The organism is Pseudomonas sp. Marseille-QA0332 (assembly GCF_054950175.1).
In genome coordinates this window covers 285,945-508,115 of the sequence record NZ_CM143106.1, presented here as the reverse complement: position 1 = coordinate 508,115, position 222,171 = coordinate 285,945, and the positions used below count along the sequence as shown (strand labels likewise).

Annotated in this window: 224 protein-coding genes, 5 tRNA genes and 2 other RNA genes (2 of these 231 running past the window's edge); 73 read left to right on the top strand and 158 right to left on the bottom strand. The window is 63.7% G+C overall.

Annotated features, from left to right (window positions below):
* The 29 genes from ACY8GK_RS02465 to ACY8GK_RS02325 all read right to left on the bottom strand — a co-directional run.
* Window positions 1–2,954 carry the 5' portion of a phage tail tape measure protein gene (locus ACY8GK_RS02465; protein WP_462402186.1) on the bottom strand. Its footprint begins 46 nt before the window's first position, so 2,954 of the gene's 3,000 nt are visible here — the first part of the coding sequence; its start codon is at window positions 2,952–2,954; its stop codon lies beyond the left edge, outside the window.
* A gap of 134 nt (window positions 2,955–3,088) precedes the next feature.
* Window positions 3,089–3,388 (bottom strand): phage tail assembly protein, encoded by a 300-nt coding sequence (locus ACY8GK_RS02460; RefSeq protein ID WP_462402185.1) that lies wholly within the window; start codon window positions 3,386–3,388, stop codon window positions 3,089–3,091.
* 66 nt (window positions 3,389–3,454) lie between these two features.
* A complete protein-coding gene (locus tag ACY8GK_RS02455; RefSeq protein WP_462402184.1) occupies window positions 3,455–3,964 on the bottom strand; it encodes a phage major tail tube protein in 510 nt (169 codons plus the stop codon).
* Between the two features lie 12 nt (window positions 3,965–3,976).
* Window positions 3,977–5,155, bottom strand: coding sequence for a phage tail sheath subtilisin-like domain-containing protein (locus ACY8GK_RS02450; protein WP_462402183.1), 1,179 nt, complete (start codon window positions 5,153–5,155; stop codon window positions 3,977–3,979).
* 98 nt (window positions 5,156–5,253) lie between these two features.
* Window positions 5,254–5,718, bottom strand: coding sequence for a hypothetical protein (locus tag ACY8GK_RS02445; protein WP_462402182.1), 465 nt, complete (start codon window positions 5,716–5,718; stop codon window positions 5,254–5,256).
* A gap of 10 nt (window positions 5,719–5,728) precedes the next feature.
* Window positions 5,729–6,469 carry a hypothetical protein gene (locus ACY8GK_RS02440; RefSeq protein ID WP_462402181.1) on the bottom strand — a complete coding sequence of 247 codons (741 nt, stop codon included), beginning with the start codon at window positions 6,467–6,469 and terminating at the stop codon, window positions 5,729–5,731.
* 5 nt (window positions 6,470–6,474) lie between these two features.
* The gene (locus ACY8GK_RS02435) at window positions 6,475–7,161 is read right to left on the bottom strand and encodes a phage tail-collar fiber domain-containing protein (protein ID WP_462402180.1); all 687 of its coding nucleotides are present in this window, start codon (window positions 7,159–7,161) and stop codon (window positions 6,475–6,477) included.
* Window positions 7,158–7,970: a phage tail protein I gene (locus tag ACY8GK_RS02430; RefSeq protein WP_462402179.1), complete on the bottom strand. Its 813-nt coding sequence runs from the start codon at window positions 7,968–7,970 to the stop codon at window positions 7,158–7,160. Before ACY8GK_RS02430 ends, ACY8GK_RS02435 begins: the two co-directional genes overlap by 4 nt.
* Window positions 7,967–8,947: a baseplate assembly protein gene (locus ACY8GK_RS02425; protein WP_462402178.1), complete on the bottom strand. Its 981-nt coding sequence runs from the start codon at window positions 8,945–8,947 to the stop codon at window positions 7,967–7,969. Before ACY8GK_RS02425 ends, ACY8GK_RS02430 begins: the two co-directional genes overlap by 4 nt.
* A complete protein-coding gene (locus ACY8GK_RS02420; protein WP_462402177.1) occupies window positions 8,944–9,270 on the bottom strand; it encodes a GPW/gp25 family protein in 327 nt (108 codons plus the stop codon). The genes ACY8GK_RS02425 and ACY8GK_RS02420 overlap by 4 nt, the downstream gene beginning before the upstream one ends.
* Window positions 9,271–9,273: 3 nt before the next feature.
* Entirely contained in the window at window positions 9,274–9,498 is a 225-nt protein-coding gene (locus ACY8GK_RS02415; RefSeq protein WP_462402176.1) for a hypothetical protein, read from the bottom strand.
* Window positions 9,499–9,553: 55 nt separating this feature from the next.
* A complete protein-coding gene (locus tag ACY8GK_RS02410) occupies window positions 9,554–9,868 on the bottom strand; it encodes a hypothetical protein (RefSeq protein ID WP_462402175.1) in 315 nt (104 codons plus the stop codon).
* Between the two features lie 7 nt (window positions 9,869–9,875).
* Window positions 9,876–10,457 (bottom strand): phage baseplate assembly protein V, encoded by a 582-nt coding sequence (locus tag ACY8GK_RS02405; protein ID WP_462402174.1) that lies wholly within the window; start codon window positions 10,455–10,457, stop codon window positions 9,876–9,878.
* Window positions 10,454–10,996 carry a hypothetical protein gene (locus tag ACY8GK_RS02400; RefSeq protein WP_462402173.1) on the bottom strand — a complete coding sequence of 181 codons (543 nt, stop codon included), beginning with the start codon at window positions 10,994–10,996 and terminating at the stop codon, window positions 10,454–10,456. The genes ACY8GK_RS02405 and ACY8GK_RS02400 overlap by 4 nt, the downstream gene beginning before the upstream one ends.
* On the bottom strand, window positions 10,971–11,360 hold the full coding sequence (locus tag ACY8GK_RS02395; protein WP_462402172.1) for a head-tail joining protein: 390 nt from the start codon (window positions 11,358–11,360) through the stop codon (window positions 10,971–10,973). Before ACY8GK_RS02395 ends, ACY8GK_RS02400 begins: the two co-directional genes overlap by 26 nt.
* Window positions 11,360–11,674 (bottom strand): hypothetical protein, encoded by a 315-nt coding sequence (locus ACY8GK_RS02390; protein ID WP_462402171.1) that lies wholly within the window; start codon window positions 11,672–11,674, stop codon window positions 11,360–11,362. Before ACY8GK_RS02390 ends, ACY8GK_RS02395 begins: the two co-directional genes overlap by 1 nt.
* 63 nt (window positions 11,675–11,737) lie before the next feature.
* Window positions 11,738–13,786, bottom strand: a complete 2,049-nt coding sequence (locus ACY8GK_RS02385) for a ClpP-like prohead protease/major capsid protein fusion protein (RefSeq protein WP_462402170.1) — start codon at window positions 13,784–13,786, stop codon at window positions 11,738–11,740.
* A complete protein-coding gene (locus tag ACY8GK_RS02380; RefSeq protein WP_462402169.1) occupies window positions 13,725–15,275 on the bottom strand; it encodes a phage portal protein in 1,551 nt (516 codons plus the stop codon). Before ACY8GK_RS02380 ends, ACY8GK_RS02385 begins: the two co-directional genes overlap by 62 nt.
* Window positions 15,272–15,481 (bottom strand): primosomal replication protein PriB/PriC domain protein, encoded by a 210-nt coding sequence (locus ACY8GK_RS02375; RefSeq protein ID WP_462402168.1) that lies wholly within the window; start codon window positions 15,479–15,481, stop codon window positions 15,272–15,274. The genes ACY8GK_RS02380 and ACY8GK_RS02375 overlap by 4 nt, the downstream gene beginning before the upstream one ends.
* Window positions 15,472–17,505 carry a phage terminase large subunit family protein gene (locus ACY8GK_RS02370; RefSeq protein ID WP_462402167.1) on the bottom strand — a complete coding sequence of 678 codons (2,034 nt, stop codon included), beginning with the start codon at window positions 17,503–17,505 and terminating at the stop codon, window positions 15,472–15,474. Before ACY8GK_RS02370 ends, ACY8GK_RS02375 begins: the two co-directional genes overlap by 10 nt.
* A complete protein-coding gene (locus tag ACY8GK_RS02365; RefSeq protein WP_462402166.1) occupies window positions 17,468–18,013 on the bottom strand; it encodes a terminase small subunit in 546 nt (181 codons plus the stop codon). Before ACY8GK_RS02365 ends, ACY8GK_RS02370 begins: the two co-directional genes overlap by 38 nt.
* 208 nt (window positions 18,014–18,221) lie before the next feature.
* On the bottom strand, window positions 18,222–18,962 hold the full coding sequence (locus ACY8GK_RS02360) for a hypothetical protein (RefSeq protein ID WP_462402165.1): 741 nt from the start codon (window positions 18,960–18,962) through the stop codon (window positions 18,222–18,224).
* Window positions 18,963–19,126: 164 nt separating this feature from the next.
* On the bottom strand, window positions 19,127–19,453 hold the full coding sequence (locus ACY8GK_RS02355; RefSeq protein ID WP_239930231.1) for a phage holin, lambda family: 327 nt from the start codon (window positions 19,451–19,453) through the stop codon (window positions 19,127–19,129).
* A 167-nt stretch (window positions 19,454–19,620) separates the two neighbouring features.
* Window positions 19,621–20,010 (bottom strand): antiterminator Q family protein, encoded by a 390-nt coding sequence (locus ACY8GK_RS02350; RefSeq protein WP_462402164.1) that lies wholly within the window; start codon window positions 20,008–20,010, stop codon window positions 19,621–19,623.
* A gap of 7 nt (window positions 20,011–20,017) precedes the next feature.
* Window positions 20,018–20,338, bottom strand: a complete 321-nt coding sequence (locus tag ACY8GK_RS02345) for a hypothetical protein (RefSeq protein ID WP_462402163.1) — start codon at window positions 20,336–20,338, stop codon at window positions 20,018–20,020.
* A complete protein-coding gene (locus tag ACY8GK_RS02340; protein WP_462402162.1) occupies window positions 20,310–21,635 on the bottom strand; it encodes a tyrosine-type recombinase/integrase in 1,326 nt (441 codons plus the stop codon). The genes ACY8GK_RS02345 and ACY8GK_RS02340 overlap by 29 nt, the downstream gene beginning before the upstream one ends.
* Window positions 21,636–21,684: 49 nt before the next feature.
* Window positions 21,685–23,067, bottom strand: coding sequence for a replicative DNA helicase (gene dnaB / locus ACY8GK_RS02335; RefSeq protein WP_462402161.1), 1,383 nt, complete (start codon window positions 23,065–23,067; stop codon window positions 21,685–21,687).
* Entirely contained in the window at window positions 23,060–23,773 is a 714-nt protein-coding gene (locus ACY8GK_RS02330; protein WP_462402160.1) for a helix-turn-helix domain-containing protein, read from the bottom strand. The genes dnaB and ACY8GK_RS02330 overlap by 8 nt, the downstream gene beginning before the upstream one ends.
* Window positions 23,770–24,468 carry a phage antirepressor KilAC domain-containing protein gene (locus ACY8GK_RS02325; RefSeq protein WP_230376044.1) on the bottom strand — a complete coding sequence of 233 codons (699 nt, stop codon included), beginning with the start codon at window positions 24,466–24,468 and terminating at the stop codon, window positions 23,770–23,772. The genes ACY8GK_RS02330 and ACY8GK_RS02325 overlap by 4 nt, the downstream gene beginning before the upstream one ends.
* A gap of 40 nt (window positions 24,469–24,508) precedes the next feature.
* On the opposite strand from ACY8GK_RS02325, the gene ACY8GK_RS02320 reads away from it, so the two are divergent.
* From ACY8GK_RS02320 to ACY8GK_RS02275, 10 genes are all read left to right on the top strand, one after another.
* Entirely contained in the window at window positions 24,509–24,637 is a 129-nt protein-coding gene (locus ACY8GK_RS02320; protein ID WP_462402159.1) for a hypothetical protein, read from the top strand.
* Between the two features lie 303 nt (window positions 24,638–24,940).
* A complete protein-coding gene (locus tag ACY8GK_RS02315; RefSeq protein WP_462402158.1) occupies window positions 24,941–25,687 on the top strand; it encodes a helix-turn-helix domain-containing protein in 747 nt (248 codons plus the stop codon).
* Window positions 25,688–26,068: 381 nt separating this feature from the next.
* Complete coding sequence (csrA, locus tag ACY8GK_RS02310; RefSeq protein ID WP_196179864.1) at window positions 26,069–26,242, top strand: carbon storage regulator CsrA; 174 nt, start codon at window positions 26,069–26,071, stop codon at window positions 26,240–26,242.
* A gap of 1 nt (window position 26,243) precedes the next feature.
* Window positions 26,244–26,429, top strand: a complete 186-nt coding sequence (locus ACY8GK_RS02305; protein WP_462402157.1) for a hypothetical protein — start codon at window positions 26,244–26,246, stop codon at window positions 26,427–26,429.
* Between the two features lie 64 nt (window positions 26,430–26,493).
* Window positions 26,494–26,931 (top strand): tellurite resistance TerB family protein, encoded by a 438-nt coding sequence (locus ACY8GK_RS02300; protein ID WP_462402156.1) that lies wholly within the window; start codon window positions 26,494–26,496, stop codon window positions 26,929–26,931.
* A complete protein-coding gene (locus ACY8GK_RS02295) occupies window positions 26,928–27,149 on the top strand; it encodes a hypothetical protein (RefSeq protein ID WP_462402155.1) in 222 nt (73 codons plus the stop codon). The genes ACY8GK_RS02300 and ACY8GK_RS02295 overlap by 4 nt, the downstream gene beginning before the upstream one ends.
* Before the next feature lie 65 nt (window positions 27,150–27,214).
* Window positions 27,215–27,487: a hypothetical protein gene (locus ACY8GK_RS02290; protein WP_462402154.1), complete on the top strand. Its 273-nt coding sequence runs from the start codon at window positions 27,215–27,217 to the stop codon at window positions 27,485–27,487.
* 24 nt (window positions 27,488–27,511) lie between these two features.
* Window positions 27,512–27,721, top strand: a complete 210-nt coding sequence (locus ACY8GK_RS02285) for a hypothetical protein (protein WP_462402153.1) — start codon at window positions 27,512–27,514, stop codon at window positions 27,719–27,721.
* Window positions 27,722–28,064: 343 nt separating this feature from the next.
* Window positions 28,065–28,448, top strand: coding sequence for a response regulator transcription factor (locus ACY8GK_RS02280; protein ID WP_196179973.1), 384 nt, complete (start codon window positions 28,065–28,067; stop codon window positions 28,446–28,448).
* A 14-nt stretch (window positions 28,449–28,462) separates the two neighbouring features.
* Window positions 28,463–28,732 carry a hypothetical protein gene (locus ACY8GK_RS02275; protein WP_462402152.1) on the top strand — a complete coding sequence of 90 codons (270 nt, stop codon included), beginning with the start codon at window positions 28,463–28,465 and terminating at the stop codon, window positions 28,730–28,732.
* Between the two features lie 623 nt (window positions 28,733–29,355).
* Here ACY8GK_RS02275 and ACY8GK_RS02270 read toward each other — a convergent pair.
* Window positions 29,356–30,234, bottom strand: coding sequence for a hypothetical protein (locus ACY8GK_RS02270; RefSeq protein ID WP_027915063.1), 879 nt, complete (start codon window positions 30,232–30,234; stop codon window positions 29,356–29,358).
* Window positions 30,235–30,669: 435 nt separating this feature from the next.
* A complete protein-coding gene (locus tag ACY8GK_RS02265) occupies window positions 30,670–31,245 on the bottom strand; it encodes a hypothetical protein (protein WP_462402151.1) in 576 nt (191 codons plus the stop codon).
* A gap of 45 nt (window positions 31,246–31,290) precedes the next feature.
* On the opposite strand from ACY8GK_RS02265, the gene ACY8GK_RS02260 reads away from it, so the two are divergent.
* A complete protein-coding gene (locus ACY8GK_RS02260; protein WP_462402150.1) occupies window positions 31,291–31,857 on the top strand; it encodes a hypothetical protein in 567 nt (188 codons plus the stop codon).
* A 47-nt stretch (window positions 31,858–31,904) separates the two neighbouring features.
* The gene (locus ACY8GK_RS02255; RefSeq protein WP_027915066.1) at window positions 31,905–32,186 is read left to right on the top strand and encodes a pyocin activator PrtN family protein; all 282 of its coding nucleotides are present in this window, start codon (window positions 31,905–31,907) and stop codon (window positions 32,184–32,186) included.
* Here ACY8GK_RS02255 and ACY8GK_RS02250 read toward each other — a convergent pair.
* The gene (locus tag ACY8GK_RS02250; protein WP_462402149.1) at window positions 32,155–33,297 is read right to left on the bottom strand and encodes a site-specific integrase; all 1,143 of its coding nucleotides are present in this window, start codon (window positions 33,295–33,297) and stop codon (window positions 32,155–32,157) included. The two genes, ACY8GK_RS02255 and ACY8GK_RS02250, sit on opposite strands and share 32 nt — an antisense overlap.
* A 101-nt stretch (window positions 33,298–33,398) precedes the next feature.
* On the opposite strand from ACY8GK_RS02250, the gene dusA reads away from it, so the two are divergent.
* From dusA to ACY8GK_RS02235, 3 genes are all read left to right on the top strand, one after another.
* Window positions 33,399–34,409 carry a tRNA dihydrouridine(20/20a) synthase DusA gene (dusA, locus tag ACY8GK_RS02245; RefSeq protein WP_462402148.1) on the top strand — a complete coding sequence of 337 codons (1,011 nt, stop codon included), beginning with the start codon at window positions 33,399–33,401 and terminating at the stop codon, window positions 34,407–34,409.
* 333 nt (window positions 34,410–34,742) lie between these two features.
* Entirely contained in the window at window positions 34,743–35,669 is a 927-nt protein-coding gene (gene tal, locus ACY8GK_RS02240; protein ID WP_462402147.1) for a transaldolase, read from the top strand.
* A 216-nt stretch (window positions 35,670–35,885) separates the two neighbouring features.
* Entirely contained in the window at window positions 35,886–37,793 is a 1,908-nt protein-coding gene (locus tag ACY8GK_RS02235; RefSeq protein ID WP_462402146.1) for an alkaline phosphatase D family protein, read from the top strand.
* 8 nt (window positions 37,794–37,801) lie between these two features.
* On the opposite strand, the gene rssC is transcribed toward ACY8GK_RS02235, so the two are convergent.
* Both rssC and rssB read right to left on the bottom strand, forming a co-directional pair.
* Window positions 37,802–38,284, bottom strand: coding sequence for an anti-sigma factor antagonist RssC (gene rssC, locus ACY8GK_RS02230; protein WP_462402145.1), 483 nt, complete (start codon window positions 38,282–38,284; stop codon window positions 37,802–37,804).
* The gene (gene rssB / locus ACY8GK_RS02225; RefSeq protein WP_196176397.1) at window positions 38,281–39,465 is read right to left on the bottom strand and encodes a two-component system response regulator RssB; all 1,185 of its coding nucleotides are present in this window, start codon (window positions 39,463–39,465) and stop codon (window positions 38,281–38,283) included. The genes rssC and rssB overlap by 4 nt, the downstream gene beginning before the upstream one ends.
* Before the next feature lie 272 nt (window positions 39,466–39,737).
* Between rssB and ACY8GK_RS02220 the strand changes: the two genes are divergently transcribed.
* Window positions 39,738–40,037, top strand: a complete 300-nt coding sequence (locus ACY8GK_RS02220) for a PilZ domain-containing protein (protein ID WP_196176399.1) — start codon at window positions 39,738–39,740, stop codon at window positions 40,035–40,037.
* 250 nt (window positions 40,038–40,287) lie between these two features.
* Complete coding sequence (locus tag ACY8GK_RS02215) at window positions 40,288–40,824, top strand: RNA polymerase factor sigma-70 (protein WP_196176401.1); 537 nt, start codon at window positions 40,288–40,290, stop codon at window positions 40,822–40,824.
* Window positions 40,825–40,848: 24 nt separating this feature from the next.
* On the opposite strand, the gene ACY8GK_RS02210 is transcribed toward ACY8GK_RS02215, so the two are convergent.
* Complete coding sequence (locus tag ACY8GK_RS02210) at window positions 40,849–41,607, bottom strand: substrate-binding periplasmic protein (protein ID WP_462402144.1); 759 nt, start codon at window positions 41,605–41,607, stop codon at window positions 40,849–40,851.
* Window positions 41,608–41,807: 200 nt separating this feature from the next.
* Between ACY8GK_RS02210 and ACY8GK_RS02205 the strand changes: the two genes are divergently transcribed.
* Window positions 41,808–42,359, top strand: coding sequence for an exonuclease domain-containing protein (locus ACY8GK_RS02205; RefSeq protein WP_196176791.1), 552 nt, complete (start codon window positions 41,808–41,810; stop codon window positions 42,357–42,359).
* Between the two features lie 77 nt (window positions 42,360–42,436).
* A complete protein-coding gene (gene ppnP, locus ACY8GK_RS02200) occupies window positions 42,437–42,721 on the top strand; it encodes a pyrimidine/purine nucleoside phosphorylase (RefSeq protein WP_196176405.1) in 285 nt (94 codons plus the stop codon).
* 182 nt (window positions 42,722–42,903) lie between these two features.
* On the opposite strand, the gene ACY8GK_RS02195 is transcribed toward ppnP, so the two are convergent.
* Window positions 42,904–43,599 (bottom strand): alpha/beta family hydrolase, encoded by a 696-nt coding sequence (locus ACY8GK_RS02195; protein WP_196176406.1) that lies wholly within the window; start codon window positions 43,597–43,599, stop codon window positions 42,904–42,906.
* A 48-nt stretch (window positions 43,600–43,647) separates the two neighbouring features.
* Between ACY8GK_RS02195 and ccoN (ACY8GK_RS02190) the strand changes: the two genes are divergently transcribed.
* From ccoN (ACY8GK_RS02190) to ACY8GK_RS02115, 16 genes are all read left to right on the top strand, one after another.
* A complete protein-coding gene (gene ccoN / locus ACY8GK_RS02190) occupies window positions 43,648–45,072 on the top strand; it encodes a cytochrome-c oxidase, cbb3-type subunit I (RefSeq protein WP_462402143.1) in 1,425 nt (474 codons plus the stop codon).
* A 12-nt stretch (window positions 45,073–45,084) separates the two neighbouring features.
* Window positions 45,085–45,693, top strand: a complete 609-nt coding sequence (ccoO, locus tag ACY8GK_RS02185) for a cytochrome-c oxidase, cbb3-type subunit II (RefSeq protein ID WP_462402142.1) — start codon at window positions 45,085–45,087, stop codon at window positions 45,691–45,693.
* A gap of 5 nt (window positions 45,694–45,698) precedes the next feature.
* A complete protein-coding gene (locus ACY8GK_RS02180; RefSeq protein WP_196176411.1) occupies window positions 45,699–45,896 on the top strand; it encodes a CcoQ/FixQ family Cbb3-type cytochrome c oxidase assembly chaperone in 198 nt (65 codons plus the stop codon).
* Complete coding sequence (gene ccoP / locus ACY8GK_RS02175; RefSeq protein ID WP_462402141.1) at window positions 45,893–46,831, top strand: cytochrome-c oxidase, cbb3-type subunit III; 939 nt, start codon at window positions 45,893–45,895, stop codon at window positions 46,829–46,831. The genes ACY8GK_RS02180 and ccoP (ACY8GK_RS02175) overlap by 4 nt, the downstream gene beginning before the upstream one ends.
* 468 nt (window positions 46,832–47,299) lie before the next feature.
* Window positions 47,300–48,739: a cytochrome-c oxidase, cbb3-type subunit I gene (gene ccoN / locus ACY8GK_RS02170; protein WP_462402140.1), complete on the top strand. Its 1,440-nt coding sequence runs from the start codon at window positions 47,300–47,302 to the stop codon at window positions 48,737–48,739.
* A complete protein-coding gene (ccoO, locus tag ACY8GK_RS02165; protein ID WP_196176417.1) occupies window positions 48,736–49,344 on the top strand; it encodes a cytochrome-c oxidase, cbb3-type subunit II in 609 nt (202 codons plus the stop codon). Before ccoN (ACY8GK_RS02170) ends, ccoO (ACY8GK_RS02165) begins: the two co-directional genes overlap by 4 nt.
* Before the next feature lie 5 nt (window positions 49,345–49,349).
* Window positions 49,350–49,547 (top strand): cbb3-type cytochrome c oxidase subunit 3, encoded by a 198-nt coding sequence (locus ACY8GK_RS02160; RefSeq protein ID WP_196176419.1) that lies wholly within the window; start codon window positions 49,350–49,352, stop codon window positions 49,545–49,547.
* Window positions 49,544–50,518, top strand: a complete 975-nt coding sequence (ccoP, locus tag ACY8GK_RS02155) for a cytochrome-c oxidase, cbb3-type subunit III (RefSeq protein ID WP_462402139.1) — start codon at window positions 49,544–49,546, stop codon at window positions 50,516–50,518. Before ACY8GK_RS02160 ends, ccoP (ACY8GK_RS02155) begins: the two co-directional genes overlap by 4 nt.
* Window positions 50,519–50,812: 294 nt before the next feature.
* The gene (gene ccoG, locus ACY8GK_RS02150) at window positions 50,813–52,225 is read left to right on the top strand and encodes a cytochrome c oxidase accessory protein CcoG (protein WP_196176423.1); all 1,413 of its coding nucleotides are present in this window, start codon (window positions 50,813–50,815) and stop codon (window positions 52,223–52,225) included.
* 11 nt (window positions 52,226–52,236) lie between these two features.
* A complete protein-coding gene (locus ACY8GK_RS02145; RefSeq protein ID WP_462402138.1) occupies window positions 52,237–52,767 on the top strand; it encodes a FixH family protein in 531 nt (176 codons plus the stop codon).
* A gap of 76 nt (window positions 52,768–52,843) precedes the next feature.
* Complete coding sequence (locus tag ACY8GK_RS02140) at window positions 52,844–55,294, top strand: heavy metal translocating P-type ATPase (RefSeq protein ID WP_462402137.1); 2,451 nt, start codon at window positions 52,844–52,846, stop codon at window positions 55,292–55,294.
* 14 nt (window positions 55,295–55,308) lie between these two features.
* Entirely contained in the window at window positions 55,309–55,521 is a 213-nt protein-coding gene (gene ccoS / locus ACY8GK_RS02135; protein ID WP_196176430.1) for a cbb3-type cytochrome oxidase assembly protein CcoS, read from the top strand.
* Window positions 55,514–56,194 carry a sulfite exporter TauE/SafE family protein gene (locus tag ACY8GK_RS02130; protein WP_196176432.1) on the top strand — a complete coding sequence of 227 codons (681 nt, stop codon included), beginning with the start codon at window positions 55,514–55,516 and terminating at the stop codon, window positions 56,192–56,194. Before ccoS ends, ACY8GK_RS02130 begins: the two co-directional genes overlap by 8 nt.
* An 83-nt stretch (window positions 56,195–56,277) precedes the next feature.
* Window positions 56,278–57,660, top strand: a complete 1,383-nt coding sequence (gene hemN / locus ACY8GK_RS02125) for an oxygen-independent coproporphyrinogen III oxidase (protein WP_462402136.1) — start codon at window positions 56,278–56,280, stop codon at window positions 57,658–57,660.
* A gap of 124 nt (window positions 57,661–57,784) precedes the next feature.
* The gene (gene fnrA, locus ACY8GK_RS02120) at window positions 57,785–58,519 is read left to right on the top strand and encodes a Crp/Fnr family transcriptional regulator FnrA (RefSeq protein ID WP_196176436.1); all 735 of its coding nucleotides are present in this window, start codon (window positions 57,785–57,787) and stop codon (window positions 58,517–58,519) included.
* A 53-nt stretch (window positions 58,520–58,572) separates the two neighbouring features.
* The gene (locus ACY8GK_RS02115; RefSeq protein ID WP_462402135.1) at window positions 58,573–59,121 is read left to right on the top strand and encodes an adenine phosphoribosyltransferase; all 549 of its coding nucleotides are present in this window, start codon (window positions 58,573–58,575) and stop codon (window positions 59,119–59,121) included.
* Window positions 59,122–59,321: 200 nt separating this feature from the next.
* Here ACY8GK_RS02115 and recR read toward each other — a convergent pair whose 3' ends face one another.
* From recR to dnaX, 3 genes are all read right to left on the bottom strand, one after another.
* Window positions 59,322–59,924 (bottom strand): recombination mediator RecR, encoded by a 603-nt coding sequence (recR, locus tag ACY8GK_RS02110; RefSeq protein ID WP_196176440.1) that lies wholly within the window; start codon window positions 59,922–59,924, stop codon window positions 59,322–59,324.
* Window positions 59,925–60,020: 96 nt separating this feature from the next.
* A complete protein-coding gene (locus ACY8GK_RS02105; protein ID WP_196176443.1) occupies window positions 60,021–60,347 on the bottom strand; it encodes a YbaB/EbfC family nucleoid-associated protein in 327 nt (108 codons plus the stop codon).
* A gap of 63 nt (window positions 60,348–60,410) precedes the next feature.
* Window positions 60,411–62,447, bottom strand: coding sequence for a DNA polymerase III subunit gamma/tau (gene dnaX, locus ACY8GK_RS02100; RefSeq protein ID WP_462402134.1), 2,037 nt, complete (start codon window positions 62,445–62,447; stop codon window positions 60,411–60,413).
* Window positions 62,448–62,755: 308 nt separating this feature from the next.
* Here dnaX and ACY8GK_RS02095 point away from each other — a divergent pair, with 308 nt between their 5' ends.
* Window positions 62,756–64,912 carry a TonB-dependent siderophore receptor gene (locus tag ACY8GK_RS02095; RefSeq protein WP_462402133.1) on the top strand — a complete coding sequence of 719 codons (2,157 nt, stop codon included), beginning with the start codon at window positions 62,756–62,758 and terminating at the stop codon, window positions 64,910–64,912.
* Window positions 64,913–65,334: 422 nt separating this feature from the next.
* On the opposite strand, the gene ACY8GK_RS02090 is transcribed toward ACY8GK_RS02095, so the two are convergent.
* From ACY8GK_RS02090 to ffs (ACY8GK_RS02075), 4 genes are all read right to left on the bottom strand, one after another.
* Entirely contained in the window at window positions 65,335–67,299 is a 1,965-nt protein-coding gene (locus tag ACY8GK_RS02090; RefSeq protein WP_462402132.1) for a hypothetical protein, read from the bottom strand.
* 34 nt (window positions 67,300–67,333) lie between these two features.
* Window positions 67,334–67,738, bottom strand: coding sequence for a hypothetical protein (locus ACY8GK_RS02085; protein ID WP_196176451.1), 405 nt, complete (start codon window positions 67,736–67,738; stop codon window positions 67,334–67,336).
* Window positions 67,731–68,234 (bottom strand): hypothetical protein, encoded by a 504-nt coding sequence (locus tag ACY8GK_RS02080; RefSeq protein WP_462402131.1) that lies wholly within the window; start codon window positions 68,232–68,234, stop codon window positions 67,731–67,733. The genes ACY8GK_RS02085 and ACY8GK_RS02080 overlap by 8 nt, the downstream gene beginning before the upstream one ends.
* 303 nt (window positions 68,235–68,537) lie before the next feature.
* An RNA gene (gene ffs / locus ACY8GK_RS02075) (signal recognition particle sRNA small type) lies at window positions 68,538–68,623 on the bottom strand.
* 140 nt (window positions 68,624–68,763) lie between these two features.
* Here ffs (ACY8GK_RS02075) and ACY8GK_RS02070 point away from each other — a divergent pair.
* From ACY8GK_RS02070 to ACY8GK_RS02045, 6 genes are all read left to right on the top strand, one after another.
* Window positions 68,764–70,065 (top strand): site-specific integrase, encoded by a 1,302-nt coding sequence (locus ACY8GK_RS02070; RefSeq protein WP_462402130.1) that lies wholly within the window; start codon window positions 68,764–68,766, stop codon window positions 70,063–70,065.
* Window positions 70,066–70,749: 684 nt separating this feature from the next.
* Window positions 70,750–71,391 (top strand): ATP-dependent Clp protease proteolytic subunit, encoded by a 642-nt coding sequence (locus tag ACY8GK_RS02065; protein WP_462402129.1) that lies wholly within the window; start codon window positions 70,750–70,752, stop codon window positions 71,389–71,391.
* Between the two features lie 264 nt (window positions 71,392–71,655).
* Window positions 71,656–72,468, top strand: a complete 813-nt coding sequence (locus ACY8GK_RS02060) for a phage antirepressor KilAC domain-containing protein (protein ID WP_462402128.1) — start codon at window positions 71,656–71,658, stop codon at window positions 72,466–72,468.
* A 246-nt stretch (window positions 72,469–72,714) separates the two neighbouring features.
* On the top strand, window positions 72,715–73,365 hold the full coding sequence (locus tag ACY8GK_RS02055) for a hypothetical protein (RefSeq protein ID WP_462402127.1): 651 nt from the start codon (window positions 72,715–72,717) through the stop codon (window positions 73,363–73,365).
* Between the two features lie 1,137 nt (window positions 73,366–74,502).
* On the top strand, window positions 74,503–74,733 hold the full coding sequence (locus tag ACY8GK_RS02050; protein WP_462402126.1) for a helix-turn-helix domain-containing protein: 231 nt from the start codon (window positions 74,503–74,505) through the stop codon (window positions 74,731–74,733).
* A 356-nt stretch (window positions 74,734–75,089) separates the two neighbouring features.
* The gene (locus ACY8GK_RS02045) at window positions 75,090–75,362 is read left to right on the top strand and encodes a hypothetical protein (protein ID WP_462402125.1); all 273 of its coding nucleotides are present in this window, start codon (window positions 75,090–75,092) and stop codon (window positions 75,360–75,362) included.
* Window positions 75,363–75,425: 63 nt separating this feature from the next.
* On the opposite strand, the gene ACY8GK_RS02040 is transcribed toward ACY8GK_RS02045, so the two are convergent.
* A complete protein-coding gene (locus ACY8GK_RS02040) occupies window positions 75,426–76,448 on the bottom strand; it encodes a DUF4238 domain-containing protein (protein ID WP_462402124.1) in 1,023 nt (340 codons plus the stop codon).
* A 225-nt stretch (window positions 76,449–76,673) separates the two neighbouring features.
* Here ACY8GK_RS02040 and ACY8GK_RS02035 point away from each other — a divergent pair, with 225 nt between their 5' ends.
* Window positions 76,674–77,384 carry a recombinase family protein gene (locus ACY8GK_RS02035; protein ID WP_462402123.1) on the top strand — a complete coding sequence of 237 codons (711 nt, stop codon included), beginning with the start codon at window positions 76,674–76,676 and terminating at the stop codon, window positions 77,382–77,384.
* A 186-nt stretch (window positions 77,385–77,570) separates the two neighbouring features.
* On the opposite strand, the gene ACY8GK_RS02030 is transcribed toward ACY8GK_RS02035, so the two are convergent.
* On the bottom strand, window positions 77,571–77,798 hold the full coding sequence (locus tag ACY8GK_RS02030; RefSeq protein ID WP_462402122.1) for a hypothetical protein: 228 nt from the start codon (window positions 77,796–77,798) through the stop codon (window positions 77,571–77,573).
* A gap of 181 nt (window positions 77,799–77,979) precedes the next feature.
* Between ACY8GK_RS02030 and ACY8GK_RS02025 the strand changes: the two genes are divergently transcribed.
* Window positions 77,980–78,192, top strand: coding sequence for a hypothetical protein (locus ACY8GK_RS02025; RefSeq protein ID WP_462402121.1), 213 nt, complete (start codon window positions 77,980–77,982; stop codon window positions 78,190–78,192).
* A 149-nt stretch (window positions 78,193–78,341) separates the two neighbouring features.
* Here the strand turns inward: ACY8GK_RS02025 and ACY8GK_RS02020 are convergent, their stop codons facing one another.
* The 7 genes from ACY8GK_RS02020 to ACY8GK_RS01990 form a co-directional block, all read right to left on the bottom strand.
* Window positions 78,342–79,256, bottom strand: a complete 915-nt coding sequence (locus ACY8GK_RS02020; RefSeq protein ID WP_462402120.1) for a hypothetical protein — start codon at window positions 79,254–79,256, stop codon at window positions 78,342–78,344.
* Window positions 79,253–80,746 carry a DUF3696 domain-containing protein gene (locus ACY8GK_RS02015; RefSeq protein WP_462402119.1) on the bottom strand — a complete coding sequence of 498 codons (1,494 nt, stop codon included), beginning with the start codon at window positions 80,744–80,746 and terminating at the stop codon, window positions 79,253–79,255. Before ACY8GK_RS02015 ends, ACY8GK_RS02020 begins: the two co-directional genes overlap by 4 nt.
* A 574-nt stretch (window positions 80,747–81,320) precedes the next feature.
* Window positions 81,321–81,417: signal recognition particle sRNA small type (gene ffs / locus ACY8GK_RS02010), an RNA gene on the bottom strand.
* A gap of 121 nt (window positions 81,418–81,538) precedes the next feature.
* Window positions 81,539–83,893, bottom strand: coding sequence for an NAD-dependent DNA ligase LigA (ligA, locus tag ACY8GK_RS02005; RefSeq protein WP_462402118.1), 2,355 nt, complete (start codon window positions 83,891–83,893; stop codon window positions 81,539–81,541).
* Between the two features lie 123 nt (window positions 83,894–84,016).
* On the bottom strand, window positions 84,017–84,901 hold the full coding sequence (zipA, locus tag ACY8GK_RS02000; RefSeq protein WP_462402117.1) for a cell division protein ZipA: 885 nt from the start codon (window positions 84,899–84,901) through the stop codon (window positions 84,017–84,019).
* Window positions 84,902–85,103: 202 nt separating this feature from the next.
* Window positions 85,104–88,592: a chromosome segregation protein SMC gene (gene smc / locus ACY8GK_RS01995; RefSeq protein WP_462402116.1), complete on the bottom strand. Its 3,489-nt coding sequence runs from the start codon at window positions 88,590–88,592 to the stop codon at window positions 85,104–85,106.
* On the bottom strand, window positions 88,583–89,254 hold the full coding sequence (locus ACY8GK_RS01990) for a GntR family transcriptional regulator (RefSeq protein WP_196176461.1): 672 nt from the start codon (window positions 89,252–89,254) through the stop codon (window positions 88,583–88,585). Before ACY8GK_RS01990 ends, smc begins: the two co-directional genes overlap by 10 nt.
* Window positions 89,255–89,518: 264 nt before the next feature.
* On the opposite strand from ACY8GK_RS01990, the gene guaD reads away from it, so the two are divergent.
* The 3 genes from guaD (at window position 89,519) to ACY8GK_RS01975 (ending at window position 92,970) form a co-directional block, all read left to right on the top strand.
* Complete coding sequence (gene guaD / locus ACY8GK_RS01985; protein ID WP_196176463.1) at window positions 89,519–90,823, top strand: guanine deaminase; 1,305 nt, start codon at window positions 89,519–89,521, stop codon at window positions 90,821–90,823.
* A gap of 106 nt (window positions 90,824–90,929) precedes the next feature.
* Window positions 90,930–91,856, top strand: a complete 927-nt coding sequence (locus tag ACY8GK_RS01980; RefSeq protein ID WP_462402115.1) for an RHS repeat-associated core domain-containing protein — start codon at window positions 90,930–90,932, stop codon at window positions 91,854–91,856.
* A gap of 331 nt (window positions 91,857–92,187) precedes the next feature.
* A complete protein-coding gene (locus ACY8GK_RS01975; protein ID WP_196176468.1) occupies window positions 92,188–92,970 on the top strand; it encodes an outer membrane protein OmpK in 783 nt (260 codons plus the stop codon).
* Window positions 92,971–93,073: 103 nt separating this feature from the next.
* Here ACY8GK_RS01975 and ACY8GK_RS01970 read toward each other — a convergent pair whose 3' ends face one another.
* A complete protein-coding gene (locus tag ACY8GK_RS01970) occupies window positions 93,074–93,991 on the bottom strand; it encodes a DUF808 domain-containing protein (protein ID WP_462402114.1) in 918 nt (305 codons plus the stop codon).
* Between the two features lie 258 nt (window positions 93,992–94,249).
* Between ACY8GK_RS01970 and hyi the strand changes: the two genes are divergently transcribed.
* The 4 genes from hyi to ACY8GK_RS01950 all read left to right on the top strand — a co-directional run bounded on the left by hyi (window position 94,250) and on the right by ACY8GK_RS01950 (window position 99,307).
* On the top strand, window positions 94,250–95,032 hold the full coding sequence (hyi, locus tag ACY8GK_RS01965) for a hydroxypyruvate isomerase (protein WP_196176472.1): 783 nt from the start codon (window positions 94,250–94,252) through the stop codon (window positions 95,030–95,032).
* A gap of 171 nt (window positions 95,033–95,203) precedes the next feature.
* A complete protein-coding gene (locus tag ACY8GK_RS01960) occupies window positions 95,204–96,028 on the top strand; it encodes an ion transporter (RefSeq protein ID WP_196176474.1) in 825 nt (274 codons plus the stop codon).
* A 98-nt stretch (window positions 96,029–96,126) separates the two neighbouring features.
* Window positions 96,127–97,125, top strand: a complete 999-nt coding sequence (locus tag ACY8GK_RS01955; RefSeq protein WP_462402113.1) for a sulfate ABC transporter substrate-binding protein — start codon at window positions 96,127–96,129, stop codon at window positions 97,123–97,125.
* A gap of 136 nt (window positions 97,126–97,261) precedes the next feature.
* Window positions 97,262–99,307: a mechanosensitive ion channel domain-containing protein gene (locus ACY8GK_RS01950; RefSeq protein WP_196176478.1), complete on the top strand. Its 2,046-nt coding sequence runs from the start codon at window positions 97,262–97,264 to the stop codon at window positions 99,305–99,307.
* A 45-nt stretch (window positions 99,308–99,352) separates the two neighbouring features.
* On the opposite strand, the gene ACY8GK_RS01945 is transcribed toward ACY8GK_RS01950, so the two are convergent.
* From ACY8GK_RS01945 to ccmA, 16 genes are all read right to left on the bottom strand, one after another.
* Window positions 99,353–100,300, bottom strand: a complete 948-nt coding sequence (locus ACY8GK_RS01945) for a class I SAM-dependent methyltransferase (RefSeq protein WP_462402112.1) — start codon at window positions 100,298–100,300, stop codon at window positions 99,353–99,355.
* Window positions 100,301–100,413: 113 nt separating this feature from the next.
* Window positions 100,414–101,076, bottom strand: coding sequence for a histidine phosphatase family protein (locus ACY8GK_RS01940; protein ID WP_462402111.1), 663 nt, complete (start codon window positions 101,074–101,076; stop codon window positions 100,414–100,416).
* A 224-nt stretch (window positions 101,077–101,300) separates the two neighbouring features.
* The gene (locus ACY8GK_RS01935; protein ID WP_196176484.1) at window positions 101,301–101,639 is read right to left on the bottom strand and encodes an FKBP-type peptidyl-prolyl cis-trans isomerase; all 339 of its coding nucleotides are present in this window, start codon (window positions 101,637–101,639) and stop codon (window positions 101,301–101,303) included.
* A 116-nt stretch (window positions 101,640–101,755) separates the two neighbouring features.
* Complete coding sequence (locus tag ACY8GK_RS01930; RefSeq protein WP_196176486.1) at window positions 101,756–102,163, bottom strand: GFA family protein; 408 nt, start codon at window positions 102,161–102,163, stop codon at window positions 101,756–101,758.
* A gap of 107 nt (window positions 102,164–102,270) precedes the next feature.
* Window positions 102,271–103,059, bottom strand: coding sequence for a PhzF family phenazine biosynthesis protein (locus ACY8GK_RS01925; protein ID WP_462402110.1), 789 nt, complete (start codon window positions 103,057–103,059; stop codon window positions 102,271–102,273).
* Between the two features lie 27 nt (window positions 103,060–103,086).
* Entirely contained in the window at window positions 103,087–104,025 is a 939-nt protein-coding gene (locus ACY8GK_RS01920) for an NAD(P)-dependent oxidoreductase (protein WP_462402109.1), read from the bottom strand.
* A 44-nt stretch (window positions 104,026–104,069) separates the two neighbouring features.
* Complete coding sequence (locus ACY8GK_RS01915) at window positions 104,070–104,489, bottom strand: hypothetical protein (protein ID WP_462402108.1); 420 nt, start codon at window positions 104,487–104,489, stop codon at window positions 104,070–104,072.
* Entirely contained in the window at window positions 104,486–105,712 is a 1,227-nt protein-coding gene (ccmI, locus tag ACY8GK_RS01910) for a c-type cytochrome biogenesis protein CcmI (RefSeq protein WP_462402107.1), read from the bottom strand. The genes ACY8GK_RS01915 and ccmI overlap by 4 nt, the downstream gene beginning before the upstream one ends.
* The gene (locus tag ACY8GK_RS01905) at window positions 105,705–106,181 is read right to left on the bottom strand and encodes a cytochrome c-type biogenesis protein (RefSeq protein WP_196176495.1); all 477 of its coding nucleotides are present in this window, start codon (window positions 106,179–106,181) and stop codon (window positions 105,705–105,707) included. Before ACY8GK_RS01905 ends, ccmI begins: the two co-directional genes overlap by 8 nt.
* Window positions 106,178–106,714, bottom strand: a complete 537-nt coding sequence (locus tag ACY8GK_RS01900; protein ID WP_196176498.1) for a DsbE family thiol:disulfide interchange protein — start codon at window positions 106,712–106,714, stop codon at window positions 106,178–106,180. Before ACY8GK_RS01900 ends, ACY8GK_RS01905 begins: the two co-directional genes overlap by 4 nt.
* On the bottom strand, window positions 106,711–108,684 hold the full coding sequence (locus tag ACY8GK_RS01895) for a heme lyase CcmF/NrfE family subunit (RefSeq protein WP_462402968.1): 1,974 nt from the start codon (window positions 108,682–108,684) through the stop codon (window positions 106,711–106,713). Before ACY8GK_RS01895 ends, ACY8GK_RS01900 begins: the two co-directional genes overlap by 4 nt.
* Window positions 108,685–108,695: 11 nt before the next feature.
* A complete protein-coding gene (gene ccmE, locus ACY8GK_RS01890; RefSeq protein ID WP_196176500.1) occupies window positions 108,696–109,151 on the bottom strand; it encodes a cytochrome c maturation protein CcmE in 456 nt (151 codons plus the stop codon).
* Window positions 109,148–109,324: a heme exporter protein CcmD gene (ccmD, locus tag ACY8GK_RS01885; RefSeq protein WP_196176502.1), complete on the bottom strand. Its 177-nt coding sequence runs from the start codon at window positions 109,322–109,324 to the stop codon at window positions 109,148–109,150. Before ccmD ends, ccmE begins: the two co-directional genes overlap by 4 nt.
* The gene (locus ACY8GK_RS01880; RefSeq protein WP_196176504.1) at window positions 109,321–110,088 is read right to left on the bottom strand and encodes a heme ABC transporter permease; all 768 of its coding nucleotides are present in this window, start codon (window positions 110,086–110,088) and stop codon (window positions 109,321–109,323) included. Before ACY8GK_RS01880 ends, ccmD begins: the two co-directional genes overlap by 4 nt.
* Before the next feature lie 43 nt (window positions 110,089–110,131).
* Window positions 110,132–110,800, bottom strand: a complete 669-nt coding sequence (ccmB, locus tag ACY8GK_RS01875) for a heme exporter protein CcmB (protein ID WP_462402106.1) — start codon at window positions 110,798–110,800, stop codon at window positions 110,132–110,134.
* Complete coding sequence (gene ccmA / locus ACY8GK_RS01870; RefSeq protein ID WP_196176508.1) at window positions 110,797–111,432, bottom strand: cytochrome c biogenesis heme-transporting ATPase CcmA; 636 nt, start codon at window positions 111,430–111,432, stop codon at window positions 110,797–110,799. Before ccmA ends, ccmB begins: the two co-directional genes overlap by 4 nt.
* Window positions 111,433–111,578: 146 nt before the next feature.
* Here ccmA and fliK point away from each other — a divergent pair, with 146 nt between their 5' ends.
* Both fliK and ACY8GK_RS01860 read left to right on the top strand, forming a co-directional pair.
* Complete coding sequence (fliK, locus tag ACY8GK_RS01865; RefSeq protein WP_462402105.1) at window positions 111,579–113,135, top strand: flagellar hook-length control protein FliK; 1,557 nt, start codon at window positions 111,579–111,581, stop codon at window positions 113,133–113,135.
* Complete coding sequence (locus ACY8GK_RS01860; RefSeq protein ID WP_462402104.1) at window positions 113,132–113,464, top strand: EscU/YscU/HrcU family type III secretion system export apparatus switch protein; 333 nt, start codon at window positions 113,132–113,134, stop codon at window positions 113,462–113,464. The genes fliK and ACY8GK_RS01860 overlap by 4 nt, the downstream gene beginning before the upstream one ends.
* 79 nt (window positions 113,465–113,543) lie before the next feature.
* Here ACY8GK_RS01860 and ACY8GK_RS01855 read toward each other — a convergent pair whose 3' ends face one another.
* Window positions 113,544–118,574, bottom strand: coding sequence for an RHS repeat domain-containing protein (locus ACY8GK_RS01855; protein WP_462402103.1), 5,031 nt, complete (start codon window positions 118,572–118,574; stop codon window positions 113,544–113,546).
* A 211-nt stretch (window positions 118,575–118,785) separates the two neighbouring features.
* On the opposite strand from ACY8GK_RS01855, the gene ACY8GK_RS01850 reads away from it, so the two are divergent.
* Window positions 118,786–121,524, top strand: coding sequence for a dermonecrotic toxin domain-containing protein (locus ACY8GK_RS01850; protein ID WP_462402102.1), 2,739 nt, complete (start codon window positions 118,786–118,788; stop codon window positions 121,522–121,524).
* Window positions 121,525–121,720: 196 nt separating this feature from the next.
* On the opposite strand, the gene ACY8GK_RS01845 is transcribed toward ACY8GK_RS01850, so the two are convergent.
* From ACY8GK_RS01845 to flgB, 53 genes are all read right to left on the bottom strand, one after another.
* Complete coding sequence (locus ACY8GK_RS01845) at window positions 121,721–122,119, bottom strand: DUF2802 domain-containing protein (RefSeq protein ID WP_196176518.1); 399 nt, start codon at window positions 122,117–122,119, stop codon at window positions 121,721–121,723.
* Window position 122,120: 1 nt separating this feature from the next.
* Window positions 122,121–122,600, bottom strand: coding sequence for a chemotaxis protein CheW (locus ACY8GK_RS01840; protein WP_028694511.1), 480 nt, complete (start codon window positions 122,598–122,600; stop codon window positions 122,121–122,123).
* A gap of 63 nt (window positions 122,601–122,663) precedes the next feature.
* Complete coding sequence (locus ACY8GK_RS01835) at window positions 122,664–123,569, bottom strand: CheW domain-containing protein (RefSeq protein WP_196176520.1); 906 nt, start codon at window positions 123,567–123,569, stop codon at window positions 122,664–122,666.
* Window positions 123,569–124,357 (bottom strand): ParA family protein, encoded by a 789-nt coding sequence (locus ACY8GK_RS01830; RefSeq protein WP_196176522.1) that lies wholly within the window; start codon window positions 124,355–124,357, stop codon window positions 123,569–123,571. The genes ACY8GK_RS01835 and ACY8GK_RS01830 overlap by 1 nt, the downstream gene beginning before the upstream one ends.
* A gap of 46 nt (window positions 124,358–124,403) precedes the next feature.
* On the bottom strand, window positions 124,404–125,282 hold the full coding sequence (motD, locus tag ACY8GK_RS01825) for a flagellar motor protein MotD (RefSeq protein WP_462402967.1): 879 nt from the start codon (window positions 125,280–125,282) through the stop codon (window positions 124,404–124,406).
* A 2-nt stretch (window positions 125,283–125,284) separates the two neighbouring features.
* Entirely contained in the window at window positions 125,285–126,025 is a 741-nt protein-coding gene (locus tag ACY8GK_RS01820; RefSeq protein WP_196176524.1) for a flagellar motor protein, read from the bottom strand.
* Window positions 126,025–127,128 carry a protein-glutamate methylesterase/protein-glutamine glutaminase gene (locus ACY8GK_RS01815; protein WP_196176526.1) on the bottom strand — a complete coding sequence of 368 codons (1,104 nt, stop codon included), beginning with the start codon at window positions 127,126–127,128 and terminating at the stop codon, window positions 126,025–126,027. Before ACY8GK_RS01815 ends, ACY8GK_RS01820 begins: the two co-directional genes overlap by 1 nt.
* Before the next feature lie 45 nt (window positions 127,129–127,173).
* Window positions 127,174–129,387, bottom strand: coding sequence for a chemotaxis protein CheA (locus ACY8GK_RS01810; protein WP_196176528.1), 2,214 nt, complete (start codon window positions 129,385–129,387; stop codon window positions 127,174–127,176).
* A 12-nt stretch (window positions 129,388–129,399) separates the two neighbouring features.
* Window positions 129,400–130,188 (bottom strand): protein phosphatase CheZ, encoded by a 789-nt coding sequence (locus ACY8GK_RS01805; RefSeq protein ID WP_462402101.1) that lies wholly within the window; start codon window positions 130,186–130,188, stop codon window positions 129,400–129,402.
* A 17-nt stretch (window positions 130,189–130,205) separates the two neighbouring features.
* Window positions 130,206–130,580 carry a chemotaxis response regulator CheY gene (locus ACY8GK_RS01800; RefSeq protein WP_196176532.1) on the bottom strand — a complete coding sequence of 125 codons (375 nt, stop codon included), beginning with the start codon at window positions 130,578–130,580 and terminating at the stop codon, window positions 130,206–130,208.
* Between the two features lie 154 nt (window positions 130,581–130,734).
* On the bottom strand, window positions 130,735–131,475 hold the full coding sequence (gene fliA / locus ACY8GK_RS01795; RefSeq protein ID WP_196176534.1) for an RNA polymerase sigma factor FliA: 741 nt from the start codon (window positions 131,473–131,475) through the stop codon (window positions 130,735–130,737).
* The gene (gene fleN / locus ACY8GK_RS01790) at window positions 131,472–132,314 is read right to left on the bottom strand and encodes a flagellar synthesis regulator FleN (RefSeq protein WP_196176797.1); all 843 of its coding nucleotides are present in this window, start codon (window positions 132,312–132,314) and stop codon (window positions 131,472–131,474) included. Before fleN ends, fliA begins: the two co-directional genes overlap by 4 nt.
* A gap of 99 nt (window positions 132,315–132,413) precedes the next feature.
* Complete coding sequence (gene flhF / locus ACY8GK_RS01785; RefSeq protein ID WP_462402100.1) at window positions 132,414–133,730, bottom strand: flagellar biosynthesis protein FlhF; 1,317 nt, start codon at window positions 133,728–133,730, stop codon at window positions 132,414–132,416.
* Between the two features lie 11 nt (window positions 133,731–133,741).
* Window positions 133,742–135,871, bottom strand: coding sequence for a flagellar biosynthesis protein FlhA (flhA, locus tag ACY8GK_RS01780; RefSeq protein WP_196176538.1), 2,130 nt, complete (start codon window positions 135,869–135,871; stop codon window positions 133,742–133,744).
* A 262-nt stretch (window positions 135,872–136,133) separates the two neighbouring features.
* Window positions 136,134–137,276: a flagellar biosynthesis protein FlhB gene (flhB, locus tag ACY8GK_RS01775; protein WP_196176540.1), complete on the bottom strand. Its 1,143-nt coding sequence runs from the start codon at window positions 137,274–137,276 to the stop codon at window positions 136,134–136,136.
* 2 nt (window positions 137,277–137,278) lie between these two features.
* Window positions 137,279–138,055: a flagellar biosynthetic protein FliR gene (fliR, locus tag ACY8GK_RS01770; protein ID WP_462402099.1), complete on the bottom strand. Its 777-nt coding sequence runs from the start codon at window positions 138,053–138,055 to the stop codon at window positions 137,279–137,281.
* Between the two features lie 7 nt (window positions 138,056–138,062).
* The gene (gene fliQ, locus ACY8GK_RS01765) at window positions 138,063–138,332 is read right to left on the bottom strand and encodes a flagellar biosynthesis protein FliQ (RefSeq protein ID WP_196176544.1); all 270 of its coding nucleotides are present in this window, start codon (window positions 138,330–138,332) and stop codon (window positions 138,063–138,065) included.
* Between the two features lie 19 nt (window positions 138,333–138,351).
* Window positions 138,352–139,104: a flagellar type III secretion system pore protein FliP gene (gene fliP, locus ACY8GK_RS01760; protein ID WP_196176547.1), complete on the bottom strand. Its 753-nt coding sequence runs from the start codon at window positions 139,102–139,104 to the stop codon at window positions 138,352–138,354.
* Entirely contained in the window at window positions 139,104–139,550 is a 447-nt protein-coding gene (gene fliO, locus ACY8GK_RS01755) for a flagellar biosynthetic protein FliO (RefSeq protein WP_462402098.1), read from the bottom strand. Before fliO ends, fliP begins: the two co-directional genes overlap by 1 nt.
* Window positions 139,551–140,018 carry a flagellar motor switch protein FliN gene (fliN, locus tag ACY8GK_RS01750; protein WP_196176551.1) on the bottom strand — a complete coding sequence of 156 codons (468 nt, stop codon included), beginning with the start codon at window positions 140,016–140,018 and terminating at the stop codon, window positions 139,551–139,553.
* 43 nt (window positions 140,019–140,061) lie between these two features.
* Window positions 140,062–141,030 (bottom strand): flagellar motor switch protein FliM, encoded by a 969-nt coding sequence (gene fliM / locus ACY8GK_RS01745; protein WP_196176553.1) that lies wholly within the window; start codon window positions 141,028–141,030, stop codon window positions 140,062–140,064.
* 9 nt (window positions 141,031–141,039) lie between these two features.
* The gene (gene fliL, locus ACY8GK_RS01740; RefSeq protein WP_196176554.1) at window positions 141,040–141,537 is read right to left on the bottom strand and encodes a flagellar basal body-associated protein FliL; all 498 of its coding nucleotides are present in this window, start codon (window positions 141,535–141,537) and stop codon (window positions 141,040–141,042) included.
* 166 nt (window positions 141,538–141,703) lie between these two features.
* On the bottom strand, window positions 141,704–142,960 hold the full coding sequence (locus ACY8GK_RS01735; protein ID WP_196176556.1) for a flagellar hook-length control protein FliK: 1,257 nt from the start codon (window positions 142,958–142,960) through the stop codon (window positions 141,704–141,706).
* A gap of 71 nt (window positions 142,961–143,031) precedes the next feature.
* Window positions 143,032–143,379, bottom strand: coding sequence for an Hpt domain-containing protein (locus tag ACY8GK_RS01730; protein WP_196176558.1), 348 nt, complete (start codon window positions 143,377–143,379; stop codon window positions 143,032–143,034).
* Between the two features lie 26 nt (window positions 143,380–143,405).
* Entirely contained in the window at window positions 143,406–143,648 is a 243-nt protein-coding gene (locus ACY8GK_RS01725) for a hypothetical protein (protein ID WP_196176560.1), read from the bottom strand.
* Window positions 143,635–143,964 carry an STAS domain-containing protein gene (locus ACY8GK_RS01720; RefSeq protein WP_196176562.1) on the bottom strand — a complete coding sequence of 110 codons (330 nt, stop codon included), beginning with the start codon at window positions 143,962–143,964 and terminating at the stop codon, window positions 143,635–143,637. The genes ACY8GK_RS01725 and ACY8GK_RS01720 overlap by 14 nt, the downstream gene beginning before the upstream one ends.
* 74 nt (window positions 143,965–144,038) lie before the next feature.
* Window positions 144,039–144,491 carry a flagellar export protein FliJ gene (fliJ, locus tag ACY8GK_RS01715; protein WP_196176564.1) on the bottom strand — a complete coding sequence of 151 codons (453 nt, stop codon included), beginning with the start codon at window positions 144,489–144,491 and terminating at the stop codon, window positions 144,039–144,041.
* A 5-nt stretch (window positions 144,492–144,496) separates the two neighbouring features.
* Window positions 144,497–145,855, bottom strand: a complete 1,359-nt coding sequence (gene fliI, locus ACY8GK_RS01710) for a flagellar protein export ATPase FliI (RefSeq protein ID WP_196176566.1) — start codon at window positions 145,853–145,855, stop codon at window positions 144,497–144,499.
* Complete coding sequence (fliH, locus tag ACY8GK_RS01705) at window positions 145,845–146,615, bottom strand: flagellar assembly protein FliH (protein WP_462402097.1); 771 nt, start codon at window positions 146,613–146,615, stop codon at window positions 145,845–145,847. The genes fliI and fliH overlap by 11 nt, the downstream gene beginning before the upstream one ends.
* A gap of 76 nt (window positions 146,616–146,691) precedes the next feature.
* Window positions 146,692–147,711 carry a flagellar motor switch protein FliG gene (gene fliG / locus ACY8GK_RS01700; RefSeq protein ID WP_196176584.1) on the bottom strand — a complete coding sequence of 340 codons (1,020 nt, stop codon included), beginning with the start codon at window positions 147,709–147,711 and terminating at the stop codon, window positions 146,692–146,694.
* Window positions 147,704–149,482 carry a flagellar basal-body MS-ring/collar protein FliF gene (gene fliF, locus ACY8GK_RS01695; protein ID WP_196176586.1) on the bottom strand — a complete coding sequence of 593 codons (1,779 nt, stop codon included), beginning with the start codon at window positions 149,480–149,482 and terminating at the stop codon, window positions 147,704–147,706. The genes fliG and fliF overlap by 8 nt, the downstream gene beginning before the upstream one ends.
* Window positions 149,483–149,496: 14 nt before the next feature.
* On the bottom strand, window positions 149,497–149,829 hold the full coding sequence (gene fliE, locus ACY8GK_RS01690; RefSeq protein ID WP_196176588.1) for a flagellar hook-basal body complex protein FliE: 333 nt from the start codon (window positions 149,827–149,829) through the stop codon (window positions 149,497–149,499).
* Window positions 149,830–149,992: 163 nt separating this feature from the next.
* On the bottom strand, window positions 149,993–151,366 hold the full coding sequence (locus tag ACY8GK_RS01685) for a sigma-54-dependent transcriptional regulator (protein WP_196176590.1): 1,374 nt from the start codon (window positions 151,364–151,366) through the stop codon (window positions 149,993–149,995).
* On the bottom strand, window positions 151,363–152,574 hold the full coding sequence (locus ACY8GK_RS01680) for a sensor histidine kinase (RefSeq protein ID WP_196176592.1): 1,212 nt from the start codon (window positions 152,572–152,574) through the stop codon (window positions 151,363–151,365). The genes ACY8GK_RS01685 and ACY8GK_RS01680 overlap by 4 nt, the downstream gene beginning before the upstream one ends.
* Window positions 152,575–152,679: 105 nt before the next feature.
* Window positions 152,680–154,158 (bottom strand): sigma-54 dependent transcriptional regulator, encoded by a 1,479-nt coding sequence (locus ACY8GK_RS01675; protein ID WP_462402096.1) that lies wholly within the window; start codon window positions 154,156–154,158, stop codon window positions 152,680–152,682.
* A 164-nt stretch (window positions 154,159–154,322) separates the two neighbouring features.
* The gene (locus tag ACY8GK_RS01670; RefSeq protein WP_196176596.1) at window positions 154,323–154,616 is read right to left on the bottom strand and encodes a flagellar protein FliT; all 294 of its coding nucleotides are present in this window, start codon (window positions 154,614–154,616) and stop codon (window positions 154,323–154,325) included.
* A 21-nt stretch (window positions 154,617–154,637) separates the two neighbouring features.
* Complete coding sequence (gene fliS, locus ACY8GK_RS01665; protein WP_196176598.1) at window positions 154,638–155,030, bottom strand: flagellar export chaperone FliS; 393 nt, start codon at window positions 155,028–155,030, stop codon at window positions 154,638–154,640.
* 81 nt (window positions 155,031–155,111) lie between these two features.
* A complete protein-coding gene (gene fliD, locus ACY8GK_RS01660; protein WP_196176600.1) occupies window positions 155,112–156,464 on the bottom strand; it encodes a flagellar filament capping protein FliD in 1,353 nt (450 codons plus the stop codon).
* Window positions 156,465–156,545: 81 nt separating this feature from the next.
* The gene (locus tag ACY8GK_RS01655) at window positions 156,546–156,896 is read right to left on the bottom strand and encodes a flagellar protein FlaG (RefSeq protein ID WP_196176799.1); all 351 of its coding nucleotides are present in this window, start codon (window positions 156,894–156,896) and stop codon (window positions 156,546–156,548) included.
* Between the two features lie 73 nt (window positions 156,897–156,969).
* The gene (locus tag ACY8GK_RS01650) at window positions 156,970–158,697 is read right to left on the bottom strand and encodes a flagellin N-terminal helical domain-containing protein (protein WP_462402095.1); all 1,728 of its coding nucleotides are present in this window, start codon (window positions 158,695–158,697) and stop codon (window positions 156,970–156,972) included.
* A 242-nt stretch (window positions 158,698–158,939) separates the two neighbouring features.
* Window positions 158,940–159,866 carry a ketoacyl-ACP synthase III gene (locus tag ACY8GK_RS01645; RefSeq protein WP_462402094.1) on the bottom strand — a complete coding sequence of 309 codons (927 nt, stop codon included), beginning with the start codon at window positions 159,864–159,866 and terminating at the stop codon, window positions 158,940–158,942.
* A gap of 266 nt (window positions 159,867–160,132) precedes the next feature.
* A complete protein-coding gene (locus ACY8GK_RS01640) occupies window positions 160,133–161,698 on the bottom strand; it encodes a flagellar hook-associated protein 3 (protein ID WP_196176607.1) in 1,566 nt (521 codons plus the stop codon).
* Between the two features lie 13 nt (window positions 161,699–161,711).
* A complete protein-coding gene (gene flgK / locus ACY8GK_RS01635; RefSeq protein ID WP_462402093.1) occupies window positions 161,712–163,754 on the bottom strand; it encodes a flagellar hook-associated protein FlgK in 2,043 nt (680 codons plus the stop codon).
* A 10-nt stretch (window positions 163,755–163,764) separates the two neighbouring features.
* A complete protein-coding gene (flgJ, locus tag ACY8GK_RS01630; protein ID WP_196176611.1) occupies window positions 163,765–164,955 on the bottom strand; it encodes a flagellar assembly peptidoglycan hydrolase FlgJ in 1,191 nt (396 codons plus the stop codon).
* Window positions 164,956–164,966: 11 nt separating this feature from the next.
* On the bottom strand, window positions 164,967–166,076 hold the full coding sequence (locus tag ACY8GK_RS01625) for a flagellar basal body P-ring protein FlgI (RefSeq protein WP_196176613.1): 1,110 nt from the start codon (window positions 166,074–166,076) through the stop codon (window positions 164,967–164,969).
* Between the two features lie 12 nt (window positions 166,077–166,088).
* Window positions 166,089–166,784: a flagellar basal body L-ring protein FlgH gene (gene flgH, locus ACY8GK_RS01620; protein WP_196176616.1), complete on the bottom strand. Its 696-nt coding sequence runs from the start codon at window positions 166,782–166,784 to the stop codon at window positions 166,089–166,091.
* A gap of 57 nt (window positions 166,785–166,841) precedes the next feature.
* Window positions 166,842–167,627, bottom strand: a complete 786-nt coding sequence (gene flgG / locus ACY8GK_RS01615) for a flagellar basal-body rod protein FlgG (protein WP_196176618.1) — start codon at window positions 167,625–167,627, stop codon at window positions 166,842–166,844.
* Window positions 167,628–167,673: 46 nt separating this feature from the next.
* Entirely contained in the window at window positions 167,674–168,414 is a 741-nt protein-coding gene (locus ACY8GK_RS01610) for a flagellar basal body rod protein FlgF (protein WP_196176619.1), read from the bottom strand.
* 158 nt (window positions 168,415–168,572) lie between these two features.
* Window positions 168,573–168,767 carry a hypothetical protein gene (locus ACY8GK_RS01605; RefSeq protein WP_196176805.1) on the bottom strand — a complete coding sequence of 65 codons (195 nt, stop codon included), beginning with the start codon at window positions 168,765–168,767 and terminating at the stop codon, window positions 168,573–168,575.
* Between the two features lie 181 nt (window positions 168,768–168,948).
* The gene (gene flgE, locus ACY8GK_RS01600) at window positions 168,949–170,268 is read right to left on the bottom strand and encodes a flagellar hook protein FlgE (protein WP_196176621.1); all 1,320 of its coding nucleotides are present in this window, start codon (window positions 170,266–170,268) and stop codon (window positions 168,949–168,951) included.
* Window positions 170,269–170,297: 29 nt separating this feature from the next.
* Window positions 170,298–170,999, bottom strand: a complete 702-nt coding sequence (flgD, locus tag ACY8GK_RS01595; RefSeq protein ID WP_462402092.1) for a flagellar hook assembly protein FlgD — start codon at window positions 170,997–170,999, stop codon at window positions 170,298–170,300.
* A 13-nt stretch (window positions 171,000–171,012) separates the two neighbouring features.
* Window positions 171,013–171,456, bottom strand: a complete 444-nt coding sequence (flgC, locus tag ACY8GK_RS01590; RefSeq protein ID WP_462402091.1) for a flagellar basal body rod protein FlgC — start codon at window positions 171,454–171,456, stop codon at window positions 171,013–171,015.
* A gap of 2 nt (window positions 171,457–171,458) precedes the next feature.
* Window positions 171,459–171,866: a flagellar basal body rod protein FlgB gene (gene flgB / locus ACY8GK_RS01585; RefSeq protein ID WP_462402090.1), complete on the bottom strand. Its 408-nt coding sequence runs from the start codon at window positions 171,864–171,866 to the stop codon at window positions 171,459–171,461.
* Window positions 171,867–171,903: 37 nt separating this feature from the next.
* On the opposite strand from flgB, the gene ACY8GK_RS01580 reads away from it, so the two are divergent.
* Window positions 171,904–172,179 carry a hypothetical protein gene (locus tag ACY8GK_RS01580; RefSeq protein WP_462402089.1) on the top strand — a complete coding sequence of 92 codons (276 nt, stop codon included), beginning with the start codon at window positions 171,904–171,906 and terminating at the stop codon, window positions 172,177–172,179.
* 34 nt (window positions 172,180–172,213) lie between these two features.
* On the opposite strand, the gene cheR is transcribed toward ACY8GK_RS01580, so the two are convergent.
* Window positions 172,214–173,041, bottom strand: coding sequence for a protein-glutamate O-methyltransferase CheR (cheR, locus tag ACY8GK_RS01575; RefSeq protein ID WP_196176631.1), 828 nt, complete (start codon window positions 173,039–173,041; stop codon window positions 172,214–172,216).
* Window positions 173,042–173,095: 54 nt separating this feature from the next.
* Complete coding sequence (locus tag ACY8GK_RS01570) at window positions 173,096–174,025, bottom strand: chemotaxis protein CheV (RefSeq protein WP_462402088.1); 930 nt, start codon at window positions 174,023–174,025, stop codon at window positions 173,096–173,098.
* Between the two features lie 63 nt (window positions 174,026–174,088).
* On the opposite strand from ACY8GK_RS01570, the gene flgA reads away from it, so the two are divergent.
* The 4 genes from flgA (at window position 174,089) to ACY8GK_RS01550 (ending at window position 176,632) form a co-directional block, all read left to right on the top strand.
* A complete protein-coding gene (gene flgA, locus ACY8GK_RS01565; protein WP_462402087.1) occupies window positions 174,089–174,841 on the top strand; it encodes a flagellar basal body P-ring formation chaperone FlgA in 753 nt (250 codons plus the stop codon).
* A 150-nt stretch (window positions 174,842–174,991) separates the two neighbouring features.
* Entirely contained in the window at window positions 174,992–175,303 is a 312-nt protein-coding gene (gene flgM, locus ACY8GK_RS01560; RefSeq protein ID WP_462402086.1) for a flagellar biosynthesis anti-sigma factor FlgM, read from the top strand.
* Window positions 175,304–175,340: 37 nt separating this feature from the next.
* Window positions 175,341–175,808, top strand: coding sequence for a flagella synthesis protein FlgN (locus ACY8GK_RS01555; RefSeq protein ID WP_462402085.1), 468 nt, complete (start codon window positions 175,341–175,343; stop codon window positions 175,806–175,808).
* Between the two features lie 80 nt (window positions 175,809–175,888).
* Window positions 175,889–176,632, top strand: coding sequence for a flagellar brake protein (locus tag ACY8GK_RS01550; RefSeq protein WP_196176641.1), 744 nt, complete (start codon window positions 175,889–175,891; stop codon window positions 176,630–176,632).
* Window positions 176,633–176,769: 137 nt separating this feature from the next.
* Here the strand turns inward: ACY8GK_RS01550 and ACY8GK_RS01545 are convergent, their stop codons facing one another.
* From ACY8GK_RS01545 to bkdR, 3 genes are all read right to left on the bottom strand, one after another.
* A complete protein-coding gene (locus tag ACY8GK_RS01545; RefSeq protein WP_462402084.1) occupies window positions 176,770–178,104 on the bottom strand; it encodes an MFS transporter in 1,335 nt (444 codons plus the stop codon).
* Window positions 178,105–178,239: 135 nt separating this feature from the next.
* A complete protein-coding gene (locus ACY8GK_RS01540) occupies window positions 178,240–179,481 on the bottom strand; it encodes a glutamine synthetase family protein (protein ID WP_196176800.1) in 1,242 nt (413 codons plus the stop codon).
* A gap of 183 nt (window positions 179,482–179,664) precedes the next feature.
* The gene (bkdR, locus tag ACY8GK_RS01535; RefSeq protein ID WP_196176645.1) at window positions 179,665–180,150 is read right to left on the bottom strand and encodes a Bkd operon transcriptional regulator BkdR; all 486 of its coding nucleotides are present in this window, start codon (window positions 180,148–180,150) and stop codon (window positions 179,665–179,667) included.
* A gap of 195 nt (window positions 180,151–180,345) precedes the next feature.
* Between bkdR and ACY8GK_RS01530 the strand changes: the two genes are divergently transcribed.
* The 4 genes from ACY8GK_RS01530 to lpdA are packed head-to-tail and all read left to right on the top strand — an operon-like array spanning window position 180,346 to window position 185,314.
* The gene (locus tag ACY8GK_RS01530) at window positions 180,346–181,578 is read left to right on the top strand and encodes a 3-methyl-2-oxobutanoate dehydrogenase (2-methylpropanoyl-transferring) subunit alpha (protein WP_196176647.1); all 1,233 of its coding nucleotides are present in this window, start codon (window positions 180,346–180,348) and stop codon (window positions 181,576–181,578) included.
* 1 nt (window position 181,579) lies between these two features.
* Window positions 181,580–182,638 carry an alpha-ketoacid dehydrogenase subunit beta gene (locus ACY8GK_RS01525; RefSeq protein ID WP_196176649.1) on the top strand — a complete coding sequence of 353 codons (1,059 nt, stop codon included), beginning with the start codon at window positions 181,580–181,582 and terminating at the stop codon, window positions 182,636–182,638.
* Window positions 182,639–183,922 (top strand): dihydrolipoamide acetyltransferase family protein, encoded by a 1,284-nt coding sequence (locus tag ACY8GK_RS01520; RefSeq protein WP_196176651.1) that lies wholly within the window; start codon window positions 182,639–182,641, stop codon window positions 183,920–183,922.
* Between the two features lie 3 nt (window positions 183,923–183,925).
* Window positions 183,926–185,314 (top strand): dihydrolipoyl dehydrogenase, encoded by a 1,389-nt coding sequence (gene lpdA, locus ACY8GK_RS01515; protein ID WP_462402083.1) that lies wholly within the window; start codon window positions 183,926–183,928, stop codon window positions 185,312–185,314.
* 8 nt (window positions 185,315–185,322) lie between these two features.
* On the opposite strand, the gene ACY8GK_RS01510 is transcribed toward lpdA, so the two are convergent.
* From ACY8GK_RS01510 to ACY8GK_RS01500, 3 genes are all read right to left on the bottom strand, one after another.
* A complete protein-coding gene (locus ACY8GK_RS01510) occupies window positions 185,323–185,697 on the bottom strand; it encodes a hypothetical protein (RefSeq protein WP_462402082.1) in 375 nt (124 codons plus the stop codon).
* Window positions 185,694–185,873 (bottom strand): hypothetical protein, encoded by a 180-nt coding sequence (locus ACY8GK_RS01505; RefSeq protein ID WP_196176656.1) that lies wholly within the window; start codon window positions 185,871–185,873, stop codon window positions 185,694–185,696. Before ACY8GK_RS01505 ends, ACY8GK_RS01510 begins: the two co-directional genes overlap by 4 nt.
* Before the next feature lie 136 nt (window positions 185,874–186,009).
* Window positions 186,010–186,084 (bottom strand) — tRNA-Arg (locus ACY8GK_RS01500).
* 404 nt (window positions 186,085–186,488) lie between these two features.
* On the opposite strand from ACY8GK_RS01500, the gene ACY8GK_RS01495 reads away from it, so the two are divergent.
* The gene (locus ACY8GK_RS01495; protein WP_196176658.1) at window positions 186,489–186,677 is read left to right on the top strand and encodes a hypothetical protein; all 189 of its coding nucleotides are present in this window, start codon (window positions 186,489–186,491) and stop codon (window positions 186,675–186,677) included.
* Here ACY8GK_RS01495 and phnN read toward each other — a convergent pair whose 3' ends face one another.
* Window positions 186,678–187,280, bottom strand: a complete 603-nt coding sequence (gene phnN / locus ACY8GK_RS01490) for a phosphonate metabolism protein/1,5-bisphosphokinase (PRPP-forming) PhnN (protein ID WP_196176660.1) — start codon at window positions 187,278–187,280, stop codon at window positions 186,678–186,680.
* A 343-nt stretch (window positions 187,281–187,623) separates the two neighbouring features.
* On the opposite strand from phnN, the gene ACY8GK_RS01485 reads away from it, so the two are divergent.
* Window positions 187,624–187,950: an Arc family DNA-binding protein gene (locus ACY8GK_RS01485; RefSeq protein WP_015271261.1), complete on the top strand. Its 327-nt coding sequence runs from the start codon at window positions 187,624–187,626 to the stop codon at window positions 187,948–187,950.
* A 77-nt stretch (window positions 187,951–188,027) separates the two neighbouring features.
* Here ACY8GK_RS01485 and mgtE read toward each other — a convergent pair whose 3' ends face one another.
* From mgtE to ACY8GK_RS01380, 21 genes are all read right to left on the bottom strand, one after another.
* Window positions 188,028–189,470, bottom strand: a complete 1,443-nt coding sequence (gene mgtE / locus ACY8GK_RS01480) for a magnesium transporter (protein WP_196176662.1) — start codon at window positions 189,468–189,470, stop codon at window positions 188,028–188,030.
* Window positions 189,471–189,828: 358 nt separating this feature from the next.
* Window positions 189,829–189,905: transfer RNA gene (locus ACY8GK_RS01475), tRNA-Arg, on the bottom strand.
* A 74-nt stretch (window positions 189,906–189,979) separates the two neighbouring features.
* Window positions 189,980–190,056, bottom strand: a tRNA-Arg gene (locus tag ACY8GK_RS01470).
* 73 nt (window positions 190,057–190,129) lie between these two features.
* A tRNA-Arg gene (locus ACY8GK_RS01465) sits at window positions 190,130–190,206 on the bottom strand.
* Window positions 190,207–190,312: 106 nt separating this feature from the next.
* Window positions 190,313–190,403: transfer RNA gene (locus ACY8GK_RS01460), tRNA-Ser, on the bottom strand.
* A 72-nt stretch (window positions 190,404–190,475) separates the two neighbouring features.
* On the bottom strand, window positions 190,476–190,664 hold the full coding sequence (gene csrA, locus ACY8GK_RS01455) for a carbon storage regulator CsrA (protein ID WP_043209419.1): 189 nt from the start codon (window positions 190,662–190,664) through the stop codon (window positions 190,476–190,478).
* 171 nt (window positions 190,665–190,835) lie between these two features.
* Window positions 190,836–192,071: an aspartate kinase gene (locus tag ACY8GK_RS01450; protein WP_196176664.1), complete on the bottom strand. Its 1,236-nt coding sequence runs from the start codon at window positions 192,069–192,071 to the stop codon at window positions 190,836–190,838.
* A 77-nt stretch (window positions 192,072–192,148) separates the two neighbouring features.
* Window positions 192,149–194,773 carry an alanine--tRNA ligase gene (alaS, locus tag ACY8GK_RS01445; protein WP_462402081.1) on the bottom strand — a complete coding sequence of 875 codons (2,625 nt, stop codon included), beginning with the start codon at window positions 194,771–194,773 and terminating at the stop codon, window positions 192,149–192,151.
* Window positions 194,774–195,019: 246 nt separating this feature from the next.
* Window positions 195,020–196,027, bottom strand: a complete 1,008-nt coding sequence (gene astE, locus ACY8GK_RS01440) for a succinylglutamate desuccinylase (protein WP_462402080.1) — start codon at window positions 196,025–196,027, stop codon at window positions 195,020–195,022.
* Window positions 196,028–196,037: 10 nt separating this feature from the next.
* Window positions 196,038–196,325 carry a topoisomerase II gene (locus tag ACY8GK_RS01435; protein WP_196176671.1) on the bottom strand — a complete coding sequence of 96 codons (288 nt, stop codon included), beginning with the start codon at window positions 196,323–196,325 and terminating at the stop codon, window positions 196,038–196,040.
* 15 nt (window positions 196,326–196,340) lie between these two features.
* The gene (astB, locus tag ACY8GK_RS01430; RefSeq protein WP_462402079.1) at window positions 196,341–197,690 is read right to left on the bottom strand and encodes an N-succinylarginine dihydrolase; all 1,350 of its coding nucleotides are present in this window, start codon (window positions 197,688–197,690) and stop codon (window positions 196,341–196,343) included.
* 22 nt (window positions 197,691–197,712) lie between these two features.
* Window positions 197,713–199,176 (bottom strand): succinylglutamate-semialdehyde dehydrogenase, encoded by a 1,464-nt coding sequence (astD, locus tag ACY8GK_RS01425; protein WP_462402078.1) that lies wholly within the window; start codon window positions 199,174–199,176, stop codon window positions 197,713–197,715.
* Window positions 199,173–200,204 (bottom strand): arginine N-succinyltransferase, encoded by a 1,032-nt coding sequence (astA, locus tag ACY8GK_RS01420; RefSeq protein WP_196176676.1) that lies wholly within the window; start codon window positions 200,202–200,204, stop codon window positions 199,173–199,175. The genes astD and astA overlap by 4 nt, the downstream gene beginning before the upstream one ends.
* A 69-nt stretch (window positions 200,205–200,273) precedes the next feature.
* Complete coding sequence (aruF, locus tag ACY8GK_RS01415) at window positions 200,274–201,293, bottom strand: arginine/ornithine succinyltransferase subunit alpha (protein ID WP_462402077.1); 1,020 nt, start codon at window positions 201,291–201,293, stop codon at window positions 200,274–200,276.
* 125 nt (window positions 201,294–201,418) lie between these two features.
* Window positions 201,419–202,639: an aspartate aminotransferase family protein gene (locus tag ACY8GK_RS01410; protein WP_462402076.1), complete on the bottom strand. Its 1,221-nt coding sequence runs from the start codon at window positions 202,637–202,639 to the stop codon at window positions 201,419–201,421.
* 358 nt (window positions 202,640–202,997) lie between these two features.
* Window positions 202,998–205,655: an aminopeptidase N gene (pepN, locus tag ACY8GK_RS01405; protein WP_462402075.1), complete on the bottom strand. Its 2,658-nt coding sequence runs from the start codon at window positions 205,653–205,655 to the stop codon at window positions 202,998–203,000.
* 12 nt (window positions 205,656–205,667) lie between these two features.
* On the bottom strand, window positions 205,668–206,498 hold the full coding sequence (locus tag ACY8GK_RS01400) for a DUF2797 domain-containing protein (protein WP_196176683.1): 831 nt from the start codon (window positions 206,496–206,498) through the stop codon (window positions 205,668–205,670).
* Complete coding sequence (locus ACY8GK_RS01395) at window positions 206,495–206,755, bottom strand: YeaC family protein (RefSeq protein ID WP_196176685.1); 261 nt, start codon at window positions 206,753–206,755, stop codon at window positions 206,495–206,497. Before ACY8GK_RS01395 ends, ACY8GK_RS01400 begins: the two co-directional genes overlap by 4 nt.
* A gap of 13 nt (window positions 206,756–206,768) precedes the next feature.
* Window positions 206,769–207,641, bottom strand: a complete 873-nt coding sequence (locus tag ACY8GK_RS01390) for a rhomboid family intramembrane serine protease (protein ID WP_462402074.1) — start codon at window positions 207,639–207,641, stop codon at window positions 206,769–206,771.
* Window positions 207,638–208,609 carry a metallophosphoesterase gene (locus tag ACY8GK_RS01385; RefSeq protein ID WP_462402073.1) on the bottom strand — a complete coding sequence of 324 codons (972 nt, stop codon included), beginning with the start codon at window positions 208,607–208,609 and terminating at the stop codon, window positions 207,638–207,640. Before ACY8GK_RS01385 ends, ACY8GK_RS01390 begins: the two co-directional genes overlap by 4 nt.
* Window positions 208,609–209,499, bottom strand: a complete 891-nt coding sequence (locus ACY8GK_RS01380) for an NAD(+) kinase (RefSeq protein WP_196176691.1) — start codon at window positions 209,497–209,499, stop codon at window positions 208,609–208,611. The genes ACY8GK_RS01385 and ACY8GK_RS01380 overlap by 1 nt, the downstream gene beginning before the upstream one ends.
* A 60-nt stretch (window positions 209,500–209,559) precedes the next feature.
* Between ACY8GK_RS01380 and ACY8GK_RS01375 the strand changes: the two genes are divergently transcribed.
* The gene (locus tag ACY8GK_RS01375) at window positions 209,560–210,585 is read left to right on the top strand and encodes a DUF1853 family protein (RefSeq protein WP_462402072.1); all 1,026 of its coding nucleotides are present in this window, start codon (window positions 209,560–209,562) and stop codon (window positions 210,583–210,585) included.
* On the opposite strand, the gene ACY8GK_RS01370 is transcribed toward ACY8GK_RS01375, so the two are convergent.
* Together ACY8GK_RS01370 and ACY8GK_RS01365 are read right to left on the bottom strand one after the other, a co-directional pair.
* Window positions 210,570–211,475 carry a 1-aminocyclopropane-1-carboxylate deaminase/D-cysteine desulfhydrase gene (locus tag ACY8GK_RS01370; protein WP_462402071.1) on the bottom strand — a complete coding sequence of 302 codons (906 nt, stop codon included), beginning with the start codon at window positions 211,473–211,475 and terminating at the stop codon, window positions 210,570–210,572. The two genes, ACY8GK_RS01375 and ACY8GK_RS01370, sit on opposite strands and share 16 nt — an antisense overlap.
* A gap of 51 nt (window positions 211,476–211,526) precedes the next feature.
* Window positions 211,527–213,563 (bottom strand): NADPH-dependent 2,4-dienoyl-CoA reductase, encoded by a 2,037-nt coding sequence (locus tag ACY8GK_RS01365; protein ID WP_196176698.1) that lies wholly within the window; start codon window positions 213,561–213,563, stop codon window positions 211,527–211,529.
* Between the two features lie 155 nt (window positions 213,564–213,718).
* Here ACY8GK_RS01365 and ACY8GK_RS01360 point away from each other — a divergent pair, with 155 nt between their 5' ends.
* Window positions 213,719–213,955 carry a hypothetical protein gene (locus ACY8GK_RS01360; RefSeq protein ID WP_329604756.1) on the top strand — a complete coding sequence of 79 codons (237 nt, stop codon included), beginning with the start codon at window positions 213,719–213,721 and terminating at the stop codon, window positions 213,953–213,955.
* Between the two features lie 421 nt (window positions 213,956–214,376).
* Here the strand turns inward: ACY8GK_RS01360 and ACY8GK_RS01355 are convergent, their stop codons facing one another.
* Complete coding sequence (locus ACY8GK_RS01355) at window positions 214,377–216,125, bottom strand: BCCT family transporter (RefSeq protein ID WP_462402070.1); 1,749 nt, start codon at window positions 216,123–216,125, stop codon at window positions 214,377–214,379.
* A gap of 338 nt (window positions 216,126–216,463) precedes the next feature.
* Here ACY8GK_RS01355 and ACY8GK_RS01350 point away from each other — a divergent pair, with 338 nt between their 5' ends.
* From ACY8GK_RS01350 to ACY8GK_RS01340, 3 genes are all read left to right on the top strand, one after another.
* Window positions 216,464–217,474, top strand: coding sequence for an SDR family NAD(P)-dependent oxidoreductase (locus tag ACY8GK_RS01350; protein ID WP_462402069.1), 1,011 nt, complete (start codon window positions 216,464–216,466; stop codon window positions 217,472–217,474).
* A gap of 14 nt (window positions 217,475–217,488) precedes the next feature.
* Window positions 217,489–217,689: a DUF2934 domain-containing protein gene (locus tag ACY8GK_RS01345; protein WP_196176704.1), complete on the top strand. Its 201-nt coding sequence runs from the start codon at window positions 217,489–217,491 to the stop codon at window positions 217,687–217,689.
* A gap of 154 nt (window positions 217,690–217,843) precedes the next feature.
* On the top strand, window positions 217,844–218,476 hold the full coding sequence (locus tag ACY8GK_RS01340) for a LysE family translocator (RefSeq protein WP_462402068.1): 633 nt from the start codon (window positions 217,844–217,846) through the stop codon (window positions 218,474–218,476).
* A gap of 83 nt (window positions 218,477–218,559) precedes the next feature.
* On the opposite strand, the gene ACY8GK_RS01335 is transcribed toward ACY8GK_RS01340, so the two are convergent.
* Both ACY8GK_RS01335 and ACY8GK_RS01330 read right to left on the bottom strand, forming a co-directional pair.
* Window positions 218,560–219,282 (bottom strand): ferritin-like domain-containing protein, encoded by a 723-nt coding sequence (locus ACY8GK_RS01335; protein WP_196176708.1) that lies wholly within the window; start codon window positions 219,280–219,282, stop codon window positions 218,560–218,562.
* Complete coding sequence (locus ACY8GK_RS01330; RefSeq protein WP_462402067.1) at window positions 219,279–220,457, bottom strand: hypothetical protein; 1,179 nt, start codon at window positions 220,455–220,457, stop codon at window positions 219,279–219,281. Before ACY8GK_RS01330 ends, ACY8GK_RS01335 begins: the two co-directional genes overlap by 4 nt.
* 207 nt (window positions 220,458–220,664) lie before the next feature.
* On the opposite strand from ACY8GK_RS01330, the gene ACY8GK_RS01325 reads away from it, so the two are divergent.
* The 3 genes from ACY8GK_RS01325 to ACY8GK_RS01315 form a co-directional block, all read left to right on the top strand.
* Window positions 220,665–220,931, top strand: a complete 267-nt coding sequence (locus ACY8GK_RS01325) for a hypothetical protein (protein WP_196176712.1) — start codon at window positions 220,665–220,667, stop codon at window positions 220,929–220,931.
* Window positions 220,932–221,104: 173 nt separating this feature from the next.
* Window positions 221,105–221,575: a hypothetical protein gene (locus tag ACY8GK_RS01320; RefSeq protein WP_462402066.1), complete on the top strand. Its 471-nt coding sequence runs from the start codon at window positions 221,105–221,107 to the stop codon at window positions 221,573–221,575.
* Window positions 221,576–221,932: 357 nt separating this feature from the next.
* Window positions 221,933–222,171 carry the 5' portion of a response regulator gene (locus ACY8GK_RS01315; protein ID WP_196176716.1) on the top strand. Its footprint extends 169 nt past the window's final position, so only the first 239 of its 408 coding nucleotides appear in the window; it begins with the start codon at window positions 221,933–221,935; its stop codon lies beyond the right edge, outside the window.

Below are 222,171 nucleotides of genomic sequence, written 5' to 3'. Positions count from 1 at the left end.
CGGCTGTACTCGTCGAACTGGCGCCGCAGGTGCGGTTCGAGCTCGCGGGCCAGCTGCGCCGGATCCTTCACGTCGCCTTGGACGGTGACCGGGATATGCGGCGCGAAGGTAAACGACTGCTCCACCTTGGGCGGTACCGGCTTGGCTTGCGGGACTGGCTTGGCGAGCGCGGCCACAGGTGCCGCCGGCGGCGCAGCCTCGGCGATCGAGCGCACTACCTTGCCCGGGGTGCCCATGGCCTGCGCGCGGGCGGCCTGCTCCTTGGCCATGTCGCGTACCAGGGCGCCGACGTCGGCGGACGGCTCCCCCTTGGCCAGCGGTGCCGATGGCGCGGCCGCTACCGGCGCTGCCAGGGGACGCTGCGCATTGCCGAGAACCACCGGCGCCGGCGCTGCAGACGGCTGCTGCACGACGGTGGCGGGTAATGCCGGCGCGGCCGGCGTTTGCGGTACCGACACGCTCGGCCGCACCGCCTCGCCAATCGTTCGGAGCTTGGCCGGTGCCGGTAACGGCTCGGCCTTAGGTGCCGCCGCAGGCGTGGAACGCACGGCCTCACCCACCACAACCGGATCCTTGAGCGTCTTGGACTTCTCAGGCAGCTCAAGCGCGGCAGGCTCGGCCTTGGTCGAGGCTTCGGCCTTGCCCTCACCCGGCTCGTCACTTTCAGAGCCGAACCATTTCTTGCCCAGCCAGCTGCCGCCGGCCTCGCCGCCCAAACTGCCCAGGTAGGCGCCGACGGCCCCGCCGATCGCGGTCCCGATCACCGGCACCACCGAACCGATCGCAGCCCCGGCCGCCATGCCCGCCATAGTCCCGGCTAGACTGCCAGCCGCCCCGCCGTAGCCTTCGGCCTTTTCGTCCTGAGTTTCGGCGTTGAGGAAGGTGTCAATTACCTGAGTGCCGGCCTCGAGCACGGCACCACCCGGCGAGGCCCGGCTGACCGTGCCGACCTTGCCGGCGAGCGAAGCCATCCGGCCCAGCTTGCCCAGGCCTGCCGCAGGCGGCGGTGACGGCGGTCCCGGCGGGGCAACAGGTCTTGCCCGCCCGCCCGAGGCGGCCACCGCACGCCGCTGTCGACGCGTCGCCTGCCGACGCTGCCGGCGTGATCGAGGACCACCCGTAGCAGCGCCTCCAGGGGCCGTTTTAGCGACGGCGCTGCCCATCCCACCCATGGCAGCGGCATTGACCACAAACACGCGCTGCGGCTCGCTGCTGCGCGCAACGTCGGCATCGTTACTGGCCCCGGCGCCGAGGACCTTGCCCAAGGCGCCTAGGCTGACGTCGATCGCCTTGTTGCCGGTTTTGGGCAGTTCCAGGCCGGCGTCGCGTCCAACGCGTCCGGCGCGGCGCTCCAGGGCGCGGCCTCGCGCCAGGTTGAGCACCCCCTTGCCGATCTTCAGCGCGCTGCTGGCCGTTTTCAAAGCCATGAAGCCAGCGGTGATGGCCGCGATGCCCAGCACGACCGGCTGCGCGCCGTCCGACAGCTTGGTCAGGCCCCGGGCTACCCAGGTCAGGCCCTTAGCCACGGCGTCGGTGGCCGGCCGGATGGCATCGCCGATGCTGCGCATCGAGTCGTCGACCGACTGGCCCAGCTCCGACCACAGCTGCGCGGACGTCTCGCGGCGCTCGGCCAGGTTCTTCTCGAGGATCCCCGCCGAGCTGGCCGAATCCTTCTTTAGCTGCTCATACAGGTCCTTGTTCTGCGAGTAGGCTGTAAGCGCGGCCTTGACTTGCATATCGGCGAACAGGTCGCCCGTGCGCAGGGTCTTTTCCAAGGCCTCGATCATAGCCTTGGCCTTCGCCGGATCCGCCTCCTGGCTGATCTTGGCCTGGGCCGCCTTGATCTTCTCGGCCTTCTTCGGATCAGTCGCCTCGACGTACTTCATGGCCAGGGCCATGGACGACTCGATCACGCTCATGCCTTTCTGCAGGCCGGTGTTGAGCGAGGCCTGATAGTCGATGCCGACGTCCTTGTACGCCTTGACCACGTCGCCGGCGCCGATCTTTTCCATCCAGTTTTTGAAGTTGTTGGCCGCCTCGTCCGAGCTGCCGGCCGTCTTCATCTGCACCTGCAGCATGGCTCCCAGCGAGGTCACCGCCTCCAGTCCCGTGCTGCCGTTCTTCTCCATGCCGGCCAGCAGCTGCGGGAACCACTTAGCCATGTCGCTGGCCTCGAAGCTGCCCGCCTGGCCCTGAAAGGCGATCGCCTCCAGCGCCTGCTGCATGACTTTGGGGTCGTTGATCTTGGCGTTTTGCTGCAGCGCCATGATCATGCTGGCTGTGTCGACCCCGGACGAGCCCTGGCCGATCGCGAACTGGGCCGCCGTCGGGGCATACGACAGCGCCTTGTCCAGGTCCATGCCGGCGCCGACCAGCTGGTTGACCAGGTCGGCGACGTCATTGCGCGACATGCCGGTGTCCCGGGCCGTCTGGATGACGGTCTGGGTCAGCTGCCGCTCTTCGGGCTTGTTGGCCACGTCCGCCTTGATCGCGATGTCGCGGATGATTGCCTGATAGTCCGCGCTGATCTTCGTCGGAACGGCGGCCAGGCCCGTGGCCACTACCGCTTGCCCGATGTTCGACTTGAGCGAGGCGCGGCCCTGCTCGATCTGCTGGTGACCCTTAAGCTGCAGGTCGGCCGCCTTGGCCGCCTGGCCGAGGCGATTGTATTCGGACTTGAGCTTGCCGACCTCGATGCCCTGCTTGCGCAGCGCATCGATGCTCGATTCGAGTTTTTCCAAGACCTTGCCGGCGCCGGCCGCGCCGCTTTCGTGTGCCTTGCGCCATTCCTCCCGCAGACGCATGGTCTCGCCGATCATGCTCTTGAGGGCCTTGGCCTTGTTGCCCTTCTGTTCCAGCTTGTCGATGCGGCCTTCGACGTTCTTGAAGGCGGCGCCGACCGACGAACTGACGGCGCCCCCGATCACCAACGCTAACGCCAGTTTGCTTGCCATCCGCTATCCCCCGGCCCTAGTCCGACAGCCACCAGACCATGTCGGCAAACGGCATATCCATGATCTCGGCGGCGGAAAAATTCAGCTCGGCAGCCAGGCGCTTGGCCAGCTGCTTTTGTACGGCGGGAGTGAACTCAGTCTTCGCTGACCAGAAAGCTGTAGGCGGTCTGCAGACGGTCGTAGTCCTTGAGCGTCAGGTTCTCGAGCTCCTTCGGGCTGACGGCTGCCAGCGAGGCGAACAGGTTCAGCTCGCGCTGCTCGTCGTCGCTGCCGGCGGTAGCCGTGGCCGTGCGCATGTCGCGCACCGTGGGCGAGCGCAGGGTCAGACGATCCACTGTCATGCTGTTGAACTCGGTCGGCTGGCTCAACGCAACGGTCGCACCGTCGGTGGTCAGGGTCAGGAAAGCGGGGATTTCGCGAGGTTTACGGGTCATGAAACGGCTACCTTGTGCAGGGGTGGTATATAAGAGAGAGGGCAGGGATAACGGGGACCGCTGGGCTTACACACCCAGCGCGCTGCGCTGCTCGGCCAGCTGGTCGACGCCGTTGATGACCCGTTTCATGCCAACCGGGTCAATCTCGTAGACCGTGCTGCCGCCGACCTCCAGCTTGTAGTAGGTCAGGGCAACGTTATGCTTGATTTCGGCCTTGTCGCCGGCCTTCCAGTCGCCCATGTCGACCTCCTTGAGCGAACCGCGCAGGGTGACGATCACGGGGTTGATCTTGCCCTTGAGGCCCTTGAAGGCGCCCCGGAAGGTGCCGTTGAAAGCCGTGCTGTCGGCCAGGCCAAAGAATTTCAGCGACTCCTTGCGCACGCCGGTAGTGACGAAGCCGGCTTCCATCTTCTCCATGCCCTGATCCATCTCGACGGCCATGTCCATGCCGCCGGCACGGTGTTCCTCCATCTTGAGGGTGAGCTTGGGCAGGGTCAGGCTGGGCACATCGCCCTGGAAGCTGACGCCATCGACGAACAGGTTCAGGTTCGCCAGGGTTTCGGGAATCATTGCCATGCGGTGCGCTCCTTAAGCGGCTTGATCGAGCACTTCGGTCAGCCATTGGTTGGTGACCTCGACGAGGAAGTTGGGGTTTTCGGCCGGCGGCACGTCGGTAAAGCGGATGTTCCAGTACACCTTGCCCTGCTCCAGCTGGCTGGCCGTGTTCAGCACCGGATCGGCGTAGACCTCGAAATTGATGATCGCGCCTTGGTTTTTCAGGTCGCGCATGAACGCCTGCAGGCCTTCGGTCACGTCCTTGACGTAGGTCGCTGTGATCGAGCGGTCGACCGCCCACTTGTGCCCGTAGAGGATCGCGTCCATGACCATGTCCATGGTCCGCACGCGGGTGACGAAGGCCCACTTGGCATCGTTGGACAGGGTGCGGTTGCCCCACAGGCGGTAGCCGTCGTCGCGGATGATGGTCGCGATATTGGCGTTGTTGAGCAGGTTGGCCCGGCAGGTGTCGTCGCCGTCCAGGTACTCCACCGAACGCGTGGTGCCGGTGATGCCGACGAACTCCTTGTTCGACGGCGAGGCCCAGAAGCCGTATTCGCTGTCGGTCCAGGCGAACAGCCCAGCCGCATAGGCCGAAGCCGGGGCGTCGACGGTGGCGTTCTTGGTGGTGTCCCAGAACTGCACGCCGGGGTCGACCATGAACAGGCGCTTGGAACCGAAATTCTTGGCGTATGCCATGGCCGCCTCGTCAGTGGTACCCGGTCCGTCGATGATGGCCACCGCGCGCAGCTTGGCCGCCAGGGCGTCCATAGCAGTGGCCACCGCCTGGGTCGCGCTGTGCTTGGGCGCGATCAGTAGCCGCGGCTGGGCGTTGAAGCGGCTCTTGCCGTCCAGCAGCGCCTGCAGGCCGCTGCGCTTGCCGCTGGCCAGCACACCGCCGATGATCGCCGAGGTCTGCGCAGCCACATCGACCCCCTCAGCCACGCCACAGGCGATGATCACCGCCTTGGACCGCGAGTAGATCGCCTGGCAGGCTTTGGTAATCGCCGCACCCGCGCCCCAGGCAGCAATCGCCTCGCGCTCGTTGGTGATCATCAGCAGCTCGCCGGCGGCGGCGGTTGGCGTGCCGCTGGCGCCCGGGCCTGGGGTGAAGGTGTCGACCAGACCGATGATCGAGGAGGACGGCAGCGCGATAGTGCGCGCGCCGGTGTCGACGTTCGTGACCGTAACGCCGTGGAAGAATCCAGCCATGGGAAAAACTCCAGAAAGCACAGGGCCGCGACAAGGCGCGGCCCGGGCACAAAAAAAGCCGCATAGCGGCCTCGGTTTGACGGTGTGGCGGGAAGGAATCAGGCGGCGTTGCCGACACCCTGGACGCTGGCCTGGATCGCCTCGATGGCCACATTAGCAATCGCCTCGGCGGCGTCATGGCTGGCGACCTTCACCACGTCCTGCTTGCCTTTCAGGCGTAGCGCGCGCAGCTGGTAAAGGGCCTGCCTCCAGGCGGCAGCCTCGGCCAGAATGCTTTCGGTCGCAGGCTTGGCCTCCAGGCTGGTCGCATCCATCCAGGCCTGCACAGTCGGGGGCACCTCGCCGCTGTAGTCGGCTGCGGCGAATGCCGTCGCCTCATCGGCCGTGACCTGATATTCCAGAGCCCGCAAAGTGTCACCCAGCACGGCACGACGGGCGTTGTCGGCCGCCTGATCGATCTGGCGGCAAGCAATCAGCTTTGCAGCCGCCAGCGGCAGGTCGGCAAAATCGAAGCCGTTGTAGGTCTTGCCATCGAGCTCGATGGAGAGATTGGTCTTCTGCATGGGAAATTCCTTAGAGGGTGGCGAGGTTGGTCAGCAGGTTGGCCAGTGTGGCCGGATTGGTACCGGACGCTACGCCATAGACATAATGCCCGCCGAAGTTGGCCGGGAAGGTCGAGTTATAGACTTCCAGTGCAATCGCACTAGACGAGGCCGCCACCAGGCTGCCCACCCAGTCCGCTGCAGCCACAACGTCACAAGACGACAGCTTGACGGCCAGCACTGGCGTACCACCGCCAGAGTTCGACATGAAGACGGCATTTTTCAGACCGCCTGGCACAGGGGTTAAGCCTGCAGGGCTTGGCAGGTCGAGCGTGACATCCGTAAGCATCACTTGACCACCGTAGTACGAGACGAAGCCGCCAAGCCACGTCGCCAAGCCATCGTTGGTCACATAGTATTTGCACTTGATCTTGCGTTTCACGCCGGCGATATCGGAGCCGACGTGCAGTAGACGACCATCAACCGCAATGTTCGCCGCCAGCTCGTAGTCGGCCTGCAGGTAGACGATGGTCTGGCCACCATTCGGGGTGTTGGCCAGCGCCTTCTGAAGCGTACGCAGCGGCGCTGCAGCGGTGCCTGCCGCTGTATCGTCGCCGGTCAGCGGGTTGATGTAGAAGGTCTTGGAATTCGATGGTACGGCGGCAATGGCCGCCGCCACTCTCGCCTCGATCGAGGCATTCTTACCGGTGAAAGTGGCGATCAGCGCATTGGTTGCGGCGACCAGCTCCGCGACTTGTGATTCGAGGCTCATGGAAATTAGGCTCCTAATGTTTTCTGAGAGAACAGGTTTTGCAGGCTGATCAGCGCGGCCGCGTTGGCGAGGATGGCCGTCAGCAGGTTTTCACGGTCCAGGTCTTGCCGCGTCTCGGCAGCCTTCATGCGCTGGGTCAGGTTGTTTAGCAGCTCGCCGGCTACCCGCAATTGCTTGCTTTGCGTGTCGAGCTGGTCCTGCTGCTGCACGCCGCGCATCATTTCGGCGATCAGGGCCGAGGCTTGTGCAACCAGCGGCTGGGCCAAGGTCAGATTGAGGCCGGCGGCAGTGCTCACGATTGTCACGCTATCCGCCGGCAGGGCCTCAAGCGACAGGTCATAGGCCATCAGCAGCTCGGTACCGGCCGCCTTGTAAGTCAGCGGATCACCCGTGCTTGACCACACCGCGAACAAGGTGCCGTCGCTCAGGAAAATGCCAACCTCTCGAACCCAAAAGGCGCTGTCATCATCGGCCAGAGCGGTCAGATGAATCAGCGAGCTGCTCAGCTTCTCGCCGCCGGCGATGGGGTAGCGTACAACCTGGTCACGCAGCGCCTTTTGATCAACGCTGGGCGTGTAACCCTGCGATCCAAGGCCGATGTAGGCGATTTCTGCCTGCACTCCGGTGCTGGTTGCGTTCCAGATTGCCGCCAGGCCGGTCTTGGTGATCAGGGGTTTTAAAGCGGTACTCATACAACAGCCTCCATCGTGACGCGCACGACAGTACGGGTACTGACCGCAGTGGCGGCCAGCAGCACCGTTTCGTGGTGAATCGGTACGCCCTGCGCCTGCGCAGAGCATCGGGAAACGCAGCGCGTGCGGGTAGTGTTGGCCAGGACCAGGGCTTGCTCAGACGCTGGCAGGGGCACCGCCTGTACCTCGGCCGAGTGCCGCTGCACTTGCTGCTGCCGGGATACGCTCACCACCCCCAAGTTCTGTTCGCCAGGCGGTAGGGGGATTGGCTGCACCTCTGCGGATCGGCGGACCCTACCCATCAGGCGTGAAGCGTTGGCGGCCACCAGGCCGCCGTCAAAGCGCGCGCCGAGCCGAAAGGTGTAATGGCTGCGCTCGTTCTTCGCCGCATCAATCAGCGCGCGTAGCCGCTCGCCCAGTTGCGACGAAAGGATCGAGCCTTCCCCAGCCCGGTTCTCGTTGGCCCAGGCCGTGACCTGGAACGTATACGGCGCCGCGTTGGGGATCTGCTGCCATTCCTTGAAGTCGGCATTGATCCGCACCGCCTTCAACACCCGCCGGATCGCGCCGACGGTGCCCTTGGTCTTATGAATCGGGATGGCTTCGCGGATCAGCGCGCGTTGCTCTTCCTCGCTGTTGGCAGCCTCCCAGCCTTCGACCTTCATCGCCCAGCCGAGCCAGGGCAGAAAATTGGGCGGACAGCGCGCCGAGTCAGCTACGCCCCGGATGATGTCCGGATCGCTGTTCTGGCCGCAGGCCGCCTCCAGAGCGCGCTCCAAGCGCGTGGCATTGGAGGGCAGCAGGCTCATGTCACCACCTCCGTGCTCAAGGCGACCTCGGTGCAGTTGGGGTAGTGCCGCTTGTCACACACCAGCTCGGCAGTCGGTTGAGTCAGCACAACCCGGCGCACGCCGCTGACATGCAACGCGGCATAGATCGCTGACAGCGACAGCTCCCCTTCCAGGTCGCGCGCCTTGGCGATGGTGGCATCCAGACTGGCCCGCGAAGCCGTCTTGACCACGGACGGCTCGGGGCCGGCCTCGAGCTCCAGAGTGGCCACCACCTTGAAGTCGATTGGCTGGCCTAGCTGGGCGCGCGGTCGATCGGTAAGCGGACGCACGCTCTCGGCCGACAGGGCCGACTGCACCAGGTCTACCAGTTGATCGGGAGACTCCTGACTGTCGACACGGGGCAGCACGGCCAGCGACACGTCCCCCGGCAAGGGATTGGCAAGGCCCGCGTCATAGTCGCAGACCAGGACGAAGGCCCCAGGCGGCAGCTGCGCCCGGACCGTTTCCGGCACTGCCACGCTGCTGAACCTGGGCGAGTCGACCGATACGCTGGCCACGCTCGCCGATGCGCTCAGCCCGTGATACTCATAGGCGCCGCGACTGCCAGCCACCGACAGGGCCTCAAGCGACAACCGCGTGCGGTAACGCAGTGCGTCGTCGCTCTCCATTACCGCAGCCACCGGCGGCACCGCGTCCGGATCGGCCGCAACCAGCGTCAGCCGTTGCACGCCATAGTCGGCCGCCCGGTTGTCCAGGTCGGCGCCCTTGGCATAGGCCAGCAGACTGGCCTTGGCCGCGTCGTTGACCCGGGCCCGGCCGAGCATCTTCTGGTAGGCCGCCACTTCCAGCAGCTTGACCACCGGATCGGACTCCAGCAGCGCCGTCCACTGATCGCCCATCTGTTCTCGGAAGTTGCCCAGCACCTCCTGATAAAGCGTTTCAAACTCCAGCGGTTCCACCACATCCGGCGGTGGCAACAAGGACAGGTCAATCATGCGCTTACCTCAAGGATTTGAGCCTGACCGAGGTACTGCCCGGTCAGCTGCAAGGTGATCTGGCCATCGACAACTGCCGTGACCTTGACCCGCTCCAGCTGCAGGCGCGGCTCCCAGCGGCCCAGGGCGCGGGCGACCTCGGCCTGTACGGCGCTTTTCCAACCCTCGTTAACGGGCAGGTCGACGTAGCGGCGCAGCTGACTGCCGTACTCCGGTCGCATGCGCCGGCTGCCGATCGGGGTCGTCAGGATGTCCTCGATCGACTGCCGCAGATGATCCAGGCCCGAAATCGGCTGGCCGGTACGGCGATCGAGTCCAATCATGGGTCAGCCCTCGCGCACCAGGTCCGGGTGCGCCTGCAGGAAGGCCAGCGCCTCGGCGTCATCGGCCGGCACGCTCACCCGCTGCGCACGCACGGGCAGTTCGCGCAGGCTCTCCGGCAGGATCAGCACGCGGGAGGTGTAAACGGTGTCGCGAAACGTCACCAGGACCGGCTCGGGGACGGCGGAGGTGATGTCCGGTTCTTCTGCAGCAGTCTTCTTCGTGGCCATGGGTGGCTCCAATGAAAAGGCCCGCACACGGCGGGCCTGTAGGGGTTGGGATGGTTCAGCCGTGTGTGGCGACCGCTTGTTCAACGTGGGTGGCCAGCGCGGCAGCCAGGGCCTGGGGATCGGCTGCGCTCTGGATGTTGAGGTTGATCGTCACCTGTCGCGCCGGCCCTTTGATGTAGCGGCCACCGCTCAGTGCGCGGCACAGGCCCTCGGCGATGACGTCGGGATCGTTGTCCCCGGCCAGCAGCCGCCGCCAGTAATCGCGCATGCGCATGTGGTCGCAGAAGCCGGTGATCTGGAAGTCGACCATCTTGGCCACCGTTTCGCTGTCGGTCCCGTTGATGGGCGCGTTTTTCCTCTGCTCAGCCATACCTGCCTCAATGCTTGTGGTTGGGGGTGTTGCCAGTGGTGTCGATGATTGCCCCACCACCGTGAATGTCGCCCGTGACGCGTAACGGGCCGTCGATCAGTACCGAGCCTTTCAACGTGATAGAACTGGCCTCGGCCGTGATGCTGCCCGACTTGACCGTGACGGCGTCATCGGTGGTCACCACTTGCGTGCCGCCGACCTGGACCGTGACCGTGCCGCTGGGCAGCGTGATGGTGTAGCTCTTGGCCTGCCAGTCGTAGACCAGCGAGCCGCCATCGTCGAAACGCCACACCTCGACATGGTCGCGGTTGTCCGGCTGGCCGCCGGCGTTGCCGTACAGCCCCGGCACGAAGGTGCCCTGGGCAGGGTCGCCGCTCGGGCTGATCAGCGCGCCCTGCTCGTGCAGGCTCGGCGCTCGCCAATGGCGGGCCTTGCCAGCGGCCAGGCTGTGCCAGCGCACCCAGGCGCTGGTCCAGCCATTGCCATCGGACACCCGCACCATGGCGGCGATCAGGTCCACCGCCTCGACCCGGCACGGGATGATCAGTTGCGACAGCATTCGGTCATGCTCGGCGGTCGTATAGCTCATGCCAGGTCCTCCGGCGCGCGATACTGGTCCTCGTTCCCCGGCCCGGTGTCCGGGTCGAAGGCAAACACCAGCGTGCCCGGCGGCTCGTCCGGCCAAGGCCATTCGGTGTCGCCTAAGTAGACGGCCTGCCGCCACTGCACCGACCAGCCGACGCACTGCAGCAGCGCTGGAGTGGCCTCCGACGGCATGGCCTGCACGTCCTGGACCTGATCGACGAAGTCCAGATCCCAATACTGCTCATCGAGCACCGAGACCAGCTTGCTGGCCAGCACAGCCGCCTGCAGAGGCGCCTGGCTGCGAGCCTCCTCGACCAGAATCAAGGCCTCGAAGGTGGCCATGATGCAGGTACGGCCGTCGCCAGGATCTGGCCCGGGCGCCATTCCGGTGATCGCGTAGAGCAGCGCCGGCAGTTTCATGCCCTCCTCGAGCACGGGGTAGGCCTCGATGTTCTGCAGCCGTGGCAAGGCCTCCTGGAGGGTGGCGGTTATCGCCTCATGCAACCGGGTCAGCTCGCTAGAAGATGTCGGCTGTTCGCTCATGGGCGATCCCCAGGACCAGGGCCACCCAGCCGGAACCATCCGGCTCGGGGCGTATCACCTCATAGCGCCCGCCCCCATCGGCTGCCGGCAGCTCGATGGTCAGAATGGCGCCCTTCTTGTCCAGGCCGGCGGCATCGACCGCCGGCAGGCTAAAGCGGGGTTCGCGCACAGCCTCGGCGTTGATTCCCATGGCCAGGGCCTGGCTGCCGCCCTTAGCCCCCAGCTGGGGATCGCGAAACGGGTTCTCGAAGATCCCCAGCACCTCGCGGCCATCGGCGCGGGTGGCCCGGTCGCCGACGCGTTTGAGGATCGGCCGGTCGAGCCGCTGGGCCATCCGTTCGCGAAAGCTCGAAAGCCCCGCCATCACTGCACGATCAGCACTTCGGCATAACCACCGACCGAATCGGTCAGCAGCTTGCCGTAGGGCTTCGACTCAGGGGTTTCTGGCGGGACCAGGAGCCCGTCCTTGACGTTAGCCGCATTGCCCGCCTTGAGGGATGCATCAGCCTGCACATTCCAGGCGCCACGCGTGCGGTAGACGATCAGGGTGCCCTTGGGCCCACTTTCCAGTGGCATCACAGCCAGGTCGTTGATGACCTGCGGGACGCCCTTTTCTGATCCGCCCGTGGGCGCCGGCAGGGTGACGGTGTCGCCGCTGCTCACGAAATTGGTGGTCATGGTTTCTCTCCTTCCAGAAACAACAAACCCCGCCGGGGCGGGGTGCTTGGCGTCGAGCGCGGGTTAGGCGCCAACGGACTTGTTCAGGCCGCGCGCGTCGAGCGCGGACACGCCGGCATCGATGCGGACCTTGGAGGCAATACCGTCACTGGTGAAGCCTTCCTGCTGATCGAAATAGGGCGTCTCGATCCCGTCCAGGTAGGCAATTTCGATAGTGTCCGAGCCTTGCTTGGCCGCCATGTAGTAACTGGTGGCCGAATCCGCATCCAGGCGCGGCTCGGCGATCACCTTGGCGAAATTGCGAATCGGGTTGTCGATGCCGGCATTGGTGTCGGCACCCGGCACCGAGGCCGAGCGGATCAGCTGGTTGGCCTTGTCTTCGAGGGCCACCGGGCAGAGCAGGAAGGCCGGGCGGATGTTCAGCGGCCGAGGCTTGGCATCCTTGGCGACGGTCGCCTGCTGCAGCGCCATGGCCGTCTTGGCCGCACTCATCGCCTCGATCGACAGCTTGGAAGCGGTACCGGTGAACAGGTTCTTGCGCGAGGCATCGAACAGCGGTTTGCCGTCCTTCATCTTGCCGTTCTTGATCAGCAGGTCGTAGACCAGGTCACCGATGGTCGCACGGGCGGCCTCACCCATCAGACGCGGGATCGCGGTCAGTGCGTCAAGGTCATCGTTGATGATCGCTTGGCGGTTGATAGTGAACAGCTCGCCGTAGGTGGCCAGCTGGATGGTTTCCCCGGTGTCGCCAAGGGTGATGTTCTTGTATTCGGCACCAGGGCGGACCTCACGCAGCGACGAGAACGACCCGAGGCCTACCCGGTTGGCGATCTTGAAGTCGCTCAAGCGGCCTTTCTTGGTCCACAGGTGGTAGGTCTCGTCGGACTTCTCCCAGCCCTCGAGCAGCGACTTATGCGCCGCATCGAGCAGGATGTTGCCGAAGTCGCTGGAACTGTGAGTGAAGGCCAAGCCGATCATGTTCATGACGTTGAGCGTCGAGACGCCCACGCCGCGCTCGACCAGCGAGGCCCGGGCCAGCTCACGCAACGTCATGAAGTTGAACGCGTTGTCATCCTGCAGCTCGTCCAGGCCGGCCCGCGCATAGATCGAGGCGCGGACCGAATCGCCGACCAGGTTGCCGTTGGTGACGTGGCCAGGATGGCGAAGGCTGCCGGTCGGGGTCGTAGCCTGGCCAATGACAGCCAGCAGCTTGGCATTGGCCTGCTCGACCGTGCAATTGACGTCGCCCAGGCAGGTATCACGCAGCGCTTCGTGACCCGTAAACGGGGCAAAGGCCGCCTGGATGGCAGTACGACGGACACCGTCGGCCGCCAGGACGCGGGCCGCAATCTGCTCGGCGGTTTCGGCTGGGTTGCTGGGGGCTGGATGGGTCGGTGCTGGCCCGCCTGCAGGCGGAGTGACCGAGCCACGCGGGGCGAACAGGTGTTGTGCAGCTGGGGGCATGTTGGTGTAGTCCTTCAAGCGGTTGGAGTTGATCGTGGCGAACGCCTCGACCGGATCGAGCAGCGTGTCGGCAAAGCCCAGGGCGACCGCTTCGGCACCGGTCATCCAAGTCTCGGCGGTCAGCAGCGCCTCGATTTCTTCGGCACTCTTGCCGGTCTTGGTGACATAGACCGCCACCATGCCGGTCTCGAACTTGTCGAGGGTTTCGGCATACTTGCGCATGGCTTCGGCGTCACCACCCTGGATGCCCCAGGGCTTGTGGACCATCATCATGGCGTTGGCCGGCATGCGGATCTCGTCGCAGGCCATCGCCACCACACTACCCATGCTCGCCGCCAGGCCGACGACAGTGCCGATCACCCTGGCCTTGTGGCTCTTGAGCAGGTTGTACATGGCCATGCCCTCGAACACGGCTCCGCCCGGGGAGTTGATGTGCAGGTTGATCTGCGACACGTCCCCGACCGCTCGCAGGTCGGCAGCAAACTGTTGCGCCGAAATTCCCCAGTCGCCGATGTCGCCGAATAGATAGACCTCGGCCACACCGCGCGTGGCTGCCGCCTTGATCGTGTACCAGCTGCTGCCGGGGCTACTCGTCGTCCCGACCGACCCTTGGGGAGCCATCAGCGGTGGAGGCTGGGTCCTTGTCATTTGCTTTTGCATCGGGTTGGTTCTTCCCATAGATTTGGTGGTAGTAGTCCGAGCTCAATACCAGCTCGGCGGCCCGGTTCGCGGCAATCTCCGCAATGCGCGAGGCCTTGAGCTCGGATGGGTTGCGTTGCCGCGAACGGGCCACCTCGGCCTCATCGGCAAACCCGGCCTTGACCAGGATTTCCCAGGCGGTTGCCTCATGCACCGGATTGATCCAGGGCATGACAGGTCCCTGATAGAACGCGCCATACAAGGTTCGCTGGTCCACGTCTGGCGGCACCTTGAGCTGTCCGCTCATCACCGCCATGCGCAACCAGGCGCGGTACACCGGGCGGCACCAGTAGTCGATGAATTCGTGCTGCAGCAGGTCGTAGCCCAGCTGGCCCTCGACCAGTTCTTGGCGCTGCGCCGAGTAGGTACCGTCATAGCTGCGGGCCACGCTGGAATAGGTGCTGCGCGCACCGGCCGCAACCGCCTTGAGCTGGCCGTTGCGAAAGCCCTCGAGGAACGGGTTCGGCCGGTTGCTCTCGATTGTCCCGACTTCTTCACCCGGCAGCAGGTTGTCGATCACCATGCCCGGGGCAAACGGGAACGTTCGCTGTTCCTGCTTCTGCCCTGGCAGCACGTAGTCATCCGGCGTGCCTTTCTTGATGTACATGGCCAGCGCCGCGCTGATCCGTGCGGCCACCCGCTCGCTCTCCTCGTAGTCCTTGATGTCCGCCAGGCGGATCAGCACAGCGTGCAGCAGTGGCTGGCCACGGTTCTGCCCGATGCGCTTGCGGTGAGCGATATGAATCACCTGCTCGGCCGGCACACGCTTGGTGTTCTGTGCCATCTGGCCGCCGGTCAAGGCTCCGGGATGTGCCTTGAGCAGGTGGTAGGCTCGGACCCGTCGCCAGGCATTGCGCTCGACGCCCTGGACGATGCCGGCGGAATAGTCGACATAGTCCACCGGCAGGTAGTCCGGCTCCAGCAGCTCGATGGCAAAGGGCACGCCATGTAGGTGCTCGTAGCCCGGCACCTTGCCCATGAGCAGCTGCCCCAGGGCCTCGCCGTCGCGCAGCCAGGTGCGGCACACCAGCCGCTCCATCTGCGGCCGGGTGAGTTCGCCAGAGGCCTCGGGGCTCAGCGACCATTCGCCCCACAGCGCTTTGATCGCCGCGGCGAATCCGGCATGCACGGTGCCGTCGTAACGCATCGGGATCGGTTCGACGGCAATGCCCGGGCCACCCACTACCCGCTCCTCGAGCCGATCGAACAGACCGGTAACGATGTCATGGTTCTCATCCAAGGCGCGGCACTGCTCACGCAGTGACTTGAGCGATGGGTGAAGCGAGGCATCTGCACTTTTCGGCTGCTTCTTCGGCTTGTGCGTGCGCGACGGCCGGGCCGCCTCGAAGGCCATGATCACATTGCGCGCTCGCAGCCGTTCGGCCACCACTCTTGGAAAGAAAGGCGCCAAAGCCTTGTCGACCAGCTCGCCGATCATTCGAACGTCGCCAGGGAGTGTCCCGGACGCCCCCTGCGCGCCTCGGCCGCAGCGCGGCGCTCCCATTCCAGACGGCCAGTGCGGATCTGCGGAAGTTCCGCCATCGTCACGCGACGACCGCCAAACTGCACGTCCTTGCCGCCTTCCAGCAACTCCATTTCGGCGCGCAAGTAGCGGTCCACCATTTCCTGCGCACTCACAGCCATTTGCTTGCTCCTGTGTCGATCCAGCCGCCGGTGGCGGGCTGGGTTTCTAAGGCCGGCGCCGGCTCGGACGCCGGCGATGCAGCTGGTAACGGCGCACCCTCGGGCGCGTCGTCTTCGTCATCTTCATCTTCGAGCTCCCACACACCGGTGTCGGGGTTCTGGCTGGCCAACAGATCCAAGTCCAGACCGAACCGCTGCTGGCTGATCCGCAGCGCCGCCAGGGCGTACACAGCACAGTCGAGTGCTTCGTTTCGGCGGCCGCCGGCGTCCCAGCGCATGACACGCTGGCCCTTGTTGACGACCCATTTCTTGCGTTCGCTGGTCAGCTGCTGCAGCTCATCTTCATCGCAGATCAGCTCATCGGTAGGCAGATGCATGCAGCCAGGCACCGGGCGAGGACCGTCCGGCTGCAGCTTGAGGCGGCTGTAGATCAGCTCCTTGGCGTTGTCGGTACCGACTTCGGTCAGGTAGACCTTGCTGCGCTTGTCTTTCTTGCGTGGAAAGTTGGCAATCGGTTTGCCGTAGGTGCTGGCCCCGAAAATCGGGATGACCCACTGCACACCATGCTTGCGGCTTTCGGCGCGCACCTCGTCGGAGTAGTGGCCGCCGGAGTCCCAGCACCACCGCTCCACACGCATGACGGCGCCGTCGGCCCGTTTGAACTGGCGGTGCAATTCGCGGCCGACCTTGCGGCGCAGCTCGATGCTGGCCGGATCGCCCGTGAGGATGAAGCGGTGAACCAGCCAGGCTTCCTCGCCCGCCCCGTAGGCCCACACGCGGCCCTCGTAGCGGTCGTCTTGGGTATCAATGCCGCCGAACAGGGCCACAGCCCGGGCCGGCAGTTCGGCGAATACTTCGCGGCGATCGCGCAGCTGCTCCCAGTCCAGCTTCTCGCCCTGATCTTCCTCCCACACCTCACCGAGCGTGGTGTTGACGAAGGTTTTCAGCTTGCCCCGGTCCTTGCCGACCTTGACGAAGTCGGTAGCAATGTCGATCCAGGTAGTGAAGGTCGAGTAGCCCGTCCAGACGCTGAAGGTCACCGAACGCGGCGTTACGGTCGGCTCGCTCGAAGCGTCGAACCATTCCATGCTATCGCGCGTCCAGATCCCTGATCGCTCGCAGACCCAGCGGCCTGTCTCGGCCGCCGCCGTGACCATTTCGTGATATTCGAACGTACCGCCCTGGCAATGCGGACACAGGTACCAGGCCGCTTCGACCTCCTGGCGATCATTGAACCGATACTTGATGCCAAACGGCTCGTCCTTGCCACCCCACTGCAGGACCAGTTCGGTGCCACAGCACGGCGCCTTGATGTTGAAGCGCAGGTCGTGCGGCGACTCGATCGCCGCCCGGGAAATCTGGCACTTCTCGGCCTCGGTGGGCGTCGATCCCCGGATTGACTTCTTGAAGGTGGCCCCTTCCAGACGCTTGTCGCCAAGAAACGTCGGCGCGCCCTCGCCCTCGATGTCCTCGTCGAACTTCGACAGCTCGTCATAGATCACGGTGTCCGGGCTTTTCTCGCGATAGTTGCGCGCGGCCTTGCCACCCAGGCACCAGAGCATCTTGCGGTTGGCGAAGCACTTGGCTTCCAAGGTGTTGTCGCGGTGTTTCATGCCGTACCAGGGCGCCAGATCGAGCACTACCGGCACGTCGCGAATCATGCCCTCGATATGGCGTTTCATGACGCCCTCGGCGTCCCCCTCAGTCGGGCAGTACATGAGCACGTTGCGCTTTTTGTGCTGGACCAGGTAGCCGATGAACGCCATCAGCATCTTGGTGTAACCCAGACGCGCCGACTTGACGAAGTTGACTTCGCGGATCAGGTCATTGCCCATGGCGTTGAGGATGGCTACCTGAAACGGCGCCGTCGTCCAGCGCCCTTCCTGATAAGAGGACTCCGACGACAGATAGAAGTGTTTGTCCGCCCATTCGACAACGGTCATGGGCGGTTCTTTGAACAACGCCGTCAGACCAACGCGAACCGCGTTAGCCAGATTCGTCATCCATGGCTGAAAGGAACTCATCAAGAATCTCCGGTAGGCGCTTATCAAGGCTTGCGGCTTCGTTACGCGTAACGGCCACCTCGCGCTGTACCGCTTCCAGGTGCCGTGGCTCGATGTCGGGGTGCTTGCGCTTGACCTTGGTGTGTACGGTGTCGAGGGTCGAGCCGATCAAACTCACCAGGCGGCTAATGGCGAACGTCATGAATTCGGCCGGCACCAGGTTGCGGCGCTTGACCTCGTTGCGCATGGCCTGGGCGTCAGCCTGCTCCTTGGTCAGGCGCAACCGCTCTTGCAGCAGCTTGGCTTCGGCAAGCGGGTCGATATCGTCAACGCCAGGTTGTTGCTTTCCGGTCTGGTGCTGTAGGCGGTTGTCCAGCACTGAACGGACGTCGTAGAAAGACTCTCGACCGATCTTCGCGACCGGCTCAACGCCCCATTTATCAAAGGCCTGAACTGAAATGCCGAGGCTTTCGGCCATCCGTTTTTTGTTCAGCCAGAACGGCTGCCGGGTAATCGTTGGATTTGTCATGGACTAAACAACAACCAACCTCCGAATTTGGGTCATACATAGCGAAAAGGCGGGGCCCGAATTACCCCCTACCCCCGGTACCCTCGGGAGGACCCGTCGAAAATGGTCAAAAATCGACCAAAATCGGCAGAATCGACCCCCTCGCCCTACCCCCTCACCCCTGCAAGCCACGGAATACGTGGCCTCCAGCATATCGGCCTGGAAAGGGTCAGGTTCGAGCGGTCAGGATGGCATCACGCAGGGCGCGGTCGAGCACAGTCGGGCCGTGGGCCTTGGCGATGTTCGAGGCGATCTTGAAGAACGGGAAGATCACGCGGTACGACGGCGCGCTGTCGGTGAACAGGAAGACAGGCTTGGCTGCCTCACCGAAAGCGGTGTCCTTGCGCTCCCAGATGCCCTGCTCATCGTTGACCGTGCCGGTGAAGTAGCGCCTTGCATTGCCCTTGCGTTGGCTGCGCTTGCTGCCGGTGGCATTGGCCTGGAAGCCACTTGCCGACTCAGCCGCACCCAGGCCCGACAGGATGCGAGTCATGGTGCCGCGCGAAACGTTGCCGTACTGGTTGAGCAGGTCATTGACCGGGACCGCGTACTGCCCGGACTTCATCAGCCCCTTGGCGATCAGCGATTTCTCGAACCGCTTGTGGGGCCGCTGTCCGCCCTGGACAGCCTGCTGCAGGTAGGCATCGGCAGGAATGCCCGAGGTCCAAGCGTCCTTGAAATAGACTCTAGCCGGGCGGTTCTTGGTGGCCGCCTGAACGAACAAGCTGCGCATCGTGGTCGGCGTGGGCCGGTCGATGCGCTGCTTCATCACTTCCAGCATGCCGGCCTTGATCTGCTGGGCCAGCCGGGTCTGGGCAAGGATCTGTGCGAACGGGATCTGCCGCTTCTGGATGTCTGAGAGTTCGCGGGCCAGTGGAACGCGGTCGATGTCCAGTTTGAAGTCGATCATGGCTGGCTCCTGGACATGTCAGACGTTAAGAATGGTTGAACTGATCATTGCAGTTCTCGCTGTAGGAAGAGGCAGCCAGAGAGGTGATCGATTGTAAGAACTCATATGCCCCTGCAGCGCAAACGCGACAAAGGCGACGACGACAGCCAAAAGCGGCCGGGCGATCATTGCGAATCCACCTTGCGGCTGGCCCATTGGCGACCCAACTGGCGGACCTGCTCAACGCCAAGCACGCCGACAAAGCCAGCGACTGCATAGGCATAGCCGCCGGTCATGCCGAACTTTTCCGCGCCGATGCCGACCATAAAGACCAGCACACCACCTAGAGCAGCCTCAAGCAGGCGGCGATCCCAGCGGGGTTCTTTGTCGTCGTAGAGGATTCGTAGGTAACTGAGGATGGTGGCTAAAGCGGCGGGCATGCCGTGGTCACGCAAGGCGGCCGCAAGCATGACCCAGAAGGTCGGATCCTTTTCGGGGGGCATGGTCTGCATCTCGATTCCTCCCGAATCGGGAGTGCAAAGTAAAACGCCCCGGCAAATGCCGAGGCGCAGAAACGAAAAACCCCGACTCATTGGCCGGGGTTCGTCAGTGTCACATTGCGTTGCAAGCTGGACACGCTGCTATAGAAACAGGTCTTTATCCGCGCGGAAAGAACTTTTTAAGCTGCTTCTCTCACCTGCTCCAGTGCGCAGTCAATCCAAGCGACTCCGGCCTTGATTAGCTCGCGTGCTTTGGCTTCGCTTATCTTGCTTTCTCGGGCCACACGGAGAGCAGGCCACTTTGCTCCGAAATACAGCCAGAGGAAGTCGCCCATCTGCTGATCACGCTTGGTCAGACGTGCCAAGGCACCATCCACCGCGAGCGCCAGTTCATCGGTAATGACGTACTGCTTCATGCCTCCTTCCGAAGGTACGTGATCACGCATGAGCGCAAACAGAGGCGAGACGTAACGCGGTATCCCCATCCCATCCATACGCCACCACCCCCATTGTTCAAGCATGTACTCGGTATCACCCAGGGGCTTGTCCGTGTAGGTTCGTTTTTTCATGTGCCGCTCAATCCCCAGTGAAGTTGGATCCGCCCGCGCCGCGTCGGTTGGAACCTTGGTAATGCTGCTCCGGCCCTTGCATCAAGCTAGGCCTTTTCATCTGTTTTATTTCTTGCTCTGCCGCTTGCAGCTTGAAGCTGAGCTGGGTCACCAGGTGCTCCAGTGAAAGCACCAACCTGGAACCTTCAACAACCCAACCTGACCCGTTGCAATCCGTGCATGCCAACTCAAAAAACACGCCTTCCACCACTGCCCTGCCCCTGCATGTCGGGCACTTGATCAGGTCCAAGCGGGGCTGCTCAAAGCCACGGTTGGTGCTCTTTTTCACGTTGTGCATTCTCCTCTGTAATAAATTCGTCGATAGGGCTGCGCGCCTTGCGTGGCTTGGGTTGCGGCCCGTTGTGAGAAATTGCGGATTGCACGTCTGTCAACTTGTGAATGGCTGCGAAGCCGATCCCGTCAAGCCATTCGTGCCATTGCTCCAATGCGTCTCGACGCAGGCCATTTGCCTTGGTCTTGATGTAGGTGTCAGCAACCTTCCCCAGCGAGTGATTCAGCAGCATTTCGCCAATGAAGCCGTCGACGCCCATGTCGAGCCATGCCGTGCGGGCGACCTTGCGCAAATCGTGACTCGACCAGGCCCGGCTGGCCAGGCGGCGGAAAATGGCCGAGGCCTGGCTTTCGCTCAGCGGCTGCCCCTTACGACCAGGGAACAGGTACTGCCCGCTGTACCCAGCTGTGATTTGCGCGGCCCGGTACCGCCGTAGAAGCGCCGACACGCGGGAAGTCAGCGGCAGGCGGTGTTCGGATCGCGTTTTGGTGTGTGCTGCGGGAATGATCCACTCCGCATGGCTCAGCGAGAAGTCTGCCCATTGCGCCTGGCGAGACTCGCCCAGGCGAGTACCGTGGCAGATCATCAACAGCACCAGCATGGCCTCGGCAGGCTTCTGCTCGAATAGCGCAGCCAACGCGGGCACTACCTCATGCAGATGGTTTGCACGCAGTCGGCCATCCTTCGGCAGAATCTTGGTCTTGATGAAGTGGGTGAACCTCATCTCAGCCATTGGGTTCGCGGCAATCAGCCCCAGCTCACGCGCCTTACCAACAGCTAGGCTCAACACGCGAAACATCTGCCGAACGTAGGCCGTCGAGAATTGTGCCTGGGCTGGCCACATCAGCAGCTTGTCGAGCATAGCTGCTGTCAAAAGAGAGATTGGCAGCTCATCCAGGCGCGGCAACAGTTGCTTGCTAATCACGGTTCTGACAGTCCCCTTCCAAGAATCGGAGAGCGAAGCGTCATTGCCGACTCGGTCACTGAACCACCGCAGCAGATCGCCTATGGTCACCAGGCCTTCCAGAGCCACCGCATCGTCAGGGCGACCCAGCAAACGCTGTCGCAAGGCCGGAAGCTCTGCAAAGATCGCCGCTGCGCCGTATTCGGGAAAGCGGGCGAGCCGGTTCCACTTGCCGCGCACGACGAGAAACCAGGTACCGGCCTTCCGGCTTTGATCAAAACGGAACCGCAAGCCAGGATGGCGTGGATCGCGCAGATCTCGCACGCCGTCCACAGTCGCTTGCCGCCGGATCTCAGCGTCGGACACCTTTACAACCGCTGTCGCACTCATGCTGAAAACCGATACCCATGGAATCGCGTGGCCCTATACCCAAAGACAATCATTGGCGCTTTTCCCTGTTTCCGTACCGTGAGGCCATGCTGGTGACCTTGGCCGGCCGTTCGACTGGGACGGGTTGCCAGCTGGCGGACAGGTTTTCAAAGCGGTTGTACTGGCCAAGGAAGGCTGCGCGGACGGTGCCTGTCTCCACGTCACGGCCTTTGCCAATGATGATCTCGGCAATCCCCTTGTACTCGGTGTTCTCGTTGTAAACCTCGTCCCGGTACACGAACAAAATCACGTCGGCGTCCTGCTCGATCGCGCCGGACTCACGCAGATCAGACGGCACTGGACGCTTGTTGGGACGTTCCTCGCACTTACGGGACAACTGACTCAGCAGCACGACAGGGATGCCCAGCTCGCGCGCCAGCAATTTGCAGCCCCGGCTGATGCTGCTCACTTCCTCGGTACGATTGCCGCCATCGCCTTCCATCAGCTGCAGGTAATCGACGACCAGCAGGTCCAGGCCATAGCGCAACTTGTGCCGACGAGCCATGGAGCGGATCCGGCCGACAGTAGCGCCAGCACGGTCCGCGATAAATAGGTTCGCCTGCTGGATCTTGTGAGCTGCGACACCCATCTCGGTCCCGTGAGACTGGCATGCGGCGCCGTTCTTGATCAGGTTGAGCGGGATACGCCCTTCGGACGCCATGGCCCGGTCCAGCAGCTGTCCCTTGCTCATTTCAAGGCTGACCACAAGGGTCGACTTACGCTGGCGCACAGCGGCGTCAATGGCGAACCCCATGGCCAGGGTGGTTTTCCCCATGGCAGGTCGCCCTGCGACGATGATTAGTTGCTCAGGCTGCAGGCCGCCCAGCTTCTCGTCCAAGTCCGCCAGGCCGGTGGACAAGCCGATCAAGGTCTCGCCGCGCGCATGCCGGTCATGGCGCTCTTGCCACACCTCGACCTGTTCAGCCATCAGGTCACCAGCCTTAACTACTTCATCCTCATCCGCGCCGGTGTCGATTGCCATAGCTGCCGCCTGGACAGCTGCAATTTTGGCTTGGATGTCGCCACCGCTTTGAGCGATATCAAGCGTTTGAGCGCTCAGGTCATAAAGGGCACGCTCGATGGCGCGCTCTCGAACAATCCGCGCGTAGGCGCCGGCATTGGCAACGCTAGGCGTGTTGGCGATCAGCGAGCCGCAATGACCCAGAGCAAGGTCACCCGTGTGCAGCATTCCGACGTGATCAGCCACAGTCAGCAGGTCCACAGGTTTTCCAGCAGCTCGGAGTTCCAGAATGCCCCGATACACCTCGGCGTTTTCCACGAAGTAAAACGACTCTGGAGTCAGATCATCGGACAGAGTATCGATTAGCTCTGGGCGCTGCAGCATGGCCCCCAACAGACCATGCTCGGCGTCTGCGTTGTAGGGTTCACGCATGGTAGTTGCCCTCCACCACCTTCACGAAGTTGGTCGGAGCGATCAGCCAGTCGAACGTGCAGCGGAACTGCTTTTCGCGACCCTCGATGCGGCCCATTAGGAAGTCACTCGACTCGACCATGCCGAACAAATCTCGCCAAAACTCCAGGTCCTGGTGCACAGGGCTATCGGCCCATCGTGCGGCGAGCTTGCTGCGCCGGTCCTTGTTGATCAGGACCACGCTGGGCAATGTCGGCAGCAGCTCGTTGAACAGGGCGACGATTTCCTCGACTGGCACCTTGGGGCTGTTGCCGCTCCCCTTTTCTTCTTCTGACGGTTCCTTGATGGTTCCTTTACGGTTCTGGGGGCAGGAGCTGCCGGGGTGGGGGGCACCTGCTGCCGGGGTGGGGGGCATTTCCTGCCGGGGTGGGGCGGCATCTGGTGCAGGGGGGCAGGAAATGCCGGGGTCATAGGTTGAGGGGTTGACGGTGTACCAGGTCGAACGACCCGAACGCTGGTGGGCGGTCAGGATCTTGGCCTGCTCAAGCCAGCGCAAAGCCGTGCGGACAGCACGCTCGGACAGGCAGGTGCGCTCGGCAATGCGTGCCACCGAAGGCCAGCAGACGCCATCGTCGTTCGCGTTGTCGGCCAGAGAGATCAGCACGGCCTTCTGCGCCGGGCTCATGTTCTGGAGCGGCCAGCAGGCCGTCATGATGATCGTGCTCACTTGTCTTGCTCCAGTTGATGGGCTGCCCACACGCCCGCGATCCATTGGACGCCTTTGGCGGTGAACCTTGCCTGCGCGAAGGCATGGCCGTTGGTTTCGCTGGTGCCGGTCTTCAACTCGAAGCGCTTCGCTGCCTGGTGCTGGCTACATGGGGTCAGCACGCCGCCCAGGTAGTACATGACGCCCTTGTCCAGCAGCATCTGTCGGAACTGGCGCTCATTCGCCTTGAGCAGCTTCGCGACCTGGCGGAAGCTCATGGATCCCGAGGCTTGGACGTACCGATCGACGAACTCAGCCTTGGGCGCCGCGATGGCCAGCGCATGGCTGGCGGCTTGCTGGAGCTCGTACTGCTCGGCCCAGGCGCGTGCAGCGGCAGCCGGGTTGGAGAAATCCGGCAGGGTTGCAACCACACGACCGCCCTCCTCCAACTGGCGCCAGCGCTTGATCACCGCCAGGCGCATGGCCGCGCTATAGCCGGTTAGCAGGCACTCCGTGCGTTCGCGGTCCAGGCGGTACTCGGTCTGGGTGCGGTTCTGGCCGTCGAGGTAGGTGCATCCAAACGTGGATGGATCTTCCCCGAGCTCGGCAAGCATGCGCTCGATGTCGCGCTTGACGTGGAAGTGGTGTTTTCCCGTCAGCTCGGCGATCTCCCGGGAAGACATCACCCGGACCTGACGTGTTGGTGAGTTGGTCAAAGCTGGCGCTCCCACCTGGGTGTTGATTGCATCGAATGCAATGTGCATAATCGACCTCGATCTCGTTGTTGAAGAAACCACCCTGGCCGGTGGTTTTTTTATGCCTGCGATTCAGGTACTGGATGGATGGGCAGGTGTTTTCGGCATCTACTGGCGCAAGGCCAGCTAGCGCAGAATTCATTTGTGAGTGCGCCGTCAGGCAGCGGTTTTCGAGGGAGCGGTTTCAGCCAATAGGCGCTGGGCCTTGAAAGGCTTTCCGTTTGCCCTGGCTAGGCTAGCGATCTTCTCGGCATACTTCGTCTCGCCCGTGTACTCGGTCCGAGGGAGACACCCAGCGGCCAGCCACTTGTAAACGGCTCGACGTGTTTTCCCGCAAGCGAGCGAGACAGCGGCAACGCCGCCAGCGTCATCGACCGCCTTCTTGAGTGCCTGCATACGGCCTCCCCTGATATATGAACTGTAAGTACATATTATGTCGGAACTGAAAGTACATGCAAGCGCGTGCCATATTGAACCTATGGTTCACATAGACGAAATCCGGGCTGCCTTTGCGGCGCGCCTCAAGAAAGCACTTGCTTCCAACGACATTCAGGCGTGGGGGGCTGGCGCTCGCCTGGCCGACATAGCCAAGGTCACACCCAAAGCAGCAAGCAAATGGCTCAATGGCGAATCGATACCCGGCGGAGCAAAAATGCTGGCGCTCGCCTCTGCTTTGAAGGTTCGGGTTGAGTGGCTCGAATACGGCAAAGGCGGGATGACAGAGGAAACCTCGGGGTTTGACTCGAACGTAGAGCCTATTGCCGGCCCTGTTAGATATTACGAATACCCTGAAATCAGTTGGGTTCAGGCTGGGATGCCGATGGAAGCTATCGAAATATCGAACGTCGCCTCATGCGAGGTTCACCCATCGGATGCTTGGGCCGGGCCGCACGGCTTCTGGCTCAAGGTGCGCGGGCCTTCTATGACCTCGCCTAACGGCATGTCCTTTTCCGAAGGCATGGTCATCCTTGTGGCGCCTGGTTTTGATGTCGAGCACGGTCAGTTCGTCGTGGCTAAGCTAATTGACTCAAATGAGGCGACGTTCAAGCAGTTCATTTGGGATTCGGGAAGGGCATACTTAAAACCGCTCAATCCAGCTTTTCCCACTGTCGAGGTCGACAATACCTGGCAGATAGTAGGTCGGGTGGTCGACGCCAAATGGCCACGTTCGGCCCTTTAGACGGGCCATAGCCCAACCCGCAGATCACATAACCCTCTAAAGCCCGCCACTGCGCGGGCTTTCTCGTGCTCTCGAAAAAATTATGTACTTTTGGTACTTGACCATATGTGAACTCATGGTACATATTTATCCCGTCGGCAGCGATGCCGCGCAGGCGCCAACCGCCACCGCTCTTTACACAACCAGTCATCCGTCACCCTCAGCGGCACATGAGGGCAGCAGCTGCCAGATGCAGTGAGCTGGGTTCAGGTAACCAAGCGGCGCGCATGCCAATGCGGGGAAGCGCGATGCCCAGTGAGCGATGGGCGCCTGGATCACTTCGATTTCACTGGCTGGCCTTCCCATGAGGGCCAGACGGGAAACCAACCAAGGAGTAGGACCATGCTGATACTGAGCCGCAAAGTCGGCGAGACCATCGTCATTAACGACAACATCCGGGTAACCGTTCTGGGCATCAAAGGGAACCAGGTGCGGATCGGCGTCGAGGCGCCAGCCGATGTCTCGGTGCATCGCGAGGAGATTCAAGAGCGGATCAAGGCCGAAGCGGCGGCCTGATATGGTCGAGCCCAAGACCATCTGCCTGACCGTGTTCGAAGACGGCACCAAGGTCATGGCACTCAACAACGGCCCTCTTCTCGAGGGCCTTCTCTACGCCGCGCACCTGCTTTCAGGTGACCAGCGCCTGGAGCTGATCGAGCAGTTGCAGGCTGTGCATGCCGAGCTCGAGGCGCGCTTTCGATAGCTGGTTTCACTGGCTGGCCTTCTCGCGAGGGCCAGATGGGAAACCAACCCAACGGAGCAACACCATGTTCGGAAAACTGTTTGGCAAGAAGAGCCGCGAAGCGCGCGCTGCGATGTCGGTCGTCCAGAACCGCGACCTCATGCAGGCGATCGTCTACGGCGCTTTCTACGTCGCCGCGGCCGACGGCGACATCAGCGAGGACGAGCTGAAGAAGACCGAGAAGCTGATCGCCAACACGCCACAGCTCAAAGGCTTCGGCCCTGAGCTCTCCAACACCATGGATCGCGCCGAGAAGGACTTCCACGACGGCGGTCATCGCATCCTGCGCATGAATGCCGAGAAGGAGCTGAAGGACCTGGCGCACTCGCCGGACGAAGCCGCAATCGTCATCAACGTCATGCTCACCATCGCCGAGGCTTCGGGCGACATCGATGACAAGGAAATGGTTGTGCTGGAGAAGGCGGCCAAGCTGATGGGCCTGAGCCTCAAGGATTACTTGTGAAGGCCTGGATTCGTCGTCGGCCAGGTGCGGCGATCCTCTTCATCGTGGCTGTCTTCTGCCTGGGCCTGATCGTGCTGGTCGCTGTACTCAACCGCGCTTCCTGCGCCTGGTACGGGTACCAGACCGAACGCGATACCCGCTATGCCGCCTTCGTTGGCTGCATGGTGAAAATGCCCTCCGGCTGGGTGCCGAGAGCGGAAATTCGTACCGCTCAGTAACGCAGATGATTCCTCGGTGCGCCTCAAGCGGGGCGCATCAGGGGGAATCCACTGGAGAGCACAGCATGCAGATCAATCAACAGAAAACGGTTCAGGTCGACGTGACCGAGCTTCGTCTTCATATCAAGGTGCGCGACGGTTTTGCTGCTGGCATACAAGATGCGCAGGGCGACGAGGTGGGCAGCTACGAGGGCTATGTGCCCGACTTCTTCCCGGGTGATCACTACGGCGACTACCTGATCCTGAACATCGACCTGGAGACCGGCCAGATCAAGAACTGGAAGAAGCCGGGCGCCGCCGACATCGAGAAGATGCTGGCCCAAGGCGAAGACGACTGATCAACCGCCCTGGAGGGCAAGACGATGCAGATAGAAATTGATCTTGAGGGTCGCCCTGTTCCTCATCCTGCAATCGCTCAATGGCTGAAAGTGGCTGAAGAAGCAGAGCGCGCAGGCGTTTCTGGCCGCGCAGCCCGCACAGCCGCTCGAGCTATTGAGATCGAGCAGGAGACGGGGGTTGCAGTTTGCGCTTGCTGCTTCAAGCCATATGGCCGCGGCGCGCTGCACCACTGAACAACCAGCGCCACGGCCGCATGCCGTTAACTGCCCGATGCCCTGCAACCCATCGCAGGGTGGATCGGGATGTGATCTGAATGCCCTGTAGCGTGGGCTATACCGTCGGACGGGTGACCCGCACCTGAAAGGCCCGAGGCAACCTCGGGTGAGTTGCCGATGCTGGATGTCGCTGCCAGCCAGATCACACCCCGATGCGGACGATTCTGCACCGCGCAATGCGGCCCCCTGCATCACCCTCCCCATCCACTTCGACCGCATCGGCAGGCGCCAGGCCACCTTCACGGTGGGTCTGGTCACCCGCGCCTGGTGCCTGACCAATGCGGTCCACCGAGACAACTTCATGGAAACGATCATTAGCGGGACATGGACCGGCCACCTCGGCAAGGGCCTCGCCCCGCGTGAGCTGGAAGCATTGCTGGGCGTCGCCCAGGGCATGACAGCGAAGGAAATCGCCCGCCACATGGCCATCAGTCCCGGCACCGTGGCCAACCGCATCGAGAACGCCATGTTCAAGCTCGGCGTTCACCGGCGCGCCACCCTGGTCGCCGAAGCCATGCGGCGCCAGATCATCAGCCCGCTGTGCATCGTCCTGGCCGGCTTCATCGCCATGCACGCTGCCGTCGACAACGGCGATCCGATGCGCCGGGACCGCCGCGTACCGGAGCGCCGCACCGCCCAAGTTCGAATCGTTCGCAAGGCCGAGGCCTTCGAGCTCCACGTCTGACCGAGGATCACACTATGCAATCAGCAACAAGCATCGCCTTCGCTCAAGGCGCTCCAAAGCTCGAGGTGCTGCTGGCCAGAACAAGGCTGGCCCGGCAAGAGGCCCAGGCCCACGTCAAGGTCACCGCATCCCGTTACCAGGCCTTTGGCCGCGGCAAGATCTGGGAAGTGGTCGACCTCGATACCGACGCCGTCATGGGCATCGCTTACCGCTACGACACCGCCATGGTGTTCGTCAACGCGATGGAGGCAGCTGCCCGGTGCAAGCTGGTCGAACGGCAATGAGCGGCGAGAAAACCCCTAAATGGTACAAACAAACTGACATAGTTTATCTGCCGCACCTATAAGCTGCTTACATATGATCTTTTGACACCTTGATTACATCATCCTCAGAACTTAGCCACTGCTTAATTAGGCTATGTATTTGAAACAATGCGGAGATCAAGAAGGAAATAGCCAAGAACGGAGTAAAAGTTGGAATTATTAGAATAAACTTATTGTTAGAAAAACCAAGCGTAAGTTGACTAAGCGACGAAATTATTGATAAAAATATAGCGCTCACTAACATCACGCTTATGAACCTAAGCGGCTGATACAGATCTTTTTTAGATATATAATCGCCCTCTTTGAGATTCATATGCAACACGTATAACTTAAGATACTCAGGACTATCAAACATTTTCTCCTTGATATTTATAACTAAAAAAGTCAGGAGTGATATCAAAAAAGAGGACGCCCCTAAAAAAGCAGCAAAAACGAACCCTTTAATACTGGTCTGATACGTTAGAATCACCGTATCTAAGCAGCCACTTAGCTTGTACGCTAAAAGCAAGGCGGTAGCATATGCAATTATAGCGGCTACACAGCACGTGGCAAAAATTGTCTTTTGCATTGTACCTTCCCGAGCTTTAAGCTCTCTTCACCAATGAGTTCGACAGTATTTCTTTTTTCGCATTCTTAAATAGATCACTACTCAAAAACTGACTCAAGCTTATGCCATTCAAGGAAGAAATATAATCAGCATATTCCATAGAATATATGCTATTCACAGCATCGGCTATCCCGATGGTCTCCCCCGCTAAGCTGGTCGAGCCAGTTCCCTTTACGCTAACCCCCGTACACCCGTCTTTAATGAGACCTTCCAGATAGTCAGAAATTTCTTTTCTCTTAGAAAGCGACTTAAGAGAAAAATGGCCGACCCGCTGAACAACTCTAAGACTTTTTGCGCTTTTAAATATAGAGTTATTCATTCTTTTACCCGTGGCCGGATTAGTGAAAGTCGCATTTATCTCGTCAACTTCACTTAGCCTAGATACCTTATTGAATATATCTGCAGAATCAACCAACCGCTGAATACTAAATTTCTCGTCTCTTTTAGAACGCTTATGCCTGTTTCTTAGCACTTGCCTAAACGCCCATCTCAATTTAGATTCAAAGGTATTTAGCCTTACTGAACCTTCATTATTTAAATAGGCCCCCGCGTAATTTTTTTTACTAATAACTAGCACATTGGTCTCAGCAATCTTATTTGTTAGATCGCCGCTTAATTTCCAGGTGAAGTCGGACCCAGTGTCATCGCCTTCACAGAAATTCTTTAAATCCTTTATGGTAAGAACGATAACTATGAAGGAGTCTTGGTCATCAAAAAATTTGAATTTAACTTCTTTATCTATAGACTTGAAATCCGATTCACCAGAGTAATTTTTTACCAAATGATCGAAAAACTCTCTAAGACTCAAGCGCGGACTTATACCAACCAACTTCACCGGAGTAAAATAAACTTTCATGGAAATCCCTTTAAATACACATGATTGATAAGCCGACAAAATTAGTTGTAAGCAAATCTATTTATTCATGACAATAACGCACAGCAGTACTATGTCAACGCTAAAATCTAACATCCACCTATGGGAGCTCTATAGCTAGTATAGACTACTCTCCGTGCCTTCAGGCCTTAGCTTACCACTTTCCAATTCTCTGAAGCCATCGCCTGCTACATCAATCGACCGGTCGGTGCCATGGTCATATCGGACCGCTGAGCTCTGGTCGACGAGGGCTGAATACAAACCCCTAGCGCCAGTGAAGCATTGCCTGTCTAGGCCTTTCTTGTTGCCCTCTTCCGGGCTGACAAAAATCGCCTGACCATGCGCGTGCCTGGCAACACTTTGCCACTTTTGGCTGGACAACGAGTCATCGCAACATTACTTGAGCGAGCCTAGCTTTCAGTCCAGAAGTTTGAAGGAAAATATGCCCCCACCCAAAGTACTTAGCGGATACCTACCAAGACCGGCCTTAGCATGAAGCGTTTCAATAAACTCACGCACAACTTCAAGGCTATCCCTGGCTCTTTCGATATCGCAAAACCTCATCCAGCTAGGAAACTGGTTATCGGTTACGCGATGTGGAGCTTCGTTTCCCTCAAGAGTCTCACTAACGGTAATTGATTCTGTCTTTCCATGCGCTAATGTGTTTCGGAATTCCAGAAGTTCGGCAACACTAGGATACGCATCCACGAGCTTGGTAGTAGGTAGCTGCAAAGCAACGGCTATAGCCTGGTATTTTTCCCAGACGCTCGGTCGTGATCGCTTGAAGACCAAATTCATGTGATGGTCCTCTGGCCCCTCAATCAAGTGGTTCAGATAAGCTTCCACCGTAAATGCTTGAAGAATCAGACAGTTCATCACTTCATAAAGCTGCCCCTCGACTTCCTCCTCTGCCGACTCCAGGGCACGGCAAGCCCCCGAAAATAGGTATGAAAAAGTTTTCGTGGTTTGGGTGCCATTATACTGCCCAGCCATAATCTGCCTCCTTAAATCGCCAAAATGTATCGCACAGGCTTCTCCATGCCCATAGAAAACCGCTCCAACCGCAATAACAGAACTAGAACCTTCACTCTCGACTCACTGATCACTGCGCTCAAGCAAGTCGGAGCACATCACGAAATCAGCGCAGACCTCATTGCAGAGCAGATTTTCGATCATCCGGCCCAGCAGGGCCAGGGCGAGCCGGCGGGTTACCAGATCCGCAGCAAGACCGATGAATTTGGGTCGCAGTGGACACCGTGGCGGGAGTGCTGTGACACCGAACAGGCCATGCACGATCATGAGGTAGGCCGCTTCAATCAGTTCGGGATCATGCGCGAGATTCGGCCGGTCTTCGCAAGCGCTGCCAATCCTGCCGAGGTTGAGCAGCTGCGCACCGAAAATACACGCCTGAGTGGCTTGAAGCCCGAGGAGCCACCGCGACCACCAGCCGGCGATGGCCTGCCTCGCTACGGTCTCCGCTGGAACGGTCCACAGCAGCCTATCGCAGTACCCATGGATGATGGCTATTGGACGCCTTGGCATCTGGCGGATCGCCTGCGCCAAGAACGCGACAACCTGCTCGAAGCCGGCGCACACCTGCTGTAACCCTTCCCCTAATCTAGCTCGCCGACATGCGCGGGCATGGAGAACTCGTGAACACCCATTTCCTGCTGATGGCCCAGTACGGTGGCCAGGCAATCATCCCGCTCGAACGCATATGCCTCGACTACTTCAGCCACCTGACTCCCGAGAAGATGAAGGCAAAGGTCGCCCGAGGCGAGATCAACCTGCCCCTCGTCTGTATGGAGGCCAGCCAGAAGTCAGCTCGAGGCGTACACCTGAACGACCTGGCCGCCTACCTCGACGCGCAGCATGCCAAGGCCAAGACCGAGCACGACAAGCTCATGGGTCGCGGTCTTCGACGCGCCTCTTGACCCTCTTCCGGGCCTCGATCACGGGGCCCGCTATCACCCTGTCGATCCATCCCCACCCCGCATACGGATCGCCATTCCCCCGTAGGTGCGTATAGCGCCGCATCGAGTTCCAATCCCGGTGACCGGAAACAGAAGCCACCTTCGGGATATCCCACCCCATTTCGAAAAGCCGGCTCACGCCATCATGGCGTAGGTCGTGAAAATGCAGGTCGTTGATCTCTAGAAAATTGCATGCTCTGGTGAACGAGGCCGATATCGACTTCGAGTTGTACGGAAAAATTTCGCTGGCTACACGCGGCATCGACTGCAGGATGCGCCAGGCTTCGTCCGGCAAATGGCACCACACGTCATTCCCGTACTTCTGCCCGGGGTTCTTCATATCGGTGATGAGGGCTGACCGGTCCTTGTCGTTGAGCGAATCCCAGCGTATGCGTGTGATCTCCTCCTGCCGCCGGGTAGAGAAGAGCGCGAATAGCACCACCCGAAGCATATCGATCTCCTGCTTGCGGCGGTCGCGCATCTCGTCGAAGTACGCTAGCAAGCGCTCAAGCTCGTCCAGGGTCGGCCGTCGGTTTCGCTCGCGGCTTTTGCTGACCGCGCCCATCTTCCTCAGCACCTTCCGGGCGTCGGGCATGGCGTGCGGATCAACTTCATAGCCCCAGGCCGGCCGCGCAACCGAGAGGACCGCGCCCAGGTGCGCCAAGTCGTTGCCTACAGTCTGTGCCTGAATGCCACTGTTCTCCATCCGCCACATGGCGTACTCGACCAGCTTCTGGCTGGTTAGGTCTGTGTCCGCAACCTCGCCCAACCAGGTTTCTTTGATGGCGTTCAGGGTAGCGCGTTTCGTCTTGCCCAATGGACGCAACTTCTCGTACTGATCCAGGTAACGGTCGACCATGTGCTTGACCGTGATGCCGCCGCGGTTCGCCTTGTCGATGGCGCCTGGCTCATGTAGCTCGGCCTCGCGCTTCCTGATCCAGGCCTGCGCTGTAGCCTTGCGATCGAACGTCTGGCTTTCCTGATAGACTGACTGACCCTTTTTCATGATCCGGATCTGCGCGGTGTACGCTGCAGACCCATCCTTGCGCTTCCGAAGCGTGATGGTTCCCATTGGTTTTGCTACACGGCTGCTATGAGTTACTACATTGTAGCAACGACAGATGGCAAACGAGCAAAAATGATGGGAAACGGTAGCAAACGAGAGAATCGAAAATGCCCCCTGAAACCCCAGAAAACAAGGCCTCCCCATTAGACTCAGTAATGAGGCGGTTTTCTGTTGCACCGATGATGGACTGGACCGATCGCCACTGTCGCTTCTTCCTGCGCCTGCTCTCCCGCCATGCCCTGCTCTACACCGAAATGGTCACCACCGGCGCCCTGCTCCACGGCGATGCCGCCCGGTTCCTGCGCCATGACCTCTCCGAGCATCCGCTGGCCTTGCAGCTCGGTGGCAGCAATCCGCTTGAGCTGGCCGCCTGCGCGCGGCTGGCCGAGGCGGCCGGTTACGATGAGGTCAACCTGAATGTCGGCTGCCCGAGCGATCGGGTGCAGAACAACATGATCGGTGCCTGTCTGATGGGCCATCCGGCACTGGTGGCCGATTGCGTGAAGGCGATGCGTGATGCGGTGGATATCCCGGTCACGGTCAAGCATCGCATCGGCATCAACGGCCGGGACAGCTATGCCGAGCTGTGCGACTTCGTCGGGCAGGTGCGCGATGCCGGCTGCCGGAGCTTCACCGTGCATGCGCGCATCGCCATCCTCGAGGGCCTGTCGCCCAAGGAGAACCGGGACATCCCGCCGCTGCGCCACGAAGTGGCCGCGCGGCTGAAGGCGGACTTCCCGGAGCTGGAGATCGTGCTCAACGGCGGGATCAAGACGCTGGAGGAATGCGAGGCTCATTTGCAGACCTTCGATGGCGTGATGCTCGGGCGCGAGGCCTACCACAACCCGTACCTGCTGGCACAGGTGGACCAGCGGCTGTTCGGCAGCGCGGCGCCGGTCGTAAGCCGCAGCGAGGCGCTGGCACGACTGCGGCCGTACATCGTGGCGCACATGGAGCATGACGGGGCCATGCACCATGTGACACGGCATATCCTCGGGCTGGGCCAGGGCTTCCCGGGCGCGCGGCGCTTCCGCCAGCTGCTCTCGGCCGACATCCACAAGAGCAAGGAGCCGCTGGCGGTGTTGGACCAGGCGGCCGAGCTGCTGGCGGGGCGCTGAGGGAACCCTGGCCGGGCGCCGCGCTCGAATGGGCTTGTCGAAGGCATGCCAGACAGGGCGGCACGGGCAGCTGGGGTTGCGGATCGGCCGGCAGTGTTCCAGGGCAAGCCCCTGCCAGCGCGCTCGATGCCAGCGTGCAGGGTGGTTTGCCTGAGGCACGGGCCCAGCGCTTGCCGACGCCTGCCGAACGCTGTGGCCGGCTGGCCGGGACAATTGCGCAAACCCTGCTTCACTAGGCATGTCGTTCACCCTTCTTCGAGCCTCCCCGACGGGCCTTGAGTGGTCGTCGGGGGTGGAGTAATGTCGAGTCATTGCACAGGACAGAGCACGCCCATGACTTCCAAGCTGGAACAACTCAAGCAGTTCACGACCGTGGTCGCCGATACCGGAGACCTGGATGCCATCATCCGCCTCAAGCCCCAGGACGCGACCACCAACCCGTCGCTGCTGCTCAAGGCGGCGGCGATCCATGGCTATGCCGAGCTGCTCGAGCAGGTCAAGGCCCAGAGCAAGGGTGATGTCGGCCTGGCTTGCGACCGGTTCGCGGTGGCGGTGGGCGGTGGCATTCTCAAGGAGATTCCGGGGCGCATCTCCACCGAAGTGGATGCGCGACTGTCGTTCGACGAGCAGGCCCTGCTGGCCAAGGCCCGCCAGCTGATCGAGCTGTACGATGAAGCCGACGTCGGTCGTGAGCGCGTGCTGATCAAGCTGGCCTCGACCTGGGAAGGGATCCGCGCGGCGGAGAAGCTCGAGCGCGAGGGTATCCAGACCAACCTCACCCTGCTGTTCTCCTACGCCCAGGCGCAGGCCTGCGCCGATGCCGGCGTGTTCCTGATCTCGCCGTTCGTGGGGCGCATCTACGACTGGTACAAGAAGAGTACCGGCCAGGAATACGCTCCGGCGCAAGACCCCGGCGTGCTGTCGGTCACGCGCATCTACAACTATTACAAGGCCAACGGCTACGACACCGTGGTCATGGGCGCGAGCTTCCGCAACATCGGCCAGATCGAGCAGTTGGCCGGCTGCGATCGCCTGACCATCAGCCCCGAACTGTTGGAAAAGCTCGCCGACGACCATGGCGAGCTGCCGCGCGTGCTGCAGCCGGGCAATGCCGGTGAAGCCAGGCAGCAGCTCGACGAGGCGCAGTTCCGCTGGGCGCTGAACGAGGATGCGATGGCCACCGAGAAGCTGGCCGAGGGCATCCGTCAGTTCGCCCGCGACCAGGAGAAGCTCGAAGCGGTCATGGCCGGCAAGGCGTGATCGAACCCTGAAGCGGCGAGGCCCGGGGTCGATCGGACCCCGGGCTGGCCAGCGCTCAGGTCCAGTTTGAAATGGCCGGATACACACAACGATTGCCACGCGCGGCCTGGATAAACAAGATGTGTTCCCTCGAGCCGCGCGCCCAGACCCTGGCCTTGTCGAGCGCTGGCGATCCGCTGTCCGAGAGTGTCCGCCTTAATCTGCCTTGAGTGATCGATGTCGCTGACTCCCCCCGCCCTCCCACCGGTGCTTGCCGGTCCGCTCCTGCGTCGCCTCGAACCCCAGCGCCTGGCCATCTGGCTGGTCGGCTCGTGCCAGTTGCAGCCTGAGTTCGTGCTGGCGTGCGCGGGCATCGAGGCGCTGACCCAATGCGAGGTGGTACAGGTGGGCCGGGAGGCTTTCGTGCATCTGCTGGAGGTCCGCTTCCAGACGCCGTTGCCGTATGACCAGGCCATCGCCTACGACATCCTGGTGGATGCCGGCCAGGGCCGCCAGGGGATCGCCGAATGGGCGCCGCACCTGCTGTATCCCGGGCGGCAGCGCCCGGACCTGGTGTTGCGCTCGCGCATGGACCAGGTACTGCATGGCTCCTGCCGCAAGCCGCATCACCCGGCGGCCGATGGCCTGCTCTGCGCCGATCGCCTGCTGCAGGCGTGCCGGACGCCCGCGCAGCGCCCGGCGCTGTTGCTGATGACCGGCGACCAGGTCTACGCCGACGACGTCGCCGGCCCGATGCTGCGCGCGATCCATCGCCTGATCGAGCAGCTGGGGCTGTTCGACGAGCGACTCGAGGGCGCGGTGGTCGACGACAGCCAGGCGCTGTACCAGCATCCTGCGTGCTACTACCGTCGCGCCGACCTGCTGCCGGCGCTCGAGCGCAACGAGGGGCTGCGGCGGCGTTTCTTCGGCGGTACGCGCAAGCCGATCTTCACCAGCAGCAATGCCGACAATCACCTGGTGAGCTTCGCCGAGGTCATGGCCATGTACCTGCTGGTCTGGTCGCCGGTGTGCTGGCGGCTGGTGCGCATGACCCAGCCAGCGGGCCTGAGCGCCAAGCGCCAGGCTCGCTACAAGGCCGAACTGCCACTGGTCGAGGCGTTCGCCGACGGGCTCGGCGGCGTGGCGCGGGTATTGGCGCACCTGCCGAGCCTGATGATCTTCGACGACCACGACATCACCGATGACTGGAACCTCTCCGCGCAATGGGAGCAGACCGTCTACGGCCATCCGTTCTCGCGGCGGATCGTCGGCAATGCCTTGCTTGGCTATCTGTTGTGCCAAGGCTGGGGCAACGATCCGGATCGCTGTCGAGCGCTGGTGCAGCGTTGCCAGGCGCTGAGCAGCCAGGCCACCGGCTCGATGTACCTGCCTAGCGCGGCGCTGGACGGGCTGATCGGGACACTGCTGGGCTTCCAGGGCTGGCAGTTCGAGCTGGCCAGCGAACCACCGCTGCTGGTGCTCGACACCCGCACCCGGCGCTGGCGTAGCGAAAGCAGCCTGAAGAAGCCGTCCGGCCTGCTCGACTGGGAAGCACTGAGCGAACTGCAGCAGGCGCTGCTGGGGCATCGCTCGGCGATCATCGTCTCGCCCGCGCCGATCTTCGGCGTCAAGCTGATCGAGACGGTGCAGCGGGTGGTGAGCTGGCTGGGCTATCCGCTGCTGGTCGACGCCGAGAACTGGATGGCCCATCGTGGCGCGGCGCAGGTGATCCTGAACATCTTCCGCCACTCGCGTACACCGGGGCACTACGTGATCCTGTCGGGCGACGTGCACTATTCGTTCGTCTACGAAGTGCTGATCCGCCATCGCCAGCGCAGCCCGCACTTGTGGCAGGTCACCAGCAGCGGCATCAAGAATCAGTTTCCCAGGCGCCTGCTGGACGTCTTCGATCGGCTCAATCGCTGGCTCTATGCGCCGCGCTCGCCGCTCAACTGGTTCACCAAGCGCCGGCGCATGGAGGTCATCCCGCGTACCCCTGACCGCAGCAAGGCCGGCGAACGCCTGTGGAACAGCGCCGGGCTCGGCTGGGTATTCTTCGATGAGGACGGCCGCCCCGAGCGGGTGTTGCAGCTCAATGCCGATGGTGCGCCTGCCACGGAATTCCCGCCGCCGACACGTGACTGAAGGTAGCGTCAGATACGCTCGAGGGCGCTTACCAGGTCGCGGAAGGCTTCGCGATTGGAATCGTTCAGGCCCATGAGGATGCGGTGCGCTTCGAGCACCTTGGAGCGCACCACGTCCTCGCTCTGGTCCTGCGAAGGCAGGTCGCTCAGGCAATCCGGGCAAGGAATCGGTCGGTCGACGATGTTGAACACCTGGTCGAAGCCCATGGACTGCAGCAACCGGGAGATGTCCGGGTTGGTGGTGACCACGGTGGGCAACAGGCCGACTTTCTGCCGCGACAGGATCGACAGCTTGGCCAGCAGTCCAAGGGTCGTGCTGTCGATGCTTTCGGTCTCGGTCAGGTCGATGACGATGGCCGAGAAATTCAGCGCGGTGAAGATTTTCTCGATCGTCGCATCCAGCGCCGAACACAAGGTCAGACGCACTTCACCGACGAACTTCAGAACGAAGGTGCCGCTCTGCTCGGCGAACTGGATTCTACCGGTACTCATTGAAGGTTCCTGCTCAACACCAACAGGGCGATATCATCCGGCATCTCCCCGAGCGTGGACAATTTGAATCGTTGACGCAGCCCGTCCAGGCTGCCTCCCGCGTCCTTGACGATCTCCGGCAAGGACGCCTCCTTAGCTTTGAGCGTGTCGCCTGGCAAAAGGTCCAGAACGCCATCGGACATCAGGCTCAGGCTGAACCGCGGTGGCAGTTCCAGCAGGTGGTCCTGATACACCGCCTCGTCGAACAGCCCCACCGGCAGGCCGCGACCCTCGAGGTAGCGCACCTGCCCGGGGGTGTACAGCACCGGCAGCGGCAGGTGCCCACCCACGGCATAGTGCAGCAGGCCGGTGTCTTCGTCGATCACCCCGCCGACCATGGTCACGTGCTTGCCCAGCCTGCAGTTGATCAGGCCGCGGTTGATGTGGCCCAGCACCTCGGAAGGCTTGAACTCGCGCATCTTGCCGCTGCGCTTGAATTCGAACAGCAGCCGGGTGGTCATGAACTTGAGCAGCACCGTGATGAAGGCCGACGAGGCGCCGTGGCCGGAGACATCCGCCAGGTAGAAGGCGATCCGCCGCTCGTCCACCCGAAAGTAGTCGACGAAATCGCCCGACAGGTACAGCGACGGAATGATCTGGTGGTCGAACGTAAAACCGCCGGCCTGCCATGGCCGCTCGGGCAGCATGTTCATCTGCACCTGGCGACCGGCGTCCTGGTCTTCCTGCAACAGGTGCAGGCTGGCCTCGAGCTCACGATTGGCCGCCTCGAGCTTCTCGCGGTAGCGCTGGTTCTCCAGCACCAGGCGCGAGCGATCCAGCGCCCGCCGCACCGAATGCTCGAGCACCGCCAGGTCCTCCAACGGCTTGATCAGGTAATCGGCGGCGCCCAGGCGCAAGGCCTCGACCGCGTCGCTCATGACGCCAGCTCCCGAGACCACGATCACCGGCAGCTGCGGCGCCTGTTCGCTGACCCGGCGGATCAGCTCCAGGCCGCCCATTTGCGGCATGCGCAGATCGCAGATCACGAGATCAGGCTGGTGCTGTTCGAAGACTTCCAGGCCCTGCTGGCCGTTGCTGGCCTGGAGGACGTCGAAACCGCTGTCTTCCAGATAAGCGGCGAGGCTTGCTCGGACCACGTCGTCATCGTCGATGATCAGCAAGGTTGCACTGGTTTTCTGCATGTGGGCAAACGGCGCCAGAAATAGGTTGGCGTAGCGGCATCGGCCAGACCGAGCGACAGCTACTGGAATTCTCTCTAGCCACTCTCCATCTGAGTAATAGGACAAGAAAACCTGCCCGGCAAATGGTAGAGGTGCCCTGTAAGGCGCTGACGGTACTCCCATCCGCAGGGCGTTTCAAGCGCGGGCTGGCTTGCAAGGCCAGTGCTGTACAGCGCAAATTGCCGAGAGTTATAAGAACCTCATCTTGTGCAACTTCCTGGAAGGATCGAAGCATGTCATTGTCGCCGCAAGACCATACTGAAAAGCGGGATTTCATCCGCATGCGCATCGACGCCGAAGTGACCCTGGTGCATGCCGGCCAGGTGATCACCGCGATCTGCCTGGACCTGTCGGCCAGCGGCCTGCAGGTTCGGGCGCCGCGGCGCTTCCAGGTGGGGGACCCGCTCGAGGTACGCCTGGAGTCCGAACACCCGGCCCTGGCTGGGTTGCAAGCCAGTACCGAGGTGGTATGGATCGCCGACCAGGGCGACGGGCAGCAAAAGTTAGGGCTGCGGATCTTGGCAATGGATTGATACATATAGAGTAGAGAGTGGCCTGGTGGCGAGCGGCTGTCGTGCCGCGACAAGGTGCGCAGCGGCTGCAGGGTCTGGCAGGCTTGAAAGAGGAGAGTGGGTCGCTTGGCAGATCCTGACCAGACACTTGGACAGGACTCGCCATTCTCGCTAATTGACAATCATTATCATTATAAATAACTTGTCACACTTCGGTAGGAAGCAGGGTCTCCAGGGAGCTTCCTTCTTTCGAGAACCAAGGTGACTTTCCATGACGGAACAATTGTCCACAAGCAAGTGCGATTCACCATTGCTCCATGCATTCCTCGACAACCGCAGCGTCCTGCTCAAGATCGCCGCCCGGATCACTGGATGCCGCTCGCGGGCCGAAGACGTGGTGCAGGACGCCTTCTTCCGGTTGAACAATGCGCCGCGGATCACCTCTTCGTTCAAGGCTCAGCTCAGCTATCTGTTCCAGATCGTGCGCAACCTGGCCATCGACCACTACCGCAAGCAGTCGCTGGAGCAGAAGTATTCCGGTCACGAGGAAGAAGGGCTGAACGTGGTCGTGCATAACGCCACCCCCGAAGCCAGCCACATCCATTTCGCAACCCTGGAACACATCGCCGCGGCCCTCGACGACCTGCCCCAGCGCACCCGCTACGCCTTCGAGATGTATCGCCTGCATGGCGTGCCACAGAAGGATATCGCCAAGGAGCTGGGAGTCTCTCCGACCCTGGTCAATTTCATGATCCGTGACGCCCTGCTCCACTGCCGCAAGACGGCAGGCTGCCAGGAGCCTGCCTGACTGGCTTTCACCGGTTGCCTAGGTTCAGTCTGGCGAACGCACGGTGACCTGGTAGGGCTGGAAGATGCGCAGCAACTCGCCGTTGGCCCGCAGACGCTGCAACAGCTCGGCGAACGCCGCGCCGCTGATGGGGCCTCGAGGCCTGAGCAACGCCTTGTGGCGATAGGTCTGGTCGACACGCCCGGAAACCAGCAGCTGGCTCGCCGCGAATGGATGGCGTTGCTGGAAATCGCCCAGGTAAGAGCGCGTCACCAGCGCGACATCGACACGCCCGCGCTGGACCATGAACAAATTGCTGTCATGGGAATAGCTCAACCGGGCGTCGAAGGCCGTGCGCAAGAAGCGTGGGTCGGCATTGAAGCCGGCAAAGCCGTAGTGGTAGCCACTGAACAGTGCCAGGCGCTTGCCACGCAGGTCATCGAAATAACGCTGGTCACGCCCCGGCGCCCGCCGCGCGACGAACACCTCGGCATCGTCCAGGCCCATGTCCACGGCAACGTGCGGGATATCGCGCCAGCCCCAGTCGGGATTCTCGAAGATGGCCAGGTCGGTGCGGCCCTGCTGCAGGTCGGCATAGCGCCGGGGAATCGAGGTCGGTACCAGGATGAAGTGGTAGGTGTCCTGCGCCTGGTTCAGCGACTTGACCAGTTCGATCAACAGGCCACTGTCGCTTCCCTGCTCGGGCCGCGAGGTGTAGGGCGGGAAGTGCGCCGCGCCGATGCGTACTTCGATGGCCGGTGCGGCACTGGCCATGGCCGGCAGGCAGAGGGCGGCCATGAGCATCAGCCGGTGCAGGAGTGTGGAAAGGCAAGCCTGGCGCAAAACGATGGACTCATGGCGGGGTCGAACCTGGAACCGCTTAAGCTAGGCTTTTTCCAGGCAGGGCACAACCACTGTCGCGGCAAATGAAGGCAATTTGCCATAACATGGCGCAATGGCCGTCATTGACTACGCTTGAGCTAGTCTTGCAAGGGAGCGTCATGATGGGCCACTGGCTGGTGATCGACCTGGAAGCCACCACCGACGACGGCGGCTGGCCACTCGCGGAAATGGAAATCATTGAAATCGGGGCCAGCATGGTGACCCGCGACGGCCGCGAGGTCGACCATTTCCAGCGTTTCGTGCGACCGCGGCGGCGGCCTCAGCTGACCCACTTCTGTCGCGAACTGACGCATATCGGCCAGGCCAGCATCGACACGGCCGAGTCCTTCGCGCAGGTCTGGAGCCAGTTCGAGCGCTGGCTTTACCATCATCATCCACGGCTGGAGGCCTGGGTCAGCTGGGGCGACTACGATCGCAAGCAGCTATGGCAGGAATGGCAACAGTACGAGATCCACAGCCTGCTCAGGCACCTGCCGCACATCAACCTCAAGCAACGCTTCGCCAAGGCCCGCCAACTGCAGCGCCCGACCGGCCTGAACGGTGCGCTGCAGCTGGCCGGGCTGCACTTCTCCGGCCAGCAGCACCGGGCCCTGGAAGACGCCCGCAACACAGCCCGGCTACTGCCCCTGAGCTTGCCTGCGGTGGGGGTCTGAACGCCGCTTATGGCTTGTGCCTGACAGCTTGGGCATACTGGCGAGCCCTTTTCCCCAACCCGCTCAGGAGACGCCTCATGTTCAAGGTCAACGAGTACTTCGATGGCACCGTCAAGTCGATCGCCTTCACCGGTGCAGAAGGTCCCGCCACGCTTGGCGTCATGGCGCCAGGCGAATACGAGTTCGGCACCGCCAAGCGCGAGATCATGCATGTCGTTTCCGGCGCCCTGACCGTCAAGCTGCCAGGCAGCCAGGATTGGCAAACCTTCGCAGCCGGCAGCCAGTTCAACGTGCCGGCCGACAGCAAGTTCCAGCTGAAGGTGGCAGTCGATACGGCCTACCTGTGCGAATATCGCGACTGAGGTTTTGGTCGTAGGAGCAAATGTATCTCGAGCCTGCTCGACACGCTGTCGTCTGTCGGATCCTGAGGCCGCCGCGCGCCCTCCCGCGGCGCAGCGGCCTCAGGAGCTGGCAGGCTTGAAAGACACTTGCTTGCCGGTAACCTGGAGCAGCCGCGATGGCCGTATGCAACGGTCCCCGCCGCTCACTCCACCCCCATGAACTCCCCCACCCACCGCGCCGCCAGCTGCAGATGCCCTTCATGGGTCGCCCCCGACGCCTTCAATGGCTTGAGGTCATGGTCCGCCGCCGCTAGCCAGCGTACCTCGATGGCCGGCGATAGCAGGTAATCCGCCACCTGCTCGCGATTACCCAGCGCGTCACGCTCGCCCTGGATGATCAGCGTTGGCGTGCGCAACCCGGCCAAGTGCTCGACCCGTGGCTTTTCCGGCTTGCCCACGGCATGGAAGGGATAACCCAGGCAGACCAGCGCATCGGCTCCCAGCTCGTCGGCCAGCAGGCTGGCCATGCGCCCGCCCATCGACTTGCCGCCGATGGCCAGCGAGCCCGTGGCCAATGGCCGCACTTGCCGATACACCTCGCGCCAGCATTCGAGCAGCACCTGGCGTGGATTCGGCGGTCGTCGGCCACCGTCCAGACGCCGCTGGGCCATGTAGGGGAACTCGAAGCGCACCACGCCCACACCCTGTCCGGCCAGCCGTTGCGCCATGTTCTGCATGAACGCGCTGTCCATCGGCGCCCCGGCGCCGTGAGCGAGAATCAGGCAGCCAGGGCGGCCGCCTGCCGCCTGCATTCGTGGGGGATCGCAGCGCAGGCCGGGGATTTTTCCTATCCGCGCCCATTGATCCCCGTCAATACCAGCCACTTGCCCATTACTCATGCTTGCCTCGCTTTCTAGCCTGCCTATAACCGTGGATGGGAACCCATCATGAACACAACCACAAGTACCGCCTACGACTACAAGGTGGTCCGCCAATTCGCCATCATGACGGTGGTCTGGGGCATCGTCGGCATGGGGCTCGGCGTGTTCATCGCGGCGCAGCTGGTCTGGCCTGCGCTGAACTTCGATCTGCCCTGGACCAGCTTCGGTCGGCTGCGCCCACTGCACACCAATGCGGTGATCTTCGCCTTCGGCGGCTGCGCGCTGTTCGCCACTTCCTATTACTCGGTACAGCGCACCTGCCAGACCACGCTGTTCGCCCCCGGCCTGGCCGCATTCACCTTCTGGGGTTGGCAGACGGTGATCGTGCTGGCCGCGATCAGCCTGCCGCTGGGCTATACCACGTCGAAGGAATACGCCGAGCTGGAATGGCCAATCGACATTCTCATCACCATCGTCTGGGTCGCCTATGCCGTGGTGTTCTTCGGCACCCTGGCCAAGCGCACCACCCGCCATATCTACGTCGGCAACTGGTTCTTCGGTGCCTTCATCCTGACCGTGGCCATGCTGCACGTGGTCAACAACCTGGAGCTGCCGGTCAGCCTGACCAAGTCCTACTCGATCTATGCCGGGGCTACCGATGCGATGGTGCAGTGGTGGTACGGGCACAATGCGGTGGGCTTCTTCCTGACCGCGGGCTTCCTCGGCATGATGTACTACTACGTGCCTAAGCAGGCCGAGCGGCCGGTGTATTCCTATCGGCTGTCGATCGTGCACTTCTGGGCGCTGATCACCCTGTACATCTGGGCCGGCCCGCATCACTTGCACTACACCGCCCTGCCCGACTGGGCGCAGTCGCTGGGCATGATCATGTCGCTGATCCTGCTGGCGCCGAGCTGGGGCGGGATGATCAACGGCATGATGACCCTCTCGGGGGCCTGGCACAAACTGCGCAGCGACCCGATCCTGCGCTTTCTGGTGGTGTCCCTGGCGTTCTACGGCATGTCGACCTTCGAGGGGCCGATGATGGCGATCAAGACCGTCAATGCCTTGTCCCACTACACCGACTGGACCATTGGCCATGTGCATGCCGGCGCGCTGGGCTGGGTGGCGATGATCTCCATCGGCGCGCTGTACCACACCATTCCCAAGGTCTTCGGCCAGGCGCGCATGTACAGCCAGGGGCTGATCAACGCGCACTTCTGGCTGGCGACCATCGGCACGGTGCTGTACATCGCCTCGATGTGGGTCAACGGCATCGCCCAGGGCCTGATGTGGCGAGCGGTCAACAGCGACGGCACGCTCACCTACTCGTTCGTCGAGACCCTGGTCGCCAGCCACCCAGGTTTCGTCGTGCGCTTCATCGGCGGCGCGGTGTTCCTCGCCGGCATGTTGCTGATGGCCTGGAATACCTGGCAGACCGTTCGCACGCGGGCCGATGCCTATGCGCCGGCCATCACCCGGCTGGCCTGAGGAGACGCACGGATGAACCATGAAGTCATCGAAAAGCACGTCGGCCTGCTGGCCCTGCTGATGGTCCTGGCGGTGAGCATCGGCGGCCTGACGCAGATCGTCCCGCTGTTCTTCCAGGACGTGACCAATACCCCGGTCGCAGGCATGAAGCCCTACACCGCCCTGCAGCTCGAGGGCCGCGACATCTACATCCGCGAGGGCTGCGTGGGGTGTCATTCGCAGATGATCCGCCCGCTGCGCGCCGAGACCGAGCGCTACGGCCATTACTCGGTGGCTGGCGAAAGCGTCTGGGACCATCCGTTCCTCTGGGGCTCCAAGCGCACCGGGCCCGACCTGGCCCGGGTCGGCGGACGCTATTCGGACGACTGGCACCGCGCCCACCTGTACGACCCGCGCAACGTCGTGCCCGAATCGAAGATGCCTGCCTACCCCTGGCTGGTCGCCCAGCCGGTCGACCATCGCCACACCGACACCAAGATGCGCACCCTGCGCACCCTCGGCGTGCCTTACAGCGACGAGGACATCGCCGGCGCCCGCGCAGCGCTCAAGGGCAAGACCGAGATGGACGCGCTGGTCGCCTACCTGCAGGTACTCGGTACCGCCATTGGCAACAAGAGGTGAGGACGATGGACTTTTCCCTGGATATCGGCCAGCTCCGTGGGCTGGGTACGCTGCTGGTGATGGTCGCCTTCACAGGCCTGTGCCTATGGGTGTCGGACCGCCGTCGCGACCATGATTTCGCCGAGGCGCGCCTGCTGCCCTTCGCCGACGACCGCCTGCCACCGGCCAGCCAGCAACCCGACCCGAGGAAGCCGCAGCCATGAACTCGTTCTGGAGTATCTACATCACTGTCCTGACCCTCGGCAGCCTGGCCGGGCTGAGCTGGCTGCTGGTGGCGACTCGCCGAGGCCAGGGCAAGGCCGCCGACCAGACCTTGGGGCACAGCTTCGACGGCATCGAGGAATATGACAATCCATTGCCACGCTGGTGGTTCTGGCTGTTCGTCGGCACCTTGGCGTTCTCGCTCGGCTACCTGGTGCTCTACCCGGGCCTGGGCAACTGGAAAGGCATGCTGCCAGGCTACGAGGACGGCTGGACCAGCGCCCGGCAATGGCAGAACGAAATGGACCAGGCGCAGGCCCGCTTCGGTCCGATCTTCGCCAGGTTCGCCGCCATGCCGCTCGAGCAGGTCGCCGAGGATCCCCAGGCGCTGAAGATGGGCGCACGGCTGTTCGCCTCCAACTGCGCGCTGTGCCACGGCTCCGATGCCAAGGGCGCCTATGGCTTCCCCAACCTCACCGACGCCGACTGGCGCTGGGGCGGCGACGCGCAAGCGATCAAGGCGTCGATCATGGACGGTCGTCACGGCGTCATGCCGGCCTGGGGCCAGACGCTCGGCGAACAGGGCGTGAGCGACGTCTCCGGGTTCGTCATCAGTGGCCTGATGGGGCGTGACCTGCCGGATGACGCGCAGCTGGACCTGACCAGGGGCAAGGACATCTTCGCCACCACCTGCGTGGCCTGTCATGGCCCCGAGGGCAAGGGCAACCCAGCCCTCGGGGCACCCGACCTGACCCATCCCCAGGCGTTCATCTATGGCTCGAGCCTAGCGCAGCTGCGCCAGACCATTCGCTATGGGCGCCAGGGCCAGATGCCGGCCCAGCGGGATATCCAGGGCAACGACAAGGTGCATCTGCTGGCGGCCTACGTGTACAGCCTGTCGCAGAAAGAGACGGACGAGGACGTGACCGCCCGGTAACGAGCCTGGCAGTCGGGGTCGCCAGCTGGATGGTCGAGAGCTGGCCTGCGGTCCGCACCCGAGCGACCGTGTTCTCAGCCCTGTCGCCTGGCAGATCCTGGGGCTGCTGCGCAGCCCATCGCGGCCTTTCCCACGGTTTGTGGCCGCGCCTCGAGCACCATCGATGGGTGTGTGCCGGCCCGCATAGGACGGCCGCTGCGGGGGCGCCCGACCTTGGAACCGTTTTCCTGGCACTTTGGAAGCAAGACGCTGTATTGATCCGCCGTCCAGGCCATCCCCTACGCACCCTGCGAGCAAAAACAATCCGTAACAATTACAAACGGTTATTGGTATAGCCGCAACCCCGCCAGTTGCTGGCGATCATGGCCTCGAGCGGTCCGCCCGTCCGTTACCTGCGTTGCCAGAACCCTGGGGGTTGCCGATACTGGCGCCGACTTCCAAGCCGAGCGCCAGACCGTGGACCTTGCGATGAGTACGCCAATCAGCCCGACCGCCTACAACTACCGGGTGGTCCGCCAGTTCGCCATCATGACGGTGGCGTGGGGTATCGTCGGCATGAGCCTGGGCGTGTTCATCGCCTGCCAGCTGGTCTGGCCGCAGCTCAACCTGGACCTGCCGTGGACCAGCTTCGGTCGCCTGCGCCCGCTGCATACCAACCTGGTGATCTTCGCCTTCGGCGGCTGCGCATTATTCGCCACGTCCTACTATGTGGTGCAGCGCACCTGCCAGGCGCGGCTGTTCTGCGATCGCCTGGCGGCCTTCACCTTCTGGGGCTGGCAGGCGGTGATCGTCGGCGCGCTGGTCAGCCTGCCGCTGGGCTACACCACCACCAAGGAGTATGCCGAGCTGGAATGGCCGCTGGCGATCGTGCTGGCCGTCGTCTGGATCAGCTACGCGGTGGTGTTCTTCGGCACCATCGCCAGACGCAAGACTCGTCATATCTACGTCGGCAACTGGTTCTACGGGGCCTTCATCCTGGTCACCGGCATGCTCCACGTGGTCAACCATGCGTCGCTGCCGGTCAGCCTGTTCAAGTCCTACTCGGCCTATGCCGGCGCCACCGATGCGATGATCCAGTGGTGGTACGGGCACAATGCGGTGGGCTTCTTCCTGACCACGGGTTTCCTCGGCATGATGTACTACTTCGTGCCCAAGCAGGCCGAGCGGCCGATCTATTCGTACCGCTTGTCCATCGTCCACTTCTGGGCGCTGATCACCCTGTACATCTGGGCCGGCCCGCATCACCTGCACTACACCGCCCTGCCCGACTGGGCGCAATCGCTGGGCATGGTGATGTCGATCATCCTGCTGGCGCCGAGCTGGGGTGGCATGATCAATGGCATGATGACCCTCTCGGGGGCCTGGCACAAACTGCGCAGCGATCCGATCCTGCGCTTTCTGGTGGTGTCCCTGGCGTTCTACGGCATGTCGACCTTCGAGGGGCCGATGATGGCGATCAAGACCGTCAATGCCTTGTCCCACTACACCGACTGGACCATCGGCCATGTACATGCCGGTGCGCTGGGCTGGGTGGCGATGATCTCCATCGGCGCGACCTACCACATGATCCCGCGCCTGTATGGCTGCGAACGCATGTACAGCCTGGGGTTGATCAACGCGCACTTCTGGCTGGCGACCATCGGCACGGTGCTGTACATCGCCTCGATGTGGGTCAACGGCATCGCCCAGGGCCTGATGTGGCGAGCGGTCAACAGCGACGGCACGCTCACCTATTCATTCGTCGAAACCTTGGTCGCCAGTCATCCAGGCTATGTCGTGCGCGCCGTGGGCGGTGCGATTTTCGCCTGTGGCATGCTGCTGATGGCCGCCAACGTGGCGCAGACCATTCGCCTGGCGAAACGAGCGCAGGGCGCCATCAGCGCCGCAGTCCTCGGAGCCACCTCATGAGGCACGAAGTCGTCGAGAAGAACCTGGGCCTGCTGGCCTTGTTCATGGTCCTGGCGGTGAGCATCGGTGGCCTGACGCAGATCGTCCCGCTGTTCTTCCAGGACGTGACCAATACCCCGGTCGCAGGCATGAAGCCCTACACCGCCCTGCAGCTCGAGGGCCGCGACATCTACATCCGCGAGGGCTGCGTGGGTTGTCATTCGCAGATGATCCGCCCGCTGCGCGCCGAGACCGAGCGCTACGGCCACTACTCGGTGGCTGGCGAAAGCGTCTGGGACCATCCGTTCCTCTGGGGCTCCAAGCGCACCGGGCCGGACCTGGCCCGGGTCGGTGGACGCTACTCGGACGACTGGCACCGCGCCCACCTGGTCAACCCGCGCGACCTGGTCCCGGAGTCGAAGATGCCGGCCTATCCGTGGCTGCTGGAAAACCGCCTCGACGGCGCCGCTACCGGCAGGAAGATGGAGGTTCTGCGCACCTTGGGCGTGCCCTACACCGACCAGGACATCGCCGGGGCCGGCGAAGCGGTCGGCGGCAGGAGCGAAATGGACGCGCTGGTGGCCTACCTGCAAGGGCTGGGCACTGCCATCAAGAGCAAACGGTGACGGCGATGGACATCGGAACGATTCGAGGGCTTGGCACCCTGCTGGTAATGCTGGCGTTCATCGGCTTGCTGCTGTGGGTGTTCGCGCCCCGGCGCAAGCAGGACTTCGACGAAGCGACCCTGCTGCCCTTCGCCGATGATCCCCAGGCGCTCGACAAGCTCGAGCGCAAGCCCGACGAAACGCCAGGGAGGGAAGAACCATGAGCCTGTTCTGGAGCCTGTACGTCGGCGCACTGACGCTCGGCACGCTGCTGGCCCTGGCCTGGCTGTTGCTGTCGACCCGCAAGGGCCAGCGCAGCGAGCTGACCGAGCAGACCGTCGGGCATGCCTTCGACGGCATCGAGGAGTACGACAACCCGCTGCCGCGCTGGTGGTTCTGGTTGTTCGTCGGCACCTTGGCGTTCGCCCTTGGCTACCTGCTGCTGTATCCCGGCCTGGGCAACTGGAAGGGCCTGCTGCCGGGCTACCAGGACGGCGCAGCGTTCAGCGATGGCCAGCCTGGCTGGACAGGCGTGCATGAATGGGAACGGGAAGTGGCCGCGGCCGAGGCCCGCTTCGGGCCGATCTTCGCCCGCTTCGCCGCGCTGCCCATCGAAGAAGTGGCTCAGGATCCCAAGGCGTTGAGCATGGGCGCCCGACTGTTCGCCTCCAATTGCGCGCTCTGCCACGGTTCGGACGCCAAGGGCGCCTTCGGCTTTCCCAACCTGACCGATGCCGAATGGCGCTGGGGCGGCGACCCCGAAAGCATCCGGCAGTCGATCCTCAATGGCCGCCAGGGCGTGATGCCGGCCTGGGGAGCGGTGCTGGGCGAACAGGGCATCAACGACGTGGCGGCGTTCATCGCCGGCAGCCTGGGCGGGCGCGACGTGCCAGAGGGCGTGGTCGCCGACCCGGTGAAGGGCAAGCAGATCTTCGCCACCAGCTGCGTGGCCTGTCACGGCCCCGAAGGCAGGGGCATGCCGATGCTCGGCGCCCCGGACCTGACCCGGCCGCAGGCATTCATCTATGGTTCGAGCTTTGCGCAGCTGCAACAGACCATCCGCAACGGCCGCCAGGGGCAGATGCCGGCCCAGGCGCAGCTGCACGGCAACGACAAGGTGCATCTGCTGGCGGCCTATGTCTACAGTCTGTCACGCGCGGCCCAGGAGCAACCGCCAGCGGAGCAGGAACCGTGATGCCACGGCCTTCACCGCGCTGATACCGACGTGCTCGGACGGGCCGGCAGCGCAGCGCAGCGCAGCGCAGCGCAGCGGGGCGAGCGTGGCATTCCTGGCCTCGGATGACCTGGATCAATTGACATCCAGCGCTACACGAAAAACCCTGTGCAACCAACGCGGCCAAAGGTCGCAGCGTGCTCCAAGGGTGCTTTGCCGGCGTATCATGCCACCGCGCAGCGCCAGCCGCCCGCCCCTGACCGCGCCCGGCACGCACTGGCCAGGCGCACTTCGCCACTGCCGTGGGACTCGATGATGAGCAAGCAGATACCGGTTCAGCAGGTGACTTCAGCCAGCCAGGCGAACGAGGCCATCGACCTCTACAGTGCCCGCAGGAAGATCCACACCCGCGCCTTCACCGGCCTGTTTCGCCGCCTGCGCATGGGCGGCGGGGCGTTGTTGCTGCTGCTGTACTTCGCCACCGTGTGGCTGCACTGGGATGGGCACCAGGCGGTGTGGTGGAACCTGCCCGAGCGCAAGTTCTATATCTTCGGCGTGACCATCTGGCCACAGGACTTCATCCTCTTGTCGGGCCTGCTCATCGTGGCTGCCTTCGGGCTGTTCTTCATCACGGTGTTCGCCGGGCGCGTCTGGTGCGGCTACGCCTGCCCGCAAAGCGTATGGACCTGGATCTTCATGTGGTGCGAAAAGCTCACCGAGGGCGACCGCAACCAGCGCATCAAGCTGGACAAGGCGCCCGCCAGCCTCGCCAAGACCCTGCGCAAGAGCGCCAAGCACGGCCTCTGGTTGCTGATCGGCTTCGTCACCGGCATGACCTTCGTCGGCTACTTCTCGCCGATTCGCGAGCTGGTGCCAGACTTCTTCAGCGGTCAGGCCGGTGGCTGGGCCTATTTCTGGGTCGGCTTCTTCACCCTGGCGACCTACGCCAATGCCGGTTGGCTGCGCGAGCAGGTGTGCATCTACATGTGCCCCTATGCGCGCTTCCAGAGCGTGATGTTCGACCAGGATACCTTGATCGTCTCCTACGATTCACGTCGCGGCGAGGCCCGCGGCCCGCGCCGCAAGGACAGCGACCACAAGGCCAGGGGCCTGGGCGACTGCATCGATTGCACCTTGTGCGTACAGGTGTGCCCGACCGGCATCGACATCCGCGACGGCCTGCAGATCGAGTGCATCGGCTGCGCCGCGTGCATCGATGCCTGCGACGCGGTCATGGACAAGATGGGCTACTCCAGGGGGCTGGTCAGCTACACCACCGAGCACAACCTGTCGGGCCAACGCACCCACCTGCTGCGCCCGCGACTGATCGGCTACGCGGCGGTGCTGCTGTTGATGATCGGCTTGTTGGCCACGGCCTTCGCCACCCGCTCGCTGGTCGGCTTCGATGTCAGCAAGGACCGGGTGCTATACCGCGAGAACGCCCAGGGCAGGATCGAGAACGTGTACGCCCTCAAGGTCCTGAACAAGGACCAGCACGACCATGTCTACCTGCTCGAGGCGAGCGGCCTGGCCGGCTTGCAGCTGGAGGGCGCGCGCGAGGTCAGGGTCGCCGCCGGCGACAGCGCCAGCCTGGCGGTACGGCTGTCGATGGCACCGCAGGCGCTGCCATCGTCCAGCAACGACGTCACGTTCATCCTCAAGGACGCCGATGACGGCGCTACCGAGGTACAAGCCCACAGCCGCTTCATCGGCCCGCACGTTCGCTGAGAGTCTTCGCCATGCCCATGCAAACGCCCCATAGCCCCTGGCACAGGCAGCCCTGGCCCTGGATCATCATCGGCATCCTGGCGACTTCGGTCTGCCTGAGCCTGAGCATGGTGGTCATCGCCGTGAACAACCCGGACAACCTGGTCACCGACAACTACTACGAAGCCGGTAAGGGTATCAACCGTGCCCTCGAGCGCGAGCGGCTGGCACAGGCCCTCGGGCTCCAGGCCAGCCTGCGCCTGGACGAGCTCACCGGCGAAGTCGAGCTGCGCCTGAGCGGCGAGAGCCGCCCCGCCTCGCTCGAGCTGAACCTGATCTCGCCGACCCAGCCGCACAGGGACCGCAAGGTACTGCTCAAGCACGGCGGGGATGATCGCTATGTCGGCCAGTTGCCCGACAAGGTCGAGGGGCGGCGCTTCGTCGAGCTGCTCGGGGTCGAGCAGGGCCGGACGTGGCGGCTGTTCGAACAAGAGCAGGTTGGCCATGACCTGACCCTGCAACTGGGCGACGAGGTCTTGCAAGGGGCGGGACGCCGAGAGTGACGCGCATGGCATGACACGCCCAGTGACGAAGCGGCCCCAACAACAGGCACCCACATCGAGGAAGGCGCCCCAGTCAATGACCGAACCCACTCCCTGCTACCACTGCGCCCTGCCCGTCCCGCCCGGCAGCCGCTTCAGCGTCGTGGTGCTGGAGCAGCCACGGGCGTTCTGCTGCCCGGGCTGCCAGGCAGTGGCCGAGGCGATCGTCGCCGGAGGGCTGGCGCACTACTATCAGCACCGCAGCGAAACCAGCGTCAACCCCGAGACCCTGCCTCGGCAGCTGCATGATGAGCTGGCGCTCTACGATCGCGCCGACGTTCAGGCCTCGTTCGTGCACCGCGCGCACGACCTGGACGAAGCCACGCTGCTGGTCGAGGGGGTCAGCTGCGCGGCCTGTGGCTGGCTGATCGAACGGCGCCTGGGCAGCCTGCCGGGGGTGGCCGAGGTCCACTTCAACCTGTCCAGCCACCGTCTGCAGGTCAGCTGGGCGCAAGATCAACTGCCGCTCTCACGGCTGCTGGGCGAACTGCGCCGGATCGGCTATGCCGCTCACCCGTACCAGCCGGACCAGGCCGCCGAGCGCCTGGCCCAGGAGAACCGCTCGGCCCTGCGCCGGCTGGGCGTGGCCGGCCTGCTGTGGTTCCAGGCGATGATGGCGACCATGGCGACCTGGCCAGAATTCGACATCGACCTGTCTGCCGAGATGCGCACCATCCTGCACTGGCTGGCGCTGTTCCTGACCACGCCGATCGTGTTCTACAGCTGCGCGCCGTTCTTCAAGGGCGCGGCCCGCAATCTGCGTAGCCGCCGCCTGAGCATGGATGTGTCGGTCGCGCTGGCCATCGGCCTGGCCTACGCGGCCGGGATATGGACCGCCGTCAGCGGTAGCGGGGAGCTGTATTTCGACACCGTGGGCATGTTCGCACTGTTGCTGCTGACCGGCCGCTACCTGGAACGGCGTGCCCGCCAGCGCACCGCCGCAGCGACCGCGCAGCTGGTCAACCTGCTGCCGGCCTCGTGCCTGCGGCTTGGGCCGGATGGCTTGGCCGAACGCATCCTGCTCAGGCAACTGCGCCGGGGCGATCAGGTACTGGTACCGCCAGGCGCGGTGGTACCGGCCGACGGGCGGATCGTCGCGGGGCGTTCGAGCCTGGATGAATCGCTGCTGACGGGCGAATACCTGCCGGTAGCGAAAGGCTGCGGCGACGCGCTCACCGCCGGTACCCTGAACGTGGAAAGCAGCCTGACCCTGGAAGTGCTGGCGCTGGGCCAGGACAGTCGCCTCTCGGCCATCGTCCGCCTGCTCGAGCGCGCCCAGTCGCAGAAACCGCGCCTGGCCCGACTGGCCGACCGTGCCGCCCAGCTGTTCTTGCCCTGCAGCCTGCTCGCGGCGGCCGTGATCGGTCTTTGCTGGTGGCAACTGGACCCGTCCCGAGCCTTCTGGGTGGTCCTGGCCATGCTGGTCGCGACCTGTCCCTGCGCCCTCTCGCTGGCCACGCCCACCGCCCTGACGACCGCCACCGGAACCCTGCACAAGCTGGGGCTGCTGCTGACCCGCGGCCACGTGCTGGAAGGGCTGGGCCAGATCGACACGGTGGTCTTCGACAAGACCGGCACCCTCACCGAGGGTCGACTGGTGCTGCGCAGCATGCAACCGCTGGGCGCGATGCCCAGCGCCCACTGCCTGGCGCTGGCCGCCGCGCTCGAGCACGGCTCCGAACACCCGATCGCCAGTGCCTTCGGCCAGGCCATGCAGCCGGTCGACGACCTGCTCGGCATACCGGGCCGGGGACTCGAAGGCAGCGTCGACGGCAGGCGCCTGCGCATCGGCGAGCCGGGTTTCGTCTGCGGTCTGAGCGGCACCGCGGTGCCTCGCCCGCCCGCCGTGAGCGGGCAATGGCTGTTGCTGGGCGATCGGCAAGGCGCGCTAGCCTGGTTCGGCCTGGACGACCGTGTGCGCGGCGATGCGCCCGAGCTGCTTGCCGCTTGCCGGGCGCTTGGCTGGCATAGCCTGCTGCTGTCCGGCGACAGCTCGCCGATGGTGGCGCAAGTGGCGAGCCAGCTGGGCATCGACCAGGCCTTCGGCGGCCTGTGCCCGGCCGACAAGCTGGCCCGGCTCGAGGCGTTGCGCCAGCAGGGTCGCAAGGTGCTGGTGCTCGGTGACGGGGTCAACGACGCGCCCATGCTGGCCGCCGCCGACATCGGCATCGCCATGGGCTCGGCCACCGACCTGAGCAAGACCAGCGCCGATGCGGTCCTGTTGTCCAACCGTCTGCAGAGTCTGGTGCAGGCCTTCGAAGTGGCGCGCGCCACACGCCGCGTCATCCTGCAGAACCTGCTCTGGGCGACGCTGTACAATGGCCTGATGCTACCGCTCGCCGCGCTTGGCTGGATCACCCCCGTATGGGCGGCGCTGGGCATGTCCATCAGTTCGCTGATCGTGGTGCTCAATGCCTTGCGCCTGGCCCGGCCACGCCACGCTGCCAGCGCCAGCGCCAGCGCGGCGACCCGCGCTGCCACCACCTGATCGAGGAGCCCTGCATGCCTGCCTTGTACGTGATGATCCCTGCCGCCCTGCTCCTGGTCGGCATCGCCGTGTGGGTATTCTTCTGGGCGGTGGACAGCGGGCAGTACGACGACCTCGACAGCCCGGCGCACAGCATCCTGTTCGACGATCAGGACCCTCGGCACCAGGCCGCGCTGGAGGCATCGGCACGCGAGGCAGCCACCCAGGATCGGGCTCCCCGTGCCTGAGCTGCTGCCGCTGCTGGGCGCCGCGCTGGTCCTTGGCCTGCTGGGCAGCGGTCATTGCCTGGGCATGTGCGGCGGGCTGATGGGCGCACTGACCCTGGCCATCGCGCCCGAGCAACGCGCCAGACGCCTGCGCCTGCTGCTGGCCTACAACCTCGGCCGGGTCTGCAGCTATGCGCTCGCCGGCCTGCTGCTGGGCTCGCTGGGCTGGCTGCTGAGCGGTCCGCTGGCCGCGGCCATGCGCCTGGTCGCGGCCCTGCTGCTGGTGGCCATGGGCGCGTACCTGGCCGGCTGGTGGAGCGGGCTGACCCATCTCGAGCGCCTCGGCCGCGGCCTGTGGCGCCAGCTCCAGCCGCTGGCCCTGCGCCTGCTGCCGGTGACTGGCGCGCCACGCGCCTTGCTGCTTGGCGCACTCTGGGGCTGGTTGCCGTGCGGCCTGGTGTACAGCACCTTGCTGTGGTCGGCGAGCCAGGGCAGTGCCTGGCAAGGCGCCGCGCTGATGCTGGCTTTCGGCGTGGGTACCTGGCCAGTCCTGCTGCTGACCGGCCTGGCCGCCAAACGCCTAAACGATCTGTTACGCCAGCGCCAATGGCGAGTGGCCGGCGGGCTGCTGGTGATGGCGCTGGGCCTGTGGAGTCTGCCTGGCCCGCATCGGCACTGGCTGATGGGACACTGAACCGGGGTTGATGCAAGTCAAGGTAGCGTCCTACAGACGCCCTAGACTGCCGGCATTGCTGCTCTCTCTCCGAGGACCACCCCATGCTCGACGATATTCGCTGGGATCGCGACCTGATCCGTCGCTATGACCTGGCCGGGCCTCGCTACACGTCCTACCCGACCGCGGTCCAGCTGCATGCCGGCGTCGGCTCGTTCGACCTGCTGCATGCCCTGCGCGAGAGTCGCCGTGCGGTAGGGCCGCTGTCGCTGTATGTCCACGTGCCGTTCTGCGCCAACATCTGCTACTACTGCGCCTGCAACAAGGTCATCACCAAGGACCGTGCCCGCGCCCAGCCCTATCTGCAGCGCCTGGAACAGGAAATCCGGCTGCTCGCCTGCCACCTGGACCCAGCCCAGCGCGTCGAGCAGCTGCATTTCGGCGGCGGCACGCCGACCTTTCTCAGCCATGTCGAGCTGCGTGGCCTGATGGCCAGCCTGCGCCAGCACTTCAACCTGCTGGACGACGACTCCGGCGACTACGGCATCGAGATCGACCCGCGCGAGGCCGACTGGTCGACCATGGGGCTGCTGCGCGAACTGGGCTTCAACCGGGTCAGCCTAGGCGTGCAGGACCTCGACCCGGCCGTGCAGCGGGCCGTCAATCGCCTGCAGAGCCTGGAGCAGACCCGCACGCTGATCGAGGCCGCGCGGACCTTGCAGTTCCGCTCGATCAACCTCGACCTGATCTACGGCCTGCCACGGCAGACGCCGGAGAGCTTCGCCAGGACGGTGGAAGAGATCATCCAGCTGCAACCGGATCGCCTGTCGGTGTTCAACTACGCCCATTTGCCGGAGCGCTTCCTGCCCCAACGGCGCATCGATGGCAACGAGCTGCCCGCGGCCTCGGCCAAGCTGGAAATGCTCCAGGCCAGTATCGAGCAACTGACCGCCGCAGGTTACCGCTACATCGGCATGGATCATTTCGCGCTGCCCGACGATGAGCTGGCCATCGCCCAGGAAGAAGGCACCTTGCAGCGCAACTTCCAGGGCTATACCACGCACGGGCATTGCGACCTGGTTGGCCTCGGGGTTTCGGCGATCAGCCAGATCGGCGATCTGTACTGCCAGAACAGCAGCGACCTGGCCCAGTATCAGGACACGCTCGCGGCCGGCCAGCTGGCGACCCAGCGTGGCGTGCTGTGCAGCCAGGACGATCGGCTGCGCCGGGCGGTGATCCAGCAACTGATCTGTCATTTCCGGCTGGACTTCGACAGCTTCGAGCAGTGCAACGCCATCGACTTTCGGGGCTACTTCAAGGCCCAGTGGCCGGCCTTGCAGAGCATGCACCGCGACGGTCTGATCCGGCTCGACGACCACGGCATCCAGGTCCTGCCGGCCGGCAGGCTGCTGGTGCGTTCGGTGTGCATGGTCTTCGACGCCTATCTGGATTTCGGCAACCGGCAGCGCTTTTCCCGGGTGATCTGACCCGCTGCCCCGCCCTCCTCACCACCGGCATCGGCCAGCCGCACATGCCTTGCAAGCTGGCCTACAGCCTGGCCGTAGGTTACCCTTACGGCCGATGTGTGCTTTCTCACAAGGATCGAAGACAATGCCCGAGCCAGTCAAACTGCGCCCCCACGGTCAGGCCCACTGCAAGGATTGCAGCCTGGCCCCCCTGTGCCTGCCCCTGTCGCTCAATCTCGAGGACATGGACGCGCTGGATGAAATCGTCAAACGCGGTCGTCCGCTGAAGAAAGGCGAATTCCTGTTCCGCCAGGGGGATGATTTCGGCTCGGTCTATGCCGTGCGCTCAGGCGCCCTGAAGACCTTCAGCCTGAGCGACGGCGGCGAGGAGCAGATCACCGGCTTCCACCTGCCCAGCGAGCTGGTCGGCCTGTCCGGCATGGACACCGAGACCTACCCGGTTTCGGCTCAGGCCCAGGAAACCACTTCGGTCTGCGAGATCCCCTTCGAGCGTCTCGACGAGCTTTCGGTGCAGCTGCCACAGCTGCGTCGCCAGCTGATGCGGGTGATGAGCCGGGAGATCCGTGACGACCAGCAGATGATGCTGCTGCTGTCCAAGAAGACCGCCGACGAGCGGATCGCCACCTTCCTGGTCAACCTTTCGGCCCGTTTCCGCGCCCGTGGCTATTCGGCCAACCAGTTCCGCCTGAGCATGTCGCGCAACGAGATCGGCAACTACCTGGGCCTTGCGGTCGAGACCGTGTCGCGGGTCTTCACCCGCTTCCAGCAGAACGGCCTGCTCAAGGCCGAGGGCAAGGAGGTGCATATTCTCGATCCGATCCAGCTGTGCGCGCTGGCTGGCGGCTCGATGGACGCCTGAAAGGCTTGCCCAGCAGGTATACTGGCGCATTCGTTTTCCAGGATACCTGCCTCATGCACAGCGACGCCTTCGACCTCAAGACCCTGATCCGTCCAGTGCCGGACTTTCCCAAGCCGGGCGTGATCTTTCGCGACATCACGCCGCTGTTCCAGTCACCGCGCGGGTTGCGCCATGTCACCGATCAGTTCGTCGAGCGCTATGTCGAGGCCGAGTTCAGCCATATTGGCGCGATGGATGCGCGCGGTTTCCTGATCGGCGCGATCATCGCCCACCAGCTCAACAAGCCGCTGATCCTGTTCCGCAAGCAAGGCAAGCTGCCCGCCGATGTATTGTCCGAGGGTTACCAGACCGAATATGGCGAGGCCTTCCTGGAAGTGCATGCCGACAGCCTGTGCGAAGGTGACTCGGTGCTGATCTTCGATGACCTGATCGCCACTGGCGGCACCCTGCTGGCCGCCGCCAACCTGGTGCGCCGTACCGGTGCGCAGGTGTTCGAAGCCGCCGCGATCATCGACCTGCCGGAGCTGGACGGCTCGCGCCGGCTACAGGCGGCCGGGGTGCCGACCTTCTGCCTGACCGAGTTTTCCTTGAGCGAGTATTGAGCGTTTCCCGCAGGCGCAGCGGCCTCCGTGGGAGGCTACCGAGCCTCCAGGACCAGCGGTGGATGCTTGCAGGCCGGCGCAGGAACGGCCCGGCAAATATCCACCGCCGGTGCTGCAAGCACGGCCCGCAAGCCCTCAGCGATGATGCTGGAAGCGCACGGCCATAAACCTGCAGCACAGTCTCGATGGCCGCGAAACGCTCAGAACGAAATCGGCCGGCGCCCGGCGAATGCGTGGGCCAGGGTCCCACCGTCCACCAGCTCCAGCTCGCCGCCAAGCGGCACGCCGTGGGCGATTCGCGAGACGGTCAACCCTTTGTCGATCAACAGCTGGGCGATGTAGTGCGCGGTGGCTTCGCCCTCGACCGTGGGGTTGGTCGCCAGGATCACCTCGCTGAAGGTGCCCTGCTCTTCGACCCGCGCCATCAGTTGCGGCACGCCAATGGCATCAGGGCCAAGGCCGTCGAGCGGCGAAAGATGCCCCTTGAGCACGAAATAGCGACCGCGATAGCCGGTCTGCTCGACCGCGTACACGTCCATCGGCCCTTCCACCACGCACAGCTGGGTATCGTCGCGGCGCGGATCGGCGCATTGCGGGCACAGCTCCTGTTCGGTCAGGGTCCGGCACTGCCGGCAGTGGCCGACGCCCTCCATCGCCTGGCTCAGGGCCTGGGCCAGGCGCACCCCGCCACTGCGGTCACGCTCGAGCAACTGCAGCGCCATGCGCTGGGCGGTTTTCTGGCCGACGCCGGGCAAGGTGCGCAAGGCATCGATCAGTTGGCGAATGAGGGGACTGAAGCTCATGGGGCAGACCTGTCGGTAATCCAGAGGGGGCACAACGAAAATGGGAGCAACGACCGAGCGACCGTTGCCCCCACCGATCCTGAAGCCGGATACCGGTCAGAACGGCATCTTGAAGCCTGGCGGAAGCTGCATGCCGGCCGTCATGCTGCCCATCTTCTCCTGGCTGTTCTGCTCGACCTTGCGCACCGCGTCGTTGACGGCGGCGGCGATCAGGTCCTCGAGCACTTCCTTGTCTTCCTGCATCAGGCTGTCGTCAAGGCTGATGCGCTTGACGTCGTGGCGACCGGTCATCACCACGCTGACCAGGCCGGCACCGGACTGCCCGGTCACTTCCGCATTGGCCAGTTCTTCCTGCATCTTGGCCATCTTTTCCTGCATCTGCTGGGCCTGCTTCATCAGGCCGGCCATGCCACCTTTCATCATGGGGAACACCTCGGTTGTGTCATGTGATGCGGCCAGGCTGGCCAGGCCGCACGGGTTGTCCGTTCAATCGCCCTGGCTGGCCAGGGCCTCTACAGGTTCGATACTGTCCGGCCGGACCGTCGCGCCAAACTGGCGGACCATCTGCTGGACGAGCGGGTCAGTCTCGATCGACACCTCGGCTTCGCGCTGACGCTCGGCGCGCTTGCGGGCGGCGGCCTGGGCCGGGGTCTCCTGCTCGGGCCGGACCAGCTCGATCCTCAGGCGCAGGCTGCGGCCCAGGTGCTGGTCCAGGGCCTCGTTCAGGCGTCGTTGCTGGGTCGCGTTGAACAGCGCGCCCTGGGCTGGATCCAGGTGCAACAGCCATTCATCACCCTCCACAGCAACGAGACTACAGTTGGCGGCGATGTTGCCTGTCATCCCTGAGATAGGCAACCGAGGGAATAATTCCAGCCATTGCAGGGCCAGGCCCGTGGCCGGATGAGCGGCAGGCGCTGGTTCGGACACTTCGGCAGGCTCGGCCTCATGGACGTGCTCGGCCAGTTCGTCCAGGTAACTGAAGCCCATCGGCCCGGTGTCGGACGGAAAGTCGTAGTCGTCATCCGACGCTGGCTCGTCGTCACGCACCGCGCCGGCCGAACCATAGGCGTTCGGGTCGAAGGGCGGCTCGTCATCATGCCCCGCGCTGGCGGGCACCGCAGTGGCGAGCGGACGCGGTGGCGTGTCGGCGACAGGCTTGGGCGGTGCCTGCTCGGCAACCGGTGCCGGCGCATCCTCCCAGGGCGGGCTGATCGACGGAGCTGCCGCCACCGGCTCGGCCGCCGGGGCTGATGCCGGCCCGGATGGCACCTGAGCCTCGGCTGGGGCTGGCTCGACCGACGCAGCGGCTACGCCCGCCGTGGCCGGAGCCGGTACCTGCGCGGTGCTCGCCCCCGCAACGGCCACCGCTGCGGCGGAATCAGCTGTGGCCTGGCTGATCCCTTGCGTCTTTAGCCTCGGCGGCGGCGCATCGTCGGTATCGGCCGGGCGGAAGGCCAGCATGCGCAGCAGGACCATCTCGAAGCCGCCACGCGGATCCGGTGCCAGCGGCAGGTCGCGGCGCCCGATCAAGCCCATCTGGTAATAGAACTGCACGTCCTCGGCAGGCAGGGCGCCAGCCAGCGCCAGCACCCGCTCGCGATCGCCCTGGCCGTTGTCGATCGCCTCGGGCAGCGCCTGGGCGATCGCCACACGGTGCAGCACGTTGAGCATTTCCGCGAGCACGCCGCTCCAGTCCGGGCCCTGCTCGGCCAGGTTGCGGACCGCCTCGAGCAGGCCACGCGCATCGCCTTCGAGCAGGGCCTGGAGGACCTCGTAGACCTGGCCGTGGTCCAGCGTGCCAAGCATCGCCCGCACATCGGCGGCCAGGACCTTGCCCTCGCCGAAGGCGATCGCCTGGTCGGTCAGGCTCATGGCATCGCGCATGGAGCCGTCCGCGGCCCGGCCCAGCAGCCACAGGGCATCGGGCTCGAACGGCACGTTCTCGGCCTCGAGCACATGGCTCAGATGCTCGACCACGCGCTCCGGGCTCATGTTCTTGAGCGAGAACTGCAGGCAGCGGGACAGGATGGTCGCCGGCAGCTTCTGCGGGTCGGTGGTGGCGAGGATGAACTTGACGTGGGGCGGCGGCTCTTCCAGCGTCTTGAGCAAAGCGTTGAAGGAGTGCGTCGAGAGCATGTGCACCTCGTCGATCAGGTACACCTTGAAGCGCCCACGGCTCGGCGCGTACTGCACGTTGTCGAGCAGCTCGCGGGTGTCCTCGACCTTGGTGCGGCTGGCGGCGTCGATCTCGATCAGGTCGACGAAGCGGCCTTCGTCGATTTCCCGGCACACCGAGCAGACACCGCAGGGGGTCGAGGTGATGCCGGTCTCGCAGTTCAGGCACTTGGCGATGATCCGCGCGATGGTGGTCTTGCCCACCCCGCGGGTGCCGGTGAACAGGTAGGCGTGGTGCAGTCGCTGGTTGTCCAGGGCATTGATCAGCGCCTTGAGCACGTGCGTCTGGCCGACCATTTCGCGGAACGAGCGCGGACGCCATTTACGTGCAAGAACCTGATAACTCATGGAAAACCGTCGCAACTGAACCAGCGGGAGATCGCTAATGCTAGCGGAGCGGGGGCGAAATTGCACCATTGAGCGCGACCCTGGCGGTGACGAGGCGACGACAGTGATGGCTGGCGCAACGGTTAGCGGCAGCGGTTCTTGCAAATGGTAAATGTTTCTATTTACATTTTTTTCACAATTTTATAGCCTTCCTACGCACCAGAGGCAGGATGCGACTTCATTAAACGGACGTTTCCCACATTGACTTCAGACTCTGCACCTGTTCAGGAATGAGTCCTCCTTGGGTTGTGCCCGAAGGTTACAGAACAATGAATCCCTACTCTTTGCGCCCGCTCGCGCTGATGATCTCCCTTGCCACCGCAAGCTCGCTGGCCCATGCCGCCGATGTCGTCGAACTCGGCGCCAGCGAAGTCACCGCGACCGCCGATTCGACGGCCAACCAGGCGACCACCGAAGGCACGCGCTCCTACACCACCGGCGCGATGAGCACTTCCACCGGCCTGCCGCTGTCGATCCGCGAGACGCCGCAGTCGGTCAGCGTGATCACCCGGCAGCGCATCGAAGACCAGGGCATGAACAACCTCGACGATGTGGTCAAGTACGCCCCTGGCGTGACCTTGCGCAAGTTCGGCTCGGACCGCCGGGAGTTCCTGGCGCGCGGCTTCCGCATCGACAACATCATGTACGATGGGCTGTCCACCACCGCAGGCACCTTCACCCTCGACACCCTGGCTTCGGCGGACCTGGCCATCTATGACCGCGTCGAAGTCGTGCGTGGCGCGACCGGCCTGATGACGGGTGCCGGCGACCCGTCCGCGACCTTGAACCTGGCGCGCAAGCGCCCCACGGCCACGCCCCAGCTGAGCATCACCACCAGCGCGGGCAGCTGGGACCGGTACCGCACCGAGATCGACGCCTCCAACAAGCTCAACGACAGCGGCACCCTGCGCGGCCGCGTGGTGGCCGCCTACGAAGACAACGACAGCTTCGTCGATGTACGCGGGACCAAGCGCCAGACCTTCTACGGGATCCTGGAAGCCGACCTGAGCGATTCGACCACCTTCACCATCGGCGCTTCCAAGCAGCGTGAAGACAAGAAGTCCGATTGGGGCAGCCTGCCCAGCGGGCCCAACGGCGAGAACCTGCACCTGTCGCGTTCGACCTTCTATGGCGGTGACTGGGCTTATTGGGATCAGGACAACTACACGTTGTTCTCGGACCTGACCCACAAGTTCGACAATGGCTGGACCGGCAAGGTGGCTGTGCAGAAGATCTGGGGCGAGTCCGACACGTTCTCCAACTACCTGTCGGCGATGAACTACCCCTACGCTTCGGTCTCTGACCTGGGCACAGCCTCTGGGCACTACCTGACCGACGACGACATGCTCAACATCGACGCCTCGCTGGGCGGCTCGTTCCAGCTGATGGGTCGCGATCACGAGTTCCTCGCCGGGGTCAGCCGTCGCCAGGAGAAATACAACCAGCGCGGTGGCTGGTGGGCAGCGACGCCCATCAACATCTATGATTTCGATCCTGGCAGCGTGGTCAAGCCGTCCATCGCCGATCGCAACGCCTATGCCAACCACAACGTCACCACCGAGGAAGCGGCCTACGCCGTGGCCCGTTTCAACCCGATCGATCCGTTGCATGTGATCATCGGCGGGCGTGTCAGCTGGTGGGACTATGACAACAAGCTGAGCGACAACGACTACAAGGCCACCCGCGAATTCACGCCCTATGCCGGTATCATCTACGACCTGAACGATACCTACTCGGCCTACGCCAGCTATACCGAGATCTTCAAGCCCCAGAGCAACCAGGATGTCGGCGGTTCGGTGCTCGAACCAATGACCGGTGAAAGCTATGAGATCGGCTTGAAGGGCGAATACCTCGACGGTGCGCTGAACGCTTCGGTAGCGCTGTTCGAGATGACCCAGGAAAACCGCGCCTACGCCATCGCCAACCAGCCAGCCAGCTGTGCCAGTCAGGGCCGGACCTGCTACGAAGCCGCTGGCGAAGTGCGCAGCCGTGGTATCGATACCGAGCTCAGCGGCGCCCTGACGCCGAACTGGAACTTCTCGGCGGCCTATACCTACGTCATGAGCGAGTACGTCAAGGACACCACCTACCAGGGCAAGCGCTTCGGCCCCGACCAGCCCAAGCACCTGTTCAAGGCGGCGACCAGCTACAACCTCACCGGCGACCTGAGCAAGTGGCGAGTCGGCGCGGATGTCTTCGCCCAGAGCGAAACCTACAACCGCGTAGGCAACGGCCACGCCGAACAGGACAGCTATGCCGTGGTGGGCCTGATGGCCGGCTACCGCTTCGACGAGCACTGGGACGGCCGCGTCAACTTCAACAATGTCTTCGACAAGAAGTACTGGCAAGGCATCCCGAACGGTACCGGCAATGGCGTCTATGGCGACCCACGCAACGTGATGTTCAGCCTGAAGTGGACCTTGTAACTCAATAGCCGCCCCTGACAACGCCAGCCCTCGTGCTGGCGTTGTTCATTGCCCCAACCTTCATGACCAGGCGGCCAAGAACCGCCCGCGCCCGAATGCCTCGCGGGCCGCCAGGCTGGGCAGGCAATTGCGCAGCGGCGTCGGCGTGCGCCTGGCGCACAGCCCCGCCATCGCCGGTTGCATCGGGCACAGCGGCAACTCCCAGTCACACAGCCCGCCGCCAACCGCGATGGTCCGCACAGCGCCCCCCTTCTGCCTCGACCCCAAGGCTTTGTACGAAAAGTGTCTGCGCGACGATCAGGCTACGTTGAAAACAGGCTCGGAATGCTCGTTTACAACCCGTAAAGTCGAGCGCGACCCCGGCCATTCCTCGCCTGTTTTCGCCTTGCCTGATCGCCGCTCGGCGACTTTTCGTACAAAGCCTAATACCCATGCGCCCCGCGATGATTGCTCGCATGGTAGTCGATCCACTCCTGCAGCTCATACGGCAGGTACAACCTGTGGCGCGCCCGCGAAATGGCAATGTAGATCGCACAGATCCGATGATCGAACTCGTAGGCGTCCTTGAACCGCAGCGTGGTCAGCAACCCTGGCGTCAGCAGGACCTGGTCGAACTCCCAGCCTCCAGCCTTTTCCGCCATCAGCAACAGACAGCTCGAGGCACTGCGCCCGATCACACGGTCGAGCGCCGTGACATCGGCGACCCGCAAGCCTTGTTCGAGCTCCCCCTGGACCCACAGGAACGCTTCATCGAAGCGATTGGCCTCGCGCACCTGCCGCCAGTCGGTCATTTCGGCGAACGCGGGGTGGGCCTCGGTTCGTCCGGTAGCGCCAAAGGCATCCGGCCTGAACAGCCTGACCGCGCTTTCCATGAACCACTTCAGGTCGGCTTCGGCCCGCTTGTCGAGGAAGCCGAAGGCGCAGTTCTGGCGGAAAAGCTCCATTGCCCACTTCATGCTGTCCCAGCGCGACCCGGTGAGTACCACGCATCCTGGGGGCGGGGTGAAGCGTTCGGCGTAGGTCTCGATGCGCACGTCGGCGTCGCGAGCGCCCTCGAACGGCACCCGTGGCTTTTCCGAATGCAGCGCAATCAAGGGGTTGACCAGTGCCTCGACCTTGCGCCCCGAGCGCACCGAATAGCTCACGTCATTCTGCCGAACCCTGCGTTCACGCCTGACCACCGGACCGCTGGCCTTCTGATATTCGTCGCCCAGGGTGACCAGCACCTGGCGCCCGCGTTCGATGATCTGCAACAGCGGCGGCGGAATGTCCTGGCTTTCGTCGACGATCACATGGCTGAAGCGCGCCGGCACCTGGCAACCGGCAAGGCTTGCCCGCTTGATCACCAGCAGCGCCTCGAACCCGGTCCGCACCGACCAGCGCGGATTGGCCTCCAGCCAGGTCCAGACCCGGCTGGCGTGCTCGAGCAACACCTGCGCCTCGACTGTCGACAGCGGTTGCTGGAACACCGGCAGGTGTTCTCGCGTCAGCGTTCGCTCCCAGGAATCGCAGTACCGCGCCAGCACCGCCAGGCAGATGTCCAGGGCCTGCACCGGGCCATAGCCGCGAAAGCCGAAGATCGACAGCTCTTCGCACACCGCGGGCTTGCTGGGGAGCCGGGCCGGGCTCGAGCCCAAGCGCGCGACCGATGCGCCGCGTGGCCCGCTCAGCACGGCCTGGGCGAAGGCCTGGAAGCTCAGGCCAGGGAGCTTGCCAGCCCCGCCAAGTCGACGGCGCAAGGCCTCGAGCTTTCCTTCGGTTCGGGCCAGCGCCAGCGTGCGCCCCGGTTGCAGGCACTCCATCAGGGCCCCGAGCAGATGGCTCTTGCCGACACCGGCGTAGCCCTGGACGTGCAGATGCTCGTCCAGGTTGGCGCGGAAGGTTCTGACCAGCCGGTCCTGGGCCGGGCTCAACCAGCGCTCGCGCCTGCGCGCGGTGATCATCTGCTGGCTGAACGGGTTATGGCGCTGATGATGACGGACCTTGTAGCACAGGTCCCAGCGGCCATCGGGCAGCAGGTAGTCGCCCATAGCGACCTCCTCCGCCTCGAGCAACCGCAGGTTGAGGGGCTTGAGCAGTTCCAGGCCAAAGTACAGCTTGCGCTGATCGAACAGTCGCTGGGCCTCGGCCAGCAGGCTGGCATTGCTGGTGCCCGCCGCATCGAGCGTCCAGGCCAGCAGCCTGGCGAGGAGCTTTTCGGCCCCATTGGCGGTCAGGCCCTGTTCGCCGGCCTGGGCCAGGTGCTGGATCACCAGCACCGAAGCCAGCTGCGCATCGCTCAACGCTTCCAGGCCAGCCCTGCCCTCGTCCTCGAGCAGTTGCTGGCAGCACTCCTCGGTGATCGGCAGGTACACAGGGTTGGAGAAGTCGTAATGTTCCGGCTGCATGGGGTCTCTTGGCCGGGCCGATGGTGCCCTGGCTTCAGTTCTGGTCGGGATCTTCGGGTTCGCCACGTCGAGGTGCCTGGTTCAGCAGCTTCGACGCGGCAAGCTGGGCGACGACACGCTGCGCCGGGTTGCCTGGCATCGGCTGGCGACGCACGTCCCGGAGCAGATTCGCCTCGATCAGGCGGCGGCGCACGATTTCGGCCGGCAGGCCAAGACGCATGCCAAGCTCGGCGATGAGCCTGGTGGCGGACTCGATGTTCCAGGACGTGTCATCCACGTAGATGACGCCATGCCCACGCCACTTCACATCATACACCTCCAGCAGCGGCAACAGATGCCGGGCGAGGGTTTCGTCGGAGACCGCATGCGCTTCGCCGCGCTTGGCCGAGGCCGGCAGGGCATTTTCATCCCGGTCTTCGGGCACGGCCGAGTCATTCATCTTCCCCACCTTTGATATCCAGTTGGAAACGGTAGTCGCCCAAGCTGCCGGCCATGTGTCCTTCCCGTCGTCCTGGCAGGTCGCCAAGCCCGGCAGGCTCGACCAGCTTGCCGTCGAGCTCGTGGACGGCGAGCTCCAGCAGCTTGCGAAGATCGCTGGCGCTGGCGGCCGTCAGGCTCAAGCGAAGCTGGAGCTGCCTGGAAACCACGCTGCCAGGCGGCGCCTGAACGTCGTCCGTGGTCGATCGAGAGGCCGGAACATCAGCGTGGAGGGTCGCAGTGGAGCGAACGGCGGGCGCCTCCTCCCGTGACTCGTCGTCCGGCCCGCCGGACCGTGCAGCCTGGAGGATCTGCTCATGCTCCTCGTCCATCTGGTCCAGTAGCCACGACAACTCCAGGGTACGCTCGGGACTGGCCTGCATCTGGTCCTTGATGGCCAGACGTCGGGCCTGCCAGTCGCGCAGCCGGCTTTGGATCAGGGGGTCAACTTCGTCCATGTTCTTCACTCCTGGCACGTCTGGGTAACAGGATGCAGAGTAGGCATCGGAAATGCAGCCGATCAAGGCTTGCGAGGATACGAAATGTGCGCGGGCTTGTGATGGCGAGCGCCAGTTGCCCATCGGCGGCAGTCGGCCTGGAAAATGGCAGCCTCGGATCATGGAGGCCTGATGACTTCAGCCCAGACATGGCCAGCATTGCCATTGCGCCTGGACGACAAGGCAAAGGACATGTGACTTCGAGATCGTTGAGCGAGAGACCCTTGAGAACTCGAGGGCTTGCGTAATGGAGGCAGCCCCACCAGCCACACCCCGGCACTCGATGTTCCCGCTATGGCTGCTCCCTTCCGGGCCTGACCAGGTACGCATGCAAGCATGCTCGGGAATCAATGCGGGCCTTATGGGGCAAGGGTTTCAGGCTGATGAGGTAGTTCGCCATTTGCTCGTGTAGATATTCAGCACGATCACTCAAAACTTGGGGTGTAGCCAGCACCGTCACACTTTGCTGTAATACTTTGGTGTCACACCCATGGCCTATCTGATCCGACGCAAAGCCGTCTACTACCTCAATCTCAAGCTGCCGAAGCACCTCTTTCCGAAGTGTCACACTTTGCGTTTGAGCCTGAACATTAGGCACCGGCAGAGCGCCCTGTTCCTCGCCGCATCAATCGTTCAAAGGCTACATGGCCACCTCAGCGAGCACCCGCTAACAGACCTTCAGACGCTTCGTGCGTTATGTTCGCAGTGGCGGAACTCAGCCCCCATACCAACCATCTCGATATCACCACGATCGACCTCGACGACTCCAGTGCAGGCCGGACACGATACCCCTACCCTCGCCGCCCTATCGAAGCTCTACATAGAAGAAGGGAAACGCGGCGGCACATGGCGGCAGGTCAGTGCGGATGAAGTCGAGCGTGCGTTATCAGACCTGTTCGAGCTGATGGGTGACATGCCTGCCCTAGCCTTCGACACTCAGCAAGCACGTCTGCTAAAAGAACGACTCAGCCGCTGCCCCCAGTACTTCGGCTTACGCCCAGAGTTCAAGGGTAAGACCCTGAAGCAGGTGGTCGAGTCAGCTGGCAGCTACAAGACCATCACCGCTGTCACCGTGAACAACCGGCTCCGCAAGCTCACGGCCTTCATGAACTGGTGCAAGGCAAACGGGTATGTCGCAGACAACCCTCTTGCTGGCATGAAAGTCATGACGGGATCAGCAAAGGAAGCACGCCTGTCATTTGACCGCGATGATCTGACTGCACTGCTGGATCATGAAGCGCTGCGAAAGGAAGCACGCAAGCACCCATGGCGCTACTGGCTGCCCTTAATGGGGCGAGCCACCGGGGCACGACTGGAAGAGCTCTGCCAATTGCGAGTTGATGACTTCATCGAGCAACAGGGAATCCCATGCATCCGCATTGATGACAGCGGTAAAGGCCAGAACCTCAAGAACGTTAGCAGCCGTCGCATCCTTCCTATACATCCTGCCCTGTTAGACCTGGGCCTGCTTCAGCACGTTGAGTCAGTTAAGGTATCAGGAACTGATCGTGTGTTCCCTGAGCTGGAAGCAGTACGAGGCAAGCTCGGCCACGCCCCATCAAAGTGGTTCGGCCGCTACCGGACCCGCCAGGGGGTCAATGACACTAGGAAGACATTCCATAGCTTCCGTCACACGCTCATCGACGACCTCCGGGATGCAGGCGTACAAGACTCGCTGATCAAGCGGATCGTCGGCCATGAAGACGGGGCCATTACGTTCAGCGTCTACGGGAGCAGAAGCCCGCTGAAGGCGATGCTTGATGCAATCCGCCATATTGCGATGCCCGCTTGATGATTGCGGGAGACCTAGCCTGCACACCCGCTTGCAGGACCTGCCGCGCATAGAAGGATGCCCCACCCGAGCTACCCAACCAGATGCGGCAGTACGAACGCCAGAGAATGGCCGAATTATTTTCACATCTGGGGGTTGACTCTCTGAATCGGCTCGCGTAAATTGCCTTCCATCACCAAGTCACCGGTGAAACGTTGGCCAAAATTGCCAGATTGAACTTTACCTCCCTGCGGATTCACTCGAAAGAATGAATGGTTAGCACGGAGGTTTTGTCGTGCCTGAGATTCAGCAAGACTCAACCGCATCAGCCCTAGTTTCTACTACCCGAGTAACCACCATGCCATGATCGCAAGATAATTCCGTGACCGTAATCCGCCCCTCACTTCCAACATTAAAGGCAACTATATGACTTAATAGAGAACTTCTGATACTTCCCTGAGCATAGGGCCAGTCCGCCCACTCGCCACACTTACTATAAATCCGACGAAACTTAGAGTTTACGTTACGGCACCCTATTGCCCAGAATTCGCCAACAACCAACGGAGGAGTTTAACAACGAGCAAACTACTACCAAACACCACATCATACACCACTCAAACTTATTCAATAGACCACCCCAGAACCAGCTCTCAATTTCGAGCGACGGCCAACTATTGCCCGAAATCCGTAAAGGAAGACAACTAGATGAAACACCAAGCAAGCAACAACCCTGCAGAACTCGAAAGTTCTTTCCGTCCGAACAACATCCTTGCCAAGCAGCGAGTTTCGACACAATACGTCGTCCCGCTCACCGGCCCTATCGGCGAAATCCATGAGTACGGTGAATTCGTCAGCATTCTTGCCCATGCAGGAGAGGAGGATCAGGTATATATCCAGCTTTCATCCTCCGGTGGAAGTTTGGAGACATGCGACTACCTATGCCGCCGAATGGAAGAGTGCGAAGCTCACATCATCGTAGAGATCGGCATGACTTGCGCATCAGTTGCTTCGGCAATCGCTCTTCAAGCCGATGACTGGGTAATTTACGACAGTAGCACCATGATGGTTCACTCCTGCTCCTATTCACCTGGATATGGGAAGGAGTCGGATATCCGGTCGAGAGTGGAGTATACAGAGCGACTCAACCGGGAATGGATTGAACGAACATACCAAGGATTTCTCTGCGAAGATGAATTTTACGAAGCGGTAGATTACGGCAAAGACTTGTACTTCTTTGCGGATGACTTACGGGAGCGCATGCCGCTACTCCACGAGTACCGTGAACAATGCAAAGCTCGAGGACTCGAAGAATTCATGCGCCACTGGGACCAGCAAGAGGCAGCATAAGATCACTTGACAAGTTAGACCCCCACACATTACGAAGACGACGTCCTAAGTCTCGGCACCAGCCTTCTGCCATACAACAAACCCAAACAGTTAACCACAGGAAATACTATGACTTAGCCTCGACTAAACTGCACTGACCTCACCCAGCGCTCAATTAATGCGCGAGACAACCCTATATTCACACGCTCTAATCGCTACAAAGTTATAGCGACGGGCAGCTACACCCTAAATTTTATAAACACATACTATATGGACATTCAAACCATGAATACCACCGTCACCGAGAATCCTACCCCCACCGCTATCACCGCTGTTATCGAGAGTTCGTTCACTGCCCTCCAGCAGGAAAGCTTTGTTCACAGCGCAGACAACACCGTCACCATGAGCAGCATGGAGATCGCGAAGCTGACGGGTAAGCGCCATGACAATGTGATGAACGACATTCGCCAACAGTTCAAAGAGCTTGGAGAAGATATCCTGAAGTTCCAGGGCATCTATCAGGATTCGCGTAACCGCAGTAAAAAATGCTTCCATTTTCCCCGTCGGGAGGTCGATATCCTTCTTACAGGCTACAGCACCAGGATGCGAGCCGTAGTAGTTGATCGCTGGCATGCACTGGAAGCGGAGAAGAAACTTGGGGTAATTGAGATTCCAAACAATTTGGCAGGCACCCTGAAACTCGTGCTCACTTTGAAGGAAGAGCAGACCATGCTGACGCACCAAGTCGAAGCCCTGGAGCAACAGCTTGCCGAAGACTCTGAGAAGGTTGATTTCTACAACAAGATTTACGAACGGGACGACCTATTAAATCCAACCAAGGCCGCTAAGCTTCTCGACACTGGGCGGAATCGTTATCTCGAATACCTCCGTGACCACAAAATCTTGATGAGTCGCCCACACCAACAGAACATGCCTTATCAGAAGTATCTCGATGCAGGGTACTTCGAAGTGAAGGAGTGCGCATGCTATAACCATAAAACGGGTAAGCGTGAGTTTAAAGCACTAGCCCTCCTTACTGGCAAAGGCTTGATCTGGCTTCAGCATTTCATCGAAAAAAATGGTCGCGCTGGATTGTAAGAATTCGCCCCCCCCTAGCGCTAACAACACGATCGTATGTAGCCCAGGACGAGTTATGTACTGCCCTGGACGAAACACACCTCGAAGGTGGCTGGAGCAATCAAACCAGCCATCGCCTAGCGCCAAACTTTAAGCACCTACACGAAATTCGCTCGAAGCCCCCTCAGCAGGGCGAGCTTCGTGCCGTCTGCGATATGGGCCTGCATATCTATGCTAATACAGCCTGCACTCAGAAGGATGTAATAATTGAAACTTGACGCCACCACACCAATCACCACCGAGACGTACAAACTTCTCAGTATTAATGGCCTAATTATCGATGCAAGCACTGGAGAGATCATTGGGCACAATGACACACCATCAGCGCTTGTTGGGCCTGCCGAATACAAGTGCGAACTTGGTAAGTGCCGAAGCATCGATGACTTCGAAGACCACTTAAGCTTCGTTGACCGACGCAAACTACCGCCCCATACTCTGCACTCACTACGAAGTGAAGTGGACAATGCCCATGGAGAGTGGCGCCGCACTGGCATCGACTGTCGCATTACCATTCCGCAACTGCGACTACTCGAACAACTCCACGGACTTGTTCTTTATCGAAACATTATCATCATGAGCCAGGTAGACCTAGCGAAGTCGCTAGGTGTAGCGGAATCAAACTTAATGAAGAAGCTGAGATTGCTGACTGATAGCCACATGCTGCGTGTCTCGACATCACGAGATGGGAGTATGCGTAAGAGGGAGATAAAGCTGAGCGTGAACCCGCGACTGATTTTCAGGGGCGATGACTACACCCGTGGCGAATACATTGAGTACTGGTATCAACCCACTGGCCACTTGCATACTGTAACGATTGAACCACCCCAGGCGACGGACTCTCTCACCATAGCTACGTAGGTAATTTCAAAAAAGCACGCGAGAATCCGAGCAGAGGCCCCGTAGCACAAGGGGCGCGACAAAATCCTATTATAATAAGAATTTACACAATATGCGACAAGGCAGGACTAGAAGCGTTTCGCCAAAGCGGAGATTTAAAACTATTGTCTCTACGCATTATTTCCGTGGCGTTACGCCACAGCAGGACATTCAGTGCCTGAAGCACGGATAACATCTCTATTAGGCAGGGGAAGAAAGGGGATCCCCTTCCCCGCTCTTGATCTTGCTTTTAATCTTGCTAAGAACTTTAGCGGTTACTGCAACGTGACGGAACGTCACCATGTATCGGTACAGTTCGAGTCAAAAGCTTCGGGGGGCTTTTCTGCCCTGCCCCCCCCTGATTAGAAGTCCCGTGAGGCGACATCACAACTCTAGGTTACAGGGGGAGAGTGGGGCTGCATCGCCCTCCCCGCTCTTGATCTTGCTTCTATCGTGCACTAGTTAATCTAGTAACGGTACGTTACATCGAACCCTACAGTTGAACTAGGTTGATCGGGGGCTTTCACCTCTGCCCCCGCCTCCGTAACTATTATGCAGCAGGCACTCGAGGAATCTCTAACCATGCGGGACGGTGTGGTGCGTCACCACCCACCTCTATTCTGATAAGACAACGACCAGCAGCCTAATGTGTGAACTCTACTCAGTTCCTACCGCACACTCAAACCCGTTCTTTAGGGCCTGATCGTCTGAAGAACAAGAGGGCTAATGACGCACTCAAGCGGACCGCCCGGCTCGATACTCACATTTATCAGCTCGATCCAGCCGCCATCGACAAGGTGAGTGAGTTCCTTCGAGAGTTTACGGAGAGTAACGTCGCACTGATGGGCTATAGCAGCCTGTGACACCCGCACTACTCCGCCCTCTCCCACGTTCGAGCAAAGGGCCAGCAGGATGGCACCACAAGAACGGTGTGAAAGCACCAGCTCAAGGACGCACCCCATAGCTTCAGGCGTGAAGAACACGGAGCCCTGGGATGCAGGGAAAATTGAAGTAACCTCGGCCATCGTCTCGATCCTTATGTGCCCGCGAGGGCTAGCCCTCGACGAATGTCACGATTAGTGTGTGTCCGATTAGATCACATCCGCTGACCATGAGGGAATGCCCGCACCTCCTCCCTCCCCAGCACTTCAGCACCAGTTCGGCACCCGCATCAGGGAGCTGCGCGTGGCCATGGGCATGAGCCAGGAGGCATTCGCTGATCGGTGCGGCTTCGCTAGGACGTACATGTCCCGCATCGAGACGGGAGGAGCGAACCCGTCCATCAACGCTATCAAGGTTCTGGCCGACGCCCTAGGCGTGAGCATCGCCACACTGTTCGAAGGGATGTGAGCTGCCAGTGACAGTGCCACCTCATCTATGGGGCGCCTTCACTGTGACCTACGCTGTCACGCTTCGGCCCTCGCAGGGGTGCTGAGCCCCTGACGCAACGCGTGCATCGGGCCCCGACGAATAACTAATCCCCTATCTATTCCGAACTGGCCCAGTAAAGGACCGCTGCGGCATCATTTGAGCAACTAACCTTACCGCAGACCCCGAGAATCCTGGCATTGGCCAGTACGGGATTTAGCCGACCGCTCCTGCCTGATTGAAATCAGTGCTCAGCAAGCTAATGGAGCAATTTGGGCATAGGAAGCTCAGATGGGGCGACCGAAGTGCCGCCCGTCTCCGCTATAGGGAGGTCTTCGATGAAACCCGACAACAGCCAATGCACAACAGCAATCTTAAGTGAGCTGTTCAGAAGCCAGATTGCGATAGCACACGCACTTACCGACATCAGTGCGTGGATGACTGAGAACGGAGACTCAAGGGTAGCCTTATCAGTCAACGCTGCCCTGACGCAGCTGTTAAAATCAAAGCAGGTCATCGAGCCTATCCTTCATCAGATGGCTGTTGAAACCCTCGCCACCATCCAGGCAGCTAACGATGAGAAGGCGAGCAACGAGCCTAGCGATGTTTAGCTGGCACATGTTCTCTTTGCTTAACCGAAGCGGCAGTGTCGCCAGGTTTGCTAGCTTTCCTGATCAGCTCCCAAACGCTCTTTCAGCCTCACTTTGCTGTGAGTGCCAGTTTTGCCAAGCTACACGCTCGGCGTTGAACGTTGCAGGGCAAACAAGACGAGGGCGAATCAGTTGTATGTCGCCTGGCTCCGTAGCGAATACGTAGCGATCCGCATGCTCGATAATGATCCTACGGATAAGCCCGGCAGTGGCAAGATCAATCACACTACCACGTGGCTTGGCCCTGTTTCCCATACAGGTGTAGAGCAGATGCTTCGGTCCTAATGGGAGGAGTATGTCTCCGTTTCTGACTCCCCACCCTCCCTTGAAGTCGTAATTTCCAGCGTCTTTGAAATTAAGCCGTATCAGGGGATTGTCGGAGGTAGGCCATGACATACCCGATGGAGGCCGTAGGATAGTCCACCTGTGAGCGGGTAGCTTACCGAGTGTATTGGTAAGCAGGTGCTTCATCTGCCAAACCCACATCCGCCTGCCTAGATACGCTTCCGCTTTCAGCCTCCCAACTCCGTGCTTCCCTTCCTCCATGAAAATCCTGAAGGGAGCAAACGAATCGATTTCCTCAGGCGGAACAGGCAATGCCTCTCCTAGGCTAGCAGCACGCTGCAATCTAGATATTGATCGCTGAACGGTATCATTCATCAGAGCCGGTAGTGTTTCATTCTGGCGCTGGAGAAACTCGCGTAGCCGAGCTGGCGTTCGCACATCCAGAGCGACAGCGAAGCGAACAAGTCGCCTCCAATGATCGGGACGCATCTGTTCTCCGTCGACGACCCTGCGAATCGCCTCTTCCGCCGGCCCCTCAAACTCACTATCGAGCCAGCGCTCGAATTCATCCGTTTCCTCTTGCCCAATCACATATGTGTAGAGGTGCTGATGAAAAGCAATTCCCTTCAAAGACTGGGGCTTCCAGAGCGGAGCTTTTTCGCTAGGGACTAGAAGTCGGTATGTGAGGATTTGACCTGCAGTGGCCCACTGCTTTAGGTAAAGCTTCGGAACGTAGTGATTGTCTTTACGCAGCTGCTGCATCGCCTTTTCACTCCGACTAGAACAGATCGTCTCGCAACAATCATACACAGCAGATGCTGGCGAACTAGACCCTCCCTCATGACAAACTTTCGCTCCTATCCCTCAGAGAACGAATCAGAGGCCCCTACTCGCGACAACTGCATGACCCACAACCTTAACATTTCGTAGACGGTCATCAGCAATATGTTAAAATTGGTACACACCGGATGATCAGTCGAGGAAGCGATGCAGGTAATAGCCTACGCAAGGATGAGTACAGACGATCAGTGCTTGTCGGTAGGTGGCCAGTTTGCAGCCATCAAGATCGCAGCCGAGACGCACGGATGGGAGATTGTCGCCCAGTTCACTGACGAAGGTGTATCAGGTGCCGTCGATCCCCAGGACCGACCACAATGCCGGTTGGCTCTTGCTATGGCGAAAGGGTCGAACTGCCCGATAGTAGTACATCGAATCGACCGTCTCACGCGGGATCACGCTCATTTTGTGACCTTGCAGAAGAAATACACCTTTATCGAGGCAGAGGACGTACATAGCAGCGGCCTGCTGCGGAACATCAAGTCACTACTCGCTGAAGAAGAGCTGCTGAAAATCCGTGCCCGTACAAAGGCTGGCCTGGCCGAACTGAAGAAGCTAGCCGCCAGTGGCAATACTGAAGCTCAGGAAAAGATCGCCCGTCGTGACGCTGGCCGTGCGAAGGCGTGGGCAGTAGGCAACGGTGCCGCTGTAAAGGCTAAGCAAGTGAATGCAGACATTCGGGCTGATGCTATCGCTCACCACATCAAGGCGTGCTTGTACGATGGTTGCACTTCGTTTGCAGCCATTGCCCAGTGCCTCAACTCTAAAGGCGTGACCACCGCACGGGGCAGTGCCTTTCAACCCATGACCGTATCCCGCCTTATGGCCCGTCTTGAGCTGTCATTCGCCACTAGCAGCTGACAGCGTTTGGGGTCTCGTAAGGGGCGATTATCGCCGTTCCGTGTCATGCTGCCCTGCCCCATCAGATATTTTGAAATCGTGCTGTACAGCTCGCTATGGGCCAGCCAGAAGCGTTAACCACCGCCCCATATCGAGGCTACCAATAGAAGATCAGGCAAGCGCCAGATTGCGTGCGTGCTCTACGCCTCACGCTAGAGGGCGTGTCATAGACTCACCCGGTCGGTTGTCGAAGGCTTCTTCGTGCAGAGCCATGCCCGATGGTGCGTAAACGCCGATGAACATTTGAGTGTTCCCTGTCGGCGCCAACCTAAACTGCACCTTGATTGCGGTGCCATCATTCAACACTTCGTCGTGAACCCGAGGGTGGAGCTTGGGGTCAGCCCAGTCCCAGAACACTTCGCCTCGAATTCGCATGCCAGCCTCCGGTGCTTTCGTACACTCACTGTAGTGGTTGTGACCCGTCACGCAACCAGAATTGCTGCTAGATGGGAGCTGGATCATATCAGTGACCAAGGCTCTAACCACACTCCCAGCCAGCCCGAGTGTACTGTAAGCTCGCATGCCAACACATCATCGCCATCGTAAGGGAATCTATATGGACGACAAAGCCGCCGCAATCGCTGACGCCATAGAACTACTGCATATGAACCAGACCGCACTGAGAGCAGCCATTGAAGAAATAAGTACATGGATACGTCAGCGTGGCTCGATAAATGTCCATAACAACGTGCTGACAGTCCTTCACACCCTCGATACGAACGCCGAAAGTATTGACCGAGGTATTAGATTCATACGTTTAGAAAAATGATAAGGTCCGCCGCATTGACGCCGCCCGGGGCGGCTTTTAATGCCCGCAATATCAGGAACTATAGAAAACGAGCCCATGGTGGCACGCGGCGGCACTAAATATCGACCTATAAAATAACTCGCTGCCACCTGGACCGATATAGTCAGATCCTAAATCTTAGAAAAAGCTTTTACAGAAAAGCCTGTCCTATCTCTTGGCTTTCGCTTAACCGAGTAACGACGGACCGGGGAATCAGCATCCAAGTAATAAACATGGATATCGCACTCACTATTAACCCAGGCGGGCGGATGCCCGAAGCAATCTAAACCACTGGAGAAGGATATCTGCAATCTAGACCCAAGATGGATGTGCCTATCATGCTTATCTGACTGCTCATTAAAGTTAGGGTAAAGACACTCGATATCTGCATGCGGCCTTATCTTCTTCAACCTCAAGCACACTTGCTCTGCTGTATACAACGAGTGCAACTCAAATTCACTAATAACTTTTATGCAAGCAGATGGCGCCACCTGCCTCAACAAAGTTTCGAGCAAAATCAGGCTCGCCTCTTTAAGATATCTATCATAGATAATAATTGACTTCTCTTGATGAAAAAAGTCACGAATTATCGAGTGCTTCTTTACAGTGCTGGAATTGAGAAGATGAGACTCGATTATCTTTACGCCGATAGGATTCACAGGATCTACTATCAGCGGAGCAACAAGATTCCTGATTCCGTACTTCTTAGACACCGCAGCATATGTTGCATTTCTCCCACCCAAAACCATGTGATGTCCGTGATGGTAAGCAGCCCCAACATAATGACTCTCAAGGCAGCCTGAGGCGGGAAGGTCATAGTTTTCCAGCTCTTCAGATGTAACAATTCGCACTCTCTGCGGATTGTTATACACACGATTCAACCACTCTTTGCCAAAGCCACTGCCATCAAGCAACACTTTTTTATCATAATCATCCATTATTAATGGAGTTATTGCTAAAATCGACGAGCGTATAGAGTCTTCAAATTCTTGGCACACACCAGAAAAGGCGTCCAGTATGCTCTCGGCATCAATTGTGATTCTCATATGTCCTCCTTTATCTCTCGAGGTTTACGAGCAGAAAAAGAGGATTTCATTTTGTTTCTAACTATCTGACTGGAAATGTGATAACTTTCATCAAAGAACCCTTCCGGCCACCCGCCTTCTATCTCCCCCCACTTAGTGAGCTTCATTTCGCGTATCGAATCGTCTCTGTTAAAGTAATATATTTTTACCTTATCCGACGTCAAGCTTACAACATCTGCAGAAGCACTTCCTTCTATCTCACGAACAGATGTACTTGAAATCTGTAATTGAAGCCCTTTTAAAATATGCTCACTATGCGTCTCAATAACGAAATTGATGCCGGTCTTCATGGCTGCTGTTAAAAAATTCGAAAAAGCGACTTGAGCCTTAGGGTGGAGATGAAGCTCTGGCTGTTCAATAATAAGAGTCTCACCGGGGTCCATTGCAGCTGCTTGGACAATAATCGGTAGAACCTGTGAAAAACCAAAGCCAACATCAGAGATTGAGTCAATCCTACCATCCCTAGAAACTTTTAGCCGAACTATATCTTCGTATGGATCAGTATCCACTGCACTATTGGGGAATACTAATTTGAACCAATCTATAAAATTGCTGTACTTAGATTGAGCAGACTTGCTTTTTGCCCTCGTATGCAAACTGTACAAATAGGCCAACACATGAGGCGTGTGCTCACCATTAACCCCAACATCGATTGACGCACCCGAAACCTTATAACTTCTGGATGGCGTCATCCTTAGAGGCCCAAGGTAATGCAAGTTAGACATAGCTCTTTCAGTCACATCCATTGAACGCTGAAATGCCCAATAACTCACATGACTCATATCATCAAACCCATTAGGCTTTTTATTATACGGTGCAATTGAGAACCTGTCCTCTAGCTGCACCTTAACAACCCCATTAGCAATTATTTGCTTGATCCTTTCATTCAACTTCGCAATATCACCAATTATGCCTGTATAGCACATGGGGTTAATTGACAAATGAAAATAACTACGGGTTTTCGGCCTTGTTAAGCTTATTAACTCTATCGGACCTTCTCGATATTCAAGCCCATAACTAGGATGTGCGTTTTTTATGACTTCTTCGAAGGCTTTAGAGTCAGCAGTTTCATGATAAGAGAATAGCTTCGCTTGATTACTTACCGACTCGTATTCATAACAATATTTTTTGGTTATTAATTGCGTCTTCTTAACGCGACCAATGGCGTAATTAGTGCTATCGGATGTGATAGAAACACTGAATCTGTTTTTAACGTTGTGATCTTTAACATAATCCTTGTAAAACCCAAGATCAACGTACTCACCATGAGTATGCCATGCATGATACTTATTCTGCCGCGAAAAAGTCTGCATTATCCCTAGTAACGCTCGGATAGCCGAGGTTTTACCTGAACTATTTTCGCCATATATCAAAGTTAGCGGCTTCGAGAGATCAAGCTCAAGTGATCCAAATTTTTTAAAATTCTCAAGCCCTAGCTTTACAATGCTCATTTTAGACACTCCGATGTCAAGAACTAACTATAATGTCATAGAGCCACCCTCTTTGCCCACTGGAGATTGGTTCGGTGTCAGCCTACGACATCGCGCATGACAGAAACCCGTCCGGGCGCCCCTTCGAAACAGTCGTACACGGGTGGAAAAGCGGGAGATGGCCGCTCGTGGAACGGCTATACCTTTTTCAATCACTGCCGCACCAGTCCTAGAGTCTTAAAGATCCGTGATTGTGCATCCGCACTTAGACCTAATAATCTCTGCCCCCTGCGTCCTAACCGCACATGCGACTGTCTTGTCACAGCTAAAATCGGCGGCTCAGCGAGAAAGGCCGACCTACTGCACGCCTCCTGATCGGGGCGAACCGCCAAGCCGCATCCGTCAGCAGTAACGCCAAACTGGCGCACATCAAGTGAATAGCGGCTCGTAGAGCTTCGGGGATTGGAGACAAAGGCTGCGACGAGCTAGTATGCCGCTTGCGGTGCACCACCTAGGTGTACCTAAACGCTGTCACACTTCGAGATTTTTAAGAGAGAAATCCTTGAGAATTCAAGGACTTGCGTAATGGAGGCAGCCCCACCAGCCACACCCCGGCACTCGATGTTCCCGCTATGGCTGCTCCCTTCCGGGCCTGACCAGGTTAACGGGTAATCAATGCGGGGGGACCGGCAGGGCCACCACTACGCGGCTCGCCATGTGACGAGCCGCGCCATTGTACCGCGCTGGGGCCAACTTACAACCTCTGTGCCAAGAAAAAACCATCATTTCTCAATGACTTGTCCCGCCCGGCGCTCAGATGGCGAGCCCCTGCCGCTCGAGGAAGCCGACGAAGGCGTCCTCGTCCAGTACCTTCACCCCCAGTTCGTTGGCCTTGGTCAGCTTGGAGCCGGCGCCGGGGCCCGCGACCACGCAGTGGGTCTTGCCGGAGACGGAGCCTGCGACCTTGGCTCCGAGACTTTCCAGCTTGTCCTTGGCAACGTCGCGGCTCATGCGTTCCAGCGAGCCCGTCAGGACCCAGGTTTGCCCGGCCAGCGGCAGGCCCTCGCTGGTCTTGCGCTCGCTAGCCCAGTGCATGCCGAAGGCCAGCAATTGCGCCTCGATGGCGCGGGCCAGCTGCTGGTTGGCTTCGCTGCGAAAGAACTCGCGCACGGCATCGGCCTGGCGGGCGTTGAGCGCCTGGCGCAGGTCGATGCCGTCAGCCTGGATGATCTGTTCCAGGCTGCCGAGCCGGGCAACCAGTTTCTCGGCGCCAGTCGGGCCGACGAAGGGAATGTCGAGCTTGGCGATCAGCCCGGCCAGGGTGGTGCTGGCAGCGAACTCGGCAGCCAGCTCACCTTCGTCCTGCAACTGCATGCCGCACGCGAGCAGCTGTTCGATGACGTTGCGGTTGTGCTCGTCATCGAAGAAGTTGTGAATCTCGTAGGCGACTTCCATGCCGATGTCCGGCAGGTAGGTCAGGACCTGCGGCAGGGCAGCCTGCACCCGGGCCAGGCTGCCGAGCGAGCGCGCCAGGACCTTGGCCGTTTCCTCGCCGACATCGGGAATGCCCAGGGCGTAGATGAAGCGCGCCAGGCTCGGCCGTTTGCTGGCTTCGATGGCGGCCAGCAGCTTGTTGCTGGAAACTTCGGCGAAGCCCTCGAGGGCCACCACCTGCTCGAAGGTCAGGCGGTACAGATCGGCCGGCGAGCGGATCAGCCCCTGGTCGACCAACTGCTCGACGCTCTTTTCGCCCAAGCCATCGATGTCCATGGCGCGGCGCGACACGTAGTGGATGATCGCCTGCTTGAGCTGCGCGGCACAGGCCAGGCGGCCGACGCAACGGTACACCGCGCCTTCGCTGGTGGTCTCGCGGCCTTTGCTGCGCTTGACCAGCTGGGTGCGCTCGACCTGCGAGCCGCACACCGGGCATTGCTCCGGCACCTGTACCGGGCGCGCATCGGCTGGCCTGCGCTCGACCGCGACCTGCATCACCTGGGGGATCACGTCGCCCGCCCGGCGAATGATCACGCTGTCGCCGATCATCAGGCCCAGCCGGCCGATCTCGTCCATGTTGTGCAACGTCGCGTTGGAGACGGTCACGCCGGCGACCTTCACCGGCTTGAGGCGTGCCACGGGCGTGACCGCGCCAGTACGACCGACCTGGAATTCCACGTCGAGCACTTCAGTGATCTCTTCCATGGCCGGGAACTTGTGGGCGATCGCCCAGCGCGGCTCGCGCGAGCGGAAGCCCAGCTCGCGCTGCGCGGCCAGGCTGTTGACCTTGAACACCACGCCATCGATCTCGTAGGGCAGCTCCTGACGACGCGCACCGATGTCATGGTAATAGGCCAGGCATGCTTCCACGCCCGCCGCGTGGCGCAGCTCGCGACTGATCGGCAGGCCCCAGGTCCTGAGCTTTTCCAGGGTGGCGATGTGGCTGTCGGCGACCGGCTCGGAAACCTGGCCGACCCCATAGCAGCAGAACTCCAGCGGCCGGCTGGCGGTGATCCGCGAGTCGAGCTGGCGCAGGCTGCCAGCGGCGGCATTGCGCGGGTTGGCGAAGGTCTTGCCACCGAGCTCGGCCTGGCTGGCGTTGAGCCGCTCGAAGCCGGCCTTGCTCATGTACACCTCGCCGCGCACTTCCAGCTCGGCGGGCCAGCCGCTGCCGTGCAGCTTGAGCGGGATGTTGCGTATGGTGCGCACATTGGCGCTGATGTCTTCGCCGGTCGTGCCATCGCCACGGGTCGCGCCCTGGACCAGCTGGCCATCGCGGTACAGCAGACTGACCGCCAGGCCGTCGAGCTTGGGTTCGCAGCTGTAGTCGACGGTAGTTCCAGCCGACAACGGGTCCGCCGCTGGCAGGTCGAGACCGGCGAGCACTCGCCGGTCGAACTCGCGCAGATCGCTTTCCTCGAAGGCATTGCCCAGGCTCAGCATGGGGATCTGGTGGCGAATCTGGCTGAAGGCCGCCAGCGCCTGGCCACCGACACGCTGGGTCGGCGAATCGGCCGTCACCAGCTCGGGGTGCTCGGCTTCCAGTGCCTTGAGCTCATTGAACAGACGGTCATATTCGGCGTCCGGGACGCTCGGCTCGTCCAGCACGTAGTAGCGGTAGTTGTGCCGGGCGATTTCTTCACGCAGTTCGAGGATTCTGGATTCGGCGGTCATGTCTGGTTCTTCTCTTGCAAAGCAAGAGAGCAGCCGTGGCTGCTCTCGCTCGTGTCTGTCGTTGCGCCTGGCGCGACGACCCGACCCACGCAGCGCGGGCGCCGGATCGTCGCTGGCGAGCCATCAGCGTTTCTGGGTGAGCGCGCGTCGCTCGAACTCGACGATGCGCTGGCGGTAGTGCTCGATGGTCTGGGCGGTCAGCACGCTGCGCTGGTCATCCTTGAGCTCGCCATCGAGTTCATGGGCCAGCTTGCGCGCCGCGGCCACCATGACGTCGAAAGCCTGCTTGGGATGACGCGGCCCGGGCAGGCCGAGGAAGAAGCTGACCGCGCGGGTGCTGAAGTGATCGATGTCATCCAGGTCGAAGACACCAGGCTTGACCGCATTGGCCATGGAGAACAGGATCTCGCCGTTGCCAGCCATGCTTTCATGGCGATGGAAGATGTCCATCTCGCCGAAACGCAGGCCGCTCTCGAGAATGTTCTGCAGCAGGGCCGGGCCCTTGAAGCCGCCTTCGTCGCGGGAAATCACGCTGATCACCAGCACTTCCTCGACCGGCGGCAGCTCCTTGTCACGACTGCTGCCGCCAGCGTGGCCCGTGGCGGCGAAGCCGCTGGCGCGACGCTCTTCGCCGTGCTCGTCGCTGTCACCGGCGAACAGCTGCGGCTCGCGCGGCTCGGCCACCAGGCCGCTGTCGGCGGCCTGCGGCTCGGCCCGTCGGGCGCGCTTGGACGGCTTGACCGGCCTGGGCTCGCGCTCGCGCACCGGCGCGCTCATCGAAGGCAGGTCGCTTTCGTCGAGGTCAGGCTCCTGCTGTGTCTCCAGCACCCGTGAAGGGCCGAGCACCTCTGCACTGCCCTCTTCTTCCGGCAGGTTGGAAAAGCTGCGATCAAGACGAAACTTCAGCTTGCCCTTGCCGCCGCGCATGCGGCGCCAGCCGTCGAACAGAATACCGGCGATCACTATGATGCCGATGAGGATCAGCCACTCGCGCAGACCGATTTCCATGTAATTCCGTGCCTCTGTAAAAAATTTGCGTGAACACAAAGGCTGCAAAGCCCTTTAACACGTGGCGCCAACTGGCTGTAATGGCTGGCGTTTTTCCACGCTAAACACAAGTGTCATAAAGCTAGCACGACCAACGGCAACTTTACACCGTCTCTCGCATCTGGCAGGGGCGCGCCCCTCGATCATGTTCCGTCGTCGCGCATCAGGCGTCGACCATGGCCATCGCTTCCTCCACGTCAACCGCGACCAGACGCGAGCACCCCGGCTCGTGCATGGTCACCCCCATCAGCTGATCGGCCATTTCCATGGCGATCTTGTTGTGCGTGATGTAGATGAATTGCACGGTTTCGCTCATCTCCTTCACCAGTCTTGCGTAACGTCCGACGTTGGCATCGTCCAGCGGCGCATCGACTTCGTCGAGCATGCAGAACGGTGCCGGATTCAGCTTGAAGATGGCAAACACCAGCGCCAGGGCGGTCAACGCCTTCTCGCCGCCGGACAGCAGATGGATGGTGCTGTTCTTCTTGCCGGGCGGGCGTGCCATGATCGTCACCCCAGTATCGAGTAGATCTTCGCCCGTCAGTTCCAGATAAGCACTGCCACCACCGAAAACTTTTGGAAAAAGTGCCTGCAAACCTGCGTTTATCTGATCAAAGGTATCCTTGAAACGATTGCGCGTTTCCTTGTCGATCTTGCGAATGACGTTCTCCAGCGTCTCGAGCGCCTCGGCCAGGTCGGCGTCCTGGGCATCCAGGTAGCGCTTGCGCTCGGACTGCTGCTGGTACTCGTCGATGGCCGCCAGGTTGATCGCGCCCAGGCGCTGGATGCGTGCCTCGATCTGCTCGAGCTCCTGCTCGGTGCCCGCCTCGCTGGCCTGTTCGTCCAGGCTGGCCAGCACGCCTTGCAAGTCATAGCCGTCGGCCAGCAGCTGCTCCTGTAACGTCTTGCGTCGTACATCCAGGCCCTGGCTTTCCAGGCGCTGCTGCTCGAGCTGGCCGCGCAGCAGCTGCGCCTGCTGTTCGGCCTGGGTACGGCGTTTCTCGGCATCGCGCAGTTGCCGGTCGGCATCCTCCATGTGTAGCCGCGCCTGGCGCATTTCCTCGTCGACGCCCATGCGCTGCTCGAGCAGCTCTTCGAGCCTGAGGCGCAGCTCTTCGAGCGGCGCCTCGCCCTCCTCGAGGTTCAGGCTCAGCTGCTGCTGGCGCTCGACCAGGCGCGCGGCTTGCTGTTCCAGGCGTTCCAGGGCCTGGCGGGTCGAATCATGCTGGGCCCTTAGGGACCCCAGGCGCACGGCGAGCTGGTGGGCATGGTCCTGGTGCTGGCGAGCGTCTTGGCGAACGCGATCGAGCGACTCGCGCAAGGTGTCGCGGCGAGCCAGCAACTGTTCACGCTGGTCGGTATCCTGGGCCATCAGTTCCAAGGCCTCCTGCAGCAGCAGGCGTGCCTCGCCCAGCTGTTCGTGCTCCAGGACGCGCTGCTCCTGCAGCTCGGCGAGTTCTTCCTGCAGGCGCCGGCGGCGCAGCTCCAGTTGCTCGGCGCGGGCGCGGGCGCCGGACAGGCGCGCCTTGAGTTCGCCCTGCTGGCGGCTCTCGTCCTGCACCCGACGGCGCAGTTGCTCGCGCTGCCCCTCGTGATCGCGCTGGCGTTCGCGCAGGCTCTGCAACTGCGCCTCGATCTGCTCCAGCAGCGCCTGCTGCGCGTGCTGCTGCTGGCCGAGCTGCTCGATTTCCTGCCCACGCGCCAGGACTCCACCGCGCGCCGAGTCACCCCGGCTGACCCGTAGGAAATGTCGGCCCACCCAGTAGCCATCGCGGCTGACCAGGCTTTGCCCCTCGGCCAGCTCGGCACGCAGCGCCAGCGCCTGCTCCAGGCTTTCCACGGGGCGCACCTGGCCCAGCCAGGGGACAAGGTCCGCAGCCCCAGCCACCTTGTCCAGCAGGCTGCCAGCCAGGGCGCTGCCGGCAGCGCCGGCCAAGCTCAGGCGCAGGTCGCCCTGCTCGAGGCCGGTATAGGCCAGGCCGGCGAAATCATCCACCAACACTGCCTGCAAATCGGCGCCCAGCACCGTTTCCACCGCCAGCTCCCAGCCCGGCTCCACGCGCAGGCCGGTGGCCAGCCGCGGCCGCTGGTCCAGGCCTTGGTCGTGCAACCACTGGGCGGTACCGGTGCCCGGCTCCAGCGCAGCCTGCTGCAGCGCCTCGAGCGAGGCCAGACGGCCGCCGAGTCGCTGCAGCTCGCCTTGCACCTGTTGCTGGGCCTGGCCACTGTCGCGCAGCTGCTCGCGCAGCTGCTCCAGTTGTTCGACGACCGTCTGCTCGGCCAGTTGCAGCTCCTCGAGCAGCAGTTCGCTGGCCGCCAGCTGCTCGCCGAACTCGAGCATGGCGGCATCCTGCGGGTCGGCACCGAGCTGGTCGCGCTCCTCGCCGAGCTTGCGCTGGCGCTCGGCGATCCGCTCGAGCCCCGCTTCGAGCTGTTGCAGGCGCGACTGCTGAACTTCTGCCTGGCGCCGCGGTTCGGCCGAGCGGGTATTGAACGCATCCCAGTGCTCCTGCCACTGCTGCATGCCATGCTCGGCTTGCTCGAGGGCCGCGGCGGCTTCCTCGGCAGCGGCCAGGGCAATCTCCTGCTCCGGCTCGAGCATGTCCAGCTCCTGCCCCAGGCTCGCCAGCAAGGCTTGGTCCTGGCCCAAGTGCGCCTGGGTTTCCAGGCGGCTGCGCTCGGCTTCGCGCAGGTCGTCCTGCAACTGACGCAGCCGCTGCTGGCCATGCTGGATGCTCTGCTCGACCCGGGCGATGTCGCCGGCCACCGAATAGAAACGCGCCTGCACCTGACTGAAACGCTCGGCCAGGTCATGATGCCCGTCGCGCAGCCGCTCGATGCTGGCGTCGGCGTTGCGCTGCTCGGCCACCAGGGCCTCGAAGGCCACTTCCTGGTCGCCGATCACCGCCTCGCGTTGCCGCAGCCGTTCGTCCAGGGCGCGCCAACGCAGCGCCGACAAGGCCGCCTTGAGCTGGCGCTCGCGCGCCTTGTGTTCCTTGTACTTCTCGGCTGCCTGGGCCTGCCGGTGCAGCCGTTCGAGCTGGCGCTCCAGCTCCTCGCGCAGATCGGTCAGGCGCGCCAGGTTTTCCTGGGTACGCCGAATACGGTTCTCGGTCTCGCGGCGGCGCTCCTTGTACTTGGAGATGCCGGCCGCTTCCTCGATGAAGTTGCGCAGCTCCTCGGGCTTGGCCTCGATCAGCTTGGAGATCATGCCCTGCTCGATGATCGAGTAGCTGCGCGGCCCAAGGCCGGTGCCGAGGAAGATGTCGGTGATGTCCCGACGGCGGCACTTGGTGCCGTTGAGGTAGTAGGTGTTCTGCGCCTCGCGGGTCACCTTGCGGCGGATGGAAATCTCCGCGTACGCCGCGTACTCGCCGACCAGGGTGTTGTCGCTGTTGTCGAAGACCAGCTCGATGCTCGCCTGGCTGACCGGCTTGCGGCTGGTGGAGCCGTTGAAGATGACATCGGTCATCGACTCGCCACGCAGGTTCTTGGCCGAGCTTTCGCCCATCACCCAGCGCACCGCGTCGATGATGTTCGACTTGCCGCAACCGTTGGGCCCGACCACCGCGGCCATGTTGCTGGGGAAGTTGACCGTGGTCGGGTCGACGAACGACTTGAATCCGGCCAGGCGGATGCATTTCAGGCGCATGGGCGATCCGAAGCCAGGCTGGCCACCACCAGCTCGCAACTGCGCTTGCAGTAGGCCGCCAGCACGTCGCGGATGCGCCACAGGTCGCGTTCGAGCACGGCCTCGAGCAGTTGGGCGAACAGTTCCAGGAAGTCGCTCATGTTGGCCTGGCGCTGCGCCAGGGCCCGGTAGTAGGCCCGGCTCATGGCCGACTGCAGGTTGTCGGTGGTCTGCTGCAGGTACGGGTTGTCGGCGAAGGGATAGGCCGCCCGCATCACGGCGAAGCTGTCGGCGACGAAGGCCTCGATGTCACCCCGCTCGCAAGCGGCCCGCAGACGTTGCTGGAGCACCAGGAACGGCTGCAACTGGGCCTCGACCGTCCAACTGCGTGCCACGGCATTGCCCAGCAGGATGTACAGCTCGCCCATCAAGGTGCACAGGCTGCGCACGCTGTGCTCGTCGAGCGCGGTGACGTGGGCGCCGCGCCTCGGCAGGATGGTCACCAGGTGCCGGCGCTCGAGGATGAGCAAGGCTTCGCGGACCGATCCACGACTGACGTTGAGCGCCTGGGTGACCTTTTGCTCCTGGATCCGCTCGCCTGGGGCCAGCTCGCCGCGGATGATCCGTTCGGCCAGGTGATGGGCGATCTGTTCGCAGAGGCTGTCCGGCGCCTTGAACGTCATGGTTTTCCTTCGGGGATCTTGCAGTTGTGCATGGGGGCGCAAGTGTAGCGCACTTGCCTGTGGCCCGCGCAGAGGGGCAGCGGGCTTTATTTGCTCGGCCGGCAGCTCGTCGGCGCGCGCCGCGCCGCGGCTTCGAGGCGGGCCAGGCCGGCACCGCTCTGGTACCCTTGGCCTGTCGCCGGGCCAGCCACGCCGAGCCCTTGCGACCGTCCAGCCGGCGCCGGCTTCACCGACGCGGCAAGACCTTTTCCTGACGAGATCCGCATGAGCACAACCTGCAAAGCCCACCGCGCCGCCATCCTGTACAGCATCGCCGACCCGAGCGAGGTCGGCCTGCAAGCTTCCCATGTCCATTTCGAGGACGGCCTGCTGGTCGTCGACCAGGGCCGTATCAGTGCCGTCGGGCCGGCCGCCGAGCTTCTGCCGACCCTGCGCGCCGATATCGAAGTGGTGCACCACCACGACGCCCTGATCACGCCCGGCTTCATCGACACCCATATCCATTTCCCGCAGACCGGCATGATCGGCGCCTACGGTGAGCAGCTGCTGGACTGGCTGGAGAGCTACACCTTCCCCTGCGAAAAGCAGTTCGCCGACAAGGCGCACGCCGACGAAGTGGCCAAGCTGTTCCTGCAGGAACTGTTGCGCAACGGCACCACCACCGCGCTGGTGTTCGGCAGCGTCCATCCCGAATCGGTCGAGGCGCTGTTCGAGCAGGCCGAGCGCCTGGACCTGCGCCTGATCGCCGGCAAGGTGATGATGGACCGCAACGCCCCGGACTACCTGACCGATACCGCCGAAAGCGGTTACCAGGACAGCAAGGCGCTGATCGAGCGCTGGCATGGCAAGGGTCGGCTGCATTATGCGGTCACCCCACGCTTCGCCCCGACCAGCACCCCGCAGCAGCTGGCTTCGGCAGGTCGGCTGCTCAAGGAATACCCGGGGCTGTACCTGCATACCCACCTGTCGGAGAACCTCGAGGAGATCGATTGGGTCAGGACGCTGTTCCCCGAGCGCGATGGCTACCTGGACGTCTACGATCATTACCAGCTGCTTGGCGAGCGCTCGGTGTTCGCCCATGGCGTGCATCTGTGCGATGCCGAGTGCCAGCGCCTGGCCGAGAGCGGTTCGGCAGTCGCCTTCTGCCCGACTTCGAACCTGTTCCTGGGCAGTGGCCTGTTCAACCTGCCCCAGGCCGAGCGCTTCGGCGTACGCGTCGGCCTGGGCACCGATGTCGGTGCCGGCACCAGTTTCTCGCTGCTGGCGACCCTCAACGAAGCCTACAAAGTCATGCAACTGCAAGGCGCGCGGCTACACCCGTTCAAGTCCCTTTACCTGGCGACCCTCGGTGGGGCCCGCGCCCTGCGTCTGGAGGACCGCATCGGCAGCCTGAAACCGGGCAACGATGCCGACTTCGTGGTGCTGGACTACAAGGCCACGCCATTGCTGGACTACCGTATCCGGCAATCGACCAGCATCGAGGAAACCCTGTTCGTCCTGGCCACTCTTGGCGACGACCGCACGGTGCGCGAGACCTATGCGGCGGGGCGTTGCGTGCATCGCCGCTAGCAAGCGGCAAGCCGGCATGGTGGGCTGATATTTCTGTCAGTTGTGCAGTTCGACCAGGCCGGACACAGTGGGGCATACCTCATGCCCGGCCACGGTGGATCGATCCATGCGCACAACCACGTTTTTTCTTTACCAGGCTGGTCGCCTCGCCGAACTTTCCAGCCAGGCCAGGCATGTACGCTTGCTGGTCCACGATGGCATGCCACTGGTCGAGCGAGTGGGCGCCGGTCCTGCCATCCTGACCGGCTGCGACGCGCAGGGTTCGGCATATCTGGCAATCGGCGCACCGCAGCATCGCTGCATCGCCTACACGGTCTATGGCTACGTGCCACCTGAACGCCTGGCGATGCCACTGGGCTTCACTGGCGCACCGGTGGATCCGCTCACCGGCAACCTGCCGCTGGGTAGCGGTCGGCGCACTTACGATCCGCTACTGGGGCGTTTCCATAGCGCCGATGAGCACAGTCCCTTCGGCAAGGGCGGACCCAATGCCTACGCCTATTGCCAAGGGGACCCGGTGAATCGCGGCGACCCTGAGGGCACGTTCTGGCGCTCCGTCTTCAAGCTGTCCGCTCCCGTGCTTGGTAAGGGCGCCGCGCCAAACCTTGTCGCCATCGGCGATAGAAAGCGCAACTACCTTGCCTCGGAAACGAACGAGTTGACCCAGGCGCTGCTGCCCAGGCCTGACGCCACCTTGCCGTCGATTTCGGCACGCCAGCACATCGATGCGTATGTCAGCAGCGTAGCGGCGCAGGACCAGGCCTTTTTCACCAGGAACCTGGACTACGTCAACAAGAATCTCTGGTCCCATGGCAATACCAATCTTTCGCAAGGCAGTGCCAGGCACTATGTCGAACTAGCCAGGCAAGTACAGGCCGGAGAACTCAGCAGTTCCTCGGCGCACTTGTCCGCCGCCGCCAAATGGTTGTCCGAAGGCAAGGCAAGCGGCGCCCTGGCCAATGTCGCCGCCCTGCTCAGGGCAGGGGTCGAGGATCACCGCCAGCTCAAGACCTGGCCGGCATCAGCGCCGTAAGCATCCCTGCGAGCGCGATCGGACGAAGCGTCGAATGCCTGCCGACGTGGTCTTCCCCCGGCCGGCCAGGGCCTGGCCGCGCTTTGCTGACCAAGTGCACAAGTACTGGAGGCCATCGCCTGGCGTCGTGTACTTGAGCAGCATCACGCAACTGAGTAATCTGCGCGCCCCTCGATGAGCGCGGCATGGATCCTGCCTGTACCGGCCGGCCTGGCACTGCCTCGATCCGCGTGCATGCCAGGCTGGCCGACCCCGAACCTCATCCTGGCTCGACAACGACAATAGCGTCATCGAACGCCGACACCGTTCTACCAAGGGAGCACGATCCGCAATGCGCACCATCCACAGCCTGCTGCTCGCAGGCGGCCTGCTGGCGACCGGAACCACGTTGGCCGGCGACCTGCTGCAGTGGCAGACCAACAGCATCACCTACCTTTACGGCAAGAACTTCAAGGTCAATCCGCAAGTTCAGCAAACCTTCACCTTCGAGCACGCCGACGGCTGGAAGTACGGGGACAACTTCATCTTCTTCGACCGAATCTTCTACAACGGCAAGAACGATGCCGGCAACGGCCCCAATACCTATTACGGCGAAATCACTCCACGGCTGTCGTTCGGCAAGATCCTCGAGCGCAAGCTCGAGTTCGGCCCGGTCAAGGACGTGCTGCTGGCCATGACTTACGAGTTCGGCGAGGGCGACACCGAAGCCTACCTGATCGGCCCAGGCTTCGACCTGGCCGTGCCTGGCTTCGACTGGTTCCAGATCAACTTCTACCACCGCACCACCGACGGCGGTCGTCCGGGCGACGATGTTTGGCAGATTACCCCGGTCTGGTCCTACACCATCCCGGTCGGCTCGTCAGACGTGCTGATCGACGGCTACATGGACTGGGTGGTGGACAACGACGTCAACAGCCGCGGCACCTACCAGGCCAACCTGCACTTCAATCCGCAGGTCAAGTACGACCTGGGCAAGGCCCTCAAGCTAGGCGAGAAACAGCTGTATGTCGGCTTCGAGTACGACTACTGGAAGAACAAGTACGGGATCCGCGACAGTGCCGCGTTCGCGACCGACCAGAACACCGCCAGCCTGCTGCTGAAAGTGCATTTCTGACAGCGGCCATGACCGCCTGGACTTGCGGCGCGCCGCCCGCCGGCGGACCTGGGCGATCCCAGGCCCGCATTTCCGGCCATCGCGGCCGCCCCGACGGCGGCCGCTACGTGTTGGCGCCGCCGATCATCCGCCACAGCTTGCCCGCCACGCTCAGCACCATCAGCACCACGGCCCCGGCCAGCACCCCAACCACGCCGTTGAGCAGCGCCCCGGTCAAGGCACCGCCGCGTCCGGCGGCGAAGCCTTCGATGGCCTGGTGCAGCGGCTCGATGCCGTGCACCAGGATGCCGCCACCGACCAGGAACATGGCGATGGTGCCGATCACCGACAGGCTCTTCATCATGTAGGGCGCCGCGCGCAGGATGCCGTGGCCGATGCCGCGTACCAGGCCCGAGGCCTTCCTGCTCATCCACAGCCCCAGGTCGTCGAGCTTGACGATCCCGCCGACCAGGCCGTAAACACCCAAAGTCATGACCACCGCGATACCCGACAGCACGATGACTTGCTGGGTGAGCGGTGCATCGGCCACCGTACCGAGGGTGATGGCAATGATTTCCGCCGACAGGATGAAGTCGGTGCGCACTGCCCCCTTGATCTTGTCCTTCTCGTAGGCCACCAGGTCGATGTCCTGGTTGGCCACCGCTTCGTGCCGCGCGCCGTGCTCGGCATCATCTTCGGCCCGGCGGTGCAGGAAGCGATGGGCCAGCTTTTCGAAACCTTCGAAGCACAGGTAGGCGCCGCCGAGCATCAGCAGGGGCGTGACGGCCCAGGGGATGAAGGTACTGATGAGCAAGGCCGCCGGGACCAGGATCGCCTTGTTCAGCAGCGACCCCTTGGCCACCGCCCAGACCACCGGGATTTCCCGCTCGGCCCGTACACCCGTGACCTGCTGCGCATTGAGCGCCAGGTCATCGCCCAGCACCCCGGCGGTTTTCTTCGCTGCGACCTTGGTCATCAGCGAGACGTCGTCCAGCACCGTGGCGATATCGTCGATGAGCGCCAGTAGACTGCTTGCTGCCATGATCTTGATTCCTGTTCATGAAGTACGTGTCGCTGCCAGCAGCCCGTCCGGGACTGCTGGCAGGGCTGCGCCGTTGAGACGCGATTTCGCTTAGAGACGGCACAGCGTGGAAGATTCATGCAAGACCTTGGAAATGCCGGCTCGATGGCCTGTCACGGCATGGATTTGTCAGCCCCCGCTGTGTTCAACTGGCCAGCGCCGACCATGCCGTCGGCCTAGCACCGCTCAGTTGCCGAACGTCGTCTCAAGGAGAATGCCATGCCTCGCTTCGCTGCCAACCTGTCCATGCTGTTCACCGAGCGGGACTTCCTGGACCGCTTCGAAGCGGCGGCCGCGGCTGGCTTTCGAGGCGTCGAATACCTGTTTCCGTACGAGTTCGAAGCCGAACGGCTGCGTCAGCTGCTTCAGGCCCACGGCCTGGTCCAGGTGTTGTTCAACCTGCCGGCCGGCGACTGGCAACAGGGCGAGCGCGGCATCGCCTGCCTGCCCGAGCGGGTCGAGGAGTTCCGCGCCGGCGTCGAAACGGCCATCGCCTACGCCAAGGTACTGGGCAATACCCAGGTCAACTGCCTGGCCGGCATCCGCCCTCGTGGCCTGGACGAGGCCCTCGCACGGCGGACCTTCGTCGACAACCTGCGTCACGCCGCGCAGCGCTGCGCAGCGGCAGGTATCCGGCTGGTGATGGAAATGATCAATACCCGCGACATGCCGGGCTTCTACCTCAACACCACCCGCCAGGCCCTGGAGATCCGGGACGAGGTTGGCAGCGACAACCTGTTCCTGCAATACGACGTCTACCACATGCAGATCATGGAAGGCGATCTGGCGCGGACGATCGAGGCGAACCTCGGCGTGATCGAGCATATCCAGGTGGCCGACAATCCAGGGCGCAACGAACCCGGGACCGGCGAGATCAACTACCGTTTCCTGTTCGAGCACCTCGACCGGATCGGCTACCAGGGCTGGGTGAGCGCCGAGTACAGGCCGCTTGCAACTACCGAGGCGGGGTTGGGCTGGCTCGAGCCCTACAGCAGGGCCTGAGTCTGGCACAAGCAGCGCGCAGGCACCTCTTCACGCCTGTCTCGTGCCTGGAGCGCAGGCGGACAGGCGCCGCTTTTACAGGTGGTTGCGAAACACGGTGCCGGTCTGGATTGCGGACAGGCCGCCCCGCCCATAGGCTGTAGCTCCCACAATCAGGTCGCACCTACATTCATGGACACACCGCTTTCCCTGCGCGAACGCCTCTACATCATCGTCTTCCAGACCGACACGGTCGCTGGCCGGCGCTTCGACAAGATCCTGCTGCTGATCATCCTGGCCAGCCTGGTCACGGTCATCCTCGACAGCATCGACGAGGTGCATCGCAGCCATGCGCACGTCCTGGCGGCCATCGAGTGGGGGTTCACGGCGATCTTCCTGGTCGAATACCTGGCGCGCCTGTACAGCTCGCCCAGGCCGCTGCGCTATGCCTTCAGCTTCTACGGCCTGGTCGACCTGCTGGCCATCGTGCCGGGGATCATCGCCCTGTACTACAGCGACGCCCAGTACCTGCTGATCATCCGCATCATCCGCATGCTGCGGATCTTTCGCATCCTCAAGCTCAGCCCGTACCTCAACCAGGCCAACTACCTGCTCACCGCCCTGCGTGGCAGCAAGCAGAAGATCATCGTGTTCCTGGTCAGCGTCTCCACCCTGGTCACCGTGTTCGGCACCCTGATGTACGTGATCGAGGGCCCGGCGCATGGCTTCACCAGCATTCCCAAGGGCATCTACTGGGCCATCGTGACCCTCACCACGGTGGGCTTCGGCGACATCGTGCCGGTCACGCCGCTGGGCCAGGTGCTGTCCTCGCTGGTGATGATCACCGGCTACTCGATCATCGCCGTGCCCACCGGCATCTTCACCGCCGAGCTGGCCAACGCCATGCGTGGCGAGCAACTGCTGCACGATTGCCCCAGTTGTCAGAAATCGCGTCATGACCAGGAGGCGGCCTTCTGCTCGCGCTGCGGCAGTGCGTTGTTCGACAAACGCGAATGAGCAAAGCGCCATTTGTTCTTTAAAGGCCCGTGAGCGACCCGCTATAGTCGCAGACAGGCAGGCACAAAGCCGTCACCCACTCGAACAAGGAACGCGTCGTGAAAAGACTCTTCAGCGCATCGCTGCTGGCCGCCGGGCTCGCCCTGGGCAACCTGGCCCAGGCCGCCCCTACCCTGCTCAACGTCTCCTATGACGTGATGCGCGACTTCTACAAGGACTACAACCCGGCGTTCCAGAAGCACTGGGAAGCCGAGCACAACGAAAGAATCAACGTGCAGATGTCCTTCGGCGGCTCGAGCAAGCAGGCACGCGGGGTCATCGATGGACTGCCGGCCGACGTCATCACCATGAACATGGCCACCGACATCAATGCGCTGGTCGACAACGGCAAGCTGCTGCCTGAAAACTGGGCCACCCGCCTGCCGAACAACAGCGCGCCGTTCACCTCGGCCACCGTGTTCATCGTGCGCAAGGGCAACCCGAAGGCGTTGAAGGACTGGCCTGACCTGCTCAAGGATGGCGTCCAGGTGATCGTGCCGAACCCCAAGACCTCGGGCAATGGCCGCTACACCTACCTGTCGGCCTGGAGCTACGTGCTCAAGAACGGCGGCGACGAGAGCAAGGCCAAGGACTTCGTCGGCAAGCTGTTCAAGCAGGCACCGGTCCTCGATACCGGCGGTCGCGCCGCTACCACGACCTTCATGACCAACCAGATCGGCGACGTACTGGTGACCTTCGAGAACGAGGCCGAGATGATCGCCCGCGAGTTCGGCCGCGACCAGTTCGAAGTGATCTACCCGAGCGTATCGGCCGAAGCCGAGCCGCCGGTCAGCGTGGTCGACAAGGTCGTCGACAGGAAAGGCTCGCGCGCCGCGGCCGAGGAATATCTCAAGTACCTGTGGTCGCCAGCGGCCCAGGAAATCGCCGCGCAGAACTACCTGCGCCCGCGTGACGCCACGGTCCTGGCCAAATACACCGACCGCTTCCCGAAAGTCGATTTCCTTTCCGTGGAAAAGACCTTCGGTGACTGGCGCAGCGTGCAGAAGACCCATTTCAACGATGGCGGGGTGTTCGACCAGATCTACTCGGGGCAATGACCATGCCGGCTGGCTGCCGCAGCGCAGCCAGCCTCCTGCGCCAACCCTCCACTGCTCCATATCGAACTTCACAGCGTCCAGCCAATCAGTTCCTTGAGTGACTCTTCCCGCCCGTCACGGCCCAAGGAGTATCCCTGTGCTGCGTTCGCTTTCCACGCTTTTGCTCGGCCTGTTGCTGAGTACCCGTCTGCTGGCCGCCGAGCCAGCGCCCGCCGAGGAACCTGCCGCCGAACCGGCTCCCGTGGTGCAAGGTGGCCTGCTCGGCGCCCTGGCCGATGGCCTGGACACAGCGGCTCAGGAGCTCGACCTGGACGCCCATCTGGTCGATGCCTGGCGGCTGCGCACCGACCGCGCCGCCAAGGAAGTGGAACGACTGGTCGATCGCCATGCCGGCAGCGACGCCTTGCAGCTGGCCGGCGATTTCCTGATCCTCACCCTGGCTTGGGCTGGCAGCTTCGCGGTACTGGCCGGGCTTGGCCGCTGGGCTTTCCATCGCAGCCGCCGTACGGCCTGGCTGGGCAAGCGCCCCCGGGTCCAGGGCTTGCTTGGCTATCTGCTGCCCTATACGCTGCCGGCGCTGGCCAGCCTGCCACTGACCTTGTACGCCAGCCGCTTCCTCGACCCATCCGTGGCCCGGGCCCTGGGCATGAGCCTGGCCTATGCGACCAGCAGCGGCCTGTTCTCCACCTCCATCGTGCTCTGCCTGATCACCCTCTTCGACGCTGGGCACAAGCGTCGCGCCGTGGCTGTCATCCGCCGCCTGTCACCCCGCCCGCTGTTCATGATCGGCTTTCTCGCGGCCTGGAGCGATGCGCTGACCAGCCCACAGATCGCCCGGCAGATCGGCGGCAACCTCACCAGCAGCATCGCGGTGGTGACCGGCCTGGTGGCCACGGCGATCTTCGCCAGCCTGGTGATTCGCCTGCGCCGGCCGGTGGCGCACCTGATTCGCAACCGCGAGCTCAAGGACCGCCTGCAACATCGCGCCGTGCAGGAGACCCTGCGGATCTTCTCCAACCTCTGGTACCTGCCGATCCTGCTGATGATCCTGGTCTCGGCGGTGCACATGATCGGGGCCGGCGAGGAAAGCCAGCGCGCCTTGCAGAACGCCCTGCTGACCACCGTGCTGCTGGTGGGCACGGTGTTCCTCAGCACGACCCTGCAGCATCTGTTCGTGCCGCGCCAGGCTGAAGCCAACCAGCGCATGCGACCCTACAAGGAGCTGTTGCGCAGCCTGGCCCATGCCGTGCTGCGGATCGTCATGGCGGTCGCCTTCATCGAACTGCTGGGACGCATCTGGGGCTTCTCGGTGATCGACTTCGCCATGCGCAATACCCTCGGCCGGGCAATCAGCGATTCGTTGAGCAGCATCGCCCTGATCCTGCTGGTCACCTGGCTGCTCTGGGTGGTGCTCGACACCGCGATCCAGGAAGCGCTCAAGCCGGCGGTCGGGCGCCGCGCCTCGCGCCAGCCCAGCACCCGGGTGCGGACGATCCTGCCGATGCTGCGCAACGCGATCAAGATCATCCTGGTGGTGATCTGCACCATCACCACCATGGCCAACCTGGGCATCAACGTCGCCCCGCTGCTGGCCGGTGCCGGGGTGGTCGGCCTGGCCATCGGCTTCGGCTCGCAGCAGCTGGTGCAGGATGTGATCACCGGTCTGTTCATCCTGATCGAGGACACCATCGCCATCGGCGACTGGGTGGTGCTCGATTCGGGGCATGCCGGCACCGTCGAAAGCCTGACCATCCGCACCTTGCGCCTGCGCGACGGCAAGGGCTTCGTGCACTCGGTACCGTTCGGCCAGATCAAGGCGGTGACCAACCAGTCGAGACAGTTCGCCTATGCCTTCTTCTCGGTGCAGTTCACCTACGACAGCGATGTGGACAAGGCGCTGGAGCTGATCCACGAGGTCGGGCAGTCGATCAGCGAGGACCCGTTGCTGCGAATCAACCTGCAAGGGCCGCTGCAGGTGTTCGGTGTCGATCGCATGGACCTCAACGGCTTCGTGCTGACCGCGCAGTTCAGGACCATTTCCGGTGGCCAGTATGCAGTGAGCCGGGCATTCAACGAGCGCCTGAAAAAACGCGTCGACCAGACCGACAACGTCAGCTTCGCGCAGCTCTACCCGGTGGCGCCGGCCTGGCGCGGCGAGCTCGCTCCGGGCCAGGCGCAGTGACCTGGGCGCCGCGGCGCAGTCGTGCGTCGCGCCGCCATGAGCGGCCTACGCCGGCGCGACGGTTTGTGCCTGCTGTCGGAAGACCAGGGCCTTGAGTCCGCCATCGATGTCGCTGTCGGGAAACTCCGGCGGATTCGCCAGGCGCTCGATGAACCTGAGCTGTGGCGCGTGCTCGGCCATGCCTTGCACCAGGAACTGCGGGCCGATGCCAGGATCGTTGACGCAGGCCAGCACGGTCCCGCCCTGGCCGAGCAGCTCGGGCAGACGGCGCAGGATCTTGGCATAGTCCTGGGTCAACACGAAGCTGCCCCGCTGGAAGGTTGGCGGATCGATGATGATCAGGTCATAGGGGCCATGCTTGCGCACTTTGCCCCAGGACTTGAACAGCTCATGTCCCAGATAGGCGACCCGCGCGGCATCATGCCCATTGAGACGATGGTTGTCGCGCCCGCGCGCCAGCGCCGCCTTGGCCATGTCCAGGTTGACTACCTGCTCGGCGCCACCGGCAATTGCCGCCACCGAGAAACCGCAGGTATAGGCGAACAGGTTGAGCACACGCTTGCCCGCCGCCTGCTCACGCACCCAGCGGCGGCCGTAGCGCATGTCCAAGAACAGGCCATTGTTCTGGCGCACGCCCAGGTCGAGCAAGTAGCGCAAGCCGTCCTCGACCACCTCGCGCTGTGGGCAGGGTTCGCCCCACAGCCACTGCGCCGGGCTGTCTGGCAGATAGCGGTGCTGCAGCAGGATCGCCTGGCCGCGCCACACGGGTCGCTCGGCCAGCCTGCCGAGCATGGCTTGCAGTTCGGCCAGCTGGTCTTGGCCAGGCTCGCGGAACAACGCCACCAGCAGGACGCCTTGCAGCCAGTCCACGGTGATCTGCTCGAGCCCCGGCCAGCAGCGCCCGCGCCCATGGAACAGGCGGCGGGTTTCTGCCGGAGCGGGGTCGAGCGCAGCGAGCAGGTGCTGCTCAAGGGTATCGATGGTGGTGGTCATGACAGGTCGCAAGAATCGAAAGGAGCCGATTCTACCTGATCGCCGGCGCTCGCGGATCGGCCTGGCCAGCAGTGGTCTGCGGGGTGTCCTGCCGTGCAACGGAGTCTCGGCGCTCAGGCCGGGCAGCTGTGCTCGCCGCCATCGAGCCCTTGGCGAACGTTGCGGCTGAGCAGGCTGGCCTTGCCATCCCGCCAGGTCAGGGTGAGAACGTACAAGGTATCGAAGTCATCGCCTTTCCAGTCCTCGGTGATCACCCGCTGCTCGCCAAGCGCCTTGCCGGCCACCGCGTTGATCAGGTCGGGCAGGTAGCCGCTGGACCAGGCGGTGTAGACCGTGGCATTACGATACTTGGTCTGCAGCAGCTCGTCGGCCAGGTCGTCATAGTCGTTGGCGCCGAACTCGATGTTCACCGGCAGGCCAAGCTTGATGGCACTGGGACTGATGGTCATCAACGGGCGAATGTAGCTGTAGCTCAGGTCCTGGCTGCCTTCCTCGACGTTGCGGGTGGGGTTGGCGGCGAACACATAGTCGGCCTTGCCGACCTTTTCCGGCAACAGCGTCGCCAGGTCCAGGGCGCGATTGAGCCCTTGGCAGTTGAGCTGGCCGAGGCCCTCGCCAGGTTTTTCGGCGTGGCGCAGGAAGACCAGGGTCTGGGTGCCATCGACCGGCTCGGCAGGCTCGCGCAGGCCCTGGTAGGCCAGGGGCGCGACAAGGCCGGCGGCCAGCAGAACGGCGAACAGGCGACGGCGACGACGGATCAACGACGGTAGTTTCATGACGATGGACTCTTTCAACGAAAGGGACAGGATCAGCCTGACTGCCCCACGGCATGGGTCGTGGAGCGTTCCTGTCAGAGGCTGCTGGCCTGAAGCTTGCGAGCGTCAGAGTGCCGTTTGCCCGCTTGGTTCAGCGCTGAACCGCCTTCCTGGCGCCGTGAGCACTGTAATTCCTTTGGATTAACGATTTAAGACAGTGTGACGGAGCATTTTTCGACGAACGGTCAGTCGTCCCGAGTCAGCACCTCGAGCAGTTCGATCTCGAACGTCAGGTTCGAATGCGGGGGAATCGCACCGACTGCCCGCTCGCCGTAGCCCAGTTGGGCAGGCACCTTGAGCGTGCGCTTGCCGCCGACCCGCATGCCCATCAGGCCCTGATCCCAACCCTTGATCACCCGTCCGGTGCCGATCACGCACTGGAACGGCTTGCCACGCGACCAGGACGAATCGAACTCGCTGCCGTCGTCCAGCCAGCCGGTGTACTGGGTGGTGATGAGGGCGCCCTTGACCACGGTCTTGCCCTGGCCTTCCACGTGGTCGATGATCTGCAGTTCGCTGCTCATGCCGGCTCTCCTGGCGTTGAAAAGCCGTCCTTTTCTCAGGTCCGCGGCCGTTTGGCAAGCGACCGCCACTGACAGCGCCGCGGCCAAGACGCGCGCCCGCTGCGCCGCGCCAGCGCTCAATCGTATTGGTCGAACACCTGCGCGCCGGTGAGCTCGCGGGTCTGGTTGGCGAAGCAGTACCAGGCCGGTTTCTGCTCGATGAAGATCTGTTCGTCGAACTGCCAGGCTTCGTCCCCTTCGAGCACGCCGACCGAAACCGCGTAGGCATCCTGCGCCTTCAGGCGATAGTACAGGTGCGTGCCGCATTGACCGCAGAAGCCGCGCTGCGCCCAGGCGGAGGAGTCGTGCACGCTCGGCTGCCGGCCGCTGAAGCGTGGCGGCTGGCTGCAATGCACCACCAGCCAGGGGCCGCCGGTCCAGGTGCGGCAGGTCGTGCAATGACAGGCGCTGACGCCGGTGCTGGCGACGACGACGTGAAAACGGACGGCGCCGCACAGGCAGGCGCCTTGCTTTTCCAGGGACATGATCGGGCTCCGGCGCAGCACAGGTGCGCAGAGTATAGCGCCTGGCTGATGGCTCGTTGGAGGCGCCAGGCACGGGCGGCCAGCGACCGCCCGGCGCAGCCCGGCCTTTAGAGCAGGATCGTGCCGCGCAGGAACAACGCTGCGTGCCCCTTGATCACGACCCGGCCATTGCCGGGCACCTGGCATTGCAGTTGCCCCTTGCGCGCGCCGCCCTGCTCGCACTCGAGGCTGCGCTTGCCCAGGCGCGCCGCCCAGTAAGGCGCGAGCGAGGTGTGCGCGGAACCGGTGACCGGGTCTTCGTTGACGCCGACTCGCGGGCCGAACCAGCGGCTGACGAAATCGAAACCACGACCCGGCGCCGTCACCGCGATGCCGCGCACATCGAAGCTGGCGAGCGCGGCGAAATCAGGTTGCAAGGTATCGAGCGCCGCGGCGTCGTCGAGCACCAGCAGGTAGTCGTCGGTACGGTACAGCGCATGGGCGTGCTCCAGCCCGAGCGCCTGCAACAGCGCCGGTGGCGTCTCGACTGGCTGCGGCTGCCTGGCCGGAAAGTCCATGGCCAGCCGTCCATCGGCCTCGCGACTGACCCGCAGTTCGCCACTGCGGGTCTGGAAGCGCAACACCTCGGCCTGCTCGCCCAGCTGTTCGTACAGCACCCAGGCCGTGGCCAGGGTGGCGTGCCCGCACAGATCGACCTCGACGCTCGGCGTGAACCAGCGCAGTTCGAAGCCGTCGCCCTGACGGACGAAGTAGGCCGTTTCGGACAGGTTGTTCTCTTCGGCGATCCGTTGCAGCAGCTCATCGGCCAGCCAGGCGTCCAAGGGACAGACAGCGGCGGGATTGCCGCCGAAAGGTCGAGCGGAAAACGCATCGACCTGGAAGATCTCAAGTTGCATGCATGACACTCCTCATGGGGAACCGGATCAGCCGCGAACCGGGGTGAGCACCGGTTCGCCGGCGAAGAACGCTTGCAGGTTGCGTAACACCAGCATGACCGTGTCACGCGCCGCTTCTGGCGACTGGCCCGCCACATGTGGGGTCAGCAGCGTATTGTCGAGCGCCTTGAGCGCGTCGGGCACGTTCGGCTCGTCATCGAACACGTCCAGCGCGGCGCCGGCGATCTGTCCGGACCGCAGCGCTTGCACCAGCGCCTGGGTATCGACCACGCTGGCGCGGGCGATGTTGACCAGGTAGCCGGCCTGGCCAAGCGCCTCGAGTACCTTGGCGTCGACCAGGTGACGCGTGCGCGGGCCACCGGGCGTAGCGATCACCAGGATATCCACGGCCTCGGCCAGCGCCAAAGGCGTCGGATACCAGCTGTAGGTGGCCTGCTGGCGCGGGGTTCGGGTGCAGTAGGCAATGGGCATGTCGAAACCCAGCGCGGCGCGCCTGGCGATGGCCTGGCCGACCGCGCCGAGGCCGAGCAGGCCAAGCCGCTTGCCGGACACCGAAGGGCTGATCACCCGGTTCCACTCGCCACGTCGGGTGCTGGCATCGGCCCGGGGGATGTCGCGTAGCAGGCCCAGCAGCATGGCCATGGCGTGGTCGGCCACCGCGGCCGCGTTCGCCCCGGCGCCGTTGGTCACGGTGATGCCGCGCGCCGCCGCGGCGGCCAGATCGACCTGCTCGTAGCCGGCGCCGATCACGCAGATGATCCGCAGCGCCGGCAAGGCGTCGATCTCGGCGGCTGTCAGGCCCAGTGGGCCGCGGGTCAGCACGGCATCGACCTGCGCGGCGTGGTGCTCGATGAACTGGCGGCGCAGCTGCGGCGTCGGTGCCCGCAGCAGCCGATAGCCGGCCTGCTCCAGCAATGGAAGGTAATCGTCGACGGTTTCGACCAGTACCAGGACTGTCTTGCTCATGCCACCTCCTGTGCGATGCGAGGCGGCATTATGCGCGGCTGCGCCTACTGCGCGAAAGCCCGGCCCAGGCCACCCGGCACGCCGCTGCTGTCGGTCTCCTGCCACGGCCCCTCAGGGCTCAGCGACCAGCTCCAGCCATTGTTCCAGCGATAGTAGGTACGTTGCCGGTAGAAGGTATTGGTCTGTTTTTCCAGCACGTAGACGCCCAGGCGTGGGTCCCAGTGGCTGGCGCCCCCTGGCGGCGGCGCGAAGCTGGCCGAGGTACGCGGCATCGGTTTGGGCGTGGCGGCCGGCTTGCCTGGCTTTGGCGTGCTGCCCTGCCCGCCTGGCAGCGGCTTGACCACCGGCCCCTGCGGTGGCGGCGCTTCGATCGGCGGCTGGGGCTGCTCGGCCGGACGATGCGCGGTACAGGCGGACAGCCCCACGGCCAGGGTAATCAAGGTCAGGCGGATGGCGCTGTTCATGGACGGCTCTCTTGCTGATCGGGACGGTCGATGGTCAGGTGCTGGACAGCGCGAGTCGACGTGGCCAGCGGTGGGTTCCGTCCGATCCATTCGCCGTGGGTCGGCTGGCCGGCGCGGGACACCCGTGCAAGCAGTTCGACTTGCGCGAAGCCGGACAGTTTCATCTGCGCCATCATCGCGTCGGCATCGCTCAGTTCGACTTCGAGCGGCAACTGGGCCACGCGCAACCGCTTGGCCGCCAACGGCATCGGCGGCCCGCCGACAGCCCTGGCGAACAGGTAGACGGTGTCCTCGGGGCGCACCTTGTCCTTGATGGCCTCGGCCAGCGAGAGCCTGACCTTGAGCCTGACCGCGGGGGCCTCGGCCCTCTTGGCCGTGCCATCGTCCTGCACCGACGTGCCGGCGGCGAGCCGCTCGGCCGCCCGATCGATCCCGCCCTGCAACGCCGCGCGCGAGGCGTCATCGGCAGGCAACGCGGCCAGCAGGCGCTTCCAGTAGTCGATGGCCTCCTGGTAACGCGCCCCCTCGAAGGCAGCGATGCCGAGCAGGCCGAGGCTGGTGGGCTCCTTCGGATCCTGTCGCAGCGCTTCGTCGGCCAGGGCCTGCAGGCGATCGTTCCATTGCTTGCCATTGGCGAAATACGCCGCCTGGGCCCACTGGCCGAGCAGTTCGGGCTGGCGCCCGGCGAGCGCCACGGCGCGCTCGAAGGCCTGGGAGGCGTCGCCAGGACGCTGCTGGGCCATGTAGGCACGGCCAAGGAAGTACCAGCCTTCGGCCGACTCCGGCTGAGCTTGCACGGTACGTTCCAGGCGTGTGGTCATGTCCTGCAGGTTGCTGGGCGCCTGGGCGAACTCGCGGGCCAGCTCGACCTTGTCGGCCGCGCCAAAATGCAGGTAGAGGCCAAGCGCGACGACCGGCAGCAGCACGGCGACGGCCAGCGGCACGCCGCGACCGAGCGGCCGGGCTGGCGCGCCGCCGAGGGTTTCGGTATCGGTCAGCAGTTCGCGGGCCGCCTCGTCACGACCACGCTGCAACTGCGCCGCATCGAGCACGCCGGCCTGTTGCTGGGCCTCGAGTTCGGCCACGCGTTCCTGGTACAACTCGACGTTGAGCGCGGCGCGGTCCTGTTCGGCATGCGGCCCACCGGCACGCAGGATGGGCACCAGCAGCAGGCCCAGGGCCACGAGCGACAGCAGGCCGGCAGCCAGCCACAGATCAGTCATCGGTGTGTTTCCTGTCCAGCAGTTTGGCGAGACGTTCGCGTTGCTCGGTCGACAGCTGCGGCTCGGCGGAGCCAGCCGGCTCGCACCGGCGCCGGACGATCAGCGCCAGCACCACGAAGCCACCGACCAGAAGGGCCCCGGGGCCGAACCAGAGCAGCCAGGTACGGCTGCTCAGCGCCGGCTTGTAGCGCACGAAATCGCCATAGCGGTCGACCATGAAGTCGACGATCTGCTGGTTGCTCCTGCCCTCGCCGAGCATGCGGAAGATCTCCCGGCGCAAGTCGGCGGCGATCGGTGCGTTGGAATCGGCGATATCCTGGTTCTGGCACTTGGGGCAGCGCAGTTCCCGGGTCAGTTGCTGATAGCGCTCGCGCTCGGCCTGGTCGCGGAACTGGTAGGTGTCGATTGCCGCGCGGGCCGCCGAGGCCAAGCCGAGCCCGAGCGCCAGCACGATCAGCCAGCGCTTCATGGCCGAGCCTCGTCGACCAGTGCCTGGTACAACGGCGCCAACCGCTCGCGCCAGACCTTGGCGTCGATGACCCCGACATGGCGATAGCGGATCACCCCGCCGGCATCGATCACGAAAGTCTCCGGCGCGCCGTACACGCCCAGGTCCAGGCCCAGGCTGCCCTGCTCGTCGCGGATGTCGAGCTGGTAAGGATCGTGGAAATCCCTCAGCCATTCCAGCGCGGCGGCATTGTCGTCCTTGTAGTTGATGCCATGGATGACCACGCCCTGCCTGGCCAGCTGGTTCAGGTAGGGGTGCTCGATCTTGCACGACGGGCACCAGGTGCCCCAGACGTTGACCAGTGCCGGCCGGCCCTTGAGGTCGACTTCGGTCAAGTTCCGCCCGCCCTGCACCGAAGCCAGGGAAAACGCCGGGAATGGCTTGCCGACCAGCGCCGAGGGCAGCTCGTCGGGCTTGAGGAACAACCCTCGATAGAGGAATGCCGCCAGCAAGAGGAAGACTGCCAACGGCAGCACCATGATCCAACGTTTCATGCGGTCGCTCCAGACAGGCCCAGGGCTTCACGCACCCGGGCACCGACCTTGACGCGGTAGCGTCGGTCGAACGCCGCCAGCAAGCCGCCCAGGCCGGTCAGCAGACCGCCCAGCCAGATCCAGCGGACATAGGGTTTGACGTGCACGCGCACCGCCCAGGCGCCGTCTTGCAGCGGCTCGCCCAGCGCCACGTACAGGTCGCGGGTGAAGCCGGCATCGATGCCGGCCTCGGTCATCATCGAACGCTGCACGGTGTACAGACGCTTTTCCGGATGCAGCACGGCGACTTCCCGGCCCGCGCGACTGACCCGGATGGTCCCCTTGTCGGAAACGAAGTTCGGGCCTTCGAAGTGCCGCGCGCCGTCGAAGCGGAAGTGGTACCCGGCCAGCTCCACCGAGTCGCCTGGCGCCATGCGCAGGTCCCGCTCGGCGCTGCTCTGGCTCGACAACACCACGCCCAGGGCGCAGATCGCCAGGCCCAGGTGCGCCAGCTGCATGCCCCAGTAGCTGCGGCCAAGCTGGCGCAGCCCCTTGAGCAACCCCTTGTGGCGGGTCTTGTCGAGCAGGTCGCGCAGGCCACCGAGCACCACCCAGGCGGCCAGGGCCAGCGTGCCGAGCACCGGCCAGGCGAAATCGTCGATCACCAGGGCAGCGATCGGCGCCAGCACGGCGCTGCCCAGCAGCACCGGGGTCAGCATCCCGGCCAACCAGCGGCCGGGCGTATCCTTCCAGCGCACCAGCACGCCGACGCCCAGCACCAGCATCAGCAAGGCCATCATCGGCAGGAACAGCGCATCGAAGTAAGGCGGCCCGACCGACAGCTTGGCGCCGGTCAGGGCATCGAGCACCAGCGGGTAGAGCGTGCCAAGCAGGATCGTCGAGGCAGCCACCACCAGGACCAGGTTGTTGGCCAGCAGCAGCGTCTCGCGCGACCACAGGGCAAAGCCGACCTGGCTCTTGACCACCGGCGCGCGCAGGGCGAACAGGGTCAGCGAACCACCCACCACGCAGAGCAGGAAGATCAGGATGAACACGCCACGCGAGGGGTCGGCGGCAAAGGCATGCACCGAGGTGAGCACCCCCGAGCGAACCAGGAAGGTGCCCAGCAGGCTCAGGGAAAACGCAGCGATCGCCAACAGCACCGTCCAGCTCTTGAACACCCCGCGCTTCTCGGTGACCGCCAGCGAATGGATCAGCGCGGTGCCGACCAGCCAGGGCATGAACGAGGCGTTTTCCACCGGGTCCCAGAACCACCAGCCGCCCCAGCCCAGCTCGTAGTACGCCCACCAGGAACCGAGGGTGATGCCGATGCCGAGAAACGCCCAGGCAACGATGGCCCAGGGGCGTGACCAGCGTGCCCAGGCCGCGTCCAGGCGGCCGCCGAGCAGCGCGGCGATGGCGAAGGCGAAGGCCACCGAGAAGCCCACGTAGCCCATGTACAGCATCGGCGGGTGGACGATCAGCCCGACGTCCTGCAAGAGCGGGTTCAGATCGCGACCGTTGGCCGGCATCTGCGGCAGCAGGCGCTCGAACGGGTTGGAGGTGATGATCAGAAAGGCCAGGAAGCCCACGCTGATCATGCCCATCACCGCCAGCACCCGAGCCAGCATGACGTGCGGCAGCTGCCGCGAGCACACCGAGACGGCGAAGGTCCAACCACCGAGGATCAGCGCCCAGAGCAGCAGCGAGCCCTCGTGGGCGCCCCATACGGCGCTGAACTTGTAATACCAGGGCAAGGCGCTGTTGGAGTTGCTGGCCACGTAGGCCACCGAGAAGTTGTCGCTCAGGAAGGCCTGGACCAGGCAGGCGAATGCCACGGCCAGGAAGGCGAACTGGCCCCAGGCCGCCGGTCGCGCCAGGCTCATCCACAGCCGGTCGCCGCGCCAGGCGCCGATCAACGGCACGCTGGCCTGGACCACGGCGAAGCAGATCGCCAGGATCATCGACAGCTGGCCCAGTTCGGGCACCACCAGGGCTACGGTCATGGCTGGCGCTCCGCCACGCTGGAGGCCTGGCCGTTTTCCTTCAGCGCCTTGCTGACCTCCGGCGGCATGTACTTCTCGTCATGCTTGGCCAGCACTTCGTCGGCCACCACCACGCCATTGCCATCGAGCTTGCCCAGGGCGACGATCCCCTGCCCCTCGCGGAACAGGTCCGGGAGAATGCCGCGATAGCTGATCGGCACCGACTTGTTGAAGTCGGTGACCACGAAGCGCACGTCGAGCGAATCGGCCGAGCGCTGCACCGAGCCCTTCTCGACCATGCCGCCGGCACGGATCCGGGTATCGCGCGGCGCTTCGCCGTTGGCGATCTGGGTCGGCGTGTAGAACAGGTTGATGTTCTGTTGCAGGGCACCGAGGGCAAACCACAAGGCCAGGCCCACTCCCAGCAGCAGCACGACGATCAGCGACAGGCGTTTCTTGCGTTGGGGATTCACTGGTCACGCTCCCGGCGCAGGCGGCGCGCCTCTTGTTGCACGTAGCGACGACGCGCCAGCCACGGCGCCACGACATTGATCACCAGCACTGCCAGGCAGATGCCGTAGGCCGACCAGACGTACAGGCCATGCCGACCCATGGCGATGAAATCGGCGAACGAGGCGAAGCTCATCGGATGGTCTCCCGACCCAGGCTGTGCATGATTTCCTCCTTCACCCAGCTGGCGCGTGCCTCGCGCCGGAGCAGCTCCAGGCGCATGCGCATCAGCAGCACCGCGCCGAAGAAGCAGTAGAAGCCCAGCACGGTGAGCAGCAGCGGCAGCCACATCTCGGCCGGCATGGCCGGTTTTTCGGTCAAGGTGAAGGTGGCGCCCTGGTGCAGGGTGTTCCACCACTGCACCGAATACTTGATGATCGGGATGTTCACCACGCCGACGATCGCCAGCACCGCGCAGGCCCTGGCCGAGCTGTCACGATTGCCGATTGCCTGGCCGAGCGCAATGATGCCGAAGTACAGGAACAGCAGGATGAGCATCGACGTCAGTCGGGCATCCCAGACCCACCAGCTGCCCCAGGTCGGCTTGCCCCAGATGGCCCCGGTGAGCAGCGCCACCGCGGTCATCCAGGCGCCGATCGGCGCGGCGCATTGCAAGGCCACATCGGCCAGCTTCATCTTCCAGACCAGCCCAACCACCCCGGCCACGGCCAGCAGCACATAGCACGATTGCGCCAGCATCGCCGCCGGTACGTGGATGTAGATGATGCGGAAGCTGTTGCCCTGCTGGTAATCCTCGGGCGCGAATGCCAGGCCCCAGGCCATGCCGGCCAGCAGCAGCAGGAAGGCGGCACTGGCCAGCCAGGGGAGCAGGCGGCCGCCGATGGCGTAGAACCATTTCGGCGACCCCAGTTTGTGGAACCATGTCCAGGTTGTCTTCATCAGGCGCATCCAGGTATTGGCCGGGCTCGAGGCACGGATCTCGTTATTCGCCGACACTGATCCTCAGGCCGGCGGCGATGGCGAACGGCGCCAGGGTGACCGTCAGGGCCGCGAGGCTCGCGAGCCAGAGCAGGTGGGCCGTCGCCGGCATGGCCTGCAGGGCTGCTTGCAAGGCGCCACTGCCCAGGATCAGGACAGGGATATACAACGGCAGGATCAACAGCGCCAGCAGCAATCCGCCGCGCTTGAGACCCACGGTCAGTGCCGCGCCCACCGCGCCCAGCAGGCTCAGCACCGGAGTGCCGAGCAGCAGCGAAGCCAGCAGCACCGGCAGGCAGGCCGCTGGCAGGCCGAGCATCAGCGCCAGCAACGGCGCCAGCAGCACCAGCGCCAGCCCGGAAAACGCCCAGTGGGCCACGACCTTGGCCAGCACCAGCAGCGGCAACGGATGCGGCGAGAGCACCCATTGCTCCAGCGAGCCGTCTTCGAAATCGCCACGGAACAGGCCATCGAGCGAGAGCAACACGGCAAGCAGCGCGGCGACCCAGACCAGACCGGGCGACAGGCTCTGCAGCAGCCGGGTCTCGGGCCCCACCGCCAGCGGGAACAGCGCCACCACGATGGCGAAGAATACCAGCGGGTTGGCCAGTTCCGCGGGCCGCCGGCACAGCAGCCGGGCTTCGCGACGCAACAACGGGAAGAATACGCTCATGCCGCGGCCCATCGTCCCAGGTTCAGTTCACGGTAGCCGCCCGGCTTGCGCTCGAGGCGGTGATGGGTGGTCAGCACCACGCTGCCCCCCTGCTCGCAATGAGCCGCCAGGTGCGCCTCGAGCTGGGCCACGCCTTGCCTGTCCAGGGCGGTGAATGGTTCATCGAGAATCCACAACGGCGGACCGTCCAGGTACAGACGCGCCAGGGCCACCCGGCGCTGCTGCCCAGCCGAGAGGGTGTGGCACGGCACATCCTCGAACCCTTGCAGCCCGACGCGGGCCAGCGCAGCGTCGACCGCGGCCGTGCTGGCCGGCCGATGCAGCGCACACAGCCAGGCCAGGTTCTCCTGCGCGCTGAGCAGGTCCTTGATTCCCGCGGCATGGCCGATCCACAGCAGCACGCTGGCAAGCGCATGGCGTTGCTCGGCCAAGGGCCGCCCCTCGAGCAGCACCTGCCCGGCCGTGGGCTGCATGAGCCCTGCCAGCAGACGCAGCAGGCTGGTCTTGCCGCTGCCGTTGGGGCCGCTGACCTGCAGCATGTCGCCTGGCTGGAGCTGCAATTGCAGGTTCTCGAACAGCAGGCGCAAGTCACGTTCGCAGGCCAGGCCCACGGCTTGAAGATGGAAGGTCACGGTTTCGCCTTGTGCAGGAACGGCCTCAAGTCGCCTGGCCGCCTGCCGTTATACTGGAAACGGCAAGGCATCGGCCGACGGACGGGCGGCATTATACATGCCCTGGCCCGACGCCAAAAACGCAGGTTCGACAGGTTGTACAGGGCATGACCGAAATCAACAGTCTTGGCGCACCGGCGGCGGTGAGCCTGCAAGCAGGCAAGGCCGCCATGACCGGCGAGCTGCTACGCCTGCTGCAGCCCCAGCCCGGTTTGCTGGCGGCTGGCGAGAACGCCCGCGCCGAAGTCGTCTCGTTGCGCCAGGCCGGCCAGGATTTCCAGTTGCTGCTGCGCCTGACCTTGGCCGGCGGCTTGCAGAACCGGGTCCGGGTCAGCGCCAGCCAGCCCCTGCCCGTCGGCACCCTGCTGGTCGTCAGCCAGCCGGCCGGCAATCCCCAGGGCCTGGCCATCCGTCAGGTCACGGTCGGGGGCGGTGAGCCGCTGGTGCGCCTGGATACCGCGCGGATGCCGGTCGGCACGCTGTTGCAGGCCAAGGTGGTGACCAGCCAGGCGCAGCCGCAGGCCCCTGGTCAGCCGGTCAGCTACCGGGCCCTGGCGACCCTGGTCAACACCGCTCAGGCGGGCGCCACGCTGAGCATCGACAGCCCGCGTCCGCTGAACGTCGGCAGCCTGCTCAGCGCTCTGGTCGAAAGCGACCAGGCGCTGCGCTTCGTGCCGCTGGCCGGGCGCCAGGACCAGCTCGCCACCGAGCAGCAACTGCGGGTCCAGCAAGGCCGCCAGGCGTCGCTGCCCGGTTTGCTGGAGGCCTTGCAGCAGCTGTCCGTGGATGACGAGCTGGGTGCCGGTGCCCAGCGCTTGCTGGCCAGCTTGCCGGACCTGCGTCAGCTTGCCGATGCCAAGGGCCTGGCCCAGGCGTTCGCCAGTTCCGGGGCTTTTCTCGAAGCCGGCTTGCTCGGTGGCCCGACAGGTGGTCTGGAGCGCGATGTCAAGGCGCAACTGTTGCGCCTGGTCGCGCAACTGCCACCCGGCGTGCCCGGCAGCCCGACGCTGGCTCCGGCGAACGCCTCGAGCATCATGGCCCAGGCCTTGCCGGGCATGGTACGCAATGCCCTGGGCCTGCTTGGACAGGTGGGGCCAAGGCCCCAGCCTGGCGCTTTCCCCCTGCCCTCGCGACTGTTGCAGAGTCTCGAGCAGGAGGACGACCTGGAGCATCTGTTGCGCCTGGCTGCCGCTGCCATCGCGCGTCTGCAGAGCCATCAGCTGGCGAGCCTGCAACAGACCGGCATGCTGGAAAACGGCAACCTGCAGACCACCTGGCAGACCGAGATCACGCTGCGCCAAGGCCTTGAGTTCGTCCCGCTGCAAGTCAAGCTGCAGCGCGAGGAGCCAGCGCCGCGACAAGATGAACCACCACGCGAACAACGCGAGCCGTTGCGTTCACTCTGGCGCATCGAACTGGCCTTCGACGTGGTGCCGCTGGGGCCGTTGCAGATCCAGGCCCAGCTCGACCAGGGCAAGTTGTCCGGGCAGTTGTGGGCACAACGCCCAGCCACGGCGGCCCTGGTGGACAGACACCTGGACGAGCTGCGCACGCGCCTGCTCGACAGGGGGCTGCAAGTCGGCGACCTGGCCTGCCACGCCGGCGCCCCGCCACAAGGGACCAGGACCCGCCTGGAACAACGCTGGGTGGACGACACCGCATGAATGAACGCTTCCAGCGCCAGGCCATCGCCCTGAGCTATGACGGCGCGCAGGCGCCGACCCTGAGCGCCAAGGGCGACGACGAGCTGGCCGAGGCGATCCTGGCCATCGCCCGCGAGCATGAGGTGCCGATCTACGAAAATGCCGAGCTGGTGCGCCTGCTGGCGCGACTGGAGCTGGGCGAGCAGATTCCCGAAACGCTGTACCTGACCATCGCCGAGATCATCGCCTTCGCCTGGCAACTGCGCGGCAAGCTGCCAGCAGGGTTCGACGACAGGCCCGCCCAGCCACGGGATGTCACGCCCGGCCTGGCGGGTCGCACAGGCCGTTGATGGGCCAGCGCCACTTGTTCACGACAGGTATCGGGAAATGCCGGGGCAGCGGACTGCGCCGCCCTGGCACGAAGGGCGGTCACCCCCTCCTGCTGAAGACCTTCGAGAACCCTTTCCAGTTACCCCATGGCAGCCATGTTTCGTTGTTGAGCTGACCATTGACTTTTGACAGCTCTTCGGACTCGAAGACATTGGTCATGCCCATCAGGCCTGTCGTCGTGCATATCAGGGTATTGGCGTCGCTGGAATCGAAGACACTGACGATGTCGACGATGTCGCGCCATGTAGACTGAGGCTTGACGAACGGATGTCCCATGTCGGCCATCAGGTTTTCCAAGTTGGCGATCGAGCCCCTCGGCCTCATCAGCTCCTCCATGGATATCTCGCTCCTGAGCTGGACGTCCACCGTGGGGCGATAACGCGCCGCCCGCCCTCTAGTGCTCCTGAGCAGGTGCGCCAGTGGCTTGCCGGAACGACCGCCCAGCTTGGTGGACAGTTTGCGCATGCCCTTGGCCACCACCGAAGCCACTTTGCCCGCAGTCCCGACAACCCCTGCGGCGATCGTGGTGGAGAGGGAAATCCAACCCAGTATTTCCGAGGCCTTCGGGTCGGTATCGGAGGTCACCGCCGAGGCGACGGCCGTGCCGAAGGCGACCAGCGACAGGCCGACGATTGCCGCATAGACCCACAATGACAGCCCACCGGTGGCGATCGCGGTGAGCACACCGATGCCCGCCCATATGCCAGTGGTCAGGACCGATGCTGCCTTTTCGCCAATGGCCAGGCTTGCCACCCGTTCTGCCGCGTACGTGATGAAGAAGGCCCCTACCACGACGGCCAAGGCGGCGAAGATGCCCAGATGGCCCGTAGGATCCTGTCGATTGACTGGATCGCCATCGCAGTACGCATAGGCATTGGGCCCGCCCTTGCCGAAGGGGCTCTCGCTGTCGGGACTGGGGAAGCGCATGAGCTCCGGTGCGTACCAGCGGTAGCCATTGCCGAGCGGATACTGATCGTTGCTGGCATCACGGTACTCGCCATTGAAGCCTTCCAGCGCCTCCTGCTCTGTCGAGCAATGGCTGCCATAGGCGGTATAGGCGTGGTGGGCGAACGTCTCGGCCGTCAGATCGCAAGTCAGCACCACGGTGCCGGCAAGGTCCTTGAGCTGGACGAGCAGGCGTCTCACGCCGGATCTGACCACGCTCGTCACTGACAGGCCAGTGCCGTCGAGGCAGCAGTGGCGCATGTCGTCGGCCTTGGCGCCATACTCGCCACGCACGGTGAGGTCGTCGTAGATGATCTGGTTCTGGTCCGCCCCCTCGCCTGAGGCCATCAGCCTGCTCAGCGCGTCGTAGGCATAATGCCTGCTCCCCGACTTCGTCAGCCGGCCGAGGGCATCGTACTGGTAGGTCTTGCCGTTCTGGTCCTTGGTGACCCGGCCGGCTGCATCGTAGGTCAGCTCGCCGCTCGCTCCCATGCTTGCATGACTGTGCTTGACCCTCTTGAGCAGCGTCCCATCATAGATGAAATCGGACGTGCAGCTGTTGCCGCCGAACGAGGTGACGCACTTGACCACGTTGCCCCGGTCGTCATGGCTGAACGTCTGCGTGTCGATGGGTTCGCCCTTGACGGTCGATGGACGCCAGACGCCCGAGGTCTCGCACGTTTGCAGGTTGCCGTACAGATCGTAGCCCAAGCTGCGACGCCCCAGGAGCTTGCCGTCCTGCTTGATCTGGGTATCGACCAGGCGCCCAGCCGCATCATAGGCCCGTGTGACCAGGAAGCTGCCTTGCGGGGTGGTGAAGGTCCGCGATGTTTCACAGTGTTCCTGGTCGTATTCGCACCTCAAGGCGAGCGTGTGCTTGAACGCCGCGTTGGCGCCACCGCGCACCGGCTGACCAATGCTCAAGGACTCGCCAGCCAGCCTGCCGGCGGCGTCGTAGACGTACTCCAATCGACTGCGTTCGGCGCCCCCAGCATGCAGGTGCTCCATGCGCAAGCGCCTGCCATGCTCGTCATACGCCAGTTCGGTCTTGCCACCGCCCGCATCCGTCTCACCGATCAAGCGCCCAGCGGCGGAACGCTGGTAGGTGATGGTCTTCCCGGCCGCGGCCGCCTGCTTGCCCTGTGCCGCGGCGAGCTGCTGCTTCAACCGAGCCTCGTAGCTCGACACGTTGCCTTGCTCATCATGGGTGGATCGAACGCTGCGCTCGCCCTCGCTGGCCTCGGAGACCGGGGTGGACGGCGTAGCGTAGCTGAAGGTCTGTTTCAGGCCACTGGCAGTTTCGCTGACGCTGGCGATACGGTTGCCGAGTTCCTTGTAATAGGTGTAGTTCAGCGTCTTGCCATCGGCGCTGGTCTTGGAGGCCGGGACGGTACTGCTGCCCTGGTAGCTGTAGGTTTCCTTGAAGCCATTGCGGGAAATGGACGTCACACGTCCGGCGTCATCGAAAGTGCGCTCGCCCAACAGGTGATATCCGACTTCCACGCGGACAGGTTCGCTCACCGTTAGGTCTTTCGAGAACTCATAACTATCGACCCGCGTACTTACCGGCTTGCGGGAATATCGCGTCGCGGGTTTCAACGCCTGTTCGAGTTCGCTCTCCAGATCCACCCTGGCACCGACCTGGTAATAAGCATGAGCTGCCTGGATACACCGTCCGGCACTGTCATACCGATAGTCGATGTTGTGCCGGGTCTCCAGCTCGATGATGACATGCCGAGCGATGAGCCCGTCCCGGCAGTAGACGAAGCCCTCCAGCTTTTGAACGGCCCCTACGGCGTCTCGCCATTCGATCTTCCTGACCGTCTCATCGTCATGGTAGTAGGTGAACTTTCCATGAAGATCACTGAGTTCACCTTGTCGCTCGATCCGCATGTTTTTCACCGGATCGAAGCAGTTGACCAACACTTCCCCGGTGGAAAGACGGGTAACCGCTTCATTGCCCCACGCATCATATTCATAGTCGCGACGCTCGCTGACGATCTGCTCACCGGACGCCAGGGGCAAGTAATCGAAGCGTTCGGTGGCACGCCTGCGACCCTGGTCGTCGAACGTTTCCTTGCGCATCAGCTTCCACGGTACCGTTTGCTCGTTCTTCCTGACCGGCGGAGCGAGATACTCATGCACCACATTGCCTCGCCCATCATACTCGAAGGCGCGGCGCAGACCATTGGGCTCGATGACCTCCATGCGCCCAGCGGCCGGGTAGCTATATCGGGTAAGCGCCATGAACTCCTCGTTTCCTGCACAGGTGACGTGACCCACCAGACGACCTTGAAGGTCATACTCGAACTCCGAGGTGTTGCCGTCGACATCGGTTTCAGAAACAAGCTGGCCCGTAAAGGGATTGTGGACTTGGCGAGTGGAAACTTCGTTTCCTTGAATGTGATCGGTGGTCACTGTCGTGAAAGCGTGGCCGATATAGGTGGTGGACTTTTTTCTCGTTATGCCGTTAGGCTGCGTCGTGACCGTTTCCTCAAGCCCTTGATCACCGTACTTGAAGGTCTGCTTGAGTTTGTCCGGACTGTCGAACAATGACTGTTCGCGCTTGACAGGGCGGGTGTAACGTAGCCCTTGCCGACTATGGCGCTTGTTCATTGCATCATAGCCAAACGTGCCAAGTAGGGAACTACCGTCCGAATAAGTGGTTTTTTCGGACTTCAACAGGGCCAAATCGAAAAGGGCACCCTCACCGGACGACGTGACGATTTTATGACTGTCCGCCGTATAGCTCCATTCGACGACCCCTTGAAGCGTTTCTCGCTTTACCATCAACTGGTTTTCATAGAAGGTGACGCTCTTATCCTGAAGCCTTTCCTCACCGTCTTTACTGGCGAATCGCTCGACCCTGATTACATTCTGGTCGAAGCTATTCCGGGTCGTCAGCTTCCTCGATTCATCCGAGCGCAGGTAAGCGACCGTCCTGAGCACTTGGTGGTCACTCCCATAGTTGATCTCTTCAATACGACCCGCACAGTCGACGGTCGTGCAATACGGTGACCGTAGCACAAGAGGCACGTCCATTTCTTCAAGTTGCCTTAAATGGCTCTTCCTCTTCAGTGCATACCACCTTTCCCAGTCATTGTATTCCTCATACTCTGACATCTCCATCCACAGGGACCTGAGTGCCATGTCATGCGTCTGCTTATGCAGAGTGATATGCCGCTTTACCTGCCTAAAGGCATCTTCCTCGATAATATCTCGCGATGCCTGACTATACTTATAAGTGGTGGCCACTTCGGTCGCACCGTGCGCAGGCTTTACCGTATGCTTGGCGACGCAGGGCAGCTTCGACAGCTTGGGGTCATGCTCGAAGGGCAGGCCGTTATCCTTGTATTCCACGGTTTCACTCAGCCCGTCAGGCGTGACCAGCTTGCTCAACAGCCAGCCACACTCCGGATGGTCATCGTAAGTGAAATCATAATGCTCGCCATGCGGCAAGCTCACCTGGACAAGTGCGAACTCCTTCACGTTTAACTGGTAGACCACCGAGTTCACGCTGATTTGGACAACCTGCTCGTCCTTGACCTCCTCGTACTCGACGTGGCCAAAAGCAGCCCCAACGTCGTCATAAATATCGACAAGCTTTATCTGGCTATAGGCACGGCCGTTCACCTCATGCCTGGCTTGCGCCCATGTGATATGTGCAAAGTTCTCGCCATCGTCGCTGATACGAACGGGCGCATAAATGGAGCTCTCGCCAACGCGCCACAGGACCTCGACCCGGCCGTTTGGACGTCTGACAGTCAAGCTTCCCTCGTGACTCCAAGACGCGATGATGGACAGCTGAGCGAGCGACTTGCCTTTTTCCACGTTGACCGCTTCACCTGAATGCAACCGCAGCATCCCGTTGTCTTCATTGTATGTCGTGAAGGCAAACGACCAGCCGTCGCCCAGGCCGGCTCGGTTGTTGACCATCGGGGTATAGAAGAGGCTCATGTCGATCGCCGGCCCCAGGCCTCGGTTGCAACTGAGGGTCGGCAAGGGAACGTAGACTTCGAACAAACCTGTGCGCGCGTCGACGAAGGTGCGCTTCTGGCTGGTCGTGTTGAAAATCTCGTGATTCTCGTCGTCACAAGGATCGATACCCATTACGTTGTGTTTCATGGCGCATCTCCACGCGAATGAGGTGTCAACGTGGCACCTCCAGGCTCGCACTGTATGAAGGCCGACGCCTAGCCCGCCACTGGCAGAATTGTCAGGCGCCGATGGCGTCCGAGCCCGCCAGGTAGCCATTGGCAAGCAGCGATATGTGGCACTTCTGGTCTTTCAGAAAGCGCACCGTGCAATGCCTTGAAAAAGCTCTGGAGACAAGCTCATGACTTCCATCCCCTACGTGGACCTGCGCCTGGCACGTGCGGCGCTGGTCGATTTCCCGCGGCCGGACGAGATGGCCGAGGCCTTGCTCGCAGACTGGCTCGCCAGCCATGGGGTGCGGGAATCGCCACGGCAGATCGATGTGGTGACCGTGCATTACCAGCACGAACCTCTGGGCGAAGGCCGCGCCCATTATCGGGAAAACGCCATCGTGACCCAGAAGATGGACCTGGTCGCGGCCTTGCTCGGCAACTGGCAGGGCGAGCCCGCTTCCGGCTACGGTGGTTTCCACTACGGTCGCTGGGCCGGCCATGCGCCCACCGGCCCGCTGCGCCTGGTGGAGCGCCTGGCCGCCAACAGCCTGTTCGACAACTCGGATCCCTATCAGGTGTTCAACGGGCTCTATCGACGCACCACACCTGCGCTCTACAGCCCGCAAACCTGCCTGCCGATCAGAGCCGAAGACTTCCAGGGCTTCATCTGGAGCCTGCGCTTTCATCACCGCTTCAAGGAAAGTCTGGACCACTACTGGGCACGCCAGGCGCAGCGCTACCAGCGCGCCATGAAGATCGCTTTCATCGCGGCCTGCAACAAGCAGGTGTGCGAAGGCAGCCTCGGCGAAAATGGGCGCCAACTGGCCTGGCAGGCGGCCGGGCTGGTACGCCGCGACGCGCACCTGCGTCTGTCGATGCTCAATGTCTACGGGTATAGCTCTACTTCCATTCTGCGCATCACCAACCAGGCGACTGGCGTGACGCTGCTGTACATTCCTGGCAACTCGTCACCATTCCAGCTGTTCACTGGCGTATCGCAGCTGCAGCAGTGGTTCGCCCGGCAATGCCGGGAATTTCCCGTGCGCGCGGCCTTGCTGCAGCACTTCAGCCCGGCGGACTGGCCCGACGGACTGGACTACAGCGGCCTGCGTACCGCCCTGGCCGGCCTGGGCCTGTTTCCGGCTGCACATCACTTCGCTCCCGAACATCCAGGGTTCGCCACCAGCGGGATCTGGGATCCGCAGCAGATCGTGGAATATCGCCATGATCGCTACAGCCCAGCCATCGAGGGGGACCTGTTCGCGCATCTTGCCCAGTTGCAACGCCGACGTTCCTATGCCGAAGCCGACAGCCAGATCGTCAGCAATCATCAGATAGAAAAAGCCAGGTGGGGCAGCTACCTCAAGGTCGGCCTCAACCTGCTGATGCCCCTGGCGCTGGTAGTGCCGCAACTTGCGCCATTGCTGGCCGTCGGGGGCCTGGCAGAGCTCGGCCTGGGGATCGAGCGAGTCGTCGATGGTTCGACCCTGGCCGACAAGAACGAAGGTGTTCAACAGCAGGCCTTTGGCCTGCTCAACGCCTTGCCGCTTGCGGTGGGAGCCTTCGCCCAGCCGGCGCTACTGTTCGCCTATCGCCGGCCCGGTTTTTTCACCTGGGCGAGCTTGCGCGATCTGGCAACACGCGCGAGCAAGACGTCGGACTCGTTCGAATCACTCGAAATGCTCCCGGCCCAAGCCGCCTTCCGCCCACCGACCCCGTATGCCGAGGCGACCGATGGCATCCTGGCCACGCGGGTGGAACATGACCTGCTGCCGCGTTTCCATGCCCGCTTGCTGATCGACGGCCAGCTGGTCGAAGAATCGGTCGAATACGAACTGGCCAGCGACGCCTTCATCAGGTCCGGCGAGGTCGAGGTGCCCGATGCGCCACGCTGGATCGTCCGCGGCGAACGAGCCGAGGCGCTGGTCAGACTCGAGGCAGGACCGCGCGAGGTCAATGATGCGCAACGCATGGCCACACTGCGCAAGCTCGGCATGCAACTGGATCTGCCGATCACGCGGGCGCCATTCGAGGCATTGCAGACCCTGCCGATCCCGCGTCGGGTAGCCAGCCTGTGGGTGGGTGATCGAATCATCGACCAGGCGTTTCTCGATACCCTGGCCAGCAATGCGCGGGCCTTGCACGGCAGCGGTTACCGCTTCGAGCTGTTTCTTTCGCGCAGGTCGCCCGAAGCGTTCGAGCGCAATGACGCCCTACTGGCCGAGCGGGCACCCGGCTTGCAGGTCCTGGCACTGGAAGATCAGGAGTTCTACCGGGATTTCACCGTCTCGCCGTGCTTCGCCCAATACCAGGCCGCGCTCAACGTCAGCGGTACCGGCGCCAGCAATTTCAGCTCGGCATGCGATATCCTGCGCATCCAGCTGCTCAGACAGCTGGGCGGGCTGTACCTGGACGCCGATGACCAATTGCTGGTGTCGGCCACCGCTGCCGGCCCGCGCGCGCGACTGGCCGACCTGCCGCTGCGCACCAGCCTCGACAGCCTGATCCTGGCCCCACCGGTGTCCAACGACCAGCTCGGACTCTACTTCAAGTACAACAGCAGCATGATCGGCAGCCATCCGGGCAATCCGACACTCGATGCCATCCTCGAAGAGATGCAGCTGCGTTACCAAGGCGATGCGACGTTCTATCGCAGCAGGCCGGATGCCGAGCAGGATCCGCTCGCCTTCGCCGACTATGCCCGGCGGCTCAGCCATCTGACCGGGCCCGGGCTGCTCAACGACGTGATCGACCGTCGCCTGCCCTGGCTGCGACAACTCCGGGAGATCTGCGTGCTGATGGTAGCGCCGGTGAAGGATGCGCATACGGTAGTGAACCTGCGCTGGTTCAACGACATGCTGGCGGCGCACCTGCCGCTGGACCGGGCGGCACAGGTCGGGAGCGCGCATAGTTGGCGGGAAGTGTGAGGGTGCACGCCGATCGGCCGGCAGGAGCAGCGCAGGCGTGGCCGGACGGATCCTGGGCCCGCTCCACGAGGGCCGTGCTTGTGGCGCCAGCGGGGCTGCTTGCAGGGATGTGGAGCGGCCGCCGCCGGGGCACCGGACCGACCGCAATAGGCGCGCAGCGGCCTCGGGATCCGACAGGCGACAGCGTCTGGCCAGGCTAGGCCTCGCCTTGGTAAAGCTTGCTGATCAACTGTGCCTCCGCCCGGCTCAGCCCGCAGGCCTGGGTCAGTTCCTCGACGCTGGCGCCCATGCCGACCAATTTGGCTGCCTGCTGGTAGGTCACGCTGCCGGGATCGCGCTGCTCCAGCTGCTGCAGCTTCTCCGGCAACGGCTCGACCAGCAGGCGCAGCTCATGCAGGCGCTCGCCCATGCGCACGGTCACGCTCTGGTAGTCGTCCAGACGCTTGGCCAGGTCCTTGATGCGCTGGTCGCGCAGGGCATCGCCCAATGCCTGCTGCACGGCCAGTTCACGCTGGCGCTTGGCATGGTTGAGGAACGCCCAGACGCTGCCAGCCCAGAGCAGCGCGAGGAAAAGCAGGCCAGCTTCGAAGATCAACTCAGATGTTCTCCAGCTCGGACCATTCTTCCTCGGTCATCATCTTGTCCAGCTCGACCAGGATCAACAGCTCGCCATTCTTGTTGCACACGCCCTGGATGAACTTGGCCGATTCGTCGTTGCCGACGTTGGGCGCGGTCTCGATCTCCGACTGGCGCAGGTAGACCACCTCGGCCACGCTGTCGACCAGGATCCCGACCACTTGCTTGTCCGCCTCGATGATCACGATACGGGTGTTGTCGGTGACTTCGGTCGGCATCAGGCCGAAGCGCTGGCGCGTATCGATCACCGTAACCACGTTGCCGCGCAGGTTGATGATGCCCAGTACATAGCTCGGCGCCCCCGGGACCGGCGCGATCTCGGTGTAGCGCAGCACTTCCTGTACCTGCATGACGTTGATGCCATAGGACTCGTTGTCCAGGCGGAAAGTGACCCACTGCAGGATCGGATCCTCGGAACCTTGTGCTGACGACTTCTTCATTCCCCTACCCTCGAAATTCGCCTATGGCGGTATGTTCATCGTGATCGCGACGGACGCGATCGCTCATTGTCTGGCCAGCTGCATCTGCTTGACGGCGCCGCTGGCGATGAGTTCGGCCAGCTCGGCGACATCGAGCAATGCACACATGTGCTCGATCACCGTGCCCGCCAGCCAGGGCCGCTGGCCGCGCTGGCCGCGCCACTTGATCTCGCTGGGGTCCAGGCGCAGCGAACGGCTGACCTGGTGTACCGCCAGCCCCCATTCATAGCCCTGGACCGAAATCACGTACTGCAGGCCTTGGCGGAAATCTTCCCGATAGCGGTCGGGCATGACCCAACGCGCCGTGTCCAGGACCTTGAGGTTGCCAGCCTGGCAGGGCAGGATCCCGAGAAACCAATCCGGCTGGCCGAACAGCGGCGTGAGCTCCTGCCCGGCCAACGGATAGATCGAGCCCAGGCACACCAGCGGCACGGCCAGCGTCAACCCGGCCACATCGAACAGCAGGCACTCGAACGGCTCGGACGCCCAGCCTGGACGTCCGTGCGGCGTGCTCGGCAGGCGCGGCCCCGGGCTCGGGCTCGGCAGGTGCACCTCGGCCAGCGCGGCCACCGGCTCGGTGGGCCGTGCCTCATCACCGGCCGGCGTCTGAGGCGGGCAGGCGTCGTCCAGGCTGTCGCGCTCGGGCGCAACGATGGCCGCTTCGGCCAGGCCCGGCAGCGCACGCAGCAGACCATGTGGCGGCGGTTCGGCGAAGATCGACCGCGCTTGCGGCGCCGGGCGCTCACGCCGGGCATCGCGTACCTGTTCCTCGATCACCGCCGCCTCGAATTCGCTGTCGCCAGCAGGCGCGACGGCCGGAGTCGACTCGACCGGAACCTCGAGCGCTTCGGTGGCTTCCTGCAGCAGGCCATCCAGGTAGGACTGCAAGGCCAGTTGCGGACGCGTGGTGGTAGGCGTGGCTTGGCTCATCAGGCTACCTGCAGGCTTGGGCGGGGGGTCAGCAAATGCTTGAGCAGCGCTCGGTAGGCGGTGACGCCCCGGCTCTTGGCGTCGTACTGACAAGGCGTCACTCCGGCGCGGCTGGCGTCGCGCAAACGTGTATCGACCGGGATGTAGCCCTGCCAGACGTGTTCGGGATAGGCGTCGCGCAGCACCTTCAAGGTGCCCAGGGAAGCCTGGGTGCGTCGATCGAACAAGGTCGGCACGATCTGGTAGGGCAGCGCCTGCTTGCGCGATCGGTTGATCATCGCCAGGGTGGTGATCATGCGCTCGAGCCCCTTGACCGCGAGGAACTCGGTCTGCACCGGCACCACCAGCTGCTGGCTGGCTGCCAGCGCGTTGACCATCAGCACGCCGAGCAGCGGCGGACTGTCGATCAAGGCAAAGTCGAAATCCTGCCACAATTGCGCCAGACTCTTGGCGATCACCAGGCCCAGCCCGCTCTGTCCGGGCGACTGTCGCTCCAGCACCGCCAGCGCTGTGCTCGACGGCAGCAACGCAATCCGCTCGTCACTGGTCGAGAGCAGCAACTGCCCTGGCAGACCATCGGGGACCTGGCCCTTGTGCAGGAACAGATCGTAGCAACTGTGTTCCAGCGCATCGGGATCATGCCCGAAATAACTGGTCATGGACCCGTGCGGATCGAGATCGACGACGAGCACGCGCTTGCCCGCCTCGGCCAGCAGACCGGCCAGGGCTATGGTGGTGGTGGTCTTGCCGACGCCACCTTTCTGATTGGCTACTGCCCAGACTCTCATCGTGCGCTGCTTCCACCCGGCGGCAGCCTGCCTTGCCGGGAATGATTCAAAAAGACGGAGATTTGACGGAACCAGCCGGTTCCGCCGTCGCTGGCCTTGCCGGTGCACTTTGTGTGCCAGCCCGGCGCAGCGCGGCATCCGGCGCGGCATGCGCGCTGCCAGAACCGGTCAGGCTGCGGCGCACCTCGAGGTTGCGGGAGATCACCAGCACCACTCGCCGATTGCGCGCACGCCCTTCGGGGCTATCGTTGGCTGCCACCGGCTGGTATTCGCCATAGCCCACCGCCGCCAGGCGCGCCGGATCGACTCCTTCCATGGCCAGCAGGCGGACGATGCTGGCCGCCCGCGCCGCCGACAACTCCCAGTTGGTCGGATACTGCGCGGTGCGGATCGGCTGGTCATCGGTGAAGCCTTCGACATGCACCGGGTTGGCGAACGGCCCGAGGATCCTGGCGACCTTCTCGATGATGCCGAACGCGACATCGCTGGGCATCGCATCGCCGCTACCGAACAGCAGCGCCGAGTTGAGCTCGATCTCGATCCACAGCTCGTTGCCGCGCACGGTCATCTGGTCCGAGCGAATCAGCTCGCCGAAGGCCGCGCGCATGTCTTCGGCGATGCTCTTGAGCGGGTCGCTCGCCTGCCCCAGCGCGGCGTCGGTCTGTTCGCTATCGTTGACTAGTGGTTCGGCGGGCCTGACGCTCAGTGGCTGCTCTTCGCCGATCGGGATCGGCTTCACGCTGCGCTCGGGGTCGTTGAACACGCCCAGCAGGGCTTGGGAAATGACCTTGTACTTGCCTTCGTTGACCGAGGAAATCGAGTACATCACCACGAAGAACGCGAACAGCAGGGTGATGAAGTCGGCATACGACACCAGCCAGCGCTCGTGATTGCCGGTTTCCTCGGCGTGGCGACGACGGCGCAGGGTCATTCCATGAAGCCTTGCAGCTTGAGCTCGATCGAGCGTGGGTTCTCGCCTTCGGCGATCGACAGCAGGCCTTCGAGGAGCATTTCGCGGTAGCGGGACTGGCGCAAGACGACGGCCTTGAGCTTGTTGGCGATCGGCAGCAGCACCAGGTTGGCGCTGGCCACGCCATAAATGGTGGCGACGAACGCCACGGCGATACCGTTGCCCAACTGCGCCGGGTCGGCCAGGTTGCCCATGACATGGATCAGGCCCATGACCGCGCCGATGATACCGATGGTCGGGGCATAGCCGCCCATGCTCTCGAACACCTTGGCAGCCTGGATGTCACGCCCCTCCTGGGTCAGGAAGTCGACTTCGAGGATGCTGCGAATGGCCTCGGGCTCGGCGCCGTCGACCAGCAACTGCAAGCCCTTGCGGGCGTAGGGGTCGGGTTCGGCCTCGGCCATCCCCTCCAGGCCCAGCAGGCCCTCCTTGCGCGCGGTCAGGCTCCAGTTGACCACTCGCTCGATACCGCCAGCCAGGTCCACCGGCGGGGGAAAGACGATCCAGCGCAGAATCTGCAAGGCCCGCTTGAACGCCGACAAAGGCGACTGCAGCAGCGAGGCGGCCAGGGTGCCGCCGAGCACGATCAGTGCCGCTGGGCCATTGACCAAGGCCGAGACATGCCCGCCCTCGAGGAAATTCCCACCGACGATGGCGACGAATGCCAATAGCAGACCGATCAGGCTCAGCACGTCCATCAGACGCAGGCCTCCATCAGATGCCTGCCGATATCGTCCAGGCCATACACCGCATCGGCCAGGTTGGCCTTGACGATGGCCATGGGCATGCCATAGATGACGCAGCTGGCTTCGTCCTGGGCCCACACGGTGCTGCCAGCCTGCTTGAGCAGTCGCGCACCCTCGCGCCCGTCAGCGCCCATGCCAGTGAGCACCACCGACAGTACCTTGTCGCCATAGCTTTTGGCTGCCGAGCCGAAGGTGATGTCCACGCATGGCTTGTAGTTCAGCCGCTCGTCACCAGGCAGGATCTTCACCGTGCCGCGCCCATCGACCATCATCTGCTTGCCGCCCGGCGCCAGCAGGGCCAGGCCGGGACGCAGCACATCGCCGTCCTCGGCTTCCTTGACGCGGATCCGGCACAGCTTGTCGAGGCGTTCGGCGAACGCCTTGGTAAAGGCTGCCGGCATGTGCTGGACCAGCACGATCGGCGCCGGGAAGCTGGCTGGCAGCTGGGTCAGGACCCGCTGCAGGGCCACGGGCCCGCCGGTCGAGGTGCCGATGGCGACCAGCTTGTAGGACTTGCGCCGAGGCGCCGGCGCGCTGGCTGGCGCGGTGCTGCGCGCGGACATGCTCGCACGCGCCGGCGCGGCGGCCGCGGGCATCGCGGGCGCGCTGGCGGAGCTGGCCGGGGCAGGCCCTGCCAGGTGCGCCGCTGGACGGCGGTTGCTGCGCGACAGGGTGTGGACCTTTTCGCACAGCAGCTGCTTGACCTTCTCCGGATTGCGCGAGATGTCCTCGAAGTTCTTCGGCAGGTAGTCCACCGCGCCGGCATCCAGCGCATCGAGGGTGACCCGGGCGCCTTCGTGGGTCAGCGAGGAAAACATCAGCACCGGTGTCGGCTGGCGCTGCATGATGTGCCGCACGGCGGTGATGCCGTCCATCATGGGCATTTCGTAATCCATGGTGATGACGTCGGGCTTGAGCGCCAGCGCCTGGTCGATCGCTTCCTTGCCATTGGTCGCGGTACCGACCACCTGGATCGTCGGGTCCGATGAGAGGATTTCCGTGACACGGCGGCGGAAGAAACCCGAATCATCCACCACCAGGACCTTGACTGCCATATACACTCCGTTAGGCGGCGCCTGCGCCAGGAGGCGCCGCCGTGATCAAATGCGCCGCGCGGCGTAGCGCTTGAGCATGCTGGGTACGTCGAGGATCAACGCGATGCGACCGTCGCCGGTGATGGTGGCGCCGGACATGCCCGGGGTGCCCTGAAGCATCTTGCCCAGCGGCTTGATCACCACCTCTTCCTGGCCGACCAGCTGGTCGACCACGAAGCCGATGCGCTGGGTGCCGACGGAAAGGATCACCACATGCCCTTCGCGCTGCTCTTCGTGGACCTGGTCGCGCACCAGCCAGCGCTTGAGGTAGAACAGCGGCAGGGCCTTGTCGCGCACGATCACCACTTCCTGGCCATCGACCACGTTGGTTCGCGACAGGTCCAGGTGGAAGATCTCGTTGACGTTGACCAGCGGGAAGGCGAAGGCCTGGTTGCCGAGCATGACCATCAGGGTCGGCATGATCGCCAGGGTCAGCGGCACCTTGATGACGATCTTCGAACCCTGACCCTTGGCCGAGAAGATGTTGATCGAGCCGTTGAGCTGGGAAATCTTGGTCTTGACCACGTCCATGCCGACCCCACGGCCGGACACATCGGAAATCTCGGTCTTGGTCGAAAAGCCCGGGGCGAAGATCAGGTTGTAGCAGTCGGACTCGCTCAGCCGTTCGGCGGCGTCGCGGTCCATCAGCCCCTTCTCGACCGCCTTGGCGCGCAGCACGTTCGGATCCATGCCCTTGCCGTCGTCAGAGATCGACAACAGGATATGGTCGCCCTCCTGCTCGGCCGACAGCACGACACGGCCGGTGCGCGCCTTGCCGGCGGCCTCGCGCTCCTCCGGGGTCTCGATGCCATGGTCGACGGCGTTGCGCACCAGGTGCACCAGCGGGTCGGCCAGCGCTTCCACCAGGTTCTTGTCCAGGTCGGTCTCTTCGCCGACCAGCTCCAGGTTGATTTCCTTGCGCAACTGGCGAGCCAGGTCGCGGACCAGGCGCGGAAAACGCCCGAAGACCTTCTTGATCGGCTGCATGCGCGTCTTCATGACGGCGGTCTGCAGGTCGGCGGTCACCACGTCCAAGTTGGACACGGCCTTGGACATGGCCTCGTCGCCGCTGTTGAGCCCCAGGCGCACCAGCCGGTTGCGTACCAGCACCAGCTCGCCGACCATGTTCATGATCTCGTCGAGACGCGCGGTGTCCACCCGTACCGTGGTCTCGGCTTCGCTGGCCGGATGCTTCTCGGCCACTGGCGCAGGCGAGCGCGCAGGCGCCACGGGCCTGGCCGTCGCAGCCGAGGCCGCAGGCGCCGATACTGGCGCGGGATGCGCCGTGGCGGGCGTCTGCTGGGGCTTCGTCGCGGCAGGCGCGCTGGCGACCGCCTCGTTGGTGAACTTGCCCTTGCCATGCAGCTCGTCGAGCAGGGCTTCGAATTCCTGTTCGGTGATGTGCTCGTTCGTGGCCGTGACGGGCGAGCCCGTCGGTGGCGCCGCGACGGCGGCAGGCGCGAGCGCATCGGCATCGAAGGTACCCTTGCCATGCAACTGGTCGAGCAGGGCCTCGAACTCGTCGTCGGTGATCTCGTCGCTGGCCGAAGCGGTTGCCGGTTGCTGGGCAGGCGGCGAAACGACCGCCGGGGAAAACTGGCCCTTGCCATGCAACTGATCGAGCAACGACTCGAACTCGGCATCGCTGATCTCGTCATCTGCCGTCGCCGCCGGCTCATCCAGTGGCCGCTGGGCCGCCTCGGCCTCGGCCTTGACCGCATCCAGCGAATCGAGCAACTGCTCGAACTCGGTGTCGGTGATATCGTCCGCTGGCGCCGCTACCGGCTCGACAGGCGCCGCCGCCGGCTGGGCGGGCGCGGGCTCGGCACTGGCCGGCTCGGCCAGGCGCGCCAGGGCCGCCAGCAGCTCGGGCGTGGCCGGGGTCACTTCGCTGCGCTCGCGGACCTGCCCGAACATGCCATTGACCGTGTCGAGCGCCTCCAGGACCACGTCCATCAGCTCGGCGTCGACGCGCCGCTCGCCCTTGCGCAGGATGTCGAAGACGTTCTCGGCAATGTGGCAGCACTCCACCAGCTCATTGAGCTGGAGAAAGCCGGCGCCTCCCTTTACCGTGTGAAAACCGCGAAAGATGGCATTGAGCAGGTCGGCATCATCCGGTCGGCTTTCCAGCTCGACCAGTTGCTCGGACAGTTGCTCGAGAATTTCGCCGGCTTCTACCAGGAAATCCTGAAGGATTTCTTCATCGGCGCCGAAGCTCATCAAAGGTGCTCCTTAAAAACCAAGGCTGGACAGCAGATCATCGACATCGTCCTGGCCGGACATGACGTCTTCACGCTTATCGGCATGAATCTGCGGACCTTCACCCCGAGTCGGATGTTTTTCTTGATCTTTTTCCGCGCGCAGCTGCTGATGGTCATGTTCGATGCCGGCGAAGCGATCGACCTGGCTGGCCATCAGCACCAGCTTGAGCAGGTTGCTTTCGACATCGGTGACCAGCGCGGTGACCCGCTTGATGACCTGCCCGGTGAGGTCCTGGTAATCCTGCGCCAGCAGGATGTCGTTGAGATGCCCGCTGACCTTGCGGTTACCCTCGGCGCTGCGCGCCAGGAAAGCGTCGACGCGCCGGGCCAGTTCGCGGAACTCCGCGGCATCCAGCTCCCGCCGCATGAACCGCTGCCAGTCGCCCCCCAGCGCCTGCGCCTGGGCGGCCAGCTCGTTGACCACCGGGGTGCTGGCTTCCACCAGATCCATGGTGCGATTGGCCGCTCCCTCGGTCAGCTTGACCACATAGGCCAGGCGCTCGGTGGCGTCGGTGATCTGCGACACTTCCTCGGCCTGCGGCGTGCGCGGGTCGATCTGGAAGTTGACGATCGCGCTGTGCAGCTCGCGCGTGAGCTTGCCGACTTCCTGATACAAGCCACGATCGCGGGTCTGGTTCAGCTGGTGGATCAGTTGCACCGCTTCGCCGAAACGGCCTCGCTCGAGGCTCTCGACCAATTCCTGGGCATGCTTCTTGAGGGTCGTTTCGAACTCCCCGAGAGACGTTTGCTTTGACTCCATGGCGCCCTCTGCACTGCTCAAGCGTTGACGCGCTCGAAGATCTTTTCGATTTTTTCCTTGAGCACCTGTGCCGTGAAAGGCTTGACCACATAGCCGTTGACCCCGGCCTGGGCCGCCTCGATGATCTGGTCACGCTTGGCTTCGGCGGTGACCATCAGCACCGGCATGGCCTTGAGCCGCTCGTCGGCGCGCACCTTGCGCAGCAGGTCGATGCCGGACATGCCGGGCATGTTCCAGTCGGTCACCAGGAAGTCGTAGTGGCCGTTCTGCAACATCGGCAGCGCCGTGGTGCCATCATCGGCCTCTTCGGTATTGGTGAAACCCAGATCACGCAAGAGGTTCTTGATGATCCGCCGCATCGTCGAAAAATCGTCCACGATGAGGATTTTCATGTCTTTGTTCAATTAGGCCTCCAGGCAGTCTCAAACACGCTCGGCGCCGAGCGCGCACTTCATTCTTGGGGAGCTGCAAGCTGGCGAGCGTCGTTTGTGCGAGCGTCGCTCCCCCCATCAACACAATTCGCTTTTTCTTGCAGCCCGCGACTTCTCAGCGCGCCCGCCATTCGCCCAGGCGGCTTCGCAAGCGCGCCGCGCACTGGCTGTGCAACTGGCTGACCCGCGATTCGCTGACTCCCAGCACCTCGCCGATCTCCTTGAGGTTGAGCTCCTCGTCGTAGTACAGCGCCAGCACCAGCCGTTCACGCTCGGGCAGGTTGGCGATCGCATCCGTCAGCGCCGCCTGGAAGCGTTCGTCTTCCAGGTCGCGCGAGGGTTCGGCCTGGGCACTGGCGCCGTCCTCGTGCAGGCCTTCGTGCTCGCCGTCCTGCAACAGGTCGTCGAAGCTGAACAGGCGGCTACCCAAGGTATCGTTGAGGATCGCGTAGTAATCGTCGAGGCTCAATTGGAGTTCGGCAGCGACCTCATGATCTTTAGCGTCACGGCCGCTGCGCGACTCCACCGCGCGTATCGCGTCGCTAACCATGCGGGTGTTGCGATGCACCGAACGCGGGGCCCAGTCGCCCTTGCGCACTTCGTCGAGCATGGCGCCGCGGATGCGGATACCGGCATAGGTCTCGAAGCTGGCACCCTTGCTCGCATCGTACTTGTTGGCCACTTCGAGCAGGCCGATCATGCCCGCCTGGATCAGGTCCTCGACCTGGACGTTCGCCGGCAGGCGCGCCAGCAGGTGGTAGGCGATCCGCTTGACCAAGGGCGCGTAGCGCTCGACCAGCTCGTATTGGGCGTCGCGCGACGCCTTGCCGTACATCTTCAATCCGCTCGCGCTCATAGTACCGGACCCACGCTGGTGGGCTGCACCAGACGCTCGACGAAGAATTCCAGATGCCCGCGTGGATTGGCGGGCAACGGCCAGCTATCGACTTTCTGCGCGATGGCCTTGAAGGCCAGCGCGCACTTGGAGCGAGGAAACGCCTCGTAGACCGCGCGCTGCTTCTGCACCGCCTTGCGCACGCACTCGTCGTACGGCACGGCACCGACATACTGCAGGGCGACGTCGAGGAAACGGTCGGTCACCTTGGTCAGCTTGGCGAACAGGTTGCGCCCTTCCTGGGGACTCTGCGCCATGTTGGCCAGCACGCGGAAGCGGTTCATGCCGTAGTCGCGGTTGAGCAGCTTGATCAGCGCATAAGCGTCGGTGATCGAGGTCGGCTCGTCGCACACCACCAGCAGGACCTCCTGGGCCGCGCGGACGAAACTGACCACCGAATCGCCGATGCCGGCGGCGGTATCGATCACCAGCACGTCGAGGTTGTCGCCGATCTCGCTGAAGGCCTGGATCAGGCCGGCGTGCTGGGCCGGTGCCAGGTGCACCATGCTCTGGGTGCCGGAGGCGGCCGGCACGATGCGTACCCCGCCCGGCCCCTGCAGCAGCACGTCGCGCAGCTCGCAACGGCCTTCGATCACGTCGGCCAGGGTGCGCTTGGGCGTAAGGCCCAGCAGCACGTCGACGTTGGCCAGGCCAAGGTCGGCGTCCAGCAACATGACCCGGCGGCCAAGCTCCGCCAGTGCCAGCGACAGGTTCACTGAAACGTTGGTCTTGCCCACGCCACCTTTGCCGCCGGTCACGGCGATCACCTGTACGGGATGCATGCTACCCATGTCTGTTATTTACCTTGTCTCGCTGGGACCCGGACCAGGCGCGGTACCGCGCCTGCCTGGCCCATCGTGGGCTGGAAGCCCCCTGGATGGAGGTGATATGCATTGAATTCAACCTGCACGCTTGCCCGGGCTGTGATAGAGATCAGCGAACATGTCGGCCATGGCCTCGTCGCTGGGCTCGTCCTGTAACTGCACGCTGACCGCGCGGCTGACCAGCTGGTGCTTGCGCGGCAGGTGCAGGTCGTCGGGGATGCGTGGTCCATCGGTCAGATAGGCCACCGGTAGCCGATGGCTGATGGCCAGGCTCAGCACTTCGCCGAGACTCGCCGTTTCGTCGAGCTTGGTCAGGATGCAACCGGCCAGGCCGCAGCGGCTGTAGCTGTGGTAGGCGGCGGTGAGCACCTGCTTCTGGCTGGTGGTGGCCAGCACCAGGTAATTCTTCGAGGCGATACCACGTCCGGCCAGGGACTCCAGCTGCATGCGCAGCGCCGGATCGCTGGCCTGCAGGCCGGCGGTATCGATCAGCACCACGCGCTTGCGCATCAGCGGCTCGAGCGCCTGGACCAGCGATTCGCCCGGATCGACGTAGGTCACCGGCACGTTGAGAATCCGGCCGAGGGTCTTGAGCTGTTCCTGTGCGCCGATGCGAAAACTGTCCATGCTGACCAGCGCTAGATTGTGCGCGCCGTACTTGAGCACATAGCGCGCGGCCAGCTTGGCCAGGGTGGTGGTCTTGCCCATGCCGGCCGGGCCGACCAGGGCGATCACGCCGCCCTCTTCCATCGGCTCGACCTGCGGTACTTCGATCATACGTGCCAGGTGCGCCAGGATCATGCGCCAGGCCTGTCGCGGCTCGGCGATCTCGGCGGTGAGTTCGAGCAGCTCGCGGCTCAGTGCACCGGACAGGCCGATGCGCTGCAGGCGCCGCCAGATATTGGCCTGCTGCGGCTTGCTGCCCTGCAACTGGCTCCAGGCCAGCGAGCCGAGCTGCACTTCGAGCAACTCGCGCAGGCCGGAAAGCTCCGAGCGCATGGCATCGAACAGCCGTGGGTCGACCGGCGCCGGCGCGGGCGCCGTGGCGGACGGCTTGGGCTCGACATGCGGCTGCTGCAGCGGCTCCGAGGCGGTCAGCGGCAGCCCGGCGAACAACTGGCGGTTGCCGCCGGCCTCGTCGTCCTCGCCGCGACCATTGAGCTCGGCCTGGGCGGTGACGATGCGCGACTGGGTCTTGCGCAGCTCCTGCTCGAGCTCGATGTTCGGCACCCGTGGCGCAAGCGCCGACTGCTTGTAATCCAGCGCAGCGGTCAGCTCGACGCCGCCAGCGATGCGTCGGTTGCCGATGATGGCGGCATCGGAGCCAAGCTCGTCACGGACCAGCTTCATGGCCTGACGCATGTCAGCGGCGAAAAAACGCTTCACTTGCATAACCCACTACCTCAGCCGTTCGGGCCCACGGTGGCAACGATGGTGACTTGCTTGTTATCCGGTATTTCCTGGTACGCCAGCACATGCAGGTTGGGTACCGCCAGGCGCCCGAACCGCGAAAGCATGGCGCGGATCGGACCGGCGACCAGCAGGATCGCCGGATGGCCCTGCATTTCCTGCCGCTGCGCTGCCTCGATCAACGAGCGCTGCAGCTTCTCGGCCATGCTCGGCTCCAGCAGGACACCGTCTTCCTGACCCTGCCCGGCTCGCTGGAGACTATTGAGCAAGATCTGTTCCAACCTTGGCTCGAGCGTGATGACCGGCAACTCCGACTCAACGCCTACAATGCTTTGCACGATGGCGCGACACAATCCGACGCGCACTGCCGCAACCAGCGCGGCGGTATCTTGACTCTTGTTCGGATTGTTGGCGATCGCTTCGGCAATGCTACGAATATCGCGCACCGGTACCTGCTCGGACAACAGTGCCTGCAATACCTTGAGCAACCCCGACAAGGAAATGACACCCGGCACCAGTTCTTCCGCAAGCTTCGGCGATGCCTTGGCCAGCACCTGCAACAACTGCTGGACCTCTTCATGCCCGATCAGTTCATGGCAGTGCTTCTGCAGGATCTGGTTCAGGTGCGTCGCGACCACGGTGCTGGCATCCACCACAGTGTAGCCAAGGGATTGCGCCTGGGCGCGCTGGCCCACATCGATCCATACCGCCTCCAGGCCAAAGGCCGGATCGCGCGCGGCGATGCCATTGAGCGTACCGAACACCTGGCCGGGGTTGATCGCCAGTTCGCGGTCCGGATAGATTTCCGCCTCGGCCAGGATCACCCCCATCAGGGTCAACCGATAGGCGCTGGGCGCCAGGTCCAGGTTGTCGCGGATATGCACCGTGGGCATCAGGAAGCCCAGGTCCTGCGAGAGTTTTTTGCGCACGCCCTTGATCCGCGCCAGCAGTTGTCCATCCTGGTTGCGGTCGACCAGCGGGATCAGCCGATAGCCGACCTCCAGGCCGATCATGTCGATGGGGGTGACGTCGTCCCAGCCCAGCTCCTTGGTTTCCAGGGCGCGCTGTGGCGAAGGCAGCAGGTCCTGCTGGCGCTGCAGCTCGGCCTCGGCCTTGGCCTTGACCTGCTGCTGCTTGCGCCACACCAGATAGGCGCCGCCGGCTGCCAGCAGGCCAAGGCCAATGAAGGCGATATGCGGCATGCCAGGTACCAGACCCATGACGATCATCAGCGCCGCCGACACCCCCAGCGCCTTGGGCGAGTCGAACATCTGCCGGTTGATCAGCTTGCCCATGTCCTCGGAGCCGGAGGCACGGGTCACCATGATCGCCGCCGCGGTCGAAAGCAGCAGCGAAGGCAGCTGCGCCACCAGGCCGTCACCGATGGTCAGCAACGCATAGACCTTGCCCGCCTCGCTGAACGGCATGCCGTGCTGGAGCATGCCGATCAGCATGCCGCCGATCAGGTTGATGAACAGGATCAGCAGCCCGGCAATGGCATCACCGCGGACGAACTTGCTGGCGCCATCCATCGAGCCGTAGAACTCGGCTTCCTGGGCCACCTCGGCCCGCCGGGCCTTGGCCTGGGCCTGATCGATCAGGCCAGCGTTGAGGTCGGCATCGATGGCCATCTGCTTGCCCGGCATGGCATCGAGGGTAAAGCGCGCGCTGACCTCGGAGATGCGCCCGGCGCCCTTGGTCACCACCACGAAGTTGATGATCATGAGGATGGCGAAGACCACCGCGCCGACCACGTAGTTGCCGCCGATGACCACCTCGCCGAAGGCCTGGATCACCTTGCCCGCGGCGCCGTGCCCTTCCTGGCCGTGGAGCATCACTACCCGGGTGGAAGCGACGTTCAGCGCCAGGCGCAGCAGCGTGGCCACCAGCAGGATGGTCGGGAACGCGGCGAAGTCCAGTGGACGCAAGGCATAGACGCAGACCAGCAGGACCACGATCGACAGCGCGATATTGAAGGTGAAGAAGACATCGAGCAGGAACGGCGGGATCGGCAACATCATCATCGCCAGCATCACCAGCAACAACAAGGGCACGCCCAGACTGCCACGGCCGAGGCCGGCCAGGTTGCTACGGGCGTTGCTGATCAACTGACTGCGATCCACCGGGAATCCTCTTCGAGCAGAACTTTGACGCCAGGAAGGCGTTCGGCGCTGCCTTTGCAAGAAGCTTTCCAACTTTGTAGATCGATGCCTTCTTCCTCACGCGGCCGCAGTCTCATGGCCATGACCGGTCGCAGCCGGGGTGCCGCGATGGGTCGCAATCCGGCTGTCCAGTGGACAACGATGAGCGCCAGGTGTCGCAGAAGGCCACGGGACCGCCTTGCGGCTCATCGCGGCACGACGCCTCTCTTATGCCGACCCTGTTTCATTCGTCCCGACGCAGGTCATCTGGTATGGGCAAATCCTTCTTCAGCGGCTCCGGCGCCTTGCCCTTGCCGGCGCGGTACTGGCGGATCTGGTACACGTAGGCCAGCACCTGCGCCACCGCCAGGTACAATCCGCCGGGAATCTCCTGCTCCAGCTCCGTGCTGTAGTAGATCGCTCGGGCCAATGCCGGGGACTCGAGGATCTGCACGTTGTGCCCGGCACCGATCTCGCGGATCTTCAGGGCCAGGAAGTCGGCGCCCTTGGCCAGCAGCAACGGCGCCGCGCCGCCCTTTTCCGGATCGTACTTGAGCGCTACGGCATAGTGGGTCGGGTTGGTGATGATGACATCGGCATCCGGCACGGCGGCCATCATCCGTCGCTGCGAGACCTCGCGCTGCAGTTGCCGGATGCGCTGCTTGACCTCCGGCTTGCCTTCGGAGTTCTTGTACTCGTCGCGCACTTCCTGCTTGGTCATCTTCATCTTGTTGTGCGTCTGCCAGAGCTGGAACGGCACGTCGGCGGCCGCGATCAGCAGCAGGCCCGCAGCCATCCACAAGGCGCTCCAGCCAACCACCTGGACACTGTGGACGATGGCCTGCTCGAGCGGCTCGTTGGCGATGGCCAGCAGCGCCTGGCGGTCGCCGGACAGCACCACCAGGGCGACCAGCAGGATCACCAGGAACTTGGCGATCGCCTTGAGCAGCTCGGTCAGCGCATGCAGCGAGAACATGCGCTTGAGGCCCGACAGCGGGTTCATGCGGCTGAACTTGGGCGCCAGCAGGTTCGCCGAGAACAGGAACCCGCCCAGCACGATCGGGCTGACGAAGGCGATCACGAACAGCAGGATCAGCACCGGCTGGGTGGCCCAGATGGCCATCTTGCCGGAGGCAAGCAGGAACAGGCCCATGCTGCGCTCGTCCATCAGCGCTTCGCGCGGCACGCTGAAGTTGCTGCGCATCATCGCCATGAGGGTTTGCGCCAGGTGCCCGCCGAAAGCCAGTAGTCCGCCGGCACCGGCCAGGGTCACGGCCACGGTATTGAGTTCCTTCGAGCGAGCGATCTCGCCCTTCTCGCGGGCGTCCTTACGGCGCTTTTCCGTGGGTTCTTCCGTCTTGTCCTGTCCGCCTTCGCTATCGGCCATGCTCAACGCGCCCGTGCCAGTTCACCGAGCCACTGCAGCGCTTCGCTGGCCAGGGCCTGGTAGTGGGAGAAGATGTCGGCCAGCCCGATCCAGAAGATGACCAGGCCAAGCACCATGGTCAGCGGAAAGCCGATCGAGAAGATATTGAGCTGCGGCGCGGCGCGGGTCATCACGCCGAAGGCGATGTTCACCACCAGCAGCGCGGTGATCGCCGGCAGGATCAACAGCAGCCCGGCACCGAGCACCCAGCCCATGCGCCCGGCCAGCTCCCAGAACTGCCCGACCACCAGGGCCTGGCCGACCGGCAAGGTGGTGAAGCTCTCAGTCATCACCTCGAACAGCACCAGGTGCCCGTTCATGACCAGGAACAGCATGCTCACCAGCATGCTCATGAACTGGCTGACCACCGCCACGTTGACCCCGTTGGCCGGATCGACCATCGAGGCGAAGGCCATGCCCATCTGGATCGCGACGATCTGCCCGGCTATCACGAAGGCCTGGAACAGCAGCTGCAGCGAGAGTCCGAACATCACCCCGACGATGATCTGCTCGGCGCACAGCAGCAACCCGTCCAGGCCAAGCGGATTGACCTGCGGCAGCGGCGGCAGGCCAGGCACGATGACCACCGTGATGGCCACGGCCAGGTACAGGCGGATGCGGGCCGGCAGCATCCGCGTGCCGAAGATCGGCATGGTCATCAACACCGCCGTGACACGAAACAGCGGCAGGATGAAGGTCGCGACCCAGGTGCCGATCTGCGCGTCGGTCAGCTCGAGCATGGCTGCCTCAACCGATCAGCTGCGGAATGCCGGTGTACAGGCCGGTGATGTACTCCATGAACTTCTGCACCAGCCAGGGCCCGGTGACGATCAGCGTCACCAGCATCACCAGCAGACGAGGCAGGAAGCTCAGGGTCTGCTCGTTGATCTGCGTGGCGGCCTGGAACATGGCCACCACCAGGCCCACCAGCAGGCTTGGCACCACTAGCACGGCGACCATCAGCGTGGTCAGCCACAATGCGTCGCGAAACAGGTCGACGGCGACTTCCGGGGTCATGGCAATTCTCCTCGAGGCATCAGACGCCGCCGAAACTGCTGGCCAGCGTACCCATGATCAGCGCCCAGCCATCCACCAGCACGAACAGCATGATCTTGAACGGCAGCGAGATGATCAGCGGCGAAAGCATCATCATGCCCATGGCCATCAGCACGCTGGCGACCACCATGTCGATGATCAGGAACGGGATGAAGATCATGAAGCCGATCTGGAAGGCGGTCTTGAGTTCCGAGGTGACGAAGGCCGGCACCAGGATGGTCAGCGGCGCCTGGTCCGGTCCGGCGATGTCGGTGCGCTTGGACAGGCGCACGAACAGGTCCAGGTCGCTCTGCCGGGTCTGCGCCAGCATGAAGTCCTTGAGCGGCACCTGCGCGCGCTCGAGCGCCTGCTGGGCGGTCATCTGCTCGTTCAGGTAGGGTTGCAAGGCATCGCGGTTCACCCGGTCGAACACCGGTGCCATGATGAACAGGGTGAGGAACAGGGCAAGGCCGGTGAGCACCTGGTTCGAGGGCGTCTGCTGCAGGCCCAGCGCCTGGCGCAGGATGGAGAAGACGATGATGATGCGGGTGAAGCTGGTCATCAGGATGACGATCGCCGGGATGAAGCTCAGCGCCGTCATGATCAGCAGGATCTGCAGGCTGACCGAATATTCCTGCTGCCCGTCCGGACCGTTGGACAGAGTGATCGCCGGGATCGACAGCGGGTCGGCGGCCAGCGCCAGCGGCGCGGCCGACAGCAGCGCCAGGGTCAACAACATGCGCCATGCGCCCATCACGTCTTGTCCTTGTGGTCCTTGCCCATCAGCTCCATCAGGCGCTGGGCGAATTCCGGGGTGGCCTGGCGGGCGCTGTCCGGCACCTCGACCGGTTCGGCCAGCACATGCAGGGCTTCGATGCGGCCCGGGCTATGGCCAAGCAGTACCTGCTCCTTGCCGACCTGCACCAGCAGCAGCCGATCGCGCGGCCCGATGGTCCGGCTGTCGAGGATCTCGATCACCTGCCCGCCCCGGGGCGCGGCGCCCTGCACCCGGCGCAGCAGCCAGGCCAGCAGGAAGATCAGGCCGACCACCAGCAGCAGGCCGAACAGCATCTGCGCCAGCTGCCCGCCCAGGCTGCCCGGTGGCGTTGCCGCGCCGGCCGGCGCGACGCTCGCCGCAAGCGCCAGCGGGCTGGCCAGCAGCAGGACGAGCACGCCTGCGCCACGCATCGCGCCGACCATTCAGCGCAGCTTCCGAATGCGCTCGCTGGGGCTGATCACGTCGGTCAGGCGAATGCCGAACTTCTCGTTGACCACCACCACCTCGCCATGGGCGATCAGGGTACCGTTGACCAGCACGTCCAGCGGCTCGCCGGCCAGCCGGTCGAGCTCGATGACCGAGCCCTGGTTGAGCTGCAGCAGGTTGCGGATGTTGATCTCGGTGCTGCCGACTTCCATGGAGATGCTCACCGGGATATCCAGGATCACGTCCAGGTTCGGCCCCTCGAGGTTGACGTGCTCCTTGGGCCGCGGCGAGCTGGCGAACTCCTCCATCGGCAGGCGCCCGGCGCCCGGAGACTGGCCGGCATCGGCGGCGAGCAAGGCGTCGATGTCCGCCTGCCCGGTGCTGCCGGACTCTTCCAGGGCCGCGGCCCATTCGTCGGCAAGGGCCTGGTCTTCAGGGGAGGTGATCTCGTTTTCGTTGGCCATGATGTCCTCGACAGGCATTCGATTCGGGGTGGGTGTCGCGCCGTCAGCGGCGTTCGACCGGGTCGATGATCTGCAGGGCCAGGTTGCCCTTGTGCGAGCCCAGGCGGGCCTTGAACGCTGGCACGCCGTTGGCGCGCACCAGCAGGTGCTCCGGCAGCTCGACCGGAATCACGTCGCCCGGCTGCATGTGCAGGATGTCGCGCAGCTTGAGCTGGCGCCGGGCCACCGTGGCACTGAGCGGCACGCTCACATCCAGCACGTCCTCGCGCAGGGCCTTGACCCAGCGCTCGTCCTGATCGTCCAGGTCGGACTGGAAGCCTGCGTCGAGCATCTCGCGCACCGGTTCGATCATCGAATACGGCATGGTGACGTGCAGATCGCCGCCGCCGCCGTCCAGCTCGATGTGGAAGGTCGAGACCACCACCGCCTCGCTGGGCCCGACGATGTTGGCCATGGCCGGGTTGACCTCGGAATTGATGTACTCGAAGTTGACCGGCATGATCGCCTGCCAGGCCTCGCGCAGGTCGACGAAGGCCTGGTCCAGCACCATGCGCACCACGCGCAGTTCGGTCGGGGTAAATTCCCGGCCCTCGATCTTGGCGTGGCGGCCATCGCCACCAAAGAAGTTGTCGACCAGCTTGAACACCAGCTTGGCGTCAAGGATGAACAACGAGGTGCCACGCAGCGGCTTGATCTTGACCAGGTTCAGGCTGGTCGGCACGTACAGCGAATGCACGTACTCGCCGAACTTCATCACCTGCACGCCGCCGACCGCCACGTCGGCGGAGCGGCGCAGCAGGTTGAACATGCTGATGCGGGTATAGCGGGCGAAGCGCTCGTTGATCATTTCCAGGGTCGGCATGCGTCCACGGACGATGCGATCCTGGCTGGTCAGGTCGTAGCTCTTGACGCTGCCGGGTTCGGCAACCGCCTCGGTCTGCACCAGGCCATCGTCCACCCCATGCAGCAGGGCGTCGATCTCATCCTGGGACAGCAGGTCCTGCACGGCCATCTGGAGCTCCTACTGCAGTACGAAGTTGGTGAACAGCAGCTGGTCGACGACCGGCTTGCCGACTTCCTTCTGCGCCACTTCCTGGACCACGGCGGTGGCCTTCTGGCGCAGCATCTCCTGGCCGACCGGACTGCCGGCCAAGGTATCGAAGCCTTGCCCGGAAAACATCATCACCAGGTTGTTGCGGATGACCGGCATATGCACCTTGAGCGCGTCCAGATCAGCCTGGTTGCGCGCCTGCAAAGTGATGCTCACCTGCATGTAGCGTTGCCGGCCGTTCTGGTTGAAGTTGACCACGAAGGCCGGGGTAAGTGCCTCGTAGATGGCAGCGGGCCGCGCATTGGCCTGGGCTGCCTCGGCATCGGGCGCCGGCTCGCTCTTGTGCATGAAGAACCAGGTGGCGCCGACCGACAGGCCGACCGCCAGCAGCAGCCCGCCTACCAGTAGCAGGATCAGCTTGAGTTTGCCTTTGGCGGCGGGGTCTTTTGCTTCGTCGCTCTTTGCCATGCCAATAATCCGTCATCCATCGAGGGTCAAGGGTGAATGACGGGGCTTGAGCAAGTGTTATGCCAGGTTAGCGGCGAACTGCCGGCTGGTCGAAACGGGTCTTGCCGCGGCGTGTCCGGACCAGTCGCCCTGGCCAGGTACGCGCCAGCGACCGGTCACGATCGGCTCAGGCGTAGTAATCCACGGCGCTGCTGCCGATCACCACCTGGCGCTCGGCGAGCGTCCGCGTCTGGTCCGCTCCTTGCTCCACTGCCTCCCCGGCCTCGGCTCGGCGGGCCGCCACGCCCGACAGCCGCGATGGGTCCTGTCCAGCTTGTTGCTGCTGCTGGCCACGAGACTGATCGGCGACATTGACGTCCGGCTGCGCCAGGCCCTGCTGGGCGAACAGTTCCCGCAAGCGGTGCACCTGGCTATCGAGAGTGTCGCGCACCCCGGCGTGACCACTGATGAAGGTGACCTGGGTCGATTGATCCGCTGCCATGTTGACACGGATGTCCAGCCGCCCGAGTTCGGCTGGCTCGAGCTGGATATCGGCCGACTTGAGGTTCTGGCTGGACAGGTACATCACCCGGTTGACCAGCCCCTCGCTCCAGGCATCCTGATTCATCGCCAGCGGCTGCTGCAAGGGGTTGCCCGCCGCCGTCGCTTCGGCGGCCTTCGGCGTGACGGCCTGGGTCAGCGACGCCAGGCGGTTGGCGAAATCATCGACGCGACTATCGCTGGCACTGCCCTGGACATCCTTGAGGCCCTCTTCGAGCAAGGCGCCGAATGCCTGGTCGCCCGGCTCGGACTGGCCAGGCTGCTCTTCGAGCAAGGCTTCGGCCAAATTCGCCAATGGATTGACGGCGCCTGGGGTGCCCGGCTGCGACTCGCCGCCCTGGTCATCGGTCGCCTGGGCGCTGCCAAGGCCTTGGGCCTGGGCGCTTTGCTGCAAGGCCAGGCGCAAGGCGGGCATGTCCGCCAAGGGGTCGGCCTCGGGATCGAAGGCCTCGCCCTCGACGGCCTGGCCCGGCTGCTGCAGCGCCGCCTGGAGCAGCGGCGCGACGCTTTCGGCCTGGGCCTGGAGCATCTGCCCGCCCGGCTGGCCGTCGGTCACCTGCCCGGCCACCAGCCTGGCATCGGCCGACGCGGGATCGGCAGCCTTGACGCCGTCGCCCTTGGCCGCCCCCGGCGCCGTCTTGCCGTCGGCGGCAATGCCCGACGGCCCAGGCTTGCCGGGAGCGGCCGCCTCGCCGCGGTCTTTCGCACGCGCCGTGGCAGCCCGCGCGGCGCCGTTTTCACGCGCTTGCCCGGCCAGCACCTGGTCGAAACCGTTAGCCTTGGAAGCCCCGGCCTGCGGGCTTTTGTCCGCTGCCGAGGCACTGGCGCGCGCCGCATTGCCCAGCGGGCCGAGTTGCAACAGGGGATTGGATGCAGCAGGCATTGAAAAGTCTCCGCGCCAGAAAGCTGAAGGTGTGCTGGCGAAAAGACAGGCAAAACTCGCGCCAGCCTGACCTACTGGGTGCCGATTCGCTCCCGCTCGCTACGATAGAACTGCTCGACCTCGCTATATTCACGGTCGATGCGACTGATCAGTTCATCCACCCCTTGCAGCGGCGAATGGCGAACCCGCTCCTCGAGCTGGCGACACAGTTCGGCCAGGCCAATGGCGCCCATGTTGCTGCTGCTGCCCTTGAAGCTGTGCGCGGCCAGGCCCAGCTCGCCTGCGCTGCGCGCCCGGTGCAACTGGCTCAGGCGTCGCTCGGAATCTTCCAGGAAGGTCTCGAGCAACTGCGGGTAGCCATCTTCCATGACTTCCCGCAGATCACTGAGTACCTTGTGATCGATATGGGTCGGTGTCACTTGTTCACTCCTTTGATCCAAGCCATTCATGCCTGGCTTTGCCAGGCCAATTCCACGTATGCGCGTCGACCGCCATCGAGCCAGCGCGCCCTGCGGCTCAGCTGCCTGACCAGGTGCAAGCCACGCCCACTGAGCCCCTGCTCCACGGCCAAAAGCGAAAGCACCTGATCGACGTCGCCCTCGAAGCCATCGAGCCCCTCTGTCATCAGACGCCCGCCATCGGCCTTCGGTTCGACCAGCAGGACCTGGAGCGGCTCATCGGCAGACATCCGGCCTCTGGCTGATCTCGAACAGCTGGGTGAAGTTGGAGATGGCCAGGATCTGGTAGACATCCGAACTGGTGTTGATCACCTGGATCCGGCCAGCGTCCTGCTCGCCCTGGTGATCACGCAGCAACAACAGCATGCCCAGCGCCGAACTGTCGAGGTAGGTGGCCGCGCCCAGGTCGACGACGACCGACTCGGCGCGCGCCGGCAGGTGTTCGTAGGCGTTACGAAAATCCTGGTGCTTGCCGAAATCGAAGCGGCCCCTGATCTTGATCGTCAGCCGTTTTTCATCCAGTGAAAAATCTGCTTCGACTGCCATGCGAGCGATTCCTTCGATGATGGCGGTTACGGACTACAAAGGTGTAGCAGGCCAGCCTGGAGGCAGCAAGGTAGTCAGGACTGCTCGCTCCTGGGCAGGCGCTGCGACAGCTCGTCGAGCAGCTTCTGTTCGCGCTTGTCCTCGGCGCGGCGCGCTTCGTCCAGGTAGCGCTGGACCAGCTTGCGCAGCCCCTCGACCCGAGCATAGGCCTGCTGCCAGGTGCCACGGGCGTTGTTCAGGTTGTTCTGGTGCCAGGCCAGGCTCTGGCGCTGCTGGTTCATGGCTGTCTCGAGCTGGCCGAGGAAACGCTGGTAGTTGAGCAGCCAGCTGCCGTTGACCCCCTGCCCGCCTCGCTCGAGCCATTGCGCCTGGTAGTCTTCGCGAAAGCGTTCCAGTTCGGCCAGCTTGGCCTGGGCCTGGCCAAGCTGCTGCTGGAAGTGTCCAAGCCGCTGGGCAGCCTTGCGCTCGGCCTCCTCGGCCATTTCCACCACCGGCGCCAGGCGCGCCGCTCGACTGGGCTGGGCCATGCCGATCAGCCGCCCGCCGGCGTGGCGAACAGGCTGGCCAGCTGGTCCCGGCTCGCTTCGAGACTGACGTTCTCATCCAGCGCCTGACGCAGAAACCCGACCAGCCTGGGCTGCAAGGCAATGGCCAGGTCGGTTTCCGCATCGCCACCGGCCACATAGGCGCCCACGCTGATCAAATCGCGCGCCTGGGACAGTCGCGACCAGAGCTGCTTGAACTTCTGGGCCTGGCGCAACTGTTCCTGGCTGACCACCTGGGGCATGACCCGGCTGATCGAGGCTTCGATATCGATGGCCGGGTAATGGCCTTCCTCGGCCAGCCGCCGCGACAGCACGAAGTGCCCATCCAGCACGCCGCGCGCCGAGTCGGCGATCGGGTCCTGCTGGTCGTCACCCTCGGAGAGCACGGTATAGAACGCGGTGATCGAACCACCGCCACGCTCGCCGTTGCCGGCGCGCTCCACCAGCTTGGGCAGTTTGGCGAACACCGAGGGCGGATAGCCGCGGGTGGCCGGTGGTTCGCCGATGGCCAGGGCGATTTCCCGCTGGGCCTGGGCGAAACGCGTCAGCGAATCCATCAGCAACAGCACGTTCTTGCCCTTGTCACGGAAGTACTCGGCGATGCGCGTGCAGTACATGGCCGCGCGCAGGCGCAGCAGCGGTGCATCGTCGGCTGGCGAGGCGACCACCACCGAGCGCTTGAGCCCCTCGCTGCCAAGGATGTGCTCGATGAACTCCTTGACCTCGCGACCGCGTTCGCCGATCAGCCCGACCACGATGATCTCGGCTTCGGTGAAGCGCGTCATCATGCCCAGCAGCACCGACTTGCCCACGCCGGTACCGGCGAACAAGCCCAGGCGCTGGCCGCGCCCGACGGTCAACAGGCCATTGATGCTGCGAATGCCGACATCCAGCGGCTGGCTGATCGGATCGCGGTTGAGCGGGTTGATCACCGGCCCATCGATGGGTACCCAGTCCTCGGCCTTCATGCCACCCTTGCCGTCGAGCGGACGGCCGACTCCGTCGAGCACGCGCCCGAGCATGCTCATGCCCATCGGCAGGCGCCCGCTGTCGGCCAGCGGCACGACCCGAGCGCCGGGCGCGATGCCGGCCACGCTGCCGACCGGCATGAGGAACACCTTGCTGCCGGAAAAGCCCATCACCTCGGCTTCCACCTGCACCGCCTGATAGCTGTCGTCGTTGATCACCAGGCAGCGACTGCCGACCGCCGCGCGCAGGCCTTCGGCCTCGAGCGTCAGGCCGACCATGCGCAGCAGGCGTCCTTCGATCACCGGCTGGGCAGGCAGCTCGACCGCATCGGCGTAGGTCGCCAGGCGCTTGGCGAAGCTGGTGCGCTCAAGACGCATCGCCGCGCTCCGAATCGACCAGGATGTCTGCCGTCGCCGGGTGCAGGAGCTGGTCGTGCATCTGCTCGAACAACTGGCCGACCGCCTTCTCGATACGGGTTTCCATGGTCGCGTCGATCCGGCTGTGCATGGTCTCGATCCGGCACCCGCCGGGCAGCAGGCTGTCGTCTTCGAGTAGCCGCCACTGCTCTTCGTGGCGTTCGCGCAGCGCCTTGGCGGCATCGAAATCCTGGGGGTTGAGGTAGATGCGGATGTTGTCCGCGCCCATTGGCAGCAGCTTGAGCGACTCGCGCAGCACCTGGGTCAGCACCTGTGCCGAGTCGGCGCGCAGCTCGCGACCGATCACCTGGCGGGCGAGATGGCCGGCCAGATGCACCAGGGAACGCTCGATCAGCGCATCCTGCTCGGCGATCGGCTCGAGCAGATGCGCCATGACCCGCTCCAGGCTCGCCAGCTTGGCCGCCAACGCCGCCTCGGCTTCCTGGCGGACCTTCAGTTGGGTGCTATGGAAACCTTCGCGCTCGCCCGTGGCGAAGCCTTCGTTGTAGGCCTCCTGGCGAATGCTTTCGAGTTCTTCGAGGGTCAGCGGCTGGACCTCTTCGAGGGGAACTTCCTCGACCTCCTCCTCGACGGCTTGCGGCTCGGGTTCCGGCTCGGGCACAGGTTCCGGCTCCGGATCGAAGCTCGGCAGCGCCCAGACGTCGACCCCTCGCAGGTCGCTGGCGCGTATCAGGTCGCTGGGATGCTCGGTGCTGGACATGCTGCTCGATACCTTGGTGGCGGACTGGATCGGCGCCGTCGACTGCAAGCCAGCGGCGCGCCCCGTGGGAATTGCCTCAGATCATTTCCTCGCCGCCCTTGCCGCCGAGCACGATCTCGCCGGCCTCGGCCATGCGCCGGGCGATGGTGAGGATCTCCTTCTGCGCCGTCTCGACGTCGCTGACCCGCACCGGGCCCTTGGCCTCGAGGTCGTCACGCAGGAGTTCCGAGGCACGCTTGGACATGTTCTTGAAGACCTTGTCCTTGACCCGTTCGTCGGCCCCCTTGAGCGCCACCACCAGCACGTCGGAGGAGACTTCGCGCATCAGTGCCTGGATGCCACGGTCGTCCACGTCGGCCAGGTTGTTGAAGACGAACATCAGGTCTTCGATCTGCTCGGACAGGTCGTTGTCGATCTCGCGGATCGAATCCATCAGCTGGCCTTCCACGGAGCTGTCGAGGAAGTTCATGATGTCCGCGGCGCGCTTGATCCCGCCGAGGGTAGTGCGCGCGGCATTGGAGTTGCCGGAGAACTGTTTCTCGAGGATCTGGTTGAGCTCCTTGAGCGCCGCCGGTTGCACGGTGTTGAGCGACGACACGCGCAGGATGATGTCCAGGCGCACCTTGTGGTCGAAGTTGCTCAGCACCTCGCCGGCCTGGTCGGGGTCGAGGTAGGCGACCACGATGGCCTGGATCTGCGGATGCTCGTAGCGGATCACGTCGGCCACGGCGCGCGGCTCCATCCATTTGAGGCTGTCCAGGCCGCTGGTGTTGCCACCGAGCAGGATACGGTCGATCAGGCCATTGGCCTTGTCCTCGCCGAGCGCCTGGTTGAGCATCTTGCGAATGTAGCCGTCGGAGCCGACGCCCAGGCTGGTCTGCTCGCCGACGATCTCGACGAATTCGCTCATCACCTGCTGCACCTGCTCGCGGTGGACGTTGCCCAGCTGGGCCATGGCCACGCCGACCTTCTGCACCTCCTTGGGCCCCATGTGCCGCAGCACCTGCGCGGCGTCGCTCTCGCCCAGCGAGAGCAGGAGAATCGCCGCCTTGTCGACGCGGCTCAGCTTGGCGGTAACGGCTCGGTTGTCACTCATCGTCGTTGATCCACTCTTTGACGACCTGGGCCACCCGGCCCGGGTCTTCGGCCACCAGGCCCTTGATTGCGTTGAGCTGCGCCTCGTAGCCCTCGTTCGGGCTCGGCAGCAGGATGCTCTGTGGACCGCCCAGGCTGACTCGGTCGTTGGCCAGCTCGTCGTCCATGCCGATCATGCCGCCCAGCTCGGCCTCGGTCTCGGCCGCCGTCTGCTTGCCGCCACCGGAAATGTTCTTGAGCACCGGACGCAGCACGCCGAACACCAGGACCAGGATGAACAGCACACCCAGCACCTGCTTGACGATGTCCCAGAACCACGGTTGCGAGTAGAACGGAATCTCCGCGATCACCTCGCCACGGTCGGCGGCGAACGGCACGTTGATCACGCTCACGCTGTCGCCACGGCTGGCATCGAAGCCCACCGCGTCCTGCACCAGGCGGGTGAAGCGCGCCAGGTCCTCGGCACTCCACGGCACGCGGCTGGTCTCGCCGGTGGCCGCGTCGAGCTTGACCTGGTCGTCCACCACCACCGCGACCGACAGGCGAGTCAAGCGCCCCTGCTGCTGGCGGGTGTGGCTGATCGAGCGGTCCAGCTCGAAGTTGCGCGTGGTCTGCTCGCGCTTGTCGTTGGGGTATGGCGCCAGCATCGGCTGGCCGGTCGCCGGATCCATGATCTGCTGCCCATTGGCATCGACCAGCGGCTGGCCAGGCTGGATCGCCCCGGCCGCCGCGGCACCGCCACCGGCGACCTGCGGCGCGCTCGCGGCGCCCGGCGGCTGGTTGCTCAAGGCCCCGGGAACACCTTGCGGGCCCTGGCTGCTGGAACGCTGCTCGTTGACCGCCTGCTCGCTGCGCAGCGCCGGCTGGTCAGGGTTGAACTGTTCCGAGGTCGATTCCACCGCGGTGAAGTCGACGTCGGCGGAGACCTCGGCCTTGTAGCGGTCGTTGCCCAGCACCGGCTGCAGAATGTTGTGCACCCGCTGGGTCAGCAGGCCTTCCATGCGGCGGCTGTAGTCGAACTGCTTGCCGGCCATGGTCAGGGCCGTGTCCTGCAGCTGCTCCGACAGCAGGTTGCCTTTCTGGTCCACGACCGTGACTTGCGACTTGTCGAGTTCCGGCACGCTGGTCGCCACCAGGTTGACGATGGCCATCACCTGCCCGGCTTCCAGGCTGCGGCCGGCATACATCTCGATCAGCACCGAGGCGCTGGGCTTGCGCTCGTCACGCACGAACACCGAACTCTTGGGAATCGCCAGGTGCACCCGCGCGGCCTTGACGTTGTTCAGGCTGGCGATGGTGCGGGCCAGTTCACCCTCCAGGCTGCGGCGATAGCGCGTGGCCTCCATGAACTGGCTGGTGCCCAGCCCCTGTTCCTTGTCCAGCAGCTCGAAGCCGACCGTGCCGTCGCTCGGCGCCACGCCGGCGGCCGCCAGCTTCAGGCGGGCGCGAGACAGGTCGTCGGCCTTGACCAGCAAGGCGCCGGAGTTGGGCTCGACATTGTAGGGGATGTCGGCAGCCGCCAGGGTGTCCATGACCTGCTTGGTGTCCATGCCTGCCAGACTGCCGTACAGCGGCCGATAGTCCGGCTGCTGCGACCAGAGCACCACGGCGAAACCGATGGCCACGCTGGCGGCCAGGCCGACCAGCAGGCCGACCTGACGCAGCATGGGCATGCGCGAGATGTTTTCCAGGAACGCCATGCCAGGCAGCGCGGGCTTGCCAGCTGCCGGGCCGCTCTTGGCGGGTGGATTGTCGACGACTGCATCGGCCATGACTTAACTTGCCCTCAAACCGGCATCTGCATGATGTCCTGGTACGCCTGGACCAGCTTGTTGCGTACCTGGGTCAACGCCTGGAACGACACGGTGGCCTTCTGCGAGGCGATCATCACATCCGTCAGGTCGACCCCGCCCTTGCCGATCTCGAAGGCATTGGCCAGCGCCGAAGACGCCTGCTGGGTCTCGTGGACCTTGCCGATCGCCTGGCCGAGCATATCGGCGAAGTTGCTCGAACCGACCTCGGACGCAGCCGAAACCGCTGCCCTGGGCATGGACATGGCTTCGGCCTGCATGGCCCGCATGTCCAACATCAAACGATTGAATTCAACACCTTGGCTCATGGACTACTCTCTGCGACGGCCGCATTTTTTTGACACTCATGCAGCGGATAGGCAGGACCTAGCAACAAGGATGCCAGACCTCTGAGCGAATGTTCGCCAGACTGCTCGAAAGCCGTGGAAACCGATGCCGACGAAGCCGCGAAGCGGCCTTCGGCGGTGGCCTTCAGCCGTAGAGCGCGACCTCGACATCGAACCCCGCGTCGCGCATCTGCGCGAGCTTGTGACGCAAGGTCCGTGGGCTGATGCCCAGGCGCTCGGCAGTCTCCTTGCGACGCCCACGCTCGGCTTTCAAGGTATCGAGGATCCTCTGGAACTCATGGCGCCGCACATCCTCCTCGAGCCCGGCCGACGCCGGCGCGTCGGGCAGAAGCGGCGCAGCCGCGCAGGACGCCGGGACCATCGACGGCACGCTGCCCGCCAGGCAGAAGTCCGCTGCCTCGATCACCCCACCGTGCTGCAGGATCAGCGCCCGCTGCATGGCATTGTCGAGCTCACGAACGTTGCCCGGCCATGGATGGGCCAGCAGGCTGGCCCGGGCAGCTTCCGACAAGCGCGCCGGGGCATGCTTCATCTTCGCCGCATGCCGGGCCAGCAGGCGCTCGGCCAGCGGCAGGATGTCGGCACGGCGCTCGCGCAATGGCTGCAGGCGCAGCGGGAACACGCACAGGCGATAATACAGGTCTTCGCGAAAGCGCCCCGCGGCCACTTCGCTTGCCAAATCACGGTTGGTGGTGGCCAGCACGCGGATGTCCAGCGCGATCGGCTTGCGTCCGCCGACCCGCTCCACTTCTCGCTCCTGCAACACCCGCAACAGCTTGGCCTGCAAACCCAGGGGCATCTCGGAGATTTCGTCGAGCAGCAGCGTGCCGCCTTCGGCTTGCTCGAACTTGCCGGGCTGGGCTGCGATGGCGCCAGTGAAGGCGCCTTTCTCGTGGCCGAACAGCGTGGCCTCGAGCATGTTGTCGGGAATCGCCGCGCAGTTGATGGCCACGAAAGGCTCGGCCGAACGCGCCGAGCGCCGATGGATGTAGCGCGCCAGCACTTCCTTGCCCGTGCCCGACTCGCCGGACAGCAGCACGGTCGAGTCGCTGCGCGCGATGCGCGCCGCCAGCTCGAGCAACTGTCGACTGGACGGATCGACGGCCACCGGGCCATCGTCATCGCCGTCCAGCCGGCCACCGGCATGGCGCTCGACCAGCGCCAGCAGGGCCTTGGGCTCGAACGGCTTGACCAGGTAGTCCACCGCCCCCTGGCGTATTGCCTCGACCGCCCGCTCGACGGCGGCATGGGCGGTCATCAGCAATACCGGCAGCTGTGGCCGCTCGCGCCGCAGCCGAGCCAGCAACTGGTGCCCGTCCATGCCTGGCATGTTCACGTCGCTGATCACCAGGCTGAACGTTTCACGGGCCACGGTGGCCAGGGCCGCCTCGGCCGATTCGACGGCGCGGTAGGCGATCCCGCCCACTTCCAGGGTCGCGCAGAGCGCCTCGCGCAAGGCGCGGTCGTCTTCGACCAGCAGGACGCTCGGCGCTTTCATGGCACCTCCCGCCCCGAGGTGTCGATCAATGGCAGCAGCAGCGTGGCGCAGGTGCCACGCCCAGGCCGGGAACGGATCAGCAGCCGACCGCGGTGCGCACGCGCCACAGCTTCGACCACGGGCAGGCCAAGCCCGGTGCCGCCGGCCCTGGTGGTCAGGAAAGGCTCGCCCAGCCGTGCCAGCAACGCCGCCTCGATACCGCGCCCGGCATCGCTGACGCACAGGCGCAGCAGCTGGCCGCGCCGGTACAGGTGCACCTTCAGGCGCGCCGGGCCGGCGGCGGCCTGCAAGGCATTGTCGATCAGGTTGAGCACGGCGCCGACCAAGGTATCGCGATTGCACAGCAGCTCGCCCAGGCGCAGGTCGCACTGCCAGCGCACCTGATGGCCCTGGACATGAACCTGGGCCGCCTGCTGCACGGCCTGGAACAAGGCCTTGGGGGTCAGCCTGTCGGTCAGCGGCAATTCGCCGCGGGCGAACACCAGCATGTCACGGACCTGGTTGTCCAGTTCGACGAGGCGTTCCTTGAGGTTTTCGGCAAACCGTTGCCGAAGGGCTGGCGCCAGGTCGGCCGAAGCGTCGGCCAGATGACCGGCGTAGAGCATGGCCGCCGACAGCGGGGTACGGATCTGGTGAGCCAGCGAGGCGACCATGCGTCCCAGCGACGACAGCCGCTCGTGGCGTGCCAGCTGATCCTGCAGGCGACGGGTTTCAGTCAGGTCGGTGAGCAGCACCAGCTGCCCCGGCTCGGCGTCCAGCGAACAGGTGGCAATGGACAGGCGACGGCCGTCACGCAGTGAGACTTCATGCCCATCATCCTGGCGCGGCGCGAAGCTGCGAGCGATGACCTGGCGCCAGACCTCGCCCAGCAGCGGCTCACCGAGCAGCGCGCGCGCCGCCGGATTGGCCTCGCACACCTGTCCCTGGGCATCAATCACGATCACCCCGCCCGGCAGCAGGTCGAGCAGGTTTTGCAGCCGATTGGCCAGCCGGACCTTGTCGTCCAGCTCGACCATGCGCTGGGCGCTGACCACCGCCAGCTCGCCCTTGAGCTCGCTGACACGGGCTTCGAGCCGCTCGTAGGAGTCGCTGAGCTGGTCGGATACCTGAGTGAACCGAGCCAGTGACCGTTCCAGCGGCGCACCGGCGTGCGGCTCTGGCAGGAACAGGTCGAGAGAGGCTCGGGAAGAAGAGGCGGCCTGAGGCATCGTGCGTTCTCGCGTGGCTGACCGTCAAAAACGGTGCGATGCAAGGGGCGGAAGCAATAGGCGTGCCGTTCTGCAGCCTGGGGCCGCCTTGCGGCCCATCAGGCTTCAATCCTCCGCCTGGTCGCCCTCGCCTTCACGCCGGCTCATGCCGTACTTGCGCATCTTCTCGACCAGCGTGGTACGGCGAATGCGCAGGCGTTCGGCGGCGCGCGCGACGATGCCGTTGGCATCGTCCAGCGCCTGCTGGATGAGGCCCTGCTCGAGACTGCCCAGGTAGTCCTTCAGGTCCAGCCCTTCGGGCGGCAGCAGGGCGTGCCCGGAGAAGCTTGGCGCATGACCGTTGATCGCTACCCGCTCTTCCAGGTCCGAGCGCAGGCTGTCGACCAGCTGCTCGTCCTCGTCGTCGACGTAGCGGAATTTCTTCGGCAGCTCGGACACGCCAATCACCCCGTAGGGATGCATGATCGCCATGCGCTCGACCAGGTTGGCCAGCTCGCGCACGTTGCCCGGCCAGCCGTGCCGGCACAGCGACATGATCGCGGCGGAGTTGAAGCGGATCGAGCCTCGCTTCTCGTGCTCCATGCGCGAGATCAGCTCGTTCATCAGCAACGGAATGTCCTCGACCCGTTCGCGCAGCGGCGCCATCTCGATCGGGAAGACGTTGAGCCGATAGTACAGGTCCTCGCGGAAGGAGCCGGTCTCGATCATGTTCTCGAGGTTCTTGTGGGTCGCGGCGATGATGCGCACGTCGATGCTCTGGGTCTTGTTGCTGCCGACCCGCTCGAAGGTGCGTTCCTGCAGCACGCGCAGCAGCTTGACCTGCATCGGCAGCGGCATGTCGCCGATCTCGTCGAGGAACAGCGTGCCGCCGTTGGCCAGCTCGAAACGGCCGGCGCGGCTGGTGATGGCCCCGGTGAAGGCCCCCTTCTCGTGGCCGAACAGTTCGCTTTCGAGCAGCTCAGCCGGGATCGCCCCGCAATTGACCGGCACGAACGGCGCCTCGCGACGCTTGGAGTGATAGTGCAGGTTGCGCGCCACCACTTCCTTGCCGGTCCCCGACTCGCCGAGGATCAGCACGCTGGCGTCGGTGTCGGCGACCTGCTGCATCATCTGCCGCACGTGCTGGATCGCCCGGCTGGTGCCGACCAGGCTGCGGAACAGGTTGGGCTCGCGCTGGCGGCCGCGCTCGCGGGCCTGATCGTACATCTCGCGATAGACCTGGGCACGATGCAGCGAATCGAGCAGCTGGCTGTAGCTGGGTGGCATCTCCAGGCTGGACAGCACGCGCCTGCGGACCTCCTCGGGCAGGTCCAGCGGAGAAATTTCGCCGATCAGCAAGACTGGAAGGAACTCATCCCACCCAGCCACTGTCTTAAGCAGCCCGACCACCCCCGCAGGCGCATCGACGGACCCGACCAGCACGCACAACACTTCTCGACTTGATGGCAACGCCTCGACGACCTGCTGCCAATCCCGACTGGAGCAGGGCAGGTTTTCTTCGCCGAGGAAATTCAGCACCACCGCCAGGTCGCGGCGGCGCTCGCTATCGTCATCGATCAGGAGAATTTTTGATTCACGCCACATGCAATAGCAACTTCCCTAGTCATATCGGCGCCCGAGGGCGGGCTCGACATCAATTCGACTGAATGCTCAGCGTTCACGACGTCAAAAATACGAAAACAGCTACTAGTTAAGTAAAAAACTTGGAAGTAGTCAAATTTATGGCGCCGAGCGGCAATCGCTGCACGTCACCTGAACAGATGGTATACCTTTGCGGCGCTTTTCGCTTGGGAGATGTGGGAAACCTGCGCGAATAAAGCCTGACGTTCGTTACTGGCTTTTTCGATGACCTGTCGATAGAGCCCGAGCAACCCTTCCAGGCTCCCCATCACCGCCCCCCGATCTTCCTGCGGTTGCTCCAGCAGCCCATCGAGCTCGCTGCGGCAGGCCAGGTCGAGCTCGCCGATGGCCTCCCAGTCGCAGGCTTCCATGGCGGCCCCAAGGGCATCACGCAGCGCATCGATTCGTTGCAATGCAGTCATGGCGCATTCCTTCGACGGCATTCACTGTGCCGCAGCAATCGCATCCCAGCCACTCTTGACGGTGATCAGCAACTGCGCGACCTCGTCGATGATCGCCGGATCGCTGTGCCGGTTGGCCTCGGTCAGGCGCGTGGCCATGTAGGCGTACAGGCTGTCCAGGCGCTCGATATCCTCCGGATCGGGCGCCTTGGACTTGTCCAGCCCTTCGCGCAGACCGCCGATGATGTCGACCGCCTTGCCCAGCAACAGGCCCTTCTGCGCCACGTCGCCCCGGCTGATCGCGCCCTTGGCCTGTGCCATGCGATCCAGGCCACCCTCCATCAGCAGCTGCACCAGGCGATGCGGCGTGGCCTCGGAGACCTGAGCGTGGGAATTGACCTTCTGGTACTGGCGAAGGGCTCTCATCGGGTGCATGCGGGGTTCCTCGTCAAAGCCGCGGGGTTGCGGGGGCGGATACCTTGGCTATCGGCCCGGCGGCGGATTTCTTTAGCGGGTTCAAGAGTCGTCGGAATTGTTCAAGGCATTGAGCGTGGTCATGATGCTGTCGCTGGTGCTCTTGAGCTTGGCCACCATGGTGTCCATGGCGTTGTACTTCTTGGTCAGGGTCTCGGTCAGCGACTCGATGCGTCGGTCCAGCGACTTCTGCGACTCTTCCAGTTCCTTGATCTGGGTGGTCAGGCTGGCCTGGCGCGAGGCGAGGATGCCGCCGGTCTTGGCATATTCGTCGGTGGCGCTGGTCATGCGGCTGAGCAGGCCGTCCTTGCCGGTGAACAGGCCGCTGATGTCCGCGCCATAGGTCTTCACCGCGGCGTTCCACTTGGTGTCGTTGAGCTCCAGCAGGCCGGTCTTCTGCACGGTGTTGATGCCCAGCTGCGACAGGGTGCGCAGGCCGCCGGTACCAATGCTGCTGCTGATCTCGCTGCGGATCGAGTTGACCAGCGCGCGCATGGTGGCATCGCCGGTCAAGGTCGCGCCGCTGGCACTGCTGTCGTCGGAGCCGGTAGTGACCTTGGTCTGCGTGTTGATGGCGGTCATCAGGGCGTTGTAGGCGGTGACGAAGGACTGCACCGAGCCCTTGAGCGTATCGTTGTTGGTCGCCACCGAAAGGGTCGACTTGCCGTCCTTGACCAGCTCGACGTTGACCCCGCTGATCGCGCCGGTAACGGTGTTGGAAGTGGACTCCAGCGCCAGCCCGTCGAGCGTGTACTTGGCGTTCTGTGGCGTCGAGATGACCTTGACGTCGCTGGCCAGCTCCGAGTCGCCACCAAGGGTCAGGTCGGTGCCATCGCCCATCTTGGTCGAGGAGAACACCAGCCGCGCGCCGCTGGCATCGGTGACGATGTTGGCGCTGATACCCTTGGATTGCAGCTGGTCGTTGATGGTGTCGCGCGCCTGCTGCAAGGTCGCGTCGCCAGCGATGTTGACGCTGTAGGTGACATCCGACTGGCTGATGGTCAGGGTCTGGGTTTCGCCGGAATTGTTGGCCAGCGCCGAGGCGCCGGTAAAGACCTTGCTGGAGATCTTCGAGGCCGTGGCCAGTTGGGTCACTTCCAGCGCATAGGTGCCGGACGAGGCCCCATCGCCCAGGGTGATCTTGGCCACCTTGTCATCGGAGCTGGTGGCGCTCAGGCCGTTGAAACTCGACGCGGTGTTGAGCTTGGCGATCGCCGTGCGATAGGTGTCCAGAGCACTCTTGATGGTGCCGATGGCCGACAGCGAGGTGGTCGCGGTCTTGGACTGGTTGTCGATCTGGGTCTGCTTGGGCGTCTTCTCCGCAGCGACCAGTGCCTTGACGATGGCCTGGGTGTCGACACCCGAACCGATACCACTGACGGTTGTACCTGCCACTTCTAATCTCCTTTGACGGGGCCGCCGTTTTTTCGACGGAAAACGCGTCCAGTGCCGTCATGCAACAAAAGCCGTGCCAACTCAAGCCTGAGTGGTGAACAACAGGCTGTTGTCTTCTTCGAGGCGCTGGGCCAGCTTGAGGGCTTCTTCGGATGGCAGTTGGCGGATGACTTCGCCGCTCTGCCGGGCGATGACCTTGACCACCACTTGGCCAGTGGCGTCATCGATCGAGAAATCGAGTTGCCGCTCGGATGCCTGCAACGAATGCTGGAGGGCGCTGACGGCCTGTTCCAGGGTGCCGCGGTCCGTGGCGGGTGAATCTGCCGGCTTGACGGTCTCGTCCGTGTGCCGGGCGTCCGGTCGCTTGCCTGGCGCGGTTTCGGCGACGGCAGGCGCGGGGTAGACCTGGTTCAGCTTGACGCTCATGTCCATGTCGTTCACCTGTGCGAGAAAAACGAGAAAGGGCACGTTTCCGCGCCCTTTGCTCATTGCTCAGCCCAAGGGATCAACCCAGCAGCTTCAGTACCGACGACGGCAGCTGGTTGGCCTGGGACAGGATCGCGGTGGAAGCCTGTTGCAGGGTCTGCTGCTTGGTCAGCTCGGCGGTCTCGGAAGCGAAGTCGGCGTCCTCGATCCGGCTGCGGGCAGCGGTGGAGTTTTCCGAAATGCTGTTGAGGTTGGCCACGGTGGTGTCGAAACGGTTCTGCACCGCACCGAGCTGGGCACGCTGGCTGTCGACCTGGGCGATGGCGGCGTCCAGGGCCTGGATCGAACGCTGCGATTCGGTAGCGCTGGTGATGCTCAGGTTGGAAACGGTGGTTTCCATCTTGGTAGCGGTGGCGCCGGTTTTGCCGGTCAGGCCCAGGGCGGCCAGGCCGGTACCTGCGCTACCGTCGGCGATGGTGATGTCCTTGTTGGAGAACAGGGACAGCTTGCCATCGTCGCTCAGGCTGGCGGTCACGCCGGTGCTGGCGCTGTTGATCGACGAGACGATGCTCTGCGCGGTCGAACCGGCAGCGAACTTCACTTCGACGCCATTGAGGGTGATCGAGGTGTCGGCGCTGGTCTTGGCTTCGGAAGTCCCGGCGGTCAGGCCCAGCTGGGCGAGCGAGCCGCTGCTGGCGTTGGCCAGCTTGACGTCCTGGCCGTCCTTGGAGGTGACGCTGATGCGGCCATCCTTGATTTCGGCCTTGTCGATGCCATCGGCGCCACCGATGCTGGTCAGTACGTCGGCGATGGTGTCGCCAGCTGCCCAGCTGACATTGCTGCCGTTGACGCTGATCGAACCTGCGGAAGCAAGGGTGTCGGTGCCAGTGCTGGCTGCGCCCACAGTCTTGGTGGTACCTGCCGAGAGGCCGGCGATGGCCATGCCACCGGTGCCATCAGCGATGGTGATGTCGCTCTTGGAAGTGAGCGTGAAGCCAGTGGTCTCGTCCCAAGCCGCTGTGGCGTTGGCGTCACCGCCAGTGGCCGCGCGCAGGGCGGTCTGGATCTTGGTGGCGACGTCCGCGCCCTTGTCGCCAGTATTGAGCGTGACGGTCTGGTCGCCGACCTTGAAGGTCTTGCCGTCGTCGGCCGCGTCCACGCCAGCACCGGCGGTCTGCAGGGCAGCAACCGGAGCAGCGGTGAGCGTAGCGGTGCCCGAAGTCAGCTTGGTGCCCAAAGCGGTAGCGGTCAGGCCACCCATGGCGGCGCCATCGACGGTCGCTTCGCTGTAGGAGCCTTTCAGGCCGGTGGCGCTGATGTCGGTCATGCCGAACGAGATGGTCTCGTTGGCGTTGGCACCGATCTGGAAGCCGACGTTCTGGAACGAACCGTCGAGGATGTTGCGGCCACCGAAGGTGGTGGTGTTGGCGATACGGGTCAGCTCGCCCGACAGCGCGGTGAATTCCTGCTGCAGGGAGGTGCGGTCGTCATCGCTGTTCGAGCCGTTGGCCGACTGCAGGGCCAGTTCGCGCATGCGCTGCAGGATGCTGGTCGATTCCTGCATGGCGCCTTCGGCGGTCTGGGCGATGGAGATGCCGTCGTTGGCGTTCTTGACCGCGACGGTCAGGCCCTTGACCTGGCTGGTCAGACGGTTGGCGATCTGCAGGCCGGCGGCATCGTCCTTGGCACTGTTGATCTTCAGGCCGGAAGACAGGCGAGACATCGAAGTACCCAGCGCGTCGGAGGCACGGGTCAGGTTCTTCTGAACGCCCAGAGAGGTGATGTTGGTATTGACGGATAAAGCCATGACGAAATCCTCGTGGTATGGGTACTGCGGCTTCCGGCCCTGGCATACCGCCGGGAGTGGCCTAGAGAACCTACATGATTGTTATCGTCGTTGGCGGCGGTTGCTTGAGGGCTTTTTTGAAAAAAAATGCCATCACGTCGACAGCTCGAAAAATCAACCACTTATCCCATGCCCATGAAGCCCCATGACGAAAAAAAGGCGCCAGGCATGCAAGCCAGGCGCCTCGTTCGCCATGCGGTACGTCAGTCGCGCTGCAGAATCGCCGAGCCCCACGACAGGCCCACGCCGAAACCGCTGATCGCCACGCGCTTCCATGGCCCGCCGAGCATGTGCTTCTCGAGCAGCAGCGGAATGCTGGACGACACCGTGTTGCCGGTTTCGAGCATGTCCTTGACGAACTTCTCCGGTTGGTCCTCGAAGCGCCGCGCCACGGCGTCGACGATCGCCGCGCTGCCCTGATGGATGCAGAAGGCGTCGATGTCCGCCGAAGTCAGCTGGGCGGCCTCGAGCAGCTCGTGCAAGTGCGCCGGCACCTTGAGCAAGGCGAAGTTGAACACCTGGCGCCCGTTCATGAAGAACTGGCCGTCGGTCACCTTCAGGTGCGCCGCGCCGGAACCGTCGGTACCGAAAAGCGAGCGACCCAGCTGCCAGTCGGCGCCCTCGGCCATCCAGGTGGCGGTGGCAGCGTCGCCGAACAGCATGGTGGTGTTGCGATCCTCGGGATCGACGATCTTGGAGTATGGGTCGGCGGTGATCAGCAGGCCGTTCTTCAGCCCCGCCGCTTCCATGAACCCCTTCATGGCATAGAGCCCGTAGACATAGCCCGAGCAGCCGAGCGACACATCGAAGGCGGCGACGGCGGTGGACAGCCCGAGCTTGTCCTGGACGATCGCCGCGGTGTGCGGCAGGCCTTCCTCGTCGCCGTTCTGGGTCACCACGATCAGCGCATCGATCGCCTGCGGATCGAGCGACGGATTGCTGGCGAACAAGGCCTTGGCGGCCTCGACGCACAGGTCCGAGGTTTCCTGCTCGCCGGCCTTGCGTGGCAGGAAGGTCGAGCCGATCTTGCCGAAGATGAACTCTTCGTCCTTGCCGAACTTCGCGCCCTGGGCATAGTTGTCCACGCCAGCGGACGGCACGAAACTCGCGATACTTTTGATGCCAATCATTCCTGGCTTCCCAATGAAAACAGCCAAAAATCGCCACTCGCTGAATTGAGGGCGCCAACTACCGGGGGCACTGCCTGCAATCCGGTAACAAAATGCTGCAAAAACTGCCGCATAGAATACAGGGAAGATGCACGATCGGGCGCATTGGTCACACCCAGGTGGTGAAAAAGCCACGCCGAGGCGGGAGTGGAAGCCGCAAGCTGCAAGCAAAAGCGAACCGCGGCGCCGATCCGCTTCTGCTTGCAGCCTGTGGCGTGCGGCTTCCCTTAGAGCTTGTCGAACAGGCTGAGCTGGGAAAGCCGGGCGAAGGCCAGTTGGGACGCCTCGAGCATCGCCTGCTGCAAGGTCAGGGTAATGGTCGCCGACGCCATGTCGGTGTCGCCGATCGCGCTCTGGGTGCTCTTGTTGGCCAGGTCCAGGCTGGTGTTCTCCTGCTGCTGGATCTGCAGGGAATTGCCACGCGCACCAATCGCGCCACGGGTGATGTCGATACGCTCGCGGGCGCTGGCCAGGTTGGAAATCGCCGAGTCGGTGGCCTGCTTGAGCGCCGCCTGGGAGGCCGTGTCGCTGACTGGGTTCTGCAGCGCGGTGCGCAACTGGCTGAGGGTGTCGAGCACGTTCTGGGTCTTGTGCGTGTTGGCGGTGACCGCGAACTGGTCGCCTTCGCCTGGGGTCCCGTCGAGCTGATAGGTGACGCCCGCCACGCTCAGCGCGTTGTCGCTGCCCAGGGTACCGCTGGCCAGCGGCTTGCTTTCGGCGGTATAGGGCTGGGCGTAGAGCTGGTACTCGGTGGCGCTGCTGAACCGGATCACCGCCCCGCCATCGGGAAACGCGCTGCGGTACCTGGCGGCATCGCTGACCTGGCTGGACGTGATCTGCGCCGTGGACGGGTTGCCAGCACTGCGCGTGGCAGTCAGGCTGTCGGGCTTGGCCTGCACGGAAAACACGTGGCCGGCCACGCTGGCGTCGGCGTCGTCGCCGTCCTTGAGCTCGATATCGATCTCGAACTCCACTCCGCGCAGGGAAATGATGTCGCCGCCTTCGGCCTTGTGATCGAACTTGCCGTTGGTTGGCGTCTCGCTGGTGATGTCCTTGCCGGAAGCGTCGGTGACGCTGTACTCGGTGGCACTGGTGAAGGTGATGGTATAGGGCTGGCCGGCGGCGAAGCGATCGCTGTAGGTGCTGGCCGAGGACAGCAAGCCCTGGGACAGGCGCACCCGGCCGTCGTCCGGGTTGGGCGCCGTCTGGCTGGACTGGGTACGGCTGTTGTTGGTGGCCTGCTCGAAGACGCTGTAGCCGGTGTCGTTGGTGGCCAGGCGCAGGGTGTCGGAGACCTGCAGGCTGAGCTGGGTCTGATCGCCGCGGTAGCTGTAGGTGCCGTCGCTGTTGCGCACGTAAGGTGGCGAATCGCTCTTCGAGCCGCCGAACATGTAGTCGCCATTGGCATCGCGCGAGTTGAGCAGGCCGAAGACGTTGGCCTCGATCTCCTTCACTTCGCTGCTGATCGAGGTCCGGTCGGCGTCGCTCAGGCCGCCGTTGCCGGCCTGGATCGCCAGTTCGCTGGCGCGTTGCAGGGCATCGTTGATGGTCGAGAGCACGCTCTCTTCCTGCAACAGGGCGTTGTTGACCGTGGTCATGTTGGCGCTGTACTGGCCAAGCAAGGCGCTCTGCTGCTGCAGCAGCAACAGGCGCGAGGCGCCGACCGGGTCGTCGCCAGCGCTCTGGATGCGCGAGTTGGAAGAAATCTGCTCGGTGGTCTTGGCCGTGCTGGAAAAGTTCTTCGAGTAGTTGGTGGCGCTGGTCTCATAGAACTGAGCGGTGGATATACGCACGTTCAGCTACTCCTCAAAGAGCGTTGATCAAGGTCGAGAAAATCTGCTGCGCCGTCTTGATGATCTGCGACGACGCGGTGTAGTAGTGCTGGAACTTCACCAGGCTGGCTGCCTCGTCGTCCAGGTTGACCCCGGACATGGCGCTGCGGCTTTCCTGGGCCGACTTGAACACCGCCTCGGTGGCGGTGGTGTCGATCTGCGCCTGACTGGACTTGGCGCCGACCTGCTCGACCAGCGAGGCATAGGCGGAGGTGAAGCTGATCCCGCCACCGGAGCCGGTAGCCACGGTCGAGCGCGTCTGCAGCTCGAGCAGCGCGGTTGCGTTGCGGTTGTCGGCCTTGCCGTCGGCATTGAACGACAAGGTGAAGCTGTCGTTGGCCGTCGGGCTGCCGCCAATGGTGGTCTCGACCGTGAAGGTACGGGCCTTGCCCGCGCTGTCGAGCAGTGGCGCGCCGGAGGCATCGAGCATCGGCACGGCCAGCGACAGCGCATTGTCCTGGCCCGGCACGATGCTGCCGCTGCCGAGCGGGTTACCCTTGGCATCGAACAGGCTGTAGCCTTGGGCGCCAGCGCTGGCCGCCTGGAACACCAGGCGCACGGGCATGGCATCGCGGATGGCATCCTGAGCCAGGACAGTGTCGCTGCCGCCGTAAACGTCCAGCGTCTGGCCGAGGCTGGGCTGGGTGATGGTCCCGGTGCCACTGTTGCCGCCACTGGCCGCGGCGCTGATCGGCGCGGCGAAGGCCAGCTTGTTGGCATCGCTCAGCACCATGCCGATGCTGCCCGCGGCGGCGCGGGTCGGGATCACTTTGAAGCTGTCGCCGGCAGCCAGGGCCGCGCCGTCGAGCTTGAGCGAAAAGCCGTCGATCACCGGGGCAGGATCGGCGGACAGGTCGAAGCTGCCCAGCTCGGTGCCGTCGGAACGGCGCACGCTGTACTGGCTGGCACTGCTGAACTTGACGTCGTAGTCATAGGCCGTCAGCGCCCCGCTGTCTTCGATGCTCACGGCCAGGTTGCCGGAGCCGGCGCTGTTGTTCGACGAGGCCAGGCTACGCTGGGCCACGGCGGTGGCGCTGTTGATGCTGGAGAACAGGTTGCTGCCGAACTGGGCATTGGCATCGAGGCCCTGCCCCAGCTGGCTGTTGATGGTATCGGAGACCACCAGGGCCGTGCGGCCCAGCTCGTTCATCGCCGGCGTCAGCACGTCGCTGCGGTAGCGCAGCAGGCCACCGATGGTGCCACCGCTAGCCACCGAAGTGACATCCGAGCTGAAGTTCTGGTAATTGACCTGCAGGCCGTACTGGCTCTTGTCGGTGGTGCCTGGCGCCACCGACAACTCATTGGCGCGGTTGCCGGTCACCAGGGACTGGCCAGTGCCCAGGTAGACATCCAGGTTGCCGTCGCGCTCCTGCACGCTCACCCCCACCAGCTCGTTGAGCGAGCGCACGGCCTCGTTGCGTGCGTCGAGCAGGCTGTTGGGGCTGGTGCCGGCGGCCGACAGCTGGACGATCTGCTTGTTGTAGTCGGCGATGCTGGCGGTCAGCTTGTTGACCTGTCCGGCCAGGGTATCGAGCTGGGAATTGATCACCTCGTTCTGCTGGCTCATCTGGCTGTAGACCGAGTTGAAGCGATTGCTCAGGGTCTGCGCCTGGGTCAGCAGCAGCTGGCGCGAGGCGACATCGCCGGGCTTGGCCGAGGCGGTCTGCAAGGCCGAGAAGAACGAGGTGAGGACCGAGCTGATGCCGGTGTCGCGATCGGCCAGCAGCTTGTCCATGCTGGTCACCTGGTCCTGGTAGGCGACCGCGTCGGCCTGCAGCGAAGTGGCGGTCTGCAGCTGGTTGTCGAGGTAGGCGCTGTAGATCCTGCGCACGTCCGACAGCGTGGTGCCGGTCCCGAGGAAACCCACCCCGATGTTCTGCGGCGTGCTGGCGGACTGCACCGCCTGCTGGCGCGAATAGCCCGAAGTGGCCGCGTTGGCGATGTTGTTACTAGTGACCGAGAGCGCCGCCTGGCTGGCATTCAGGCCGCTGAGGCCGATCGAGATCAGGTTGGACATGCGTCAATCCTTATAGATTCGTGGAACTGCCAGCCATGGCGTATTGCTGGGTGGGCTGTATCTGCCGGGCGATGCTGATGATCTTGCTGGCGTATCCGGGATCGGTGGCATAACCGGCTTTCTGCAGTTCCCTGGCGAACTGCTCTGGGTTATCGGCCGACTTCACCGCATCTTGATAGCGCGCATTGTTCTGCAGCAGGCTGACCAGGTCATGGAAGCTGTCCTGGTAGGAGTCGTACGAGCGGAACGCCGCCGTTTCCTTGACGAAGCGGCCCTCGCGAAACTCGCTAGTGATCGCCCGCGCCTGGTCGCCCTGCCAGTTGCCGGAAGCCTTGATGCCGAACAGGTTGTGGCTGCTGCTGCCATCGGCCGCGCGCATCACCGACTTGCCCCAGCCGGTTTCCAGGGCCGCCTGGGCCACCAGGTAGCGTGGGTCGATGCCGATGCGCCTGGCGGCCTGCTCGGCCATCGGCAGCATGGTGGCGATGAACTCGTCGCTGTCGGCGAAGCTGCTCTTGACCGGCGCCAACGGCGGCTGAGCCACTGCGCGACCCTGGATCTGCAAGCCGGCTGGCGCGGCGAAGGCACGCGCCGGCTGCCAGTCGGCCTTGGCCACGCCGTCACCCTGGCGGGCCGGCAGGCTGGCGCCGTCGCTGGGCGTCGGGGCGCTGCCAGCCGACGGCACGATGCCAGCCAGCAAGCGGTCGGTGAGTTTGCCCGGCAGGGCCAGACGCCGCGAATTGAGCGCGGCGACATCGTTGCGCGGCGCGCTGCCGGCATCGGCCCGCACCGGGTCGGCCACATGCTTGCCCCACAGCGTGGGCTGATTGGCATCGGCACGCGGGAACGGGCTGGCGCTGGCGACGCTGGCGGCCTTCTGCTTGGACAACTGGCGCATCAGCACATCCTGCAAGCCGATGCCGCCACCTTCGCGGGACATGCTGACCGCCAGCTGCTGGTCGTACATGTCCTGGTACTGCTTGACGGTCTCGGTGTTCAGCGGATTGTCGGCGGCCAGCACATCGCTGGCCTTGCGCGAGGCCTTGAGCATTTCGCTGACGAACAGCGACTCGAACTCCTGCGCCACCTTGCGCAGGTTGCCTTCGCTGTCGCGGTCGCCATGCTTGAGCGAGCTCAGACGATTGAGGTCGGTGTAGGCGCCGCTGTCGGCGTTTCCGGAAACCAGGCTCTTGGGCGTCATGGCCAGTGTCCTCAGATGACGATCAGGTCGGCCTGCAAGGCGCCGGCCTGCTTCAAGGCTTCGAGGATCGCCATCAGGTCCCCGGGGGCGGCGCCGACCTGGTTCACCGCACGGACGATCTCGTCCAGGGTGGTGCCAGGGCCGAACTTGAACATTGGCTTGGCCTCCTGTTCGGCGCTCACGCGCGAGCGCGGCACCACGGCGGTCTGGCCACCGGACAGCGGCCCCGGCTGGCTGACGATCGGATCCTCGGTGATGGTCACGGTCAGGCTGCCATGGGTCACCGCGGCCGGCGAAACCTTGACGTTCTGGCCGATGACGATGGTCCCGGTGCGCGAATTGATGATCACCTTGGCCACTGCCTGGCCGGGGTCGATCTCCAGGTTCTCGAGCACCGAGAGGTAGTCGACACGCTGGCTGGGGTCCATCGGCGCGGTGACTTGCACCGAACCGCCGTCCAGGGCCTGGGCCACGCCAGGGCCGAGCAGCTCGTTGACCTTGTCGACGATGTGCTTGGCGGTGGTGAAGTCCGGCCGGTTGAGGTTCAGGGTCAGGCTGTTGCCCTGGTTGAAGCCGCTCGGCACCGCGCGCTCGACGGTGGCGCCGCCAGGAATGCGCCCGGCCGACGGGACGTTGACGGTGATGCGCGAGCCGTCGCGGCCTTCGGCATCGAAACCGCCAACCACCAGGTTGCCCTGGGCGATCGCATAGACATTGCCGTCGATGCCCTTGAGCGGGGTCATCAGCAGGCTGCCGCCGCGCAGGCTCTTGGAGTTGCCGATCGACGACACGGTGATGTCGATCACCTGGCCGGGCTTGGCGAAGGCCGGCAGGTCGGCATGCACCGAGACCGCCGCGACGTTCTTGAGCTGCACGTTGCCAGAGCCAGCCGGCACCTTGATGCCGAATTGCGAAAGCATGTTGTTGAAGGTCTGCAAGGTGAACGGCGTCTGGGTGGTCTGGTCACCGGTACCGTTGAGCCCGACCACCAGGCCGTAGCCGATCAGCTGGTTGGTACGCACCCCGGAAATGCTGGCGATGTCCTTCAGGCGCTCGGCATGGGCGCCGAGGGCGAAGCTCAGGACGAACGCAGCGGCAAGTAACTGCCTGATCTTGAACATGGGCATCGTGACTCAGAAAGGCCACAGCGGGCTGAGGAAGAAGCGGTCCAGCCATCCCGGCTGGCTGGCATCGGCGAACGAGCCGGTGCCCGAATAGGTGATCCGCGCATCGGCCACGCGGGTCGAGGGCACGGTGTTGTCGGTGGCGATGTCATCGGCGCGGATCAGCCCGGCGATGCGCACCAGCTCGTCGCCAGTGTTGAGCGTCAGCCATTTTTCGCCACGCACGGCGATGATGCCGTTGGGCAGCACGTCGGCCACGGTCACGGTGATCGAACCGGTCAGGGTATTGCCCTGGGCTGCCTTGCTGTCGCCCTTGGTCGAGCGATCGCCGCTGTAGCCAGCATCGAGCGACAGGTCGCCGCCACCGAACGGGTTGTTGGTGTTGGGCGAGGCGCCGAACAGCGAGGTCAGGCCGAGCTTGGCGTTGCTGTTCTTGGCGATCTGCGAATTGGCGCTCTTGCTCGCCGAAGTGCGCTCGTTGAGGGTGATGGTGATGATGTCGCCGACCCGGAACGCCTTGCGGTCGCCATACAGGTTCTGTTCGAACCCGGCCTGGTAGATCGAGCCGTTGTTGGCCGCCGCCGGCAAGGGAGTACGCGGCAGCACCGGCGCGTAGTACGGATCGTTGGGCTTGGCCACTGGCGCGACACAACCGGCCAGCGACAACGCCCCACCGAGGACGAAGACGGAAAACAGACGATGCATGACGCTTACCTCACGGTGTAACGGGCGCTGCGGGCGCAGCCGGGTCGCTTTGAAGGTTTACAGCTGCTGGGTCACGAACGAGAGCATCTGATCGGCGGTGGAGATGACCTTGGAGTTCATCTCGTAGGCGCGCTGGGTGGTGATCATGTTGACCAGCTCTTCCACGGTGCTGACGTTGGAGTTTTCCAGGGTCTGCTGCAAGGTGGTGCCGAAGCCGTTGAGGCCTGGCGTGCCGATCTGCGGCGCACCGCTGGCGGCGGTCTCCATGAACAGGTTGCCACCGATGGCCTGCAGGCCCGCCGGGTTGATGAAGTCGGCGGTCTGCAGGTTGCCGATGATCTGCGCGGCCGGGTTGCCGGCGGTGGTGATCGAGACGGTGCCGTCCTGGCCGACGGTGAAGGTCTGCGCCTCTGGCGGCACGACGATCGCCGGCTCCAGGGCGTAGCCATTGGCCGTGACGATCTGGCCATCGGAGTTGAGGTGGAAGGTGCCGTCACGGGTATAGGAAACGGTGCCATCAGGCTGCATGACCTGGAAGAAACCGCGGCCGTTGATAGCCATGTCCAGCGGATTCTCGGTGGTCTGGAGGCTGCCGGCGGTGAAGTTCTTCTGGGTGCCGACGATGCGCACGCCGGTACCGACCTGCAGGCCCGACGGCAGCTCGCTGTCCTGGGTCGACTGGGCGCCTGGCTGGCGCTTGACCTGGTACAGCAGGTCCTGGAACTCGGCCCGGTCACGCTTGAAGCCGGTGGTCGAGACGTTGGCCAGGTTGTTGGAAATCACCGCCAGGTTGGTGTCCTGGGCGGAAAGGCCGGTTTTAGCGACCCAAAGAGCCGGAAGCATGCTGTTCTCCTCGTACGCCTGGATTACGGCGCCCGTTCAAATGTGATTAGCCGATTTGCAAAACCCGGGCCATGGCTTCGTCGCCTTCCTTGGCCGTGTTCATCATCTTGACGTGCAGCTCGAACTGGCGGGACAGCGCCAGGACCGAAGTCATCTCCTCGACGGCGTTGACGTTGCTCGCCTCGAGAAAGCCCGACACCACCCTCACGCCGGCGTCGGCCTGGACAGGCTGGCCGTCCTTGGTGTGCAGCATGCCGTCGGCACCCTTGGTCAGACTGGCGATGTCCGGGTTGACCAGCTTGATGCGGTCGACTTCCGCCATTACCCGGGGGTCTTCGCCCATCGCCCGGATGCTGAGCGTGCCATCGTCGCCGATCTCGACCTTCTGCTCGGGCGGCACGGCAATCGGGCCGCCATTGCCCAGCACTGGCATGCCGTTGCCGGCCCGCAGTACGCCGAGGGCGTCGATGTTCAGACTGCCGGTGCGCACGTAGGCTTCGCTGCCGTCAGGCGCCTGTACGGCGATGAAACCGTTGCCGCTGACCGCCACGTCGAGTTCGCGGCCGGTTTCCTGCAGCGCGCCGGGCGTGAAGTCGGTGGCCGGACGCTCGGTCAGAGCGTAAGCCCGCGCCGGAAAGCTGTCGCCGAACACTGGCATCGAACGCGCCTGCTCCAGGTCGCGCTGGAAGCCGTTGGTCGACAGGTTGGCCAGGTTGTTGGCGTGGGCCCGCTGCGCCAGTGCGTTCTGGCTGGCACCGGTCATGGCCACGTAAAGCATCTTGTCCATGGATTCTCCTCTGCGCGACGGCGGTCGCGTGCTCATTGCGCTTGCCTAAGCAATTATCGAACCAACACCGCAAAGCCCCGTAGTTAGAGGGTTGCGAGAGGAACGGAAAGGATCGAGCGTCAGTTTGCCGGCAACTTGTCGCCGGTAGCAGCACGCGTTCAGCGATCCCGGCATCCGGCGTTGCGGTAGGGGCCGGCGTGCAACACCCAACCGCTGCCCGGGCTGAACTGCGCGCACAGGTAGCGACCGGTGGCGCTGCTCTGCCATTTGAACCACGGCGCCGGGGCGGCTTGCGCGGGGCCGGTCAGGAGTAGCAAGGTCAGCAGGGGCAATAGCGTCTTGGCTGTCTTCAACTGGGGGCCTCGTGAGGGGCGAGGGTGACGGCGCCTGGGCGGGACTGGGCAGGAGCAGCTGCGTCAGAGGCGATTGCAGCGCTGCGTTGGAGGCTACTGTGCGGCCTATCGCGACACGGCAGCCGCCCCTGCATCGGCACGGCCTGCCGGCGGGCGGCGGAGCAGCCAGCCGGCATGACCATCAGGTCATCTGGATGATGGTCTGCATCACCGTGCTTTCCGTGGAAATGGTCTTGGCGTTGGCCTGGTAGTTGCTCTGCGCCTTGATCAGGTTGACCAGCTCGCCGGTCAGGTCGACGTTGGAATCTTCCAGCGCACCGCCGGCGATCTTGCCGAGCGTGCCAGTGTCAGGCTGGCCGACGATCGGCACGCCCGAAGCATACGACTCCTTCCAGTTGGTGCCGCCAACCGGCGACAGGCCCTGGACGTTGGCGAAGTTGGCGACCGCGACCTGGCCGATCACCTTGTTCTGGCCATTGGTGAAGTTGGCGAACAGGTTGCCGCCCTCGTCCACCGCCAGCCCGGTCAGTTCACCAGTGGCATAGCCGTCCTGGTTCTTCGCGGTGGTGGCCGAGGCGGAGTTGTACTGGGTCGTGGCGAGCATGTCGACGGTCACCCCGCCTGCCCGCGCCACCGCGCCATTGCTGGCCCAGGTGCCTGCCGCGGTCTTCTCGGCAGGTACCCAGCCATCGAGCCGGAAGGTCTTGTCCTCGCCGATCGACAGGCCGCCCGGGACCGCGCCAGGGGTCAGCGCGGCGGTGTCGAGCGTGCCGTCGGACTTGAACGGCAGCTGGTTGACCAGCGGTGTGCTCTGGGTCGGATCGCTCGGGTTGCGCCCGTCGATGGTGCTGTACATGGTCCAGGAGTTGCTGGCGCTGTCCTTGACGAAATACTGGTTCAGCTGGTGGGCATTGCCCTGGCTGTCGAACACATCGGTGTTGAAGGTGTAGTTGTAGGTGCTGACGTTGGCGGGGTCGAATGGCGTGACCGTCGGCGCACTGGCGCTGGAGTTGAGGTTCACGGTCTCGTTGACCCGCGAGGTCGGCTTGGGCGACAGGTTGGACGTGTCGATCTTGAGGTTGGTGAGAATGCCCTGCACCACTTCGCCATCTTCGTTCACCGAGTAGCCTTGCAGGTTGGAACCGGCGGCGTTGACGATGTAGCCGTCCTTGTCGCTCTGGAACGCGCCGGCGCGGGTGTACAGCTTCGAGCCGTTGTCGTCCAGGGCGAAGAAGCCGCTGCCCTGGATCGCCAGGTCGAGGCTCTGGCCGGTGCTGACGATGTTGCCGGAGGTGAACATCTGCGACACCGCCGCGGTGGTGACGCCGCTGCCGACCGTGGTCTTGCCGCTGGTGCCGCGGATCGAGGCCGCGTACTGGTCGGCGAACTCCGCGCGCGAAGCCTTGAAGCCGGTGGTGGCGACGTTGGCGATGTTGTTGCCGGTGACGTTGAGGGCCTTGTTGGCCGCGTACAATCCGCTAAGGCCGATATTGAAAGACATGCTGCTCACTCCTGCCGTTCGAACCGGCCTCAGATTCCAATGGTTTGTACTTTCGACAGGGCCACGCTACCCAGGCCTGCCAGGTTCAACATCATTTCCGACCCGCTGCCGCCCAGCGACACGCTGGTCACGGTTGCCGGCAGGCTGGTGGTCATCGCCGTCTCGGTGCCATCCACGTCGGCGCTGGCCTTGAAGGTGTAGACGCCCGAGGCCAGGGTCTGGCCGGCACTGTCCTTGCCATCCCAGGCGAAGCCGACATTGCCGGCTGCCTGGCTGCCCAGGTCGAGGCTGCGCACCAGGGTACCCTCGGCGTCATAGATGCCGACCTTCAGCGCGCCACTGGAGGCGGTCAGGCTGACCAGGCCGTCGAGCTGCTTGCTGGTGTCCACCTGCGCCGTGTCGCTCTGCACGATGACGCTGCGCCCGACCAGGGACGAAGCCTGCAGCGCCTGGGAAGACTGGAAGCCACTGAGGATCGAGGACACCGAACCGTTGAGTGTCTGCATGCTCTCCAGGCTGCTGAACTGCGCCAGCTGGGCGACGAACTCGCCGTTGTCCTGCGGGTCGAGCGGGTTCTGGTTCTGCATCTGGGTGACCAGCAACTGCAGGAAGGCATCCTTGCCCAAGGCGCTGCCCGCCGTGCCGGTATTGCCGTTGGTAGCGCTGTCGGCCTTCTGTAGCGAACTCAGGACCGAGTTGGCGACCCCGCTGGTGGAATCGATGGTGCTCATAGGGTCATCCCGTTCACTGACCCAGGGTCAGGACTTTCTGCATCATGGTCTTGGCCGTGTTCATCAACTCGGCATTGGTCTGGAACGAACGGCTGGCCGAGATCATGTCGGCCATCTCCTCCAACACGTTGACGTTCGGGTAATAGACGTAGCCGTCCTTGTTCGCCGCCGGATGATTGGGCTCGTAGCGCGCCTCGAGGTTGCTCTGGTCCTCGACGATACCCATCACCTGCACGCCCTGCCCCGCCTCGCCCTGGTCCTCGAACAGCGACTGGCCGCTGCCGGCCTGGGCCTGCTGGAAGGTGGTGGCGAACACCGGGTGACGCGCGCGATAGGTCTGGTCGATGCTCGAGGAGACGGTCTCGGCGTTGGCGATGTTGGAAGCCACGGTGTTGAGCCGGGTGTTCTGGGCACTCATGCCGCTACCGGCAATGTTGAAGACGTTGGCCAGGGACATGGTCATTCTCCGCGCAGGGCCGAGATCAGCCCTTTGAATTTGCTATTGAGCAAGGTGAAGCTGGCCTGGAAGTCGATGGCGTTCTGCGCGTAGTTCGACTGCTCCATCTGGGCATCCACGGTGTTCTGGTCGAGCGAGGGCTGCATGGGCGTGCGGTACTTGAGCACGTCGTCGGCCGATGCCAGGCCCTCGGCCTCGATATGCCGGACGCTGGTCCGTTCCAGGGCGATACGGCTGTTCTGACTCTTCTGCGCCTCGGCCGCCAGCAGCGAGGCGAAGTCCAGGTCGCGCGCCTTGTAGTTGGGGGTATCGGCGTTGGCGATGTTGTTGGCCAGCACTTCGGCACGCTGGGCACGGAAACCCAGCGCCTTCTCGTGAATGCCTAGCGCCTTGTCGAAACTGATGCTCATGTCGGGAAAACCTTCGGAGGTTGGCCGGAATTGCTCGATGCCAACCCACAGCAAGGCTTGTGCCAACCTGGCCAAACCCAATGAATACGGGACGCAGGGCAATTTCGCGAAGCGCCACTGTCAGAAAAGCGGCAAGCGTTGGGGGGAGAAGCGGCAAGCGGCAGGCGGCCAGCGGCAAGAAAAAGCCGCGCGGGCAGGTGGTTTCGAGCCGCAGGCTGCAAGCAGGACGCGTGGAGTTCGCATGCGCCACCATCTGCTGGAGCTAGCCACCCGTGAGCCCGCCGCCGTACGGCTTCTCTTCGCTGGCCGCTAGCGGCTTTGCGGCTTGCTGGTAGCGACTTGGGGGCTCACTTGGCCTTATAGATGATCCCCGGGCTGCACTGGACCATCTGGTAGTGATCGGGCAGGCCGTTCAGCGCCTCGGAAGCGCCTAGGAACAGGTAGCCGCCAGGCTTGAGCACGCTGTGGATGCGCAGCAGGATGTCCTTCTTGACCTGGGCCGAAAAGTAGATCAGCACGTTGCGGCAGAAGACCACGTCGAACTTGCCCAGGCTTGCATAGTTGTCGAGCAGGTTGAAGGCGCGAAACTCGACACGACTGCGGATTGCCGGCTTGACCGCCCAGCGCCCTGCCCCGCGACCGTCGAAATAGCGCTGCAGGCGCTCCTGCGAGAGGCCGCGGGCGATCGCCAGGCTGTCGTATTCGCCAGTCTTGCAGTTGGCCAGCATGGCGCCGGACAGGTCAGTGGCGACGATCTGCGCGCCGGCCTTGAGCTGGCCAAGGTTGCCGCGCTCGAACTCGTCGATGGCCATGGACAGCGAATAGGGTTCCTGCCCGGAGGAGCAGGCAGCCGACCAGATGCGCAGGCGCTGGCCAGGACTGTTGCGCACGAACTCGGGAATGACCCGGTTCTTGAGCACCTCGAACGGATAGGTATCGCGAAACCACAGGGTTTCGTTGGTGGTCATGGCATCCACCACCTGCTCGCGCAGCCCGCCTCGCGGCTGGGTCTGCAGGCGCTGGACCAGTTCGCCGAGCGACTTGATGCCCTGTTGCTCCATCAGCTTGTTGAGACGGCTGGAGACCAGGTATTGCTTGTTCTCCCCCAACAGAATCCCACAGGCTTTCTCCAGGAACACCCGGAACTGCTCAAAATCCAAATTACCCGTAGACAAAGCTGCCGCCTCTCGAATCTCATGTAGCGCCAGGGCCGGCGGCCCCAGGCGGGTTTAATGCATGGCCTTGATACGATCGACCACGCGCTGCGCCAGGTCGTCCGGCCGGAACTTGGCCAGGAAGTCATCGGCGCCGACCTTCTTCACCATGGCATGGTTGAACACGCCCGATAGCGAAGTATGCAGCAGGATGTGCAGCCCCTGCATGCGCTGATCGCCTCGAATCTCGGCGGTTAGGGTATAGCCGTCCATTTCCGGCATCTCGATGTCCGAGATCATCATCAGGAACTCGTCTTCTGGCCGCTTGCCCTCGTCCACCAGCTTGCGCAGGTAGTCCAGGGCCTGACGACCGTCGTTGAGCGCCACCACCTCCACGCCCACGGTCTGCAGGCAGCGGCTGACCTGCTTGCGCGCCACCGACGAATCGTCGACGGTCAGCACGCGCAACGTCACGGCCTTGTCCTGCACCTCGGCATCCACCACGCCGGCCGACACCGACTCGGAGGTCGGCGCCACTTCGGCAAGCACCTTTTCCACGTCGATGATCTCGACCATGCGGTTGTCCACCCGGGTGACGGCCGTCAGGTAGTGATCGCGGCCGGTCCCCTTGGGTGGCGGATGGATCTCCTCCCAGTTCATGTTGACGATGCGCTCGACCGAATGCACCAGGAAACCCTGGGTCTTGGTGTTGTACTCGGTGATGATCACGAAGCTGTTGCGCGCCTCCTCGCGCAGCCCCGGCAGGCCCGTGGCCCGCGACAGATCGATGATCGGGATGGTCGCCCCGCGTATATTGGCAACGCCGCGCACCACCTGGTGGGATCTGGGCAGCATGGTCAGCTCCGGGCATTGCAACACCTCCCGGACCTTGAACACGTTGATCCCGTACAGCTGCGCGCCATTGAGGCGGAACAGCAGCAGCTCGAGACGATTCTGCCCTACCAGTTGCGTGCGCTGGTTGACCGAATCCATAACACCAGCCATGCCACACTCCTTCATCATTCAACCCGTATCCAAATCGGCACGAGCTTTGCTTTTTTGAGCGGTATGCCTACGAAAACGACATTATTCCGACGACTGACGCGCCCGCTGCCCGGCCTGCTGGCCGTGCTGTGCCTGTCACTGCCCGCCACTCGCGTGCTGGCTGATGGGTTCACCCTGCCTGAACAGCTTATCGGTTCCACCCAGGGGTTTCTTGAGTTCGCCGTCGAAGATTATCTGGCCAGCAGCCAGACCGAAGGTCGCTACGAGATCGAGGTCAAGCCGCTGGACCCGCGCTTGCGCATGCCCTTGTGCGACCGTCAGCTCGACGCCTCGCTGGAAAGTCCGGCGCAGCCGCTGGGCCGGGTGACGGTCCGCCTGCGTTGCGATGGCGCGGCCCCGTGGACGGTATTCGTCCCGGCGCAGGTGCGCCTGTTCCGCGACGTGGTGGTGACCACCCGACCGCTCAAGCGCGAAAGCGTGATCGGCGAAGGCGACGTGGTCCTGCGCGAGCGCGATGTCGGCACGCTGGCCCAGGGGTTCCTGGCCCAGCTCGATCAGGCCGTGGGCATGAAGCTGCTGCGCCCGACGGTGCTCGACCAGGTGCTCACCCCCCAACATCTGGAACAGGCCGAGGTGATTCGCCAGGGCGATCATGTGGTGATCACCGCGCGCAGCGGCAGCCTCAGCGTGCGCATGCCAGGCGAGGCACTGGCCAAGGGCGGCTTGAGCGAGCAGATCAGGGTACGGAACCTCAATTCCAGGCGCGTGGTCAAGGCCAGGGTAACCGGGCCTGGCCAAGTCGAGGTCGCCATGTAGACCAGGCTGGCAGTCCGGGGCTGCTTTTCCTAAACTGTGTCGAAACGGGCAATGTGGGCGTGCCGTCAAGTGGCCGCGCATTCCTTGCTAAAGTTTCTTCGCAAATGGCCGAAAACAAGGCAAGCGTCCTGAACCCAGAGGTTTCTGATCATGGTCATCGACTTCAGTCGCATGAATAACTCACCGTCCGTTGCCGGGGTGCGCGGCAACACGGCGGCCGGCAGCACCGACAAATCCGCCCAGGCCAGCGAGACGGCCAAGCCGGCCGGCGTCAGCGGCGAAGCCGTGCACCTGAGCCCGGAGGCACAGCAGTTGCAAAAGATCACCGACAAGCTGCGTGACCAACCTGTGGTCGACAGTGCCCGCGTGGCGCAACTCAAGCAGGCCATCGCCGATGGCAGCTATCAGGTCGATGCCGCTCGGGTGGCAAGCAAATTGCTTGGCTTCGAAGGCGCGCGCTGACTGACGTCGCGCTGACTCCATCCATCAAGAGCCAGCCATGCACGACACTACCCTGCTGCAATTGATCGAACACGACATCGCACCGGCCCAGGAGCTGCTGGAGCTCCTGCAAAAGGAAGCCGTTGCCCTCCACGGTCGCGACATGCCGCTGCTCGAAGCCCTTCTGGCGCGCAAGCAATCGCTGATCGTGCTGCTTGAACAGCAGGGACGGCGGCGCAGCCATCTGCTCGCCAGCCTCGGTCTGTCCGCCGACCGCGCCGGCGTCCAGGCGCTTGCCGGGCAATCGTCTACAGGCGAAACCCTGATGCTCCGGCTCGATGAACTGACCCAACTGATGGATGCCTGTCAAAAAGCCAACCAGACCAACGGGCGGATCATTCAGGTCCAGCAACAGGCTACCGCCACGCAAATCCGCATTCTCATGGGCGGGGACGCGCCATCGCTCTATGACAGCCGCGGCAGCACCGCGCCACTGGCCAGGCCACGCACCCTCAGCCAGGTGTGAATAGCGCTATCAAGGCTGCCAACATGCTGGCAAAATGCCGCTTCGCGCGCGTGTCGCTTTTGCCTGGAGATTGATTACCCGTGTTCAATGAAGCCGATGCTCCACAACCCCCTCAGGTGCTGAACACACCACTGGAGGTCGCAGCCAACCTGCGATCACTGCAAGAGAGTCACGATCCGCTGATCATCACCTTTCCCGAGCGCGAACAGCGCTTCCAGAGCTATGTGGTCGAGGTGGACCGCGATAGCAATACGTTGGCACTGGACGAGATGATCCCGCGCGATGGCGAGAAATACATCGAGAACGGCGAACCGTTCCGTGTCGAGGGTTTCCATGATGGCGTGCGCATCGCCTGGGAATGCACCACGCCGCTGAGCATCGGCCAGGTTGGCGGGCACCGCTGCTACCGTGGCAGCCTTCCCGAGCAGATCGTCTATCATCAACGGCGCAACGCATTCCGCGCAGCCTTGAAGCTGTCGCAGCTGGTGGACATCGTCCTGGACGGCGAGCGTCTCAAGGGTACCGGCTTGCTGCGTGGCAAGCTGCTGGACATCTCGGCGACAGGTTGCAAGCTGCGTTTCGACGGCGATGTCGAGCACCAGCTGCAACTGGGCCAGGTCTACGAAAAGTTCAGCGCTGGCGCACCGCTGGGCCTAACCCAGGTGATGGTCGAGCTGCGCCACCTGCATTTCGAGCAAGGCTTCAACACCACCTTCGCTGGGGTGCGCTTCCACAACATCAACGGCCAGCAGCAGCGCCGAGTGGAAAGCTTCGTCTACCAGCTGCAGCGCGAGGCGCGACGCTTCGACAAGGACGATTACTAAGCGCGAGGGCGGCCGCGCGCGCTTGCAGACGCTGCGGTGCCGTTCCATGCCCTGGGGCGATCGATGGGTGTTTGCCGGCCGGTAGCGGCCGCTACAACCATGGAGCGTGCCTGCCTGAATGGCCAGCCGCCCTTCGGCTACAGGGGCCGCCCTGGCTCGCCGGGACTGGTCGCTTGCTCGACCTCGACCTCGCCCTCGGTATCTTCCGCCGCGACCGGTGCCTGCATGACATCCTGCACCACCTGTTCGTCGACTCGCGGATCGAGCGCGGCGGACAGTGGCGAGCCGGCGGCCGGCATGGCCACGTGATGCAACGGTGCGTCCTGGACCTGGTGCAGACCAGTGACGGCCTTGGGCCGGATGCGCCAGACCAGGACCAGGGCGAAGAACACGAAGAAGGCATAGAGCATCTGTGCGCCCAGCAGCTTCATCAGCACACCCGCGACCAGCGGCCCGATACTGGCGCCCACGCCATAGGTGACCAGCAGCATGGCCGTCAGCGAGACCCGACGCTCACTCTCCACGTGGTCGTTGGAAAAGGCCACGGCCAGCGGATACAGGCAGAACTGCAACAGCGAAATCACGAACCCCATGCCGAACAGCAGCTCCAACGGCACCCCCGGCAACACGGCGAACGGCAAGGAAGCGAGCGCCAGGCCAATGGCCACCCCACGAATCAGTACGGCGCGGTCGTAACGGTCCGATAACCAGCCCAGCGGCCATTGCACCACCAGCCCGGCGAAGATGCAGAAGCCCATGAACAGGCCGATCTGTTCGGTCGACAAGCCTTGCCCGGCCGCATACACCGGCGCCAGGCCATAGAAGGAACCGACGATCAGGCCCGAGCCAAGCACGGTGCTCAACGATTGTGGCACCCGTTTGATGAAGAACCTTGGCTCCATCGGCGCCGGGCGCAGCGGCGCCGGGTGGATGCGCCGGGTCATGGCGACCGGCACCAGGCACAGGGCGAAGCACATGGCCACCAGCATGAGCAGCTCGGGACCGAGCGCCGGATGCACGACCAGGATCAGCTGGCCGAGCACCAGTCCCAGGTAGGAAAAGATCATGTAGCCGCTGAACACCGCGCCGCGCTGCTTGGCATCGGCCTGTTCGTTCAGCCAGCTTTCCAGGACCATGTACTGGCACATCATGCCCAGGCCGACGATCATCCGCAGCCCGACCCAGGCCGGCAACCAGCTAGTCATGCCATGCCCCAGCACCGCGGCGCCGACGATGCCGGCACAGGTGGCATAGGCCCGGATATGTCCGACCCGGGCGATCAGCCGGTGCCCGACCTTGCCGCCGACGGCCAGGCCGAAATAGTTGGCTGCCATCAGCGCACCGACCCACAGACTGTCGACGTGCTCGGCAGCCAGGCGCAGGGCCAGGTAGGTACTGAGCAGGCCGGAGCCGATCAACATCATCAGGGCAGCGAAATATAGCGAACGAAATGACTTCCAGATCTGTCGCATCAGCGTCCCGAAGGCTCCTTGATACAGGTGGGAAACAAGCCGGCACGACCAAGCATAAGGTCAAATTCCCTCTCGTGCAGGTCTGCCAGGCGAAAAATCCTGGGCAGGACGCAGCCAGTGCCGCCGTTGTCGCGCTCAGGCCTGGGCCGCCAGTACACGGCGCTCCCAGGGCGTGATCTCGTCGAGGAAATCGGCCAGCTCCAGTGTCTTGGTGGCGACATAGCCTTCGATGAACTCATCCCCGAACAGTTCCCGCGCCAGGCTGCTCTCGCGCAGCCGTGCCAGGCTCGCATGCAAGGTGCACGGCAGGCACAGGTCAGGCGGAACCTGGAACTGACCGCAGGCGGCAGGTGTGGGTAGCAGGCGCTGCTCGATGCCATGCAGCCCGGCCGCGAGACTGGCGGCGATGGCCAGGTACGGGTTGGCATCGGCGCCTGGCAGGCGGTTCTCGACCCGTCGCGCCGCCGGTGCGCTGGGCGGGATGCGCAGGCCGGCGGCACGGTTGTCCTGCGACCAGCAGGCGTTGTTCGGCGAGGCATAGGGGTGGCACAGCCGCTGGTAGGAATTGACGTGCGGCGCGAACAGGGCCGTGAACTGCGCCAGGCAGGCCTGCAGACCACCGATGAAGTGCTCGAAGGTCTCGGTCGGCTGCCCCCGCTCATCGTTGAACACGGCACGGCCGCCATCGAGTTCCAGTAGGCTCTGGTGAATGTGCATGGAGCTCCCGGCGGTGCGCGCCAGCGGCTTGGCCATGCACACCACGCTCAGCCCATGCTTGAGCCCTACTTCCTTGAGCAGGTGCTTGAACAGGAACGTCTGGTCGGCGAGCAGCAATGGATCGCCATGCAGCAGGTTGATCTCGAACTGGCTGACCCCCATCTCGTGCATGAAGGTATCGCGTGGCAGGCCAAGCGCCGCCATGCATTCGACCACTTCCCGGAAGAACGGCCGCAGGCCGTTCGCGGAGCTGACGCTGAACGCTGAGTGACCCATCTCGCGACGTCCGTCCAGGCCCACCGGCGGCCGAAACGGCTGGCGTGGATCCGGATTGCCGGCAAACACGAAGAACTCCAGCTCGGTCGCCACCACTGCTGCCAAGCCCCGTGCGGCATAGCGGTCGAGTACCGCGCGCAGCAGCGCCCGGCTGGACAAACCGCTCGGCTGGCCGTCCAGCTCTACCGCATCGCAGATCGCCAGCGCTCGCGGTCGTTCGCTCCAGGGCAGCACGTGCAGCTGGGAGCGATCAGCGACCAGGACCAGATCACCGTCATCGCCGCCGTAGACGCTGGTCGGCGGATAGCCGCCCATGATGCACTGCAGCAGGACCCCTCGAGCCAGCTGCAGCCGGCGCCCCTCGAGGAACCCTTCGGTGGTCATCACCTTGCCACGCGGCACGCCGTTGAGGTCGGGCGTGACACACTCGATCTCGTCGACACCCACCAGGCGCTCGGCGAGAGAATCCTGTTCGTTGCTCTTCATGGCACTGTCCTTGTCGTCGTCATGCGGGTTTGCAGGAGGCTGCGCCACGCAGCATGGCCGCGGGGCAAGCACCGGCGCACGCTATCCCGGCAGGCTCAACCCATTGGCTGGAAGCGGCAGCGCGGTCTTGTAGCGCACCTGCTTGAGGGCGAAGCTCGAGCGGATGTTGGCCACGCCCGGCAGACGAGTAAGGTAGTCGAGAAAGCGCTCCAGCGCCTGGATGCTGGGCAGCAGGACACGCAGCAAGTAATCGGGGTCGCCGGTCATCAGGTAGCACTCCATGACTTCCGGGCGCTTGGCGATTTCTTCCTCGAAGCCATGCAGGGAGGGTTCTACCTGTTTCTCCAGGCTGACGTGGATGAACACGTTGACATCCAGGCCCAGCGATTCGGGCGCCAGCAAGACGACCTGCTGGCGGATCACACCCGCCTGCTCGAGCGCCTTGACCCGGTTGAAGCAAGGCGTGGGCGAAAGATTGACTGCCCGAGCCAGCTCGGCATTGGTGATTCGGGCGTTCTCCTGCAGCTGATTGAGAATGCCGATATCGGTACGATCGAGTTTGCGCATCGGAACGACTGACCTGATTCTTGTGGTTTTGCAGAATATTTATCTGGCTGCCGGGCCAAAGGCAATGAACATAAGAGAAATATTCTTGCGCGCAGCTCCTATCATGTGAGGGAGGCTGGCCCGTCGCCCACGAGGCTCACCGGGACAGCAACCGCTTCGAAGCTCACAACAACAATCCGAGCGAGCGTGGACAGCATGAACGAATATGCGCCCCTGCGTCTGCACGTGCCCGAGCCCACCGGCCGGCCCGGCTGCCAGACCGATTTTTCCTACCTGCGCCTCGATGACGCAGGCCGAATCCGCAAGCCTCCCATCGATGTCGACCCTGCCGACACGATGGATCTCGCCCACGGCCTGATCCGCGTGCTCGACGACCAGGGCAACGCCCTGGGTCCCTGGGCCGAGGGCATCGAGCCACGACTGCTGCAAACAGGCATGCGTGCCATGCTCAAGACGCGCCTGTTCGACAACCGCATGGTGGTCGCCCAGCGGCAGAAGAAAATGTCGTTCTACATGCAGAGTCTCGGCGAGGAAGCGATCGGCACGGCCCAGGCGCTGGCCCTCGAGCGCAGCGACATGTGCTTCCCGACCTACCGACAGCAGAGCATCCTGATCAGCCGCGAGGTGTCCCTGGTGGACATGATCTGCCAGCTGCTGTCCAACGAGCGCGACCCGCTCAAGGGACGCCAGTTGCCAATCATGTATTCGGTCCGCGAAGCCGGCTTCTTCACCATCAGCGGCAACCTGGCCACGCAGTTCGTCCAGGCGGTCGGCTGGGCGATGGCTTCGGCGATCAAGGGTGATACGCGTATCGCCTCGGCGTGGATCGGCGACGGCGCCACCGCCGAGTCGGACTTCCACACCGCCCTGACCTTCGCCCACGTCTATCGTGCCCCGGTGATCCTCAACGTGGTCAACAACCAGTGGGCGATCTCCACCTTCCAGGCCATCGCTGGCGGCGAGGCCACCACCTTCGCCGGACGCGGCGTAGGCTGCGGCATCGCCTCGCTGCGGGTCGACGGCAATGATTTCCTCGCCGTGCACGCCGCCTCGCGCTGGGCCGCCGAGCGTGCTCGACGCGGCCACGGACCGACCCTGATCGAATGGGTCACCTATCGCGCTGGCCCCCATTCCACTTCCGACGACCCCTCCAAGTACCGCCCCGCCGACGACTGGAACCACTTCCCGCTTGGCGATCCGATCGCCCGGCTCAAGCAACATCTGATCGCCCGCGGGCTGTGGTCGCAACAGCAGCACGAGCACGTCTGCGCCGAGCTCGAGGCCCAGATCATCGCGGCGCAGAAGGAAGCCGAGCAGTACGGCACCCTGAGCAACGGCCACATACCCAGCGCGGCCTCGATGTTCGAGGACGTCTACAAGGAAATGCCCGACCACCTGCGCCGCCAGCGCCAACAACTGGGGGTGTGAGATGAACGACCTTCACAGTGATCTAGAAGTGGAAAATGCCATGTCCACCAGCGCCATGACCATGATCCAGGCCCTGCGCTCGGCCATGGACCTGATGCTCGAGCGCGATGACAACGTGGTCATCTACGGCCAGGACGTCGGTTACTTCGGCGGCGTGTTCCGCTGCACCGAAGGCCTGCAGGCCAAGCATGGCAAGTCGCGGGTGTTCGATGCGCCGATTTCCGAAAGCGGCATCGTCGGCACGGCCGTGGGCATGGGCGCCTACGGCCTGCGCCCGGTGGTGGAAATCCAGTTCGCCGACTATTTCTACCCGGCTTCCGACCAGATCGTCTCGGAAATGGCGCGCCTGCGCTATCGCTCTGCCGGGGAGTTCATCGCCCCCTTGACCCTGCGCATGCCTTGCGGCGGTGGGATCTATGGCGGGCAGACCCATAGCCAGAGCCCGGAGGCGATGTTCACCCAGGTCTGCGGCCTGCGCACGGTGATGCCGTCGAACCCCTACGATGCCAAGGGCCTGCTGATCGCCTCGATCGAATGCGACGACCCGGTGATCTTCCTCGAGCCCAAGCGCTTGTACAACGGACCTTTCGACGGCCATCACGATCGTCCGGTGACGCCTTGGGCGAAGCATCCCCAGAGTGCCGTCCCAGACGGCTACTACCGGGTGGAACTGGACAAGGCCGCCATCGTCCGGCCCGGCAACGACGTCACCGTACTCACCTACGGCACAACGGTTCATGTCGCCCAGGCGGCTGCCGAGGAAACTGCCGTCGATGCCGAAGTGATCGACCTGCGTAGCCTGTGGCCACTGGACCTGGAAACCATCGTCGAGTCGGTGAAGAAGACCGGCCGCTGCGTGGTGGTACATGAAGCCACCCGCACCTGCGGCTTCGGCGCCGAACTGGTGGCGCTGGTCCAGGAGCACTGCTTCCATCACCTGGAAGCGCCAGTGGAGCGGGTCACCGGCTGGGATACGCCCTACCCGCACGCGCAGGAATGGGCCTATTTTCCAGGCCCGACACGGGTAGGCGCGGCATTGCAACGGGTCATGGAGGTCTGAATGGGCACGCACGTCATCAAGATGCCGGATATCGGCGAAGGCATCGCTCAGGTCGAACTGGTGGAATGGTATGTCAAGGTGGGCGACCAGATTGGCGAAGACCAGGTGCTGGCCGATGTCATGACCGACAAGGCCACGGTCGAGATTCCCTCGCCGGTCGCGGGCAAGGTCCTGTCACTTGGCGGCCAGCCGGGTGAAGTCATGGCCGTGGGCAGCGAACTGATCCGCATCGAGGTCGAAGGCAGCGGCAACCAGGCCGCTACCCATCCGCCCGAGGCTGTATCCGAGCGGGTCGAGACGAGGCCGCTCGCCGAGGCGGCCCCGCCCCGGACAGCGACCGAGGCCGCCACGCCTGCGCCAGCCCCGGGCCTGGCCAGCAGCGAGCCGGTGCCCTTCATGCCACGCCAGCCAGGCGAGAAGCCATTGGCCTCCCCCGCCGTGCGCAAGCGTGCGCTGGATGCCGGTATCGAACTGCGCTACGTGCAAGGCAGCGGGCCGGCCGGCCGGATCCTGCACGAAGACCTGGACGCCTTCATCAGGCGGCCTTGGGCCGGCGCATCGACCGCGGGCAGCCAGGCCAGGCGCACCGACAGCCAGCAGGTACCCGTCATCGGCCTGCGCCGCAAGATCGCCGAGCGCATGCAGGATGCCAAGCGGCGGGTCGCGCATTTCAGCTATGTCGAAGAAATCGACGTCACGGCTCTGGAAGCGCTGCGCCAACAGCTCAACCACACGTGGGGCGACAGCCGTGGCAAGCTGACCCTGCTGCCACTGCTGATCCGCGCCATGGTCGTCGCGCTGCGTGAGTTCCCGCAGATCAACGCCACCTACGATGATCAGGCCCAGGTCGTCACCCGCCACGGTGCCGTGCATGTAGGCATTGCCACGCAGAGCGAGAACGGCTTGATGGTGCCCGTGCTGCGCCATGCCGAGGCCGGCAGCCTCTGGCACAACGCCAGCGAGATCGCTCGGCTGGCCCAGGCGGCGCGCAGCGGCAAGGCATCCCGCGAGGAGCTGTCCGGCTCGACCATCACCTTGACCAGCCTGGGGGCACTTGGCGGCATCGTCAGCACGCCGGTGGTGAACACGCCGGAAGTGGCCATCATCGGCGTCAACCGCATGGTCGAGCGTGCGGTGGTGATCGATGGGCAGATCGTTGTGCGCAAGATGATGAACCTGTCGAGTTCCTTCGACCACCGGGTCATCGATGGCATGGATGCGGCGCTGTTCATCCAGGCGATCCGCGGCCTGCTGGAACAACCCGCCTGTCTGTTCGTGGAGTGAACGATGAAGCAGATCCTTGAAACCAAGTTGCTGGTCATCGGCGGCGGACCCGGCGGCTATGTCGCCGCCATTCGTGCAGGGCAACTCGGCATCGCCACGATCCTGGTCGAGCGGCAGGCACTGGGCGGCACTTGCCTGAACATCGGCTGCATTCCTTCCAAGGCATTGATCCACGTGGCCGATCAGTTTCACCGGGCCTGCGGCCAGGCCGAGCATGCCGAACTCGGCATCAGCGTCAGCGCACCGCGCCTGGACATCGGGCGCAGCGTCGCCTGGAAGGACACCCTGGTCGATCGCCTGACCTCGGGCGTCGCCGCGCTGCTCAAGAAGAACGGTGTACAGGTCATCCACGGCGAGGCCCGGGTCATCGATGGCAAGCAGGTAGAAGTCGACGGCCAGCGGATTCGCTGCGAACACTTGCTGCTGGCCACAGGTTCCCGCAGCGTGGAACTGCCGATGCTGCCCTTCGGTGGGGCGGTGATCGCCTCCACCCAGGCTCTGGCCCCGCAGACCCTGCCTCGGCACCTGGTCGTTGTCGGGGCTGGCTACATCGGGCTGGAACTGGGCATCGCCTATCGCAAGCTTGGCGCCCAGGTCAGCGTGGTCGAGGCCCGCGAGCGAATCCTGCCCACTTACGACGCCGAACTCACCGCGCCGGTCGTCGAGAAACTGGGCAAGCTCGGCATCGACCTCTACCTGGGACACACGGTGGAGGGCCATGATCACCAGGGCCAATGCCTGCTCGCGCGCGATGCCAACGGCCAGCAGGTACGCCTGGAAACCGATCGCGTGCTGGTTGCGGTGGGTCGCCGCCCCAACACCGAGGGTTACGGCCTGGAGTCGCTGGACTTGAACAGGCAAGGCCAGGCGATCGCGGTGGATCAACGCTGCCAGACCAGCATGCGGAACGTCTGGGCAATTGGCGACCTGACCGGTGAACCGATGCTGGCCCACCGCGCCATGGCCCAGGGCGAAATGGTCGCCGAAGTGATCGCCGGGCACGCCAGGCGCTTCGAGCCCACCGCCATCGCGGCCGTCTGCTTTACCGATCCGGAGCTGGTGGTGGTCGGCCTGACGCCCGATGCGGCTCGTGAACAGGCGCTGGACACGCTGGTGGCGCAGTTCCCCTTCGCAGCCAACGGCCGGGCCCTGACACTCGAGTCCGGGAGCGGCTTCGTCCGAGTGGTGGCACGACGTGACAATCACCTGATCCTTGGCTGGCAGGCCGTCGGCGCAGGTGTGTCGGAACTGTCCAGCGCCTTCGCCCAGTCACTGGAAATGGGCGCGCGCCTGGAAGACATCGCCGGAACCATCCATGCCCATCCGACCCTGGGCGAGGCGGTGCAGGAAGCGGCGTTGCGGGCTTTGGGCCAGGCTTTGCACGTTTTCTGAACTACAAGCTACAGGCAGGACGGTGCTGGGTCAGGTTCGCCGTTGCGCTTTAGCTTGGCGCTTGTTGCTTGCGCTTGGGTGAACCAGTCCGCGTAGGGGCTGTTGATGGCCTTGTGGCGGTTGAAGTCGGGGCTGCCATCGCTCCACCAGACCGGACCGCGTTCGCCAAGCGCTACCTTGGCGGCCTGGACCTGCGCCCTGGCGGCGCGCAGCACGTCGATAGCGCCAGCGGCCTTGGCCTGCCTGACCTGGCGTCGGGCACTCATCAGTTCATTGACCAGGTGCTGGCGTTGCGCCTCAGACAAGGACGGGTCGCTGCAGCGCCACAGCACTCCGTTCACGACGAAATAGCGGCCGTCTGGCGTCTGCGGGTAACGGCTCATTCGTTGTCGCCGCTCCGTTCGCTCAATGCCACCGCCAGGCGTGCCGCCTCGACATCATCTTCACGGTAATGGACCGCGCCAGCAGCATCGGTGATGACGAACAATTCGGACAGACCCGGACGGCGAAGCTCCACCGGGATTCGCTCGCCGGTCAGTTTGGTGACGATGATGGCCATCGCTTCTCCAGATGAGCATGACAAACATGTTCTTCTGGACCAGCCAGGTACGAGGAGGTGCGGTCGAATATACCGAGGATGATACAGGCGGGGCGCAATCAGGCGGGCGAAGAGCGATGAACGCTCGATGCAGGCATGGCGTCCCCGGCAGGAATCGAACCTGCACCGACCCCTTAGGAGGGGGCCGTTCTATCCATTAAACTACAGGGACATGCATGACCAGCTTGCTCATCACGCTAGACTCAACAGGCCATCAGCGCAATGCCATCAGTGCCTGCGTTAAGCCAGCTCGACATGACGGCCAAGGATAATGCTCGTTTTTGGTTCTATACGCAAGTCCAAAGCGTAGCTGTAGACAGCTGCCTGGCATCGGCAGTGAATGCCGAGGATGCCTCGGCCGGGCCGCCAGCATACGCATGAAGATGAAGCCCAACTATCCGGGCATTTTGCATGACTCTCTACCATGCAGAATGCAAAGTGCAATCGACCGTAAGCTCCGTACGCTTCCAAACGCCTGTTTTTGCTAGGGAAAATCGCTCCCTCAAGGTTGGCATGCTGCCTGCAACGCTATCGAGCCCCGGCACGCTGCCGAACCGACCCACGCGGAGAACCCTCATGACTCGCCTGCTGCTTCTGCTCAACACGCTGGCCCTGACATGTGTCGTCACCCTTGGCGTCGTCGAGGTCACTCCGACCCAGACTTCACTGATCGACCAGCGTCCGGGGCTGATCGCTCGTCAGGCGGTGATGGGTGAGGACGCGCCCAGCCCAACGCTCGTCCGCCATGCGCGCCTGGCCTTCTGATCAGTCTCGCGCGCCGGTGATGCCATTGCGCTCGAGCAACGCGATGAAAGCATTGACGGTGTCCTGCAGCGATCCCGAGTTGTCGAGTAGATGGACAGCAGCATCCCTTGCAGGTTCAAGACTTTCATTGCGCGCCAGCCGCGCCTCGATCTGCAGATCGCTCTCCCGGCCCCGTTCGCGCAAACGCTGACGCAGCACCTGCGGCTGCACGTAAAGCCAGACGAGCAACATGTCCGGATAGCGCCGTAGCGCTTGCGCCTGGTACTCGCGCGAGCCGTTGACCAGCACCGAGCTGCCGCTTGCCAGCCAATCATCCACTTCCTTGGCGATGCCATATCCCAGACCGTTGGCCCGCCAGTGCATGGCGAACGTCCCCTGCCGCACCATCTGCTCGAACGCCTCAAGGGTCACCCCGATCGCCTGCTCGCCCTTGGACTCGGCGGACCTGGTGATCACCCGCCGGACCCGTTGGATACCGCGTTGCGCCAACCAAGGCGCGGCGGCCTCGATCAGCGAGTCCTTGCCGACACCCGATGGACCGACCAGATAAATGAGACGTCCGGGAACGGTTGGCAAAGGTTTCTCACTTGCTTCATGCTGCATAGCCACTATGCTCTGCCTTGGGAACCTGATTTTCAGGATTTTCCACCATCATGGTCGCTCGTTTCCAGATTTTGACGACAGTTGATTGACAGTAGGACTGGCTGGAAATCCAGAAACTTTTCAAACCAGTCCGCATTTCTGATAATTGGTACTGGCACCACGCTGCTACCGGGCTCACTATTTGTCACAGATTTGACGCCAAGGAAACGGCGACCTTGAGGCAAGATGAGCAGCTAAATCACGACTCGGTTGAACATTTTGTCGTCGTCACGGTCGTAGTTCCACCGTGCGGCCAATTTCGAGAACCGCTTCCCCCTCTGAACCAGAAATCCGGTCAATTTATATGCGCCCAATGAAACAGGCTATCTATTCGAGCCGCACTGCTGACAAGTTTGTCGTCCGCCTGCCTGATGGGATGCGTGAGCGCATTGCCGAAGTAGCTCGCAACCACCATCGCAGCATGAATTCCGAGATCATCGCCCGCCTGGAGCAAAGCCTTATTCAGGAAGGCGCCTTGGGCGACGATCTGAGCATGCGTCTGGACAGCCCCGAGCTTTCGCTGCATGAACGCGAGCTGTTGCAACGTTTCCGCCAGCTGTCGCACCGCCAACAGAACGCGCTGGTCGCCTTGATTGCCCACGACGTGGAAATGGCCGCCGACGCCTCCTGATCGACCTACCGCCGCCGCACAGCCCTAACGTAAAAAGCCAGCGAAAGCTGGCTTTTTACGTTAGGGCAGGCAAATGCTCAGAGCAGGAACAGCGTAGCCAGGCCAAGGAAGATGAAGAAGCCGCCGCTGTCGGTCACGGCCGTGATCATCACGCTCGATCCCATCGCCGGGTCCCGCCCCAGGCGCACCAGGGTCATGGGGATCAGCACCCCCATCAGGGCTGCCAGCAACAGGTTGAGGGTCATGGCCGCAGTCATCACGACTCCGAGTGACCAGCTGCCATAAAGCACGAAGGCCACCACGCCGATCACCCCACCCCAGATCAGGCCGTTGAGCAGGGACACGGCCAGCTCCTTGCGCATCAGGCGCCGAGTATTGCCAGGCGCCACCTGATCCAGGGCCATTGCCCGAACGATCATGGTAATGGTCTGGTTGCCAGAGTTGCCGCCGATGCCAGCCACGATCGGCATCAGGGCCGCTAGCGCCACGAGTTTTTCGATGGAGCCTTCGAACAGGCCGATCACCCGTGAAGCCAGGAAAGCGGTGATGAGGTTGATGGCCAGCCAGGCCCAGCGGTTTCGCAGCGAGCGCCAGACCGAAGCGAAGATGTCTTCCTCTTCACGCAGACCGGCCATGTTCAGCACTTCGCTCTCGCTCTCCTCGCGGATCAGGTCGACCATTTCGTCAATGGTCAGACGCCCGATCAAGCGACCGTTCTTGTCCACCACCGGCGCGGAGACCAGGTCGTAGCGCTCGAACGCCTGCGCTGCATCGTAGGCATCCTCGTCGGGATGGAAGGTGACCGGATCACTGGCCATGACCTCGGCGACCTTGCGTTCCGGATCGTTGACCAGCAGGCGCTTGATCGGTAGCACACCCTTGAGGATGCCTTCATGGTCGACCACGAACAGTTTGTCGGTATGGCCCGGCAGTTCCTTGAGTCGACGCAGGTAGCGCAACACGACCTCCAGGCTGACATCTTCGCGGATGGTCACCATCTCGAAGTCCATCAGCGCGCCGATCTGTTCTTCGTCGTAGCTCAGCGCCGAGCGTACCCGCTCACGCTGCTGGGCATCGAGGCTCTCCATGAGTTCATGGACGACGTCACGCGGCAGTTCCGGAGCCAGGTCCGCCAGCTCGTCAGCGTCCATTTCCTTGGCCGCCGCGAGCAGCTCGTGGTTGTCCATGTCCGCGATCAAGGTTTCCCGGACCGCGTCGGACACCTCGAGCAGGATGTCACCGTCCCGATCGGAGCGCACCAGCTGCCAGACCGTCAGACGATCTTCCAGCGGGAGTGCTTCGAGGATATAGGCGATGTCGGCAGGGTGCAGGTCGTCGAGCTTGCGCTGCAGCTCGACCAGGTTCTGCCGATGGACCAGATTCTCCACCAGGTCCTGGTGCTGGCCTTCCTGCCGGTGGGTCAGATCTTCGACGATCCGCTGGCGTTGCAGCAGGTCGACCACTTGGGCAAGACGGTCTTGCAAGCTTTCTTGAGCTTTCTTGGCTTCGACTTCGGTCATAGGCGAACTCCACTCCCAGCCGCGGAGCACGCCGGGAGAATCAATCTGACAGATTCAGCTTGGTAACGAGGGTTATTGAGTAACTACTGGGTAAGTCCATGGTGGTATTCCACAAGCCCCGGCGGGGCTGACGGGCGCAATCATACACTGACTGGACAGTCGGATCGCTTAAATTTTTGGTCGAACAATTGTTTGCGCGGTAAAGCTATGACCGCACACGAGCTGATCAGTGCCAACCGACGAAATACTCGAGACAGAGCGCATCGAAGGCAGGCGCTCGACGAAGTCGAAGCTTCGAATTGGGATGAGAAAATCGCGGAAAAAGAAAAACCCGCTACGAGAGCGGGCTTCAATGATATGGCGGACCCAAGAGGATTCGAACCTCTGACCGCTCGGTTCGTAGCCGAGTACTCTATCCAGCTGAGCTATGGGTCCAGGGTGGTAGTTTTAGACCAGATTACCACTGGTTGGATGATGTCTGCCCCGACTTGCAAGGCCAACTTCATGAATGGCGGACCCAAGAGGATTCGAACCTCTGACCGCTCGGTTCGTAGCCGAGTACTCTATCCAGCTGAGCTATGGGTCCAGGGTGGTAGTTTTAGACCAGATTACCACTGGTTGAATGATGTTGCCCCGACTTGCAAGGCCAACTTCATAAATGGCGGACCCAAGAGGATTCGAACCTCTGACCGCTCGGTTCGTAGCCGAGTACTCTATCCAGCTGAGCTATGGGTCCGTGTCTTGCCGCGCATTATAGTTCGCAAATCTGATTTGGCAACTTATTTTCGTTTAAAATCAACGACTTAAGTAGCCATTCAATGTTCTGCGCCCTACACGAATAATGGCGGTGAGGGGGGGATTCGAACCCCCGATACCCTTTTGAGGTATACTCCCTTAGCAGGGGAGCGCCTTCGGCCACTCGGCCACCTCACCGCAACACGGGGCGTATAATAACCAGACCCTTCCCCGTTTGCAAACCCTTTTTCTAAAAAAAATCGAGAAAAATTAAAGGGTTGGTTCTTCGTCCTTCTCTTTCTTGATCCGCAGGTAGATTTCCTCGCGGTGTACGGCCACTTCCTTCGGCGCGCTCACTCCGATGCGTACCTGGTTTCCTTTTACACCCAGCACGGTGACGGTGATCTCACCGTCGCCAATGATCAGGCTCTCGGCGCACCGACGAGTCAGAATCAACATAGTTTTTCCTCACGCAATTCATTCAGGGATAACAGTCTTTACAGCTAGGCCGGAACCGCCATCACGGCGGCAGCACCGGCCCTGGTTGGCGATCGCAGACGGCGACTGGCCAGGCCTGCGATCGCCAGAAACGCGAAGGGCGCGGCAAGCCGCGCCCCACCGGGCACTGCCTCACTCGCTCTGTCGGGCCGGGGCGTCCAGCTCGAAGGCCGTGTGCAGTGCACGAACCGCCAGTTCGAGGTACTTCTCTTCGATGACCACCGACACCTTGATTTCCGAGGTGGAAATCATCTGGATGTTGATGCTTTCCTTGGCCAGGGCTTCGAACATGCGGCTGGCCACGCCAGCATGCGAGCGCATGCCGACGCCGACGATGGAGACCTTGGCGATCTTGGTATCGCCGGTGGCCTCGCGGGCACCGATCTCGCGAGCGGTGTTCTCGAGTACCGACAGTGCCTTCTCGTACTCGTTGCGATGCACGGTGAAGGTGAAGTCTGTGGTGTTATCGTGCGATACATTCTGCACGATCATGTCGACCTCGATGTTCGAGGCGCTGATTGGACCGAGGATCTTGAAGGCGACGCCCGGAGTGTCCGGCACGCCGCGAATGGTCAGCTTGGCTTCATCACGGTTGAAGGCGATACCGGAAATGATCGGCTGTTCCATGGATTCCTCTTCATCAATGGTAATGAGGGTGCCCGGACCCTCCTTGAAGCTGTGCAGCACGCGCAGCGGGACATTGTATTTGCCAGCGAACTCCACCGAACGGATCTGCAGCACCTTGGAGCCGAGGCTGGCCATTTCCAGCATTTCCTCGAAGGTGATCTTCTCCAGCCGGCGAGCCTGGGCCACGACCCGCGGGTCGGTGGTGTAGACGCCATCGACATCGGTGTAGATCTGGCACTCGTCGGCCTTCAGCGCGGCAGCCAGGGCCACGCCGGTGGTATCGGAGCCGCCACGTCCGAGCGTGGTGATGTTGCCGTGTTCGTCGACCCCCTGGAACCCCGCCACCACCACCACACGCCCGGCCTGGATGTCGGCACGAATCCGGTGGTCGTCGATTTGCAGGATGCGCGCCTTGTTGTGCGAGCTGTCCGTCAGGATCCGTACCTGGTTGCCGGTGTACGACACTGCCGGCACGCCACGCTTGTTCAGCGCCATGGCCAGCAGGGCGATGGTCACCTGCTCGCCGGTCGAGACGATGACGTCCAGCTCACGGGGGTCCGGCTTTTCGCTGACCTGCTTGGCCAGGTCGATCAGCCGGTTGGTTTCTCCGCTCATGGCCGACAGCACGACCACCAGGTCATCGCCTGCGTCGCGGAATTTCTTGACCTTGTCGGCAACCTGCTCGATCCGCTCGATGGAGCCGACAGAGGTGCCGCCGAATTTCTGTACGATCAACGCCATTTGAAAGCTGCCTCAGCCCACGATGGGCACCTAAACGTTCCATGATGTGGCGGCCCGCAGCATCGGGCCGCCACATGTCAAAGCCCCTGTTCGGCGAAAGGCACGGCCAGGGCCAGGGCCTGGTCGAGGGCGGCGACATCGACGCCACCGCCCTGGGCCATGTCCGGACGTCCGCCGCCCTTGCCTCCCACCGCCGCAGCGGCCTGCTTCATCAGGTCACCGGCCTTGAGTCGACCGGAGAGCTCCTTGGTCACGCCGGCGACCAGCACGACCTTGCCCTCATGCTCGCTGCCGAGCAGGATCACTGCGTGGCCGAGCTTGTTCTTGAGCTGGTCGACGAGAGCCAACAGGGCCTTGCCGTCCTGACCGTCGACACGCGCGGCGAGAACCTTGGCACCCTTGACCTCCACCGCGGCGCTGGAGAGATCGTCCCCGGCGGCGCTGGCGGCCTTGGCCTGCAGCTGTTCCAGCTGCTTCTCCAGCTGGCGGTTGCGCTCGAGCACAGCCGACAGCTTGTCGATCAGGTTGTCACGATTGCCCTTGACCAGCTGCGCGGCTTCCTTGACCTGCTCTTCAGCTGCGTTCAGGTAGGCCAGCGCCGCAGCGCCGGTGACCGCCTCGATCCGGCGCACGCCAGACGCGACGCCACCTTCGCTGATGATCTTGAACACACTGATGTCGCCGGTGCGCTTGGCATGGATGCCACCACACAGCTCGACCGAGAAGTCGCCGCCCATGCTCAGCACGCGCACGGTATCGCCATACTTCTCGCCGAACAGCGCCATCGCGCCCTTGCGCTTGGCGGTCTCGATATCGGTTTCCTCGGTCAGCACCGGGGTGTTGCGACGTACTTCACGGTTGACGATGTCTTCCAGGGCCTTGATCTGCTCAGGCTTGATCGCCTCGAAATGGCTGAAGTCGAAGCGCAGGCGCTGGCTGTCGACCAGCGAGCCCTTCTGCTGGACGTGGTCGCCCAGCACCTGGCGCAGCGCCGCGTGCAGCAGGTGGGTCGCCGAGTGGTTCAGCGAGGTAGCCTTCTGCACGTCGGCATCGACACGCGCGCTGACCTGCGCACCCACGCACAGGTTGCCGCTGGCGACCACGCCATGGTGCAGGAAGGCACCGCCGGTCTTGGTGGTATCACGCACGTCGAAACGCACGTCACCGGCTTCGATGAAACCCATGTCGCCGATCTGGCCACCGGACTCGGCATAAAATGGGGTTCGGTCGAGCACCACGACGCCCTCCTCGCCCTCGCCCAGTCGCTCGACCGCCTGGCCGGCCTTGTACAAGCCGACCACCCGAGCCTCGCCTTCGGTGGCGGCATAACCGAGGAACTCGGTGGCGACGTCGACCTTGACCAGGCTGTTGTAGTCCATGCCGAAGGCACTGGCGGAGCGAGCGCGCTCGCGCTGGGCCTCCATTTCGCGCTCGAAGCCTGCCTCGTCGATGGTCAGACTGCGCTCGCGAGCGATGTCGGCGGTCAGGTCCATCGGGAAACCGTAGGTATCGTAGAGCTTGAACACCACGTCGCCCGGCACCACTTCGCCCTGCAGCTGGGCCAGGTCCTGCTCGAGGATACGCAAGCCTTGCTCGAGGGTCTTGGCGAACTGTTCTTCCTCGGTCTTGAGCACGCGCTCGATGTGTGCCTGCTGGCTCTTGAGCTCTGGGAAAGCCTCGCCCATCTCGGCGACCAAGGCCGCGACGATGCGGTGGAAGAAGCTGCCCTTGGCGCCCAGCTTGTTGCCATGGCGGCAAGCGCGACGAATGATCCGACGCAGGACATAGCCGCGACCCTCGTTGGACGGCAGCACGCCGTCGGCGATCAGGAAGCCGCAGGGACGGATATGGTCGGCAACGACCTTCAGCGACGGCTGGCCATCGTTGCTGCAGCCAATGGCCTCGGCGGCAGCGGCAAGCAGGTTCTGGAACAGGTCGATCTCGTAGTTCGAATGGACATGCTGCAGGACGGCGCTGATGCGCTCGAGCCCCATGCCGGTGTCCACCGACGGTGCCGGCAGCGGGTGCAGCACGCCATCGGCGGTGCGATTGAACTGCATGAAGACGTTGTTCCAGATCTCGATGTAGCGATCGCCGTCTTCTTCCGGCGAACCGGGCGGGCCGCCCCAGATGTCCGCGCCGTGGTCGTAGAAGATCTCGGTGCATGGCCCGCAGGGGCCGGTGTCACCCATGGTCCAGAAGTTGTCCGAGGCGTATGGCGCGCCCTTGTTGTCGCCGATGCGGACCATGCGCTCGGCCGGTACGCCGATTTCCTTGGTCCAGATGTCGTAGGCTTCGTCGTCGGTCTCGTAGACGGTCACCCACAGCTTGTCCTTGGGCAGGCCAAGCCACTGCTCGGAGGTCAGGAAGGTCCAGGCGAAGGTGATCGCATCACGCTTGAAATAGTCGCCGAAGCTGAAGTTGCCCAGCATCTCGAAGAAAGTATGGTGGCGCGCGGTATAGCCGACGTTCTCCAGATCGTTGTGCTTGCCGCCGGCGCGAACGCATTTCTGGCTGCTCACCGCGCGGGTGTAGGCACGCTTTTCCTGGCCCAGGAAGCAGTCCTTGAACTGGTTCATGCCGGCATTGGTGAACAGCAGGGTCGGATCGTTGTTCGGGATCAGGGAACTGGAGGCGACTCGGGTGTGTCCCTGCTCCTCGAAGAAGCGAAGGAAGGCTTCACGGATTTCTGCGCTTTTCATAGTTTCTTCCACGGAGACGGCGGCCTTGAACCAAGGCAAAGGGCCGCATTATATCGGTCCTGCACGCTCTATGCAGTGTGTTTTGTGCGATGCAGGCCGTCGTTCGGACAGTTTGTCGGAGCACGGCGGGCAAAAGATCAGGCCGTGATGCTAAAGCCAGGCTTTTGCCGGTGGCAAGAGGGATGCTGCGACACCTCCAGCCCGTCGACGACTTCGCAACGCCTGGCCACCCGGCGCTCCACGCCCTCAGCCCAGCCCCTGCCCCGCATCAGGCACGACCAGGATCCCCGCTCGTAGACCATTGGCGACCTTCGGATTCGGGAAGATGATTCGCGCATCCGGCTCTTCGACCAGCCAGCGCACTTCGGCCAGGTCTTCGGCCAGCAGGTAGCCGGGACTCAGTTCGCTGAAGTTCTCGACGTCGACCGGCAGGTGCAGGCGAAACTGGTCGCTGTGCTTGATGATCTCGCGAGCGACACGGAACAGCTGCAGGCCGTCGAGGCTTTCGCCGGCATCCGGCTCGTTGCCTTCGATCATCTGCCGCAGCCTTAGGTACAAACGGTCCAGATCGATCTCGCCGTTCTGCCCGAACGGTCGCGCCTTGCCCAGCTCGAGGGTGAAGGCTTCGGCGTCCAGCTGCTCGTAGCTGAAGGCACTGAAGGTGATGGAAGGCTTGTTCTGCAACAGCACCGCCTGCAGGCCGGCCGCGCCCAGGCGGGCCAGTTCGCGTCGCGAATGGCGCCTGCCTTCCTTGAACGGATAGAGCGCGAACTGCTCGATCCGCGATCCGCGCATTGCGGTGTGCAAGTCGTAATGGAGGCGGGTGCGTCCCGGCTGGCTGAAAAACACCCTGGCCAGCTGTTCCAGCTCCGCCGCGCGCAGGGCCTCGGCGCCACTGGACAGGTGATGCCGTCCGTTGAACAGGCGATTGATGTCCTGCTCGACGTAACGTTCGCCGCGCCGCATCGCTTCGGGGTTGCCGAACAGGAACAGCACGCGCGCCCTTGGCTTGAGCGTGCCACCGGCGATGTCCCGCAAAAGCCGGTCGAGCAGCTCGATCGGCGCGGTCTCGTTGCCGTGGATGCCTGCCGACAACAGCAGGTCGAGGGCATCATCGCGCCCTTGCGGCGGACGGACCTCCAAGGCGCCGGTCCCCAGCCAGCGCAGGCGCACGCCCTCGACCGTCACTTGCGTCTTCTCCGCTGGCTCGTGGTCGGCCAGGGTCAGGTCAAGCAGTCTGCCGAGAGCGAGCATGGCACGGTCCTCAGTGATGGTGGCCGCAGTCAGGACCATGGACGTGATCGTCGTCCTCGACTTCGGCAGGCTCCATCTCCAGCTCCAGGCTCACCAGGTTGGTGGCCATCGGCCGCAGCAGCAGATTGGCATACTCGCTGGCGTCCTCTTCGACGTCCACGCCGATCAACAACTGGCCGCGGCCATCGTGCTGGATCCAGACCTCCTTGCCTTGCCAGACCACGGCCAGGCGCGTACAGGAGGTTTCCAGCTGGGTGCCGTCGTCATCTTCAAGGATCAGCCGCAGGGCATCGGACATTATCGAATTCTCTCTTCAGGGTTGGCATTGGAACGGATAGACGGAGCCCAGGCGCAGTATGCGGGTCAGCTCATCCAGGGCCGTACGGCATTCATCGAGCAGCAGAGGGTCGGCCAGATCCGCTTCGCTCATGCGATCACGGTAGTGCCGATCGACCCATTGCACCAGCGTATCGTACAGCGTCGGCGTCATCATGACGCCGGGATTGACCGCTGCCAGCTCGGTTTCCTTCAGCGCGACACGCAGGCGCAGGCACGCGGGTCCGCCGCCGTTGCGCATGCTCTGCTTGAGATCCAGGGCCATGAACTGACGGATCGGCCCCCTGCCATCCACCAGCTGGTCGAGATAGGCGCGCACTGGCGGATGCTCGCGGCACTCCTGGGGCACGATCAGCAGCATGGAGCCATCGGCCCGGCTCAGCAGCTGGCTGTTGAACAGATAGGAGCGCACCGCGTCCTCGACCGTCACGGCCGAACGTGGTACCTGCACGGCCTGCAGCTGGCCGCCACGCTCGGCCAGCCGGGCCTGCAGCTGGGCCAGCACGCGCTCGCCATCGAGGAAGGCGTCCTGATGATGGAACAGCACCTGGCCACTGCCCACGGCGATCACATCGTTGTGAAACACCCCCTGGTCGATCACCGCCGGATTCTGTTGGGCATAGACGACAGCGGACTCGTCCAGCCCGTGCAGGCGCGCCACGGCCTGGGAGGCCTCCAGGGTCTGGCGCGCCGGGTAGCGTGTTGGCGAAGGATAGCGATGATCGAAGGCACTGCGGCCGAACACGAAGAATTCCACGCCGGGCTCGCCATGCTCGCGGCACAGCCGCGTATGGTTGGCCGCGCCCTCGTCACCGAATTGCGCCACGGCTGGCAGGGCCGGGTGATGGGCGAAATGGCGCGGGTCGGCGAACATGGCGGCCAGCACGCGGCTGGTGGTGGGATGCTCGAGACTGCGGTGGTACTTGCAATTGAGGTTGGCCGCGGTGAAATGCACGCGACCGTCGGCGGTATCGGCGCTGGAGCTGACCGTCGCGGCATTGGCCACCCACATGCTCGATGCCGAACAACTGGCGATCAGCAAGGGCATGGCCTGGCGCGCCGCGCGGCGGATCACTTCGGCATCGCTGCCGGAAAAGCCCAGGCGGCGCAAGACGGCGACATCCGGCCGTTCCTGCGGTGCGAGCACGCCCTGCCGGTAGCCCAGGTCCATCAGCGTCTTCATCTTGGCCAGCCCCTGGCGTGCCGCCTCGCGCGGATTGGACACCAGCTGGCTGTTGTCCTGCGAAGCGACATTGCCATGGGACAGGCCACCATAATTGTGGGTGGGCCCTACCAGGCCGTCGAAGTTGACTTCATGGGCTTTCATGGGCTGGCTCCGACTCCTGCGCTCATAGGGTGATGCCCGGCGCCAGGGTCGCCGGCACGACGAGGTCCGGGGTCTCCAGCGAAGCGACCGGATAGGCGCAGTAGTCGGCCGCGTAGTAGGCGCTGGGTCGATGGTTGCCACTGGCGCCAACCCCGCCGAAGGGCGCGCTGCTGGCGGCGCCGGTGAGTTGCCGGTTCCAGTTGACGATACCGGCGCGGCTGCGCAGCCAGAAATGCTGGTAACGCGCCCGGGAGTCGGACAGCAGCCCCGCGGCCAGGCCATATCGCGTCGCATTGGCCTCGTCGATGGCCTGATCGAAGTCGGCGTAGCGGAACACCTGCAGCAACGGGCCGAAGAATTCCTGGTCCGGTCGTTCGGCAACCTGGCTGACATCGAGAAGCCCTGGCGTCAGCAAGGCCGTGCCGGGTTGGACACGGGCCATCGGCAACAGCGCCTGCGCGCCGCTTTCCAGCAACTGCTGCTGCGCGGCGAGCAGCGCATCGGCGGCCTGTAGCGAGATCACCGCCCCCATGAACGGTGCCGGCTGCTGGTCGAAGGCACCGACACGCAGGCCGCGGCAGACCTGGACCAGACGCGCCAGCAGGCGCTCGCCCCATTCGCCACGCGGCACCAGCAACCGACGCGCACACGTGCAGCGCTGGCCAGCGGAGACGAATGCCGACTGGATGATAGTGTAGACCGCGGCGTCCAGATCCTTGACCTGATCGACCAGCAGCGGATTGTTGCCGCCCATCTCCAGCGCCAAGAGCTTTTCCGGATGCCCGGCGAACTGCTGGTGCAGCAGATGGCCCGTCTGACTCGAGCCGGTGAAGAACAGACCGTCGATCCCAGGGTCGGCAGCGAGCGCCATGCCGGTTTCGCGACCGCCCTGGACCAGGTTCAGCACGCCAGGCGGCAAGCCGGCTTCGATCCAGCATTCGACGGTCGCCTGGGCAACGCAGGGCGTCTGCTCGCTGGGCTTGAACACGATGCAGTTGCCCGCCAGCAGCGCCGGCACGATATGCCCGTTGGGCAGGTGCCCAGGGAAATTGTAAGGTCCGAACACGGCCACCACGCCATGTGGCTTGTGCCGCAGCACGGCGGTCGCGTCGGCCAGCGCGGCGTGGCTTTCTCCGGTCCGCTGACGGTAGGCCTGCAACGAAATCGCCACCTTGTTGACCATGCTGGTCACTTCGCCGGTCGCTTCCCACAGCGGCTTGCCTGTTTCCTGGCCAATGCAGCGTGCCAGGCTGGTCTCCCTGGCCTTGAGTCGCGCGGCGAACGCCTCGAGCAACTGGATGCGCCTGTCCAGGCTGGTCTGGGCCCAGCCAGGGAAGGCCTGGCGCGCCGAGCGCACGGCCGCCTGGACCTGGCCTGCGCTGGCGTTCCGGCCTTGCCAGAGCACGGCCTGGCTGACCGGATCGAGCGATTGCAGGCGCTGGCCCTGCCCCGACTGCCATTGGCCGGCGATGTAATGCGTGGTCATGGCCTGCCCTCCCGGCCAGGCGACAGCGGCACGGCACGCACATGGTCGCCTGCGCCCAGGCGCAGGCGCCGGGCCGTCTGCGGATCGACCACCAGGGTGCCAGCCGCCAGCCGCGCCGGTGCGGTAGCGATGCGGCAATCTTCGCGCTTGCGGTTGTGGATCAGGTAAGGCGGTGCATCGTCGCCTGGCGTGCCGATGGCCAGCACCAGGGCCTGGCTGTCGCGCACCGCACGGATGCCTTTGGTTTCGCATTCCAATGCCGGCCCGGCATCGAAGATGTCGACGTAGCCCTGGTAGCGGAAGCCTTCGCCTTCGAGCATGCGCAGGGCCGGCTCGGTGTCGGCATGCACGCGACCGATGACCTCGCGCGCCGCCTCGGAGAGAAAGCAGGTGTACAGCGGGAACTTGGGCATCAGCTCGGCGATGAACGAGCGGTTGCCGACCCCGGTGAGGTAGTCGGCCTGGCTGAATTCCATCTTGAAGAAGTGCCGGCCCAGGCTCTCCCAGAACGGCGAACGCCCTGCCTCGTCGCAGATACCGCGCATCTCGGCCATCACCCGTTTGCCGAACAACTCGGGAAACTCGGCGATGAACAGCAGGCGGGCCTTGGACAGCAATTTGCCATTGAAGGAGCCACGCTGTTCGCTGCGCAGGAACAGCGAGCATAGCTCGGAGTTGCCGGTCAGGTCGTTGGCCAGGAACAGGGTCGGAATTTCCCGATAGATGTTCAACTCGTGCGAGGCGCTGACGGTCAACCCCACCCGGTAGTTGTACCAGGGCTGGCGTAGCCCGACGGCCCCGGCAATGGCGGAAATGCCCAGCACCAGGCCGTCGTCGTCCTCGAGCACGAACAGATAGTCGGCATCGCCGCGCTCGGCCTGGCCGGCGAAGCTCTTCTCGGCACAGGCGACCCGGTGTTCCAGGCGCGCTTCGTTGGCCGGCAGCGTGGTCAGCCCGGTCAGGCCGGTGCTGCGCGCCATTTCGATCAGCGCGGGTAAGTCACTGCTGCGTACGGGACGAACGATCATGCTCTCTCCTTGGGCGGCGGGCCAGCAGGCCTGTCGCATGAGTTGGCCTGGACTGTCCAGCCGCAGGTATCAGACGGCAACCAGGCGTACGCTCGCGCCTTCGCCCACCAGCAGGGCCTCGGCCGCCCCGCGCTCGAGCACCAGTGGCTTGCCTGGTGTCCAGTCGAGCGTCAGTAGCACGGCACGAAAGTCCTGCAGCTGGCCATTGCAGACCAGGTAGGGGCGACCGTCCGCGCACGCCAGGTCCTGGATCTTCACCGGTACCGCGCGACTCTGGGCAATGGAGCGAATGCTGGAGACCCGCGCGTGCAAGGTCGGCCCGCCATCGAAGATGTCGATGTAGTGTTCGGTCTCGAAACCCTCGCGCATGAGGATGTCGAACGTGATCTGCGCACGCGGATGCACCTGCCCCATGGCCTCTTGGGCCAGGTCTGGCAGAAGTGGCACGTAGATCGGATAGTGGGGCATCAGCTCGGCCAGGAACGTCCGGCTCTTGAGCCCGCAGAGCCGCTCGGCCTCGGCATAGTTGAGGTCGAAGAAGTTGCGGCCGATGGCATCCCAGAATGGCGATTCGCCCTGTTCGTCGCTCTGGCCGACGATCTCGGTCACCACCGAGTCGGCGAAGCGTTCGGGATGCGCTGCCATGAACAGCAGGCGACCGCGCGAATTGAGTTCGGCCCAACCGCTGTCCACCAGCTCCGGCACCATGTAGAAACTGGTCAGCAGGCTGTTGCCAGTCAGGTCATGGCACAGCGACAGAACGTGGATCTTGTTGTGGATTTTCAGCTCGCGCGAGGCATGCACGAAGGTTTCGTTGCGAAAGCTGTAGAACGGCTCGGAATACCCAGCCGAGGCCACGATCGCGGAGCAGCCGACCAACCTGCCAGTCTGGCTGTCCTCGAGCACGAAGAAATAGCTTTCCTCGCCGTTGAAGCTGACCTCGGCGGCGAACGACGCTTCCGAGGCGGCGATCTTGTCGCCCAGCCGAGCCGCGTCGTCAGGCAGCGAGGTGACACCTACCGGGCTGTCGGCAGCCATGCGCTGCACTTCGTTCAGATCAGCCATTTGCGCGGGGCGCATCACCAGCATGGTGTCACTCCTATGGAAAAGCCGGCCAACGCTGTCGGCACGGAAAAACGTCGCTCGCCTGGGCCAGCGCACTGGATCGACCAGACACCGATGCCTGGCGGCATCGACGTCCGCTCGCCGCTCGGTCAGGCCTGGGTCAACCTGGCCACCGCGCGCTCGAAGCGATCCAGCCCCTCATCGATGTCGGCATCCTCGATCACCAGGCTCGGGGCGAAGCGCACCACGTCGGGACCGGCCTGCAACACCATCACGCCTTCCTTCTCGGCGGCATCGAGCACATCCCTGGCCTTGCCCTTCCAGGCATCGGCGAGCACGCAGCCGATCAACAGGCCCAGGCCACGCACCTGGCTGAACACGCCGTACTGCTGGCCAATACGCTCCAGGCGAGCCTTGAAGCGCTCATGCCTGGCCTTGATGCCAGCCAGGGTCCGGGGCGTGTTCACCACGTCGAGCACGGCACAGGCTACCGCGCAGCCCAGCGGGTTGCCGCCGTAGGTCGTGCCATGGGTGCCCACGGCCAGGTGACTGGCCAATGCCGTGGTGGTCAGCATGGCGCCGATGGGGAAGCCTCCGCCCAGGCTCTTGGCGCTGGTCAGGATGTCCGGGACGACCCCATAGTGCTGGTAGGCGTACAGCGAGCCGGTACGCCCCACCCCGGTCTGTACCTCATCGAAGATCAGCAGTGCATCATGCTCGTCGCACAGCTTGCGAGCGCCTTCCAGATAGGCCTGGTCAGCCGGGACCACGCCGCTTTCGCCCTGGATCGGCTCGATGACCACCGCGCAGGTACGATCGGAAATCTGCGCCTTGAGCGCCTCCAGGTCATTGTAGGGCACATGGCTGATGCCGGTGATCTTCGGCCCGAAGCCATCGGAGTACTTCGGCTGGCCGCCGACACTGACGGTGAACAGGGTACGTCCATGGAAGCTGTTCACCGTGGCGATGATTTCATGCTTGTCCGGACCGAAGCGGTCGTAACCGACACGACGAGCCAGCTTGAAAGCGGCCTCGTTGGCTTCGGCGCCTGAGTTGCAGAAGAACGCGCGCTCGGCGAAGGTCGCCTCGACCAGCTTGCGGGCCAGACGCAGGGCCGGTTCATTGGTGAAGACGTTCGAGACATGCCAGAGGGTATTGGCCTGCTCGGTCAGGGCCTTGACCAGCGCCGGATGCGCATGGCCGAGCGCATTGACCGCGATGCCCCCGGCGAAGTCGACCAGCTCTCGACCGGACTGGTCCCAGACGCGGGAGCCTTCGCCACGCACGGGAATGAAAGCCGCCGGTGAGTAGTTGGGGACCATGACCTGGTCGAAATCGGCACGTTGCACCGGGGCTTGCTCAACGGACATCTGAGTCTCCTGGAGAGGCACGCTGGCCTGGATCGGCGAGCGATGAAGGGGATTGTAAGGACTGGTCGGCGGCTGCCCTTGCTATCAAGCGACAACTTGTTACAGCGCCCAACCGTGCCTGGGCACGGCTTTCGACAATGCGACAAACATTGTCACAAACGCGCGGGGAAAGCTGCAAGCTGTGCAGCGTGGAGGAAGGCAGGCCGATGCGCACGGTGTTGCCTTGGCTTGCGCCAGGTTAGGTGTTGGTGCCGCACGCCCGCTTGGGAGCGTTCGCCGCCGGGCGCCGGACCGACTCCGGCAGTCCCGGCACCGAACCAACCGCGACAGGCCTCTATCGGCCCGCCCTCAGCCAGCCTCAGGCCAGGCTCTTGCTCACCACTTCGTACACATCGCTCGATAGCGGCCCGCAAGCCAGGATCCGCTCGAGCTCGCCCTTCATCAGCGCCTGGCGGGCTGCGTCGTACTTGCGCCAGCGGGTCAGCGGCGCCAGTTGGCGCGAGGCGATCTGCGGGTTGAGGGCGTTGAGCTCGATCACCAGGTCGGCCAGGAAGCGGTAGCCCGAACCATCGGCGGCGTGGAAGTTGACCAGGTTCTGGCCGGCGAAGGCGCCGATCAGCGCGCGCACCTTGTTCGGGTTCTTCAAGGTGAAGGCCGGGTGCTGCATCAGTGTCTTGACGCGCGCCAGGCCGCCAGGCAGCGGGCTGGCCGCCTGGACGCTGAACCATTGGTCCATGACCAGCGGATTGTCCTTGAAGTGCTCGGCGAAGGCTTCCAGGGCCTTGGCGCGCTCTACCTGGAACGGTGAGTTGACCAGCACGGCCAGGGCCGTCAGGCGCTCGGTCATGTTGTCGCAGTGTTCGAACTGTTCCAGGGTCGCCTCCAGCACCTGCGGCTTGCCGCTGAGCATCACGTACGAGAGCGCGATGTTCTGCAGGCTGCGGCGGGCAAAATGCTCGGCGGCGGCCACATAGGCGGTGTTGCGAGACACCTCGCGGTTGGCCTGGTAGCGCGCCCACAGGAGGTCGAACAGCTGTTCGGCGATCTGCCGACGGGCGAATTCGCGGGCTGCGTGGATAGCGTCCACGTCGGCAACCTGGCTGATTTCGGTCAGGTACGCCTCGCCCGGCAGCGACAGCATTTCGGCAACCATGGCGGCGTCGAGCGACTCGTTGCCGAGCACGGCACCCAAGGCGCCGACCAGCCGCTGATCGAGCTGGAACGCTTCGCCACGCTGATACTGGCCGATCAGTTCCTGCAACACCTGAACCGCCAACTGCTGCCCCGCCTCCCAGCGGTTGAAGCCATCGCTGTCATGCTGCATGAGGAACATCAGCTGGTCGCGATCGTAGGGGAAGCTCAGCTTGACCGGCGCGCTGAAACCACGCAGCAGCGACGGCAGTGGCTTGCTGGCGATACCTTGGAAGGTGAAGGTCTGCTCGGCCTCGGTCAGCGAAAGCACACGGCTGGTCCCGCTCGCGGCGGCCTCGCCAGCCAGGCGCAGCGGCAGGTCACTGCCCTGGGCATCGAGCAGCCCCAATTCCACCGGAATCACGAACGGCAGCTTCTTGGCCTTGTCCGGGGTCGGCGGACAGCTCTGGCGGAAGGTCAGGCTGTAGGTGCCGGCGGCGGCGTCATGGGCCTCGCTCACCTCCAGGCGCGGAGTACCGGCCTGGGTATACCAGCGCTTGAACTGGGCAAGGTCGACGCCGTTGGCATCCTCCATCGCCCTGATGAAATCGTCGCAGGTCACCGCCTGGCCGTCGTGGCGCTCGAAGTACAGGTCGCTGCCCTTGCGAAAGCCCTCGGCGCCCAGCAGGGTGCGAACCATGCGCACCACCTCGGCACCTTTCTCGTACACCGTCAGGGTGTAGAAGTTGGAGATCTCGATGAAGCTGTCCGGGCGAACCGGATGGGCCATGGGGCCGGCATCCTCGGCGAACTGGTGGGTACGCAGGTAGGCCACGTCCTCGATGCGCTTGACCGTGCGCGAATTCATGTCGGCGCTGAACTCGGCATCGCGGAACACCGTGAAGCCTTCCTTGAGCGACAGCTGGAACCAGTCGCGACAGGTCACCCGGTTGCCCGACCAGTTGTGGAAGTACTCATGGGCCACCACGCCTTCGACGCGCTGGTGCGCGGCATCGGTGGCGGTTTCGGCGCGTGCCAGCACGCAACTCGAGTTGAAGATGTTCAGGCCCTTGTTTTCCATGGCGCCCATGTTGAAGTCATTGACCGCGACGATCATGAAGATGTCCAGGTCGTACTCGCGACCATATGCCTGCTCGTCCCAGCGCATCGACTTCTTCAGGCTGACCATGGCGTGGTCGCACTTGTCGATGTTCTCGGGCTCGACATAGATACGCAAGGTCACGTCGCGGCCGGACTGTCGGGTGAAGCTGTCCTCGACGCACCAGAGGTCGCCAGCCACCAGGGCGAACAGGTAGGCGGGCTTGACGAACGGGTCTTCCCAGGTCGCCCAGTGCCGTCCATCCTCGGCCGGGCCGCTGCCGATCGGGTTGCCGTTGGACAGCAGTACCGGATAGCGATGCTGTTCGGCGATCACCGTGGTGGTGAAGCGGCTCATCACGTCCGGTCGATCGAGGTAGTAGGTGATCTTGCGGAAACCCTCGGCCTCGCACTGGGTGCAGAACATCTTGCCGGACTTGTACAGGCCTTCGAGGGCAGTGTTGGCCTGCGGATGGATCCGCACGCTGGTATCGAGGGTGAAGCGCTCGGTGCTCGGCTGCAGGGTCAGGCTGTCGCTGTCCAGGCGGTATTCATCGCTCTCCAGCGTCCGGTCATCGAGCTGCACCGACAGCAGCTCGAGCTGCTGGCCATCGAGCACCAGTGGCGGCAAGCCGGCGCCGCGCGCGGGGTTGCGACGCATGACCAGCTGCGCATGCACCAGGCTGTGATCCTCGAACAGCTCGAAGGTCAGGTGGGTCTCGTCGATCAGGTACTCCGGCGCCTGGTAGTCCTTGAGGTAGATCGCTTGCGGTTGTTCGGTGCGCATGGGTCGGTCCTTTTACTGGAGCACGGCGAGCTGGTAGGCCGTGTACTTGCGAATGTTGATCACGCCGGTATCGAAGATCAGGTACTGGCCCTTGATCCCCAGCAGCGTGCCCTCGACGACCGGGTTCTTGTCCAGGTTGAAACTGACGATCTTGGTCGGATACGCCTGCACCGGGTAGCGCATCCGCACCACCTCGGCGTCCGTGACCATCTGGATGGCGTGCAGGCCGAAGCGCCCCTGCAACGCACGCAGCCCGTCGGCACAGCTGTCGAACAGCTGGTCGCGGACCGCCGCCAGATCCAGCGCCTCGGCATCGCCCTTGAGCAGGGTGCGCCAGTTGGTCCGGTCCGGCACCTGGCTGCGCAGCAGGTCCTCGACCAGCCCCGATTGCTGCCGGGTCGATACCCGCAGGATCGGCAAGGCCTGGCTGGCGCCCTGGTCGAGCCAGCGCGTGGGCAGCTGGTTGGCGCGGGTGATGCCGACCTTGATCCCGGAGGAATTGGCCAGGTAGACGACATGGTCGGTCATGCAGAACGCTTCGCCCCACGCTGGATCACGGCAGGTGCCGGCCTCGTAATGGCAGCGCTCCGGGGCCATGATGCAGACGTCGCATTGCGCCAGCTTGGTCATGCAGGGGTAGCAGTAGCCCTGGCTGAAGCTGGTCTTGGTGCGGCGCCCGCAGTGGCTGCAATGGATCGCCCCGAGATATTCCAGGCGCAGCTTCTGGCCGATCAATGGATTGACCGGAACCTGCTGCTCGCCTAGGCGGAAGCTGTATTGCACCACCGGCGCTTCCAGGCGCACCGCCATCTTGCTCAGGGCGCCACGGGCCAGCTCCATCAATGGACCGAGTCCGACTTGAACAGGATGTTGGGAATCGGCGCGGGCTTCGACGCGCACGCTTGCACGCCCATGTAGCCAGTGCGCTGTTCCTCGGGCAGGTGCTTGAGCTCCCAGGCGATGAGCGCCTGCAGCGAAAGCTCCTTCTGCTCCTGGGTCAGCTTGCGACCGTCGGCCCACTTGCCGAGCTCGATCGCGGTCTTGAGGCTTTCGTAGATCTGCGGGGTGATGTTTTCGATCATTTGCGCGAACGTGGACATGGCATCTCCTAAGTCAGTGCGACAGTTTACGCCGAGCCAGCGCCCCACCCAAGAGGCCGCTCAGACAACCGACCAGCAGCCCCGACACGTGGGCGGCGTTGGCGATGGCACCGAAGCCCAGCAGGCCGACCACGCCCGACAGGCATACCAGCAGCCAGACCAGCATGCTCGCCAGCGTACCGCGCGGCAGGCTGAACGCCGCGTCGGGAGCCAGCCGGTGATACAGCCAGACGTAGCCCAGCAGACCGTACAACACGCCGGAAAGACCGCCGAACAGCCCCGGTCCGCTGGCCAGGTGCTGGGCAAGGTTGGACACCAACCCGAACAGCAAGGTGAAGCCAAGCAGCACCCAAGGGCCGTGACGTCTTTCTATTCGTCGCCCCAGTTCCCAGTACCACAGCCCGTTCATCGCCAGGTGCAGCACGCCAAAATGGACGAGCATTGGCGAAAACAGCCGCCACCACTGCCCTTCGGCCAGTTCCTGGGCCAGCGGAGTGAAATACAGGTAGTCGCCCTGCACGCGAAATTCCAGGAAGGTCAGCCAGCCAAGCGCCGCCAGGTTGTCCCCGAGCCCGGTGACCACCGCCACCAGGATGCTGGCCAGCAGCACCGTCGCGCACATCCAGGCGCCTCGCAGCTGCTCCCCGAGCCCTGGCAAGCGGTCGGGCGCGGGGCGCTCGGGGGCGGCCAGGTCGATGCCGGCGTTGCCATCGGGAAAGCGCTGGTACCAGGCCTGTACGGCCGGCACGTCGGTTTCGGCGACCCAGAGCACCTGCTCTTCGCCTTCCAGGCTCACCCGGTGCGGGACCTGCAGACGCTCGAGCAAGCCCACGAAGCCCGAAAGATCCGCCTCCAGTGGCAGGCGCAAGGCCCGTGCGGCGCTCATCGGCCGGCCTGCGTGCGCTCCACCTCGACCCACACGAACTTGTGTGGATCGATGCGGGTTTCGTCATCCAGCCGGTAGGCGACCAGCTTGCCGTACAGCACGGCGCTGTAGTCCAGACAGGCCAGGTTGGGGCGAATCGGGGCGGGCCGGCCACTGCGCCAGTAGTGCCCTACGAACAGCAGGGGTTCGTTCTCGGCGTAGCGCAACAGGGCGTTCTTCTCGCTGTGGCTGAGCGGCGTGCGCGCTACCTCCTCGGGCAGGGCATCGGGCTGGAAGACGATGTCGCCATAGGTCTGCGGGTCCTCTTCCCAGAACTTGGTGCGGAAGAAGGCACGCGTCAAGCCGTCGCCGCCGGTCAGCGTGAGGCCATCGGGCAGGCGCATGTCGGTGCCACGCAGCAACCGGTCGCAGACATTGGCGGCAAAGCTGCCCGGCACCGAGCAAGCCTGGATGAAATGGGCATCCACCCGACCGTCCGGATACTGCTGGCGCAGTTGGGCGATCAACTGTGCGTCCCAGCAGGCATGCACCAGGCGAAAGCGCCCGGCATCGATGAACAGCGGCAACTGCCGAAACCATTGCACGAAGTCGTGCCAGTCCTCGGGATGGGCGGCGAACTGGCTGAGGGTTTCGTCGATCAGTCTGGCATGGCGGGCAGTGTGCTCGCGCACGAAGGTCTTGCCGCTGCCAGGCAGCGCCGGGGTCACCCAGCCAAGGGCATTGTATTCATGGTTGCCCATGATGCAGTGCGCCTGGCCGGCCTCGACCATGTCGTGGACCAGGTGCAACGCCTCGCGGATGCAAGGCCCGCGGTCGACGATATCGCCGAGGAACAGCGCCTGTCGCCGTGGATGGCGCCAGATGCCGTCGCGCTTGCTGTAGCCGAGCGTGTCGAGCAGACGCTGGAGTGTCAGTGCGCAGCCATGCACATCGCCGATGATGTCGAAACTTCGTGCCGGATCGAGCATCAGTCACCCCTGCCGCCCAGACGGCTGCCCCACCCGAGCTTGGTGCGGCAGACTTCATAGTAGTTGTGGTCCAGCGGATGGATCAGGCGCAGCTTCTGCGGCTTCTTGTTGACCGTGATGGTGTCGCCGGGCGCGCAGGTGAAGTGGTTCTGGCCATCGCAGGAGACTTGCGGATAGATCTGCAGGTCCTTGGACACGACGATCTTCAGCTCGCTGTTGCCGTCCACCACGATCGGCCTGCCGGACAAGGTATGGGGGTACATCGGCACGATGACGATGGCATCGAGCTTGGGATGCATGATCGGACCGCCAGCGGACAAGGCGTAGGCGGTCGAGCCGGTCGGCGTGGCGACGATCAGGCCGTCGGCCTTCTGGCTGCAGACGAACTGGCCGTCGATGTAGATCTCGAATTCGATCATTCGCGTCGACTTGCCTGGATGCAGCACCACGTCGTTGAGCGCATCGCCCTGACCGATCGCCTCGGCGTGACGACGAACCTCGGCCTGGAGCAGAAAGCGGTTTTCCACCAGGTAGTGGCCATCGAGCACCTCGGCGACCTTGACCTCCAGCTCGTCCGGGCGGATATCGGTGAGGAACCCCAGGCTGCCACGGTTGATCCCCAGTACCGGGACGTTGTGCCGGGCCAGGGCGCGGGCGGCGCCCAGCAGGCTGCCGTCGCCACCGACCACGATGACCAGGTCGCAGACCTCGCCCAGCAGCTTGCGCGAAGAGGTCTGCAGGCCATGCCCGGGCAGCACTTCGGCAATGGTATCCTCGAGGATCACATGCAGGTGGCGATCGACCAGGAAGGTTTTCAGCCGGCGGATGGTATCGAGCACCTGGGAGCTGCCGAGGCGTCCGATGATACCGATATTGCGAAACTGCTCCATGGGACTCCTGCAAGGCTCTGCGGCGGGTGAAAAGGCGCACGGCGCCGGGTCTTCGGGATTATGGGCGAAAGCGCCGTCCAGCGGCAAACCGGCTATGCTCGCAGCATGACGCCCTTCGCCCGCTACGCCACCCTGCCCTGCCAGTTGCGCCAGCCTGCCGTGCGCGACCTGGCCTGGGTCATCGTCTCGCCGCCGTTGCTGCGCCAGACGCCCGCACCACAGCGCCACCCGCTGGCGGCCAGTGGCTGGGCCGACGACCCCGAAACGCTGGTACGCTGGCTGCAAGCCCTGGATGAGGATAGCCGAGCGTTGCAGCAGTGGCTGGCGCGTATCACCAGCCGTCGCCTGGGGCTCTATTACGAGGGGCTCTGGCAGTTCGCCCTGCACCAGGCTCCAGGCGTACAGCTGCTGGCCGCCAACCTGGCGATCCGCGAGGCAGGCCACACCCTGGGCGAGCTGGACATCCTGCTGCGCGACCGCGATGGCGTGCATCACCTGGAGCTGGCGATCAAACTCTACCTGGGACCCACCCGCGAGCCGGGCAGCGACCCGCGACACTGGCTCGGGCCCGGCTGCCAGGATCGCCTGGGCAGCAAGCTGGCGCACCTGGCCGGGCACCAGTTGCCGATCTCGTCGCGACCGCAGAGCCGCGCGGCACTCGCCGAGCTGGGCATCGAGGCTGCGCAGGCGCACCTGTGGCTGGGTGGCTACCTCTTCTACCCCTGGCCGGGCCAAGCCGAAGCGCCAGCCGGTGCCGAACCTGCCCACCTGAGCGGCCGCTGGCTGCGCCGCGCCGATTGGAACAGCTATCGCGCTGCCTGCGGCGAGGGTCTCTGGCAGCCGCTGCCACGCCATCGCTGGTTGGCCCCGGCGCGCTTCGAGCCACGCGCACTGGCCACTGTCGAGCCCTTCGATGCCTGGCTGCAAGCCCTCGCCCCCAGCGCCCCGGCCCAGTTGCTGGTCCGCCTGCGGCCTGGCGCGGATGGCGCGTTCGAGGAAGCCGAACGGCTGTTCCTGGTCGCCGACCACTGGCCGCGCGCACCCAGCGAATCGCCAGCCGGCCAAGCGGATCAGGGCGCGCCGTAACCGCGCCGACCCTGCAACCCACCGGTGTGGAGAAATACCAGACGGCTGCCCGGTGCGAAGGTACCCGCCTGCACTTCCCGGCGCAGCGCCAGCAACGCCTTGCCGGTGTAGATGCCTTCCAGCGGCACGCCACTGTGGCGCTCGCACTCGACGATGAACGTCCGCAGTTGCTCATCGACCCGGCCAAAGCCGTCCCGGCAGGCTTCATGCAGGCGATAGCCCCGTTCACCGACCAGCGCCTGGACAGTCTCGCCCACGCCGTAGCGAGCCGGTACGGCCAAGGCGCCATGCACCTCGCGCTGTCCCGCTTCGGCGCGCACCAGCCCGGCCAGGGTCGTTCCAGTGCCCACTGCCAGCCACCAGGCATGATGGTCTTCCCAGCCCAGCGCTGCCAGTTGCCCCCGCGCCTGTCGCACGATCTCGGCACAACCCTCGACGCCCGCCAGCCCGCCGCCACCTTCCGGTACGCAGTGCCAGCCGGGGTAGCGCGTTTGCCAGGGACGCCAGAAGCCCGGCTGGTGGCGGGCACGGTAGCCGGCGTGACCGAGCCAGTGCAGTTGCATGCCCCAGGCCTGGAGATCGCGTACCGTCGGGGTGTCCCGTGGCTGACCGCGCAGCAGCCCGACGGTGGCGAAAGCGAAGCGCTTGCCGGCCGCGGCCAAGGCATGCAGGTGGTTGGAATGGGCGCCACCCAGGCTCAGTAGCCCCGGCGCGCCGGCTTCGCGGGCCTGGGCCAGGTGACCGCGCAGCTTGAACCACTTGTTGCCGCTGATCAGCGGATCCAGCAGGTCCAGGCGCAGCACTGCCACCTCGACTTCGGCATCCTGCAACCAGGGCAGCTGCAAAGGGTGCAGCGGTGCTTGCGGCAATTGGAGAAAATCGGTGGACATCGGTCAGCCATCCTGGATAGGACGGCCATTCTAGCAGCCGCCCGGACCGCTTCAGAGCCCCGCGGCCAGGCGCGTGCCCTGATCGATGGCACGCTTGGCGTCCAGCTCGGCGGCAACGTCGGCGCCGCCGACCAGGTGCACCGACTGCCCAGCCGCCACCAAGGCTTCGTGCAACTCGCGCAGTGGCTCCTGCCCGGCGCAGATGACCACGTTGTCGACTTCCAGTAGCTGCGGCTCGCCACCCTCGATGCGCACGTGCAACCCGGCATCGTCGATCTTCAGGTACTCGACGGCGTTGAGCATGCGCACCCCGCGGTGTTTCAAGCCGGCGCGATGGATCCACCCGGTGGTCTTGCCCAGGCCCTCGCCGACCTTCCTGCGGCTGCGTTGCAGCAGGTAGACCTGGCGCGCCGGTGGCTGCGGGCAAGGCACAATCCCGGCGACGCCACCCCGGGCCTGCAATTGCCAGTCGATGCCCCATTCCTGCCAGAACGCCTGGCGGTCCTGGCTGGTGACGGGACCTGCGTGCACCAGGTATTCGCAGACATCGAAACCGATGCCACCGGCGCCGATCACCGCCACCCGCTGGCCGACCGGGCGGCGTTCGAGCAGCACATCCAGATAGCCGAGCACCTTGTCATGCTCGATACCGGGAATCGCCGGGACTCGCGGGGAAACGCCGGTGGCCAGGATCACCTCGTCATAGTCGCCGGCCAGCAGCGTCTCGGCGTCCACCCGCGTTTCCAGGCGCAGGTCGACCCCGACGTCCTGCAGCTTGTGCCGGAAATAGCGCAGGGTCTCGTGGAATTCTTCCTTGCCCGGTATTCGCTTGGCCACGTTGAACTGCCCGCCAATCTGGGCAGCGGCCTCGAACAGCGTCACCTGGTGCCCACGCTCGGCCGCCACGCTGGCGCTGGCCAGCCCGGCCGGTCCGGCGCCGACCACGGCGATGCGCCGGGACACAGGCGTGGGCAGGTAGTTCAGCTCGGTCTCGTGGCAGGCGCGGGGATTGACCAGGCAACTGGTCAGCTTGCCGGCGAAGGTATGGTCCAGGCATGCCTGGTTGCAGCCGATGCAGGTGTTGATCCGTTCGGCTCGCCCCTCGGCCGCCTTGTTGACGAACGCCGGGTCGGCGAGAAACGGCCGGGCCATGGACACCATGTCCGCCTCGCCCGCGGCCAGCACCGCCTCGGCTACCTCGGGAGTATTGATGCGGTTGGTGGTGATCAGCGGAATCTGCACTTGGCCACGCAGCTTGGCGGTCACCTTGCTGAATGCGGCTCGTGGCACCTTGGTGGCGATGGTCGGGATCCGCGCTTCGTGCCAGCCGATACCGGTGTTGATCAGCGTCGCGCCAGCCTGCTCGACGGCCTTGGCCAACTCCACGATTTCCTCCCAGTCGCTGCCACCTTCGACCAGGTCGAGCATGGACAGGCGGAAGATGATGATGAAGTCCAGCCCCACCGCCTCGCGTACCCGGCGGACGATCTCCAGCGCCAGGCGCATGCGGTTCTGGTAGCTGCCGCCCCAGCGATCGCTGCGCTGGTTGGTCTGGGCCGCGAGGAACTGGTTGATCAGATATCCCTCCGAGCCCATGATCTCCACCCCGTCATAACCGGCGCTGCGCGCCAGCACGGCGCAGCGAACGAAGTCGGCGATTTGCCGCTCAATGCCGGCCTCGTCCAGCTCATGCGGCTTGAACGGATTGATCGGCGCCTGGATGGCGCTCGGCGCCACCAGCTTGGGGCTGTAGGCATAGCGCCCGGCATGCAGGATCTGCATGCAGATCTTGCCACCTGCGGCATGCACCGCCTGGGTGACCAGCCGGTGCCGCTCGGCCTCCTGCTCGCTGGTGAGCTTGGCCGCGCCAGCGTACACCCCGCCCTCCTCGTTGGGCGCGATGCCGCCGGTGACGATCAGGCCGACACCACCACGGGCGCGCTCGGCGAAGTAGGCCGCCATGCGCTCGAAGCCGCCGGGGCGCTCCTCCAGCCCAGTGTGCATTGACCCCATCAAGGTCCGGTTGCGCAGGACGGTGAAGCCCAGGTCGAGCGGGGCCAACAGATGCGGGTAATGTTCGGCGGCCATGGGATCTCCACAGAGAAGCGAATTCACGGAAAAGCGAGCGCCTCGTCGCGACGGGGCCCGTCATTGGTCTGGCCTCGACATTAAACAGCCCAGTGAAGGCGCTCAATGATCGAAACTGACAAATCGCTGACCGTGGCGCGCAGCGGCAGTGGCTAGTGCCACAGCTGGCCGGATTTCTAGGTGAGCACCCAGGCATCGACCTGCGAATATCGACAAGCACCCATTATGCCACCTTCGAGAACGACGACTTCGACCTGGATATCGTCTACGGCGAGCCGCAGCGCACGGAGCATGAAAGGCTGCCATTGCGGATCGAGGAGCTGACTCCACTGTGTAGCCCGGCGCTGGACTCGCGCCTGAACTCACGCAGGGCCTGTGCGCACAGACCTTGATCCAGAGCGATGGCCAGTCGGTTCAGTGGAAAGGCTGGTTCACTGCCAACGACCTGTCGACGCCAGCCACTTTCGGACTGGCGTTCGACCGCAGCTTCATGGCCATCTCGGCACCAGTCGATGGGCTTGGAGTCGTACTGGAATCGACTTTGCTGGCCGAGCGCGAGCTGGCCAGCGGGAAACTCGTCAGCCCGCTGCGAATGACCAGCAATTCGGTCCGCTACGTCGGACACTACCTGGTCCATCCCCGACGGCATCGCCAACACGAAAACGTCACCCGCTTCAAGAATTGTTGTTCAGGGAGCTGGCGCTGGACGCGCCCAAGCTTCGTTGAACAGCGTCAAGTTGCTGGCCTGCAAGACCCAGGTCCTGGCAGGTGACCAGCAGTGGCAAGATCATGCGCAAACGCGTGGCCGAACGCTCAGGTCTCGGACACAGCCTGTTCCTTGCATGCCTGCCGGGCCGCGGATTTCTTCTCCTTGACCACGATGTAGAACTCTTCCCCATGCTTGACCGCGCCATACAGCACGGCCTTCTCGATCAGCTCGCTGCCGCGCAGATGGCGCAGCATCATCGGATCCTTGCGCAGGTCGCGATAGAGCGCCAGGCACAGCAGTACCATGACCACGACGAACGGCAGCGCCACCACGATGGTCAGGTTCTGCAACCCGGTCAGGGCCGCGCCAGGGTCACGCGGGTCGCCGATTGCCAGCATGATCGCCGCGACCGTACCGGTCAGCGCGCCCCAGAAGATCACCGTCGGCCGCGACGGCTCGGTGGTGCCGTGCTCGGACAACGTGCCCATCACCAGCGAGGCTGCGTCGGCGCCAGAAACGAAGAAGATGGCTACCAGGATCATCACCAGCACCGAGGTGATCGAGGCCAGCGGGTAACTGTCGAGCAACCGGTAAAGGGCGTCGTTGCTGTTGACGACGCCATCGAGCAGCACGAAGCTGCCATCGCGCACCGCCTCGATACCCGCGCCGCCAAAGATGGTGAACCAGATCAGGCTGACCAGGCTCGGCACCAGCAGCACGCCGCTGACGAACTGGCGAATGCTGCGTCCTCGGCTGATACGGGCGATGAACATGCCGACGAAGGGTGTCCAGGAGATCCACCAGGCCCAGTAGAACACGGTCCAGCCGGCCAGCCAGCTGCCCATCTGCTCACCGCCGCTGGCGGTGGTACGCGCCATCATTTCCGGCATCAGCTTGATGTAGTTGCCGATCGAAGTCGGCAGTAGGTTGAGCATGAGCAAGGTCGGGCCGACCATGAAGACGAACAGGGCCAGGACCAGCGCCAGGACCATGTTGGTGTTGGCTAGCCACTGGATGCCCTTGCCGATGCCGGAAACCGCCGAGGCGATGAAGGCGATCGTCAGCAAGGTGATGATGGCGATCAGGAACAGCTTGCCTGGGCTCCCGATCCAGCCGTTGTACGCCAGCCCCCCGGCGATCTGCAACGCGCCGAGGCCGAGCGAGGCGGCCGAGCCGAACAAGGTGGCGAAGATCGCCATCATGTCGATGACGCGGCCCACCGGGCCATTGGCATGCCGACCGATCAAGGGTCGGAACGCGGTCGAGATCAGTTGCGAGCGCCCACGGCGGAAGGTGCCGTAGGCGATGACCAGGCCGACGATGGCGTACATGGCCCAAGGATGCAGTGTCCAGTGGAACAAGGTGGTGGCCATCGCCACCTGCATCGCTTCGTTGGTCTGCCCGGCAGCCGAGCCGGGTGGCGGGTTCACGTAGTGCGAAAGCGGTTCGGCGACGCCGAAGAACATCAGGCCAATGCCCATGCCGGCGCTGAACATCATCGCAACCCAGGAAACCGTGCGGAACTCGGGCGCCTCGCCATCGCAGCCCAACGGGATCCGGCCGTACCTGCTCGCCGCCAGCCAGAGCACGAAGACCACGAACACCGTTGAGGTGAGGACGAAGAACCAGCCGAAATGCACGATGACCCAGGACTGCGCCGTCGAAGCGCTGGCCGCCAGGCTCGCCTGGCTGGCGAACCCCCAGATGATGAAGGCGACCGCGATGAGACTGGTGATGCCGAACAGCAGCCAGTCGAGCTTGCCCTCCAGATGCCGATCCTGCCTGGCCTCTTCGGTCTTGGACGGATCCGTCACGCCAAGCCCCAGCGTTTCGACCTGTTGTTCGGTTGCCATGGATGAACCCCTCTGCGGCGAATGCCGGATCTTGTTGTTGTTCTTTCCTTGGGTGTCCGCAGGAGTCGGACTCGGCGCGGGCAGCAGGCTGCGCGATTATCCTGCGTCGAAAAGCCGCGACCCTGTCTCAGGACCGTCTTCGCGCGTCCTTTGCGCGACGCGGCCGGCGCCTGCGAAGGTAACGCCGCGGCACCGGAACTGGCCGCCCCGACGGCCCGGCTCGCCTTTTGGCGAGCTGTGGCGAACGCTGCAACGACCAGTCGTCGCGCAACCTGGCGCGCAACACAACTTCGACGTTCCCCCCAAGGTCAGCCAGGAAACACCCCCAGGTGAAAGCCATGACTTGTCGACTCCTCCTGCTAGGCGTGGTCACCCTCGTCGCCATGAAGCTCGCCGGCTGCGCGAGCGGACCGCTGAAACCGGAAGAACGTGCCCGGCTCGCCGCAAAGACTTTCGTGGTCACCGGTGCCTCCAGCGGCATCGGCCGTGGCGTCGCCCTGGAACTGGCGCGCAGCGGCGCCAATGTAGTGGTGGCCGCGCGCCGCACGGCAGCGCTCGAATCGCTGGCGCGGCAGATCAGGACAGCAGGCGGCACGCCGCTGGTGGTCACCACCGATGTCGCCGACAGCGCGCAGATGCAGCGCCTGGCGCAACAGGCCATGCAGCACTTCGGACAGATTCATGGCTGGATCAACAATGCCGGCGTGGTGGCCATCGGGCGCTTCGAGGACATTCCCCTGGAAGACCACCAGCGTCTTTTGGACATCAACCTCAAAGGCACCGTCATCGGCAGCCATCTGGCCATGAAACAGTTTCGCCAGCAGCGTTTCGGCGTTCTGGTCAACGTGGCCTCCATCGACAGCGAAGTGCCTCACACCTACCAAGCGTCCTATTCGGCGTCCAAGGCCGGCGTGCTGAGCCTGGGGCGCGTACTCAACCAGGAACTGCGATTGCATGGGCCCGACGACGTCCACGTGGTCACGGTGTTGCCCTGGGCGCTGGACACCCCGCTGTGGGACCACGCCGCGAGCTATACCGGCCATCAGCCACAGCTGCCCACCATGGACGGACCGGAGAAGGCGGTCAACGCCATCGTCCGGGCGCTGTTCGCACCCAAGGAAGAAATCACCGTGGGCTACAAGGCCAAGCTGGCCTATTGGAACCACCGACTCGCGCCCGACCTGAACGAATACTTCACGGCGCGTGCGCTTCGCCAGGTCGAGGTGCAGAGGAACCCGCCCGCCCCGGCCACGTCCGGCAACCTGCACCACCCCGTCGAGGCCGGCCAGGACGTGTCTGGTGGGATCCGCGAGCGGATGAAACGGCAGGAACAGGCAACGCAACCCTGACAGGAGGCTTCACCATGATCGATGACCAGAAGATTCGTGAGCGTGCGTACGAGCTCTGGGAGCTGGCCGGGAAACCGGACGGCGCGGAGCAAGAGCACTGGCGCCAGGCGGTCGAGCAACTCAAGGCCGAGCAGCAGCCACCGGGGGCGAACCGCGTGGACTCGGTATCCGGCGCGACTCAGTCCGGCGTACCGCTGACCACCGGCGACCAGTGACCGCGGCGATCCCAGGCGCGGCCCCATCCGGGGTCGCGCCTGTTTCATGGGCCCGCTTGGCGACTGGCGAGTTAGCGCGTGGCGCGTCTGGTCGCGGCCTCGATGGCTGCCTAGAATAGGCGGCTCTCACTGTCGTTGACTCAAGGTATCGCGCATGAACGAACTGGCGCTGCTGCTCGCCTTCATCACGGCCGCCACGGTGTTGACCATCACCCCGGGGGTCGATACGGCCATGGTGCTCAGGGCCGCCGCGCTCGGTGGACGCACGCCCGCGCTGATGGCCTCGCTCGGTATCGCGCTGGGCTGCCTGGCCTGGGGTGGCGCGGTGTCGTTGGGGCTGGGCGCGTTGCTGCACGCCTGTGAAACCGCCTACACGCTGCTCAAGCTGGTGGGCGCGGCCTACCTGTTCTGGCTGGGCACCAGGCTCCTGCTCAAGCCTAGGACAGCGCTGGCCGAAGACCAGACTGCGCAGGACGCGAAGCAAGGGCTCGATGCCTTCGTGCGGGGCCTGCTCACCAACCTGCTCAACCCCAAGGTCGGAGTCTTCTATGTGACCTTCCTGCCACAATTCGTCCCGGCAGGTGCCAGCGTGGCTGGGCACTCGTTCCTTCTCGCCGCGCTGCATGTGTTGCTGACGCTGGCCTGGTTCGCCATCCTGGTGGCGGCCACCGTGCCGCTCAGTGGCTGGTTGCAGCGTCCTGCCGCGATGAAGACCCTCGATCGGCTGACCGGGGGCGTGTTCCTGGCCTTCGGCCTCAAGCTCGCCGCCTCGTCCAGGGCCGGCTGAGGCAGCCGGTACAGCCGCCTCGACGCCCGCCCCGGCTGTACCTGCATGCTGCACCCGCGTGACTCAGCCAAGCGGCCCCCGGTTCAACTCAACTGCTCGAGCAAGTCCTCGCGGATCAGTCGGCGAACCGTGGCTTCATGCTCCTGCTCCTGAGCGAAGGCATGCTCGAAGCGCTTGGCGATCAGCGGATGACCACCTTGCCTGGCCATCTCGATCAACAGTTCCCAGGCCGCGTTGTCCTCCAGTTCGATGGTGAGGATCGCGCCCATGCACTGCGAGACCGTGGTGCGCGGATCGGTGAGCACCTGCATGACCCCGAGCGCCTTGACCGCCGCCACGTCGGCGCAGGGCGTGACGCTGGTAGGATCGCCGCCGAGGGTCTCGATGGCCTCGCGCACCAGGTGCATGTGCTCCAGCTCCTGGGCCTGGATGCGGCGCAGGACCTGGATCAGCGCCGAGTCGGCACCGGCCGCGCTGCTTGCCTTGGCGACCATCGCTTCGTACAGGCGAACCCCGGTGCGCTCGAAGGCCAGCCGCTCGCCCAGCTTGTCCAGCAGCACCTCGGGCTGCTTGCCGCGGGCTTCGTCGAACTTGCTCTTGAGCATCCCCTTGATCGAGCCGGGTACCGGCACGCTGCCCACCAGGTCGGCCTCGCGAATGGCCCGCTCGCGCTCATCGGTGATGTCGCTGACGTCCCCCGGCAGGTCCGCCGGGAACAGGCGGGTTGCTTCGACCAGGCGCGCGGTATCGTCGGGCGACAGCTGCGCGCCCGTGCGGTTGTGGCCCAACTTCACTTGATCGCTCATGGCTGCTCTCCCTCGATGCTGTTGAGTTCCCCACCGGCGTGCCAGGTGTAGCCGGCCGATGCCACGTTGGCAGGTACTCCCTGGCTGTTGAGCTGCTGGCGATAGTCGAGCGAGGCGCGACTCTCGCGGCTCTTGTCCACATAGTCGATGCCGTGGGCACGCAGGTCGACTTCCTTGGACAGCACCTCGCGCACGAACTCGCGCTGGCTCTTGAAGCGGATCATCGGCGGCAGTGGGCCGGCAAGCACTTCGGCGGGATCGCGGCGCTCGTGTTTCTTGAACAACTCGCAAGCCAGGTTAAGGTGCCCCAGCTCATAGTCGAGGAAACGCTCCCATAACAGCTTCAGCCGTGGATTTTCCTCCTGCTCGACGCAACTGGCGTAGGTGTAGACCTCCATCGCTTCATGGATCAGCCACTTTTCCATGAAGCTCTCGCCAGGGTCCTGCAGCGACCCGTACTGGGTGACGTGCTGCTCCTCCACCGAGGCGATCTCGGCGTACAATGCCCGTGCCACGGGATCGGCGAACAGGGGCCCGATATTCATGTAGTAGTCGTGGGTCTGGTACTCGGCACCGGTGATCAGCGCGGCATGGATCTTGGTGATCAGCGCCGCCTGGTCCTTGTGGTAGTGGTCGCGCAGGTCGTCCGCCGGGACCCGGTGGTGTTCGCTGGTCGGGCGTCCGGGAATGATGTCGGTATAGCCCTGCAGAATGGTATTGGCATCCTTGCCCTCGAGCCGGTCGAGCATCGCCGCGTAGCGGTACAAGTGATCGAAGTCTTCCAGCAGGCCGAAGCGGTAGGTCTGCGCCTGGTAGGGGTCCGGTTCGTTCTGGGCGACCGCGGCGGTGACTTCGATGGCCACCTGCTCGTAGGCCACCGTGATTTCCAGGGGCGAATGGTCGGCCGACAAGAGCCAGTTGATCGCGGTCATCTGGTGCTGCTCGACGCGCCGGATCTGTGCCAGAGGCAATTGCAGGGCCTTGTTGAATCGCGCGCCAAAATGCTTCAGGCGCAGGGCATCGGATTCGACGCCGTTCATCAGGATCACCCTCACCCGGGTAAAGGCATCGTCATCGAGTTTGCTGATAGGCTTGCCAGCCAACTCGCGCCAGGTGAACGTCTGTTTGTCCAAGGGCGTGCCCTTGTTGTCCAGCAGGTTGTCGATCTTGCTCATCACGCGATCTCCGTCATCTGTGGTCACGGCTCGGGAGTGGGACCTCCGTTCCCCGTCGACTCGGAGCGTTCGGGCATGACACAACGGGATCGACCAACGGTGGGCAGCGCTTGTCGGTTGCCTGGCTTTTTTTCCAACCCTCGGCGCTTCTGCCTGTCTGCATGGAATAGGCAATTACCTGCGCACGACCGCGCAATGGGGGACACCATGCAGGAACAGGATCGCAACACCGCACTCACAGCCTGGCGACTCCTGCTCGAGGACGACAGCTATCGTCTCGACTGGCCGGACGACTACTACAGGACGCTGATGACCCGCGCCGACGAGCTGGTGCTGAGCCAGCTGATCTCGCTGGAGGACTGGCAGCTGCTCAAGGACGCCGCCGACACCGCGCTGGACTATACCCGCGCGTCCCTCGAGCGGCAGCAGCGCGACCGCCTCAACACCGCGACCCTGAAACTGCCCGGCGCCTGACGGCCAGGCCGGCCGGAGCTGATCGGCATCGCACCCGACGCCGATCCTCGACGATCGGTTGTACGTTCCAGGACACTTTGTATAGCGCTAGCGACCATTCATCACAGCGGATACTCAGCTGGCCCATGGCCACCTGGTCGACAAGGCGATCATCCTGTCGACCAGGAGCCGTCATGCAGACCACTGACCGGATGAATGCAAGCTCCACGGATGCCTTCGAGCAAAATGGCCAGGTATTCTGGCGGCTGGCCTCTGCCCTGATCGATGCCGTGCACGAAGGCCAATCCCGCCTGCCGGCGCAAGCCCGCGACCAGGTCCTGGCCCTGATCGTCGACCTGTGTAGCGCCAGGCCTGACAGCGAACAACGCCTGGCGCACCTTTTCCTTGAACTGGAAGAGGCTAATGTCCTGACCCGTCACGCTGCCCAGCGCCTGGGCAGCGTGACGGGGCGCCTCGAACGGCTGGTCAGGCAGTGCAGTCGATCCTGTAGCCACTTCTATATCCGCAAGGCGTACTACCTGGGCCTCCCCAGCGATGGCTATCTGTGCGTGGCCTGTGGCCAGCTGCGAGCGCAAGGGCAATGGCCAGCGTTCGATCGCCGAAGCGACCCTGACCAGCCGTTGAGCAAGGCCGGCCGCAGCTGAGCCGGTCGCGCAAGCGCAGCCTATCGAAACGATTGGGAAAGTTTTCTGGCGTCCGTATCGCAGCCAAGTGAATCTAACGCTGTCGCACGGTGTCTATCGTGGCGTCACTAGGCTTTGTACGAAAAGTTGCCGAGCGGCGATCAGGCAAGGCGAAAACAGGCGAGGAACGGCCGGGGTCGCGCTCGACTTCACTGGTTGTAAATGAACATTCCGAGCCTGTTTTCAACGTAGCCTGATCGTCGCGCAGGCACTTTTCGTACAGAGCGTAGATCTGGGGGCCTGCCTGAAGGGCCCACTGCCAAGCGATGGATCGCATCGTCGTTATCCGTGGGAGAGGCGCGCCGCGCTTGCTGCAACATGAACCTGACTACCGAAACCACCGCTTCTCCCCGCGTCCTGCTGGTCGAAGACGAACCGAGCCTGCGCGAGCTGGTCACCATGGCGCTGGAAGAACTCGGTGCGAACGTCACCGCCGTCGCGACCGCTGACGAAGGCGCCGCCATCCTCGCCCAGCAGACCTGGACCTTGCTGCTGACCGATGTCAGGACGCCTGGCGTGCTCGACGGGCTCGAGCTGGCCTGCCTGGCCCGGCGGCA

Bases quoted from the DNA above. Each gene is read 5' to 3' on its own strand.
- hemN (WP_462402136.1), top strand. From the start codon at position 56,278: ATGCTCGACGATATTCGCTGGGATCGCGACCTGATCCGTCGCTATGAC.
- flgM (WP_462402086.1), top strand. From the start codon at position 174,992: ATGGTCATCGACTTCAGTCGCATGAATAACTCACCGTCCGTTGCCGGG.
- ACY8GK_RS02275 (WP_462402152.1), top strand. From the start codon at position 28,463: ATGCAATCAGCAACAAGCATCGCCTTCGCTCAAGGCGCTCCAAAGCTC.
- flgG (WP_196176618.1), bottom strand. From the start codon at position 167,627: ATGCTTCCGGCTCTTTGGGTCGCTAAAACCGGCCTTTCCGCCCAGGAC.
- ACY8GK_RS01545 (WP_462402084.1), bottom strand. From the start codon at position 178,104: ATGCGACAGATCTGGAAGTCATTTCGTTCGCTATATTTCGCTGCCCTG.
- ACY8GK_RS02020 (WP_462402120.1), bottom strand. From the start codon at position 79,256: ATGAGAATCACAATTGATGCCGAGAGCATACTGGACGCCTTTTCTGGT.
- ppnP (WP_196176405.1), top strand. From the start codon at position 42,437: ATGTTCAAGGTCAACGAGTACTTCGATGGCACCGTCAAGTCGATCGCC.
- ACY8GK_RS02350 (WP_462402164.1), bottom strand. From the start codon at position 20,010: ATGAAAAAACGAACCTACACGGACAAGCCCCTGGGTGATACCGAGTAC.
- ACY8GK_RS01830 (WP_196176522.1), bottom strand. From the start codon at position 124,357: ATGAGAGTCTGGGCAGTAGCCAATCAGAAAGGTGGCGTCGGCAAGACC.
- alaS (WP_462402081.1), bottom strand. From the start codon at position 194,773: ATGAAAAGCGCAGAAATCCGTGAAGCCTTCCTTCGCTTCTTCGAGGAG.
- ACY8GK_RS01940 (WP_462402111.1), bottom strand. From the start codon at position 101,076: ATGAAACTACCGTCGTTGATCCGTCGTCGCCGTCGCCTGTTCGCCGTT.
- ACY8GK_RS02380 (WP_462402169.1), bottom strand. From the start codon at position 15,275: ATGATCGGCGAGCTGGTCGACAAGGCTTTGGCGCCTTTCTTTCCAAGA.
- ACY8GK_RS01520 (WP_196176651.1), top strand. From the start codon at position 182,639: ATGGGCACGCACGTCATCAAGATGCCGGATATCGGCGAAGGCATCGCT.
- ACY8GK_RS01860 (WP_462402104.1), top strand. From the start codon at position 113,132: ATGAATGAACGCTTCCAGCGCCAGGCCATCGCCCTGAGCTATGACGGC.
- ACY8GK_RS01355 (WP_462402070.1), bottom strand. From the start codon at position 216,125: ATGGCAACCGAACAACAGGTCGAAACGCTGGGGCTTGGCGTGACGGAT.
- ACY8GK_RS02285 (WP_462402153.1), top strand. From the start codon at position 27,512: ATGCAGATAGAAATTGATCTTGAGGGTCGCCCTGTTCCTCATCCTGCA.
- ACY8GK_RS01935 (WP_196176484.1), bottom strand. From the start codon at position 101,639: ATGAGCAGCGAACTGCAGATCATCGACCACGTGGAAGGCCAGGGCAAG.
- ACY8GK_RS02105 (WP_196176443.1), bottom strand. From the start codon at position 60,347: ATGATGAAAGGTGGCATGGCCGGCCTGATGAAGCAGGCCCAGCAGATG.
- ACY8GK_RS02415 (WP_462402176.1), bottom strand. From the start codon at position 9,498: ATGGCCACGAAGAAGACTGCTGCAGAAGAACCGGACATCACCTCCGCC.
- ACY8GK_RS01435 (WP_196176671.1), bottom strand. From the start codon at position 196,325: ATGTCCGATGCCCTGCGGCTGATCCTTGAAGATGACGACGGCACCCAG.
- ACY8GK_RS01580 (WP_462402089.1), top strand. From the start codon at position 171,904: ATGCCAACCCACAGCAAGGCTTGTGCCAACCTGGCCAAACCCAATGAA.
- flhB (WP_196176540.1), bottom strand. From the start codon at position 137,276: ATGGCCGATAGCGAAGGCGGACAGGACAAGACGGAAGAACCCACGGAA.
- ACY8GK_RS01375 (WP_462402072.1), top strand. From the start codon at position 209,560: ATGGGCGAAAGCGCCGTCCAGCGGCAAACCGGCTATGCTCGCAGCATG.
- ACY8GK_RS01525 (WP_196176649.1), top strand. From the start codon at position 181,580: ATGAACGACCTTCACAGTGATCTAGAAGTGGAAAATGCCATGTCCACC.
- ACY8GK_RS02290 (WP_462402154.1), top strand. From the start codon at position 27,215: ATGCAGATCAATCAACAGAAAACGGTTCAGGTCGACGTGACCGAGCTT.
- dnaX (WP_462402134.1), bottom strand. From the start codon at position 62,447: ATGAGTTATCAGGTTCTTGCACGTAAATGGCGTCCGCGCTCGTTCCGC.
- ACY8GK_RS02445 (WP_462402182.1), bottom strand. From the start codon at position 5,718: ATGCAGAAGACCAATCTCTCCATCGAGCTCGATGGCAAGACCTACAAC.
- fliO (WP_462402098.1), bottom strand. From the start codon at position 139,550: ATGGTCGGCGCGATGCGTGGCGCAGGCGTGCTCGTCCTGCTGCTGGCC.
- ccmI (WP_462402107.1), bottom strand. From the start codon at position 105,712: ATGACTGATCTGTGGCTGGCTGCCGGCCTGCTGTCGCTCGTGGCCCTG.
- ACY8GK_RS02050 (WP_462402126.1), top strand. From the start codon at position 74,503: ATGCCCGCACCTCCTCCCTCCCCAGCACTTCAGCACCAGTTCGGCACC.
- ACY8GK_RS01930 (WP_196176486.1), bottom strand. From the start codon at position 102,163: ATGTCCCTGGAAAAGCAAGGCGCCTGCCTGTGCGGCGCCGTCCGTTTT.
- fliS (WP_196176598.1), bottom strand. From the start codon at position 155,030: ATGCACCCGATGAGAGCCCTTCGCCAGTACCAGAAGGTCAATTCCCAC.
- ACY8GK_RS02220 (WP_196176399.1), top strand. From the start codon at position 39,738: ATGTCATTGTCGCCGCAAGACCATACTGAAAAGCGGGATTTCATCCGC.
- fnrA (WP_196176436.1), top strand. From the start codon at position 57,785: ATGCCCGAGCCAGTCAAACTGCGCCCCCACGGTCAGGCCCACTGCAAG.
- ACY8GK_RS01810 (WP_196176528.1), bottom strand. From the start codon at position 129,387: ATGAGCTTCGGCGCCGATGAAGAAATCCTTCAGGATTTCCTGGTAGAA.
- ACY8GK_RS01485 (WP_015271261.1), top strand. From the start codon at position 187,624: ATGCGCCCAATGAAACAGGCTATCTATTCGAGCCGCACTGCTGACAAG.
- ACY8GK_RS01990 (WP_196176461.1), bottom strand. From the start codon at position 89,254: ATGACGTTCAAGGCGCCGGACAGCCTCTGCGAACAGATCGCCCATCAC.
- ACY8GK_RS02060 (WP_462402128.1), top strand. From the start codon at position 71,656: ATGAATACCACCGTCACCGAGAATCCTACCCCCACCGCTATCACCGCT.
- bkdR (WP_196176645.1), bottom strand. From the start codon at position 180,150: ATGCGCAAACTCGATCGTACCGATATCGGCATTCTCAATCAGCTGCAG.
- ACY8GK_RS01805 (WP_462402101.1), bottom strand. From the start codon at position 130,188: ATGGAGTCAAAGCAAACGTCTCTCGGGGAGTTCGAAACGACCCTCAAG.
- ACY8GK_RS01920 (WP_462402109.1), bottom strand. From the start codon at position 104,025: ATGAGCAAGACAGTCCTGGTACTGGTCGAAACCGTCGACGATTACCTT.
- mgtE (WP_196176662.1), bottom strand. From the start codon at position 189,470: ATGACCGAAGTCGAAGCCAAGAAAGCTCAAGAAAGCTTGCAAGACCGT.
- fliM (WP_196176553.1), bottom strand. From the start codon at position 141,030: ATGGCCGTGCAGGACCTGCTGTCCCAGGATGAGATCGACGCCCTGCTG.
- rssC (WP_462402145.1), bottom strand. From the start codon at position 38,284: ATGAGTACCGGTAGAATCCAGTTCGCCGAGCAGAGCGGCACCTTCGTT.
- aruF (WP_462402077.1), bottom strand. From the start codon at position 201,293: ATGCTGGTGATGCGCCCCGCGCAAATGGCTGATCTGAACGAAGTGCAG.
- astA (WP_196176676.1), bottom strand. From the start codon at position 200,204: ATGATCGTTCGTCCCGTACGCAGCAGTGACTTACCCGCGCTGATCGAA.
- guaD (WP_196176463.1), top strand. From the start codon at position 89,519: ATGAGCACAACCTGCAAAGCCCACCGCGCCGCCATCCTGTACAGCATC.
- ACY8GK_RS01625 (WP_196176613.1), bottom strand. From the start codon at position 166,076: ATGTTCAAGATCAGGCAGTTACTTGCCGCTGCGTTCGTCCTGAGCTTC.
- ccoO (WP_196176417.1), top strand. From the start codon at position 48,736: ATGAGGCACGAAGTCGTCGAGAAGAACCTGGGCCTGCTGGCCTTGTTC.
- ACY8GK_RS01945 (WP_462402112.1), bottom strand. From the start codon at position 100,300: ATGACCACCACCATCGATACCCTTGAGCAGCACCTGCTCGCTGCGCTC.
- ACY8GK_RS02400 (WP_462402173.1), bottom strand. From the start codon at position 10,996: ATGAGCGAACAGCCGACATCTTCTAGCGAGCTGACCCGGTTGCATGAG.
- csrA (WP_043209419.1), bottom strand. From the start codon at position 190,664: ATGTTGATTCTGACTCGTCGGTGCGCCGAGAGCCTGATCATTGGCGAC.
- rssB (WP_196176397.1), bottom strand. From the start codon at position 39,465: ATGCAGAAAACCAGTGCAACCTTGCTGATCATCGACGATGACGACGTG.
- ACY8GK_RS02355 (WP_239930231.1), bottom strand. From the start codon at position 19,453: ATGCAGACCATGCCCCCCGAAAAGGATCCGACCTTCTGGGTCATGCTT.
- ACY8GK_RS01900 (WP_196176498.1), bottom strand. From the start codon at position 106,714: ATGAAACGTTGGATCATGGTGCTGCCGTTGGCAGTCTTCCTCTTGCTG.
- recR (WP_196176440.1), bottom strand. From the start codon at position 59,924: ATGAGCTTCAGTCCCCTCATTCGCCAACTGATCGATGCCTTGCGCACC.
- ACY8GK_RS02025 (WP_462402121.1), top strand. From the start codon at position 77,980: ATGGACGACAAAGCCGCCGCAATCGCTGACGCCATAGAACTACTGCAT.
- ACY8GK_RS02320 (WP_462402159.1), top strand. From the start codon at position 24,509: ATGTGCATAATCGACCTCGATCTCGTTGTTGAAGAAACCACCCTGGCC.
- ACY8GK_RS02040 (WP_462402124.1), bottom strand. From the start codon at position 76,448: ATGCAGCAGCTGCGTAAAGACAATCACTACGTTCCGAAGCTTTACCTA.
- ccoP (WP_462402141.1), top strand. From the start codon at position 45,893: ATGAACTCGTTCTGGAGTATCTACATCACTGTCCTGACCCTCGGCAGC.
- ACY8GK_RS01905 (WP_196176495.1), bottom strand. From the start codon at position 106,181: ATGAAGCGCTGGCTGATCGTGCTGGCGCTCGGGCTCGGCTTGGCCTCG.
- ACY8GK_RS01320 (WP_462402066.1), top strand. From the start codon at position 221,105: ATGCAGACCACTGACCGGATGAATGCAAGCTCCACGGATGCCTTCGAG.
- ACY8GK_RS02430 (WP_462402179.1), bottom strand. From the start codon at position 7,970: ATGAGCCTGCTGCCCTCCAATGCCACGCGCTTGGAGCGCGCTCTGGAG.
- ACY8GK_RS02420 (WP_462402177.1), bottom strand. From the start codon at position 9,270: ATGATTGGACTCGATCGCCGTACCGGCCAGCCGATTTCGGGCCTGGAT.
- fliI (WP_196176566.1), bottom strand. From the start codon at position 145,855: ATGCGTCTTGAGCGCACCAGCTTCGCCAAGCGCCTGGCGACCTACGCC.
- flgD (WP_462402092.1), bottom strand. From the start codon at position 170,999: ATGAGCACCATCGATTCCACCAGCGGGGTCGCCAACTCGGTCCTGAGT.
- ACY8GK_RS02280 (WP_196179973.1), top strand. From the start codon at position 28,065: ATGGAAACGATCATTAGCGGGACATGGACCGGCCACCTCGGCAAGGGC.
- ACY8GK_RS02070 (WP_462402130.1), top strand. From the start codon at position 68,764: ATGGCCTATCTGATCCGACGCAAAGCCGTCTACTACCTCAATCTCAAG.
- ACY8GK_RS01450 (WP_196176664.1), bottom strand. From the start codon at position 192,071: ATGGCGTTGATCGTACAGAAATTCGGCGGCACCTCTGTCGGCTCCATC.
- flgK (WP_462402093.1), bottom strand. From the start codon at position 163,754: ATGTCCAACCTGATCTCGATCGGCCTCAGCGGCCTGAATGCCAGCCAG.
- ACY8GK_RS02460 (WP_462402185.1), bottom strand. From the start codon at position 3,388: ATGACCCGTAAACCTCGCGAAATCCCCGCTTTCCTGACCCTGACCACC.
- ACY8GK_RS02390 (WP_462402171.1), bottom strand. From the start codon at position 11,674: ATGACCACCAATTTCGTGAGCAGCGGCGACACCGTCACCCTGCCGGCG.
- pepN (WP_462402075.1), bottom strand. From the start codon at position 205,655: ATGCGCACCGAACAACCGCAAGCGATCTACCTCAAGGACTACCAGGCG.
- ccoN (WP_462402143.1), top strand. From the start codon at position 43,648: ATGAACACAACCACAAGTACCGCCTACGACTACAAGGTGGTCCGCCAA.
- flgH (WP_196176616.1), bottom strand. From the start codon at position 166,784: ATGCATCGTCTGTTTTCCGTCTTCGTCCTCGGTGGGGCGTTGTCGCTG.
- flgC (WP_462402091.1), bottom strand. From the start codon at position 171,456: ATGTCCCTGGCCAACGTCTTCAACATTGCCGGTAGCGGCATGAGTGCC.
- ACY8GK_RS02375 (WP_462402168.1), bottom strand. From the start codon at position 15,481: ATGGCTGTGAGTGCGCAGGAAATGGTGGACCGCTACTTGCGCGCCGAA.
- ACY8GK_RS01880 (WP_196176504.1), bottom strand. From the start codon at position 110,088: ATGAAGACAACCTGGACATGGTTCCACAAACTGGGGTCGCCGAAATGG.
- ACY8GK_RS01530 (WP_196176647.1), top strand. From the start codon at position 180,346: ATGAACGAATATGCGCCCCTGCGTCTGCACGTGCCCGAGCCCACCGGC.
- csrA (WP_196179864.1), top strand. From the start codon at position 26,069: ATGCTGATACTGAGCCGCAAAGTCGGCGAGACCATCGTCATTAACGAC.
- hyi (WP_196176472.1), top strand. From the start codon at position 94,250: ATGCCTCGCTTCGCTGCCAACCTGTCCATGCTGTTCACCGAGCGGGAC.
- ACY8GK_RS02030 (WP_462402122.1), bottom strand. From the start codon at position 77,798: ATGCGAATTCGAGGCGAAGTGTTCTGGGACTGGGCTGACCCCAAGCTC.
- ACY8GK_RS02045 (WP_462402125.1), top strand. From the start codon at position 75,090: ATGAAACCCGACAACAGCCAATGCACAACAGCAATCTTAAGTGAGCTG.
- dusA (WP_462402148.1), top strand. From the start codon at position 33,399: ATGCCCCCTGAAACCCCAGAAAACAAGGCCTCCCCATTAGACTCAGTA.
- ACY8GK_RS02160 (WP_196176419.1), top strand. From the start codon at position 49,350: ATGGACATCGGAACGATTCGAGGGCTTGGCACCCTGCTGGTAATGCTG.
- ACY8GK_RS01335 (WP_196176708.1), bottom strand. From the start codon at position 219,282: ATGAGCGATCAAGTGAAGTTGGGCCACAACCGCACGGGCGCGCAGCTG.
- ACY8GK_RS02305 (WP_462402157.1), top strand. From the start codon at position 26,244: ATGGTCGAGCCCAAGACCATCTGCCTGACCGTGTTCGAAGACGGCACC.
- dnaB (WP_462402161.1), bottom strand. From the start codon at position 23,067: ATGCGTGAACCCTACAACGCAGACGCCGAGCATGGTCTGTTGGGGGCC.
- ACY8GK_RS02360 (WP_462402165.1), bottom strand. From the start codon at position 18,962: ATGATCGACTTCAAACTGGACATCGACCGCGTTCCACTGGCCCGCGAA.
- ACY8GK_RS02090 (WP_462402132.1), bottom strand. From the start codon at position 67,299: ATGCAGCCGGAACATTACGACTTCTCCAACCCTGTGTACCTGCCGATC.
- ACY8GK_RS02215 (WP_196176401.1), top strand. From the start codon at position 40,288: ATGACGGAACAATTGTCCACAAGCAAGTGCGATTCACCATTGCTCCAT.
- ACY8GK_RS01735 (WP_196176556.1), bottom strand. From the start codon at position 142,960: ATGCCTGCTGCATCCAATCCCCTGTTGCAACTCGGCCCGCTGGGCAAT.
- ACY8GK_RS02095 (WP_462402133.1), top strand. From the start codon at position 62,756: ATGAATCCCTACTCTTTGCGCCCGCTCGCGCTGATGATCTCCCTTGCC.
- ACY8GK_RS01395 (WP_196176685.1), bottom strand. From the start codon at position 206,755: ATGTCCACGTTCGCGCAAATGATCGAAAACATCACCCCGCAGATCTAC.
- ACY8GK_RS02410 (WP_462402175.1), bottom strand. From the start codon at position 9,868: ATGGCTGAGCAGAGGAAAAACGCGCCCATCAACGGGACCGACAGCGAA.
- ACY8GK_RS01570 (WP_462402088.1), bottom strand. From the start codon at position 174,025: ATGGCTGGTGTTATGGATTCGGTCAACCAGCGCACGCAACTGGTAGGG.
- ACY8GK_RS02440 (WP_462402181.1), bottom strand. From the start codon at position 6,469: ATGAGCCTCGAATCACAAGTCGCGGAGCTGGTCGCCGCAACCAATGCG.
- ACY8GK_RS01655 (WP_196176799.1), bottom strand. From the start codon at position 156,896: ATGGACATGAGCGTCAAGCTGAACCAGGTCTACCCCGCGCCTGCCGTC.
- zipA (WP_462402117.1), bottom strand. From the start codon at position 84,901: ATGGAAATCGGTCTGCGCGAGTGGCTGATCCTCATCGGCATCATAGTG.
- ACY8GK_RS01495 (WP_196176658.1), top strand. From the start codon at position 186,489: ATGACTCGCCTGCTGCTTCTGCTCAACACGCTGGCCCTGACATGTGTC.
- ccoG (WP_196176423.1), top strand. From the start codon at position 50,813: ATGAGCAAGCAGATACCGGTTCAGCAGGTGACTTCAGCCAGCCAGGCG.
- ACY8GK_RS02385 (WP_462402170.1), bottom strand. From the start codon at position 13,786: ATGACAAGGACCCAGCCTCCACCGCTGATGGCTCCCCAAGGGTCGGTC.
- ACY8GK_RS01645 (WP_462402094.1), bottom strand. From the start codon at position 159,866: ATGATTGGCATCAAAAGTATCGCGAGTTTCGTGCCGTCCGCTGGCGTG.
- flgA (WP_462402087.1), top strand. From the start codon at position 174,089: ATGCCTACGAAAACGACATTATTCCGACGACTGACGCGCCCGCTGCCC.
- fliR (WP_462402099.1), bottom strand. From the start codon at position 138,055: ATGCTCGAGCTGACCGACGCGCAGATCGGCACCTGGGTCGCGACCTTC.
- ACY8GK_RS01380 (WP_196176691.1), bottom strand. From the start codon at position 209,499: ATGGAGCAGTTTCGCAATATCGGTATCATCGGACGCCTCGGCAGCTCC.
- astE (WP_462402080.1), bottom strand. From the start codon at position 196,027: ATGCTCGCTCTCGGCAGACTGCTTGACCTGACCCTGGCCGACCACGAG.
- ACY8GK_RS01505 (WP_196176656.1), bottom strand. From the start codon at position 185,873: ATGGCCATCATCGTCACCAAACTGACCGGCGAGCGAATCCCGGTGGAG.
- ACY8GK_RS01365 (WP_196176698.1), bottom strand. From the start codon at position 213,563: ATGGCCGCCGAACATTACCCGCATCTGTTGGCCCCGCTCGACCTGGGC.
- ACY8GK_RS02435 (WP_462402180.1), bottom strand. From the start codon at position 7,161: ATGAGTACCGCTTTAAAACCCCTGATCACCAAGACCGGCCTGGCGGCA.
- ACY8GK_RS01670 (WP_196176596.1), bottom strand. From the start codon at position 154,616: ATGACTGCATTGCAACGAATCGATGCGCTGCGTGATGCCCTTGGGGCC.
- ACY8GK_RS02250 (WP_462402149.1), bottom strand. From the start codon at position 33,297: ATGGGAACCATCACGCTTCGGAAGCGCAAGGATGGGTCTGCAGCGTAC.
- ACY8GK_RS02450 (WP_462402183.1), bottom strand. From the start codon at position 5,155: ATGGCTGGATTCTTCCACGGCGTTACGGTCACGAACGTCGACACCGGC.
- astB (WP_462402079.1), bottom strand. From the start codon at position 197,690: ATGAAAGCCCATGAAGTCAACTTCGACGGCCTGGTAGGGCCCACCCAC.
- ACY8GK_RS02405 (WP_462402174.1), bottom strand. From the start codon at position 10,457: ATGAGCTATACGACCGCCGAGCATGACCGAATGCTGTCGCAACTGATC.
- ccoN (WP_462402140.1), top strand. From the start codon at position 47,300: ATGAGTACGCCAATCAGCCCGACCGCCTACAACTACCGGGTGGTCCGC.
- ACY8GK_RS01855 (WP_462402103.1), bottom strand. From the start codon at position 118,574: ATGAAACACAACGTAATGGGTATCGATCCTTGTGACGACGAGAATCAC.
- ACY8GK_RS01325 (WP_196176712.1), top strand. From the start codon at position 220,665: ATGCAGGAACAGGATCGCAACACCGCACTCACAGCCTGGCGACTCCTG.
- ligA (WP_462402118.1), bottom strand. From the start codon at position 83,893: ATGACCGCCGAATCCAGAATCCTCGAACTGCGTGAAGAAATCGCCCGG.
- ACY8GK_RS01350 (WP_462402069.1), top strand. From the start codon at position 216,464: ATGACTTGTCGACTCCTCCTGCTAGGCGTGGTCACCCTCGTCGCCATG.
- ACY8GK_RS01835 (WP_196176520.1), bottom strand. From the start codon at position 123,569: ATGAGCCAAGCCACGCCTACCACCACGCGTCCGCAACTGGCCTTGCAG.
- ACY8GK_RS01680 (WP_196176592.1), bottom strand. From the start codon at position 152,574: ATGCCTCAGGCCGCCTCTTCTTCCCGAGCCTCTCTCGACCTGTTCCTG.
- flgE (WP_196176621.1), bottom strand. From the start codon at position 170,268: ATGTCTTTCAATATCGGCCTTAGCGGATTGTACGCGGCCAACAAGGCC.
- ACY8GK_RS02015 (WP_462402119.1), bottom strand. From the start codon at position 80,746: ATGAGCATTGTAAAGCTAGGGCTTGAGAATTTTAAAAAATTTGGATCA.
- ACY8GK_RS01675 (WP_462402096.1), bottom strand. From the start codon at position 154,158: ATGTGGCGTGAATCAAAAATTCTCCTGATCGATGACGATAGCGAGCGC.
- lpdA (WP_462402083.1), top strand. From the start codon at position 183,926: ATGAAGCAGATCCTTGAAACCAAGTTGCTGGTCATCGGCGGCGGACCC.
- ACY8GK_RS02065 (WP_462402129.1), top strand. From the start codon at position 70,750: ATGAAACACCAAGCAAGCAACAACCCTGCAGAACTCGAAAGTTCTTTC.
- ACY8GK_RS01725 (WP_196176560.1), bottom strand. From the start codon at position 143,648: ATGTCTGCCGATGAGCCGCTCCAGGTCCTGCTGGTCGAACCGAAGGCC.
- ACY8GK_RS02455 (WP_462402184.1), bottom strand. From the start codon at position 3,964: ATGGCAATGATTCCCGAAACCCTGGCGAACCTGAACCTGTTCGTCGAT.
- ACY8GK_RS02205 (WP_196176791.1), top strand. From the start codon at position 41,808: ATGGGCCACTGGCTGGTGATCGACCTGGAAGCCACCACCGACGACGGC.
- ACY8GK_RS01915 (WP_462402108.1), bottom strand. From the start codon at position 104,489: ATGAACAGCGCCATCCGCCTGACCTTGATTACCCTGGCCGTGGGGCTG.
- ACY8GK_RS01850 (WP_462402102.1), top strand. From the start codon at position 118,786: ATGACTTCCATCCCCTACGTGGACCTGCGCCTGGCACGTGCGGCGCTG.
- ccoP (WP_462402139.1), top strand. From the start codon at position 49,544: ATGAGCCTGTTCTGGAGCCTGTACGTCGGCGCACTGACGCTCGGCACG.
- ACY8GK_RS01385 (WP_462402073.1), bottom strand. From the start codon at position 208,609: ATGCTCGATCCGGCACGAAGTTTCGACATCATCGGCGATGTGCATGGC.
- ACY8GK_RS01815 (WP_196176526.1), bottom strand. From the start codon at position 127,128: ATGGCAGTCAAGGTCCTGGTGGTGGATGATTCGGGTTTCTTCCGCCGC.
- ACY8GK_RS02265 (WP_462402151.1), bottom strand. From the start codon at position 31,245: ATGGCTGGGCAGTATAATGGCACCCAAACCACGAAAACTTTTTCATAC.
- ACY8GK_RS01370 (WP_462402071.1), bottom strand. From the start codon at position 211,475: ATGTCCACCGATTTTCTCCAATTGCCGCAAGCACCGCTGCACCCTTTG.
- ACY8GK_RS01410 (WP_462402076.1), bottom strand. From the start codon at position 202,639: ATGTCCGTTGAGCAAGCCCCGGTGCAACGTGCCGATTTCGACCAGGTC.
- ACY8GK_RS01980 (WP_462402115.1), top strand. From the start codon at position 90,930: ATGCGCACAACCACGTTTTTTCTTTACCAGGCTGGTCGCCTCGCCGAA.
- ACY8GK_RS02235 (WP_462402146.1), top strand. From the start codon at position 35,886: ATGTCGCTGACTCCCCCCGCCCTCCCACCGGTGCTTGCCGGTCCGCTC.
- ACY8GK_RS01510 (WP_462402082.1), bottom strand. From the start codon at position 185,697: ATGAGCCGTTACCCGCAGACGCCAGACGGCCGCTATTTCGTCGTGAAC.
- ACY8GK_RS02180 (WP_196176411.1), top strand. From the start codon at position 45,699: ATGGACTTTTCCCTGGATATCGGCCAGCTCCGTGGGCTGGGTACGCTG.
- ACY8GK_RS02300 (WP_462402156.1), top strand. From the start codon at position 26,494: ATGTTCGGAAAACTGTTTGGCAAGAAGAGCCGCGAAGCGCGCGCTGCG.
- fliF (WP_196176586.1), bottom strand. From the start codon at position 149,482: ATGGCCGATGCAGTCGTCGACAATCCACCCGCCAAGAGCGGCCCGGCA.
- ACY8GK_RS01390 (WP_462402074.1), bottom strand. From the start codon at position 207,641: ATGAGCGCCGCACGGGCCTTGCGCCTGCCACTGGAGGCGGATCTTTCG.
- ccmB (WP_462402106.1), bottom strand. From the start codon at position 110,800: ATGAGCGTATTCTTCCCGTTGTTGCGTCGCGAAGCCCGGCTGCTGTGC.
- ACY8GK_RS01345 (WP_196176704.1), top strand. From the start codon at position 217,489: ATGATCGATGACCAGAAGATTCGTGAGCGTGCGTACGAGCTCTGGGAG.
- ACY8GK_RS02195 (WP_196176406.1), bottom strand. From the start codon at position 43,599: ATGAGTAATGGGCAAGTGGCTGGTATTGACGGGGATCAATGGGCGCGG.
- ACY8GK_RS02115 (WP_462402135.1), top strand. From the start codon at position 58,573: ATGCACAGCGACGCCTTCGACCTCAAGACCCTGATCCGTCCAGTGCCG.
- ACY8GK_RS01840 (WP_028694511.1), bottom strand. From the start codon at position 122,600: ATGAAGAAGTCGTCAGCACAAGGTTCCGAGGATCCGATCCTGCAGTGG.
- fliJ (WP_196176564.1), bottom strand. From the start codon at position 144,491: ATGGCCCAGCCCAGTCGAGCGGCGCGCCTGGCGCCGGTGGTGGAAATG.
- fliL (WP_196176554.1), bottom strand. From the start codon at position 141,537: ATGGCAAAGAGCGACGAAGCAAAAGACCCCGCCGCCAAAGGCAAACTC.
- ACY8GK_RS01650 (WP_462402095.1), bottom strand. From the start codon at position 158,697: ATGGCTTTATCCGTCAATACCAACATCACCTCTCTGGGCGTTCAGAAG.
- fliN (WP_196176551.1), bottom strand. From the start codon at position 140,018: ATGGCCAACGAAAACGAGATCACCTCCCCTGAAGACCAGGCCCTTGCC.
- ACY8GK_RS01925 (WP_462402110.1), bottom strand. From the start codon at position 103,059: ATGCAACTTGAGATCTTCCAGGTCGATGCGTTTTCCGCTCGACCTTTC.
- ACY8GK_RS02145 (WP_462402138.1), top strand. From the start codon at position 52,237: ATGCCCATGCAAACGCCCCATAGCCCCTGGCACAGGCAGCCCTGGCCC.
- ACY8GK_RS02425 (WP_462402178.1), bottom strand. From the start codon at position 8,947: ATGATTGACCTGTCCTTGTTGCCACCGCCGGATGTGGTGGAACCGCTG.
- ACY8GK_RS02315 (WP_462402158.1), top strand. From the start codon at position 24,941: ATGTCGGAACTGAAAGTACATGCAAGCGCGTGCCATATTGAACCTATG.
- ACY8GK_RS01540 (WP_196176800.1), bottom strand. From the start codon at position 179,481: ATGACCACCGAAGGGTTCCTCGAGGGGCGCCGGCTGCAGCTGGCTCGA.
- ACY8GK_RS02140 (WP_462402137.1), top strand. From the start codon at position 52,844: ATGACCGAACCCACTCCCTGCTACCACTGCGCCCTGCCCGTCCCGCCC.
- ACY8GK_RS01330 (WP_462402067.1), bottom strand. From the start codon at position 220,457: ATGAGCAAGATCGACAACCTGCTGGACAACAAGGGCACGCCCTTGGAC.
- ACY8GK_RS01340 (WP_462402068.1), top strand. From the start codon at position 217,844: ATGAACGAACTGGCGCTGCTGCTCGCCTTCATCACGGCCGCCACGGTG.
- phnN (WP_196176660.1), bottom strand. From the start codon at position 187,280: ATGCAGCATGAAGCAAGTGAGAAACCTTTGCCAACCGTTCCCGGACGT.
- flgJ (WP_196176611.1), bottom strand. From the start codon at position 164,955: ATGACGCCCAAGAGCCTGGTTTCCGGAAACGCCGACAGCGGCGCCTAC.
- fliP (WP_196176547.1), bottom strand. From the start codon at position 139,104: ATGGGCGCATGGCGCATGTTGTTGACCCTGGCGCTGCTGTCGGCCGCG.
- ACY8GK_RS02035 (WP_462402123.1), top strand. From the start codon at position 76,674: ATGCAGGTAATAGCCTACGCAAGGATGAGTACAGACGATCAGTGCTTG.
- ACY8GK_RS01685 (WP_196176590.1), bottom strand. From the start codon at position 151,366: ATGAAAGCGCCGAGCGTCCTGCTGGTCGAAGACGACCGCGCCTTGCGC.
- ACY8GK_RS01555 (WP_462402085.1), top strand. From the start codon at position 175,341: ATGCACGACACTACCCTGCTGCAATTGATCGAACACGACATCGCACCG.
- ACY8GK_RS02085 (WP_196176451.1), bottom strand. From the start codon at position 67,738: ATGAATGACTCGGCCGTGCCCGAAGACCGGGATGAAAATGCCCTGCCG.
- ACY8GK_RS01610 (WP_196176619.1), bottom strand. From the start codon at position 168,414: ATGGACAAGATGCTTTACGTGGCCATGACCGGTGCCAGCCAGAACGCA.
- ACY8GK_RS02340 (WP_462402162.1), bottom strand. From the start codon at position 21,635: ATGAGTGCGACAGCGGTTGTAAAGGTGTCCGACGCTGAGATCCGGCGG.
- ACY8GK_RS01960 (WP_196176474.1), top strand. From the start codon at position 95,204: ATGGACACACCGCTTTCCCTGCGCGAACGCCTCTACATCATCGTCTTC.
- ACY8GK_RS02365 (WP_462402166.1), bottom strand. From the start codon at position 18,013: ATGACAAATCCAACGATTACCCGGCAGCCGTTCTGGCTGAACAAAAAA.
- ACY8GK_RS02270 (WP_027915063.1), bottom strand. From the start codon at position 30,234: ATGAAAGTTTATTTTACTCCGGTGAAGTTGGTTGGTATAAGTCCGCGC.
- astD (WP_462402078.1), bottom strand. From the start codon at position 199,176: ATGACCACGCATTACATCGCCGGCCAATGGCAGTCGGGGCAGGGCCAG.
- fliA (WP_196176534.1), bottom strand. From the start codon at position 131,475: ATGAGCGCGAGCGGATTGAAGATGTACGGCAAGGCGTCGCGCGACGCC.
- ACY8GK_RS02395 (WP_462402172.1), bottom strand. From the start codon at position 11,360: ATGGCGGGGCTTTCGAGCTTTCGCGAACGGATGGCCCAGCGGCTCGAC.
- fliE (WP_196176588.1), bottom strand. From the start codon at position 149,829: ATGAGCCAAGGTGTTGAATTCAATCGTTTGATGTTGGACATGCGGGCC.
- flgB (WP_462402090.1), bottom strand. From the start codon at position 171,866: ATGAGCATCAGTTTCGACAAGGCGCTAGGCATTCACGAGAAGGCGCTG.
- tal (WP_462402147.1), top strand. From the start codon at position 34,743: ATGACTTCCAAGCTGGAACAACTCAAGCAGTTCACGACCGTGGTCGCC.
- fliQ (WP_196176544.1), bottom strand. From the start codon at position 138,332: ATGACCCCGGAAGTCGCCGTCGACCTGTTTCGCGACGCATTGTGGCTG.
- ACY8GK_RS01975 (WP_196176468.1), top strand. From the start codon at position 92,188: ATGCGCACCATCCACAGCCTGCTGCTCGCAGGCGGCCTGCTGGCGACC.
- ccoO (WP_462402142.1), top strand. From the start codon at position 45,085: ATGAACCATGAAGTCATCGAAAAGCACGTCGGCCTGCTGGCCCTGCTG.
- ccmD (WP_196176502.1), bottom strand. From the start codon at position 109,324: ATGAGCTTCGCCTCGTTCGCCGATTTCATCGCCATGGGTCGGCATGGC.
- ACY8GK_RS01720 (WP_196176562.1), bottom strand. From the start codon at position 143,964: ATGGCAGTCGAAGCAGATTTTTCACTGGATGAAAAACGGCTGACGATC.
- ACY8GK_RS01800 (WP_196176532.1), bottom strand. From the start codon at position 130,580: ATGAAAATCCTCATCGTGGACGATTTTTCGACGATGCGGCGGATCATC.
- fliG (WP_196176584.1), bottom strand. From the start codon at position 147,711: ATGAGTGACAACCGAGCCGTTACCGCCAAGCTGAGCCGCGTCGACAAG.
- ACY8GK_RS01970 (WP_462402114.1), bottom strand. From the start codon at position 93,991: ATGGCAGCAAGCAGTCTACTGGCGCTCATCGACGATATCGCCACGGTG.
- ACY8GK_RS01820 (WP_196176524.1), bottom strand. From the start codon at position 126,025: ATGGACGTGCTGAGCCTGATCGGTCTGCTATTGGCATTCGTCGCCATC.
- ACY8GK_RS02260 (WP_462402150.1), top strand. From the start codon at position 31,291: ATGCCCATAGAAAACCGCTCCAACCGCAATAACAGAACTAGAACCTTC.
- ACY8GK_RS02370 (WP_462402167.1), bottom strand. From the start codon at position 17,505: ATGAGTTCCTTTCAGCCATGGATGACGAATCTGGCTAACGCGGTTCGC.
- fliH (WP_462402097.1), bottom strand. From the start codon at position 146,615: ATGTCCAGCACCGAGCATCCCAGCGACCTGATACGCGCCAGCGACCTG.
- ACY8GK_RS02210 (WP_462402144.1), bottom strand. From the start codon at position 41,607: ATGCTCATGGCCGCCCTCTGCCTGCCGGCCATGGCCAGTGCCGCACCG.
- ACY8GK_RS02080 (WP_462402131.1), bottom strand. From the start codon at position 68,234: ATGGACGAAGTTGACCCCCTGATCCAAAGCCGGCTGCGCGACTGGCAG.
- flhF (WP_462402100.1), bottom strand. From the start codon at position 133,730: ATGCAAGTGAAGCGTTTTTTCGCCGCTGACATGCGTCAGGCCATGAAG.
- smc (WP_462402116.1), bottom strand. From the start codon at position 88,592: ATGCGCCTGAAATGCATCCGCCTGGCCGGATTCAAGTCGTTCGTCGAC.
- fliK (WP_462402105.1), top strand. From the start codon at position 111,579: ATGACCGAAATCAACAGTCTTGGCGCACCGGCGGCGGTGAGCCTGCAA.
- ccoS (WP_196176430.1), top strand. From the start codon at position 55,309: ATGCCTGCCTTGTACGTGATGATCCCTGCCGCCCTGCTCCTGGTCGGC.